Annotated in this window: 213 protein-coding genes and 2 pseudogenes (2 of these 215 only partly in view); 118 read left to right on the top strand and 97 right to left on the bottom strand. The window is 60.2% G+C overall.

Annotated elements, in window-relative coordinates:
* The 3 genes from ACXX83_RS24865 to ACXX83_RS24855 all read right to left on the bottom strand — a co-directional run.
* On the bottom strand, positions 1-1,220 hold the 5' portion of the coding sequence (locus tag ACXX83_RS24865; protein ID WP_217836777.1) for a Na/Pi cotransporter family protein. Its footprint begins 439 nt before the window's first position; the window shows 1,220 of its 1,659 coding nt (coding positions 1-1,220); its start codon is at positions 1,218-1,220; its stop codon lies off the left edge, out of view.
* A 293-nt stretch (positions 1,221-1,513) separates the two neighbouring features.
* Positions 1,514-2,281 carry a TerC family protein gene (locus ACXX83_RS24860; protein WP_015092873.1) on the bottom strand — a complete coding sequence of 256 codons (768 nt, stop codon included), beginning with the start codon at positions 2,279-2,281 and terminating at the stop codon, positions 1,514-1,516.
* Positions 2,282-2,366: 85 nt separating this feature from the next.
* Positions 2,367-3,674 (bottom strand): CitMHS family transporter, encoded by a 1,308-nt coding sequence (locus ACXX83_RS24855; protein WP_015092872.1) that lies wholly within the window; start codon positions 3,672-3,674, stop codon positions 2,367-2,369.
* A 417-nt stretch (positions 3,675-4,091) separates the two neighbouring features.
* Between ACXX83_RS24855 and ACXX83_RS24850 the strand changes: the two genes are divergently transcribed.
* Positions 4,092-4,493, top strand: coding sequence for a GFA family protein (locus ACXX83_RS24850; protein ID WP_015092871.1), 402 nt, complete (start codon positions 4,092-4,094; stop codon positions 4,491-4,493).
* On the opposite strand, the gene ACXX83_RS24845 is transcribed toward ACXX83_RS24850, so the two are convergent.
* Positions 4,494-4,820: a DOPA 4,5-dioxygenase family protein gene (locus ACXX83_RS24845; RefSeq protein WP_217836776.1), complete on the bottom strand. Its 327-nt coding sequence runs from the start codon at positions 4,818-4,820 to the stop codon at positions 4,494-4,496.
* An 83-nt stretch (positions 4,821-4,903) separates the two neighbouring features.
* Between ACXX83_RS24845 and ACXX83_RS24840 the strand changes: the two genes are divergently transcribed.
* Positions 4,904-5,569: an NAD(P)-dependent oxidoreductase gene (locus ACXX83_RS24840; protein WP_217836775.1), complete on the top strand. Its 666-nt coding sequence runs from the start codon at positions 4,904-4,906 to the stop codon at positions 5,567-5,569.
* Positions 5,570-5,628: 59 nt separating this feature from the next.
* Here the strand turns inward: ACXX83_RS24840 and ACXX83_RS24835 are convergent, their stop codons facing one another.
* Entirely contained in the window at positions 5,629-6,579 is a 951-nt protein-coding gene (locus ACXX83_RS24835) for a choline sulfate utilization transcriptional regulator (protein WP_458549859.1), read from the bottom strand.
* 114 nt (positions 6,580-6,693) lie between these two features.
* Between ACXX83_RS24835 and betC the strand changes: the two genes are divergently transcribed.
* The 3 genes from betC to ACXX83_RS24820 all read left to right on the top strand — a co-directional run bounded on the left by betC (position 6,694) and on the right by ACXX83_RS24820 (position 10,859).
* On the top strand, positions 6,694-8,208 hold the full coding sequence (gene betC / locus ACXX83_RS24830) for a choline-sulfatase (RefSeq protein ID WP_458549858.1): 1,515 nt from the start codon (positions 6,694-6,696) through the stop codon (positions 8,206-8,208).
* Positions 8,209-8,224: 16 nt separating this feature from the next.
* A complete protein-coding gene (choX, locus tag ACXX83_RS24825) occupies positions 8,225-9,145 on the top strand; it encodes a choline ABC transporter substrate-binding protein (protein ID WP_217836772.1) in 921 nt (306 codons plus the stop codon).
* A 145-nt stretch (positions 9,146-9,290) separates the two neighbouring features.
* On the top strand, positions 9,291-10,859 hold the full coding sequence (locus tag ACXX83_RS24820; RefSeq protein ID WP_458549856.1) for a SulP family inorganic anion transporter: 1,569 nt from the start codon (positions 9,291-9,293) through the stop codon (positions 10,857-10,859).
* 90 nt (positions 10,860-10,949) lie between these two features.
* Here ACXX83_RS24820 and aroE read toward each other — a convergent pair whose 3' ends face one another.
* Both aroE and hemF read right to left on the bottom strand, forming a co-directional pair.
* Complete coding sequence (gene aroE / locus ACXX83_RS24815) at positions 10,950-11,771, bottom strand: shikimate dehydrogenase (RefSeq protein WP_458549854.1); 822 nt, start codon at positions 11,769-11,771, stop codon at positions 10,950-10,952.
* Between the two features lie 13 nt (positions 11,772-11,784).
* Positions 11,785-12,699, bottom strand: a complete 915-nt coding sequence (gene hemF, locus ACXX83_RS24810; protein WP_458549852.1) for an oxygen-dependent coproporphyrinogen oxidase — start codon at positions 12,697-12,699, stop codon at positions 11,785-11,787.
* A 164-nt stretch (positions 12,700-12,863) separates the two neighbouring features.
* Between hemF and ACXX83_RS24805 the strand changes: the two genes are divergently transcribed.
* Positions 12,864-13,841, top strand: a complete 978-nt coding sequence (locus ACXX83_RS24805; protein ID WP_458549850.1) for an NADPH:quinone reductase — start codon at positions 12,864-12,866, stop codon at positions 13,839-13,841.
* A 116-nt stretch (positions 13,842-13,957) separates the two neighbouring features.
* Here the strand turns inward: ACXX83_RS24805 and tsaC are convergent, their stop codons facing one another.
* From tsaC to ACXX83_RS24790, 3 genes are all read right to left on the bottom strand, one after another.
* Positions 13,958-14,515: an L-threonylcarbamoyladenylate synthase type 1 TsaC gene (gene tsaC / locus ACXX83_RS24800; protein ID WP_126048420.1), complete on the bottom strand. Its 558-nt coding sequence runs from the start codon at positions 14,513-14,515 to the stop codon at positions 13,958-13,960.
* A 54-nt stretch (positions 14,516-14,569) separates the two neighbouring features.
* The gene (gene dprA, locus ACXX83_RS24795; protein ID WP_458549848.1) at positions 14,570-15,676 is read right to left on the bottom strand and encodes a DNA-processing protein DprA; all 1,107 of its coding nucleotides are present in this window, start codon (positions 15,674-15,676) and stop codon (positions 14,570-14,572) included.
* 81 nt (positions 15,677-15,757) lie between these two features.
* On the bottom strand, positions 15,758-16,582 hold the full coding sequence (locus ACXX83_RS24790; RefSeq protein WP_458549846.1) for a peptidoglycan-binding protein: 825 nt from the start codon (positions 16,580-16,582) through the stop codon (positions 15,758-15,760).
* Positions 16,583-16,769: 187 nt separating this feature from the next.
* On the opposite strand from ACXX83_RS24790, the gene def reads away from it, so the two are divergent.
* The 5 genes from def (at position 16,770) to ACXX83_RS24765 (ending at position 21,442) form a co-directional block, all read left to right on the top strand.
* A complete protein-coding gene (def, locus tag ACXX83_RS24785) occupies positions 16,770-17,276 on the top strand; it encodes a peptide deformylase (protein WP_007969867.1) in 507 nt (168 codons plus the stop codon).
* Between the two features lie 57 nt (positions 17,277-17,333).
* The gene (gene fmt / locus ACXX83_RS24780; RefSeq protein ID WP_015092859.1) at positions 17,334-18,293 is read left to right on the top strand and encodes a methionyl-tRNA formyltransferase; all 960 of its coding nucleotides are present in this window, start codon (positions 17,334-17,336) and stop codon (positions 18,291-18,293) included.
* Positions 18,290-19,600, top strand: a complete 1,311-nt coding sequence (gene rsmB, locus ACXX83_RS24775; protein WP_458549843.1) for a 16S rRNA (cytosine(967)-C(5))-methyltransferase RsmB — start codon at positions 18,290-18,292, stop codon at positions 19,598-19,600. The genes fmt and rsmB overlap by 4 nt, the downstream gene beginning before the upstream one ends.
* A gap of 22 nt (positions 19,601-19,622) precedes the next feature.
* The gene (trkA, locus tag ACXX83_RS24770; RefSeq protein ID WP_007969870.1) at positions 19,623-20,999 is read left to right on the top strand and encodes a Trk system potassium transporter TrkA; all 1,377 of its coding nucleotides are present in this window, start codon (positions 19,623-19,625) and stop codon (positions 20,997-20,999) included.
* A 125-nt stretch (positions 21,000-21,124) separates the two neighbouring features.
* The gene (locus ACXX83_RS24765; RefSeq protein ID WP_217836764.1) at positions 21,125-21,442 is read left to right on the top strand and encodes a tetratricopeptide repeat protein; all 318 of its coding nucleotides are present in this window, start codon (positions 21,125-21,127) and stop codon (positions 21,440-21,442) included.
* Here the strand turns inward: ACXX83_RS24765 and ACXX83_RS24760 are convergent.
* From ACXX83_RS24760 to ACXX83_RS24750, 3 genes are all read right to left on the bottom strand, one after another.
* Positions 21,433-21,672: a PilZ domain-containing protein gene (locus ACXX83_RS24760; protein ID WP_458549841.1), complete on the bottom strand. Its 240-nt coding sequence runs from the start codon at positions 21,670-21,672 to the stop codon at positions 21,433-21,435. The two genes, ACXX83_RS24765 and ACXX83_RS24760, sit on opposite strands and share 10 nt — an antisense overlap.
* 72 nt (positions 21,673-21,744) lie before the next feature.
* The gene (locus tag ACXX83_RS24755) at positions 21,745-22,632 is read right to left on the bottom strand and encodes a lysophospholipid acyltransferase (RefSeq protein ID WP_007969875.1); all 888 of its coding nucleotides are present in this window, start codon (positions 22,630-22,632) and stop codon (positions 21,745-21,747) included.
* Between the two features lie 40 nt (positions 22,633-22,672).
* The gene (locus ACXX83_RS24750) at positions 22,673-23,230 is read right to left on the bottom strand and encodes a DNA-3-methyladenine glycosylase I (RefSeq protein ID WP_007985082.1); all 558 of its coding nucleotides are present in this window, start codon (positions 23,228-23,230) and stop codon (positions 22,673-22,675) included.
* A gap of 81 nt (positions 23,231-23,311) precedes the next feature.
* Here ACXX83_RS24750 and glyQ point away from each other — a divergent pair, with 81 nt between their 5' ends.
* From glyQ to ACXX83_RS24730, 4 genes are all read left to right on the top strand, one after another.
* Positions 23,312-24,265: a glycine--tRNA ligase subunit alpha gene (gene glyQ, locus ACXX83_RS24745; protein ID WP_003213601.1), complete on the top strand. Its 954-nt coding sequence runs from the start codon at positions 23,312-23,314 to the stop codon at positions 24,263-24,265.
* Positions 24,262-26,316 (top strand): glycine--tRNA ligase subunit beta, encoded by a 2,055-nt coding sequence (gene glyS / locus ACXX83_RS24740; RefSeq protein WP_458549838.1) that lies wholly within the window; start codon positions 24,262-24,264, stop codon positions 26,314-26,316. The genes glyQ and glyS overlap by 4 nt, the downstream gene beginning before the upstream one ends.
* Before the next feature lie 6 nt (positions 26,317-26,322).
* Positions 26,323-26,856: a D-glycero-beta-D-manno-heptose 1,7-bisphosphate 7-phosphatase gene (gene gmhB, locus ACXX83_RS24735; protein WP_217836761.1), complete on the top strand. Its 534-nt coding sequence runs from the start codon at positions 26,323-26,325 to the stop codon at positions 26,854-26,856.
* Between the two features lie 82 nt (positions 26,857-26,938).
* A complete protein-coding gene (locus ACXX83_RS24730) occupies positions 26,939-27,718 on the top strand; it encodes a lysophospholipid acyltransferase family protein (RefSeq protein ID WP_458549835.1) in 780 nt (259 codons plus the stop codon).
* Between the two features lie 372 nt (positions 27,719-28,090).
* Here ACXX83_RS24730 and gyrB read toward each other — a convergent pair whose 3' ends face one another.
* From gyrB to dnaA, 4 genes are read right to left on the bottom strand one after another with little or no spacing between them, the layout of a single operon-like run.
* Positions 28,091-30,508, bottom strand: a complete 2,418-nt coding sequence (gene gyrB / locus ACXX83_RS24725; protein WP_007969881.1) for a DNA topoisomerase (ATP-hydrolyzing) subunit B — start codon at positions 30,506-30,508, stop codon at positions 28,091-28,093.
* A gap of 5 nt (positions 30,509-30,513) precedes the next feature.
* On the bottom strand, positions 30,514-31,617 hold the full coding sequence (gene recF / locus ACXX83_RS24720) for a DNA replication/repair protein RecF (RefSeq protein ID WP_007969883.1): 1,104 nt from the start codon (positions 31,615-31,617) through the stop codon (positions 30,514-30,516).
* A gap of 20 nt (positions 31,618-31,637) precedes the next feature.
* A complete protein-coding gene (gene dnaN / locus ACXX83_RS24715; protein ID WP_007969885.1) occupies positions 31,638-32,741 on the bottom strand; it encodes a DNA polymerase III subunit beta in 1,104 nt (367 codons plus the stop codon).
* A 39-nt stretch (positions 32,742-32,780) separates the two neighbouring features.
* Positions 32,781-34,304 carry a chromosomal replication initiator protein DnaA gene (dnaA, locus tag ACXX83_RS24710; RefSeq protein ID WP_102700987.1) on the bottom strand — a complete coding sequence of 508 codons (1,524 nt, stop codon included), beginning with the start codon at positions 34,302-34,304 and terminating at the stop codon, positions 32,781-32,783.
* 566 nt (positions 34,305-34,870) lie between these two features.
* Here dnaA and rpmH point away from each other — a divergent pair.
* From rpmH to glmS, 21 genes are all read left to right on the top strand, one after another.
* Positions 34,871-35,005 carry a 50S ribosomal protein L34 gene (rpmH, locus tag ACXX83_RS24705; protein WP_003213577.1) on the top strand — a complete coding sequence of 45 codons (135 nt, stop codon included), beginning with the start codon at positions 34,871-34,873 and terminating at the stop codon, positions 35,003-35,005.
* 16 nt (positions 35,006-35,021) lie between these two features.
* Positions 35,022-35,423, top strand: coding sequence for a ribonuclease P protein component (gene rnpA / locus ACXX83_RS24700; protein WP_015097448.1), 402 nt, complete (start codon positions 35,022-35,024; stop codon positions 35,421-35,423).
* On the top strand, positions 35,416-35,661 hold the full coding sequence (yidD, locus tag ACXX83_RS24695; protein WP_458549833.1) for a membrane protein insertion efficiency factor YidD: 246 nt from the start codon (positions 35,416-35,418) through the stop codon (positions 35,659-35,661). Before rnpA ends, yidD begins: the two co-directional genes overlap by 8 nt.
* 2 nt (positions 35,662-35,663) lie before the next feature.
* A complete protein-coding gene (gene yidC, locus ACXX83_RS24690; protein WP_015097447.1) occupies positions 35,664-37,343 on the top strand; it encodes a membrane protein insertase YidC in 1,680 nt (559 codons plus the stop codon).
* 79 nt (positions 37,344-37,422) lie between these two features.
* Positions 37,423-38,793 carry a tRNA uridine-5-carboxymethylaminomethyl(34) synthesis GTPase MnmE gene (mnmE, locus tag ACXX83_RS24685; protein WP_458549831.1) on the top strand — a complete coding sequence of 457 codons (1,371 nt, stop codon included), beginning with the start codon at positions 37,423-37,425 and terminating at the stop codon, positions 38,791-38,793.
* Between the two features lie 550 nt (positions 38,794-39,343).
* Complete coding sequence (gene mnmG, locus ACXX83_RS24680; protein WP_458549830.1) at positions 39,344-41,242, top strand: tRNA uridine-5-carboxymethylaminomethyl(34) synthesis enzyme MnmG; 1,899 nt, start codon at positions 39,344-39,346, stop codon at positions 41,240-41,242.
* The gene (rsmG, locus tag ACXX83_RS24675) at positions 41,239-41,883 is read left to right on the top strand and encodes a 16S rRNA (guanine(527)-N(7))-methyltransferase RsmG (protein WP_007969895.1); all 645 of its coding nucleotides are present in this window, start codon (positions 41,239-41,241) and stop codon (positions 41,881-41,883) included. The genes mnmG and rsmG overlap by 4 nt, the downstream gene beginning before the upstream one ends.
* A gap of 18 nt (positions 41,884-41,901) precedes the next feature.
* On the top strand, positions 41,902-42,699 hold the full coding sequence (locus tag ACXX83_RS24670; protein WP_007969897.1) for a ParA family protein: 798 nt from the start codon (positions 41,902-41,904) through the stop codon (positions 42,697-42,699).
* Positions 42,700-42,708: 9 nt separating this feature from the next.
* Positions 42,709-43,581 carry a ParB/RepB/Spo0J family partition protein gene (locus tag ACXX83_RS24665; RefSeq protein ID WP_095964409.1) on the top strand — a complete coding sequence of 291 codons (873 nt, stop codon included), beginning with the start codon at positions 42,709-42,711 and terminating at the stop codon, positions 43,579-43,581.
* Positions 43,582-43,729: 148 nt separating this feature from the next.
* On the top strand, positions 43,730-44,137 hold the full coding sequence (locus ACXX83_RS24660) for a F0F1 ATP synthase subunit I (RefSeq protein WP_007969901.1): 408 nt from the start codon (positions 43,730-43,732) through the stop codon (positions 44,135-44,137).
* A 16-nt stretch (positions 44,138-44,153) separates the two neighbouring features.
* Positions 44,154-45,023: a F0F1 ATP synthase subunit A gene (atpB, locus tag ACXX83_RS24655; protein ID WP_015097443.1), complete on the top strand. Its 870-nt coding sequence runs from the start codon at positions 44,154-44,156 to the stop codon at positions 45,021-45,023.
* A 134-nt stretch (positions 45,024-45,157) separates the two neighbouring features.
* On the top strand, positions 45,158-45,415 hold the full coding sequence (gene atpE / locus ACXX83_RS24650; RefSeq protein WP_003097235.1) for a F0F1 ATP synthase subunit C: 258 nt from the start codon (positions 45,158-45,160) through the stop codon (positions 45,413-45,415).
* Between the two features lie 58 nt (positions 45,416-45,473).
* Entirely contained in the window at positions 45,474-45,944 is a 471-nt protein-coding gene (locus tag ACXX83_RS24645) for a F0F1 ATP synthase subunit B (RefSeq protein WP_007969903.1), read from the top strand.
* Between the two features lie 12 nt (positions 45,945-45,956).
* Positions 45,957-46,493 (top strand): F0F1 ATP synthase subunit delta, encoded by a 537-nt coding sequence (locus ACXX83_RS24640; RefSeq protein WP_007969904.1) that lies wholly within the window; start codon positions 45,957-45,959, stop codon positions 46,491-46,493.
* Positions 46,494-46,514: 21 nt separating this feature from the next.
* Positions 46,515-48,059: a F0F1 ATP synthase subunit alpha gene (gene atpA, locus ACXX83_RS24635; protein ID WP_007969905.1), complete on the top strand. Its 1,545-nt coding sequence runs from the start codon at positions 46,515-46,517 to the stop codon at positions 48,057-48,059.
* 50 nt (positions 48,060-48,109) lie between these two features.
* Positions 48,110-48,970, top strand: a complete 861-nt coding sequence (gene atpG / locus ACXX83_RS24630) for a F0F1 ATP synthase subunit gamma (RefSeq protein WP_007934344.1) — start codon at positions 48,110-48,112, stop codon at positions 48,968-48,970.
* A gap of 27 nt (positions 48,971-48,997) precedes the next feature.
* The gene (gene atpD, locus ACXX83_RS24625) at positions 48,998-50,374 is read left to right on the top strand and encodes a F0F1 ATP synthase subunit beta (RefSeq protein WP_007969907.1); all 1,377 of its coding nucleotides are present in this window, start codon (positions 48,998-49,000) and stop codon (positions 50,372-50,374) included.
* Between the two features lie 45 nt (positions 50,375-50,419).
* A complete protein-coding gene (locus ACXX83_RS24620; protein WP_007969909.1) occupies positions 50,420-50,845 on the top strand; it encodes a F0F1 ATP synthase subunit epsilon in 426 nt (141 codons plus the stop codon).
* A 113-nt stretch (positions 50,846-50,958) separates the two neighbouring features.
* On the top strand, positions 50,959-52,326 hold the full coding sequence (gene glmU / locus ACXX83_RS24615; protein ID WP_095964408.1) for a bifunctional UDP-N-acetylglucosamine diphosphorylase/glucosamine-1-phosphate N-acetyltransferase GlmU: 1,368 nt from the start codon (positions 50,959-50,961) through the stop codon (positions 52,324-52,326).
* A 216-nt stretch (positions 52,327-52,542) separates the two neighbouring features.
* On the top strand, positions 52,543-53,319 hold the full coding sequence (locus ACXX83_RS24610; RefSeq protein ID WP_458549816.1) for a DeoR family transcriptional regulator: 777 nt from the start codon (positions 52,543-52,545) through the stop codon (positions 53,317-53,319).
* Position 53,320: 1 nt separating this feature from the next.
* Positions 53,321-55,153, top strand: a complete 1,833-nt coding sequence (gene glmS, locus ACXX83_RS24605; RefSeq protein WP_015097441.1) for a glutamine--fructose-6-phosphate transaminase (isomerizing) — start codon at positions 53,321-53,323, stop codon at positions 55,151-55,153.
* Positions 55,154-55,197: 44 nt separating this feature from the next.
* On the opposite strand, the gene ACXX83_RS24600 is transcribed toward glmS, so the two are convergent.
* Genes ACXX83_RS24600 through ACXX83_RS24585 form a run of 4 tightly spaced genes read right to left on the bottom strand, consistent with a single transcriptional unit; the run spans position 55,198 to position 60,007 of the window.
* Positions 55,198-56,223, bottom strand: coding sequence for a DUF2955 domain-containing protein (locus ACXX83_RS24600; RefSeq protein ID WP_458549815.1), 1,026 nt, complete (start codon positions 56,221-56,223; stop codon positions 55,198-55,200).
* On the bottom strand, positions 56,213-57,331 hold the full coding sequence (locus ACXX83_RS24595) for an HlyD family secretion protein (RefSeq protein ID WP_458549814.1): 1,119 nt from the start codon (positions 57,329-57,331) through the stop codon (positions 56,213-56,215). The genes ACXX83_RS24600 and ACXX83_RS24595 overlap by 11 nt, the downstream gene beginning before the upstream one ends.
* Entirely contained in the window at positions 57,324-58,835 is a 1,512-nt protein-coding gene (locus ACXX83_RS24590) for an efflux transporter outer membrane subunit (protein ID WP_458549813.1), read from the bottom strand. Before ACXX83_RS24590 ends, ACXX83_RS24595 begins: the two co-directional genes overlap by 8 nt.
* 14 nt (positions 58,836-58,849) lie before the next feature.
* Positions 58,850-60,007 carry an AI-2E family transporter gene (locus tag ACXX83_RS24585; RefSeq protein ID WP_458549812.1) on the bottom strand — a complete coding sequence of 386 codons (1,158 nt, stop codon included), beginning with the start codon at positions 60,005-60,007 and terminating at the stop codon, positions 58,850-58,852.
* Positions 60,008-60,556: 549 nt separating this feature from the next.
* Between ACXX83_RS24585 and ACXX83_RS24580 the strand changes: the two genes are divergently transcribed.
* The 5 genes from ACXX83_RS24580 (at position 60,557) to ACXX83_RS24560 (ending at position 67,843) form a co-directional block, all read left to right on the top strand.
* Positions 60,557-61,459 carry a LysR family transcriptional regulator gene (locus ACXX83_RS24580; protein WP_217836752.1) on the top strand — a complete coding sequence of 301 codons (903 nt, stop codon included), beginning with the start codon at positions 60,557-60,559 and terminating at the stop codon, positions 61,457-61,459.
* Positions 61,460-61,585: 126 nt separating this feature from the next.
* Positions 61,586-62,212: a glutathione S-transferase family protein gene (locus ACXX83_RS24575; RefSeq protein WP_015097435.1), complete on the top strand. Its 627-nt coding sequence runs from the start codon at positions 61,586-61,588 to the stop codon at positions 62,210-62,212.
* Positions 62,213-62,275: 63 nt separating this feature from the next.
* Positions 62,276-64,306, top strand: a complete 2,031-nt coding sequence (locus ACXX83_RS24570) for a pyridoxamine 5'-phosphate oxidase family protein (protein WP_458549811.1) — start codon at positions 62,276-62,278, stop codon at positions 64,304-64,306.
* Positions 64,307-64,542: 236 nt separating this feature from the next.
* Positions 64,543-65,739, top strand: a complete 1,197-nt coding sequence (locus tag ACXX83_RS24565; protein ID WP_458549810.1) for a DUF3142 domain-containing protein — start codon at positions 64,543-64,545, stop codon at positions 65,737-65,739.
* Positions 65,726-67,843, top strand: coding sequence for a hypothetical protein (locus ACXX83_RS24560; protein ID WP_458549809.1), 2,118 nt, complete (start codon positions 65,726-65,728; stop codon positions 67,841-67,843). The genes ACXX83_RS24565 and ACXX83_RS24560 overlap by 14 nt, the downstream gene beginning before the upstream one ends.
* A gap of 3 nt (positions 67,844-67,846) precedes the next feature.
* On the opposite strand, the gene ACXX83_RS24555 is transcribed toward ACXX83_RS24560, so the two are convergent.
* Complete coding sequence (locus ACXX83_RS24555) at positions 67,847-68,476, bottom strand: LysE family translocator (RefSeq protein ID WP_458549808.1); 630 nt, start codon at positions 68,474-68,476, stop codon at positions 67,847-67,849.
* Positions 68,477-68,622: 146 nt separating this feature from the next.
* Between ACXX83_RS24555 and ACXX83_RS24550 the strand changes: the two genes are divergently transcribed.
* Entirely contained in the window at positions 68,623-69,096 is a 474-nt protein-coding gene (locus ACXX83_RS24550) for an Lrp/AsnC family transcriptional regulator (protein ID WP_007969928.1), read from the top strand.
* A gap of 111 nt (positions 69,097-69,207) precedes the next feature.
* Here ACXX83_RS24550 and lpdA read toward each other — a convergent pair whose 3' ends face one another.
* Positions 69,208-70,608, bottom strand: a complete 1,401-nt coding sequence (lpdA, locus tag ACXX83_RS24545; RefSeq protein ID WP_458549807.1) for a dihydrolipoyl dehydrogenase — start codon at positions 70,606-70,608, stop codon at positions 69,208-69,210.
* A 209-nt stretch (positions 70,609-70,817) separates the two neighbouring features.
* On the opposite strand from lpdA, the gene hflK (ACXX83_RS24540) reads away from it, so the two are divergent.
* The 5 genes from hflK (ACXX83_RS24540) to cfaB all read left to right on the top strand — a co-directional run bounded on the left by hflK (ACXX83_RS24540) (position 70,818) and on the right by cfaB (position 78,192).
* Positions 70,818-72,788 (top strand): protease modulator HflK, encoded by a 1,971-nt coding sequence (hflK, locus tag ACXX83_RS24540; RefSeq protein ID WP_458550229.1) that lies wholly within the window; start codon positions 70,818-70,820, stop codon positions 72,786-72,788.
* On the top strand, positions 72,785-73,828 hold the full coding sequence (gene hflC / locus ACXX83_RS24535) for a protease modulator HflC (RefSeq protein ID WP_458549806.1): 1,044 nt from the start codon (positions 72,785-72,787) through the stop codon (positions 73,826-73,828). The genes hflK (ACXX83_RS24540) and hflC overlap by 4 nt, the downstream gene beginning before the upstream one ends.
* Positions 73,825-74,883: a protease modulator HflK gene (hflK, locus tag ACXX83_RS24530; protein ID WP_458549805.1), complete on the top strand. Its 1,059-nt coding sequence runs from the start codon at positions 73,825-73,827 to the stop codon at positions 74,881-74,883. Before hflC ends, hflK (ACXX83_RS24530) begins: the two co-directional genes overlap by 4 nt.
* Complete coding sequence (locus tag ACXX83_RS24525; RefSeq protein ID WP_458549804.1) at positions 74,880-76,790, top strand: cation-translocating P-type ATPase; 1,911 nt, start codon at positions 74,880-74,882, stop codon at positions 76,788-76,790. The genes hflK (ACXX83_RS24530) and ACXX83_RS24525 overlap by 4 nt, the downstream gene beginning before the upstream one ends.
* A gap of 217 nt (positions 76,791-77,007) precedes the next feature.
* Positions 77,008-78,192, top strand: a complete 1,185-nt coding sequence (gene cfaB / locus ACXX83_RS24520) for a C17 cyclopropane fatty acid synthase CfaB (protein ID WP_217836742.1) — start codon at positions 77,008-77,010, stop codon at positions 78,190-78,192.
* On the opposite strand, the gene cls is transcribed toward cfaB, so the two are convergent.
* The gene (gene cls / locus ACXX83_RS24515) at positions 78,189-79,628 is read right to left on the bottom strand and encodes a cardiolipin synthase (protein ID WP_217836741.1); all 1,440 of its coding nucleotides are present in this window, start codon (positions 79,626-79,628) and stop codon (positions 78,189-78,191) included. The two genes, cfaB and cls, sit on opposite strands and share 4 nt — an antisense overlap.
* Positions 79,629-79,760: 132 nt before the next feature.
* Between cls and ACXX83_RS24510 the strand changes: the two genes are divergently transcribed.
* Entirely contained in the window at positions 79,761-80,282 is a 522-nt protein-coding gene (locus tag ACXX83_RS24510) for a DUF3617 domain-containing protein (protein WP_116579809.1), read from the top strand.
* A 97-nt stretch (positions 80,283-80,379) separates the two neighbouring features.
* On the opposite strand, the gene ACXX83_RS24505 is transcribed toward ACXX83_RS24510, so the two are convergent.
* From ACXX83_RS24505 to ACXX83_RS24490, 4 genes and pseudogenes are all read right to left on the bottom strand, one after another.
* A complete protein-coding gene (locus tag ACXX83_RS24505) occupies positions 80,380-81,258 on the bottom strand; it encodes a His/Gly/Thr/Pro-type tRNA ligase C-terminal domain-containing protein (RefSeq protein ID WP_458549803.1) in 879 nt (292 codons plus the stop codon).
* Positions 81,259-81,407: 149 nt separating this feature from the next.
* A complete protein-coding gene (locus ACXX83_RS24500) occupies positions 81,408-81,968 on the bottom strand; it encodes a gamma carbonic anhydrase family protein (RefSeq protein ID WP_217836739.1) in 561 nt (186 codons plus the stop codon).
* Complete coding sequence (gene folE2 / locus ACXX83_RS24495) at positions 81,965-82,891, bottom strand: GTP cyclohydrolase FolE2 (RefSeq protein ID WP_458549802.1); 927 nt, start codon at positions 82,889-82,891, stop codon at positions 81,965-81,967. Before folE2 ends, ACXX83_RS24500 begins: the two co-directional genes overlap by 4 nt.
* A gap of 101 nt (positions 82,892-82,992) precedes the next feature.
* A pseudogene (locus ACXX83_RS24490) lies at positions 82,993-83,097 on the bottom strand (glutamine synthetase); the annotation flags it as partial.
* A 103-nt stretch (positions 83,098-83,200) separates the two neighbouring features.
* Here ACXX83_RS24490 and zigA point away from each other — a divergent pair.
* On the top strand, positions 83,201-84,406 hold the full coding sequence (zigA, locus tag ACXX83_RS24485; protein ID WP_458549801.1) for a zinc metallochaperone GTPase ZigA: 1,206 nt from the start codon (positions 83,201-83,203) through the stop codon (positions 84,404-84,406).
* Positions 84,407-84,421: 15 nt separating this feature from the next.
* On the opposite strand, the gene ACXX83_RS24480 is transcribed toward zigA, so the two are convergent.
* Positions 84,422-84,778, bottom strand: coding sequence for a hypothetical protein (locus tag ACXX83_RS24480; RefSeq protein WP_041474970.1), 357 nt, complete (start codon positions 84,776-84,778; stop codon positions 84,422-84,424).
* 27 nt (positions 84,779-84,805) lie between these two features.
* Here ACXX83_RS24480 and ACXX83_RS24475 point away from each other — a divergent pair, with 27 nt between their 5' ends.
* A complete protein-coding gene (locus tag ACXX83_RS24475; RefSeq protein ID WP_458549800.1) occupies positions 84,806-85,777 on the top strand; it encodes a CobW family GTP-binding protein in 972 nt (323 codons plus the stop codon).
* Positions 85,778-85,781: 4 nt separating this feature from the next.
* Here ACXX83_RS24475 and ACXX83_RS24470 read toward each other — a convergent pair whose 3' ends face one another.
* Entirely contained in the window at positions 85,782-86,195 is a 414-nt protein-coding gene (locus ACXX83_RS24470; protein ID WP_007971681.1) for a DUF3301 domain-containing protein, read from the bottom strand.
* Between the two features lie 119 nt (positions 86,196-86,314).
* On the opposite strand from ACXX83_RS24470, the gene pdxY reads away from it, so the two are divergent.
* Positions 86,315-87,187 carry a pyridoxal kinase PdxY gene (pdxY, locus tag ACXX83_RS24465; protein ID WP_015097416.1) on the top strand — a complete coding sequence of 291 codons (873 nt, stop codon included), beginning with the start codon at positions 86,315-86,317 and terminating at the stop codon, positions 87,185-87,187.
* 145 nt (positions 87,188-87,332) lie between these two features.
* Here the strand turns inward: pdxY and ACXX83_RS24460 are convergent, their stop codons facing one another.
* Entirely contained in the window at positions 87,333-87,815 is a 483-nt protein-coding gene (locus ACXX83_RS24460; protein ID WP_007971685.1) for an acyl-CoA thioesterase, read from the bottom strand.
* 286 nt (positions 87,816-88,101) lie between these two features.
* Between ACXX83_RS24460 and ACXX83_RS24455 the strand changes: the two genes are divergently transcribed.
* Positions 88,102-89,865: a cation:proton antiporter gene (locus ACXX83_RS24455; RefSeq protein ID WP_458549799.1), complete on the top strand. Its 1,764-nt coding sequence runs from the start codon at positions 88,102-88,104 to the stop codon at positions 89,863-89,865.
* A 22-nt stretch (positions 89,866-89,887) separates the two neighbouring features.
* Here the strand turns inward: ACXX83_RS24455 and ACXX83_RS24450 are convergent, their stop codons facing one another.
* The 4 genes from ACXX83_RS24450 to uvrD form a co-directional block, all read right to left on the bottom strand.
* A complete protein-coding gene (locus ACXX83_RS24450) occupies positions 89,888-90,295 on the bottom strand; it encodes an SMI1/KNR4 family protein (RefSeq protein WP_003187120.1) in 408 nt (135 codons plus the stop codon).
* A gap of 138 nt (positions 90,296-90,433) precedes the next feature.
* Positions 90,434-91,312 (bottom strand): Tim44 domain-containing protein, encoded by an 879-nt coding sequence (locus ACXX83_RS24445; protein WP_458549798.1) that lies wholly within the window; start codon positions 91,310-91,312, stop codon positions 90,434-90,436.
* Between the two features lie 179 nt (positions 91,313-91,491).
* Positions 91,492-91,932, bottom strand: a complete 441-nt coding sequence (locus ACXX83_RS24440) for an EamA family transporter (protein ID WP_458549797.1) — start codon at positions 91,930-91,932, stop codon at positions 91,492-91,494.
* A 146-nt stretch (positions 91,933-92,078) separates the two neighbouring features.
* Complete coding sequence (gene uvrD, locus ACXX83_RS24435; protein WP_007971693.1) at positions 92,079-94,262, bottom strand: DNA helicase II; 2,184 nt, start codon at positions 94,260-94,262, stop codon at positions 92,079-92,081.
* A 257-nt stretch (positions 94,263-94,519) separates the two neighbouring features.
* Between uvrD and ACXX83_RS24430 the strand changes: the two genes are divergently transcribed.
* Positions 94,520-97,390, top strand: a complete 2,871-nt coding sequence (locus tag ACXX83_RS24430) for an EAL domain-containing protein (RefSeq protein ID WP_458549796.1) — start codon at positions 94,520-94,522, stop codon at positions 97,388-97,390.
* Positions 97,391-97,445: 55 nt separating this feature from the next.
* Here the strand turns inward: ACXX83_RS24430 and ACXX83_RS24425 are convergent, their stop codons facing one another.
* Positions 97,446-97,760, bottom strand: a complete 315-nt coding sequence (locus tag ACXX83_RS24425) for a hypothetical protein (protein ID WP_217836733.1) — start codon at positions 97,758-97,760, stop codon at positions 97,446-97,448.
* Between the two features lie 340 nt (positions 97,761-98,100).
* Here ACXX83_RS24425 and hexR point away from each other — a divergent pair, with 340 nt between their 5' ends.
* Positions 98,101-98,967 carry a transcriptional regulator HexR gene (gene hexR, locus ACXX83_RS24420; RefSeq protein ID WP_007954250.1) on the top strand — a complete coding sequence of 289 codons (867 nt, stop codon included), beginning with the start codon at positions 98,101-98,103 and terminating at the stop codon, positions 98,965-98,967.
* A 201-nt stretch (positions 98,968-99,168) separates the two neighbouring features.
* Positions 99,169-99,378, top strand: coding sequence for a PA3496 family putative envelope integrity protein (locus ACXX83_RS24415; RefSeq protein ID WP_007971698.1), 210 nt, complete (start codon positions 99,169-99,171; stop codon positions 99,376-99,378).
* On the opposite strand, the gene ACXX83_RS24410 is transcribed toward ACXX83_RS24415, so the two are convergent.
* Complete coding sequence (locus ACXX83_RS24410; RefSeq protein WP_007971700.1) at positions 99,320-100,282, bottom strand: LysR family transcriptional regulator; 963 nt, start codon at positions 100,280-100,282, stop codon at positions 99,320-99,322. The genes ACXX83_RS24415 and ACXX83_RS24410 overlap by 59 nt on opposite strands.
* 192 nt (positions 100,283-100,474) lie before the next feature.
* Between ACXX83_RS24410 and ACXX83_RS24405 the strand changes: the two genes are divergently transcribed.
* Both ACXX83_RS24405 and oadA read left to right on the top strand, forming a co-directional pair.
* A complete protein-coding gene (locus tag ACXX83_RS24405; RefSeq protein WP_007971702.1) occupies positions 100,475-101,890 on the top strand; it encodes an acetyl-CoA carboxylase biotin carboxylase subunit in 1,416 nt (471 codons plus the stop codon).
* A gap of 11 nt (positions 101,891-101,901) precedes the next feature.
* Positions 101,902-103,710 (top strand): sodium-extruding oxaloacetate decarboxylase subunit alpha, encoded by a 1,809-nt coding sequence (oadA, locus tag ACXX83_RS24400; protein WP_217836732.1) that lies wholly within the window; start codon positions 101,902-101,904, stop codon positions 103,708-103,710.
* Positions 103,711-103,936: 226 nt separating this feature from the next.
* On the opposite strand, the gene ACXX83_RS24395 is transcribed toward oadA, so the two are convergent.
* Genes ACXX83_RS24395 through ACXX83_RS24385 form a run of 3 tightly spaced genes read right to left on the bottom strand, consistent with a single transcriptional unit; the run spans position 103,937 to position 105,706 of the window.
* Positions 103,937-104,608, bottom strand: coding sequence for a GNAT family N-acetyltransferase (locus ACXX83_RS24395; protein ID WP_458549795.1), 672 nt, complete (start codon positions 104,606-104,608; stop codon positions 103,937-103,939).
* A gap of 17 nt (positions 104,609-104,625) precedes the next feature.
* A complete protein-coding gene (locus ACXX83_RS24390) occupies positions 104,626-105,072 on the bottom strand; it encodes a GNAT family N-acetyltransferase (protein WP_458549794.1) in 447 nt (148 codons plus the stop codon).
* A gap of 10 nt (positions 105,073-105,082) precedes the next feature.
* Entirely contained in the window at positions 105,083-105,706 is a 624-nt protein-coding gene (locus ACXX83_RS24385) for an FMN-binding negative transcriptional regulator (RefSeq protein WP_458549793.1), read from the bottom strand.
* Between the two features lie 92 nt (positions 105,707-105,798).
* Here ACXX83_RS24385 and pdxR point away from each other — a divergent pair, with 92 nt between their 5' ends.
* Entirely contained in the window at positions 105,799-107,352 is a 1,554-nt protein-coding gene (gene pdxR, locus ACXX83_RS24380) for a MocR-like pyridoxine biosynthesis transcription factor PdxR (protein WP_458549792.1), read from the top strand.
* Between the two features lie 63 nt (positions 107,353-107,415).
* Here pdxR and ACXX83_RS24375 read toward each other — a convergent pair whose 3' ends face one another.
* From ACXX83_RS24375 to aspA, 6 genes are all read right to left on the bottom strand, one after another.
* Positions 107,416-108,516, bottom strand: coding sequence for a polyamine ABC transporter substrate-binding protein (locus tag ACXX83_RS24375; RefSeq protein ID WP_218481015.1), 1,101 nt, complete (start codon positions 108,514-108,516; stop codon positions 107,416-107,418).
* An 11-nt stretch (positions 108,517-108,527) separates the two neighbouring features.
* On the bottom strand, positions 108,528-109,559 hold the full coding sequence (locus tag ACXX83_RS24370; protein WP_007971719.1) for a histone deacetylase family protein: 1,032 nt from the start codon (positions 109,557-109,559) through the stop codon (positions 108,528-108,530).
* 262 nt (positions 109,560-109,821) lie between these two features.
* The gene (locus tag ACXX83_RS24365) at positions 109,822-110,820 is read right to left on the bottom strand and encodes an AraC family transcriptional regulator (protein WP_407800752.1); all 999 of its coding nucleotides are present in this window, start codon (positions 110,818-110,820) and stop codon (positions 109,822-109,824) included.
* Between the two features lie 160 nt (positions 110,821-110,980).
* Positions 110,981-111,985, bottom strand: a complete 1,005-nt coding sequence (locus ACXX83_RS24360) for an asparaginase (protein WP_458549791.1) — start codon at positions 111,983-111,985, stop codon at positions 110,981-110,983.
* A gap of 139 nt (positions 111,986-112,124) precedes the next feature.
* Positions 112,125-113,573 carry an alanine/glycine:cation symporter family protein gene (locus ACXX83_RS24355; RefSeq protein WP_015097402.1) on the bottom strand — a complete coding sequence of 483 codons (1,449 nt, stop codon included), beginning with the start codon at positions 113,571-113,573 and terminating at the stop codon, positions 112,125-112,127.
* 531 nt (positions 113,574-114,104) lie between these two features.
* The gene (gene aspA / locus ACXX83_RS24350; RefSeq protein WP_003229645.1) at positions 114,105-115,529 is read right to left on the bottom strand and encodes an aspartate ammonia-lyase; all 1,425 of its coding nucleotides are present in this window, start codon (positions 115,527-115,529) and stop codon (positions 114,105-114,107) included.
* Positions 115,530-115,709: 180 nt separating this feature from the next.
* Between aspA and ACXX83_RS24345 the strand changes: the two genes are divergently transcribed.
* From ACXX83_RS24345 to ACXX83_RS24325, 5 genes are all read left to right on the top strand, one after another.
* Positions 115,710-116,627, top strand: a complete 918-nt coding sequence (locus ACXX83_RS24345) for a LysR substrate-binding domain-containing protein (RefSeq protein ID WP_458549790.1) — start codon at positions 115,710-115,712, stop codon at positions 116,625-116,627.
* A 332-nt stretch (positions 116,628-116,959) separates the two neighbouring features.
* Positions 116,960-117,451: a 5-(carboxyamino)imidazole ribonucleotide mutase gene (purE, locus tag ACXX83_RS24340; RefSeq protein ID WP_007971731.1), complete on the top strand. Its 492-nt coding sequence runs from the start codon at positions 116,960-116,962 to the stop codon at positions 117,449-117,451.
* Between the two features lie 11 nt (positions 117,452-117,462).
* Positions 117,463-118,545, top strand: coding sequence for a 5-(carboxyamino)imidazole ribonucleotide synthase (locus tag ACXX83_RS24335; protein ID WP_458549789.1), 1,083 nt, complete (start codon positions 117,463-117,465; stop codon positions 118,543-118,545).
* Positions 118,546-118,651: 106 nt separating this feature from the next.
* Positions 118,652-118,897, top strand: coding sequence for a GlsB/YeaQ/YmgE family stress response membrane protein (locus tag ACXX83_RS24330; RefSeq protein ID WP_458549788.1), 246 nt, complete (start codon positions 118,652-118,654; stop codon positions 118,895-118,897).
* An 87-nt stretch (positions 118,898-118,984) separates the two neighbouring features.
* Positions 118,985-119,521 (top strand): DUF3299 domain-containing protein, encoded by a 537-nt coding sequence (locus ACXX83_RS24325; protein WP_458549787.1) that lies wholly within the window; start codon positions 118,985-118,987, stop codon positions 119,519-119,521.
* Between the two features lie 116 nt (positions 119,522-119,637).
* Here the strand turns inward: ACXX83_RS24325 and ACXX83_RS24320 are convergent, their stop codons facing one another.
* Together ACXX83_RS24320 and ACXX83_RS24315 are read right to left on the bottom strand one after the other, a co-directional pair.
* The gene (locus ACXX83_RS24320; RefSeq protein ID WP_458549786.1) at positions 119,638-120,537 is read right to left on the bottom strand and encodes a D-hexose-6-phosphate mutarotase; all 900 of its coding nucleotides are present in this window, start codon (positions 120,535-120,537) and stop codon (positions 119,638-119,640) included.
* Between the two features lie 68 nt (positions 120,538-120,605).
* The gene (locus ACXX83_RS24315; protein ID WP_007942704.1) at positions 120,606-121,010 is read right to left on the bottom strand and encodes an acyl-CoA thioesterase; all 405 of its coding nucleotides are present in this window, start codon (positions 121,008-121,010) and stop codon (positions 120,606-120,608) included.
* 363 nt (positions 121,011-121,373) lie between these two features.
* Between ACXX83_RS24315 and ACXX83_RS24310 the strand changes: the two genes are divergently transcribed.
* The 8 genes from ACXX83_RS24310 to ACXX83_RS24275 all read left to right on the top strand — a co-directional run bounded on the left by ACXX83_RS24310 (position 121,374) and on the right by ACXX83_RS24275 (position 132,121).
* The gene (locus ACXX83_RS24310) at positions 121,374-122,672 is read left to right on the top strand and encodes an MFS transporter (protein WP_458549785.1); all 1,299 of its coding nucleotides are present in this window, start codon (positions 121,374-121,376) and stop codon (positions 122,670-122,672) included.
* Positions 122,673-122,924: 252 nt separating this feature from the next.
* Positions 122,925-123,926, top strand: a complete 1,002-nt coding sequence (locus ACXX83_RS24305; protein WP_015097393.1) for a phosphate ABC transporter substrate-binding protein PstS — start codon at positions 122,925-122,927, stop codon at positions 123,924-123,926.
* A gap of 411 nt (positions 123,927-124,337) precedes the next feature.
* Positions 124,338-126,371, top strand: coding sequence for an ABC transporter permease subunit (locus ACXX83_RS24300; RefSeq protein ID WP_458550228.1), 2,034 nt, complete (start codon positions 124,338-124,340; stop codon positions 126,369-126,371).
* Between the two features lie 15 nt (positions 126,372-126,386).
* Positions 126,387-128,057 (top strand): phosphate ABC transporter permease PstA, encoded by a 1,671-nt coding sequence (gene pstA, locus ACXX83_RS24295; protein WP_015097391.1) that lies wholly within the window; start codon positions 126,387-126,389, stop codon positions 128,055-128,057.
* A gap of 178 nt (positions 128,058-128,235) precedes the next feature.
* On the top strand, positions 128,236-129,069 hold the full coding sequence (gene pstB / locus ACXX83_RS24290; RefSeq protein WP_007971742.1) for a phosphate ABC transporter ATP-binding protein PstB: 834 nt from the start codon (positions 128,236-128,238) through the stop codon (positions 129,067-129,069).
* A gap of 114 nt (positions 129,070-129,183) precedes the next feature.
* Positions 129,184-129,945, top strand: coding sequence for a phosphate signaling complex protein PhoU (gene phoU, locus ACXX83_RS24285; RefSeq protein WP_015097389.1), 762 nt, complete (start codon positions 129,184-129,186; stop codon positions 129,943-129,945).
* A 168-nt stretch (positions 129,946-130,113) separates the two neighbouring features.
* Positions 130,114-131,016, top strand: coding sequence for a response regulator (locus tag ACXX83_RS24280; RefSeq protein ID WP_458549784.1), 903 nt, complete (start codon positions 130,114-130,116; stop codon positions 131,014-131,016).
* 208 nt (positions 131,017-131,224) lie between these two features.
* On the top strand, positions 131,225-132,121 hold the full coding sequence (locus ACXX83_RS24275; protein WP_458549783.1) for a peptidoglycan DD-metalloendopeptidase family protein: 897 nt from the start codon (positions 131,225-131,227) through the stop codon (positions 132,119-132,121).
* Positions 132,122-132,248: 127 nt separating this feature from the next.
* On the opposite strand, the gene ACXX83_RS24270 is transcribed toward ACXX83_RS24275, so the two are convergent.
* The 3 genes from ACXX83_RS24270 to phoB all read right to left on the bottom strand — a co-directional run bounded on the left by ACXX83_RS24270 (position 132,249) and on the right by phoB (position 135,769).
* On the bottom strand, positions 132,249-133,589 hold the full coding sequence (locus tag ACXX83_RS24270) for a hemolysin family protein (protein WP_007975205.1): 1,341 nt from the start codon (positions 133,587-133,589) through the stop codon (positions 132,249-132,251).
* Positions 133,590-133,712: 123 nt separating this feature from the next.
* Positions 133,713-134,999: a phosphate regulon sensor histidine kinase PhoR gene (gene phoR / locus ACXX83_RS24265; RefSeq protein WP_458550227.1), complete on the bottom strand. Its 1,287-nt coding sequence runs from the start codon at positions 134,997-134,999 to the stop codon at positions 133,713-133,715.
* Positions 135,000-135,079: 80 nt separating this feature from the next.
* Positions 135,080-135,769: a phosphate regulon transcriptional regulator PhoB gene (gene phoB, locus ACXX83_RS24260; protein ID WP_015097384.1), complete on the bottom strand. Its 690-nt coding sequence runs from the start codon at positions 135,767-135,769 to the stop codon at positions 135,080-135,082.
* Between the two features lie 153 nt (positions 135,770-135,922).
* Here phoB and ACXX83_RS24255 point away from each other — a divergent pair, with 153 nt between their 5' ends.
* Positions 135,923-136,306, top strand: a complete 384-nt coding sequence (locus ACXX83_RS24255; protein ID WP_095964350.1) for a COG4315 family predicted lipoprotein — start codon at positions 135,923-135,925, stop codon at positions 136,304-136,306.
* Positions 136,307-136,359: 53 nt separating this feature from the next.
* Here ACXX83_RS24255 and ubiA read toward each other — a convergent pair whose 3' ends face one another.
* Together ubiA and ACXX83_RS24245 are read right to left on the bottom strand one after the other, a co-directional pair.
* Complete coding sequence (gene ubiA, locus ACXX83_RS24250) at positions 136,360-137,250, bottom strand: 4-hydroxybenzoate octaprenyltransferase (RefSeq protein ID WP_217836717.1); 891 nt, start codon at positions 137,248-137,250, stop codon at positions 136,360-136,362.
* Positions 137,250-137,813, bottom strand: coding sequence for a chorismate--pyruvate lyase family protein (locus tag ACXX83_RS24245; protein ID WP_458549782.1), 564 nt, complete (start codon positions 137,811-137,813; stop codon positions 137,250-137,252). Before ACXX83_RS24245 ends, ubiA begins: the two co-directional genes overlap by 1 nt.
* 200 nt (positions 137,814-138,013) lie before the next feature.
* Between ACXX83_RS24245 and ACXX83_RS24240 the strand changes: the two genes are divergently transcribed.
* The 4 genes from ACXX83_RS24240 to ACXX83_RS24225 all read left to right on the top strand — a co-directional run bounded on the left by ACXX83_RS24240 (position 138,014) and on the right by ACXX83_RS24225 (position 140,515).
* Complete coding sequence (locus tag ACXX83_RS24240) at positions 138,014-138,184, top strand: rubredoxin (protein ID WP_007975200.1); 171 nt, start codon at positions 138,014-138,016, stop codon at positions 138,182-138,184.
* 18 nt (positions 138,185-138,202) lie between these two features.
* Positions 138,203-139,351 carry an NAD(P)/FAD-dependent oxidoreductase gene (locus tag ACXX83_RS24235; protein ID WP_458549781.1) on the top strand — a complete coding sequence of 383 codons (1,149 nt, stop codon included), beginning with the start codon at positions 138,203-138,205 and terminating at the stop codon, positions 139,349-139,351.
* A gap of 194 nt (positions 139,352-139,545) precedes the next feature.
* On the top strand, positions 139,546-139,821 hold the full coding sequence (locus tag ACXX83_RS24230; protein WP_003195589.1) for an HU family DNA-binding protein: 276 nt from the start codon (positions 139,546-139,548) through the stop codon (positions 139,819-139,821).
* 310 nt (positions 139,822-140,131) lie between these two features.
* The gene (locus ACXX83_RS24225) at positions 140,132-140,515 is read left to right on the top strand and encodes a hypothetical protein (RefSeq protein ID WP_008018281.1); all 384 of its coding nucleotides are present in this window, start codon (positions 140,132-140,134) and stop codon (positions 140,513-140,515) included.
* 97 nt (positions 140,516-140,612) lie between these two features.
* Here the strand turns inward: ACXX83_RS24225 and ACXX83_RS24220 are convergent, their stop codons facing one another.
* The 6 genes from ACXX83_RS24220 to exbB all read right to left on the bottom strand — a co-directional run bounded on the left by ACXX83_RS24220 (position 140,613) and on the right by exbB (position 147,547).
* Positions 140,613-142,013 carry an aminoacyl-tRNA deacylase and HDOD domain-containing protein gene (locus ACXX83_RS24220; protein ID WP_217836715.1) on the bottom strand — a complete coding sequence of 467 codons (1,401 nt, stop codon included), beginning with the start codon at positions 142,011-142,013 and terminating at the stop codon, positions 140,613-140,615.
* A 78-nt stretch (positions 142,014-142,091) separates the two neighbouring features.
* Positions 142,092-144,167 (bottom strand): ATP-dependent DNA helicase RecG, encoded by a 2,076-nt coding sequence (gene recG / locus ACXX83_RS24215; RefSeq protein ID WP_458549780.1) that lies wholly within the window; start codon positions 144,165-144,167, stop codon positions 142,092-142,094.
* A 9-nt stretch (positions 144,168-144,176) separates the two neighbouring features.
* Positions 144,177-145,106, bottom strand: a complete 930-nt coding sequence (locus ACXX83_RS24210; protein WP_007975189.1) for a hydrogen peroxide-inducible genes activator — start codon at positions 145,104-145,106, stop codon at positions 144,177-144,179.
* Between the two features lie 285 nt (positions 145,107-145,391).
* Positions 145,392-146,141, bottom strand: a complete 750-nt coding sequence (locus ACXX83_RS24205; protein ID WP_015097375.1) for an energy transducer TonB family protein — start codon at positions 146,139-146,141, stop codon at positions 145,392-145,394.
* Positions 146,138-146,566: a TonB system transport protein ExbD gene (gene exbD, locus ACXX83_RS24200; protein ID WP_007975187.1), complete on the bottom strand. Its 429-nt coding sequence runs from the start codon at positions 146,564-146,566 to the stop codon at positions 146,138-146,140. Before exbD ends, ACXX83_RS24205 begins: the two co-directional genes overlap by 4 nt.
* Before the next feature lie 6 nt (positions 146,567-146,572).
* Positions 146,573-147,547, bottom strand: a complete 975-nt coding sequence (gene exbB / locus ACXX83_RS24195) for a tonB-system energizer ExbB (RefSeq protein WP_458549779.1) — start codon at positions 147,545-147,547, stop codon at positions 146,573-146,575.
* Between the two features lie 188 nt (positions 147,548-147,735).
* On the opposite strand from exbB, the gene ACXX83_RS24190 reads away from it, so the two are divergent.
* A complete protein-coding gene (locus tag ACXX83_RS24190) occupies positions 147,736-148,593 on the top strand; it encodes an SDR family oxidoreductase (RefSeq protein ID WP_458549778.1) in 858 nt (285 codons plus the stop codon).
* Positions 148,594-148,721: 128 nt separating this feature from the next.
* On the opposite strand, the gene ACXX83_RS24185 is transcribed toward ACXX83_RS24190, so the two are convergent.
* The 6 genes from ACXX83_RS24185 to ACXX83_RS24160 all read right to left on the bottom strand — a co-directional run bounded on the left by ACXX83_RS24185 (position 148,722) and on the right by ACXX83_RS24160 (position 154,037).
* Positions 148,722-149,462 (bottom strand): hypothetical protein, encoded by a 741-nt coding sequence (locus ACXX83_RS24185; RefSeq protein ID WP_458549777.1) that lies wholly within the window; start codon positions 149,460-149,462, stop codon positions 148,722-148,724.
* Between the two features lie 67 nt (positions 149,463-149,529).
* Entirely contained in the window at positions 149,530-149,910 is a 381-nt protein-coding gene (gene ridA / locus ACXX83_RS24180; protein ID WP_015097371.1) for a RidA family protein, read from the bottom strand.
* A gap of 36 nt (positions 149,911-149,946) precedes the next feature.
* On the bottom strand, positions 149,947-152,052 hold the full coding sequence (spoT, locus tag ACXX83_RS24175; protein WP_104450282.1) for a bifunctional GTP diphosphokinase/guanosine-3',5'-bis pyrophosphate 3'-pyrophosphohydrolase: 2,106 nt from the start codon (positions 152,050-152,052) through the stop codon (positions 149,947-149,949).
* A gap of 57 nt (positions 152,053-152,109) precedes the next feature.
* Positions 152,110-152,373: a DNA-directed RNA polymerase subunit omega gene (rpoZ, locus tag ACXX83_RS24170; protein ID WP_007921129.1), complete on the bottom strand. Its 264-nt coding sequence runs from the start codon at positions 152,371-152,373 to the stop codon at positions 152,110-152,112.
* Between the two features lie 167 nt (positions 152,374-152,540).
* A complete protein-coding gene (gene gmk / locus ACXX83_RS24165; protein WP_433737844.1) occupies positions 152,541-153,161 on the bottom strand; it encodes a guanylate kinase in 621 nt (206 codons plus the stop codon).
* 12 nt (positions 153,162-153,173) lie between these two features.
* Positions 153,174-154,037: a YicC/YloC family endoribonuclease gene (locus tag ACXX83_RS24160; RefSeq protein WP_007975180.1), complete on the bottom strand. Its 864-nt coding sequence runs from the start codon at positions 154,035-154,037 to the stop codon at positions 153,174-153,176.
* Between the two features lie 268 nt (positions 154,038-154,305).
* Here ACXX83_RS24160 and rph point away from each other — a divergent pair, with 268 nt between their 5' ends.
* Together rph and ACXX83_RS24150 are read left to right on the top strand one after the other, a co-directional pair.
* On the top strand, positions 154,306-155,028 hold the full coding sequence (gene rph / locus ACXX83_RS24155; protein ID WP_007975179.1) for a ribonuclease PH: 723 nt from the start codon (positions 154,306-154,308) through the stop codon (positions 155,026-155,028).
* Positions 155,029-155,056: 28 nt separating this feature from the next.
* Positions 155,057-155,425: a DUF4870 domain-containing protein gene (locus ACXX83_RS24150; RefSeq protein WP_015097368.1), complete on the top strand. Its 369-nt coding sequence runs from the start codon at positions 155,057-155,059 to the stop codon at positions 155,423-155,425.
* A 187-nt stretch (positions 155,426-155,612) separates the two neighbouring features.
* Here the strand turns inward: ACXX83_RS24150 and crc are convergent, their stop codons facing one another.
* Positions 155,613-156,392 carry a catabolite repression control protein Crc gene (gene crc / locus ACXX83_RS24145; RefSeq protein ID WP_003176915.1) on the bottom strand — a complete coding sequence of 260 codons (780 nt, stop codon included), beginning with the start codon at positions 156,390-156,392 and terminating at the stop codon, positions 155,613-155,615.
* A gap of 80 nt (positions 156,393-156,472) precedes the next feature.
* On the opposite strand from crc, the gene pyrE reads away from it, so the two are divergent.
* Entirely contained in the window at positions 156,473-157,117 is a 645-nt protein-coding gene (pyrE, locus tag ACXX83_RS24140; protein ID WP_458549776.1) for an orotate phosphoribosyltransferase, read from the top strand.
* Between the two features lie 170 nt (positions 157,118-157,287).
* On the opposite strand, the gene argB is transcribed toward pyrE, so the two are convergent.
* The 4 genes and pseudogenes from argB to coaBC all read right to left on the bottom strand — a co-directional run bounded on the left by argB (position 157,288) and on the right by coaBC (position 161,517).
* Positions 157,288-158,193 (bottom strand): acetylglutamate kinase, encoded by a 906-nt coding sequence (gene argB / locus ACXX83_RS24135; RefSeq protein ID WP_015097366.1) that lies wholly within the window; start codon positions 158,191-158,193, stop codon positions 157,288-157,290.
* A 17-nt stretch (positions 158,194-158,210) separates the two neighbouring features.
* Positions 158,211-159,587, bottom strand: a pseudogene (locus ACXX83_RS24130) (phosphomannomutase/phosphoglucomutase); the annotation flags it as partial.
* A gap of 260 nt (positions 159,588-159,847) precedes the next feature.
* Positions 159,848-160,303: a dUTP diphosphatase gene (gene dut / locus ACXX83_RS24125; protein WP_007975171.1), complete on the bottom strand. Its 456-nt coding sequence runs from the start codon at positions 160,301-160,303 to the stop codon at positions 159,848-159,850.
* A gap of 5 nt (positions 160,304-160,308) precedes the next feature.
* Positions 160,309-161,517, bottom strand: a complete 1,209-nt coding sequence (gene coaBC / locus ACXX83_RS24120) for a bifunctional phosphopantothenoylcysteine decarboxylase/phosphopantothenate--cysteine ligase CoaBC (protein WP_015097364.1) — start codon at positions 161,515-161,517, stop codon at positions 160,309-160,311.
* A gap of 135 nt (positions 161,518-161,652) precedes the next feature.
* On the opposite strand from coaBC, the gene radC reads away from it, so the two are divergent.
* The gene (gene radC / locus ACXX83_RS24115) at positions 161,653-162,327 is read left to right on the top strand and encodes a RadC family protein (protein WP_126048292.1); all 675 of its coding nucleotides are present in this window, start codon (positions 161,653-161,655) and stop codon (positions 162,325-162,327) included.
* Positions 162,328-162,453: 126 nt separating this feature from the next.
* Here the strand turns inward: radC and ACXX83_RS24110 are convergent, their stop codons facing one another.
* On the bottom strand, positions 162,454-164,040 hold the full coding sequence (locus ACXX83_RS24110) for an ABC transporter substrate-binding protein (protein ID WP_458549775.1): 1,587 nt from the start codon (positions 164,038-164,040) through the stop codon (positions 162,454-162,456).
* A 446-nt stretch (positions 164,041-164,486) separates the two neighbouring features.
* Here ACXX83_RS24110 and rpmB point away from each other — a divergent pair, with 446 nt between their 5' ends.
* Both rpmB and rpmG read left to right on the top strand, forming a co-directional pair.
* Entirely contained in the window at positions 164,487-164,720 is a 234-nt protein-coding gene (gene rpmB / locus ACXX83_RS24105) for a 50S ribosomal protein L28 (RefSeq protein ID WP_007975166.1), read from the top strand.
* A gap of 11 nt (positions 164,721-164,731) precedes the next feature.
* Complete coding sequence (rpmG, locus tag ACXX83_RS24100) at positions 164,732-164,887, top strand: 50S ribosomal protein L33 (RefSeq protein WP_003177274.1); 156 nt, start codon at positions 164,732-164,734, stop codon at positions 164,885-164,887.
* Between the two features lie 208 nt (positions 164,888-165,095).
* On the opposite strand, the gene ACXX83_RS24095 is transcribed toward rpmG, so the two are convergent.
* On the bottom strand, positions 165,096-165,458 hold the full coding sequence (locus ACXX83_RS24095; protein ID WP_458549774.1) for a cupin domain-containing protein: 363 nt from the start codon (positions 165,456-165,458) through the stop codon (positions 165,096-165,098).
* A gap of 235 nt (positions 165,459-165,693) precedes the next feature.
* Here ACXX83_RS24095 and ACXX83_RS24090 point away from each other — a divergent pair, with 235 nt between their 5' ends.
* Both ACXX83_RS24090 and ACXX83_RS24085 read left to right on the top strand, forming a co-directional pair.
* Complete coding sequence (locus ACXX83_RS24090; protein WP_015097360.1) at positions 165,694-167,187, top strand: aldehyde dehydrogenase; 1,494 nt, start codon at positions 165,694-165,696, stop codon at positions 167,185-167,187.
* 192 nt (positions 167,188-167,379) lie between these two features.
* Positions 167,380-168,522, top strand: a complete 1,143-nt coding sequence (locus ACXX83_RS24085; RefSeq protein ID WP_126048288.1) for an MFS transporter — start codon at positions 167,380-167,382, stop codon at positions 168,520-168,522.
* 63 nt (positions 168,523-168,585) lie between these two features.
* Here ACXX83_RS24085 and ACXX83_RS24080 read toward each other — a convergent pair whose 3' ends face one another.
* Both ACXX83_RS24080 and ACXX83_RS24075 read right to left on the bottom strand, forming a co-directional pair.
* The gene (locus ACXX83_RS24080; RefSeq protein ID WP_458549773.1) at positions 168,586-170,160 is read right to left on the bottom strand and encodes a phospholipase D family protein; all 1,575 of its coding nucleotides are present in this window, start codon (positions 170,158-170,160) and stop codon (positions 168,586-168,588) included.
* A 60-nt stretch (positions 170,161-170,220) separates the two neighbouring features.
* Positions 170,221-171,654 (bottom strand): aminotransferase-like domain-containing protein, encoded by a 1,434-nt coding sequence (locus ACXX83_RS24075; RefSeq protein ID WP_458549772.1) that lies wholly within the window; start codon positions 171,652-171,654, stop codon positions 170,221-170,223.
* A gap of 179 nt (positions 171,655-171,833) precedes the next feature.
* Here ACXX83_RS24075 and ACXX83_RS24070 point away from each other — a divergent pair, with 179 nt between their 5' ends.
* The gene (locus ACXX83_RS24070) at positions 171,834-172,079 is read left to right on the top strand and encodes a DUF1127 domain-containing protein (protein ID WP_015097356.1); all 246 of its coding nucleotides are present in this window, start codon (positions 171,834-171,836) and stop codon (positions 172,077-172,079) included.
* Between the two features lie 143 nt (positions 172,080-172,222).
* On the opposite strand, the gene ACXX83_RS24065 is transcribed toward ACXX83_RS24070, so the two are convergent.
* Positions 172,223-173,530 carry an NAD(P)/FAD-dependent oxidoreductase gene (locus ACXX83_RS24065; RefSeq protein WP_458549771.1) on the bottom strand — a complete coding sequence of 436 codons (1,308 nt, stop codon included), beginning with the start codon at positions 173,528-173,530 and terminating at the stop codon, positions 172,223-172,225.
* A gap of 147 nt (positions 173,531-173,677) precedes the next feature.
* Here ACXX83_RS24065 and ACXX83_RS24060 point away from each other — a divergent pair, with 147 nt between their 5' ends.
* Complete coding sequence (locus ACXX83_RS24060; protein WP_007975156.1) at positions 173,678-174,031, top strand: YkgJ family cysteine cluster protein; 354 nt, start codon at positions 173,678-173,680, stop codon at positions 174,029-174,031.
* 135 nt (positions 174,032-174,166) lie between these two features.
* Here the strand turns inward: ACXX83_RS24060 and ACXX83_RS24055 are convergent, their stop codons facing one another.
* Entirely contained in the window at positions 174,167-174,655 is a 489-nt protein-coding gene (locus ACXX83_RS24055; protein ID WP_007975155.1) for an Lrp/AsnC ligand binding domain-containing protein, read from the bottom strand.
* Positions 174,656-174,812: 157 nt separating this feature from the next.
* Between ACXX83_RS24055 and dadA the strand changes: the two genes are divergently transcribed.
* From dadA to ACXX83_RS24025, 6 genes are all read left to right on the top strand, one after another.
* Positions 174,813-176,117, top strand: a complete 1,305-nt coding sequence (gene dadA / locus ACXX83_RS24050; RefSeq protein WP_126048278.1) for a D-amino acid dehydrogenase — start codon at positions 174,813-174,815, stop codon at positions 176,115-176,117.
* Positions 176,089-176,442, top strand: a complete 354-nt coding sequence (locus tag ACXX83_RS24045; RefSeq protein ID WP_007975152.1) for a RidA family protein — start codon at positions 176,089-176,091, stop codon at positions 176,440-176,442. Before dadA ends, ACXX83_RS24045 begins: the two co-directional genes overlap by 29 nt.
* Before the next feature lie 97 nt (positions 176,443-176,539).
* Positions 176,540-177,613 (top strand): alanine racemase, encoded by a 1,074-nt coding sequence (alr, locus tag ACXX83_RS24040; RefSeq protein ID WP_458549770.1) that lies wholly within the window; start codon positions 176,540-176,542, stop codon positions 177,611-177,613.
* 128 nt (positions 177,614-177,741) lie between these two features.
* Complete coding sequence (locus ACXX83_RS24035; RefSeq protein ID WP_015097353.1) at positions 177,742-178,290, top strand: cupin domain-containing protein; 549 nt, start codon at positions 177,742-177,744, stop codon at positions 178,288-178,290.
* 182 nt (positions 178,291-178,472) lie between these two features.
* Complete coding sequence (locus ACXX83_RS24030) at positions 178,473-178,895, top strand: c-type cytochrome (protein WP_015097352.1); 423 nt, start codon at positions 178,473-178,475, stop codon at positions 178,893-178,895.
* Positions 178,896-179,154: 259 nt separating this feature from the next.
* The gene (locus ACXX83_RS24025) at positions 179,155-181,077 is read left to right on the top strand and encodes an acetyl-CoA hydrolase/transferase C-terminal domain-containing protein (protein ID WP_458549769.1); all 1,923 of its coding nucleotides are present in this window, start codon (positions 179,155-179,157) and stop codon (positions 181,075-181,077) included.
* Positions 181,078-181,206: 129 nt separating this feature from the next.
* Here the strand turns inward: ACXX83_RS24025 and ACXX83_RS24020 are convergent, their stop codons facing one another.
* Together ACXX83_RS24020 and rep are read right to left on the bottom strand one after the other, a co-directional pair.
* Positions 181,207-181,779, bottom strand: coding sequence for a xanthine phosphoribosyltransferase (locus tag ACXX83_RS24020; protein WP_007975145.1), 573 nt, complete (start codon positions 181,777-181,779; stop codon positions 181,207-181,209).
* Positions 181,780-181,834: 55 nt separating this feature from the next.
* On the bottom strand, positions 181,835-183,844 hold the full coding sequence (rep, locus tag ACXX83_RS24015; protein WP_007975144.1) for a DNA helicase Rep: 2,010 nt from the start codon (positions 183,842-183,844) through the stop codon (positions 181,835-181,837).
* Positions 183,845-184,108: 264 nt separating this feature from the next.
* Here rep and ACXX83_RS24010 point away from each other — a divergent pair, with 264 nt between their 5' ends.
* Entirely contained in the window at positions 184,109-185,782 is a 1,674-nt protein-coding gene (locus ACXX83_RS24010) for a putative bifunctional diguanylate cyclase/phosphodiesterase (RefSeq protein ID WP_458549768.1), read from the top strand.
* A gap of 135 nt (positions 185,783-185,917) precedes the next feature.
* Here ACXX83_RS24010 and ACXX83_RS24005 read toward each other — a convergent pair whose 3' ends face one another.
* Positions 185,918-187,315: a NorM family multidrug efflux MATE transporter gene (locus ACXX83_RS24005; protein WP_095964442.1), complete on the bottom strand. Its 1,398-nt coding sequence runs from the start codon at positions 187,313-187,315 to the stop codon at positions 185,918-185,920.
* Positions 187,316-187,472: 157 nt separating this feature from the next.
* Between ACXX83_RS24005 and ACXX83_RS24000 the strand changes: the two genes are divergently transcribed.
* Positions 187,473-188,393, top strand: a complete 921-nt coding sequence (locus ACXX83_RS24000) for a LysR substrate-binding domain-containing protein (RefSeq protein WP_015097348.1) — start codon at positions 187,473-187,475, stop codon at positions 188,391-188,393.
* Positions 188,394-188,523: 130 nt separating this feature from the next.
* Here the strand turns inward: ACXX83_RS24000 and ACXX83_RS23995 are convergent, their stop codons facing one another.
* From ACXX83_RS23995 to ACXX83_RS23985, 3 genes are all read right to left on the bottom strand, one after another.
* Positions 188,524-190,017, bottom strand: a complete 1,494-nt coding sequence (locus ACXX83_RS23995; RefSeq protein ID WP_218481081.1) for a YifB family Mg chelatase-like AAA ATPase — start codon at positions 190,015-190,017, stop codon at positions 188,524-188,526.
* Between the two features lie 178 nt (positions 190,018-190,195).
* Entirely contained in the window at positions 190,196-190,366 is a 171-nt protein-coding gene (locus ACXX83_RS23990; RefSeq protein ID WP_167399546.1) for a hypothetical protein, read from the bottom strand.
* Between the two features lie 22 nt (positions 190,367-190,388).
* Positions 190,389-190,925 (bottom strand): N-acetyltransferase, encoded by a 537-nt coding sequence (locus ACXX83_RS23985; RefSeq protein WP_458549767.1) that lies wholly within the window; start codon positions 190,923-190,925, stop codon positions 190,389-190,391.
* Between the two features lie 192 nt (positions 190,926-191,117).
* On the opposite strand from ACXX83_RS23985, the gene ACXX83_RS23980 reads away from it, so the two are divergent.
* The gene (locus ACXX83_RS23980; protein WP_458549766.1) at positions 191,118-191,381 is read left to right on the top strand and encodes a HigA family addiction module antitoxin; all 264 of its coding nucleotides are present in this window, start codon (positions 191,118-191,120) and stop codon (positions 191,379-191,381) included.
* Positions 191,382-191,392: 11 nt separating this feature from the next.
* Here the strand turns inward: ACXX83_RS23980 and ACXX83_RS23975 are convergent, their stop codons facing one another.
* On the bottom strand, positions 191,393-191,911 hold the full coding sequence (locus tag ACXX83_RS23975; protein WP_458549765.1) for a BRO-N domain-containing protein: 519 nt from the start codon (positions 191,909-191,911) through the stop codon (positions 191,393-191,395).
* Between the two features lie 382 nt (positions 191,912-192,293).
* Positions 192,294-192,554: an accessory factor UbiK family protein gene (locus ACXX83_RS23970; RefSeq protein ID WP_007980822.1), complete on the bottom strand. Its 261-nt coding sequence runs from the start codon at positions 192,552-192,554 to the stop codon at positions 192,294-192,296.
* Positions 192,555-192,973: 419 nt separating this feature from the next.
* Between ACXX83_RS23970 and glnK the strand changes: the two genes are divergently transcribed.
* The 4 genes from glnK (at position 192,974) to sutA (ending at position 195,750) form a co-directional block, all read left to right on the top strand.
* A complete protein-coding gene (gene glnK, locus ACXX83_RS23965) occupies positions 192,974-193,312 on the top strand; it encodes a P-II family nitrogen regulator (RefSeq protein WP_002555808.1) in 339 nt (112 codons plus the stop codon).
* Between the two features lie 35 nt (positions 193,313-193,347).
* Positions 193,348-194,685, top strand: a complete 1,338-nt coding sequence (locus tag ACXX83_RS23960) for an ammonium transporter (protein ID WP_015097345.1) — start codon at positions 193,348-193,350, stop codon at positions 194,683-194,685.
* Positions 194,686-194,899: 214 nt separating this feature from the next.
* Positions 194,900-195,325: a secondary thiamine-phosphate synthase enzyme YjbQ gene (locus ACXX83_RS23955; protein WP_015097344.1), complete on the top strand. Its 426-nt coding sequence runs from the start codon at positions 194,900-194,902 to the stop codon at positions 195,323-195,325.
* Positions 195,326-195,426: 101 nt separating this feature from the next.
* Complete coding sequence (sutA, locus tag ACXX83_RS23950; RefSeq protein ID WP_015097343.1) at positions 195,427-195,750, top strand: dormancy-specific transcriptional regulator SutA; 324 nt, start codon at positions 195,427-195,429, stop codon at positions 195,748-195,750.
* Positions 195,751-195,933: 183 nt separating this feature from the next.
* On the opposite strand, the gene ACXX83_RS23945 is transcribed toward sutA, so the two are convergent.
* From ACXX83_RS23945 to lptM, 6 genes are read right to left on the bottom strand one after another with little or no spacing between them, the layout of a single operon-like run.
* A complete protein-coding gene (locus ACXX83_RS23945) occupies positions 195,934-196,641 on the bottom strand; it encodes an HAD family hydrolase (RefSeq protein ID WP_458549764.1) in 708 nt (235 codons plus the stop codon).
* On the bottom strand, positions 196,638-197,537 hold the full coding sequence (gene xerC, locus ACXX83_RS23940) for a tyrosine recombinase XerC (protein ID WP_015097341.1): 900 nt from the start codon (positions 197,535-197,537) through the stop codon (positions 196,638-196,640). The genes ACXX83_RS23945 and xerC overlap by 4 nt, the downstream gene beginning before the upstream one ends.
* Before the next feature lie 2 nt (positions 197,538-197,539).
* Positions 197,540-198,265, bottom strand: coding sequence for a DUF484 family protein (locus ACXX83_RS23935; protein ID WP_015097340.1), 726 nt, complete (start codon positions 198,263-198,265; stop codon positions 197,540-197,542).
* A gap of 13 nt (positions 198,266-198,278) precedes the next feature.
* Positions 198,279-199,109 carry a diaminopimelate epimerase gene (gene dapF / locus ACXX83_RS23930; RefSeq protein ID WP_015097339.1) on the bottom strand — a complete coding sequence of 277 codons (831 nt, stop codon included), beginning with the start codon at positions 199,107-199,109 and terminating at the stop codon, positions 198,279-198,281.
* Positions 199,110-199,113: 4 nt separating this feature from the next.
* Positions 199,114-200,361, bottom strand: a complete 1,248-nt coding sequence (lysA, locus tag ACXX83_RS23925) for a diaminopimelate decarboxylase (RefSeq protein ID WP_218481086.1) — start codon at positions 200,359-200,361, stop codon at positions 199,114-199,116.
* Between the two features lie 12 nt (positions 200,362-200,373).
* The gene (gene lptM / locus ACXX83_RS23920; RefSeq protein ID WP_007980804.1) at positions 200,374-200,550 is read right to left on the bottom strand and encodes an LPS translocon maturation chaperone LptM; all 177 of its coding nucleotides are present in this window, start codon (positions 200,548-200,550) and stop codon (positions 200,374-200,376) included.
* 330 nt (positions 200,551-200,880) lie between these two features.
* Between lptM and cyaY the strand changes: the two genes are divergently transcribed.
* The 3 genes from cyaY (at position 200,881) to rnk (ending at position 202,077) form a co-directional block, all read left to right on the top strand.
* Complete coding sequence (gene cyaY / locus ACXX83_RS23915; RefSeq protein ID WP_007980802.1) at positions 200,881-201,213, top strand: iron donor protein CyaY; 333 nt, start codon at positions 200,881-200,883, stop codon at positions 201,211-201,213.
* A gap of 4 nt (positions 201,214-201,217) precedes the next feature.
* On the top strand, positions 201,218-201,439 hold the full coding sequence (locus ACXX83_RS23910; RefSeq protein WP_458549763.1) for a DUF1289 domain-containing protein: 222 nt from the start codon (positions 201,218-201,220) through the stop codon (positions 201,437-201,439).
* Between the two features lie 227 nt (positions 201,440-201,666).
* The gene (gene rnk, locus ACXX83_RS23905) at positions 201,667-202,077 is read left to right on the top strand and encodes a nucleoside diphosphate kinase regulator (RefSeq protein WP_007980800.1); all 411 of its coding nucleotides are present in this window, start codon (positions 201,667-201,669) and stop codon (positions 202,075-202,077) included.
* Positions 202,078-202,084: 7 nt separating this feature from the next.
* Here rnk and ACXX83_RS23900 read toward each other — a convergent pair whose 3' ends face one another.
* The 3 genes from ACXX83_RS23900 to ACXX83_RS23890 form a co-directional block, all read right to left on the bottom strand.
* Positions 202,085-204,928, bottom strand: a complete 2,844-nt coding sequence (locus tag ACXX83_RS23900; RefSeq protein ID WP_458549762.1) for a class I adenylate cyclase — start codon at positions 204,926-204,928, stop codon at positions 202,085-202,087.
* 193 nt (positions 204,929-205,121) lie between these two features.
* Entirely contained in the window at positions 205,122-205,367 is a 246-nt protein-coding gene (locus ACXX83_RS23895) for a TIGR02647 family protein (RefSeq protein ID WP_057712785.1), read from the bottom strand.
* 211 nt (positions 205,368-205,578) lie between these two features.
* Entirely contained in the window at positions 205,579-205,863 is a 285-nt protein-coding gene (locus tag ACXX83_RS23890) for a hypothetical protein (protein ID WP_007978820.1), read from the bottom strand.
* Positions 205,864-205,987: 124 nt separating this feature from the next.
* Between ACXX83_RS23890 and ACXX83_RS23885 the strand changes: the two genes are divergently transcribed.
* Entirely contained in the window at positions 205,988-206,647 is a 660-nt protein-coding gene (locus ACXX83_RS23885; RefSeq protein WP_458549761.1) for a glutathione S-transferase family protein, read from the top strand.
* Between the two features lie 129 nt (positions 206,648-206,776).
* Here ACXX83_RS23885 and argH read toward each other — a convergent pair whose 3' ends face one another.
* Positions 206,777-208,171 carry an argininosuccinate lyase gene (gene argH / locus ACXX83_RS23880; RefSeq protein WP_217836692.1) on the bottom strand — a complete coding sequence of 465 codons (1,395 nt, stop codon included), beginning with the start codon at positions 208,169-208,171 and terminating at the stop codon, positions 206,777-206,779.
* A gap of 524 nt (positions 208,172-208,695) precedes the next feature.
* On the opposite strand from argH, the gene ACXX83_RS23875 reads away from it, so the two are divergent.
* The 7 genes from ACXX83_RS23875 (at position 208,696) to rsd (ending at position 215,158) form a co-directional block, all read left to right on the top strand.
* Positions 208,696-209,442, top strand: a complete 747-nt coding sequence (locus ACXX83_RS23875; RefSeq protein ID WP_015097334.1) for a LytR/AlgR family response regulator transcription factor — start codon at positions 208,696-208,698, stop codon at positions 209,440-209,442.
* Between the two features lie 138 nt (positions 209,443-209,580).
* Positions 209,581-210,522, top strand: a complete 942-nt coding sequence (gene hemC / locus ACXX83_RS23870) for a hydroxymethylbilane synthase (RefSeq protein WP_458549760.1) — start codon at positions 209,581-209,583, stop codon at positions 210,520-210,522.
* Entirely contained in the window at positions 210,519-211,286 is a 768-nt protein-coding gene (locus ACXX83_RS23865) for a uroporphyrinogen-III synthase (protein WP_015097332.1), read from the top strand. The genes hemC and ACXX83_RS23865 overlap by 4 nt, the downstream gene beginning before the upstream one ends.
* A gap of 16 nt (positions 211,287-211,302) precedes the next feature.
* The gene (locus ACXX83_RS23860; protein WP_015097331.1) at positions 211,303-212,466 is read left to right on the top strand and encodes a uroporphyrinogen-III C-methyltransferase; all 1,164 of its coding nucleotides are present in this window, start codon (positions 211,303-211,305) and stop codon (positions 212,464-212,466) included.
* A complete protein-coding gene (locus ACXX83_RS23855) occupies positions 212,463-213,707 on the top strand; it encodes a heme biosynthesis HemY N-terminal domain-containing protein (RefSeq protein ID WP_458549759.1) in 1,245 nt (414 codons plus the stop codon). Before ACXX83_RS23860 ends, ACXX83_RS23855 begins: the two co-directional genes overlap by 4 nt.
* 263 nt (positions 213,708-213,970) lie before the next feature.
* Positions 213,971-214,522 carry a disulfide bond formation protein B gene (locus ACXX83_RS23850; RefSeq protein ID WP_217836687.1) on the top strand — a complete coding sequence of 184 codons (552 nt, stop codon included), beginning with the start codon at positions 213,971-213,973 and terminating at the stop codon, positions 214,520-214,522.
* A gap of 177 nt (positions 214,523-214,699) precedes the next feature.
* Positions 214,700-215,158: a sigma D regulator gene (gene rsd, locus ACXX83_RS23845; protein WP_458549758.1), complete on the top strand. Its 459-nt coding sequence runs from the start codon at positions 214,700-214,702 to the stop codon at positions 215,156-215,158.
* 60 nt (positions 215,159-215,218) lie between these two features.
* Here rsd and ACXX83_RS23840 read toward each other — a convergent pair whose 3' ends face one another.
* Entirely contained in the window at positions 215,219-215,884 is a 666-nt protein-coding gene (locus ACXX83_RS23840) for an FKBP-type peptidyl-prolyl cis-trans isomerase (protein WP_458549757.1), read from the bottom strand.
* A gap of 192 nt (positions 215,885-216,076) precedes the next feature.
* On the opposite strand from ACXX83_RS23840, the gene ACXX83_RS23835 reads away from it, so the two are divergent.
* Complete coding sequence (locus ACXX83_RS23835) at positions 216,077-217,177, top strand: AlgP family protein (protein WP_458549756.1); 1,101 nt, start codon at positions 216,077-216,079, stop codon at positions 217,175-217,177.
* Here ACXX83_RS23835 and ACXX83_RS23830 read toward each other — a convergent pair.
* Complete coding sequence (locus ACXX83_RS23830; protein WP_458549755.1) at positions 217,174-217,638, bottom strand: TIGR02444 family protein; 465 nt, start codon at positions 217,636-217,638, stop codon at positions 217,174-217,176. The two genes, ACXX83_RS23835 and ACXX83_RS23830, sit on opposite strands and share 4 nt — an antisense overlap.
* Before the next feature lie 50 nt (positions 217,639-217,688).
* Here ACXX83_RS23830 and ACXX83_RS23825 point away from each other — a divergent pair, with 50 nt between their 5' ends.
* The 5 genes from ACXX83_RS23825 to ACXX83_RS23805 all read left to right on the top strand — a co-directional run bounded on the left by ACXX83_RS23825 (position 217,689) and on the right by ACXX83_RS23805 (position 223,652).
* A complete protein-coding gene (locus ACXX83_RS23825; protein ID WP_095964300.1) occupies positions 217,689-219,599 on the top strand; it encodes an ATP-binding cassette domain-containing protein in 1,911 nt (636 codons plus the stop codon).
* A complete protein-coding gene (locus tag ACXX83_RS23820) occupies positions 219,599-220,180 on the top strand; it encodes a mechanosensitive ion channel family protein (RefSeq protein ID WP_015097323.1) in 582 nt (193 codons plus the stop codon). Before ACXX83_RS23825 ends, ACXX83_RS23820 begins: the two co-directional genes overlap by 1 nt.
* A 226-nt stretch (positions 220,181-220,406) precedes the next feature.
* The gene (locus tag ACXX83_RS23815) at positions 220,407-221,039 is read left to right on the top strand and encodes a LysE family transporter (protein ID WP_458549754.1); all 633 of its coding nucleotides are present in this window, start codon (positions 220,407-220,409) and stop codon (positions 221,037-221,039) included.
* Positions 221,040-221,199: 160 nt separating this feature from the next.
* On the top strand, positions 221,200-223,098 hold the full coding sequence (locus ACXX83_RS23810; RefSeq protein ID WP_458549753.1) for an FTR1 family protein: 1,899 nt from the start codon (positions 221,200-221,202) through the stop codon (positions 223,096-223,098).
* A 98-nt stretch (positions 223,099-223,196) separates the two neighbouring features.
* Positions 223,197-223,652 (top strand): YaiI/YqxD family protein, encoded by a 456-nt coding sequence (locus ACXX83_RS23805; RefSeq protein WP_116579716.1) that lies wholly within the window; start codon positions 223,197-223,199, stop codon positions 223,650-223,652.
* A 124-nt stretch (positions 223,653-223,776) separates the two neighbouring features.
* Here ACXX83_RS23805 and elbB read toward each other — a convergent pair whose 3' ends face one another.
* Positions 223,777-224,445 carry an isoprenoid biosynthesis glyoxalase ElbB gene (elbB, locus tag ACXX83_RS23800; RefSeq protein WP_126048229.1) on the bottom strand — a complete coding sequence of 223 codons (669 nt, stop codon included), beginning with the start codon at positions 224,443-224,445 and terminating at the stop codon, positions 223,777-223,779.
* 115 nt (positions 224,446-224,560) lie between these two features.
* On the opposite strand from elbB, the gene ACXX83_RS23795 reads away from it, so the two are divergent.
* Positions 224,561-225,202, top strand: the 5' portion of a protein-coding gene (locus tag ACXX83_RS23795; RefSeq protein ID WP_458549752.1) for a sterol desaturase family protein. Its footprint extends 594 nt past the window's final position; the window shows 642 of its 1,236 coding nt (coding positions 1-642); its start codon is at positions 224,561-224,563; its stop codon lies beyond the right edge, outside the window.

The following is a 225,202-nucleotide window of genomic DNA, read 5'->3' as shown; positions in this document are numbered from 1 at the left end:
TCAATGATTTCCGCCCAGCGCCGGCTGTCCTGATCACTGAGGTCTTCCCGGGGCATTTGCGCCAGGTACAACTTGATCGCGCTGTAGAGCGCTTCGACATCGTCGCTCAGGCGGCGGACTTCCTGGGTGACTGCGGTTTGCTTGCCATGCAACACGTCGAGCATGGCTTCGAGCATGTTGTCGATCAGGTCGCCCATGCGCAAGGTTTCCCGGGCCGCGTTGGCCAGCGCCAGACCGGGCGTGACCAACGCCGTGGGGTCAAGATGCCGGGGCTTGGCCGTGCCGTTGGCCAGCGGGCGCTCCGGCAGCACCCAGGCGCAAAACCTGGCCATCGGTTCGAGGCTGGGCAGCAGGATCAGGCAGCGCACAGTGTTGTAGAGCAGGTGAAAGCCAATGACCATTTCCTGAGGGCTGAAATCCAGGCCATCGAGCCAGTGCACCAACGGGTCGAGCACCGGAATGATCAATAAAAGACCAATCAGTTTGTACAACAGGCTGCCCAGCGCCACTTGGCGTCCGGCGGCGTTCTGCATACTGGTGCTGAGGAAAGCGAGTACGCCGCTACCGATATTGGCGCCGATCACCAGCCCGATGGCCACCGGCAGGCTGATCACATTGGCACCCGCCAGGGTCGCGGTCAGCAGCACGGCGGCCAGGCTGGAATAGGAAATCATCGCGAACAGTGCCCCGACCAGAGCATCGAGCAGGATGTCGCCGGTGAGCGAGGCGAAAATCACCTTCACCCCTTTGGCATGAGTAATCGGATGCGCCGCCTCGACAATCAGTTGCAGCGCCAGAATGATCAACCCCAAGCCAATGGCGACACGGCCCAACTGCCCGAGCCGGGTCTGCTTGCGTGACAAAAAGAAAATCACCCCGACAAAAATCAGCAATGGCGACAGCCACGACAGATCGAACGTCAGCACCCGCGCCATCAGCGCTGTACCAACGTCCGCGCCAAGCATGGTGGCCAGCGCCGGGGTCAGCGCCATCAGACCCTGGCCGACAAAGGAGGTAACGAGCATGGCAGTGGCGTTGCTGCTCTGGACCATCGCCGTCACGGCGATCCCGGAGGCGAAAGCCAGCCAGCGGTTGGCCATGTTATGGCTGATGACATGACGCAAATTGGTGCCGTAGACCCGCAGGATGCCGGTTCGGACGATGTGCGTACCCCAGATCAGCAGGGCCACGGCGGAAAGCAAATTGAGCAGGGTGAGCATAATGACCCCCTGTGGTGTAGCGCCCCAAAGGAGCAAGTTAACGGTACCGCGCGACGTTCTACGTTCTGTACTTAAGCTGTAGTTGGCTAACGGTCTGCGCGCCAGCATCGCATAGCCAAAGAGGGGATTGAAACAAAACTGTCATGAAAACGGCGATCTTCCAGCCACACAAAGCACTGTGGGAGCGAGCTTGCTCGCGATGAGGCCATCAGATCCAACATCGATGTTGACTGACGGACCGCCATCGCGAGCAAGCTCGCTCCCACAGGTTTTGCGTATTTAGCGCTACCGGGTTACTGGCCCGGAATGTCCTTGCGCAGTTTTACCGGATCCTGCTGTTTCTTCTTTTTCGCGATGGCAGTGCGCATCTTGATGTTGATCGCTTCCACCGCCAGCGAGAACGCCATGGCGAAGTAGACGTAGCCTTTTGGCACGTGCACGTCCAGGGATTCGGCAATCAGCACGGTACCGACGATCAACAGGAACGACAGCGCCAGCATCTTCAGCGACGGATGCTTGTCGATGAACTCGCTGATGGTGCCGGAAGCCCACATCATCACCAACACCGCCACGATGATCGCCGCGACCATGACCGGTACGTGGGAGACCATGCCGACCGCTGTGATGACCGAGTCCAGGGAGAACACGATGTCGATGATCGCGATCTGGATGATGGTGTAGAGGAAGTTGCCGCCCTTGCCCGAAGGCTCTTCGTTGGTTTCGTCTTCACCTTCCAGGGCGTGGTACATCTCTTGCGAGCTCTTCCACAGCAGGAACAGACCACCGAAGAACAGGATCAGGTCACGTCCGGAGATGCCCTGGCCGAACATGACGAACAGGTCGTCGGTCAGGCGCATGACCCAGGTGATCGACAGCAGGAGCAGAATTCGCGTGATCATGGCCAGCGCCAGACCGAAAATCCGGGTGCGCGCCTGCATGTGTTTGGGCATGCGGCTGACCAGGATCGAAATCATGATGATGTTATCGATGCCCAGGACGATTTCCAGGGCGGTCAGGGTTAAGAAGGCAACCCAGATTTCAGGGTTGGTCAGCCATTCCATGTGTATTCCTTTGAGCGATTGTTAAACCACAAAGGGCCCGGGCTTCAAACAGCGAAGCCTGGACCCGAAGTGGTGAGTCTTGGGCTTATAGGGTGCTGAACATCGGGAAAGTCCCCAACAGCAGTGCAGCAATCAGTATGCAGATACAAACCAGCACTGCCCACTTCAGGGTGAAGCGCTGGTGGTCACCGAAATCGATACCGGCCAGGGCCACCAACAGATAGGTCGATGGAACCAGCGGGCTCAACAGGTGGACGGGCTGACCGACGATCGAGGCACGTGCCATTTCCACCGCGGTTATACCGTAGTGACTGGCGGCTTCGGCAAGTACTGGTAACACGCCGTAATAAAATGCATCGTTCGACATGAAGAAGGTGAACGGCATGCTTACCAGCGCCGTGATCACTGCCAGGTACGGGCCGAGGAAATCCGGAATCACCGACAACAGACTTTTCGACATGGCATCGACCATGCCGGTGCCCGTCAGGATACCTGTGAAGATGCCGGCCGCAAAGATCAGCCCGACCACGGCCAGTACGCTACCGGCGTGAGCCGCAACGCGATCCTTCTGCTGTTGCAGGCAAGGATAGTTGACGATCATGGCGATACTGAACGCCACCATGAACAACACCGGCAACGGCAGCAGGCCGGCGATCAGGGTGCACATCAGGCCTAGCGTCAGGGCGCCGTTGAACCATATCAGCTTCGGACGACGGGCATCCGGGAACTGCGAAACACTGATTTCGCTGTGGTCGACTTCATCGCCCACCAGGTGCAGTTCACCCAGGCGCGCACGTTCACGTTTGCCGTAGAAGTAAGCGATGGCCAGGATCGCCACCACACCGGCCAGCATCGCCGGGATCATCGGTACGAAAATAGCCGACGGGTCCACGTGCAGTGCGCTGGCGGCACGGGCGGTCGGGCCGCCCCATGGGGTCATGTTCATCACGCCACCGGCGAGGATGATCAGGCCGGCCATGATCCGCGGGCTCATGCCGATACGGCTGTAGAGCGGCAGCATGGCGGCCACACAGATCATGTAAGTGGTCGCGCCGTCACCATCGAGGGAAACGACGAGCGCCAGTACAGCGGTGCCGACCGAAACTTTCAGCGGGTCGCCCTTGACCATTTTGAGGATCTTGCGCACGGCCGGGTCGAACAGGCCGGAGTCGATCATCAGGGCGAAATACAAGATAGCGAACATCAGCATCACGCCGGTCGGCGCGAGCTTGGTGATGCCTTCGAGCATCATCGGGCCGATTTTGGGGCCGAAGCCGCCGAACAGGGCGAAGATGATTGGAATGAGGATCAGGGCGATCAGCGCAGACAGGCGCTTGGTCATGATCAGGAACATGAACGTGATGACCATGGCGAAGCCAAGGAAAGTCAGCATGGGAGTACTCCAGGCGTAGCGCGGCTAGGGAATGGGCGGATCGGGCGGGATCAGCGCAGAACGGGAAGCACGAGATGTACGGACGGAGGCTCAGCGAAGTGGCGGGTAGGAGAGGGCATCAGAATCACCATTGTTGTTGTTAAATGGGCCTTTCGAGCAATCAAACACTCGCATTGGCCACCGGTCTTTTGCCGGTAGTGGCGGCGATCCTAATCGGGGAAGCTTTCAGCCAGCTTTCGCAGTTGAAAGCTTTGACCGGATGCACGACCGGTCGTCGGACGGGGGCAGGGAGGTGAACCGGGTTACGGCCTTCGCGAGCAAGCCCGCTCCCACACTGGATCTGTGTCGTACACAAAGCCAATGTGGGAGCGGGCTTGCTCGCGAAGGCGTCAGTCATTACGCAGCAGGAGGAATCTCATGAACAATGTTCACACCGGCGGTTGCCACTGCGGGCAGCTGCGCTATCAATTCAGCGGGCCACTGCACGATATCGTCCACTGTCATTGTTCGATTTGCCGACGGGTCAGCGGCGGCATCGTGACCACCTGGATCACCGTGCCGGCATCCGCCTTTCAATGGCTGGCCGGGACGCCATCGCGCTACGACTCTTCATCCACCTGCGCGCGTTATTTCTGCGGTCACTGCGGGGCGCAACTGGCGGTGGTAACTCACCTGAGCCCGGACAGCATCGACCTGACCATCGCCACCCTCGACCACCCCGAGCAGGCACCGGCACAGCGACACATCTGGACCGACAGCCGCTTGCCGTGGCTGCATCTGGACGAACACCTGCCCGGCGAGGCTGAAGAAACACTCTGATCAAAAAATAGACAGGTCCAGCGGTCGAATCGCACCCATCCAGATCGCATGCTCGGTGTGGTCACGCAGATCGTCGCCGGTGTCCGGGTGTAAAAACACCACCAGGCCCTTGCGGTTGAGCGCCAGCCACGGCAGCACGTCGCCCAGCACCTGTGGCTCGAACGCCAACTGGCAGCTCCAGTCCGGGTGCGGACCGACCGGGCGCTCGTGCACACGGCCCATTTTCACTGGAAACAATTGCGCCGCCCGCTCACACAGGGCCCGCGCCTGCCCGATCGAGTCGGCATCGAAGTAAACATGGGCGTGATAGCCCGTGATCTGCTGCATTGCAATCCCCCTGAAAGCTGTTCGAACCCTCACCCTTTCCTGCGGGTCACACGTCATATAGACGCTGGAAAAAGGGTTCAGCCATGAAAAATGCCGAAACCCCCGTTGTGAAAGTGGTGCTTTATGGTGCCATGAGTAGCCTGGGCAGTGCGCTGATGGCTGAAATGCTAAGGCGTCAGCATGAAGTGATCGCGATTCTCGATGACCTCAATGCGCTGGCACCCCGACCGGGGCTGCGCACCAAGACTGGCGACCTGTTCGACGCGCAACGGGTCAAGCAGAGTGTGGCCGGCAGCTCCGTGGTCGTCTGCTTACTGGACGCTCCTGGCTTACCGTTCAACAGCGAACACGTGGAAAAAACCATCGTGCCGGGTCCGGTCGAGCAAGTGCTGGCAGTCGACGCCTTGATTGAAGGCCTGCAAGGAGCAGGCGTTGCCCGGCTGTTTCTGGTTGGAGATTTCGCGGTGCTGGACGAGCCGGAGCTCGAGGACAGCCTGCAACGTCACGCCGCAGAGGAAATCCGCGAGGCGCTTCAAAGCAGTCCTTTGCAGTGGACGCTGGTTAACGAACCGCGCGGGGTACCGGGGCTGACCATCGAACATTTCGCCAAACCCGGTGGCAACCTCGAACCGGGGCTGGCCGAACCGCTCGGGCGATTGGCTCGCACCGCCGTGGGCATTGCCGATGAATTGCACCTGAAACTGCACATCCGCGAACACGTCAGTTTCATCGCGACCTCGGAACCTTGAAAGATCGCAGCCTTCGGCAGCTCCTACAGGCGCTGCCGAAGGCTGCGATCTTTTGACGCTCAAACCGCAATCGAAGGAAACGCCAACCCCGTCAACGACTCCGCGCTGCCCGCCTGTTCAGCCATCAACCAATCCACAAACTGCTGGATCAACACCCCACGCCGTTTACGCTGGGGCAAAACCACGTAATAGCCCAGCCGGGACATCACCGTTTCGCCGATCGGTCGACACAACAACCCTTGCGCCAGCAAGTTATCCACAAGGTGGCGCCAGCCGATGGCCACGCCCTGACCACCAATCGCCGCCTGAATCAGCAAGGTGTAATTGTCGAAACGCAGTTGCCCGGGCGCCGGGGGCGAGGTGATGCCCAATTCGCGGAATACGCCGCTCCAGTCGAACCAGTTACTGCTGTTTTCCCCGCGCAGATGCAGCAACGGAAACTCGAGCAAGACCTGGGGGGGCAAAGGCAGGGAACGCTCACTGAGCAACTGCGGGCTGCACACCGGAAACACTTCCTCACTGAACAGCCAATGGCTTTCACCCTGCTTGAAGCGGCCATCACCGAACAGTACCGCCACGTCGATATCGGTACGTAGCATGTTATGGCTGCGCTCACTGGTGACCAGGCTGACATCCACCTGCGGATTGGCCGCGTGAAAGCGATGCAGACGCGGCATCAACCAATAGGCGGCGAAGGCAAAATCCGTGGCCACCTGCAGCACTTCATGCTGTTGCTGGGCACTGATTGCGCTCAATCCTGCGTCGATATTCTGCAATCCGAGCTGAACCTGCTGAAAAAGTATCAGCCCGGCTTCAGTCAGCTCGATACCGCGATAAATGCGATCGAACAATCGGGTCGCCAGTTGTTCTTCAAGGCGCTTGATCTGCTGACTGATGGCCGGCTGCGTGGTGCCGAGTTCAACCGCCGCCGCGGTAAAGCTGCGCTGACGGGCTGCCGCTTCGAAGGCACGAAGCAGATCCAGTGACAGGTCACCCAGGGAGTCATACATAAGCTGCGCTTATCCTAGTCATTGCCGTGCATGGGCTTTACCGCGAAGAGCTTGGGTTTCATTCTCGAAGCCAGCACTCTCGCATAAACATCCACTATGGAATGCCGCGATCACATGAAGCGCAAGAACATTCTTTTCATCATGGCCGATCAAATGGCCGCGCCAATGTTGCCGTTCTACGGTCCATCGCCCATCAAGCTGCCCAATCTCAGCCGCCTCGCCGCACAAGGCGTGGTGTTCGACTCGGCTTATTGCAACAGCCCCCTGTGTGCGCCGTCGCGTTTCACCCTGGTCAGCGGCCAGTTGCCGAGCAAGATCGGCGCCTACGACAACGCTGCCGACTTCCCCGCCGACGTACCGACCTATGCCCATTATTTACGCCGCCTCGGCTACCGCACCGCCCTGTCGGGCAAGATGCATTTCTGCGGGCCGGACCAGTTGCACGGCTACGAAGAGCGCCTGACCAGTGACATCTACCCGGCCGACTACGGCTGGGCAGTGAACTGGGATGAGCCGGACGTGCGTCCGACCTGGTACCACAACATGTCCTCGGTGCTGCAAGCCGGCCCGTGCGTGCGCACCAACCAGCTGGATTTCGACGAAGAGGTGGTATTCAAGGCCCAGCAGTACCTGTTCGACCATATCCGCGAGGATGGCGACCAGCCGTTCTGCCTGACCGTTTCCATGACTCACCCACACGATCCGTACACGATTCCCAAGGCTTTCTGGGATTTGTACGACGATGCCGATATCCCGCTGCCTGCAACCCCGGACCCGCATGATCTCGATCCGCACTCGCAACGTTTGCTCAAGGTCTATGACCTGTGGGACAAGCCACTGCCTGTGGATAAGATTCGCGATGCCCGCCGCGCCTATTTCGGCGCGTGCAGCTATATCGACAGCAACGTCGGCAAACTCCTGCAAACCTTGGAAGATACCGGGTTGATCGACGACACCATCATCGTGTTTTCCGGTGACCACGGCGACATGCTCGGCGAGCGCGGCCTCTGGTACAAAATGCACTGGTATGAAATGGCCGCACGGGTGCCACTACTGATCAGCGCACCGGGACAGTTCGGGGCCGGCCGGGTCAGCGCCAGTGTTTCCACGGCGGACCTGTTGCCGACATTCGTCGAACTGGCCGGCGGCTCGCTGGAACCGGGCCTGCCGCTGGACGGCCGCTCGCTGGTGCCGCACCTGCAAGGGCAGGGCGGCCACGATGAAGTGTTCGGTGAATACATGGCCGAAGGCACCATCAGCCCGCTGATGATGATCCGCCGCGGTGCCTATAAATTCATCTATAGCGAAGACGACCCTTGTCTGCTCTTCGACGTACACAATGACCCTCGCGAACTGGAAGAACTCAGCCATTCGCCGCAACATCGCCAGCTGTTCGACGATTTTCTCGCTGAGGCGCGGGCGAAGTGGAATATTCCAGCCATCCACCAGCAGGTGCTCGCCAGCCAGCGACGCCGGCGTTTCGTAGCCGAGGCGCTGACCCTCGGCAAGCTGAAGAGCTGGGATCACCAGCCGCTGGTGGACGCCAGTCAGCAATACATGCGCAACCACATCGACCTCGACGATCTGGAACGTAAAGCACGTTATCCACAACCCTGCCAAAACCAATAACGTTAAGGGGAAGTCCATGCAAAGGTTATCCACAGTACTGACGGTCGGGCTCCTGGCTCTGGGCAGTGCATCGGCGTTTGCCGATCAGAGTTGCGAGACGGTGAAGATGGCCGACCCGGGTTGGAGCGACATCGCCGCGACCAACGCTATCACCGGGTTTCTGCTGGACGGCATGGGCTACAAGGCCAAGATCGACACCCTCGCGGTTCCGATCACTTTTGGCGGGCTCAAGGATGGCCAGGTCGATGTGTTCCTGGGTAACTGGATGCCGGCACAGCAGGGCTTCTATGACAAATTCGTCGCCAACGGCGATGTCACGCAACTGGCGAAGAACCTCGACGGCACCGAATTCACCCTCGCTGTTCCGGATTACGTATGGAATGCAGGTGTGCATAACTTTGCCGACCTGAACAAATACGCCGACAAGTTCGACCGCAAGATCTACGGCATCGGCTCCGGTGCACCGGCGAACATCTCGCTGCAAGAGATCATCAAGAAAAACGATTTCGACATGGGCCAGTGGAAACTGGTCGAATCCAGCGAGCAAGCCATGCTGGCGGAAGTGTCCCGCGCGGTGAAAAAGCAGAAATTCGTGACCTTCCTCGGCTGGACCCCGCACCCGATGAACGTGCAACTGAAAATGCATTACCTCAAGGGTGGCGAGAAGTACTTCGGTGACACCGGCAGCGTGCACACACTGACCCGCAAAGGTTATGCACAGGCCTGCCCGAACGTTGGCAAACTGCTGACCAACCTGAGTTTCACCCAGGATATGGAAAACAGCATCATGGCCGAGGTGGTGAACAACAAGGTCAGCAACGCCGACGCAGCCAGGGCGTGGATCAAGGCCAACCCTGCGGTGCTGGACAAGTGGCTTGATGGAGTGAAGACCGTGGATGGCAAGGACGCGCTGCCGGCGGTCAAAGCCAAGTTGTAACCAATACTTGTGGGAGCGGGCTTGCTCGCGAAGGCGGTGGATCAGTCGACATTAATGTTGTCTGACCCACCGCCTTCGCGAGCAAGCCCGCTCCCACAGATCATGTCCTGCTACCCTTGCGCAAAATTCCCGACCGAGAGGCCCCATGGCCCTGCCAAGCCGCCATTCACTCTTTCCATTCCTCAGTTGGTTGCCCAAGCAAACCCGCGCCAGCGTCGGGCGCGACCTGGTCGTCGGCCTCAGCGGCGCAATTCTGGCGTTGCCGCAATCCATTGCCTACGCGCTGATTGCCGGCCTCCCTCCGGAATACGGCCTCTATGCCGCAATCATCCCGGTGCTGATCGCCTGCCTCTGGGGTTCGTCGTGGCATTTGATCTGCGGTCCTACAGCGGCCATCTCGATTGTCCTGTACGCCAGCGTCAGTCCTCTGGCCGTTCCGGCGACGCAGGACTACGTCACCGTGATCCTGTTGCTCACCTTCCTGGCCGGCATCTTTCAATGGCTGCTGGGTTTGCTGCGGTTTGGCGCGCTGGTGAATTTCGTCTCGCACTCGGTGGTGCTCGGCTTCACCCTTGGGGCGTCCGTGGTGATTGCCATCGGTCAATTGCCTAACCTGCTGGGACTTGACTTGCCCAGCCAAGCCACCGCGCTGGACAGTTTCATCACGTTATTGCGCCATCTCGGCGAAATCGACAAACCTTCGCTGGCGCTGGGGCTGGCAACGGTGGTGGTGGGCGTGCTCCTCAAACTGTGGTTGCCACGCTGGCCGACGCTACTGATCACCCTGATCCTTGGCGGACTGCTGGCCTGGCTTTGGCCGTCGATGTTCGGCCATGTGCAACTGGTCAGCGCCTTCACCGGCAAGCTGCCGCCTTTCAGTCCGTTGCCGCTGGATCTCGATCTGATCCTGCGCCTGCTGCCCAGCGCCGTGGCGGTTGGCATGCTCGGGCTGGTCACCAGCCTGTCGATTGCCCGCTCGATCTCGGCACGTTCGCAGCAACTACTCGACGCCAACCAGGAAGTTCGCGCCCAGGGCTTGTCGAACATGGTCGGCGCGTTTTTTTCCGGATCGCTGTCGGCCGGCTCTTTCACTCGCTCAGGCCTGAGCTATGAAGCGGGCGCCTGTTCGCCACTGGCCGGGATTTTTTCGGCATTGTGGGTTGCGCTGTTCGCGATCTTCGGCGCGAGCCTGATCGCGCATATCCCGATTCCGGCCATGGCCGGCAGCATTCTGTTGATCGCCTGGGGCCTGGTGGACCATCGCGGCATTCGCGCGTTGTTGCGGGTCAGCCGCGCCGAGTTCGTGGTCATGGCGCTGACCTGCGTCGCTACGCTGCTGCTGGAATTGCAGACGGCGATCTACGCCGGCGTATTGGCCTCGCTTTTTTTCTATCTCAAACGCACATCGCAGCCACGGGTGCAGCATGTACGTGATGGCGATGAGGACATTCTGCGGGTTGGCGGTTCGATCTTTTTCGGTGCCAGCCACTACCTGCAAGTACGCCTGCAACGCATGCACGGCGCGCGCGTGGTGATCGAGGCGCAGCAGATCAACTTCATCGACTACTCAGGGGTGGAAATGCTGCACCAGGAGGCGCGACGATTGCTGCGCCAGGACCGCAGCCTGACCTTGCGCCGGGCCCGGCCGCAGGTGGTGGAAGAGCTTAGGAAGCTTGAGGGCGCGGAAAAGTGCCCGATTCAGTTTGAGGACTGAGCCGAAATCGGTGTCGCGCCATTCGCGAGCAGGCTCGCTCCCACAGGTTCTTGGTGACCCCCTGTGGGAGCGAGCCTGCTCGCGAAGCTTTTAAAGGGCCAATTGCCGGCGAAGTTCAGCCAGCACCGGCGTTGTATCCGGTCGCACGCCGCGCCACAGGAAAAACGCTTCCGCGGCCTGCTCGGCCAACATCCCCAAGCCATCCATCACCACCGCCGCCCCGTGTTCGCTGGCCCAGCGGCAGAATGAGGTCGGCTCCTTGCCGTACATCATGTCGTAGCACACCGTTTTGCCTGGTTCGATCAGGCTCGGCGCAATCGGCGGCACATCGCCCGTGAGGCTCGCGGAAGTCGCGTTGATGATCAGGTCCACCGACTCCTGCAACCAGTCATAGCCACTGGCCGAGACCGGCCCCAGATCGCAGAACAGCTCCGCCAGCAGCTCGGCCTTGTCCACCGTGCGGTTGGCGATGATCACCGAAGCCGGCTGCTCGGCCAGCAGCGGCTCCAGGGCACCGCGCACCGCGCCGCCAGCGCCGAGCAGCAGGATACGTTTGCCCTTGAGGCTGAATCCGGCGTTAACCGTCAGGTCCCGCACCAGCCCGGCACCGTCGGTGTTGTCGCCCAGCAGGCTGCCATCGGCCAGTTTGCTCAAGGTATTGACCGCACCGGCGCGCTGCGCCCGCGCCGTCAGGCTGTTCGCCAGCCGGTAGGCCTCTTCCTTGAACGGCACCGTCACGTTGGCGCCGCGTCCTTCGAGGAAAAACGTCCGGGCACAGGTGGAAAAGTCGTCCAGCGGCGCCAGCAGCGTGTTGTAGTCCAGCTTTTGCGCGGTCTGCTCGGCGAACAGGCGGTGGATCAACGGTGATTTGCTGTGGCCAATCGGGTTACCGAATACGACATAACGGTCCATCAGGATTCCTCGTTCAAGCTTCGGCCAACCAATCGCGGTCCTGCAGGAAGTATTCGGTCAGGCGCGCTTCTTCGCTGCCAGGCTCGGCCTTCCAGTCGTAGCCCCAGCGCACTTGCGGTGGCAGCGACATCAAGATCGACTCGGTACGCCCACCCGATTGCAGGCCGAACAACGTGCCGCGGTCGTAGACCAGGTTGAATTCAACGTAGCGGCCACGGCGGAATTCCTGGAACTCACGCTGATGGGCGGTGAACGCGTCGTTCTTGCGGCGCTGCACGATCGGCAGGTAAGCATCGATGTACGCGTCACCGATGGCACGCATGAAGGCGAAGCTGGTGTCGAAATCCCACTCGTTCAGGTCGTCGAAAAACAACCCGCCGATGCCACGCGGCTCGTGACGATGCTTGATGTGGAAGTAGCTGTCGCACCAGGCCTTGTAACGCGGGTAGACGTCCGGGCCGAAAGGCGCACAGGCCTGCTCGGCGATGCGATGCCAGTGGATGCAGTCTTCTTCGTTACCGTAATACGGGGTCAGGTCGAAGCCGCCGCCAAACCACCAGACCGGTTCTTCACCTTCTTTTTCAGCGATGAAAAAGCGCACGTTGGCGTGGGAAGTCGGCACATGGGGGTTGTGCGGGTGAATCACCAGCGACACGCCCAAGGCTTCAAAACCACGGCCCGCCAGTTCCGGCCGGTGGGCGCTGGCTGAGGGAGGGAGACCGCTGCCGAAGACGTGGGAAAAGTTCACGCCACCCTTTTCAATCACCGTGCCGTTTTCAATCACGCGGGTGCGACCGCCACCGCCGGCCGGCCTGGTCCAGGCGTCTTCGACGAATTGCGTGCCACCGTCTTCGGCTTCCAGGGCGGCGCAGATACGGTCTTGCAGGTCGAGCAGGTAGGCTTTTACGGCCTCGGTGCGGGTCGTCATGTCATCACCTTGAATCGGGCAAAACTACGCGGCGCTCCGTTGGAGCGGGGGTCAGCGCAAATGGGCCCGTAGCATACCATCGCAAGTCCACCCGTCGCAGTTGACGAAGATCAAGCTTAGGAGTCCGATAGGGCGCTTGGTAAAACGACCTATGGAGAGTTCAGATGGCAAAGCGTATCCAGTTTCGCGCCCATGGCGGCCCCGAAGTGCTCGAGTATGTGGATTACCAACCCGCCGAGCCAGGTCCGAAGGAAGTGCGCGTGACCAACAAGGCCATCGGCCTGAACTTCATCGACACCTATTACCGTAGCGGCCTTTACCCGCCGCCATCCCTGCCATCGGGCCTCGGCTCGGAGGGTGCGGGCGTGGTCGAGGCGGTAGGCAGCGAGGTGTCCCGCTTCAAGATTGGTGATCGCGTGGCCTATGGCAGCGGCCCTCTGGGCGCCTATAGCGAAGTTCATGTGTTGCCCGAGGCCAATCTGGTGAAACTGCCGGACGCCATCAGCTTCGAACAGGCCGCAGGCATGATGCTCAAGGGCCTGACCGTGCAGTACCTGCTGCGTCAGACTTACGAGCTCAAGGGTGGCGAAACCATCCTGTTCCACGCCGCAGCCGGCGGGGTAGGCTCACTGGCCTGCCAATGGGCGAGGGCCTTGGGCGTGAAGCTGATCGGTACGGTCAGTTCGGCCGAGAAAGCCGCACTGGCCAAGGCCAACGGCGCTTGGGCGACCATCGACTACAGCCATGAAAACGTCGCCCAGCGCGTGCTGGAATTGACCGACGGCAAAAAAGTCCCGGTGGTGTACGACGGCGTTGGCAAGGACACCTGGCTGACGTCACTCGACAGCGCCGCACCGCGTGGCCTGGTGGTGAGTTTCGGCAATGCGTCCGGCGCGGTCGATGGCGTGAACCTGGGGATCCTGGCGGGGAAAGGCTCGCTGTATGTGACCCGGCCAACCCTGGGCACTTATGCGAACAACGCCAAGAACCTGCAACGCATGGCCGACGAGTTGTTCGAGATGATCATCAGCGGCAAGCTGACCGTGGACATCAGTCAGCGTTTTCCACTGGCTGACGCGGCGAAGGCGCAGACCGAGTTGTCGGCACGGCGTACGACGGGTTCGGTTGTTCTGTTGCCCTGAATGGGTAGTTGACTGGTAGGGCCCCTTCGCGAGCAAGCCCGCTCCCACACTGGATTTGTGAACGACAAAGATCCAGTGTGGGAGCGGGCTTGCTCGCGAATGAGGTTAACCCGGTCTCAATCCGGGCGCACAACCTTGCCGGTCGCCAGATCGCGAATCACGCTCGGGTTCTTGCGCCCACCCAGATTGCCACCCAGTACCAGATCGAGCTGCCCACGGAAGTACTGCTCGACGCGAATCCGCGTACGTGCCGCCGGGCGCCCCTGCGGGTTGGCCGACGTCGATACCAGCGGCCCGACCAGCGCGCACAAGTCCCGCACCAATGGGTGATCACTGACCCGCAGCGCCACAGTTTCATGCACGCCGGTAATCCACTGCGGCAGCAGGTTCTGGTGCGGCACCAGCCAGGTGTTCGGCCCCGGCCAGGTACTGGCCATGCGGTCCATCCACAATTCGGGGAAGTCATCGAAGAGGAAATCGAACTGACGGATGTTGTCGGCGACCAGGATCAGTCCTTTATCCTCAGACCGCCCCTTGATCAGCAGCAGTCGCTCCACCGCTTCCTCGTCCCACGGGTCGCAACCCAGGCCCCAGACTGCTTCGGTTGGGTAGGCAATCACCGCCCCGGCGCGAATTGCTTGCGCGGCTTGTTGCACACGCCAACTGTTGACCATGAAAAACTCTCCAGAATAAGGCTCTGCGCAGTTTACCGATCTTGTTTATAAAACCTAGCTCACCCGTGCAAACCAGCGCCCGCTTTCGCAAATAGCGCGACCGTCCATTTCAAGTTCCGTCAACGCCGCCAGCACTTTCGGCAAGGTCCAGCCGCTTGCGTCGGCCAACGCTTCACTGGTGAGAGGTGCGGCATGCAGCAACTTCAACAGGGGGTGAGTCGTTTCAGGGGTGAAGGATTCCGTGGATAAAGGCAGTCGTTGCCAGCCGCGCAAGGCTTCGAGGATATGTTCGATGGTTTCCACCAGCACCGCACCGTCGCGAATCAACTGATGGCAGCCGCGGGCACCGGGATGATGGATCGACCCGGGCATCGCAAACACCTCGCGCCCCTGTTCCGCCGCCAGCCTCGCGGTGATCAGTGAACCGCTGGCGACACTGGCTTCGACCACCAGCACTCCGAGGGACAAACCACTGATGATCCGGTTGCGCCGGGGGAAGTTGCCGGCGCTGGGGCCTGCATCCAGCGGAAACTCCGAAAGTACCGCGCTGCCCGAGGCGATCATGGCGTCCGCAAGGCGTCTATTTCTCTGTGGATAAAACTTCTCGAGCCCCGTGCCGAGCACACCGACCGTTTGCCCGCCAATGTCCAGCGCGGCCTGATGTGCGGCGGCGTCAATGCCCAGGGCCAGGCCGCTGGTAATGACAAAACCGGCACCCGCCAGGCTTCGGGAAAACGCGGCAGCGGTGTCCATCCCCGGCCGGGAAGCGCGACGGCTGCCAACCATCGCCAGTTGTGGTTTTTCCAGAATGCCGGGATCGCCGGCGACAAATAACAGCGGTGGTGCATCGCTGATTTGTGCCAGCAGCGCCGGGTAGTCCGGTTGGTCCCACATCAGCAAATGCTGGGCCGGATGCTCTAGCCAGGCCAATGCATGACTGGCGCCGTCACGGATCTCAGCGCTACGCCTGGCCTCGGAACAGGCCAGTGGCAAACCCAGCGCGCGCCAGGCACTGGCCGGTGCACTGAGGGCTTTGGATGCCGAGCCGAAGGCTTCGAGCAATTTCTTGAAGCGCGCCTGGCCGAGTTCCGGCAAACGGTGCAGGCGTAAACGAGCTTCCAGTTCCGCGGGGGAAACCGGTGTAACGGCAGGCAGCGACATGGATCATCCTTGATCGTTATGAGCACCCGTACAAACGGGAATAAGCTGTGGATAACTCTGTTGGTAACTTGTGAAGCACTCCTACGGATTTCGTACCTTGTCCATCACCGACAGCGAGCGCGAAGCGCTAAGCACCAGCCCATAACTGAGTTTGTCGTAGGTACGGAAAACCATCAGCAGACCGGCGCGCTCATCAGGAATTTTCAACGGCTGGCCGGTGATCCGGTCCCGCACTGTTTCGCCGGTTTTCATCACTGCCAGCAGATTGCCTTCGGCCAGACCGTCGCGCTGCCCCTTGTTCAGGGTAACCACGTCCAACTCGCCGATCTGCGTGACCCCGCGCGGAACATCGATGATCAAACCGTTGATTTCATGGCTCGGTGCCCTGGGCATGAAGTTCGAGTTGATCGCGTGCTCTTCACCACTGAACAAGCGATCGCCGAGGCGGACCTCCTGGGTCGTGCGTTGCAACTCCAGGGTGGCGACGTCACCTTCGATGGCCACGACATCGCCGCCGCCAATGTCGTCAGCGTTAATCCCCAGGATTTCCTTGCTCTGCGGATCGGTGTAGACCTTGCCTTGGCGGAAGATACCGTACGCCGGTTGCGCCGGATCGAAATGGCCGCGGGCAAAGATGCGGTCACCCGCGCCGCTGAGCACCCGTTCGGAATCACCAGCGACGATGTAAGGCGCCTTGGTGAAATCCTCGGCCTTGTCGACGATGCGGTTGCTCAGCAGAAAGCTGTTGATCGATTTCAGCGCAATGCCGGGGATAACCTCGGTCACCGGGCTGCTGCGAACCTGAGGCGACAGCTTTATGGTGGGAATATCTTCCCGAAGTTGCACCTGCCCGTACGCCCAGCCTGCCGAAGCCAGGAGCAGCAGGGCGAGTAGTGATTTCCTCATGCGGTGAATCCCTTTATTATGTGCATTCGCGTGAAACGCCAGAGCCGTCAGTGGCTCGCTCCCGGCATGCTTGTCAAAACTTGCTTGTCAACAGAAGGGAGCTACGTTTTACAACGGTAGCCTGCATTTCTTCGGACCCGCCAGGCCATCGACCCGACCTTACTTCACACGTGCACTGATCAAGCTTATGGCCATTTTAAACATCCTCGAATTCCCTGATCCGCGTCTGCGCACTATCGCCAAGCCAGTGGCCGTAGTGGACGACGAAGTGCGTCAGTTGGTCGACGACATGTTTGAAACAATGTATGAAGCGCCTGGCATCGGCCTCGCCGCTACCCAGGTCAACGTGCACAAACGTATCGTCGTGATGGACCTCTCCGAAGACCGCACCGAGCCTCGAGTGTTCATCAACCCCGAGCTCGAACCGCTGACCGACGACATGGGCCAGTACCAGGAAGGCTGCCTGTCGGTGCCGGGCTTCTACGAAAACGTCGATCGCCCGCAACGGGTCAAGGTCAAGGCACTGGACCGCGACGGCAAGCCATACGAACTGATCGCCGAAGATTTGCTCGCGGTGTGCATCCAGCACGAATGCGACCACCTCAATGGCAAATTGTTCGTCGATTACCTGTCCACGCTCAAACGCGACCGCATCAAGAAGAAACTGGAAAAGCTTCATCGCCAGAACGCCTGATGCCCATCTTCAAAGGCTTGCTGCGGCAAGCCTTTTTCTTTTCAAGAGACGTCACCCATGACTGAGCCACTGCGCATTGTCTTTGCCGGCACCCCGGAATTCGCCGCCGAACACCTCAAGGCCCTGCTGAGCAGCCCTTACGAGATCGTCGCGGTCTACACCCAACCGGATCGTCCGGCCGGTCGCGGGCAAAAACTGATGCCGAGCCCGGTCAAGCAGCTTGCTCTGGAGAACAACATCCCGGTACTGCAGCCGCCAACCCTGCGCAACGAAGACGCGCAAGCCGAACTGGCCGCGCTGAAACCGGACTTGATGGTGGTGGTCGCCTACGGCCTGATCCTGCCGCAAGTGGTGCTGGATATTCCTCGCCTGGGTTGCATCAACAGTCACGCCTCGCTGTTGCCGCGCTGGCGCGGTGCGGCGCCGATCCAGCGTGCTGTGCAAGCAGGTGATGCCGAAAGCGGCGTGACCGTGATGCGCATGGAAGCCGGCCTCGACACCGGGCCGATGCTGCTTAAAGTCACCACGCCAATCAGTGCCGAAGACACTGGCGGCAGCCTTCACGACCGTCTGGCCGAAATGGGTCCACCGGCCGTGGTTCAGGCGATTGCCGGCCTCGCCGCGGGTACGCTGGAAGGCGAAGTGCAGGACGACAGCCTGGCCACCTACGCGCACAAATTGAACAAGGACGAAGCTCGCATCGACTGGAGTCGCCCGGCGGTTGAACTGGAGCGTCTGGTCCGTGCCTTCAACCCATGGCCGATCACCCACAGCACCTTGAATGGCGAAGCCCTGAAAGTGCTGGCCGCAAACCTGGCCGAAGGCAAAGGTGCACCCGGTGAAATCCTCAGCGCCAGCAAGGACGGCCTGATCGTCGCGTGCGGCGAGCAAGCCTTGTGCCTGACCCGTCTGCAATTGCCCGGCGGCAAGGCGCTGAACTTCAGCGACCTGTTCAACAGCCGCCGTGAGAAATTCGCCACTGGAACTGTCCTCGGTCAAGCGGCGGACGCTCAATGAATCCGCGTCTGGCCGCCGCCAAGGCACTCGCCGCTGTCCTGAACGGAAAAGCCTCGCTCAACAGTTCACTGCCAACGCAGTTGGACAAGGTCGAGGACCGTGATCGCGGCTTCACCCAGGACCTGGCGTTCGGCACCGCGCGCTGGCAGCCACGTTTGTCGGCGCTGGCGGCCAAGTTGCTGCAAAAGCCGTTCAAGGCTGCCGATGCCGATGTTGAGGCGCTGCTGTTGGTCGGCCTCTATCAGTTGCTCTACACCCGCGTCCCGGCCCATGCCGCGATTGGCGAGACGGTCGGTTGCGCCGACAAGTTGAAAAAGCCATGGGCCAAGGCCTTGCTCAACGCTGTCCTGCGTAACGCTCAGCGCGAAAGCGAAACGATTTTCGCCGAACTGGAACGCGATCCAGTGGTGCGCACGGCCCACCCGCGTTGGCTGCAGAAATCCCTGAAGGCGTTCTGGCCAGAGCAATGGGAAGCCATCTGCGCCGCCAACAACGCGCATCCGCCAATGATCCTGCGGGTCAACCGTCGCCATCACAGCCGGGATGCCTACCTCGGTTTGCTGACCGACGCCGGTATCGCCGCCACACCCTGTGTCTACAGTCGTGACGGTATCGTGCTCGAAGCCGCCGCCGACGTGCGCAGCCTGCCGGGTTTCGCCGAGGGCTGGATCAGCGTGCAGGACGAAGCGGCGCAACTGGCCGCTGATCTGCTCGATCTGGCACCGGGCCAACGGGTACTTGACGCCTGCTGCGCACCCGGCGGCAAGACGTGCCATATTCTCGAAGCCGAGCCAAAACTGTCCGGGGTGGTGGCGGTAGACTTGGAAGCCAAGCGTCTGGTGCGAGTGCGGGAAAACCTCGAACGCCTGAAACTGAGCGCCGAACTGATTGCCGCCGACGGCCGCGACACTCAGGCGTGGTGGGACGGCAAGCCGTTCCAGCGCATCCTGCTGGACGCACCATGCTCGGCAACGGGCGTGATCCGTCGTCATCCGGACATCAAGCTGACCCGCCAGCCCGACGACATCGCCGCGCTGGCGCTGCTGCAAGGCGAGCTGCTCGACGCCATGTGGAACACCCTGGAAGTCGGCGGCATTCTGCTATATGCCACCTGCTCGACGCTGCCGACCGAGAACACCGAAGTCATCGAAGCGTTCCTCGCCCGCACGCCGGGCGCCCGTGAACTGGACCTCGCCACGGCGGCCGGCATCAAGCAGCCCCATGGCCGCCAGTTGCTCGCCCAGGAAGGCGGCCACGACGGGTTCTACTACGCCAAGCTGATCAAGATCGCCGCCGCGCGCGGTTAAACGGATTCAATGGAGTGACTGGATGAAAATCATCATCCTCGGTGCAGGACAGGTCGGCGGTTCGCTGGCAGAACACCTGGCCAGTGAAGCCAACGACATAACCGTGGTCGATACCGATGGCGAACGCCTGCGCGACCTCGGCGACCGCCTGGACATCCGCACGGTGCAGGGCCGCGGTTCGTTTCCGACCGTGCTGCGCCAGGCCGGCGCCGACGACGCCGACATGCTGGTTGCCGTGACCAACAGCGACGAAACCAACATGGTCGCCTGCCAGGTCGCCCATACCCTGTTCCACACCCCGACCAAGATCGCCCGGGTTCGTGAGGCCGCGTACCTGACCCGCGAAGAGCAGTTGTTCCAGAATGAAGCGATTCCGGTGGACGTGCTGATCAGCCCGGAACAAGTGGTCACCAACTACATCAAGCGTCTGATCCAGCATCCGGGCGCCTTGCAAGTGATCGACTTCGCTGAAGGCAAGGCGCAACTAGTCGCGGTTCGCGCCTATTACGGCGGGCCGCTGGTGGGCCAGCAACTGCGACAGTTGCGTGAACACATGCCCAACGTCGAAACCCGCGTGGCCGCCATTTTCCGCCGCGACCGGCCGATCCTGCCCCAGGGCGATACCGTGATCGAGGCCGACGACGAGGTGTTTTTCATCGCCGCCAAAGCGAACATTCGCGCGGTCATGAGCGAAATGCGCCGTCTCGACGAAACCTACAAGCGCATTGTCATCGCCGGTGGCGGGCAGATCGGCGAGCGTCTGGCCGAAGCCATCGAAAGCCGTTATCAGGTAAAGATCATCGAGATGAACCCGGCGCGCTGCCGTCACCTCTCGGACCACCTCGACAGTACCGTGGTGTTGCAGGGCAGCGCCTCGGACCGCGACCTGCTGCTGGAGGAGAACATCGCCGACGCGGACCTGTTCCTCGCCCTGACCAACGACGACGAAGCCAACATCATGTCTTCGCTGCTGGCCAAACGCCTGGGCGCGAAGAAGGTGATGACCATCATCAACAACCCGGCCTATGTTGATCTGATCCAGGGCGGCGACATCGACATCGCCATCAGCCCTCAACTGGCCACCATCGGCACCTTGCTGGCCCACGTACGCCGTGGCGACATCGTCAGCGTGCACTCGCTGCGCCGTGGCGCGGCGGAAGCCATCGAGGCGATTGCCCATGGCGATGCGAAATCAAGCAAGGTGATCGGCAAGGCCATCGAGAACATCGGCCTGCCGCCGGGCACCACCATCGGTGCGATTATCCGCGACGAAGAAGTGATCATCGCCCACGACGACACCGTGATCGAAGCGGGCGACCATGTGATTCTTTTCCTTGTGGATAAAAAACATATTCGCGATGTGGAGAAGTTGTTCCATGTGGGGCTGAGCTTTTTCTGATCCAGGATTTTTCGGTGATCAGACTGACCTCTTCGCGGGCAAGCCCGCTCCCATTCAATTACTGTGGGAGCGGGCTTGCCCGCGAAGGCAATCTCACAACCACCACATAAGCCAAGGCACAAAAGATGATCGAATCCCTGGAAAAAATGCTCGCCAAGGGTGTGGATAACGCTTTGCTGCGCTTCGGCCTGGGCAAGGGTTATCTGGATCTGGGGGAGAACGCCAAGGCGGCGGAGCATTTTCAACGCTGCGTCGAATTCGATCCGAAGTATTCGGCGGCGTGGAAACTGCTGGGCAAGGCCCATCTGGCGCTGGCGGACTCTGCGGCCGCGCGGCAGGCCTGGGAACAAGGCCTGGAAGCTGCTCGCAACCATGGCGACAAGCAGGCAGAAAAGGAAATGACGGTGTTTCTGAAAAAGCTGGATCGCTCCGTTCAGAGATAGCGCAAGCCAATCCCTTCGGCATCCACCAACACCACTTCCATGCGTACCCGCGGTGCGCCTGTGGGTAAGTCTTGCACCTGCCCGTAGACCACCGCGCCCTGAGGCAACGCCGACAGTTTCGGATGCTTGACGTAAACCCCGGTGGTCGACAGGTTGCGCGTCTGGCCCAGGCATTCGCCGATGTTTTCGTGACTGATCTTGATGCGGAATGACTTGCAATGTTCGGACATCTTCTGCGCCCTTTGATGAACGGTTGTGGATAACCCCGAATCCCGGGTTATCCACAGATCATGCCAATTGAATCAATACCAGCGCTCTTCACCCGGTGGCCGCTTCTTGAAGCGCTTCATGCTCCACATGTACTGGCTCGGGTAAGCGCCGACATAACGCTCGACCACTTTACTCATGGCCGCACAGGACTCCGCCGTATCGGTGCTGTACATGGCCTCTGGCGCGGCTTCGAGGATCACTTTGTAGCCTGAACCGTCGGGCAGGCGCAGCGCATGCAGGAACACGCCGACCGCTTTGCCGCCAGCGAGCATGTTCGGCACGAATTTGCTGGTCAGTGCCTGGGTGGCGAAGAACGGGACGAAGATCCCGGCGGATTCGGCCGGTTCCGGGTCGGCGGGAATGCCCACTGCACCACCTTTGCGCACTTCCTTGATGACGCTGAGGATGCCTTCCTTGGTGGAAGCAGCGACCTTGTTACCCAGTTGCACCCGTTGCTTTTGCAGCAACTCGTCCACCGCCTTCAATTTTGGCGGGCGGTAGAAAATGATCGGTTTGCACTGGCTGCAATAGAAGTGATTGAGCACTTCCCAATTGCCCAGGTGGCTGGTGATGCCAACCACGCCTTTGCCGGAGGCGAGGGCGTCCTTCAAAATGTCGAGGCCCTCGACCTCGCGCACCAGGTCGATGGAGCGCTGGGCCGGCCAGATCCAGGCGCAGGCGCTTTCGGTCAGGGACTTGCCGATGTCCTTAAGGCTCTGTCCGACTAAACGTTCGCGCGCGGCGGGGTCCATGTCCGGAAAGCACTTGGACAGGTTGATCCGTACCACGTCGCGGGAACGGTTCGGGGTTTTCCACATGACCCAGCCAATCGCCGAGCCCACGGCCTGCACGGCCCGCCACGGAAGCAGGGCAAACAGCCGCAGAGCGCCTACCAGCAAGGCGCCTTTCAACTTATCCACAGGTCACTCCTGATCTTGTGCTGTGCGCGAGGCGGCCATTCTAACCGCCGTTCGCCAACTGCGCGTAGCGGTCGCAGTCCCGAGTGTGATCCATGACCATGCCCGAGGCCTGCATCAGCGCGTAGCAAATGGTCGGCCCGACGAACGTGAAACCGGCTTTTTTCAGGCCTTTGCTCATTTCCACGGCGGTCGGCGTCACGGCGGGGACTTCGCTGCGGTCCTTGAAATGATTGATCACAGGCGTGCCACCGACGAACGACCAGAGAAACGCCACCGGGTCCTCCAGCGCCAGCCAGGCCTGAGCATTGCGCCGGGCCGCATTGAGCTTGAGGCGGTTGCGGATGATGCCCGGATCGAGCATCAGTTCGTCGATTTCGGCATCGCTCATCTGCGCCACGCGCTGGACATCAAAACCAAACATCACCTGACGATAATGCTCGCGTTTGCGCAGCACGGTGATCCAGGAAAGCCCGGCCTGGAACCCTTCGAGCAAAAGCAACTCGAACAATCCCTGCGCATCGCGTAGCGGCGTGCCCCACTCCTGATCGTGATAAGCCATGTACAGCGGATCTTCGGAACACCAAAAGCAGCGTGGCATAAGGCTCCAGGGGGCGTGCGCAGCAATGAATCGGGTATACTCCCGCTCTTTAAATCGCAGCCCAAGAAACAGGTGAATTTCGTGAGCCAGCCTACGCCAGCCGTGCGTACCTTCCAAGACTTGATCCTCGCCCTCCAGCAATACTGGGCCGAGCAAGGTTGTGTGGTACTTCAGCCCTACGATATGGAAGTAGGCGCCGGCACTTTCCACACCGCTACATTCCTGCGCGCCATTGGCCCGGAAACCTGGAACGCCGCCTATGTGCAGCCAAGCCGCCGTCCGACTGACGGCCGCTACGGCGAAAACCCGAACCGTCTGCAGCACTACTACCAGTTTCAGGTGGTCCTGAAGCCGAACCCGGACAACTTCCAGGAACTGTACCTGGGCTCCCTCAAGCACGTCGGCCTGGACCCGCTGGTCCACGACATCCGCTTCGTCGAAGACAACTGGGAATCGCCGACCCTCGGCGCCTGGGGTCTGGGCTGGGAAGTCTGGCTCAACGGCATGGAAGTGACCCAGTTCACTTACTTCCAGCAAGCGGGCGGCATCGAGTGCTACCCGGTGACCGGCGAGATCACCTACGGCCTCGAGCGTCTGGCCATGTACCTGCAAGGCGTGGACTCGGTCTACGACCTGGTCTGGGCTGACGGTCCGTTCGGCAAAGTGACCTACGGCGACGTGTTCCACCAGAACGAAGTGGAGCAATCGACCTACAACTTCGAACACGCCAACGTCGAAAAGCTGTTCGAACTGTTCGATTTCTACGAAAGCGAAGCCAAGCGCCTGATCGAGCTCGACCAGCCGCTGCCGTTGCCGAGCTACGAAATGGTGTTGAAGGCTTCCCATACCTTCAACCTGCTGGATGCGCGCCGGGCAATCTCGGTGACCGCGCGTCAGCAATACATCCTGCGTGTACGCACCCTGGCGCGTTCCGTTGCGCAAGCCTACCTGCTGGCTCGCGCCAAGCTGGGCTTCCCGATGGCGACCCCGGACCTGCGTGACGAAGTACTGGCCAAGCTGGAGGCTGCACAATGAGTGCTCTGGATTTTCTGGTTGAACTGGGCACTGAAGAACTGCCACCCAAAGCCCTGAACACCCTGGCCGAGGCGTTTCTTGCAGGTATCGACAAGGGCCTGCAAGCTGCCGGCCTGAACTACGAGACCAAAACCGTTTATGCCGCGCCACGCCGCCTGGCTGTGCTGATCACCTCGCTGGCCACCCAGCAGCCGGATCGCAGCATCAACCTCGATGGCCCGCCACGTCAGGCTGCATTCGATGCCGAAGGCAATCCGACCCAAGCGGCACTGGGTTTTGCCAAGAAGTGCGGCGTCGAGCTGAGCGAAATCGATCAGAGCGGCCCGAAACTGCGCTACAGCCAGAGCATCGCCGGCAAGCCGACCGCGAGCCTGCTGCCGACCATCGTCGAAGATTCGCTGAACGACCTGCCGATCCCGAAACGCATGCGTTGGGGTGCGCGCAAGGAAGAGTTCGTGCGTCCGACCCAATGGCTGGTGATGCTGCTCGGTGACCAGGTCATCGACTGCACCATCCTCGCCCAGAAAGCCGGTCGCGATTCCCGTGGTCACCGCTTCCATCACCCGGAAAGCGTGCGTATCGGTTCGCCGTCCAGCTACCTGGCCGACCTGCGTGCCGCCTACGTGCTGGCCGATGCCAACGAGCGTCGCGAGATCATCAGCAAGCGCACCGAAGAGCTGGCCACCCGTCAGGAAGGCACGGCAATCGTTCCGCCGGCCCTGCTCGATGAAGTGACTGCGCTGGTCGAATGGCCGGTGCCGCTGGTGTGCTCGTTCGAGGAGCGCTTCCTCGACGTGCCGCAAGAAGCCCTGATCACCACCATGCAGGACAACCAGAAGTACTTCTGCCTGCTGGATGCCGACGGCAAGTTGCTGCCACGTTTCATCACCGTGGCCAACATCGAAAGCAAAGACCCGCAGCAGATCATCGCCGGTAACGAGAAAGTGGTTCGCCCACGCCTGACCGACGCCGAGTTCTTCTTCAAGCAAGACAAGAAGCAGAAGCTCGAAGACTTCAACCAGCGCCTGCAGAACGTGGTGTTCCAGGAAAAGCTCGGCAGCGTCTACGACAAGGCCGAGCGTGTTTCCAGACTGGCCGCGTTCATTGCTCAGCGCATCGGCGGCAACGCTGCATGGGCCGCTCGTGCGGGCCTGCTGTCGAAGTGCGACCTGGCGACCGAGATGGTCGGCGAGTTCCCGGAGATGCAAGGTGTCGCCGGTTACTACTACGCCCTCAACGATGGCGAGCCGGAAGATGTAGCACTGGCCCTGAACGAGCAGTACATGCCACGCGGTGCTGGCGCTGAACTGCCGTCCACCCTGACCGGTGCGGCCGTGGCCATCGCCGACAAGCTCGATACGCTGGTCGGTATTTTCGGCATCGGCATGCTGCCGACCGGTAGCAAGGACCCGTATGCCCTGCGCCGTGCGGCACTGGGCGTGTTGCGCATCCTGATCGAGAAACAACTGGACCTGGACCTGACCGAGGCCGTGGCCTTCGCCGTGGATGCGTTCGGTACCAAGGTCAAGGCTGCCGGCCTCAATGACTCGGTGCTGGAATTCATCTTCGACCGTCTGCGTGCCCGTTACGAAGACGAAGGCGTCGATGTCGCCACCTATCTGTCGGTGCGTGCCCTGAAGCCGGGTTCGGCGCTGGACTTCGACCAGCGCGTGCAAGCGGTAGAGGCCTTCCGCAAATTGCCGGAAGCCGCTGCCCTGGCCGCGGTGAACAAGCGTGTGTCGAACCTGCTGAGCAAGGTCGAAGGTTCGGTGCCTACAGTCGTGGAAGCCAAGTACTTCGACAATGCCAACGAGTTCTCCCTGTACTCGGCGATCCAGCAGGCAGACCAGGCTGTACAGCCAATGGCTGCTGCACGTCAGTACAGCGAATCCCTGGCACGCCTGGCTGCATTGCGCGAGCCGGTGGATGCGTTCTTCGAAGCCGTGATGGTCAACGCGGAAGACGCGAAAGTCCGCGCCAACCGTTATGCGTTGCTGGCGCGTCTGCGTGGCCTGTTCCTCGGCGTTGCCGATATTTCGTTGCTGGGGTAAGACTGTTTGAAACTGCTGATTCTCGATCGGGACGGGGTGATCAATTACGACTCCGACGCTTACATCAAGTCGGTGGATGAGTGGATTCCACTCCCTGGTTCGATCGAAGCCATCGCGCAGTTGAGCAAGGCCGGCTGGACGGTAGCCGTCGCTACCAACCAGTCGGGCATCGCTCGCGGCTACTACGACCTCGCTACCCTGGATGCCATGCACGAGCGCTTGCGCACGCTGGTGGCGGAGCAGGGTGGTGAAGTCGGCCTGATCGTCTACTGCCCCCACGGGCCGGACGAAGGCTGCGATTGCCGCAAGCCGAAACCCGGGATGTTGAAAAGCATCGCCGCACATTACAACGTGTCGCTGACTGATCTATGGTTCGTCGGCGATAGCCTTGGTGACCTGGAAGCCGCTAAAGCCGTCGATTCACAGCCAGTTTTGGTAAAGACCGGAAAAGGCGAAAAAACCTTGGGCAAGACCTTACCGGCAGGCACCTTGATTTTTGACGATCTGGCGGCGATTGCCGCAGAACTTATCCACAATTAGAGCGTTTTCGAGACTCCTGACCAGGGAGTGATCGGGAGTGTGCTTTATATAGACGGGCAAAGCCCGCACGGTAACCGTCACCATGTTGATACTGCAGGCCATCAGAACCTTCCTCTTTTACCTGCTGCTGGGCACCAGCTCTTTGCTCTGGTGCAGCCTGAGCTTTTTTATCGCGCCGTTTCTGCCGTTCAAGGCGCGCTATCGCTTCATCAACGTGTACTGGTGCCGCTGCGCCTTGTGGCTGAGCAAAGTGTTTCTGGGTATCCGCTACGAAGTGAAGGGTGCCGAGAACGTCCCTGAACGGCCTTGCGTCATTCAGTCGAATCACCAGAGCACCTGGGAGACGTTCTTTCTCTCTGCTTACTTCTCACCGCTGAGCCAGGTGCTCAAACGCGAATTGCTCTATGTGCCGTTCTTCGGTTGGGCCATGGCCATGCTGCGACCGATCGCCATCGATCGCGACAACCCGAAAGCCGCACTCAAGCATGTGGCGCAGAAAGGCGATGAGTTGCTCAAGGACAATGTCTGGGTGCTGATCTTCCCTGAAGGCACGCGCGTTCCTTACGGCACCATCGGAAAGTTCTCGCGTGGTGGCAGTGCATTGGCGGTCAACGCAGAATTGCCCGTGCTGCCGATTGCGCACAACGCCGGCAAGTTCTGGCCGAAAACCGGTTGGGCGAAGAAGCAGGGTGTCATCACCGTGATCATTGGCACACCGATGTATGCCGAAGGCACCGGACCACGAGCCATTGCTGAATTGAACGACCGGGTCCAGGCCTGGAACGAGCAGATGCAACGGGAAATGGGCTCACTGCCACCGGCTCCGCAAGCTCCGGTTTCAAACGACCAGGTGGCTGTCTGAGATTCTGTGGATAACCTGTGTACCGTTTCATCGAAAACCGTCGTTATTTGTACGTAACTTTATGATTCTTTTACATATTTCTTAGAATGATAAATCCCATAAAAACGTGCATAAGTTTTTTTCGGACGTAAAAAAACCGGCTGATATAGCCGGTTTTTTTATGCCTGTAATGTAGATGCTTCAGGCTGTGTACAAAGCGAGTCGAGAGTGAAACAGGTGGGGAAAAAATCAAAAGATCGCAGCCTTCGGCAGCTCCTGCAGGGATATCAATTTCTGCCTGTAGGAGCTGCCGAAGGCTGCGATCTTTTGACCTCAACAAATAAAAAGGCCAACGCATGAGCGTTGGCCTTTTGTATGGCGGGGCGACCGGAATCAGAAGTCCAGGTTGGACACCGCCAGGGCGTTGCTCTCGATGAAGTCACGGCGAGGTTCGACCGCATCACCCATCAGGGTGTTGAAGATCTGGTCCGCGCCAATGGCGTCTTCGATGGTCACTTTGAGCATGCGGCGCGAGCCCGGGTCCATGGTGGTTTCCCACAGCTGATCCGGGTTCATCTCGCCCAGACCTTTGTATCGCTGGATGGTGTGACGCTTGGTGCTTTCGGCCATCAACCACTCAAGGGCTTCCTTGAACTCGGTGACCTGCTTCTTGCGCTCGCCACGCTGGATGTACGCGCCGTCGTCCAGCAAGGTGCTCAGTTGAGCGCCCAGGGAAACCACGGTCTTGTAGTCGTTGCTGCCGAAGAAGTCGCGGTTGAAGGTGACGTAGTTCGAGAGGCCGTGGGAGATCAGTTCGACCTCTGGCAGCCAGACGTTACGTTCACGATCTTCACGCAGGCTGGCCTTGTAGACCAGGCCCGACTTCTCGACGGTGCGCAGACGCACTTCGTACTGGGCCAGCCAATCCTGCATCGCTGCGTGATCAGACAGTTGATCCATGCTGACCGCCGGCAGGTAGATGAAGTGCTCGGTCAGTTCCTGTGGGTACAGGCGCGACAGACGCTTGAGGGTCTTCATTACCAGACGGAAGTCGTTCACCAGACGCTCAAGGGCTTCGCCGGAGATACCCGGTGCTTCCTCGTTCAGGTGCAGGCTCGCATCTTCCAGCGCCGACTGCGTCATGTACTCTTCCATGGCGTCGTCGTCTTTGATGTATTGCTCTTGCTTGCCTTTCTTCACTTTGTACAGCGGCGGCTGAGCGATGTAGATATAGCCACGCTCGATCAGCTCCGGCAACTGACGGAAGAAGAAGGTCAGCAGCAGGGTACGGATGTGCGAACCGTCGACGTCAGCATCGGTCATGATGATGATGTTGTGATAGCGAAGCTTGTCGATGTTGTACTCTTCGCGACCGATGCCGCAGCCGAGCGCGGTGATCAAGGTGCCTACTTCCTGGGAAGAGATCATCTTGTCGAAGCGTGCCTTCTCGACGTTCAGGATTTTACCCTTGAGGGGCAGAATCGCCTGGGTCCTGCGGTTACGTCCCTGCTTGGCAGAGCCGCCCGCGGAGTCACCTTCCACGAGGTACAGTTCGGACAGGGCAGGGTCCTTTTCCTGGCAGTCCGCCAGTTTGCCCGGCAGGCCGGCGATGTCCAGTGCGCCTTTGCGGCGGGTCATCTCACGGGCCTTGCGCGCCGCTTCACGGGCACGTGCCGCGTCGATCATCTTGCCGACGACCAGCTTGGCTTCGTTCGGGTTTTCCAACAGGAAGTCGGAGAAGTACTTTCCCATTTCCTGTTCGACCGCGGTCTTCACTTCGGAAGACACCAGCTTGTCTTTGGTCTGGGAGCTGAACTTCGGATCCGGTACCTTCACCGAAATGATCGCGGTCAGGCCTTCACGGGCATCGTCACCGGTAGTGGCGACCTTGTGCTTCTTCGCCAGGCCCTCTGCTTCGATGTAGGTGTTCAGGTTACGCGTCAGTGCGGAACGGAAACCCACCAGGTGAGTACCGCCGTCGCGCTGTGGAATGTTGTTGGTGAAGCACAACAGGTTCTCGTTGAAACTGTCGTTCCACTGCAGGGCGATTTCCACGCCGATGCCGTCTTCACGCTGGATGTTGAAGTGGAACACCTGGTTGACCGGGGTCTTGTTGGTGTTCAGGTATTCAACGAACGCACGCAGGCCGCCTTCGTACTTGAACAGCTCTTCCTTGCCGCTGCGCTCGTCCTTGAGGACGATACCGACACCGGAGTTGAGGAAGGACAGTTCACGAATCCGCTTGGCCAGGATGTCCCAGCTGAAGTGGATGTTCTTGAAGGTTTCGCTGGAAGCCTTGAAGTGGATCTGCGTACCGGTGGTTTCGGAGTCGCCAACGATTTTCATCGGCTCTTGCGGAACACCGTGGACGTAAGTCTGTTCCCAGATCTTGCCACTACGGCGAACGGTCAGGACCAGCTCTTCCGACAGGGCGTTAACGACCGACACACCCACACCGTGCAGACCGCCGGAAACCTTATAGGAGTTGTCGTCGAATTTACCGCCGGCGTGCAGCACGGTCATGATGACCTCGGCTGCCGAAACGCCTTCTTCTTTGTGTACGTCTACCGGGATGCCACGGCCGTTGTCGCGAACGGTGATGGACTCATCCGGGTGGATGATGATGCTGATGTCGTCGCAGTAGCCGGCGAGCGCTTCGTCGATCGAGTTATCGACCACCTCGAACACCATGTGGTGCAGACCGCTGCCATCGTCGGTATCACCAATGTACATACCGGGACGTTTGCGTACGGCATCCAGGCCTTTCAGCACTTTAATGCTCGTTGAGTCGTACGTATTTTCTTCGCTCAATGCCTTCACTCCCGATGGTCGTGGGTCTGGGTGATACGGCCCTGTTCCACGTGGAACAGAGCGACTGGCGTTTCCGTCTGCCAGCCTTCCCTCAATAATTCGTGATCTACACAGGTGATAAATACCTGGCAGCGTAAGTCTTCCAACAAGCGGCAAAGCGCGCGACGGTGGTGCTCGTCCAGCTCGGACGGCAAGTCATCCACCAGATAAATACACTGACCGCGTCGAGCCTGACTGACCAGGTGCCCTTGGGCAATCCGCAATGCGCAAACCACCAACTTCTGCTGGCCACGGGACAAGATGTCCGCGGCGTTATGTGCGCCCAGTCTGAGACGCAAATCAGCACGTTGTGGTCCGGCCTGGGTATGCCCCATTTGCTGGTCCCGCTGCAGAGACCCGGCGAGCACAGCACTCAGTTCACGGTCCTTGTCCCAGCCGCGGTAATAGCTGAGCGTCAAGCCTTCAAGCTCAACCAGTTCGCTCAAGGTTTGTTCAAAGACTGGTTTCAAGGCTTTGATATAAGCGCGGCGGTATTCATCAATTTCAGCGCTGGCCTGGCACAGTTCCCTGTCCCAAACCGCTTGCGAAACGGCGTCAAGTGTACCATGCCGCAGCCAAGAGTTTCTCTGGCGCAGGGCCTTCTGCAGGCGCTGCCAGGTTGACATGAAGCGCGGTTCCACGTGGAACACGCCCCAGTCGAGAAATTGCCGGCGAATCTTCGGCGCACCTTCCAGCAATCGAAAGCTGTCAGGATTGATCAGTTGCAGTGGCAAAATTTCCGCCAGTTGCGCGGCGCTGCGGGCGTTCTGCCCATCGATACGGATCTGGAATTCGCCTTGGCGATCCCGCGAAATGCCCAGTGCGCTGTGCCCACCCTCCGCCAGTTCAACCTGGCCAAAGACGGTGCACGCCAGTTGCTCGTATTGAATGACCGGCAACAGTCGGGTGCTACGAAACGAACGAGCAAGCCCCAGCAGATGGATGGCTTCCAGAACACTGGTTTTGCCGCTGCCGTTGGCGCCGTAAAGGATATTGATGCGTGGGGAGGGGGAGAAGGTCACCGGGTGCAAATTGCGCACCGCGGTGACCGAGACGCGACTTAAGGACATCTAGCTTCTGCTGGGCATGATTACAGACGCATCGGCATGACAACGTAGGCCGAGTCGTCGTTATCCGATTCCTGCACCAGCGCACTGCTGTTGGAGTCGGACAGGATCAGACGAACCTGCTCAGTGGTCATCACGCCCAGCACGTCGAGCAGGTAGCTCACGTTGAAGCCGATTTCCAGAGAGCCACCGTTGTATTCAACGCCCACTTCTTCTTCCGCTTCTTCCTGCTCCGGGTTGTTCGCCTGGATCTTCAACTGACCGCTGGCCAGTTGCAGACGGATACCACGGTACTTCTCGTTGGACAGGATCGCGGTACGGCTGAACGCTTCGCGCAGCGCCTGGCGATCGCCCAGTACCAGCTTGTCGCCGCCTTTTGGCAGAACGCGTTCGTAGTCCGGGAATTTGCCGTCGACCAGTTTCGAGGTGAAGGTGAACTCACCGGTGGTGGCGCGGATGTGGTGCTGACCCAGAACGATGCTGACATTGCCATCCGGCTCGGTGAGCAGGCGTGCCAGTTCGAGGATACCTTTGCGCGGTACGATCACCTGGTGACGATCCGGTTGACCGATATCGGCCTGCATCGAGCACATGGCCAGGCGGTGACCGTCGGTGGCCACGGCGCGGATCACACCAGCGGAAACTTCCAGCAACATGCCGTTGAGGTAGTAACGCACGTCCTGCTGGGCCATGGCGAAGCTGGTGCGCTCGATCAGACGGCGCAGCTTGCTTTGCTCCAGGCTGCAGGTCAGCGAGCCCGGGCCTTCTTCCACGGTTGGGAAGTCGTTGGCCGGCAGCGTCGACAAGGTGAAGCGGCTACGGCCGGCCTTGACCACAAGCTTCTGCTCATCGACCTTGATGTCGATCAGCGCATCGTTTGGCAGGCTCTTGCAGATGTCCATCAGCTTGCGCGCAGGCACGGTGATGGAACCCGGATCCGCCGGCTCTTCGAGTTGAACACGACCAACCAGCTCGACTTCCAGGTCGGTACCGGTCAGCGACAATTGCTGGCCTTCGACAACCAGCAGCACGTTGGAGAGCACCGGCAAGGTCTGGCGGCGTTCGACGACGCCTGCGACCAGTTGCAGGGGTTTCAACAGGGCTTCGCGTTGAATGGTGAAATGCATGGTCTAGTCCCTTGCCTTAATTAGCTGCGCTGGTGTTCATCAAGTGGTCAGTGTACGCAGCAGGTTCTTGTAGTCCTCGCGGATGTCCGCGTCGGATTCCTTAAGTTCGTTGATCTTGCGGCAGGCGTGCAAAACTGTCGTATGGTCGCGGCCGCCAAACACGTCGCCGATTTCCGGCAGGCTGTGGTTAGTCAACTCTTTGGACAAGGCCATTGCAACCTGACGCGGACGTGCGACCGAGCGAGAACGACGCTTGGACAGCAAGTCGGAGATCTTGATCTTGTAGTACTCGGCGACGGTGCGCTGAATGTTATCCACAGAGACCAGTTTATCCTGCAACGCCAACAAGTCCTTCAGGGATTCGCGAATCAACTCGATGGTGATATCGCGCCCCATGAAGTGCGAGTGGGCGATCACGCGTTTGAGCGCGCCTTCCAGCTCACGGACGTTGGAGCGGATACGCTGGGCAATGAAGAACGCGGCGTCATGCGGCAGCTCGACTTTAGCCTGATCGGCCTTCTTCATCAGGATCGCCACGCGGGTTTCCAGCTCCGGTGGCTCGACCGCAACGGTCAGGCCCCAGCCAAAGCGGGATTTGAGGCGTTCTTCAAGGCCTTCGATTTCTTTCGGGTAGCGGTCACTGGTGAGAATGACCTGCTGGCCACCTTCGAGCAGGGCGTTGAAGGTGTGGAAAAACTCTTCCTGGGAACGCTCTTTACGGGCGAAGAACTGAATGTCATCGATCAGCAACGCATCCACCGAACGGTAGAAGCGCTTGAACTCATTGATCGCGTTCAGTTGCAGGGCCTTGACCATGTCCGCCACGAAACGCTCGGAATGCAGGTACACCACCTTGGCGTTCGGGTTCTTCTTTAATAGATGGTTACCCACAGCGTGCATCAAGTGGGTTTTACCCAGGCCGACGCCACCATAAAGGAAGAGCGGGTTGTAACCGTGCTTGGGGTTGTCGGCCACCTGCCAGGCGGCGGCACGCGCCAACTGGTTGGATTTACCTTCGACGAAATTCTCGAAGGTAAAGGTGCGGTTCAGGTAACTGGTGTGCTTGAGCGCACCTTCGACCTGCACGGTACGTTGCTCGGCGCGAACCGGGGCCTGTTGCGAACTGGCGCCGGCCATCGGATCGAAGCTGTCACGGGAAGGTTCTTCCTCGGTGACCTCGGCCATTTTTTGCGTGGCGCGCTTGGTCGAAGCCGCAGCAGGTGCTGGCGGCGGCGGACTGGCGGGGGTTTGAGCAGCCTGGGCCTGGGAAGCGGCGGCGGCCAGGGGAGCATTGGGCGCGGCACGCGGTGCCGAACTGCGTTTGCTGCCTATTAATAAGGAAAGCGCAGGCGCCATGCCATTGCCGTGCTCATCGAGCAATTCGAGAACACGCCCCAGGTACTTTTCGTTGACCCAGTCCAGAACAAAACGATTGGGTGCATAGACACGCAACTCGTCGCCTTCGGCTTCGACCTGTAGTGGACGGATCCAAGTGTTGAATTGTTGGGCAGGCAGCTCATCGCGCAGAAGCTCCACGCACTGCTGCCAAAGTTCCACTGACACGGATATCCCCTAAGTTGAAAGCCGGTGAGGCAAAAACAAGCGGCCATTGTAGCGACCAGACGCCGACTTATCCACACGAAGGTGGTTCATCGACCAAGAAGAATCGCCGTTTCATACGCAAAAAAGACGACCAGTGGTCTGTGCATAAGCGCTGTGGATAACCGGGGTTAAGGTCATTGCACAAGTGGGAGCGAAACTCGGTGGATAACCGGCCTGTGGATAAACCGGCTTTCCACACACAGGTTATCCGATAGCGCAGCACAGGCTGAACACGGTTTTCCACTGTAGTTGTCATTCTCTGTACAGCAGGTAAAACAAGGCTCAAAGGCACTTATCCACAGAAGGGTGCGGGCCTAGCTTTTATAAGCTTTACAGAAAAGCTTTAAATACTTTCCTTTCTTATTTTTATATTTACCCGCGGTTCGTTCAGCGCAAAAGGGCTGGAGATCTATTTATAAGGAAACGCTGGTTGGAAATTGACCTGAAGGCTTGCTTTCTCTAGAATCCCCGGTCTCTTAAAACGGGGGCCATTCCGGCCCGTTGTGGACGAACCAGGTAACACGACAATGAAACGTACTTTCCAACCAAGCACTATCAAACGCGCTCGTACCCACGGTTTCCGTGCTCGCATGGCTACCAAGAACGGTCGTGCCGTACTGTCGCGTCGTCGCGCCAAAGGTCGTGCGCGTCTGGCAGTTTGATAAGCCGGCACTGGAGGTGAGTCAGGACTTCAGTCGGGAAAAGCGTCTGCTTACTCCCCGGCATTTCAAGGCAGTCTTTGACTCCCCTACCGGCAAGGTTCCGGGGAAAAATCTCCTGCTCCTTGCGCGCAACAACGATCTTGATCACCCCCGTCTCGGGTTGGTTATCGGGAAAAAGAGCGTAAAGCTCTCCGTCGAGCGCAATCGCCTCAAACGTCTGATGCGCGAATCGTTTCGCCTGAACCAGGATTCACTGGTCGGCTGGGACATTGTTATCGTCGCGCGCAAAGGTTTGGGTGACGTAGAAAACCCCGAATTGATTCAGCATTTCGGCAAACTCTGGAAACGCCTGGCTCGCAGTTCGCCGGTACCAGCAGTCAAAACCGAAACTGTAGGGGTAGACAGTCCAGATGCGTAAACTGGCACTCGTTCCGATCCAGTTTTATCGCTATGCCATTAGTCCCCTGATGGCCAGTCACTGTCGTTTCTACCCCAGTTGTTCCTGCTACGCGTTAGAAGCCATCGAAAATCATGGCCTTCTTCGCGGTAGCTGGCTGACCTTTCGTCGTTTAGGTCGCTGTCATCCGTGGAATCCCGGTGGTTATGACCCGGTTCCACCTATCCCTACCTCCCGTTCTTCTTCGATGGCCGAGTAATCATGGATATCAAACGCACGATCCTGATCGTCGCCCTGGCAATCGTGTCCTACGTTATGGTTCTTAAATGGAACCAGGACTATGGCCAGGCTGCCCTGCCGACTCAGAATGTTGCCACCAATACGACTGCATCGGGCCTGCCGGATACGGCATCTGGCTCCAACGCTTCCGCCAGTGACGACATTCCACGTGCTGCTAGCGACACCAGCGCACCTGCCGAAACACCGGTGGCTGTGAGCAAGGACCTCATCCAGATCAAAACGGATGTACTGGACCTGGCTATCGACCCACAAGGTGGTGATGTTGCCCAGTTGACCCTGCCGCTGTATCCGCGTCGTCAGGATCACCCGGAAATTCCGTTCCAGCTGTTCGATAACGGCGGCGAACGTACTTATCTGGCACAAAGCGGTCTGATCGGCACCAACGGTCCGGATGCAAATCCGGCCGGTCGTCCGGTTTACTCCTCGGAGAAGAAGGTTTATCAACTGGCTGACGGTCAGGACCAATTGGTCGTGGACCTGAAGTTCAGCAAGGACGGCGTCAACTACATCAAGCGTTTCACCCTGAAACGCGGCCTGTATGACGTAACCGTTTCCTACCTGATCGACAACCAGAGCGCCCAGCCCTGGACCGGTGCGATGTTCGCCCAGTTGAAGCGTGACGCCAGCGCCGATCCTTCGTCGACCACGGCGACCGGCACCGCGACTTACCTGGGCGCCGCCCTGTGGACAAGTTCGGAGCCGTACAAGAAAGTGTCCATGAAGGACATGGACAAGGCGCCGGTGAAAGAAACCGTCACTGGCGGTTGGGTTGCCTGGTTGCAGCACTACTTCGTGACCGCATGGATTCCGGCCAAGGGCGAAAACAACGTCGTCCAGACCCGAAAAGACAGCAAAGGCAACTACATCATCGGCTACACCGGCCCATCGATGAGTGTTGCCCCGGGCGCCAAGGCCGAGACCAGCGCTGTTCTGTACGCAGGCCCGAAAAGCCAGGCCGTGCTGAAAGAGTTGTCCCCAGGTCTGGAACTGACCGTCGACTACGGCATTCTGTGGTTCATTGCCCAGCCAATCTTCTGGTTGCTGCAACATATCCACGCGCTGGTCGGTAACTGGGGCTGGTCGATCATCTTCCTGACCATGCTGATCAAGGGGATCTTCTTCCCGTTGTCGGCTGCCAGCTACAAATCCATGGCGCGCATGCGTGCAGTGGCACCGAAACTGGCCGCGCTGAAAGAGCAACATGGCGATGACCGGCAGAAAATGTCGCAAGCCATGATGGAGCTGTACAAGAAAGAAAAGATCAATCCGCTGGGTGGTTGCTTGCCAATCCTCGTGCAGATGCCGGTTTTCCTCTCGCTGTACTGGGTTCTGCTGGAAAGCGTTGAAATGCGCCAGGCGCCGTTCATGCTGTGGATTACTGACCTGTCGATCAAGGATCCGTTCTTCATTCTGCCGATCATCATGGGTGCAACCATGTTCATCCAGCAGCAGTTGAACCCGACTCCTCCGGATCCGATGCAGGCGAAGGTCATGAAAATGATGCCAATCATCTTCACCTTCTTCTTCCTGTGGTTCCCGGCGGGTCTGGTGCTGTACTGGGTAGTGAACAACGTATTGTCGATCGCCCAACAGTGGTACATCACTCGTAAGATCGAAGCGGCTGCCAAAGCAGCTGCCTGATTTACACTGTGGATAACCACTCAAGACGCCCCCTAGTGGGGCGTTTTGCTATCTGTCACTTTTGTCTGGATACCGGTTTATGAGCGTTCCTCGTGAAACCATCGCCGCCGTCGCCACCGCTCAAGGTCGTGGCGGTGTAGGCATCGTGCGTATTTCCGGGCCGTTGGCCAGTGTTGCGGCCAAGGCTTTCAGTGGTCGCGAGCTCAAGCCGCGATTTGCCCACTACGGCCCATTTTTGGGTGAACACGACGAGGTGCTGGACCAGGGCATCGCGCTGTATTTTCCGGGGCCAAACTCGTTTACCGGCGAGGATGTGCTGGAACTCCAGGGGCATGGTGGCCCGATTGTTCTGGATATGTTGCTCAAGCGCTGCCTGGAACTGGGTTGCCGGCTTGCCCGGCCGGGGGAATTCAGCGAGCGCGCGTTCCTCAACGACAAGCTTGACCTGGCCCAGGCCGAGGCCATTGCCGACCTGATTGAAGCCAGTTCTGCCCAGGCTGCGCGAAACGCGTTGCGCTCCCTGCAGGGTGCTTTCTCGTCACGTGTGCATAACCTCACCGAGCAATTGATCGGCCTGCGCATCTACGTCGAAGCGGCCATCGATTTCCCGGAAGAGGAAATCGACTTCCTCGCCGATGGCCATGTCCTGAGCATGCTCGACAAAGTGCGCGACGAATTATCCACTGTCATGCGTGAAGCCGGGCAGGGTGCCTTGTTGCGAGACGGCATGACAGTGGTCATCGCCGGTCGTCCGAATGCCGGTAAATCCAGCCTGCTCAATGCACTGGCCGGGCGCGAAGCAGCGATCGTGACTGAAATTGCCGGCACCACCCGGGACGTACTTCGGGAACATATCCACATCGATGGGATGCCGCTGCATGTGGTGGATACCGCCGGTCTGCGCGATACCGATGACCATGTGGAAAAAATCGGCGTGGAACGTGCCTTGAAAGCCATCGGTGAAGCGGATCGGGTACTGCTGGTGGTCGATGCCACCGCGCCGGAAGCCCTCGATCCGTTCGCACTGTGGCCGGAATTTCTCGAAACCCGTCCCGATCCCGCGAAAGTTACCCTGATCCGCAACAAGGCCGACCTTACGGGCGAAACCATTGCCATGGAGATCAGCGACGACGGCCACGTCACCATCAGCCTGAGCGCCAGGTCCGGAGGTGTCGGTCTGGAGCTGCTGCGTGATCACCTCAAGGCCTGCATGGGCTACGAGCAAACGTCCGAAAGCAGCTTCAGTGCTCGCCGGCGACACCTGGAAGCGCTACGTCATGCCAGTGCTGCCCTTGAGCATGGTCGTGCCCAGTTGACCCTGGCCGGTGCTGGCGAGTTGTTGGCCGAAGATCTGCGCCAGGCTCAGCAGTCGCTGGGAGAAATCACCGGCGCCTTCAGCTCTGACGATCTGTTGGGGCGAATTTTCTCCAGCTTCTGTATCGGTAAGTAGCCCTCCTGGTATTCACAGACAGGCCGTTCGTGCCTGTCTGCTCTCTCTTTTTCTGAATAAACCCTCCAGTGCCGAGCGGACTTTGCCTGCTTGAGCGGAATTCTCGTGCCTGAATTTCGGGCAAACGACACTTTTCTGTGGATTAAGCCCTGTGAATAACCGCCGCTAAGGTCAGTTGATAACAGGGCCTGAAAACTGAACATAACCGCCTCTGTGGATAACCACCCCTTTCATCCACAGGCTTACACCGGTTATCCAAGGGCCTCATTGGCACATGAACACAGGGTTTTGAATCGCTGTACATATTGAAAATAAAGGCCTGTAGAGATCTATCCACAGAAAGGCAGGTGCATAGAAATAAACATAAAAACAAAGATTTAATAAATTTCTCTCTTTTTAATTTCTATAACTCCGACTTTTCCACAGCTGGTTAAATTTTGTGCAAAGGGTTCTTTAGGAAGGGCGAAGTCCCTATACTTGTCGACCAGGTCCGAAAACCTGAGCTCAAACTATTCCTGAATTACCTACTTAAGCAGGCACGAGGTGCGTGGTGGATTTCCCTTCCCGTTTTGAAGTGATCGTCATCGGCGGCGGTCATGCCGGTACCGAGGCAGCACTGGCCTCAGCACGTATGGGGGTGAAAACCCTTTTGCTGACGCATAACGTGGAAACCCTCGGTGCCATGAGTTGCAACCCGGCCATTGGCGGGATCGGCAAAAGCCACCTGGTCAAGGAAATCGACGCCCTCGGCGGCGCGATGGCCATGGCTACCGATAAAGGCGGCATCCAGTTTCGTGTGTTGAACAGCCGCAAAGGCCCGGCCGTGCGTGCAACCCGTGCACAGGCCGACCGGATTCTGTACAAGGCCGCTGTCCGCGAAATCCTGGAAAACCAGCCGAACCTGTGGATATTTCAACAGGCCGCTGATGACCTGATCGTCGAGCAGGAACAAGTGCGCGGCGTAGTGACCCAGATGGGCCTGCGTTTCCTCGCCGACTCGGTGGTTTTGACCACAGGCACCTTCCTCGGTGGACTTATCCACATTGGTTTGCAGAATTTCTCCGGCGGCCGTGCCGGTGATCCACCGTCGATTGCCTTGGCTCACCGTCTACGTGAATTGCCTTTACGGGTCGGTCGCCTGAAGACCGGTACGCCGCCGCGTATCGACGCCCGTTCTGTGGATTTCTCGGTGATGACCGAGCAGGCCGGCGATACGCCGATCCCTGTGATGTCGTTCATGGGATCCAAAGAGCAGCATCCACGGCAGATCAGTTGCTGGATTACCCATACCAACGCCCGTACCCACGAAATCATTGCGGCGAACCTCGACCGTTCGCCGATGTATTCCGATGCAGGCGAGATCGAAGGCATCGGTCCGCGTTACTGCCCGTCGATCGAAGACAAGATTCACCGCTTTGCCGACAAGGAAAGCCACCAGGTCTTCATCGAACCGGAAGGTTTGACCACGAACGAGCTGTACCCGAACGGGATATCCACATCCTTGCCGTTCGATGTGCAATTGCAGATCGTGCAATCGATCCGCGGTATGGAAAACGCACACATCGTGCGCCCGGGCTACGCCATTGAGTACGACTACTTCGATCCGCGCGACCTGAAGTACAGCCTGGAAACCAAAGTGATCGGCGGCCTGTTCTTCGCCGGGCAAATCAACGGCACGACCGGTTACGAAGAAGCCGGCGCCCAGGGTTTGCTCGCCGGAACCAACGCGGCACTGCGCGCGCAGGGCAAAGATGCCTGGTGCCCGCGTCGCGACGAGGCCTATATCGGCGTGTTGGTCGACGACCTGATTACCCTCGGCACCCAAGAGCCGTACCGGATGTTCACCTCCCGCGCCGAATACCGTTTGATCCTGCGCGAAGACAACGCCGACCTGCGCTTGACCGAAAAAGGTCGCGAACTTGGCCTGGTGGATGACGTGCGTTGGGCGGCTTTCTGCAAAAAACGCGAAAGCATCGAACTGGAGGAGCAGCGCCTGAAAAGCACCTGGGTTCGCCCGGGCACCGAACAGGGCGATGCGATTGCCGAAAAATTCGGCACGCCGCTGACCCACGAATACAACCTGCTGAATCTCTTGAGCCGTCCGGAAGTCGACTACGCTGGTCTGATCGCCGTGACCGGAGGCGGTGCAGAAGACCCACAGGTCGCCGAACAGGTCGAAATCAAGACCAAGTACGCCGGTTACATCGATCGTCAACAGGATGAAATCGCCCGCCTGCGCGCCAGCGAAGACACCAAATTGCCTGTGGATATCGATTACACGAATATTTCCGGTCTCTCCAAAGAGATCCAGAGCAAGCTCGGTGCGACCCGCCCTGAAACCTTGGGCCAGGCTTCGCGTATCCCGGGCGTAACGCCGGCAGCCATTTCGCTGTTGATGATTCATTTGAAAAAACGCGGCGCGGGCCGTCAGTTGGAGCAAAGCGCTTGAGTTCGTTGGTCACTTCGCAACATGCAGAAGAGTTATCCACAGGTGCCCGCCAGCTTGGCGTCACGCTGACAGAAACCCAGCATGCGCAACTGCTGGGTTATCTGGCCCTGTTGATCAAATGGAACAAGGCTTACAACCTCACCGCCGTGCGTGATCCGGACGAAATGGTCTCCCGTCACCTGCTCGACAGTCTGAGCGTGATGTCATTCATCGAAAACGGACGCTGGCTCGACGTTGGCAGTGGCGGCGGCATGCCTGGCATTCCGCTGGCTATCCTGTTTCCCGAGTCCCAGGTGACGTGCCTGGACAGCAACGGCAAGAAAACCCGCTTCCTGACCCAGGTCAAACTCGAACTCAAACTGGATAACCTGCAAGTTATCCACAGTCGCGTCGAAGCGTTCCAGCCTGCCCAGCCCTTCAACGGGATCATTTCCCGGGCGTTCAGCAGCATGGAAAACTTCAGCAACTGGACTCGCCACCTCGGCGATAGCGAAACACGCTGGCTGGCAATGAAGGGCGTTCATCCGGCCGATGAGCTGGTAGCATTGCCGGCAGACTTCCACCTCGATAGCGAACACGCCCTGGCCGTACCTGGTTGCCAAGGCCAACGCCATCTGCTGATACTGCGCCGCACGGCATGATTGGGAACACAAGCAAGAATGGCTAAGGTATTCGCGATAGCGAACCAAAAAGGTGGCGTGGGCAAAACCACCACCTGCATCAACCTCGCAGCATCCCTGGTCGCGACCAAGCGCCGGGTGCTGTTGATCGATCTCGATCCACAGGGCAACGCCACCATGGGTAGCGGTGTGGATAAACATGGCCTGGAAAACTCGGTCTACGACCTGTTGATCGGTGAGTGCGACCTGGCCCAGGCCATGCACTTCTCCGAACACGGTGGTTACCAGTTGTTGCCGGCCAACCGCGACCTGACCGCGGCCGAAGTGGTGCTGCTGGAAATGCAGATGAAGGAAAGCCGTCTGCGCAGTGCGCTGGCGCCTATCCGGGAAAACTACGATTACATTCTGATCGACTGCCCGCCGTCGCTGTCGATGCTGACCTTGAACGCACTGGTTGCCGCCGATGGGGTCATTATCCCCATGCAGTGCGAGTACTTCGCACTCGAAGGCTTGAGCGACCTTGTGGATAACATCAAGCGTATCGCTGAACTGCTCAATCCGAACCTCAAGGTCGAAGGCCTGCTGCGGACGATGTACGACCCGCGCCTGAGCCTGATGAACGATGTCTCGGCGCAGCTCAAGGAACACTTCGGCGAACAGCTGTACGACACCGTCATTCCGCGCAACATCCGTCTGGCCGAAGCGCCAAGCTACGGCATGCCGGCGCTGGCGTACGACAAAGCGTCGCGAGGTGCCGTTGCCTATCTGGCATTGGCGGGCGAAATGGTTCGTCGTCAACGCAAAAACTCACGCATCGCCGCCGCTCAGGCAACTTAAGGAATCCCCATGGCCGTCAAGAAACGAGGTCTCGGACGTGGACTGGATGCTCTGTTGAGTGGTCCGACTGTCAGCTCGCTGGAAGAACAAGCGGCGCAAGCCGATCAGCGTGAGCTGCAACACCTTCCCCTGGATCTGCTCCAGCGCGGCAAATACCAGCCGCGTCGTGACATGGACCCGCAGGCGCTGGAAGAACTGGCGCAGTCGATCAGGGCCCAGGGTGTCATGCAGCCCATCGTGGTTCGCCCGATCGGCAGCGGTCGTTTTGAAATCATTGCTGGCGAACGTCGCTGGCGTGCCAGCCAGCAGGCGGGGCAGGAAACCATCCCGGCGATGGTTCGCGATGTACCCGATGAAACCGCGATCGCCATCGCCCTGATCGAGAACATCCAGCGCGAAGACCTGAACCCGATTGAAGAGGCGGTGGCCCTGCAGCGTTTGCAGCAGGAGTTCCAGCTGACCCAGCAACAGGTGGCCGAGGCTGTGGGCAAGTCCCGGGTGACCGTGGCCAACCTGTTGCGCCTGATTTCCTTGCCGGAAGTCATCAAGACCATGCTGTCCCACGGCGACCTGGAAATGGGTCATGCCCGTGCTTTGCTCGGTTTACCGGAAAATCAACAGGTTGAAGGGGCGCGACATGTTGTCGCACGCGGGCTGACCGTGCGCCAGACTGAGGCACTGGTTCGCCAGTGGTTGAGTGGCAAACCGGAGCCTGTGGAACCCCAAAAAACGGACCCGGATATCGCTCGCCTCGAACAGCGCCTGGCCGAGCGCCTAGGCTCTGCGGTGCAGATCCGCCACGGCAAGAAGGGTAAAGGGCAGTTGGTGATTGGCTACAACTCCCTGGATGAGCTTCAAGGCGTACTTGCTCATATACGCTGAAACATTTCCTCATGTAGCGCGCAGTCGGAAATCACTACCTGACAGTTGAATAGGGGCAGAACCGCCCCTATACTCTGCGCGCATTTTGTCGGCACAAATTATGCCAAGTTATTGAATTCTGGCAGCCGACCATTGGAGAGTAAAAGTGATGGAAACCCGCACGCCAAACCGCTTGCCCTTCCATCGCCTGGCAGTTTTTCCGGTGTTAATGGCTCAATTTGTCGTTTTGCTCATTGCTGCTTTGGCGCTCTGGCAATGGCGGGGAGTCGTTGCCGGGTACTCGGGACTTTGCGGAGGCCTGATAGCCTTGCTGCCCAATGTTTATTTCGCTCACAGGGCATTTCGGTTTTCCGGCGCCCGAGCAGCCCAGTCCATCGTCCGGTCTTTTTATGCCGGCGAGGCAGGCAAACTGATTTTGACGGCAGTGCTGTTTGCACTGGTGTTTGCAGGTGTGAAGCCATTGGCGCCGATTGCAGTATTCGGTGTCTTCGTGCTGACTCAGTCAGTCAGCTGGTTCGCTCCCCTGCTGATGAGAACAAGACTTTCGAGACCTTAGGGCGTTTGAGGCAACCATGGCAGAAACAACCGCTTCGGGCTATATCCAGCACCACTTGCAGAACCTGACCTTCGGTCAGCACCCTACCGGCGGCTGGGGCTTTGCCCACACCGCAGCAGAAGCCAAGGAAATGGGCTTCTGGGCTTTCCACGTCGATACACTCGGCTGGTCGGTCGCATTGGGTCTGATCTTCGTTCTTCTTTTCCGCATGGCGGCAAAGAAAGCGACCTCGGGTCAGCCTGGTGCTTTGCAGAACTTCGTTGAAGTACTGGTCGAATTCGTCGATGGCAGCGTGAAAGACAGCTTCCATGGCCGTAGCCCGGTGATTGCACCGCTGGCACTGACCATCTTCGTCTGGGTGTTCCTGATGAACGCCGTCGACCTGGTACCGGTCGACTGGATTCCTCAACTGGCCATCCTGATCTCCGGCGATGCGCATATCCCGTTCCGTGCCGTGTCGACTACCGACCCGAACGCGACCCTGGGCATGGCGTTCTCGGTTTTCGCACTGATCATCTTCTACAGCATCAAGGTCAAGGGCCTCGGCGGTTTCATCGGCGAGCTGACCCTGCACCCTTTCGGCAGCAAGAACATCTTCGTTCAGGCCCTGCTGATCCCGGTGAACTTCCTGCTGGAATTCGTGACCCTGATCGCCAAGCCGATCTCTCTGGCTCTGCGTCTGTTCGGCAACATGTATGCCGGCGAACTGGTCTTCATCCTGATTGCTGTTATGTTCGGCAGCGGTCTGCTCTGGCTCAGCGGCCTGGGCGTCGTTCTGCAGTGGGCGTGGGCTGTGTTCCACATCCTGATCATCACCCTGCAGGCGTTCATCTTCATGATGTTGACCATCGTCTACCTGTCGATGGCGCACGAAGAAAACCATTAAGACCAGTCTCGACTAGTCTGATGTCCTTCCCGGTCAAACGGGAAGGGGCTCTTCACGGGGCCTCTGAAACGATTTGTTTTACCGCTTTAAATTAAAAAAACCTAAACCATACGACGTAAAAGTCGGGAGGAAAGATGGAAACTGTAGTTGGTCTAACCGCTATCGCTGTTGCACTGTTGATCGGCCTGGGCGCACTGGGTACCGCAATTGGTTTCGGCCTGCTGGGCGGCAAGTTCCTGGAAGGCGCAGCGCGTCAGCCAGAAATGGTTCCAATGCTGCAAGTTAAAATGTTCATCGTTGCCGGTCTGCTCGACGCCGTAACCATGATCGGTGTTGGTATCGCTCTGTTCTTCACCTTTGCGAACCCGTTCGTTGGTCAGATCGCTGGCTAATTACTCGGATCTTTCGGGTAATTTGGTGTGATGGACAACGTAACTGCGAGGTGTTGGCGTGAACATTAATGCGACCCTGATTGGCCAGTCCGTTGCGTTCCTGATTTTTGTACTGTTCTGCATGAAGTTCGTATGGCCTCCGGTCATCACGGCTCTGCACGAACGTCAAAAGAAGATCGCTGATGGTCTGGACGCTGCCAGCCGAGCAGCTCGCGACCTGGAGTTGGCCCAAGAAAAAGCGGGTCAGCAACTGCGCGAAGCGAAAGCTCAGGCAGCTGAAATCATCGAGCAAGCCAAGAAACGCGGTACCCAGATTGTCGACGAAGCCCGTGAACAGGCTCGCGTCGAAGCTGACCGTGTGAAGGCTCAGGCTCAGGCCGAGATCGAACAGGAACTGAACAGCGTCAAAGACGCGCTGCGCGCCCAAGTGGGTAGCCTGGCCGTTGGCGGTGCTTCGAAGATCCTGGGCAAAGCAATCGATCAAAACGCGCACGCAGAGCTGGTTAACCAACTGGCTGCTGAAATCTAAGCGAGGGCGATCATGGCAGAACTGACCACGTTGGCCCGACCTTACGCTAAGGCGGCCTTCGAGCACGCTCAGGCCCACCAGCAACTGGCCAATTGGTCAGCCATGCTCGGCCTGGCAGCAGCGGTGTCGCAAGACGACACCATGCAGCGCGTGCTCAAGGCCCCGCGACTGACGAGCGCAGAAAAGGCCGCCACGTTCATTGACGTGTGCGGCGACAAGTTTGATGTAAAGGCACAGAACTTCATTCACGTCGTTGCCGAAAACGACCGTCTCCCGCTGTTGCCGGAGATCGCCGCTCTGTTCGACCTGTACAAGGCCGAACAAGAGAAATCGGTAGACGTTGAAGTGACCAGTGCCTTCGCATTGAACCAAGAACAGCAAGACAAACTCGCCAAGGTTCTCAGTGCACGACTCAACCGGGAAGTGCGCCTGCAAGTCGAGGAAGATTCATCCCTTATTGGGGGTGTTGTCATCCGCGCCGGCGACCTGGTTATCGATGGCTCGATTCGCGGCAAAATCGCGAAACTTGCCGAAGCATTGAAATCTTGAGTTTGAAGGGGCAGCAGAGCAATGCAGCAACTCAATCCTTCCGAAATAAGTGAAATTATCAAGGGCCGCATCGACAAGCTCGATGTGACCTCCCAAGCCCGTAACGAAGGCACTGTCGTCAGCGTATCTGACGGCATCGTGCGGATTCACGGTCTGGCCGACGTAATGTACGGCGAGATGATCGAGTTTCCGGGCGGCGTCTTCGGTATGGCCCTCAACCTGGAGCAAGACTCTGTAGGTGCCGTTGTATTGGGCGCATACCAGACTCTGGCTGAAGGCATGAGCGCCAAGTGCACTGGCCGCATCCTGGAAGTTCCGGTTGGTAAGGAACTGCTGGGTCGCGTAGTCGACGCACTGGGTAACCCAGTTGACGGCAAAGGTCCGCTGAACAACACCGAGACCGACGCGGTCGAGAAAGTTGCTCCAGGCGTGATCTGGCGTAAGTCGGTAGACCAGCCTGTACAGACTGGCTACAAGGCTGTCGATGCCATGATCCCTGTCGGCCGTGGCCAGCGTGAGCTGATCATCGGTGACCGTCAGATCGGTAAAACCGCTCTGGCGATCGACGCGATCATCAACCAGAAAGACAGCGGCATTTTCTGCGTCTACGTAGCGATCGGTCAGAAACAATCGACCATCGCCAACGTTGTTCGCAAGCTGGAAGAAAACGGTGCACTGGCTAACACTATCATCGTTGCAGCGAGCGCTTCGGAATCTGCAGCACTGCAGTTCCTGGCTCCGTACTCCGGTTGCACCATGGGCGAATACTTCCGCGACCGCGGTGAAGACGCGCTGATCGTTTATGACGATCTGTCCAAGCAAGCAGTGGCTTACCGCCAGATTTCCCTGCTGCTGCGCCGTCCACCAGGCCGTGAAGCTTACCCAGGCGACGTGTTCTATCTCCACTCCCGTCTGCTGGAGCGCGCATCCCGCGTTTCGGAAGAGTACGTAGAGAAGTTCACCAACGGCGCAGTGACCGGCAAAACCGGTTCCCTGACCGCACTGCCGATCATCGAAACCCAGGCTGGCGACGTTTCCGCGTTCGTTCCGACCAACGTGATTTCCATCACCGACGGTCAGATCTTCCTGGAATCGGCCATGTTCAACTCGGGCATCCGCCCTGCAGTGAACGCCGGTGTTTCGGTATCCCGTGTGGGTGGTGCCGCTCAGACCAAGATCATCAAGAAGCTGTCCGGTGGTATCCGTACCGCTCTGGCTCAGTACCGTGAACTGGCGGCATTCGCCCAGTTCGCTTCTGACCTGGACGAAGCGACCCGTAAGCAACTTGAGCATGGTCAGCGCGTTACCGAGCTGATGAAGCAGAAGCAATACGCGCCAATGTCGATCGCCGACATGTCGCTGTCGCTGTATGCCGCTGAGCGTGGGTTCCTGACCGACGTTGAAATCGCCAAGATCGGCAGCTTCGAACAAGCGCTGATTGCTTACTTCAACCGCGATCACGCCGACTTGATGGCGAAGATCAACGTGAAGGGTGACTTCAATGACGAAATCGATGGCGGCCTGAAAGCCGGTATCGAGAAGTTCAAGGCCACCCAAACCTGGTAAGCCGCAGCGGGAGCCTAGCGGCTCCCGCTTGCTAACCTGATAGGTGTTACATGGCAGGCGCAAAAGAGATTCGCAGTAAGATTGCGAGCATCAAAAGCACGCAAAAGATTACCAGCGCCATGGAAAAAGTGGCGGTCAGCAAAATGCGCAAGGCACAAATGCGCATGGCTGCTAGCCGTCCTTATGCGGAGCGCATCCGCCAGGTTATTGGCCATCTGGCCAACGCTAACCCGGAATATCGCCACCCGTTCATGATCGACCGTGAAGTAAAGCGTGTCGGTTATGTCGTAGTGAGCAGTGACCGTGGTCTGTGTGGTGGCTTGAACACCAACCTGTTCAAGGCTTTGGTCAAGGACATGGCGGTAAACCGCGAAAACGGCGTCGAGATCGATCTGTGTGTAGTTGGTAGCAAGGGTGCGGCTTTCTTCCGCAACTTCGGCGGTAACGTCGTTGCAGCTATCAGCCACCTGGGTGAAGAGCCGTCGATCAATGATCTGATCGGCAGCGTCAAGGTGATGCTGGATGCCTACCTGGACGGCCGTATTGACCGCCTGTCCGTGGTATCCAACAAGTTCATCAACACCATGACGCAACAGCCTACCGTGGAGCAGTTGATTCCACTGGTGGCAACCCCGGATCAAGAACTCAAGCACCACTGGGACTATCTCTACGAACCGGATGCCAAGGAGCTGCTCGACGGCTTGATGGTCCGTTACGTGGAGTCGCAGGTCTACCAGGCGGTGGTCGAGAACAACGCGGCTGAACAAGCTGCGCGGATGATCGCGATGAAGAACGCTACCGACAACGCCGGTGATTTGATCAGCGATTTGCAGCTGGTCTACAACAAGGCGCGTCAGGCTGCGATCACCCAAGAGATCTCGGAAATCGTCGGCGGCGCTGCCGCGGTTTAACGGTTCAAATATTCAGAGGATCCAGCTATGAGTAGCGGACGTATCGTTCAAATCATCGGCGCCGTTATCGACGTGGAATTCCCACGCGACAGCGTACCGAGCATCTACGACGCCTTGAAAGTTCAAGGCGCCGAAACCACTCTGGAAGTTCAGCAGCAGCTGGGCGACGGCGTGGTTCGTACCATTGCGATGGGCTCCACCGAAGGCTTGAAGCGCGGTCTGGACGTCAACAACACTGGCGCAGCCATCTCCGTACCGGTCGGTAAAGCGACCCTGGGCCGGATCATGGACGTACTGGGCAACCCGATCGACGAAGCTGGCCCGATCGGCGAAGAAGAGCGTTGGGGCATTCACCGTCCTGCGCCAACCTTCGCTGAACAAGCCGGTGGCAACGAACTGCTGGAAACAGGCATCAAGGTTATCGACCTGGTTTGCCCGTTCGCCAAGGGCGGTAAAGTCGGTCTGTTCGGTGGTGCCGGTGTAGGCAAGACCGTAAACATGATGGAACTGATCCGTAACATCGCCATCGAGCACAGCGGTTATTCCGTGTTCGCCGGTGTGGGTGAGCGTACTCGTGAGGGTAACGACTTCTACCACGAGATGAAGGACTCCAACGTTCTGGACAAAGTGGCACTGGTTTACGGTCAGATGAACGAGCCGCCGGGAAACCGTCTGCGCGTAGCTCTGACCGGCCTGACCATGGCCGAGAAGTTCCGTGACGAAGGTAACGACGTTCTGCTGTTCGTCGACAACATCTATCGTTACACCCTGGCCGGTACTGAAGTATCCGCACTGCTGGGCCGTATGCCTTCGGCAGTAGGTTACCAGCCGACCCTGGCTGAAGAGATGGGCGTGCTGCAAGAGCGCATCACTTCGACCAAGCAAGGTTCGATTACTTCGATCCAGGCGGTATACGTACCAGCGGACGACTTGACCGACCCGTCGCCAGCGACCACCTTCGCCCACTTGGACGCCACCGTCGTTCTGTCCCGTGACATCGCTTCCCTGGGTATCTACCCGGCGGTAGACCCACTGGACTCGACTTCGCGTCAGTTGGACCCGAACGTGATCGGCAACGACCACTACGAAACCGCTCGCGGTGTTCAGTACGTGTTGCAGCGTTACAAAGAACTGAAGGACATCATTGCGATCCTGGGTATGGACGAGCTGTCGGAAGCCGACAAGCAGTTGGTAAACCGTGCTCGTAAGATCCAGCGCTTCTTGTCGCAGCCGTTCTTCGTGGCTGAAGTCTTCACCGGTGCATCGGGTAAATACGTTTCCCTGAAAGACACCATTGCTGGCTTCAAAGGCATCCTCAACGGTGACTACGACCACCTGCCAGAACAAGCGTTCTACATGGTTGGCGGCATCGAAGAAGCGATCGAGAAAGCCAAGAAACTGTAATCCCGGCGCCCGGCAACGGGCGCTAATTTAGGTTGAGGCAATCAGATGGCTATGACAGTCCATTGCGATATCGTCAGCGCGGAAGGGGAAATCTTTTCCGGTCTGGTCGAGATGGTGATTGCGCACGGTGCACTGGGTGATCTTGGTATCGCCCTGGGTCACGCGCCGCTGATCACTAATCTGAAGCCAGGTCCGATCCGCCTGGTCAAGCAGGGCGGGGAAGAGGAGGTGTATTACATCTCCGGTGGTTTCCTCGAGGTTCAGCCGAACATGGTCAAGGTACTTGCCGACACCGTGCAACGTGCTGCCGATCTGGATGAAGCCTCCGCTCAGGAAGCCGTTAAGGCTGCCGAGAAGGCCTTGCATGAACGTGGCGCTGAATTCGATTACGGTTCTGCTGCCGCACGTCTGGCCGAGGCTGCAGCTCAGCTGCGCACCGTCCAGCAGATCCGCAAGAAGTTCGGCCACTAAGGTTGCGCTTGTTGTGCGATTGATTAAAAAGGGTAGCCTCGGCTACCCTTTTTTCTTTTCCGATTTTTACAACCTGGTCGCAGCCGCTGACCACCCAGGATTGGTAGCCAGTCATGTCACTTGAAATCGTTATTCTCGCTGCTGGCCAAGGCACGCGCATGCGTTCAGCTTTGCCGAAAGTTTTGCACCCGATTGCCGGCAACTCCATGCTCGGCCATGTTATCCACAGCGCCCGGCAACTTGATCCACAGCGCATTCACGTGGTGATCGGCCACGGCGCCGATGCCGTGCGTGAACGTCTGGCGGCGGATGATCTGAACTTCGTCCTGCAGGATAAGCAGCTGGGTACCGGTCACGCCGTTGCTCAAGCCGTGCCGTTCATTCAGTCCGACACCGTGCTGGTGCTTTATGGCGATGTGCCGTTGATCGAAGTCGATACCCTGCAACGTCTGCTCAAGCAGGTGGGGCCAGAGCAATTGGGCTTGCTGACCGTAGAGCTGGATGACCCGACCGGTTACGGCCGCATTGTTCGTGATGTGCAGGGCAAGGTCACGGCCATTGTCGAGCAGAAAGATGCCAATGAAGCCGAGCGCAAAATCACCGAAGGCAATACCGGCATTCTGGCGCTGCCTTTTGCCCGTCTTGGCGACTGGATGAGCCGTCTCTCCAATAACAACGCCCAGGGCGAGTACTACCTGACTGACATCATTGCCATGGCCGTGAGCGATGGTCTGGTGGTGGCCACCGAGCAACCGCACGACGCCATGGAAGTGCAGGGCGCCAACGATCGCAAGCAGCTTTCCGAACTGGAACGGCATTATCAATTGCGCGCCGGTCGTCGTTTGATGGCTCAAGGTGTGACGCTGCGTGACCCGGCTCGTTTCGACATTCGCGGTGAAGTCACGGTTGGCCGCGACGTGCTGATCGACATCAACGTGATCCTCGAAGGTAAGGTGGTCATCGAAGACGACGTGGTGATCGGCCCGAACTGCGTGATCAAGGACAGCACCCTGCGCAAAGGCGTGGTCATCAAGGCCAACAGCCATATCGAAGGTGCCATCCTGGGTGAAAGCAGCGACGCCGGCCCGTTCGCTCGTCTGCGTCCAGGCACCGTGCTGGAAGCCCGCGCGCATGTGGGTAACTTCGTCGAGTTGAAAAACGCGCACCTGGGCGAAGGCGCCAAGGCCGGTCACCTGACTTATCTGGGCGATGCCGAAGTGGGCGCGCGCACCAATATTGGTGCCGGCACCATCACCTGCAACTACGACGGCGTCAACAAGTGGAAAACCGTGTTGGGCGAAGATGTGTTCATCGGTTCCAACAACTCGTTGGTGGCGCCTGTGGATATCCTCGACGGTGCGACCACGGCGGCCGGCTCGACCATTACTTCGACTGTGGATAAATCACAGCTGGCCATCGGGCGTGCTCGCCAGAAGAACATCGATGGCTGGAAGCGGCCGGAGAAGGTCAAGAAGGGCTGAGTTATCCACAACCCTCCTTGTAGGAGCGAGCTTGCTCGCGATGATTTCAAGAGCGGCGCATTTTTCCAGAAAGAATGCTTTATCGTTCACGCCCATCGCGAGCAAGCTCGCTCCTACAAGTTATCCACAGGTCTTTTCATCACTCCGCGCTTGACGAAATTTCGCCGATAGGTTTTGATTGCTTCCGTTATCTTTCGAATCGAAACTTACCAAGTCATGTCGAAGCGCAACACGCCTCAACGCCGTCACAACATCCTCGCCTTGCTCACTGAGCAGGGCGAAGTCAGTGTGGATGAGTTGGCCAAGCGCTTCGAAACGTCGGAAGTTACGATTCGCAAGGATCTGGCGGCACTTGAAAGCCATGGTCTGTTGCTGCGTCGTTACGGCGGGGCGATCACCATGCCTCAGGAACTGGTGGCCGACCTTGGTCAGCCGGTCTCCAAGTACAAACAAGCCATCGCCCGTGCCGCCGTCGCGCGGATTCGCGAGCATGCGCGCATCATTATCGACAGTGGCAGTACCACCGCCTCCATGATCCCGGAACTCGGCCAACAACCCGGCCTGGTGGTGATGACCAACTCGCTGCATGTTGCCAATGCCTTGAGCGAACTTGAGCACGAACCGGTGCTGTTGATGACCGGTGGCACCTGGGACCCGCACTCCGAGTCCTTCCAGGGGCAGGTTGCCGAGCAGGTACTACGCTCCTACGACTTCGACCAGCTGTTTATCGGTGCCGATGGCATCGATCTGGTTCGCGGTACAACCACCTTCAACGAACTGCTCGGACTGAGCCGGGTCATGGCCGAAGTCGCCCGTGAAGTCGTCGTGATGGTGGAGGCCGACAAGATCGGCCGCAAGATTCCCAACCTGGAGCTGCCCTGGAGCAGCGTCCATACCCTTATTACCGATGAACGCCTGCCGCTTGAGGCTCGCGCTCAGATTCAGGCCCGCGGCATCAATTTGATATGCGCGGCTGTCAGTCAGGAGAAATAGCATGTGTGGAATTGTCGGCGCAGTCGCAGAACGTAACATCACCGCCATCCTCGTCGAAGGCCTGAAACGCCTCGAATACCGTGGGTATGACAGCGCTGGCGTGGCGGTCTACACCAACGATGAAAAACTCGAGCGTCTGCGTCGCCCGGGCAAGGTCAGTGAGCTGGAGCAGGCATTGACCACCGAGCCGCTGGTCGGTCGCCTGGGCATCGCCCACACCCGCTGGGCTACCCACGGTGCCCCGTGCGAGCGCAATGCCCACCCGCATTTCTCCGGTGACCTGGCGGTAGTGCACAACGGCATCATCGAAAACCACGAAGCCCTGCGTGAGCAACTGAAAGCCCTGGGTTATGTGTTCACCTCGGACACCGATACCGAAGTCATCGCCCACCTGCTGAACCACAAACTCAAGGATCTGAGCGACCTGACCGTGGCCCTCAAGGCAACTGTCAAAGAACTGCACGGTGCTTACGGCCTGGCAGTGATCAGCGCCAAGCAACCTGATCGTCTGGTCGCGGCCCGCAGCGGCAGCCCGCTGGTGATCGGCCTGGGCCTTGGGGAAAACTTCCTGGCCTCCGACCAGTTGGCCCTGCGTCAGGTCACTGACCGCTTCATGTACCTGGAAGAAGGCGATATCGCCGAAATCCGCCGCGACAGCGTGCAGATCTGGGACGTTGACGGCAAGGCTGTCGAGCGCGAAGCCGTGCAATATCGCGACGGTGCCGAAGCCGCTGAAAAGGGCGAGTTCCGCCACTTCATGCTCAAGGAAATCCACGAGCAACCGTCCGTGGTGCAGCGCACCCTGGAAGGTCGCCTGAGCCAGAACCAGGTACTGGTACAGGCATTCGGTCCACAGGCGGCCGAGCTGTTTGCCAAAGTGCGCAACGTACAGATCGTCGCGTGCGGCACCAGTTACCACGCCGGCATGGTCGCGCGTTACTGGCTTGAAGAGCTGGCCGGCATTCCTTGCCAGGTCGAAGTCGCCAGCGAATTCCGCTACCGCAAGGTGGTGGTGCAGCCGGACACCTTGTTCGTGACCATTTCCCAGTCCGGCGAAACCGCCGACACCCTGGCCGCGCTGCGCAACGCCAAGGAGCTGGGCTTCCTCGCCAGCCTGGCGATCTGCAACGTCGGCATCAGCTCGCTGGTGCGTGAGTCCGACCTGACCCTGTTGACCCAGGCCGGCCGCGAAATCGGTGTCGCCTCGACCAAAGCCTTCACCACGCAATTGGTCGGCTTGTTGTTGCTGACGCTTTCCCTGGGCCAGGTTCGTGGCACCTTGGCCAAAGACGTAGAAGCGACCCTGGTCGAAGAACTGCGTCGTTTGCCAACCCGCCTGGGCGAGGCGCTGGCCATGGACAGCACTGTGGAAAAAATCTCCGAGCTGTTCGCCGAGAAAAACCACACGCTGTTCCTCGGTCGCGGCGCGCAGTTCCCGGTAGCGATGGAAGGCGCACTCAAGCTCAAGGAAATCTCCTACATCCACGCCGAAGCCTACCCGGCCGGCGAGCTGAAACACGGCCCGTTGGCGCTTGTGGATAACGACATGCCCGTGGTGACCGTGGCGCCGAACAACGAGCTGCTGGAGAAGTTGAAGTCCAACCTCCAGGAAGTCCGCGCCCGCGGTGGCCAGTTGATCGTCTTCGCTGACGAGAAGGCCGGCATGACCAACGGTGAAGGCACCCACGTGGTGCACATGCCGCACATCCACGACATCCTGTCGCCGATCCTCTACACCATCCCGCTGCAGCTGTTGTCGTACTACGTCGCCGTGCTCAAAGGCACCGACGTCGACCAGCCGCGCAACCTGGCGAAGTCGGTTACTGTGGAATAAGTTATCCACAACGAAAAAACCCCTTTTCAGGGGTTTTTTCGTTTCTAGGAGAGCGTAATTCGCCGTTGCCGCCGCGTGTCGAGCAAATACACCATCAAACAGGCATACAAAGTCACCAGAATGAACAGCCCCATGCGGATGGCGAAGGCGGTGTAGACGTCCTTGCCCGCTGCGCTGTCCTGTACCGATTGGCCGAGCAGAATGATCAGGGTTGCCAGGCTGTTGAGCCAGAAACTTGGTGGTTGTCGGGTTTGGGCCAGGCCGTAGAGTTTTCTGGCCGCCAGTAAACCGAACAGCAGCATCCACAGAAAAAACATCCACAGATTCACGAACAGGCTCAGCGCGCACCAGAAAAGGATCGCCATCAGGCCGCCGAGCAGGGTCGAGCCGAGTAATTCCTGGCCGGCGTTGCGGGCGCTGGTTGCGCAGCTCTGTTGGCCGAGGCTGACGGCTTTCATGATGATCGGCAGATAGCTGGCCGGGTCGATCATGGCCAGCAGGAACGTCGGCAGCACCACCAGCGTGGCCCGTAGCGCCAGCCAACTGCTTTCGGTGGGCGTAAGGTTCGGGCCGGGCTTGGCCGGTGGTGCGCTGGCGGGGTCGGGAAACAGCCAATGGCTGATGGTCAGTGTCATGACGGCCAGGAACAGTCCCTTGACCAGGGCCACGATCACCTCGAGCGCCAGGGCGAATTCAGCGGTTCCGGCGGCACTGATCAAGGTCAGGCCCACCACCAGGAACGTCGCCACCAGCGGGTTGCCACCACGCAGGCCGTAACCGAAAGCCATGAACAGGCACAGTCCGACCAGCAACACGCCACTGAACGGGTAGTAACGCAGTAGGGGGATCAGCAGCAGGCCGGTCCCGGTGGTCAACATCAGGATCAGGATCAGACCCAGGCTGGCCTTGAACGGCAACGGACGGTTCATCGCCGCCAGCATCATCAGAGCCAGCATCGGCGCGAGGAACGGGATGGGCAGGGCCAGACCGAAGCTCGCCGCCAGGCACAGCGCCGTACCGAAGCCCAGGCGCAGCGCGCGCTGAACCCGGGCCGGGCGCTCAATACGCATAGGACATCCAGCTCATCAGGCGCAGAAACACGCGCCCTAGAATATTCAGCGGGTTGCCCTCGCTTGGGAAGGCCATGACTTCGGCCTGTCCGCCGGAGCGGATGCCTTGTGGACCGGTCAACTCACCGGGTTCGAACTCGATGATGACCGGGAAGCGCTGGGCCGGGCGGAGCCAGTCGCGACTGTTCTCCACTTTCGGCAGGCTGCCCGGCTGGGTGGTCTGGCCGATGTCGACGCCATAGCCGACGCTGCGCACATGGCCTTTGTAGATTTTCCCTGGCAGGGCATCGAGGACAATGGACACCGGCGTCCCAGGCTGGACACTTCCCAGGTTGTTTTCGGTCATGTCGGCGCTGATCCACACGTCGTGGATGGCGATCAGGGTCATCACCGGCGCACCGGCGGCAGCGAATTGGCCGACGTCGGTGCGTAGATCGGTGATCAGGCCGGCCGAACGTGCATGGACCTTCGTGTTGCTCAAATCCAGCTCGGCTTTTTCGAGGTTGCTGGCGGCGCTGAGCAACTGGGCGTTTTCGTCTTCGTTGCCGCCCTGTTGTTCCCGCGCACGTTGCACTTCGGCCTTGGCCGCGGCGACCTGGCTGATGGACTCTTCCAGAGTGGCGCGGGAGATCTCGAGGCGGCGCAGCGAGATGGTGCCCGGGTCTTCGCGATACAGCCGCTCCAGCCGCTGGCTATCCTGGCGAGCCTTGAGCTCATTGGCCTGGGACGCGCGCAGGGATGCCAGCTTGGAGTCGACGCCAGCCGTGTTGGCGCCCACCTGGCGACGGGTCGACTCAAGGTCGGCGCGGGCGCGATCGACGGCAATCTGGTACTGCTCCGGATTGACTTCAAACAGCAATTCGCCAGCCTTGACGTCCTGGTTGTTGCGTACGTGCACCTTGGTCACCCGGCCGGATACCTCGGCCGCCACCGGCACAATGAAGGCCTGCACCCGTGCCTGTTGAGTGTAGGGCGTGTAACGGTCGGCCATCAGGTACCAGACCAGGCTCAGGATGATCAGCAGTACTACCCAGTTGATGGCTTTTCTGGCCGGGTCGGCGGCGGGTGCCGAGGTGTTCTCGGCGGCCGGTTGTGGGCTGTCAGTCATGGGCATTTTCCTTCGGTTCGTCGAGCAGGTCGCCCCAATCGGTCCGTTGTTGCATCTGTTGGCGGGTGGCCGGGTCGATCATCGGCTGGTCGCTGTACCAGCCACCGCCCAGCGCCTTGTACAAGGCGATCAGGCTGTTGACGGCAGTGCCACGGTTGACCAGGTAGATATCCTGCTGGGCAAACAGGGCGCGCTGTGCATCCAGCACACGCTGGAAATCCGAATAGCCTTCGCGGTACTGGGCATTGGCCAGGGTCACCGAACGTTCGGCGGCCACCGATGCATCGCTGAGGATCCGGTCGCGCTCCAGCGCCTTGATCAAACCGGTCGCGGCATCGTCAGCCTCGCGTGCAGCCTGGCGTACGCTGTCCTGGTAGATAACGATCAACTGCTGCAAGCGCGCATCCTGCACGCGGACGTTGTTGGTGATCCGGCCATGGTCGAAGATGTCCCAGCGCAGGCTGGGGCCGGCCACCATGTCGAGGGTATTGGATGCACCGTTGAGCGAGCTGGCAGACCAGACGATGCTGCCCAGCAGGCTGATGGAGGGGTACAAGTCGGTCTCGGCCACACCGATCAACGCCGACTGCGCCGCCACTTGCAGCTCGGCCGCACGAACATCGGGACGCCGCACCAGCAGATTCGCAGGTACATCCTGCAGCACAGCCGTATCGAGCAATGGCACCACCCCGGTGTAGCGATCCAGGTCAGGGATGGAGCCGGGTGGTTGGCCGATCAGCGTGGACAATGCATTTCGCAAGCTCGCCACCTGGCTCTCGAAATCCGGGATGGTACTCAGGGTGCCCAGGTACTGGGTCTTGGCCTGTTGCAGGTCGAGTTCAGCCTCGGCCCCGCTTTTGAACAGGCGCTCGGTGATCTCGTAGCTGCGTTTTTGCAAGGCGGCGTTACTGCGGGCGATGGCCAGGCGTGCTTCGGCGGTGCGCAAGGCGTAGTAGTTTTGCGCCAGCTGCGCATGCAACAGCACCAGGGCATTTTCATAGTTGGCCTGGGCGGCAAACCAGGAAGCGTCGGCTGACTCGATGGCTCGGCTGAAACGACCCCAGAAATCCAGTTCCCAACCAATATCGAAGCCGACGCTGTGTTGCCAGAAATGCGTGTCCTGTGGGTTGGCACCGCCCGATTGTCGACGCTTCAGGTACAGGCTATCGGCGCTGGCCTGCTGCAATTGCGGGTAGCGTCCACTCAGGGCGATGCCCAATTGCGCTCTCGACTCCATGACCCGCAGGCCAGCGACGTGCAGGTCGGGGTTGTGGGCATCGGCTTCGGCCATCAAGTGGTCCAGCACCGGGTCGTTAAACACGCGCCACCATTGGCGGCTGTCAGGTTGCGCGTGTTGTTGGCCGGCGAGCTCCAGGGCCGGGCTGTTCCAGTGATCGACCCAAGGCTGGGCCGGCGACTGGAAATCCGGGCCCAGTTGCACGCAGCCCCCCAGAAAGGCGGTCCCACAGAGCAGCAGCCGGCTGATGCGAGCAGGACGTGGCATCAAGCGCAAACTCCTCAGAGGGGACGCTGATCGTTCATGGTCCCGATTTGCGGTGTCTCGTTCAACGCCTCGATCTCTGGTGTTTCGTTCAGTAGTTCGGCAGACGGTTGGTCCTGGACCCATTGCCAGAAGAGCTGGTAGCCCACCGCCAGCGCAACCGGGCCGATGAACAAACCAATGAAACCACCACTGACCATGCCGCCCAGGGCGCCAATCAGAATCACCGGCATGGGGACATCGACGCCGCGGCCAAGCATCAACGGTTTGAGGACGTTGTCGGCCATCCCGGCGATAAGGCTATAGATGCCAAACACAACAGTGGCCAGGCTCGTCCCTTCGGTGGCGAAGACATAAGCGATCACCGGAAGGGTCACCAGCAGCACCGGCAATTGCATGATCCCCATCAGCAGCGCAACCATCGCCAGCAGCCCGGCACCGGGAACGCCCATGAGCACGAAACCCACGCCGACCAGCAACATCTGAATGAACGCGATGCCTACCACGCCCTGGGCTACCGCGCGGATGGTTGCGGTGCAGAGCTCGGTGATGCGTGGGCCACGCTCCGGTCCGGAAAGACGCGAGGCGATGGCCAGGGCGCTTCTTTCGCCGTTTTCGCCATAGGCCATGAACACGCCGGCAATGATCAGGGCGCCGATGAACAACAGAAAACCCACACCAACGTCGGCCATTTTGCCCAACAAGGTCAGGCCGATGGACTTGATGTAGGGCATCAACTTCATGAACACGCTGCTCATGTTGGTGGCGGCCTGCATCCAGTAGTCGTAGAGCGGCTGGCCAATAAGCGGCAGGGACGCGATTTTTTCGCTGGGTAGCGGAATCTGCAGCGAATCGGACTTGAGGATCGCCAGGGTGCCCTGGACCGATTCACTGATCGAGGTGCCCAGCAGGTAGATCGGCACCATCAGCAAGGCCAGGGCGACCACCACGATCAGGGTGGCGGCACGACCGTCCTTGTTGACCAGCTTGCGCTTGATCAGCGCATGCAGGGGGTACAGGGTGATCGCCAGAATCAGTGCCCAGAGCATGAGGTTCAGGAAGGGGTGGAAGATCTGGAAGCAGAACAGTACCAGCACCGTAATCAGCCCGGCGCGTATCAGTACATCGAGCAAACCACCGGACAGTGCTCTAGCGGAAATGTTAGTGCGCAACATTGTCGAACTCCTTGCGGTGTCACACAGGTTAGCCAGGCCGTTGAAGTTCAACTCTTCCCTACGGTGAATCTTGAAAGCAGGATCGATAAACCGTCATCCATGCGTTAACAACTAACGCCTTCTTTCATGTAGGGAAAATTCAACGAGGTACCTACTAAATCTCAATAGGTAACAGGGTGGCTTGTAGTATAGGAGCAGACGAATATTCCGCCTGATTACTCAGGCTGCAATTCTGCCGCTGTGGATATAGTCCGCTGACGAACCCATGCCGCAAGCGAGTGGGGAGTGGAGCCAGAGGCGCTTTTTCCCGGTCTGGCATTAGCCGCTTCAGCGGGCGGGGCCGGATCATTGCGGACAGTCGCACCCGTCGCAAGAAAATAACCCTCATTAATTATCAATAATCCCGGGTCCGCTCTTTGGGGGGGCCACGCTTCGTTTTTACGGTGGAGGCGCTAGAGTGCAGTAGCCCGTTGATTTAGTTGTTGGGCAGCCGCGCTTAACATCCCGGCCTTCGGTTGCGATTTATCAATCTGAAATGAGGACATGCCCATGGACCGCTTCCAGGAAATGCAGGTCTTCGCTGCCGTCGCCCAGGACCAGGGTTTTTCGGCGGCGGCGCGGCGTTTGGGTCTGTCGGCGGCCAGTGTCACCCGAGCAGTGGCGGCGCTGGAGCAACGTATTGGCACACAACTGCTCACGCGTACGACGCGCAGCGTGTATTTGAGTGAGGCCGGTCAGCGATATCTGGAGGACTGTCGGAGAATTCTCGCCGAGGTGCAGGAAGCGGAGGACTCGGCAGCGGGCAGCCATATCCATCCTCGTGGGCAACTGACCATCACCGCACCGGTCTTGTTTGGCGAGCTGTTTGTCACGCCACTGATGGTGAGCTACCTGACGCAGTTCCCCGAGGTCTGCATCAACGCGCTACTGGTAGACCGGGTGGTGAGCGTGGTCGAGGAGGGCGTCGATGTGGCCATCCGTATCGGCGAGCTCCCCGACAGCAATCAGCATGCAATCCGCGTCGGTGAGGTGCGGCGGGTGATCTGCGCCTCGCCTCAGTTTCTGGCCAGCCATGGTCGGCCCAGACATCCACAGGAACTGGCTCAGGCGCCGATCATTGCGACATCGGCCATTGGACAGCTCAGGAGTTGGCCATTCATTGAAGACGGCGAAACCCTGAGTGTGCGGGCTGAACCGCGACTGGTGGTGACGGCGAATCAGGCTGCCATCACGGCAGCCAGTCTGGGGTTGGGGTTCACGCGGGTGCTGTCTTATCAAGTGGCGAGCAAGGTGGCTGCCGGTGAACTGGAGATTGTTCTGGCTGACTTCGAACTGCCGCCATTACCCATCCACGTGCTCTATCAAGGCGGGCGCAAAGCCCCGGCCCGGGTGCGCAGTTTTGTGGATTTCGCGGTCAAGATCCTGCGCGAGCATCCGGCGCTCGAGCGTTGATTTATTTCACCCAGTGAAATAATTGATTGCGTTTGCTGGTGATTCTGTTGTTTTGCTTGTGAGTGGAAGATACGACCCACCGGCGCTGATCTTCCTGAGCAGCACCACAGACCCGAGGTGTCGACCATGCAAGCGATCAAACTCTACAACTTCCCACGTTCCGGCCACGCGCATCGTGTCGAGTTGATGCTGTCCCTGCTGAAATTGCCGACCGAATTGATCTTCGTTGACCTCGCCAAGGGCGAACACAAGCAACCGGCGTTCCTGGCGCTCAATGCATTCGGTCAGGTGCCGGTGATTGATGACGAGGGTGTGGTATTGGCCGATTCCAACGCGATTCTGGTGTATCTGGCGCAAAAGTACGGCAACGGCCGTTGGCTTCCGGCGGATCCGGTGGGGGCGGCCAAAGTCCAGCGCTGGTTGTCGGTGGCTGCCGGCCCGATTGCCTTCGGCCCGGCCCGGGCCAGATTGATCACTGTATTTGGTGCGCCTTACAACGCTGAAGAAGTGATTGCCTACGCCCATACCGTGCTCAAGGTGATCGATCACGAACTGGCCGATACAGCGTATCTGGTCGGCACTGAACCGACGATTGCCGACGTCGCCGCTTACAGCTACATCGCCCATGCGCCGGAGGGCAATGTGTCGCTGGACGAGTACCCCAATATTCGCGCGTGGCTGGCCCGTATCGAAGCCTTGCCAGGTTTTGTCGGCATGCCGCGCACCGTCGCCGGCCTGCAAAAAACTGCCTGATGCTCGCGGCCCGGTATTGCCGGGCCGCCCCGACCTGCGCCAGTGGCGCAAGGGAGAAGCCGTATGGACCGTTCACCCTGGCATGCCGGCGAGAAACAATTGCAGGCGCATGTAGGCGTTGCCGAACGAATGGAAGTTTTCGGTCGTAAGGTGATTCGCAGCGAGATGCCGGACCAGCACCGCACCTTCTATCAGCAATTGCCGTTCATGTTGTACGGAGCGGTAGATGCCGACGGTGATCCCTGGGCCAGCATCCTTGAAGGTCAGCCGGGATTCGCACACTCGCCAGCACCTGGCTTGTTGCAGTTCAGCAGCCTGCCTGCCTTTGATGATCCCGCGCAGTTGAGTGACGGCACGGCCATTGGCCTGTTGGGTATCGAGTTGCATACCCGCCGTCGCAACCGCATCAATGGACATGTGCGTGCCATGACTACCGGCGGTTTCGCGGTGACGGTGGATCAGTCCTTCGGCAATTGCCCGCAGTACATTCAGTTGCGCCAGTTTCGTTCGGTGCCGCTGGCCGACCCTTCGACGCGAGTCGCGCAACATTTCAACGAACTGGATGACGCGGCCAAGGCCATGATCGCCGAGGCGGACACGTTCTTCGTTGCCAGTTATGTGGAGGTCGACGGCGAGCGCTCGGTGGATGTATCGCATCGTGGCGGTCAGACCGGTTTCGTACACGTGGAAGGCAATCGCCTGACCATTCCGGACTTTGCCGGCAATCTGCATTTCAACACCTTGGGTAACCTGCTGCTCAATCCCCGGGCCGGGTTGTTGTTCATCGATTTCAATACCGGGGATTTGCTGCAGCTCAGCGGGCGCACCGAAATCATTCTCGAGGGCCCGCAGGTCGAGGCGTTCCAGGGAGCCGAGCGCCTGTGGACAATCGATATCGAACACGTCGTACGTCGCCCGGCTGCCTTGGCATTGCGCTGGCGCTTTGACGGCGTATCACCCACCAGTTTGCTCACTGGCACCTGGGAGCAGGCCGCGGCGCGTTTGCAGGCCAAGGCCCTGGGCGATCAATGGCGGCCGTTGCGGGTGACGCGCATTGAAGAACAAAGCCACAGCATTCGCTCGATTTACCTGGAGCCCGCCGACGGAGCCGGATTACCGCTTTTCCAGGCCGGGCAGCATTTGCCCCTGCGCTTCAACATTGACGGTGAAGTGCACATCCGCACGTACAGTTTATCGAGCGCTCCGTCTGATGATTTTTTCCGCATCAGCGTGAAGCGCGACGGGCGGGTCTCTACCCATTTGCATGAGCGGATTCGGGTCGGCGACCTGTTGGAGGCGCGGGCACCGCAAGGGCATTTCACCGTGGTGCCCCATGAGCGACGGCCATTGGTGTTGCTGGCGGCCGGGGTAGGCATCACGCCGTTGTTGTCAATGCTGCGCGAGGTGGTTTACCAGGGATTACGCACCCGCCGTATCCGCCCGACGTGGTTTATCCAGAGTTCGCGCACGCTGGCCGACCAGCCGTTTCGCCGCGAACTGGATCGCTTGCTCGAAGACGCCGGTGACGCGGTGCGGGTGGTGCGGTTGCTCAGCCAACCGGAAGCCGAGGCGGTGCAAGGCGCGGACTTCGACCTCAGTGGACGGATCGACGTCGCGCTGCTCAAGGAGCTGCTGACAGTCGAGGACTACGATCAGCCGGACTTTGTCGTCTGTGGCCCCGGAAGTTTTACCCAGGCGCTGTACGACGGCTTGCGCGAGCTGGACATTCGCGACTCGCGGATTCACGCCGAAACCTTTGGCCCGTCCACCTTGCGCCGGCGTCCGGACCCCGATGCGGTGGTCATCGAGCAACCACCTGCCGCCACCACGTCGGTGCCCGTGGTGTTCCAGCGCTCGGCCAAGGAAGCGCGCTGGCAGCCGGAGGGCGGCAGTTTGCTGGAGTTGGCGGAAAGCCGTGGCCTGCGCCCGGAATTCAGTTGTCGCGGCGGCTCCTGTGGCACCTGCAAGACGCGCTTGGTCAGCGGCCAGGTGCATTACCCACTGCCGCCAGCGGAGGTGCCGGATGACGGACAGGTGCTGATTTGCTGTGCGATTCCGGCGCAGGGAGCACAACCGTTGGTGCTCGATATCTGAAGGAAGATTACCGCTGAACATTGCCCGCAGGTTGATGGCTGGGTAGGGTAGTGGCAGAACGAAAAGGGCCGCAGAGGCTAAGACCATTCGGTCAAGCCCCTGACCTTGTGGGAGCGGGCTTGCTCGCGAAGGCGTCGTGTCAGTCAATATCAACGTTGCTGACACACTGCCTTCGCGAGCAAGCCCGCTCCCACAAGGTTTGTGGCCCTTTCTGCATTTCAGGAACAGGCGTTTCAATGGTTTTTTTCACTCGCTCGATCGCCTTGCTGATGGCGCTGGTGCTGACCGCCGGATGCGAAAGGCACGACGCACCGCCGCTGGATCAGCAACTCTACGTCTGGCAGCGGCAATGGACGCCGGCCCATGACGCAGCCCTCAGGGACAGCCGTGCCGACTTTTCAACGTTGCGGGTGCTGGCCTTGCAGGCCTTCCCCAATGCCGGTTGGAGCCGTGCCCGTATTGATCCGGTATTGCTCAGGCACGATGGCCGGCCGGTGATTGCGGTGGTGCGCCTGGACGGGCAGCTCAAGGCACTCGATCAGGAAGAGGTCACCGCGCAGATCCGCCAGGTGATCAGCGATTGGCAGGGGCAAGGGTTGAACCTCGCCGGCGTAGAAATCGACCACGATGCCGGTAATGCCCGGCTACCTTCGTACCGCGAATTTCTCGCGCATCTGCGTGAAGCATTGCCGACTTCGCTGCCGCTGAGCATCACGGCGTTGCCGTCCTGGCTCGACAGTCGCGAACTGCCGGCGTTGTTATCCACAGTCGACAGCAGCGTGTTGCAGGTGCACGCGGTGAGCGATCCGCGTCGTGGCTTGTTTGATGCCGATCAGGCCCGGCAATGGGCGAAGGCCTGGAGCCGCGTCACGACAAAACCTTTCTATCTGGCGCTGCCGGCTTATGGCGTGGCGTTGCTGCCGTCGACGGACGGCGCACCGGTTGTGGAAAGCGAAGTGACGCTGGAGCGCGAAGGCCTGCGTCGGGAATTACTCGCCGATCCGCATTCGCTGCGCACCCTCGGCACCGAACTGCGTGCCGATCCACCCGAGCATCTGGCGGGCTTGATCTGGTTTCGCCTGCCACTGGCCAACGACCGCCGGGCCTGGAGCCTGACCACCTTGCGCGCCGTGGCGCGTGCTGATGCCCTCGACAGTCGGTTGACGCTGCAACTCTCGGCCGTCAATGGCCTCTATGACATCGGCATCAGCAACCAGGGCAACCTCGACAGCGCCTGGCCCGAACGCCTGACACTCGCGGTCAGCGGCTGTGAAGGGGCTGATGCCTTGGCCGGTTACGCGTTGCAACAGCGTCCGGATCTGCTTACCTTCACCCGCCTGCGCGATGGCCGAATTCCGGCCGGCGGACAGCGTGCCATCGGTTGGGCTCGCTGCGCACACATTGATCAAGGAGGTTCGAATGTTCACCCGTAACTGGCCGCGTCATTTGCTTTGCCTGAGCCTCAGCCTGCCGCTGGGCTCGGCGCTGGCCTGCGGCCCGGACTTCCCCATGCGCCTGCTGGACAACCGTGGCCAGTCGCTGGCGGAACTGCCCGAAGGCAACTTCAGTTTTGAAATCAGCCGCCTCGGCCACGCCATCAACGGCTTGAAGAACGTCACCTCTGGCGCCGACTACAGCGATCAACCTGACGCAGTAGCGCTACGGGATCAGGCCGAGCAGGCGGGACTTTCCGCAGAGCAACAAGTGTTGGTTAAACACCTGCGCGGTCTGACGGATGCCCGTCAGGTTGAAACCGAAGGCGCGCAACTGCCCCCGGAGCTCAGGTGGTACCTGGCGGGCGCTGTGGCATTTGGCGCGGGTGATAATGCCTTGGCCGCCGGGTATTTCAAGAAAGTGCTGGCCTTGCCCGCCGAGCAACGGGCTTCGCGCAGCACCTGGGCGGCTTACTCGCTGGGGCGCGCGTTGTACGCCATGAGTGCCGAAGCCAATGCGGCGCCGGATCTGCTCGAACAATCCCGCAAAGCCTTCGAGCAAACCCGGCAGATGAGCATCGACGGCTTCAGCGATCCGCTGGAACTGGGCGTCGCGAGCCTCGGCGAAGAAGCCCGGGTCGTGCGCGCTGCCGGCGACTGGAACCGTGCCATCGAGCTGTACGCCACGCAGAATCTGCACGGTTCCGCGGTGGGCTATTCCTCGTTGAAGCTGTTGATGGCGGACCTGATGACGCTGCCGGATGATCAAGTGGCCGAGTTGCTCAAGGGCCAGCCCGTGCAGCAGTTGGTGACCGCGTCCTTGATCAGCCGCTTGGGCTGGTCGTTTGGCGAGCAACCACCGAACGAACAGAAAATGATCAAGCTGTTGCAAAACAGCACGCGCGGCAGTCTCGAAAACGCCGACCGACTGGCGGCGATGAATTATCAACAGGGCGATTACGCCAGCGCCAAGGCGTTCCTCGAGCATGCCGGCGATGGCGGGTTGGCCTGGTGGCTGCGGGCAAAACTGGCGGTGCGCGACGGCGATAAAAACGCAGCCGCCGCAGCCTATGCCAAAGCGGCCCAGGCCTTCCCGCAGAATGAATCCTGGGGCGAGCGACGGACCCCGGACTACGATTATGAAACGCTCCAGCCCAAATGCCGGGTCGAGGGTGAACGTGCGATCCTCGCCCTGCAACGCGGGGATTACCTGCAAGCCTTCGATCAGCTGTATCGCAGCCAAAGCATTTACTGGTTCGACGCCGCCACCGTTGCCGAACGCGTGTTGACCCTCGAAGAACTCAAGCACTACGTCGACACACAAGTGCCGGCCCCGCCACCGCTCAGCCAGCAGGAACGCGACAATTACGTGCCCTTACCCGTAGCGGCGAGCCTGCGCAATCTGCTGGGGCGGCGTTTGTTGCGCGAAGGCCATTACGAGCAAGCGCCGGCGTACTTCGATAATGACGGCTTGCGGCACAAGGCCAGGTTGTACGGCGAGCAACGCCAGGCGGCAGATTCAGCCTGGTGGCCGACCCGTCGCGCCGCTGCACTGTTCAATGCCGCCTGGACGGCGCGTGAGTGGGGCATGGATATTCTGGGCTACGAAATGGCGCCGGATTACGCCACGTTCGGCGGCAATTACATCCTTGAAAACGCCGAACTCAAGGTCGGTCCATTGATGGCCGAGGACGAAGTGAAGCGTCAGCAGGCCAGCGCCGCCCAGCCCGATCAGCGTTATCACTATCGCTTCGTGGCCACGGCGCTGGCGAGCAGGGCGGCGGATAACCTGCCTCACACCAGTCAGGCCTTCGCGGCGGTGCTGTGCGAGGCCTCGGGGTGGAACAGCAGCCTCGAGGAGCAAAGCGCGATTTATCAGCGTTATGTCAAAGAAGGGCCTTACGTGGAGTGGGCCGCCGATTTCGGCCACCAGTGCCCGTACCCCGACTTCGAGAACGCCGACAAACGCTACGTGACTCAAGTCACGGACGCGGCGCGTTCGGCCTTGCGCCCGTACAAGACGCCGTTGCAGGTCGGTAGCGTGCTGGCGTTCGCGGCAGCCGCGCTGTTGCTGTTCAAGCGTCGCCGCCGCAAGGCGCCGTGAGGTTCAAGCCTGTTGCACAAAGGTCAGCCGCACGGCGAAACCGATCAACAGGCTGCCGAACAACCATTGTTGCAGGCGCTGGGCTGAAGGGCTGCGTTGCAGCCAGCGGCCGAGTGCCGCGCCGATCAGAGCGTAAGCGCTGTCGAACAGCAGACCGACACCGACCAGCACCACGCCCAGGGTCGCAAATTGTCCGAGCACCGGCCCGGCCTGTGGGTTGATGAATTGCGGCAGCAGCACCGAGCAGAACAACAGTGCCTTGGGGTTGAGCAGGTTGGTCAGCAATCCGCGCCGGATGGCGATGCTCCAGCGCGTTTTTTCGCCGGTTGTGTCGGCGCTTCCGAGGTTCGGCAGCATCGTCGTCCGCAGGCACTGAATGCCGATCCACAGCAGGTACGCGGCGCCAGCCAGGCGCACCACATCGAAGGTCCAGGGCGCCGCCTTGAACAGCGCCGCCAGCCCCAGCGCCGCCAATCCCACATGACAACCCCGGGCGATGCCCAAACCCACGGCGGTGGCCAGCGCAGCGCCTTTGCCCTGGCGGACACCCGTCTGCAACAGCAGGATCATGTCAGGCCCCGGCAACAGATAGACCACTGCCAGCGCCATGAAAAACATCCAGAGTCCGTCCACGTTGCACCCCCATTCGTTGTCGATTCGGTAGTGCCAGTCTAGGGCCGGAGGGCAGGGCAGGTGCTTGCGTTGTCAGCTTCTATCGGGGGCTTTATTGGCATAATCTGCCACTTTCTTTCGAGTTAACTATCGGAATCTGCCAAACCATGAAACTTGACGCCTACGACCGCAAGATACTCGCCGCACTGCAACGGGATGGCCGCCTGAGCAATGTGCAACTGGCAGACGAGATCGGCCTGTCGGCATCACCGTGCTTGCGCCGGGTACGGATGCTTGAAGAGGCGGGGGTGATTCGCGGCTACCAGGCCAATCTGGATCGCGACGAAGTGGGGTTGGGGCTGACGGTGTTTGTCGGGGTCAAGGTCGAGCGCCATAACGACGAACAGGCCGAAGCCTTTCGCCTGGCGGTGACGGCTTTGCCCGAGGTGATTTCTGCGTTCCTGGTGTCTGGGGAGTCGGACTTTCTGCTGCAGGTGGTGGTGCCGGACTTGCGTGCCTATGACCGGTTTCTCACCGGGCGTTTGCTGAAGCTGCCGGGTGTGAGCGACATCCGCAGCAACTTTGCGATTCATACGGTGAAGGCGCCAGGTGCGTTGCCGTTGGAGCATTTGCCGCTCTAAACCGAGTCGCCTGATTCGCGAGCAGGCCCGCTCCCACAGGGGTTGCGCTGTACCTGTGGGAGCGGGCTTGCTCGCGAAGGCGATAGATCTGCCATCCAAGTCCTGCAAGCCTTACATCTGCGTCGCCATCCCCTCCACATTCATCGCCGCCTGGCGCAACGCCTCGGAGCGGGTCGGGTGTGGGTGGCAGGTCAGGGCGATGTCTTCGGCCGAGGCGCTGAATTCCATGGCCACGCAATACTCGCCGATCATTTCACTGACGCTCGGGCCGACCAGATGCACGCCGAGGATTTCGTCCGTGCGCTCATCGGCCAGCACTTTGGCGAAGCCTTCGGTCTCGTGGTTGATTTTCGCCCGGCTGTTGGCGGTGAAGGGAAACTTGCCCACCTTGTACGCACGGCCTTCGGCCTTGAGCTGCTCCTCGGTCTTGCCGACGCTGGCCAGCTCCGGCCTGGTGTAGACCACGCTGGGAATCAGGTTGTAGTTGACCTCACCAGCCTTGCCGACGATCTGTTCGACACAGGCCATGGCTTCGTCCTCGGCCTTGTGCGCGAGCATGGGGCCGGAGGTCACGTCACCAATCACCCAGACTCCGGCGGCTTCGGTGCGATGCCCCTTGTTGGCGAGCATGCCGCGCTTGTCCGTGGCGAGGCCGACGTTCTCCAGGCCCAGGCCCTGTGTATAAGGTCGGCGCCCGATGGCCACCAATACGTAATCCGCTTCCAGCAACTCGGCAGTGCCGCCTGCGGCAGGCTCGATGCTGAGCTGTACACCGGTGGCGGAGGTGGTGGCGCTGGTCACTTTCGAACTCAGCTTGAAGCTCAAGTCTTGCTTGCTCAGGGAGCGTTGCAGGGTTTTACCGGCTTCGATGTCCACGCCGGGGCAGATCCGGTCAAGGAACTCGACCACCGTCACCTGTGCCCCCAGGCGTCGCCATACCGATCCCAGCTCCAGGCCGATCACACCGGCGCCGATCACCACCAGATGTTTGGGCACCTCGGTCAGTGACAGGGCGCCGGTGGAGTCGAGGATGCGCTTGTTATCGATGTCCACGCCGGGCAGGGGAGTGGGTTCGGAACCGGTGGCGATGATGATGTCCCTGGCGCTCAGTTCGGTCTTGCCGCCGGCGCTGTCGGTCACCGTGACTTTGCCCGGCCCGTCGATGTGGCCCCAGCCCTTGATCCAGTCGACTTTGTTCTTGCGGAAAAGAAACTCGATGCCCTTGGTCAGCCCGGTAACGCTTTCATCCTTTTGCTTCATCATCTGGGCGAGGTTGAGGCTGGGCTTGACGTCGATCCCCAGGTTGGCGAATTCCGCACCCATGGCCGCGTCGTACAGTTCGGAGGCATGCAGCAATGCCTTGGATGGCATGCAGCCGACATTCAGGCAGGTGCCGCCGAGTGTGGCGCGCCCTTCCACGCAGGCCGCCTTCAGACCCAGTTGTCCGGCGCGGATCGCCGCGTTGTAACCGCCGGGGCCACCGCCGAGTATCACGACGTCATAAGTGCTCATGGATGTACTCCTGGATCGAAAGGGGATGGGTAAAAGTAGTTCCTGAATAAAATTACGAACGTAATATGTGTTTCCCACAACCTTTCGGTCAAGGCTTCAGGTTAGCGACAGCTTGGGCATCTTTAGATAGCGCGCTTGAATACGGAAATTTCACCATTTCCGTTATATCGTAACGAATTGCCATGTTAGCGAAGACACTCTGGGGTGGTATGCAAGTCGATCTCGATGTTGATGAAACGCCGCTGGCCGGGTTGCCGCGCTTTCAGCAGGCGTTCATTCAAGGGCGGCGTTTGCGCCTGTTCGCCATCGGTGCGGGCGTACTCGCCACCGTGGGTGCGTTGCTGGCGTTTTTTGCCGGGCTGTTCGCCTCGAAAATGTTGTGGTCCGCGTTGTTGCTGAATTTGAGCGCTGCGTTTGTGGTTCTGATGGCGGGTTTGCAATCGGCCGGGTGGGTTGCCCAATGGCGTGCCCGTGCCATGAATCCCGTGGCGCCGGTGGTGGTTGTCGAGGAATCTGCCGAGGAATCTGCCGAGCCTTTGGGCTGGTATGAACGTTTGCTGGACCGGATCAGTCGGCAATCGCAAAACCTGCTCGGGCAAATTGGCGCGCCGACGCTGTGGCTTGGCGGTTGGGCGTTGTTGGCGGTGTTGGGTGTCGAACAGGCCTGGGACCTTTCGTTACCCCCGGCAGGGCTGGGGATCGCGGCCCCTGTCGGGGCGGCGTTCTCGTTGTTGTTGGCCTTCGGCCTATTGGTGATGGAGCGCCATCTGGCACAGGAAAACATCGCGCAATGGCCTGAGGCCGCCGCGTTGGCGCAATTGACCCGTGTGCCGATCATCAGCCTGCTACTCGCTGCGTTTTGTCTGTTGTTTGCCGATGAGTCGTCGATATGGCCCGTACGCCTGGCGGTGTTGTCCGGACTCCTGCCGGGGTTGGTGGCGGCAGAGCTGTTGCTGCGTGCGGTGTTGTCATTGTTCAGTCCCCGCCGCGAACGCCTTGAGCCGGAGTTACTGGCGCGCAGCTTTGTCGCCGACATGCTGCGCTGGCCACCACAGCCGTTGCTGGCGTTGCAGCACGAATTACACAACCGCTTCGGTATAGATCTGCGGCAGATCTGGGCCTTCACTTACATGCGTCGGGCGTTCCTGCCGGTTTTGGGGGTGGTTACGCTGGTTGGCTGGTCGCTGACAGGCATTCACGAAATTGCGCTGCAAGGGCGTGGCATCTATGAACGATTCGGCAAGCCGGTGGAGGTGTTTGGCCCGGGTTTGCATCTAGGCCTGCCTTGGCCATTAGGCCGGGTATTGAGCGTCGAGAATGGCGTGGTTCACGAGTTGGCCACCAGTGTTGGCGAAACTACGACCCCTGCTCAGGCAGACCCTGCCGAAGGCCCGGCCCCGGCAATTGCCAATCGCCTGTGGGACGCCAGCCATGTGAACGATAAATCCCAGGTGATCGCCAGCAGCCGAGCTGACAGGCAGAGCTTTCAGATCGTCAACATGGATGTGCGCTTCGTCTATCGCATTGGTCTGAGCGATGAGGCGGCATTGGCCGCGACCTATAACAGTGCCGATGTGCCGATGTTGATTCGCAGCACGGCCAGCCGAATCCTGGTTCACGATTTTGCCTCGCGCACTCTCGACGGTTTATTGGGTGAGGACAGGGTAGGGCTGGCGGAAGAAATCGGCCGCGCCGTTCAGGCGGACCTGAAAAAACTCGACAGCGGCGTGGAAATTCTCGCCACGGTGGTCGAGGCGATTCACCCGCCGGCTGGTGCCGCCAACGCCTATCACGGCGTGCAAGCGGCACAGATTGGGGTGCAAGCCTTGATTGCCCGTGAGCGCGGTGCCGCCGCCGAAGCCACTCACCAGGCGCAGTTGCAGGCCAGCATCGCCCGCGATCAGGCGACGGCCAGCGCCCGTGAAATCAATGCTGGCGCCCAGGCTGCGGACCTGAAATTCAACGCCGAGCAGAAAGCCTATGCCAGCGCTGGCCAGGCCTTCGTGCTGGAGCAGTATTTCAGTCAGTTGTCCCAGGGTTTGGCCAACGCCAGATTGCTGGTGCTCGATCATCGTCTGGGCGGCAGCAGCAATGCGCCGACCATCGACCTCCGTACTTTCACGCTGCCGGTTGATCCTGCGCCGTCGCGTAAAACCGTTCAGCCAGGAGCTGCCAATTGAGCCAGTCCCATACGCACGATCACGCTGACCACAGTGGCCACGATCACGGCCATGGCGGGCACCACCATCACGGCCATCACCATCATCACCACGGCGATCCGCAGGAGGCCGGTCCATTCCCGTGGCGCCGCATGGGCTGGGCGGCATTGCTGGTGGCGTTTGCAGTCGCCGCCGCGAGCCTGGTGCAGGTGCGTTCGGGGGAGGCCACGGTGATCACGCGCTTCGGCAATCCTTCACGGGTCTTGCTGGAGCCGGGGCTGGGCTGGCGCTGGCCGGCACCGTTCGAGGCGGCGATCCCGGTGGATCTGCGGCTGCGCACCACGTCCAGCGGTTTGCAGGATGTCGGCACCCGGGACGGTTTGCGCATCATCGTCCAGGCCTACGTGGCGTGGCAGGTGCAGGGCGATCCGGGCAATGTGCAACGCTTCATGCGTGCAGTGCAGAACGAGCCTGATGAGGCTGCGCGGCAGATTCGTACCTTTGTCGGCTCCGCGCTGGAGACCACCGCCAGCAGTTTTGATCTGGCGAACCTGGTCAATACCGATGCCAGCCAGGTACGCATCGCCGATTTCGAAGCGCAGCTGCGCAAGCAAATCGATCAGCAGTTGCTCAGCACTTATGGCGTGCGCGTGTTGCAGGTCGGCATCGAACGACTGACGCTGCCTTCGGTAACGCTCACCGCGACCGTCGACCGGATGCGCGCCGAGCGTGAAACCATCGCCACCGAACGTACGGCCATCGGCAAGCGTGAAGCCGCACAAATTCGTTCTGCCGCCGAACGTGATGCGCGAATTGTGCAGGCTGATGCGACAGTGAAAGCGGCAGATATCGAAGCGCAATCGCGGGTCGAAGCGGCGCAGATTTATGGTCGCGCCTATGCGGCGTCGCCGCAGCTTTACAACCTGCTGCGTTCGCTCGACACCTTGGGCACGGTGGTGACGCCGGGGACCAAGCTGATTCTACGTACCGATGCCGCACCGTTCCGGGTGCTGGTTGACGGTCCGCCGAGTCTCGACAACAAATCCGGATCGCAGCCATGAGTTTGGTTCCACGTGGAACAAATGAGTTGAGCAGCCCCTGGATTCAGGCCGGGCGTCTGGCGTTTATTGCGCTGTATGCGGTGACGGTGTTGGCGGCATTGGCGTGGGCGTTTTCCAATGTGCGGCAGATCGATCCACAAAATCGCGCCGTGGTTTTGCATTTTGGCGCGCTGGATCGCATTCAGAGTGCCGGGCTGCTTCTGGCTTGGCCGCAACCCTTCGAGCAGGTGATTTTGTTGCCGGCGGCGGATCGGGTGATCGAGCGTCGAGTGGAAAGCCTGTTGCGTAGTGATGCCGCGACGCAGGCTGATCGCGTGGCAAGTTTTGCCACGCCCATCAGCGATGCCCTCGCAGGCTCTGGTTATCTGTTAACGGGTGACGCCGGCGTGGTGCAACTCGATGTGCGGGTTTTCTACAAGGTCACCGAGCCCTATGCGTTTGTGCTTCAGGGCGAACATGTGTTGCCGGCTCTGGATCGGCTGGTGACCCGCAGCGCGCTAGCGCTCACGGCCGCACGTGATCTGGACACCATTCTGGTCGCTCGTCCGGAACTGATCGGCGCCGATAGCCTGGCGGCGGAGCGGCGTGAGCGCTTGCGTGGTGATCTGGTGCAGGGCATCAATCAACGGCTGGCCGAACTCACAGCAACAGGACAAGGCTTGGGCATCGAAGTGGCGCGGGTCGATGTGCAATCGAGTTTGCCAAGTCCTGCAGTTAACGCATTCAACGCGGTACTGACCGCCAGCCAGCAAGCCGACAAGGCCGTTGCCAATGCCCGCACCGAAGCCGAGAAGTTGACGCAAACCGCCAACGAGCAAGCCGACCGTACGCTGCAAGTGGCCCATGCCCAGGCGAGTGAACGGTTGGCCAAAGCGTCTGCCGATACGGCTACCGTGTTGAGCCTGGCCAAGGCCGAGCAGCAAGGTATCGACCCACAGATGTTGCTGCGCATTTATCGTGAGCGCATGCCGAAAATTTTCGGCCAGGCAGGTTCGGTCACTACGGTCGATCCCAAAGACGATTCACGCCTGATCATTCAGGGAGCTGCACAATGACCGCTCAAACCGCCGCTGCACCGAGCCTGTTGTCTTCGGCTGAACAGCGCCGCGCCGCGCGCCAGTTGACCCTGGCCATGCTCGCATTGGGCTTGCTTGCGCTGGGCCTGATCTGGCGTTGGCTGGCGCCGGAGCAGGCCGGTGTCAGTCAGTTGCTGCTGGGGTTGGCTTCGTTGCTGGTTGCTGTACCGGTCATGCGCTCGGCCTGGTACAGCCTGCGTTATCCAAGCCTGCACGGCATCACTGATCAATTGATTGCCCTGGCCATGCTGGGTGCCTGGGCCACCGGGGATCTGCTGACGGCAGCCCTGTTGCCGATCATCATGATCTTCGGCCACGTGCTGGAGGAGCGCAGCGTGATCGGCTCCCAGGAGGCGATTCACGCCCTCGGCAAACTGACCCGCAGCCACGCACGCAAGATTCAGGCAGACGGCTCCATCATCGAAGTCGACAACGGCACGCTCAAGGCCGGCGATCGGGTCGAGGTGCGCGCCGGGGACCGGGTACCGGCGGATGGCCGGGTGTTGTCCGGCCAGGCCAGTCTGGACACCGCCTCCATAACCGGCGAATCGGTACCGATGGAGGCCGGTGTCGGCATGTCGGTGTTCGGTGGTGCGATCAACCTCGATGGTCTGCTGCGAATCGAAGTGACCCGCACCGGCCATGAGTCGACCCTCGGCAAAGTGATTGCCCTGATGCAAAACGCCGAGCGTTCGAAGCCGCCCATTACCCGCTTGCTGGAGCGCTACGCCGGCAGCTACATGGTGCTGGTGTTGCTGCTGGCGGCCGTGACCTGGTTCATCACCAACAACGCCCAGGCGATGCTCGCGGTGTTGGTGGCAGCCTGTCCTTGTGCGCTGGTGTTGTCGGCGCCGGCCACGGCGATTGCGGGTGTGGCGGTGGCGGCACGCCACGGGATTCTGATCCGCAGTTCTGCGTTCCTCGAAGAGTTGGCGGACCTGACCTCGCTGGTGGTCGACAAGACCGGGACGCTGACCTTCGGCACCTTGCGTCTGCAATCCATCGACAGCCCGCTGGAGGATCGCAGCCATGTGCTGACGCTGGCGGCGAGCCTAGGCTCGGCCAGCAGTCATCCGGTCAGCCGCGCCCTGGCGGGGTTGGTGGCCCAGGAAGATTTTCTGCTGCTGACCGACATTCATGAACGCCAGGGCCTGGGTGTGGTGGCGATGACGGGGCAGGGCGAAGCGGCGCTCGGCCGGCCGGAGTTGTTTGCGCAACTGGGCATCAGTACAACGGCGGTTCCCGATCACGATGGTCCGATTGCCGGGCTGGCGCTCAATGGGGAGTTTCTTGCCTGGCTGTTGCTGGCCGACAGTGTCAAACCCGAGGCGCAATTTGCCTTGGGTGAGTTGCGTGAACTGGGTCTGGGTCGTCAGTTGTTGCTCACGGGAGACCGCCATAGCGTTGCGCAAACGCTCGCCCGGGATGTCGGAATCAGCGACGTCGAAGCGCAAGCCCTGCCCGAAGACAAACTCAATCGCGTGCTCAAGGAGATCGACAGCGGCTTTCGGCCGATGGTGGTCGGCGATGGCATCAATGATTCACTGGCCCTCAAGGCGGGTGTGGTCGGTGTAGCCATGGGGGCGGGCGGTGCAGACATCGCCCTGGCATCGGCTGACATCGTGCTGATCGGCAGTGACCTGCGTCGCCTCGGCACCTGCGTGCGCCTGAGTCGCCAGTGCCGCCAGACATTGCAGGTCAATGTGATCATCGGGCTGGGCTGGACCCTGGCCATCGTGGCCTTCGCCGCGTTCGGCTGGCTCGGCGCTGCCGGGGCGATGATTGCGGCGTTGCTGCATAACTTCAGCACGTTGTTGGTGCTGGGCAATGCCGGTCGATTGCTGCGATTTCAGGAGCCCTTACTCAAACTCAAGGCCGAAGTCTGAAAGCGAATGCTCTAAACCGGATAATTACAGGTCATAAACTTTTAGAACTGTGCGCCCGGCTCGTAGTCATTGGAGATGAGGGCACATCATTTTGTGCGTTCGCGGCGGTCGGTTCTGGCGTCGCGAATCATTGAAAACGGCGATTAATTCGATAGCCAGCTATTTTTCAAGGATGGTCTACCCTCTGATCAGACGTCTGAAACAAGGGGGATTCTCCATGCTCGCGCAACTTCCACCGGCCTTACAGAATCTGCAGTTACCGCTTCGCCTGAGACTCTGGGACGGCCATGAATTCAATCTGGGGCCGACGCCCAGCGTCACGATTGTGGTCAAGGACCCGCAAATGGTCTCCCAGTTTACCCATCCAAGCCTGGATGCCCTCGGTGCTGCTTTTGTCGAAGGCAAACTGGAGCTCGAAGGCTCCATCAGCGACGTGATCCGCGTCTGTGATGAATGGAGCCAGGCGTTGCTGGACGAAGACGATGACAATCAGCCTGTTCGTAGCGTTCACGACAAAGATACAGACGCCAAGGCGATTTCCTACCACTACGACCTTTCCAACGCGTTCTATCAGCTGTGGCTCGACAGCGACATGGCGTATTCCTGCGCTTACTTCGAGACCGGTAGCGAAAGCCTCGAGCAGGCCCAACAAGCCAAGTTCCGTCATTTGTGTCGCAAGCTGCGCCTGCAACCCGGCGAATATCTGCTGGATGTGGGGTGTGGTTGGGGCGGATTGGCGCGTTTTGCTGCGCGAGAGTTTGGCGCGAAAGTGTTCGGTATCACTCTCAGCAAGGAGCAGTTGGCTCTGGCCCGGGAGCGCGTAAAAGCGGAGGGCCTGGAGGACCTGGTTGAGCTGCAATTGCTCGACTATCGCGATTTGCCGCAGGATGGACGCTTCGACAAGGTTGTCAGCGTCGGCATGTTCGAACACGTGGGCCACGCCAATCTCGCGGAGTACTGCAAGACTCTGTTCGGTGCTGTGAAAGAGGGCGGCCTGGTGATGAACCACGGGATCACCGCCAAATACACCGATGGCCGTCCGGTGGGGCGCGGTGCCGGTGATTTCATCGGGAAATATGTGTTCCCCAACGGCGAGTTGCCGCACCTGTCGATGATCTCTGCGCAGATCAGTGAGGCCGGGCTGGAAATCGTCGACGTCGAAAGCTTGCGACTGCACTACGCCCGCACGCTTGATCACTGGAGCGAACGCCTCGAAGATAATCTTGAAGCGGCTTCCAAACTGGTACCGGAACAAGCCCTGCGCATCTGGCGGTTGTACCTGGCCGGTTGCGCCTACGCGTTCGCCCGCGGCTGGATCAACCTGCACCAGATTCTTGCCGTGAAGGCCCACGCCGATGGCAGTCATGAACTGCCATGGACCCGGGACGATATCTACCTTTAAAGAATTGGCGAAATCAGCCGGGCGACCCGCATGCCGAGCTGCTGCAGGCGGTGGGTCTCCCGGCCTTCTCCTTTGGCGATTTCGTGGGCGTTGGCGAAGTCATCATTGAGCATCTGTTCCACCTCGGCGGCAAAGGCGCTGTCGACGGTCAGCAACATTACTTCGAAATTCAGCCGGAACGAACGGTTGTCCAGGTTGGCGCTGCCGATGGCGCTGATTTCGCGGTCGATCAACACCACTTTCTGGTGCAGGAATCCGGGCTCGTAGCGGAACACCCGAACACCGGCGCGCACGGCTTCGAAGGCGTAGAGGCTGGAGGCGGCGTAGACGATTCGATGGTCGGGTCGAGACGGCAACAGCAGCCGCACATCCACACCCCGCAGGACCGCCAGACGCAACGCTGCGAACACGGCTTCATCGGGGATGAAATACGGGCTGGTGATCCAGATCCGTTCCGTCGCTGCATGGATCGCTTCGACAAAGAACAGAGAACAGGTTTCGTAGGCGTCTGCCGGCCCACTGGCAAGCAACTGGCACAGTACGCCGTCTTCCGGATAAACCTCGGGCAGGATCAGTGGCGGCAGGGCATGAGCCACCCAGAACCAGTCTTCAGCGAAAGACTCCTGCATGCACGCCACCACTGGCCCGCGCACTTGCACGTGGGTATCGCGCCAAGGGGCCAGGGGCGGTTTCTCGCCCATGTATTCATCACCGACGTTGTGCCCGCCAACGAAGCCGAGAATACCGTCCACCACCACGATCTTGCGATGGTTGCGGAAGTTCACCTGAAAGCGATTGAACCAGCCACTACGGGGGCCAAAAGCCTTGACCTCGACCCCGCCATCACGCAAGGCCTGCACGTAGCCGTTGGGTAGGGAATGGCTGCCGATTCGGTCATACAACAGATAGATCGCCACGCCTTCGGCGGCTTTTTTCAACAGCAAAGATTGCAGGCGTTGGCCGAGGCGGTCGTCGTGGACGATGAAAAACTGGATCAGCACGGCCTCTTTCGCCTGGCTGATGGCATCGAAAATGGCCTCGAACGTCGACTGGCCGTTGATCAGCAGCCGCGTCTGGTTATTGGCCAGGCAGGGCATGTTTCCGAGCTTGGGCATCGCTCTGAGTGAGGCGTAGGCAGAAGAGGCGCGGGCGGTGAGGGCTTCTTCTACCCAGGGTCGCCAGTTGAGTTCGGAAACAGCCTTGCGCATCTCCTCGTTGGCCTGCCGCCGGGCCTTGATGTAGCCATCAAAGGTGCTGCGGCCGAACATCAGATACGGGATCAGCGTGAGGTATGGGATGAAAAACAGCGACAGGGCCCAGGCGATCGAGCCTTGGGCGGTACGGACGGTCAACACGGCGTGGATGGCCGCGATCATGCCCAGCGAGTGCAGCAGGGCGATCGTATAACCGAAAATATGCGGTCCGAAATAATCCATGGGGGCTGCCTTGCTCCTGAAGATTCAGTGCTTAACAGACCATGTTCCGTGCAGAATGTCGCTAATTAATTGGCCCCTGAACTGAAGCCTGCGGCTGACGTCTAACGGCCACTACTGATCAGGAGTTACTCGATGAACGTTCGTCTGCTGGGTTTGGCCATGGCACTGGGTTTGGCACTTCCTGTGGCGGCTCACGCGCAAATGCTGCAACCGGGATTGTGGGAGCTGACCACGAGCAACATGAAGGTCGATGAGCAGAATATGCCGGACCTGCAATTGATCCTCGGTCAGCTCCAGAGCCAGATGACCCCTGAGCAGCGTGCGCAGTTGGAAAAGCAGGGGATCACCATGGGGGGCAAAGGGATCCGGGCGTGCCTGACGCCTGAACAGGTCAAGACCGATGACATTCCGCTGACCGATCCGCAGTCGGGCTGCAAGCAGGAAATCACCGACCGCTCAGGCAATCAGTGGAAATTCCGCTTCAGCTGCCCGAGAGCCCAGGGCGCAGGCGTGGCGACATTCCTCAGCGACCGCGAATTCACCACCAAGGTCAACGGGACGTTCAACGCCACCGGCATTCAACAGAAGGGCAGCCTTGAATCCCGCGCTGTCTGGTTGGGGCAGGATTGCGGCACGGTGAAGCCGAGAGCTTAAGAGCTTCGCGAGCAAGCCCGCTCCCACATTTGATCTGTGGTGTTAATGAAATCAATGTGGGAGCGAGCCTGCTCGCGAAGGCGTCAATTCAGCCGCCCTAAATCCCCGACTGACTCAACCACTCACACGCCGCCTCGACAGCCATCCGGCCAAAATCCTCCCCCGTTCGGCTGCGCACACTGACAAACCCCCCGGCCTGTTCTTTTTCGCCGACCACCACCAGGTACGGCACGGTCCGGCTGTGCTGGCGAATCTTGAAACGGATTTTTTCGTTGCGCAGGTCGGCCCTTGCGCGCACACCCCTTTGGCGCAAGGATTCGGTCACCGCTTGTGCATAAGTCGCCTGGCGGTCGTCCATGCTGACGACGACCACATGGGGTGGAAGGCTCCAGTGCTGCAGCTCCTGATGGCTGGACCAGCATGTGCCGTAGATCCGTTGTTGCAACGTGCCGCTGATGTGATCGAGGGCGAACGACTGCAAGACTTTGGTGGTGGGGACGTGCGGTCCATGGCTCTGGTATTCGGTGTCCCCCAGACGGTACATCGACACCTCTTCGCGCGGTGGCCGACGGCGGATCGAGTGATTGGTAGCTGCCAGTGACTGCATGCGCGCTTCGATGAGGGGCAGGTCTGCCGGAGTCAGCGGTCGCTCGACGACAAATTCGTAAAAGAAGCCATCACCCAACTCCCTGCCCGCGCGCATTTGTGCATGCGGGTGGAGTTGCTTGACCGCCATGGCCAGCATCAATGCACAGGAGCGGCGCAGGATCTCCAGTCCGTCCGGCTCGCGGGGGGTGACAATGCTGACCCGGGCATCCGCTTCGATCATGTATTCGCAGTCCACCAATACACCATCGACCCGGCCCGCTACGGCCGCGCTGGCCAGTCCGGGGCTGATGCTGGCGGCCAACTCGTGCACGGACAGCGGTTGGTCGAATTCACGCAATGAACCATCGGGCAGAGTGATCTGGATCATGGTCGGCGTACTCAGGTGCTGCTAGCGAGCGTTATCGGATAAACCTAGTGCTAATTCCTTGCCGCTGTCATTAAGACCTTTGTCTTACCAGGCAGTTTGTATCGGCGCATTCACCAGCCAGGCATTGCCAATCAGCACGCTGCTCATGGTCAGAACTCGTTTTGCAGGGCTTTGTAGCCGCGCACCAGATCGACGTTGGTGCGCGCCACGTCTTCGGAAAACTCCGAAGCACTGACGCTCACCGGCGGGAATTGCGAGAGATCGGTGTTGGGGCCGATCCGCGTGGTAGAGGGCACGTAGAAGGCTTCAGGCAGGTCACGCCCGTCGACCACCGAGTTGTGCCGTACCACGCAACCGTCACCGACCACACAGTTGAACAGCACGCTGTTGAAGCCGATGAACACCCGATTACCCACGGTGCAGGGGCCATGCACGATCGAGCGGTGGGCGATGGAACTGAATTCGCCAATGGTCACTGCCGCGCCGGATTTGGAGTGGATCACCACGCCGTCCTGGATGTTCGAGTTGGCGCCGATGGCGATCGGCTGCATGTCGCCCGACTCGTCGACTTCGTCAGCGCGGATCACGGCGTAGGGACCGACGAACACGTTTTCGCCGATCACCACTTTGCCGCAAATGATCGCCGTCTTGTCAACGTAGGCAGACTCGGCAATCAGCGGTAAATCTCCGGATGGATTCTTGCGGATCATGGATTGCTCGATGCGTTGTACAGGGTATTGAGGTTGTCCCAGTTGAAACGGCTCTCGGCAACGGCGTCGTGGGCGTGCAAGCTTTCGGCGTGGATCACACGAATGTGGAAGGCATTGATGCCTGTGGAACGTTTCAGGGCCAGATTCAAGCGGCGTGCGGCGTCCTCGCAGAACATCAGGTTCTGACCATTGGCCAAGGCGAAGGCCTGTTCGTCGGCGCGTTTTACCGCTGTTTGGACGGCTGTGCCGAGTGCGGCTTCGGCGTCATTGATGATAGCGATCAGAGGCAGGTCATCCAGGAAATCAGCCAACCGTACGCGCAACTTTGCGCTGCTGCGCTGGCTGTGAGGTGTGGCGACAATGCCGTTCGTGGAACCCAGCCACGCTAAAACGTCAGCGTGTTGCAGTGACTTGTTGGCGAAATCATCGACGAATTGCTGCTGTATCAACTGTCGAGAAAGGGCCGCGGAGCACGGACAGGTTGAGGAATAAGGCACGTCGATTTTTAGTTCCACGTGGAACATCGCGTTTTTCAAACGCGCTTCGATGCTCACCGGATAGCTTTTCCAACCTGCCAATGGACTGATCAGCGCCCGTCTTTTCAGCAGTACATCGGCGTGAATAGTTAAGTGCGCACTACTGGACAGGTCTTCATGACTCTCAAGAAAACGCTGCAAAACCCGTCGCAATAAAGCCGGTGAAAGGCTTTCCTGCTCCAGCAACTCAAGCGCCAGATAGAGCCGTGACATGTGAATGCCGCGCGCATTGCCATCGTCGAGGCTCACGCCGGCATCAGCCTTTGCATTCAGGCGTTGGCCATCAAACAAAACGGGAAGAGCAATGCCGCACATGCCCACCCACTCCAGTGGCAGGGCTTGGCGTGAGGCCTGCGCGGCGATATCCGGCAGAGTCAGCGCATTCATGAGCAGGTCCATCGTGGGAGTTGACGTGTCATGTTATAGTATAACAATCAAGTCGACGATGCTTTTTTCATGGATGGGTCTTCATTGAAAAACGGGCAGGCCTAACAGCCAGTGATCCGGTTGCAGGTGAACTTCGCGCTGCTGCCACCGGAGCTGGAAAACCGGTTGATCGTGGTCCAGCCGACGCGCTGGTTGTAGCCAACCCAGGTTACCCGGCCGGGCAAGAGGGGATGGTTTATTTGTTGTGTTACAGTATAACATTATATAGGCCCGGCCCAGCGACCGGGCATCCCTGTGAGGATTATGCAGATGTCCAACCGACTCCCCGTGACCGTTCTCTCCGGCTTTCTTGGCGCCGGAAAAAGTACACTTCTTAATTACATACTACGTAATCGCGATGGTCTGCGGGTTGCAGTCATCGTCAACGATATGAGCGAAATCAACGTCGATGGCACCGAAGTCCAGCGTGATGTCAGCCTTAATCGGGCTGAAGAGCGGTTGGTGGAAATGAGTAACGGGTGTATTTGCTGTACGTTACGTGAAGACTTGCTCGAGGAAGTGAGTCAGCTCGCCAGGGATGGCCGCTTCGACTATCTGCTGATCGAATCCACCGGCATTTCCGAACCGCTGCCGGTGGCGGAAACCTTCACCTTTCGCGATGAAAACGGCCAGAGCCTCAACGACATCGCACGTCTCGACACCATGGTCACGGTGGTCGACGGCATGAACTTCCTGCTCGATTACCAGGCTGCCGAAAGCCTGGCCTCCCGGGGAGAAACACTTGGGGAGGAAGACGAACGTTCGATTACCGATCTGTTGATTGAGCAGGTCGAGTTCGCCGATGTGATTTTGCTCAGCAAGATCGACTTGATCAGCAGCCACCAACGGGAGGAATTGATCGCCATCCTCGAGCGTCTCAATGCCCGGGCGGAAATCATTGCGATGACGATGGGCGAAATCCCCTTGGATAAAATTCTCAACACCGGTCGTTTTGACTTCGAAAAGGCTGCCCAGGCGCCGGGGTGGTTGCAGGAGTTGCGCGGGGAGCACGTGCCGGAAACCGAAGAATACGGCATTGCTTCCTGCGCTTACCGGGCACGTCGGCCGTTCCATCCACAGCGTTTCTTCAACTTCATCGACGGCCCTTGGGACAACGGCAGGCTGTTGCGTTCAAAGGGCTTTTTCTGGCTGGCGAGCAAGCACATGGACGCCGGCAACTGGTCCCAGGCCGGTGGATTGATGCGCTATGGTTTTGCCGGACGCTGGTGGCGTTTCGTACCGAAAAACCAATGGCCGCAAGACGAAGAAAGCACCACCGGGATCATGAAAAACTGGACCGCCGACAGCGGGAATTGTCGCCAGGAACTGGTGTTCATCGGCCAGAACATCGACTTCACGCAGCTCACCGCCGAACTGGACGCCTGCCTGCTGAGCGATGAGGAAATGGCGTTGGGCGCAGAGGGCTGGCGTTTGCTGCCTGATCCGTTCGGCCCTTGGTATGAAGACGCTGCCTGATCCTCTGATGGCGCTTCAAGGCTTGAGCCAGGTGCCCTGGCTCTGGGCCTCGCAGTACGGCTGCAAATATGCCGCGTCGGTGGCAACGCCGTAATAGTGAATATCCTGGCGGTAGGGCATATTGGCGACTTGGGCGTTGCTGCAGATGCCAAATGCGCCGCCGGGGCATTGATCGACATACTGCACATCGACTTTCTGCCCCGCCAGATTCGGCTGGCAGAAACCATCGGCGAAGAGTTTTGGCGGGATGTTGCGGTTCTGCTGGCAAACCTGGACATCAAGCCGCTCGGCCTGGCTGTGAACCACGCAGGCCTGGGCCAGCGCCTCGCCTGAAACGAGTGCCAGGAGCAACGACAAGCCAATCAACCGCATCCACTACCTCCTCAGAAATCATCGACCATGCTGCAGAATATCCCTACTCATGTCATTGCCGGTCCGTTGGGCGCCGGCAAGACCAGCCTGATCAAGCACCTGTTGGCCCAGCGCCCGGCAGGCGAGCGGTGGGCGGTGTTGATCAACGAGTTTGGCCAGATCGGTCTCGACGCTGCGCTGCTGACCCGGGACGCCGATGGTATCGCACTGGGTGAAGTGGCCGGGGGCTGCCTGTGCTGCGTCAACGGTGCACCCTTTCAGATTGGCCTTGGGCGCTTGTTGCGCAAGGCGCAACCGGATCGGCTGTTCATCGAGCCCTCGGGGCTGGGGCATCCGGCGCAGTTGCTTAGGCAATTAAGCGAAGCGCCGTGGCAAGGCGTGTTGGCTGTTCAGCCTTGTGTGGTAGTGCTGGACGCCCAGGCGCTCGCCGCTGGCAAACCGTTGCCGGATGCACAACAGCAAGCCCTGAGCCATGCGGGACTGTTAGTGCTGAACAAGTCCGAAGGTCTCGAGGAAGACAGTCGCCAGCAAGTCGCCGCGCTATTGCCGCCGACGCCTCTGTGCTGGACGCAACAGGCGGTTTTACCCTTGAGGGAGCTGCCGGGGCTGAACGCCAAGGCGCAGGCAGGTGTGGATAACTTCGTTTTGCCCAAGGGATTGGCGCAACTGCCGGCGCTCTGGAGCGATCCTGCGTTACCCATTTGCTTGAGTCAGCAGCAGGACGGAGGCTGGAGCATCGGATGGCGTTGGCACCCAAGCCAGGTATTTGATGCCGCGCTGGTTGGCCAGTGGCTTGAAAGCCTTGGCTGGAGGCGGGCGAAGCTGGTTATCCACAGTGTCGACGGATGGATATCGGCAAACGCGGTGGATAACTCGGTACTGGACTGGCGGTCCAGCGAATGGCGGCAGGATTCGCGCATCGAGCTGATTTTCAGTGAGTCCCGGGATGCAGAACTGTTGCAGAGTGAACTGGCTGCGTGCCGAGCCGAATCGGCTTAACGGCTCACGGCCGCCACTTGGTATGTTCCTGACGCCACTGGCTCAGCTCAATCACTTCTGCGCGAGGCTTTACCACATCGACCACCGGTTCGGTTTCGTCGAACGGGACCGGGTAGGGCGCCAGTTCAATCTGTGCGCTGTGCGCGCCGAACTGGGTGATGGTGCCGTTGTGGCGGGTTTCGCCGGTCACGGTGAATTCGAAGTTATACACACGGGCCAGGCGTCGCCGACCACTGGCATCCCTGATGAACGCGATTCTTTTCAACGCCACGTTGCCGTCCAGCAATTCGATCCCGAGCTTGGTGCAATGCTGCTTGACCCGCTCCAGCGCGCGCTCGCGCAAGCCGTGGTTGTGCCATAGCCATGCGCCGGCAGTGGCGAACAGCATCAGCACGAATATATTTCCAAGGGTCAGCATCAACAGGGTGCTCCAACAAGATAGTGTCAGCTTAACTGCGTCGCTGGTCTGTCGTACAGGCTGCGTTTAGTCGCATACTGCGCGGCTAGAATTTCAATCGTTTTACGGAAATCCACCGCATGAAACGTACACCGCATTTGCTCGCTATCCAGTCCCACGTGGTATTCGGTCACGCCGGCAACAGTGCCGCGGTTTTCCCGATGCAACGGGTCGGGGTGAATGTCTGGCCGCTCAACACCGTGCAGTTCTCCAATCACACCCAGTACGGTCAATGGGCCGGTGAAGTGCTGGCACCGCACCAGATACCTGAGCTGGTCGAGGGTATCGCGGCGATTGGCGAGCTGGGCAACTGCGATGCGGTACTCTCCGGTTACCTCGGCAGTGCGGCCCAGGGCCGGGCGATCCTGACGGGTGTGGCGCGGATCAAGTCGATGAATCCCAAGGCACTGTACCTGTGTGACCCGGTCATGGGGCATCCGGAGAAAGGCTGCAGTGTTCCGGCGGAAGTCAGTGATTTTCTGCTGGAGGAGGCCGCCGCCGTAGCGGACTTCATGTGCCCGAACCAGCTGGAACTGGACAGTTTCTCCGGGCGCAAGCCGCAATCGCTGTTCGATTGCCTGGCCATGGCGCGTGCATTGCTGGCGCGCGGCCCGAAAGCGGTGCTGGTCAAGCATCTGGACTACCCAGGCAAGTCGGCAGAGGTCTTCGAAATGCTGCTGGTGACGGCCGAAGGCAGCTGGCATTTGCAGCGCCCGTTGCTGGCGTTCCCGCGTCAGCCGGTGGGCGTTGGCGATCTGACGTCCGGGCTGTTCCTGGCACGTGTGCTGTTGGGTGATAGCCTGGTGGCCGCGTTCGAGTTCGCGGCGTCGGCGGTGCATGAAGTGCTGCTGGAAACCCAGGCCTGTGCCAGCTACGAGTTGGAACTGGTTCGGGCTCAGGACCGGATTGCCCATCCGCGGGTGCGGTTCGAGGCGACCTCGATCAGCCTCTGATTGAGCGTTGAGTCCATTCGCGAGCAAGCCCGCTCCCACATTTGATCTTCGGTGTTGCATAGATCCAGTGTGGGAGCGGCGGTGCGGCGATCCGACTTGCTCGCGAAGGCTATCTAGAGAACTCCGTCAACCTGACTGAACAAACTCAGGCGTCGCCCTTGATCTCCTGGTAACGCTTTTCCAGTTCCTGGCGAATCTGCCGGCGCTGCTGGGCCTGGATGAAGCGGCGCTTGCTCTCGCTGTTGTCCGGTTGCAGCGGCGGTACTTGGGCAGGTTTACGCTGGTCATCCACCGCGACCATGGTGAAGAAGCAGCTGTTGGTGTGACGCACCGATCGCTCGCGAATGTTCTCGGTCACCACTTTGATGCCCACCTCCATGGAGGTGTTGCCGGTGTAGTTGACCGAGGCGAGAAAGGTCACCAGTTCGCCGACATGGATCGGCTCACGGAAAATGACCTGGTCCACCGACAGGGTCACCACATAGCGGCCGGCATAACGGCTGGCGCAGGCGTAGGCCACTTCGTCGAGGTATTTGAGCAGGGTGCCACCGTGAACATTGCCAGAGAAGTTGGCCATGTCAGGGGTCATCAATACCGTCATCGACAGCTGGGCGTTTCCGGGTTCCATAGCATTCTCACGGGTCAAGGCCAGGTTTGAGGGATGCACCTCTGCGGGTGCCTCGGCGGTTTTTTCAAACCAACAGTTATCGGGACGCCGGGCGCAGAGCCGCCGTCACGCCGGATCGATCTGTTTCCATATATTGCACCGCCTTTCTGCCAGAAGTCGCGGTGTTACCCTGCAAAAAGCCCGGACACAGGGACATTTCCTACGCGCAAAGCAGACTTTTGCTCGGCTTGATCAGACCATTCCTGCGTCTGTGAGTCGGGCAACTTCAATCAGGGAGCCGCTCGCCATGCATGCCATCAGTTTCATTCAGGATCTGGCAGTGATCATGTTGATCGCAGGTGTGGTGACCGTGGTTTTTCATCGCCTGAAACAACCGGTGGTGCTGGGCTACATCGTCGCCGGTTTCATCATCGGCCCGCACACCCCGCCATTCGGCCTGATCCATGACGAAGAAACCATCAAGACCCTGGCCGAACTCGGGGTGATATTCCTGATGTTCTGCCTGGGCCTGGAGTTCAGCCTGCGCAAGTTGTTCAAGGTCGGTGCCACGGCCTTCATCGCGGCATTCCTGGAAATCGTGCTGATGATCTGGATCGGCTACGAGATCGGTCGCTGGTTTGACTGGAACACCATGGATTCACTGTTCCTCGGCGCGATCCTGGCGATTTCCTCAACCACCATCATCGTCAAGGCACTCAATGATCTGAAGTTGAAGAACGAGCGGTTTGCGCAGTTGATATTCGGTGTGCTGATCGTCGAAGACATTCTGGGCATCGGCATCATCGCGCTTCTGTCCAGCATCGCCGTCAGTGGTACGGTCAGCTCCGGCGAAGTGTTTTCCACAGTGGGCAAACTGTCGCTGTTCATGATCGTCGCATTGGTCATCGGCATTCTGATGGTGCCGCGGTTGCTGGCCTACGTGGCCAGGTTCGAGAGCAACGAAATGCTGCTGATTACCGTGCTGGGCTTGTGTTTCGGCTTCTGCCTGCTGGTGGTCAGGCTTGAATACAGCATGGTGCTCGGCGCGTTCCTGATCGGCGCGATCATGGCTGAATCCCGGCAACTGCTGAAAATCGAGCGCTTGATAGAACCGGTTCGAGATCTTTTCAGCGCGATTTTCTTTGTGGCCATCGGGCTGATGCTCGATCCGGCGATCCTGCTTCAGTACGCTTGGCCAATTGCCGTAATCACCGTGGCCGTGGTGCTCGGCAAGATGTTGTCCTGCGGCCTTGGTGCATTTATCGCTGGTAATGACGGACGCACGTCGCTGCGGGTCGGGATGGGTCTTTCACAGATTGGCGAATTCTCTTTCATCATTGCTGCACTGGGCATGACGTTGCAGGTCACCAGTAACTTTTTATACCCGGTGGCTGTGGCGGTGTCGGTGATCACGACCTTGCTGACGCCTTATCTGATTCGCGCGGCTGATCCATTGTCGATCAAGCTCGCGGGCGTCATGCCGGAACGCCTGGGACGGGTGTTGGGGATGTACGGCGAATGGCTGCGCAGCATCCAGCCACAGGGCGAGGGGGCGTTGCTGGCGTCGATGATCAGGAGGATTTTGCTGCAGGTCGGGGTCAACCTGGCATTGGTGATCGCGATTTTCTTCTCGGGCGCGTACTTCGCCGAGCGCATGTCGGCTTACGTGCAAGGCTGGATCAGCGACCCGAGCTGGCAGAAGGCATTGATCTGGGGTGGAGCGCTATTGTTGTCGCTGCCTTTTTTGATTGCGGCATACCGCAAGCTCAAAGCCCTGTCGATGTTGCTGGCGGAAATGGGCGTCAAGCCGGAGATGGCCGGGCGCCATACGCAGCGAGTGCGCAGGGTGATCGCCGAAGTGATCCCGATCCTGTCGCTGCTGGTGATCTTTTTGCTGTTGGCAGCCTTGTCGGCCAGTATTCTGCCGACCAACAAGTTGCTGGTACTGATCGCCGTGGTCGCGGCCGCCGTGGCGGCGCTGCTGTGGCGCTGGTTCATTCGTGTGCATACGCGGATGCAGGTGGCGTTGCTGGAAACCCTCGACAATCACAAGGAGTCGTCCGGGCACTGACCACCCAGCGGCGTTGACGGGATCAGCTTTCCAGCCAGACGTCCCGTGCCCAGTGCCACACCGACTCCCAGGTTTCTTCGGCGATCAGCTCTTCTTCGGCCTGCCAAAGCACCACGGTGCCGTCCTCTTCGACGCAGTAGTAGTCGTCACCGTCCTGGCAGATCGGGATCAGGCTGCGATCGACACCGGCGTCCCAGGCGTTGGCGGCAACGTCGGGCAGGTAGGTGTGGGATTGCGGGTCAGTCACGGTGACCGGTTCCAGGCTACCGTAGACCACGTCGCTGACGGTCAGCAGAAACTCTCTGAAGACGAACGGAATGTCGATGAACAGTTGTTCTTCGATTTCGACCAGCAGGTCTTCGTCAGGCAATTCCAAGGGGACCGGTACCGGTTCGTTGGCTTCACGCAGTTGTTCGATGATTTCTTCCACGTCCGGGATCCTCTTGCTTGTATGGCGCGGTTTATATGGGGCGGTTTATACAGTAGCTTGCTATAGATGCAACCGCGAAATAGAAAACCCCAGCCAGGGCTGGGGTTTTCTTTTCAGCAAGTGAAGCTCGGTGCGGGATCAGCCGTTCTGGCGGATACCTGCCACCAGCCAAGGCTGGTTTTCGCCCTGTGCACGTTCCATGTTCCAGCTTTCGCTGAAGACTTCGCCCTGGTCGAAACGCGAGGTCTTCGACATGCCGGTGAAGGTCAGGGTGGCAATGGTCTTGTCGGCGCGATCATCCACACCGTCCAACTGTACATTGAGGTTATCAATGTAGGTGGACTGGAAACCGTCGCCCAGGTCGGCACGCTCACGCTTGAGGAACTCCAGCATTTGCGGGGTCACGAACTCGGCAATCTTGTCCATTTCATTGGCGTCCCAGTGCTGTTGCAGGGACTGGAAGTGATTACGCGCTGCTTCGACGAAGTTTCTTTCGTTGAACCAGGCTGGAGCGTTGATCACTGGACGAGCGGCAGCAGGCGCTGGCGAACCACCGAAAATCGAACCGCCGGCAGGCTTTTGTTCGAACGCTTCACGTTGCATCGGTGCGTGGCCGGCCGGAGCGTAATGCTCCTGCTGCTTGCGACGACGGGCGGCGATAAAGCGGAAGACCAGGAATGCAATGACAGCCATGATCAGGATGTCGAGGATCTGCATGCCCTGGAAGCCGTCGCCCATGAACATGGAGGCCAGCAGGCCGCCGGCCGCGATACCGGCCAGAGGGCCGAGCCAGCGCGAAGCGCCACCGGCCTTGGCAGCGGCGCCAGCGGCACCGGCAGCACCAGCGGTCGCCGCAGCGCCGCCCATGCCTGGAGAAGAAGGAGCCATCTGGCTGGTCTGGTGCGTCGGCGCAGCGCCTGCGCTTTTGCCACCACCGAAGCGCTTGGCGGCATTGACGTCGAGACTCATCGTCAGGCCGATGCACAACGCCATGGCGATGCTAAGAAAACGTTTCATAAAGGGAATTCCCATTTGTGGAAGGCACGCGCGCCATGTTGCACAGCTGAAGTGTTACTGGCTAGCGGCAGAGTGTTTCGGGCTTTTGCCTGACATGTTTTATTCAGCTTCAATCAGTGCAATAGGGCCTTTTGACTTTGGTCTGTCAGATGAGTGGATAAGTTCTGTAGGACGTTCGCTTAGCGACGTAATGCCAACATGACGACTCCGGCCGTGATCAGACCAATTGCGCCCCATTGGCGCAGGTCGAGTTTTTCACCCAGCAGGACTACGCCAAGTACGGCCACCAACACCACGCTGAGTTTGTCCACCGGGGCAACCAGTGACGCCGGACCGACCTTGAGTGCACGGAAATAGCAGATCCACGACGCACCGGTGGCCAGGCCCGACAACAGCAGGAACAGGTAGCTCTTTGCCGAGATCGATCCTAATGACTGATATTGGCCCGTGGCGTACAAAATCAAGGCCAGGCTAACCAATACCACGATCGTACGCAGCAGCGTGGCGAAGTCGGAATTGACGTTTTCGATGCCGACTTTCGCGAAAATGGCGGTCATTGCCGCGAACGCCGCCGATAACAGGGCCCAGAATGTCCAGGAGGAAAAGAAGCCTGAGCCCATGTCCATCGCACCTTTAAATTCAGATATCGGCCTGGAACCTACCTACAACCTGTGGGAGCGAGCTTGCTCGCGATGACGGACTGACAACCAGAAATAATGTCGACTGATCTACCGCTATCGCGAGCAAGCTCGCTCCCACAGAAAAGCTAGATCGCTTCCAGCTTGGCGTAACCCAGCATCAGCCACTTGCTGCCTTCGCTGAAGTTCACCTGCACCCGGGCCTGAGCACCGGCGCCCTCGAAGTTGAGGATCACGCCGTCACCGAAGATCGAATGGCGTACGGTCTGACCCAGACTGAAGCCGGTTTCCGGAATTTCGCTGCCGCTGAACAGGTTGCTGCCACTCATCGACTGGTTGCCACCGAACGGCCGGCTGACGCTGTTGGACAAACGTACTTCCTGAATAAGGCCTTTGGGCACTTCGCGTACGAAGCGCGACACCTTGTTGTAGGTCTCGCTGCCATAAAGGCGTCGGGTTTCAGCGTAGGTCATCACCAGGTTCTGCATCGCCCGGGTAATGCCGACGTAGGCCAGACGACGTTCTTCCTCAAGGCGGCCGGGCTCTTCCAGGCTCATCTTGTGCGGAAACAGGCCTTCTTCCATGCCCACCAGGAACACGTAAGGGAATTCCAGGCCCTTGGCGCTGTGCAGGGTCATCAGTTGAATGCTGTCTTCGTGCTCGTCGGCCTGGGTATCGCCGGCCTCCAGCGAGGCATGACCGAGGAACGCGGCCAATGGCGTCAGGTCTTCGTCTTCTTCGCTGTTTTCGAAGTTGCGTGCGGCGCTGACCAGTTCCTCAAGGTTTTCCACCCGGGCCTGGCCTTTCTCGCCTTTTTCCGCTTCGTGATAGGCGATCAGCCCCGATTGCTCGATGACGGTCTGGGTCATCAGGTGCAGCGGCATTTCCATGCACTTGGCGGCAAGGTTCTCGATCAACTCGATAAACGCGCCAAGGGCGCCGGCCGCACGACCGGTCAGGCCTTTGTTGGCCACCAGTTGGCGCATCGCTTCCCACATCGACACATCGCTGTGGCGCGCATGGTCACGGATCGCTTCGACGGTTTTCTCGCCGATGCCGCGGGCCGGCACGTTGATCACCCGTTCCAGCGCGGCGTCGTTGCCTCGCCCTTCGAGCAATCGCAGGTAAGCCATGGCGTTCTTGATTTCGGCACGCTCGAAGAAGCGCTGGCCGCCATAGATGCGGTACGGAATGCGTTCACGCAGCAGCGCTTCTTCCAGAACCCGCGATTGGGCGTTGGAGCGGTACAGAATCGCGATATCGCTGCGAGACAGGCCGGTTTTCAGCGCGCTTTCAATGGTTTCAACAACGTAGCGTGCTTCGTCGTGTTCGTTGAAGGCGGCATACAGGTTGATTGCCTCGCCGTCGCCACCGTCGGTCCACAGCTCTTTGCCCAGGCGTCCGGTGTTGTTGGCGATCAAGGCGTTGGCTGCCTTCAGGATGCCGGCGGTGGAGCGGTAGTTCTGCTCCAGGCGAATGGTTTCGGCGTCCGGGAAGTCTTCGGAATACTGGTAGATGTTCTCGATTTTCGCGCCACGCCAGCCGTAGATCGACTGGTCGTCATCGCCCACCACCATCAGGCTGTCGCCACCCTTGGCCAGCAGGCGCAACCAGGCGTACTGCACGGCGTTGGTGTCCTGGAACTCGTCCACGAGGATGTGTCGGAAGCGCTTTTGATAGTGAGCGAGCAGGCCTGGGTGATCGCGCCACAGATCGAGGGCGCGCAGCAACAGTTCGGAGAAGTCGATGACACCGGCGCGCAGGCACGCGGCCTCGTAGGCCTCATAGATGCCGCGCATGGTCGCCAGGAACAGATCGCCACTGGCTTGAATGTGTTGCGGGCGCAGACCTTCGTCTTTCTGCCCGTTGATGAACCATTGGGCCTGACGGGCCGGCCAGCGTTGCTCGTCCAGGCCGAGTTCGCGGATCACCCGCTTGACCAGCCGTTGCTGGTCATCGCTGTCAAGAATCTGGAACGTCTGGCTCAAGCCTGCTTCCTGCCAGTGCGCCCGCAGCAAGCGGTGCGCCAGGCCGTGGAAGGTGCCGACCCACATGCCGGCCGGGTTGATGCCCATCAGTTGCTCGATGCGCTGGCGCATCTCGGCAGCAGCCTTGTTGGTGAAGGTCACCGACAGGATGGAGTGGGGCGAGGCGTTTTCAACCTGGATCAGCCAGGCGATACGGTGCACCAGCACTCGGGTTTTACCGGAACCAGCACCGGCCAGGACCAACTGACGACCCACGGGGGCCGCTACGGCCTGGCGTTGGGCATCGTTGAGGGAGTTCAGCAGAAGGGAGAGATCATCGCGCATCGGGGCATTCTAGGGGGCTGCGACACACCGGGCAAACTCCGCTTCGCATTAACCGATGAAAGTTACGCGAGGGACGACTGGTCAGTCATCGGCTGCAGGCGTTGGCGGGGCGTGCCTTTAGGGTTTTCAGGGTGGGGCGGCGGCTGAAAAATTTGGCGATTTATTGATCAACAGCAGTTTGGTCCGGGCAATTGCTTGTGTATGCTCCGAGCAGTTTCGGGCCCATGCTCATCATTATAAGAACAAGAACATCGCCTATGACCCTCAGCTTCGACCTGTCGGGCCCCACTGTGGAGCCCCGGGTTATCAGAAAGCAATACGCCATGGAAATGGCGGTCGAACGCACGCGCCTGTTGTATCAGGGCTCGCTGCTGCCCACGTTGTTCATGCTGATCAATGGCCTGGTCTGTGCCGGTTTGCTCTGGAGTCCGCAGCGCTATTTCCTGGTCAGTGTCTGGCTGGTGTGGTTGTTGTCCTTGGTGGCATTGCGGGTGATTCAGGTCGCAGCCTTCGATTCGGCCATCCCCAATCGTCAAGCCCAGCCCATTTGGCGGCGGATGTTTTTGCTGGGTTCCGGCCTCACCGGTCTGACCCTGGCCGGTGCCGGCATTGCCCTGGTTCCCGCCGATAACTTCATTCAGCAAGCCTGGGTCTTCGGCCTCATCGGTGCCGCAGCGCTTTCGGCCAGCGTGGCTTATGCCGTCAGTTTGCCGGCCTTTCTGTCTTTCACCTTGCCCTGCCTGCTACCGGCCATTGCCTATATGTTTTGGGGCGGTGACGAACAGCAGCAGGGCTGGGGCTGGTTCGGGCTGATTCTGCTCGGTGCATTGAGTGTGGTTGCCTGGCAGGTCAATCGATTGATCGATCGGGGCTTGATGCGACGCTTTCAGAACCAGGCACTGATCGAGCATCTACAGCAGGCGCAAAGCTGCAGTGACCAGCTCAATCAAAAGCTGGCCAAGGAGATCGAACAGCGTCGACGCGCCGAGAACGAGTTGCGAGAAATCCAGGTCGACCTGGAAAACCGCGTCGCTCAGCGCAGCCTGGAGCTGGACGCCGCCAACCAGGCGCTGAGCAAGAGCGAAGCCCGCCTGGCGTTGGCATTGAAGGCCAGCGAGTTGGGGTTGTGGGACTGGAATCTGCAAACCGACGAAGTCCATCACACGCAGATTCAGGAACTGTTCGGCCTGGAGCCGGACCAGGTCACGGCAATACTGCGTCACCTCAAGCCGCGTCTTCACCCCGAGGACCTTCCAGCGCTGAAAAGGGCGCTGGTCGAGCATCTGAAGGGTCGCACCGAGGACTATCAAATCGAGTATCGCGTGCGCCATGGCGATGGCCACTGGGTCTGGATCGAGGACCGTGGGCGGGCGGTCGAGCGTGCCGAGAACGGACGGGTTTTGCGCATGGTCGGCACTCGGCGCGACATCAGTGTCAGCAAAAACCTGGAAGAGCAGCGGCAACTGGCGGCGACCGTATTCGAGGCGGCCAGCGAAGGGATTGTGATTTTCGACCCGAACTATGCCCTGATCGCAATCAATCAAGCCTTCAGTCGGGTGACCGGCTATGCCATCGAAGACATGATCGGACGCAATGTCGTTGAGTTGCCATGCAGTCGCGATGCGCGTCGGCATTACGCCACGATCCATCAGGCGCTGGAGCAGCAAGGCAGCTGGCAGGGCGAATTGGTGGAAACCCGCAAGAACGGCGAGATGTATCCGCAATGGCTGCAATTGAACGCCGTGCGCGATAGCCGGGGAAATGTCAGCCATATCGTGGGCTTCTTCGCGGATCTTTCTGCCCGCCGGGAATCCGAAGAGCGAATGCGCTATCTGACCCATTACGACGAACTCACGGGGCTGGCCAACCGCGCGATGTTCCGCGAGCGCCTCAGCGAGGCTCATCAACGGGTACGACAGGGCGGTTATCGCAGCCTGGCCTTGCTGCACATCAATCTCGACCGGTTCAAGCAACTCAACGACAGCCTGGGGCATGAAGTCGCCGACCAGTTGTTGCAGAAAATGGCCCGGCGACTGGTGAATGCATTGCCTGAAGCAGACACCATCGCGCGACTCTCGGGCGATGAGTTTGCCGTGCTGTTCAACTCCTACGGCAACCTTTCGAGCCTGGCCCGGGTGGCGACTCGTCTGGCGAGCAAGTTGCGTTTGCCGGTGACCATTGACGGGCATGAGCTGGTGGTCAGTGCGTCAATGGGCATCAGTCTGTTGCCGGATAGCGCCCGGGAAATTTCCGCGTTGGTCAGTCAATCGAACATGGCCATGCAGCACGCAAAGCATTTGGGTGGCAACAACTTCCAGTTCTACACCGACAGCCTGCAAGCCAGCACGCTGGAGCGTTTGCAGCTGGAAAACCACTTGCGCAAAGCCATCGAAGAGAAGCAGTTGAAGGTGTTCTACCAACCCAAGCTGTGCCTGGCCACGGGCAAGCTGAATGCTGCCGAGGCGCTGGTGCGTTGGGATCATCCGACCATGGGCCGCGTGCCGCCGGGGGATTTCATCGGTCTGGCTGAAGAAACCGGATTGATCGGCCCGATCGGTGAGTTCGTGCTGCGTCAGGCCTGTTGGCAAGCCTGTGAGTGGCAGCGGCAGGGGCTTGAGCCGATTCGGGTGTCGGTCAACTTGTCGGTGCATCAGTTGCGCCAGGGCAAGCTGGTCAGCCTGGTGCGACAGGTGCTGGAAGAGACCGGGCTGGCACCGCACTACCTGGAGCTGGAGCTTACCGAAAGCCAGTTGCTGGACAGCGTCGAGCACATCATCGCAACCTTCCAGCAGTTGCGTGATCTGGGCGTGAAGCTGGCGATTGATGATTTCGGCACGGGCTATTCGTCGCTGAGCTACCTCAAGCGTATCCCGGTGGATTACGTGAAGATCGATCAGGCGTTCATTCGCGGCTTGGGCGAAGGCAGCGAAGATGCGGCGATTACCCGGGCGATCATCGCCATGGCGCACGGCCTGTCGTTGAAGGTAGTGGCGGAAGGCGTGGAGCGGACGGAGCAGCTCGAATTCCTCAAGAATGAGCGCTGCGATGAGGTGCAAGGCTATCTCATCAGTCGGCCGATTGAAGCGCAGGGATTGGCACGGCTGCTACGAGAGCAGCGCGCAGGTTGAAAGGGAGTTCCCGCTGGACTTTGCAGGTGGCGGGAACTCCTGGTACTAATTGTTCTTAGTGTGTGATCAACACTTTATCAATGGTGGTCACTAACACGTCGTCATGGTAAATACTTACTCCGGTAACATTGGAGTCGCCCAGTTTCTTATATTCAACAAATTTGTCTGTCAGAACCTGTGCCGAAGGATCAAGAGAAGGAAGAAGATGCAATTCCAATCGAAGATTATTGGATTTATCCTGGATCGGACTTTCTGTTAGTAATGCGTCTACGCCGCTGTTTTCAACGGTTACGGTGCCGTAAGTGCGAAAAGAAGCGGCGCCCGTCATACGATCGATTTGAGCAATCCAACCACTGGTTTCAAACTTCATAATATATTCCTTTAAGTTAAAGTTAATTGCGTCCTGCGTGGGCAATATACGTCGAAATACTTGTTTGTGGTTTGGGGGGAGTAGAGTGTATTTGTAAGGCTGTATGTGTGGTCTTTGTATTGATGATTAATTAAATCATCAGGTCTTATTTATAAGTTTTGTTTCTTGTTGGTGTGGGGGTGGTGGCGTCGCATTGGGTTTTTTACCGCTACATCACGTCCGCACACCCAAAAATCGAGGGATCCGGTTACGCATTGAGCAGGCAAAAAGCCGATTCATGTAGTATAACTACAAGCGTGCTACATCCCCGGCGCCTGCCAATAACAAAGAGTCCAGCCCTTTGAATCTGCTGCAACACATCGCCCAGTCTCGTCACCTGTTACGCAAGTCGGAGCTCAAGGTCGCCGACCACGTGCTGCTTGATCCGGCGGCCGTGATGCACAGCTCCATGGCCGACCTGGCCCACAGCGTGGGCATCAGTGAGCCGACCATCGTGCGTTTTTGCCGTGCCATCGGCTGTTCCGGCTTTCAGGATCTGAAGCTGAAGCTGGCCCAGAGCCTGGCGGCCGGTGCGAGTTTTGGCCAGTTTGCGATCCACGAAGACGATTCGGTCGCCGACTACAGCCTGAAAATCTTCGACACCACCCTGCATACCCTGATGGAGGTTCGCGAGAAACTCGATCCGCTGGAATTGCAGAGGGCTGTGACGCTGATGTCCCAGGCCCAGCGCGTCGAGTTCTATGGTTTTGGCGCCTCGGGTGCGGTCGCGGCGGATGCGCAGCACAAATTCTTCCGTTTGCTGCTTACCGCAGCGGCGTACTCCGACCCGCACATGCAGGCGATGTCGGCCGTGACATTGAAGCCGACTGACGTGGCCATCTGCATTTCCCAGTCGGGTCGTTCCAAGGACCTGCTGATCACCGCCAACCTGGTGCGTGAAAGCGGCGCTTCGTTGATCACGTTGTGCCCAAGCCAGACGCCATTGGCCGAGTTGTCGACGGTCAACCTGGCAATCGATGTGCACGAGGACACTGAAATCTATACGCCGCTGACCTCGCGTATCGCCCACCTGGTGGTGATCGATGTGCTGGCGATGGGCGTGGCCATGGCCCGCGGCCCGAGCCTGGTCAATCACCTCAAGAGCGTTAAACGCAGTTTGCGCAGTTTGCGGTTGTCACCCAAGTCGGTGAAAGCGCTGGACGACTGACGTCGTCGTAAGGTCGTTCCGACCTTAATCGCGAGCAGGCTCGCTCCCACCTTTGACCGCGATCTCCTGTGGGAGCGAGCTTGCTCGCGATGGCGTCCTCGAATACTCCGCAATTTTCATCAGTCTGTAACACCCGAGCCGCCAAACCGTCATCCCTCGCGCCTATCTTGAAACTCCCGTACTCGCCTTGGGAGACTCGAAATGGCCATGCCCTACGAAGAACGCAACAGCGCTGTCAAAACCCGTCGTCAGCAGGAAGACCAGCGCCGCATGGAATTCCGTCGCGCTATCGAAGATCGCTGCGAACGCCGTCAGCTTCTGGCCGAAATTGGCGATTTTCCGGAGTTGGAACTCAACTTCTGGCAGGCATCTCCCTCGACTTCCCGTCGAAACGCTCAACCAGCGCGCTGATCTGGATCCGTTCACTGCGGATAAACGCCAGGAAGGCGTGAGCTACCGGTGACAGGCGTTTCGCCTTGGCCTGCACCAGGCACCAACTGCGGAACAGTGGCAGCTCTTCGATGGGTAGCTCGATCAACCCGCCGGTTGCCAGCTCAAGGTTCAGGGCGTGGCGCGTCAACAGCGCAACGCCCAGGCCTGCCAGTACACATTCTCGCTGAGCTTCGGCAGACGAAACTTCCTGAGTCTGGTTGAAGTGCACACGCTTCTCTTTGAAGTATTCTTCGCACGCCAGCCGCGTCCCGGAGCCTGGCTCACGCAGCAACAGTGTGTAGGGTTCGAGATCCTGCAAGCGCAGCGGCCCCATGTGACACAGCGGGTGATCCGGTGGCGCCACGGCGACGATCGGGTTGTTCAGGAACGGCAGGAACTCCAGGCCCATGTCCTGAGGCACCATGGACATGATCACCAGGTCGTCGCGGTTGTCCGACAGACGCCGAATCACCTGGCCGCGATTGACTACCGTCAGTTGCAGGTTCACCTCCGGGTGCTGGCGTTTGAATGCGGCAAACAGATGCGGCACGAAATATTTGGCGCTGGATTCAACCGCCAGTTTCAATTGCCCCTGCAACGAGCCCTGCATGTCCGACAGCTGCATGTCGAGGTTTTCCAGGCGTCCGAAAATATCCCGGCTGGCTCGCTGTAACGCTTCAGCTGCTTCGGTCATGTAGAGCTTTTTGCCGACGTAATCGAACAAAGGCTGGCCAATCAGCTCTTCGAGCTGACGAATCTGCAGGCTGACAGCAGGTTGTGTGAGCGACATTTCGTCGGCCGCGCGGCTGTAAGAGCGCAAATCACAGACCTCATTGAAGATCTGCAATTGCCGCAAAGTCATACGCATCAATGACTTACGCATTATCCGGTCACTCTCGTCGCTGGCTGGTGAATCAACTATAAGTCTTTACTTATGCACGACCCAATTTTTATTCATTTTTGTTAATCCCTTGTGGGCGCTAGTGTGGACCTGCGACCAATTTGAAACATTTGGTCACTCGTCGACCTGGTGTCTAGCAGGTTGTAGGTACCACCGGCTCAAGGGAAACTCCAAGTGATAACAAAGATCCTGATCGCCAACCGTGGTGAGATTGCCGTACGAATCGTACGTGCCTGTGCCGAAATGGGCATTCGCTCGGTCGCGATCTATTCCGACGCCGACCGCCATGCCTTGCATGTGAAGCGTGCGGACGAGGCCCACAGCATCGGTGCCGAACCGCTGGCCGGTTACCTGAACCCGCGCAAGCTGGTGAACCTGGCTGTGGAAACCGGTTGCGATGCACTGCACCCCGGTTACGGTTTCCTGTCGGAAAACGCCGAACTGGCGGAAATCTGCGCTGAGCGCGGGATCAAATTCATTGGTCCATCGGCTGAAGTCATTCGCCGCATGGGCGACAAGACCGAAGCGCGCCGCAGCATGATCAAGGCCGGCGTGCCGGTCACTCCGGGCACCGAAGGCAACGTGTCGGGCATCGAAGAAGCCCTCACCGAAGGCGATCGCATTGGCTACCCGGTGATGCTCAAGGCCACATCCGGTGGTGGTGGTCGGGGTATTCGTCGCTGCAACAGCCGTGAAGAACTCGAACAGGCTTTCCCTCGGGTCATTTCCGAAGCCACCAAGGCATTCGGTTCGGCGGAAGTGTTCCTGGAAAAATGCATCGTCAATCCCAAGCATATTGAAGCGCAGATCCTTGGCGACAGCTTCGGCAACGTGGTGCACCTGTTCGAGCGTGACTGCTCGATCCAGCGCCGCAACCAGAAGCTGATCGAGATCGCCCCGAGTCCGCAACTGACCCCGGAACAGCGCGCCTACATCGGCGACCTGTCGGTGCGTGCAGCCAAGGCCGTGGGCTACGAGAACGCCGGCACCGTGGAGTTCCTGCTCGCCGAGGGCGAGGTGTACTTCATGGAGATGAACACCCGGGTGCAGGTGGAACACACCATCACCGAAGAAATCACTGGCATCGACATTGTCCGCGAGCAGATTCGCATTGCCTCCGGCTTGCCGCTTTCGGTGAAACAGGAAGACATCCAGCACCGTGGTTTCGCCCTGCAATTCCGGATCAACGCCGAAGACCCGAAGAACAACTTCCTGCCGAGCTTCGGCAAGATCACCCGTTACTACGCACCCGGCGGTCCCGGTGTGCGGACGGACACGGCGATCTACACCGGCTACACCATTCCACCGTTCTACGACTCCATGTGCCTGAAACTGGTGGTGTGGGCGCTGACCTGGGAAGAGGCGATGGACCGTGGTCTGCGCGCCCTCGATGACATGCGTCTGCAAGGGGTCAAGACCACTGCCGCGTACTACCAGGAAATTCTGCGTAACCCGGAATTCCGTAGCGGCCAGTTCAATACCAGCTTCGTTGAAAGCCACCCTGAACTGACCAACTACTCGATCAAGCGCAAACCCGAAGAGCTGGCCCTGGCCATCGCCGCCGCCATCGCCGCCCACGCAGGCCTGTGAGGAATAGAACAATGAGCAAACAAATCCACGTTACCGACACGATCCTGCGCGACGCCCACCAATCGCTGCTCGCCACCCGCATGCGCACTGAAGACATGCTGCCCATCTGCGACAAGCTCGACAAAGTCGGCTACTGGTCGCTGGAGTGCTGGGGCGGCGCAACGTTCGACGCCTGTGTACGTTTCCTGAAGGAAGACCCGTGGGAGCGTCTGCGCCAACTGCGCGCCGCGCTGCCTAACACCCGCCTGCAAATGCTGTTGCGCGGCCAGAACCTGCTGGGCTACCGCCACTACAGCGACGACGTGGTCAAAGCCTTCGTCGCCAAGGCCGCGGTCAACGGCATCGACGTGTTCCGTATCTTCGACGCCATGAACGACGTGCGTAACCTGCGCGTGGCCATCGAAGCGGTGAAAGCCGCCGGCAAACACGCCCAGGGCACCATCGCCTACACCACCAGCCCGGTGCACACCATCGAAGCCTTCGTGAACCAGGCCAAGCAAATGGAAGCCATGGGTTGCGACTCGGTGGCGATCAAGGACATGGCCGGTTTGCTGACCCCGTACGCTACTGGCGAACTGGTCAAGGCTCTGAAAGCCGAGCAATCGCTACCCGTGTTCATCCACTCGCACGACACCGCTGGCCTGGCCGCGATGTGCCAGATGAAGGCAATCGAAAACGGCGCTGACCATATCGACACCGCGATCTCCAGCTTCGCCTGGGGCACCAGCCACCCGGGCACCGAGTCGATGGTCGCGGCCCTCAAGGGCAGCGAGTTCGACACCGGCCTGAACCTGGAATTGCTGCAAGAGATCGGCCTGTACTTCTACGCCGTGCGCAAGAAGTACCACCAGTTCGAAAGCGAATTCACCGCCGTCGACACCCGTGTGCAAGTCAACCAGGTACCGGGCGGGATGATTTCCAACCTGGCCAACCAGTTGAAAGAGCAGGGCGCGCTGAATCGCATGAGCGAAGTGCTGGCCGAAATCCCGCGAGTTCGCGAAGACCTCGGCTTCCCGCCGCTGGTGACCCCGACCTCGCAGATCGTCGGCACCCAGGCGTTCTTCAACGTGCTGGCCGGCGAGCGCTACAAGACCATCACCAACGAAGTGAAGCTGTACCTGCAAGGCGGCTACGGCAAGGCGCCGGGCATCGTCAACGAACAACTGCGTCGCCAGGCCATCGGCAGCGAAGAAGTGATCGACGTGCGCCCAGCCGATCTGCTCAAGCCGGAAATGGCCAAGCTGCGTGCCGATATCGGTGCTCTGGCCAAGTCTGAAGAAGACGTGCTGACCTTCGCGATGTTCCCGGACATCGGTCGCAAGTTCCTCGAAGAGCGTGCGGCCGGAACCCTGACACCTGAAGTGCTGTTGCCGATTCCGGAAGCCGGCAAGGTGGCTTCGGCGGGCGGTGAAGGCGTACCGACCGAGTTCGTCATCGACGTTCACGGCGAAACCTACCGCGTCGACATCACCGGTGTCGGCGTCAAGGCTGAAGGCAAGCGTCACTTCTACCTGTCCATCGACGGCATGCCGGAAGAAGTGGTGTTCGAGCCGCTCAACGAATTCGTCGGCGGCGGCAGCAGCAAGCGCAAGCAAGCCACCGCACCAGGCCATGTCAGCACCACCATGCCGGGCAACATCGTCGATGTGCTGGTCAAGGAAGGCGACACCGTCAAGGCGGGCCAAGCCGTGCTGATCACCGAAGCGATGAAGATGGAAACCGAAGTCCAGGCGGCCATCGCCGGTAAAGTCACCGCCATTCACGTGGCCAAGGGCGACCGGGTGAACCCGGGCGAGATCCTGATCGAGATCGAAGGCTGAGATAACAGCCTCGATACAACGCTTTAAACCTCGGGGGGGCATGTGCTCCCCTTTTTTTATCCATGGCAAAGCAAGAGTTTGTGGGCGTCAGCGCGCCTTGGATGCGTTGGGTTGGAGGCTTTTGAAGATCAAAGGATCGCAGCCTTCGGCAGCTCCTACACACCAACCCTGTAGGAGCTGCCGAAGGCTCGGTCCGCGCTCGGGCGATCTTTTGCTTTTGATGCTTTTAGCCGCGGCACTCAACGAGGCTTTTCAACTGCCCCGACCCCGTCTGGTTCTCATCACTCAACCAACGCTCGAACCCAGCCCCAATCGCCGGCCATTCCGAATCCAGGATGGAGTACCACGCCGTATCGCGGTTCTGCCCCTTGACCACCATGTGCTGGCGAAACACACCCTCAAAACTGAAACCCAAACGCTCGGCCGCATATTTGGAGCGGGCGTTGGCGTTGTTGCATTTCCATTCCAGGCGACGGTAGCCGAGGGCGAAGGATTCCTTGGCCAGCAGGTAAACCGCCTCGGTGCTTTTCGGCGAGCGCTGCATCGGCGCGCCGAAGGTGACGTGGCCGATTTCGATGCGGCCCTGGGCCGGGACGATGGACATCAGGCTGAGGATGCCCTGGACCTCGCCGCTGGCGCGATCGATCACGCTGAAGAAGTACGGGTCGCTATTGGCTGCGTGGTTGTTCAGCCAGTCATTGAAGGCACTGCGCTCCGGGAAGGGACCGTATGGCAGATAGTCCCAAAGCTTTGGGTCGGCGCCGGGGCCTTGCAGCGCTTTGAACAGGTCGTCGCCGTGGCGCGCCGGGTCGAGTTTTTCCAGGCGGATGAAGCGTCCTTCGATCAGTTGCGTCGTGGGGGCCGGGACGCCTTTCCAGTTGGCGAGTGAAGTCGACATGTTGTTCTCCTTGAACCTTAGATGGCTTTGCGAAACTGGATGAAACCGGGGCGTTCTGCAAGGCGCTCGTAGAGCTGGATCGCGGTAGCGTTGGTTTCGTGGGTCAGCCAGTGCACCTTGTTGCAGCCGTCGGCCTTGGCCGTGGCGTAGACGAACTCGATCAGTTGCCGGCCGACGCCGGTGCCTCGGGTTTCCGGAACCACCAGTAAGTCTTGCAGGTAGCAGGCGTTTTCGATGGCCCAGTTCGAACGATGGTAGATGAAATGCACCATGCCCACGGCTTTGTTGTCAGCCCAGGCGAGGGCGGCGTGGGTCGGTTCGTTCGGGTCGAGCATGCGCTGCCAGGTGCTGTGAGTGACAGCCTCCGGCAATTCGGTTTTATAGAAGCGCAGGTAGGCTTGCCACAGCGGCAACCAGACCGCGTGATCACCGGTGGTGACTTGGCGAATGTCGATTTGACTCATGGTGATTTCCTTAGCGCATCAATTGGGCGAGGGTCTGGTCGTTGACGTCGGGGCTGGCGGCCAGGCCTTCGCGTACGCCGGCGATGTCGGCGGGGCTGCGGTTCTGGCTGAGCTTGCGCTTGCCTTCCATGCGGTCGATGGGAATGGCGAAACCGACGATGGCCTTGAGCATGCCGTCGATGTAATCGGCGGGGGCATCGGCCACTGACCATGGTTGGGCGCGGCCAGCTTCATGACGGTCGGTGAGGGTGCTGACGATGTCGAGCAGCCGCCCGCCATCGCTAAAGGTTTCGGCTCGGCCATAGGCGTGTACGGCGACGTAGTTCCAGGTTGGCACGACTTTGCCGTGTTCGGCCTTGCTCGGGTAGAAGCCGGGGCTGACGTAGGCGTCGGCACCGGCAAAAATCAGCAGGGCTTCGGCACCGTCGCGCAGGTCTTTCCACTGTGGATTGGCTTTGGCCAGATGCCCGTACAACGTGCCGTTCAAGCCTTGTTCGCAATGCAGCAGCACCGGCACATGACTGGCTTGCAGGCCGCTTTCGCCGTGGGTCACCAATATGGCGAGACGGGTGGCGAGGATCAGTTCATGCAGTTGGGACAACTCGTCGATGGCAAAAGCGCGCGGCGTATACATGGAGATATTTTCCTTGGCGAATGCCTTCATCCTAGGCAGGCTATTGGTCTGTTGTAAGAGCCATTAATGACCAATTTCATGGGTCCATTTTCATGACGGATGTGCCGCTTTCCCTGTCTTTCAACCCGGCGGGTATCGAACTCGACCGTCGCCAGGGGTTGAGTCGCCAGCTTTATCAGGCCTTGCGCCTGCGCGTCCTCGACGGACGATTGGCCAGTGGAACGCGTCTGCCGGCCAGTCGTGACCTGGCCGCAGCGCTGGCGATTTCCCGCAACAGTGTGGTGCGTGCCTACGATCAGTTGTACGCCGAAGGCTTCATTGAGGGGCGAGTCGGGGACGGCACTTATGTCGCGCAACTGCCTCAGACGGTGTTGCCGGCAAAAAAACTATCCACAAAAGTATCCACAGGCTTTTCAACAGGGTTATCAACAACCTTATCCACAAATCGGCTCGATTTACCTGTGGATCCATCCAGCAAAGTTATCCACAACGATCCGTTGGCCCGGGTAAAAAACAACCATTTACCCAGTCCGCCGAGCGGACCGCCGCGGGCATTTCGGGTCGGTGTTCCGGCGTTCGATCTGTTTCCATTCGAGGTCTGGGCCAAGCTGAATGCGGCTTTCTGGCGCAAGCCGGATTTGCAGCAGCTGTGCTACGGCGACCCGGCTGGCGATGCGCGCTTGCGCGGGATGATTGCTGCGTACTTGCGCAGTTCCCGTGGCATGCAGTGCACGGCTGAACAAATTGTGATCACCAGTGGTGCGCAGCAGGGGATCAGCCTTTGTGCACAGCTGCTGGTGGAGCCCGGTGACGGGGTGGCGCTTGAAAATCCCGGGTATCGGGCGGCCGGTCATGCGTTCGCCGTGGCAGGTGCGAAGTTGCATGGGGTGGCGGTGGATGGCGAGGGCATCGACTGCGCTGAACTGGCACAGCTGCGTGATTGCCGTTTGACCTACGTCACCCCGTCCCATCAGTACCCCACCGGGGTGGTGATGAGCCTGGCTCGCCGTCTGGAGCTGCTGGCCTGGGCCGAGCGCACCCAGGGCTGGATCGTCGAGGATGACTACGACGGCGAGTACCGCTACAGCGGTGCGCCACTGGCGCCTCTGGCGGCACTGGATCGGCAAGGCCGGGTGCTCTATGTCGGCACGTTCGGCAAAGTGGCGTTTCCGGCGTTGCGCCTGGGTTACCTGGTGTTACCGACAGGGCTGGTGCAGGCTTTTGCTCAACGCCGTGCCGTGGACGTACGCCATTCCGAGGTCAGTACCCAGGCGGTGATGGCCGAGTTCATGGCGGCCGGGCATTTCCAGCGGCATATCCGCCGCATGCGCCGTGCGGCGTTGAGTCGCCGTAACACATTGCTCAATGGCTGGCCGGCGGAGATTCCCGGGGTCGGGCCATTACCCACCGTCGCCGCCGGGTTGCACGTGACCGTCCCCGTCGATGGCGTGGCGCGTGAACGTGAACTGATCGAGTTGGCGCAAAGCGTCAATGTCGAGATCAACGGCTTGAGCAGCTATTGGTTGCCCGATTCCACGACACCGATGGATCAGCGAGCGGGGCTGGTGCTGGGCTTCGCCGCCGTGCCCGAAAAATCGATCGAGTCAGCGCTGGAGCGATTGCGGGCGGTGTGGCGTGCTGGCTGAAACGCGGGTAGAAAAAGACCTGCGTAAACGCAGGTCTTGATGATGACGGGAATGACGCGGTTGTCAGGTACCGGACTTGATCTTGGTCCAGGCCCGGGTCCGCGCACGTTCGGCATCGCGCGGCAACGGTTGCAGGGTGTAGAGCGTGCTCATTGCCGTGTCGGTCGGGTACAGGTTCGGGTTGTTGCGGATCGCCGGGTCGACCATTTCCGTGGCGTCCTTGTTCGGGTTCGGGTAGCCGACGAAGTCACTGACCGGCGCAATCACCTGGGGTTGCAGCAGGTAGTTGATGAAGGTGTAGGCGTCTTCCGGATTCTTCGCGCCCTTGGGTATTGCGAGCATGTCGAACCAGATCGGCGCGCCTTCCTTCGGCAAGCGCATGTCGACGATCACACCGTTCTTGGCTTCCTTGGCGCGGTTGGCGGCTTGCGAGAAGCTGCCGGAATAACCGACCGCGACGCAGATGTCACCGTTGGCGATATCGGCCATGTATTTCGATGAGTGGAAGTAGGTGATGTACGGGCGGATCTTCATCAGCAGCGCTTCAGCCTTGTCGTAGTCCGCAGGCTTTTTGCTGTTGGGATCGAGGCCGAGGTGTTGCAGGGCCAGCGGCAAGATCTCCGAGGGCGAGTCGAGCAGGGCGACGCCGCACTGCTTGAGCTTGCTGATGTTCTCTTCCTTGAAGATCAGGTCCCAGCTGTCCACTGGTGCGTTGTCGCCGAGCACGGCCTTGACCTTGTCCGGGTTGAAGCCGATCAGGATGGTCCCGTACATGTAAGGCACGGCGAATTTGTTGCCCGGGTCGTTGGCTTCGATCAGCTTCATCAGCTTGGGATCGAGGTGGTTCCAGTTCGGCAACTTGCTGCGGTCCAGTGGCTGGAACACGCCGGCTTCGATCTGCTTGGCGAGGAACACGTTGGACGGCACCACCACGTCGTAGCCGGAGTTGCCGGTCAGCAACTTGGCTTCCAGTGCTTCGTTGGTGTCGAAAATGTCGTAGACCAGCTTGGTTTGGCTGTTCTGGGCCTTGAAGTCTTCCAGAGCCTTGGGGGTGATGTAGTCGAACCAGTTGTAGACGCGCAACGTTCGTTCTTCAGCATGGGCAACGCCACTGAGCACCAGGGCGCCCAGGGCTGGAACGATCAAACGCTTGAGTCTTGTCATTGTTCTAATCCTCATTGGGCGCTTTCGAAACCTTCGAGAACGTTCACGGCGTTGATGCCGATTTCTTCTACCGCGTAGCCGCCTTCCATCACGAACAGCGTCGGTTTGCCGAGAGCCGCAATGCGCTTGCCCATGGCCAGGTAATCCGGGCTGTCGAGTTTGAATTGCGAGATCGGATCGTCCTTGAATGTGTCGACGCCCAGGGAGACCACGACGATGTCGGCGCCGTAGCTTTCGATCTCTTTGCAGGCCTGTTCCAGCGCCGCGCTCCAGGTGTCCCAGCCTGAACCTGCGGCCAGAGGATAGTTGAAGTTGAAGCCCTCGCCGGGGCCCTCGCCCAATTCGTCTTCATAGCCGAGGAAGAACGGAAACTCGGCTTCCGGGTGGCCATGGATCGAGGTGAACAGCACGTCGCTGCGTTCGTAGAAGATCGACTGCGTGCCGTTGCCATGGTGGTAATCGACGTCGAGGATCGCGACCTTTTTGTGGCCCTGATCGAGGAACGCCTGAGCGGCGATGGCCGCGTTGTTGAGGTAGCAATAACCCCCCATCAAATCGCTGGCGGCGTGGTGTCCTGGTGGACGGCACAGGGCGAAGGCCGAACGGGCGCCGCGCTGGATTTCCGCCTGGGCGGTGAGGGCGACTTGCGCTGCGCTATACGCCGCCTGCCAGGTACCGGCGGTGATCGGGGCACCGCCATCGAAGCTGTAGTAACCGAGTTCGCCATGCAGGCTGGCGGGTTTGATCCGGCGCAGGGTACGGGCTGGCCAGGTGTAAGGCAGCAAGTCACCGTCGGTGTTGAACTCGGTCCAGCGTGCCCAGGCGCCTTTGAAAAAGTCGAGGTAGTCGCGGCTGTGAATGCGTTCGATCGGTCCAAGGCCGAAATCCTTCGGCGCTTCGACAGGGCCGAGATTTTGATTTTGCACCCTTGCCAGCACGTGGTCTGCACGCGAAGGCATTTCGAAGCAGGGCTTGAGTTGCCCGTCTATCAATTCACAACGGCCGTGGTGCAGGTGGTGATCATTCGAGTAGATCGTCAGCATTTTGTTGTTCTCCGCAGGCTGATTCGGTTGAACACAGTCTTGCGGCACGGACGATTTCGGAGAACGGCAGGAAAGGCCAAAAGGGGATCGATATGGCCAAAACATTTGACCGAAATTCGCCCCTTGTGCACGGCTGAGTTCCGGGTGAGTGCATGAAATGCTAAACCTGTGGGAGCGGGCTTGCCCGCGAAAGCGGTGTTCCAGCCAATGGAGCTGTATCGGTTGTACCGGCCTCTTCGCGGGCAAGCCCGCTCCCACAGGGTTATCCGTGTGGCCGAAACTGACTGGGCGCCACACCGCTCCAGCGCACGAACGCATGGCGAAAACTCGCGGTCTCGCTGAAGCCCAGCGCCTCGGCAATCTGGTAGATCGGCAATTGATCCTCACACAGCATTTGCTTGGCCTGTTCGAAGCGCAATTCGTCTAGCAACTCCTGATAACTGCAGCCCATGTCCTTGAGATGCCGACGCAAGGTCCGCGCCGAGCAATTCATCTGCTCGGCCAGGCCCTCCAGCCCCGGCGCCGCATTCAATTGCGCGCTGAGCAATTGGCGGATCCGTCCGAGCCATGCCTGACGTCCGGTGAACTCGATGTTCTGTTTGCGGCAGCGCTCGGCCATGGCTTGATGAGTGATGACATCGGCCAGCGGCAACGGCTGGTCGAGCCAGCGTTTGTCGAAGGCGAAGGCATTGTTGCGCGCGCCGAAATCCAGCGGGCAGTTGAAGTGTTCGGCGTAGCTCGGCTCGTAGTCGGGCGCGGCATGTTCGAAGCGTGCGCCGAGCAAGGGCAGGGGATGACCAAGCAGGTCGTCGCAGGTGACTTTCAGCGATACGAGGCAGAACTCGGCGTTGAACACCGCCATGGCCGGGCTCTCGCGGTAATCGGCGGCGGCGAACCAGATGCGCTCGCCGTCGTCCTCCAGGCTCAGCTCGAAAAGTGTTCCCAGCAGCGCCGGATAGCGTATCGCCAGCCGCAATGCGTCACCGAAGGTGGCACTGGTGAGCAGGGCGTAACCGAGCATGCCGTAGCAGGAAACGTGCATCCGCCGACCCAGTTCCAGGCCGATGTCGCGCTTGAGGGCAACGGCGTTGGCACAGACCTGCATTTCTTGATTGGTGGTGATGCGCGTGTCGGCCCGGTTCAGATCCGCCGCACTGATGCCGCTGCCGGCCAGCAGCGCTTCGCTGGACAAGCCTTGTGCCTTGAAGGCATCAAGTACCAGGGAGACGGCATTGAGGGTGGTGAGGTGGGAGTGGAGCATGAGGACTTCCAGCCTTGGGATGCTGGAATGCGGAGCAAGTTGTGTGCCGACGACCCCTGTGGGAGCGGGCTTGCTCGCGAAAGCGGTCGGCCTGTCACATCAATGCTGGATGTGCCGTCGTCTTCGCGAGCAAGCCCGCTCCCACAGGTTTTGTGTTTTGTCAGCTCAGTTCGCCGCAAAGGTCGAGTTCGACAAGCCGACGGACTTCGTCCGTTTCAAGCCCCGCCCCCAACAACCCATGCAACTTGCCGAACGCCGCCTCACGGGTCATGCCGCCACCGGACAGCACACCGACACCGCGCAAGCGACTGCCGGCCTCATAGACGTCCAGTTCAACCCCGCCTTCGTGGCATTGCGTCACCGCGACCACTACCACGCCGTTATCCCGAGCACGGCCGAGGCTGGCGAGGAACTCCGGGTTGTCGCTCGGCCCGGTGCCGCTGCCGTAGCACTCCAGTACCAGGCCTTGAATGCCGCTGTCGAGCAGGCCATCGAGGATCTCGGCAGCGATGCCAGGGAACAGCGGCAACACGGCAACCTTCGCCAGTTGTTTTGCCTGGTTGTAGTTCAACGCTGTTGGCAGCGAAGTGGTTTTCACACCACCGCCCTGACGCTCCAGGCGCTTGAACGGATGACGGCCAAAACTGCGAACCTTGGCGCAACGGGTCGGGTCCAGCAGTTCGCCGTGGAAGTACAGATGCACACCCGGCGCGAGGCCCTGACCCAGTGCAACCAGCGCGCCCCCGAGGTTCTCCCAGGCATCGCTATCGGTGACGCCGGCCGGCAGCATGGAACCGGTAAAACACACGCGGGCATGCAGGCCGAGCAACTGGAAGCTCATGGCGGCGGCACTGTAGGCCAGCGTGTCGGTGCCATGCAGGATCAGCACGCTGTCGCAGCCCTGAACATCCACCGCATCGACCACCGCTTCACGCAACTGCTGCCAGTACGCCGGGGTCATGTTGGCGCTGTCGATCAGCGGCGACATCTCGCGAAAACGCCACTGCGGCACGACAAGTTCGGGCTGGCTGTGCAGGTATTCGCGCATCCGCGCTTCAAAACCGGACGCCGGCGCAAGGCCGTTGGCGCTGGCTTGCATGCCAATGGTACCGCCGGTGTAGAGCACCATGACGTGCTGGGCGGCAGGGTAGGTCGACGAATTCATGGAGGTGCTCCGAGAACGGTGAGTTCCTGTGGGAGCGAGCCTGCTCGCGAAAGCGGTGTATCAGTCGACATCAATTTCGAATGTCAGTCCGCATTCGCGAGCAGGCTCGCTCCCACAAGGGATTGTGCACTTTAACCGATCAGCGTTGCGCTGCGGTCACGCCTTGCGGCTCAGCCTGATTCTGCGCGGCGGCTGGCGGGTTGGCCGGCCATGCCTGGCGATCCAGATCCAGGTCCGGGAACTTCGCGGAGTCGAACACCGGCGTCTTGATGCCAGCGGCGCGCTGGTCATCGTAGTCACGCAGGATGCGCATGCCGACCTTGAACAGCAGGAACAGCGCGATCAGGTTGACGAACGCCAGCATGGTCATGGTGATGTCGGCGAAGGCAAATACGGTACCGAGGTTTTCGATGGCGCCCCAGAAGATCAGCACCAGTACCAGCGCGCGATAGCCCATCAGCGCCTTGCGGTTTTCACCGATCAGAAAGCGCAGGTTGTTCTCGCCCAGGTAGTAGTTGTAGAGGATCGAGGTGAATACGAACAACGCCAGGGCCACGGAGATGAACATCCGACCCCAGTCACCAACCACGGCGGCCAGCGAGTTCTGGGTCAGGGCAATGCCGTCGCCTTCGAAGCCCGGGGTGTAGAAACCCGAAAGCAGGATCAGCAGCGCGGTGCAGGTGCAGATCACGAAGGTGTCGAGGAACACGCTGAACGCTTGAACCACGCCTTGCGCCACCGGGTGCTCGACCGCCGCCACAGCCGCCACGTTCGGCGCGCTGCCCAGGCCTGCTTCGTTGGCGAACACACCACGTTTCACACCCATGACGATGGCGCTGCCGATCAGGCCGCCGAAGGCCTGGTCCAGACCGAAGGCGCTCTTGACGATAGTGATCAGCATGCCCGGTACCTGGTCGAACTGCAGCACGATCACGTAGATGGTCACGCCGATATACACCAGGGTTTTCACCGGCACCAACAGGTCGGCAACCTTGGCGATACGCTTGATCCCGCCGATGAATACCAGACCCAGCAGCACGGCCAGACCGATGCCGGTGTAAGTGGTATCAAGGCCGAACGCGTTGTTCAGCGAGTGCGTCACGGCGTGCGCTTGCAGGCCGTTGAAGGCGAAGCCGAACGTCACCAGCAACAGGAACGCCATGAGCATGCCCAGCCAGCGTTTCTGCAGGCCGTGCTGGATGTAGTAGGACGGGCCGCCCCGGAAGGTGCCGTCGGAGTCAGTGCGCTTGTACAGCTGACCGAGGGAACATTCGAAGAAGCTGCTGGACATGCCGACCAGTGCGGTCACCCACATCCAGAACACCGCGCCAGGCCCGCCGAGTGTCACGGCAATGCCGACACCGGCAATGTTGCCCGCACCGACGCGGCCGGCGAGGCTGAGCATCAGGGCCTGGAATGAACTGAGTTGCCCCGCGCTGCTTTTGAGGCTGTCGCGGAACACCGCGAACATGTGGAAGAAGTGACGCAATTGAACGAAACGCGAGCGGATCGTGAAGTAGCTACCGAGCCCGACAATGAGCACGATCAGTACTTTCCCTGAGAGGAAGTCGTTAATGACTTCGAGCATGGATTATTCCTCGCTGTTTTTTGTGTTGGCAAATGCTTGCCGGGCAGACACATCGAGTTACACCGGTGGGCGCACGGCACAACGGGCGGTTCGAAGTTCGTCCCGGTTTCCATATCGCGGGTTTGTTATTAGTTCGGGTTTCGCATGGGTTGTGGTCTCGCTACCGACGACCGCTCACGCGAAGAGGGGCGGCACTATACCGATGACAGTGCCGTCCGTCTGCACGGTTGTGGTGCATGCGGTGAAACGAAGCCGTTGAAACACCTGACATTTTTGCTGTCAGGCTATGTGGGAGCTGCTCTGGGTGGGAGCGGGCTTGCTCGCGAAAGCGGTGTATCAGACACATCATTGTTGAATGTGCCGCCGCCTTCGCGAGCAAGCCCGCTCCCACATTGGTCAGTCCCCAGACATACGGTTTTCACTGGCAAACGGTTAAAAAAAAGGGCCTGGAGAATGATCTCCAAGCCCTCAAAAGGTGAGAGGTGTCTAGTCCCTCGACCTGGTGAGCGGTGCTACAAGTAACGCGTCGGGTTAGGCCTTCAGGGGCACCAGACGCGGAGCAATCATGTTTTCCGGGCGCAGGATGTCGGCGAGCATGGCTTCGTCGAGCAGACCTTCTTCGCGCACCAGTTCCAGCACGCCGCGGCCGCTTTCGAGGGCGATACGGGCGATGCGGGTGGCGTTTTTGTAGCCGATGTACGGGTTCAGCGCGGTGACCAGGCCGATCGAGTGCTCGACCAGTTCACGGCAGCGTGCTTCGTTGGCGGTGATGCCGACGATGCAGTGCTCGCGCAGCATGTCCATGGCGCGTTGCAGCAGGCGGATCGAATCGAGGATCTTGAAAGCGATCAGCGGTTCCATCACGTTCAGTTGCAGCTGGCCGCCTTCGGCCGCCATGGTCAGCGCCAGATCGTTACCGATGACCTGGAAGGCCACTTGGTTAACGGCTTCCGGAATAACCGGGTTGACCTTGCCTGGCATGATCGAGCTGCCTGGCTGACGCGCTGGCAGGTTGATCTCGTTGATGCCGGTGCGTGGACCGCTGGACAACAGACGCAGGTCGTTGCAGATCTTCGACAGCTTGACCGCGGTACGCTTGAGCATGCCGGAGAACAGCACGAAGGCGCCCATGTCGGAGGTAGCTTCGATCAGGTCGGCTGCCGGAACCAGCGGCTGACCGCTGATCAGGGCCAGGCGCTGTACAGCCAAGGCCTGATAGCGCGGGTCGGCGTTGATGCCGGTGCCGATCGCGGTGCCGCCCAGGTTCACTTCAGTCAGCAGTTCCGGGGCCAGCGTCTTCAGACGGGCCAGGTCTTCGCCCATGGTGGTGGCGAACGCACGGAACTCTTGACCCAGGGTCATCGGTACGGCGTCTTGCAGCTGGGTACGACCCATCTTCAGGACGTGGTTGAATTCTTCACCCTTGGCTGCGAACGCCTGAATCAGGCTGTCGAGGCTGGCGAGCAGGGCGTCGTGACCCAGCAACAGACCCAGACGGATCGCCGTCGGGTAGGCGTCGTTGGTCGACTGCGCCATGTTCACGTCGTCGTTCGGGTGCAGGTACTGATATTCGCCTTTCTGGTGACCCATGGCCTCCAGCGCGATGTTGGCGATCACTTCGTTGGCATTCATGTTGGTCGAAGTGCCAGCGCCGCCTTGAATCATGTCCACCACGAACTCTTCGTGGAAGTCGCCGCGGATCAGACGTGCACAGGCTTCGCTGATGGCAGCGTGCTTGGCTTCGCTCAGGTGACCCAGCTCACGGTTGGCGTCAGCAGCGGCCTGTTTGACCATGGCCAGACCGACAACCAGTTTCGGGTAGTGCGAAATCGGAACGCCCGAAAGGCGGAAGTTGTTCACCGCTCGCAGGGTCTGGATACCGTAATACGCTTGAGCCGGTACTTCGAGGGCGCCAAGCAGGTCATTTTCTGTGCGGAATGATGCAGCGGAGGACATGATAGAAATCATCTCAATATGGACCCGGGCTGTGCCGGAACGCTGTGAATGCTAGGCTTGTGCAGGATTTTGGGCCAATGCTGTTAAACACTAGCCTATGCACATTCGGCATAATGCCCGTGTGACGCCGGCTTGACGGCGAGCGTGTGACCTAAATTGGTGCGTGTCCGGGAGGACGTGATGAATCTGGAAAGCAAATGGCTGGAGGACTTTAGTGCCCTGGCTGCCACCCGCAGCTTCTCCCAGGCAGCCGAACGGCGCTTCGTGACGCAACCGGCGTTCAGCCGGCGAATCCGCAGCCTGGAGGCGGCGTTGGGGCTGACTCTGGTCAACCGCTCGCGTACGCCGATTGAACTGACGGCGGCGGGACAATTGTTTCTGGTCACGGCACGCACCGTGGTCGAGCAACTCGGCGAAGTATTGCGCCATCTGCATCATCTGGAAGGCGGGCAGGGCGAAGTGATGCAGGTGGCGGCCGCACACTCGTTGGCGCTCGGTTTCTTTCCGCGGTGGATTGCGCAGTTGCGCAACGAAGGCTTGAACATCGCCACGCGACTGGTGGCAACCAACGTCGGCGACGCGGTGCATGCCTTGCGCGAAGGCGGTTGCGATCTGATGCTGGCCTTCTACGATCCGGACGCCGCGATGCAGATGGACCCGGAAATCTTCCCCTCCCTGCACCTTGGCCACACCGAAATGCTGCCGGTCTGCGCGGCGGACGCCGACGGCAAGCCGCTGTTCGATCTGGAAGGCGAAGCCAGCGTACCGCTGCTGGCTTATAGTGCCGGGGCATTTCTCGGCCGCTCGGTGAACATGCTGCTGCGCCAACGGGCGCTGCGCTTCACCACCATCTATGAAACCGCCATGGCCGACAGCCTGAAAAGCATGGCCCTGGAAGGCCTGGGCATTGCCTGGGTGCCGCAGCTCAGTGTGCGCGCCGAACTGGCCCGTGGTGAACTCGTGGTCTGCGGCGGCCCGCAATGGCATGTACCGCTGGAGATTCGCCTGTATCGCTGCGCGTTGGTGCGCAAGGCCAACGTACGATTGCTCTGGCGCAAACTCGAAGGTGGCGCGGCGCAGGGCACGACCGGTACCTGAGGTCGATGAAGATCCAGTGTGGGAGCGAGCCTGCTCGCGAAAGCGTCAGGACAGTCAATGTCGATGTCGACTGCACCACCGCATTCGCGAGCAGGCTCGCTCCCACAAGGGATTCGCGGTGTGTTCCATTGACCTCAGAGTCAATAAAACCGCCGCTTTGCGGCAGATGACAGATGGTCGCAACAGGGGCTGTTTATTGGCTTCATTGAGGTATACTGCGCGGCCTTCGGCCGGTTACGACTGGCCATAATTCGTACAATCAAGCCACGCATCCTGCGTGGCTTGTTGTTTTTTGATGCGCCTGCGGGCGCCCAGAGAGAAGAGGCACGACGATGAGTGCACTGGTTGGCGTGATCATGGGCTCCAAGTCCGATTGGTCCACCCTTAGCCACACCGCCGATATGCTGGAAAAGCTCGGCATCCCTTACGAGGTGAAAGTGGTTTCTGCCCACCGCACCCCGGACCTGCTGTTCCAGTACGCCGAAGAGGCCGAAGCACGGGGCATCGAGGTGATCATCGCCGGTGCCGGTGGCGCGGCCCACTTGCCAGGCATGTGTGCAGCCAAGACCCACTTGCCAGTGCTGGGCGTACCCGTTCAGTCCGCAATGCTTTCGGGCGTTGATTCGCTGCTTTCCATTGTGCAGATGCCAGCAGGCATTCCGGTTGCCACCCTGGCCATCGGCAAGGCCGGTGCGATCAACGCAGCGCTGCTGTCGGCGAGTATCCTTGGCGCCAAGCACCCGCAGTTCCATGCGGTGCTGAAAACCTTCCGTGCTGAGCAGACAGACAGCGTCCTGGAAAATCCAGACCCACGCATCGCCTGAGGTTGTTGACGATGAAGATCGGTGTAATCGGTGGCGGCCAGTTGGGCCGCATGTTGGCGTTGGCGGGCACTCCGCTGGGCATGAACTTCGCTTTCCTGGACCCGGCGCCGGATGCTTGCGCAGCCGCGTTGGGCGAACACCTGCGAGCCGACTACGGCGATCAGGATCACCTGCGCCAGCTGGCCGATGAAGTCGATCTGGTGACTTTCGAGTTCGAAAGCGTTCCGGCGGAAACCGTCGCGTTCCTCTCGCAATTCGTCCCGGTCTACCCGAGCGCCGAAGCCTTGCGCATCGCCCGCGACCGCTGGTTCGAGAAGAGCATGTTCAAGGACCTGGGGATTCCTACCCCGGCGTTCGCCGACATCCAGTCCCAGGCCGACCTGGACGCCGCTGTGGCCTCCATCGGCCTGCCGGCGGTGCTCAAGACCCGTACCCTGGGTTACGACGGCAAGGGCCAGAAGGTCCTGCGCACCCCTGAAGATGTGGTCGGCACCTTTGCCGAGCTGGGCAGCGTGGCCTGCCTGCTGGAAGGCTTCGTGCCGTTCACCGGTGAAGTCTCCTTGATCGCCGTGCGTGCCCGCGACGGTGAAACCCGCTTCTACCCGCTGGTACACAACACCCACGAAAGCGGCATCCTCAAGCTGTCCGTGGCCAGCACCGATCACCCGTTGCAAGCCCTGGCCGAAGACTACTCCAGCCGTGTGCTCAAGCAGCTGGATTACGTCGGCGTGATGGCGTTCGAGTTCTTTGAAGTCGACGGTGGCCTCAAGGCCAACGAAATCGCCCCGCGCGTGCACAATTCCGGGCACTGGACCACCGAAGGCGCTGAGTGCAGCCAGTTCGAAAACCACTTGCGGGCCGTTGCCGGTCTGCCGTTGGGTTCGACGGCCAAGGTCGGCGAAAGCGCGATGCTCAACTTCATCGGCACAGTGCCAGAGAGCGAGAAGGTCCTGACCATCGCTGACTGCCACCTGCATCACTATGGCAAGGCGTTCAAGGTCGGCCGCAAGGTCGGTCACGCCAACCTGCGTTGTGCAGACCGCGAGACGCTGGCGGCACAGATCCTAAAGGTTCAAGCACTGATCGCCGAATAGTTTTATCTGGCAATGGCGGAACCTTCGGGTTGCGCCGTTCTCTCATGGCAGGTTGCGAAAGTCTGACTAGGCTTTCGGATAGCTACTTCATTGAGAGGAGAATGCCATGGGATTAATCGGAACCATCTTTATCGGCTTGATCGTCGGTCTGCTGGCTCGGTTCCTGAAACCGGGCGATGACAGCATGGGCTGGATCATGACGATCCTGCTCGGTATCGGCGGTTCGCTGGCGGCCACCTATGGCGGCCAAGCCCTGGGCATCTATCAGGCTGGCCAAGGTGCAGGCTTCATCGGGGCGCTGGTGGGCGCTGTTGTGTTGCTGGTGATCTACGGACTGATCAAAAAGAACTGATCCAGACGATAAAGCCCTCTCCGCCAAGCCGGTCGGGAGGGCTAGAATGTTCGGCGTTTCCTGTTCTTCCCATTGCCGAGCACTTTCATGCGCCGTCTTTTGCTGACTCTTGTTTTACTGGGTACGGGCTTTGCCCATGCCGGCGAACTGCCGGAGACCGATTGGCTCGAACTGATGCCCAAGTCGGACCAGAAGGCCCTCGAGGCCATGCCCGAAATCGACCACGACTCCCCTGAAGCCAATGGCACCTTCACCGACAAGGGCGGGATGAAGCAGGCCAAAGGCTTGCCGGCGGTGATGTACTCGACCAAGACCGTTGCTTCGATGAACGACAAGAGCATCCGCATTGGTGGTTACCCGGTGCCTCTGGAGTCAGACGCCCAAGGCCGCAGTACGTTGTTCTTCCTGGTGCCGTACCCGGGTGCCTGCATCCATGTGCCGCCACCGCCGCCAAACCAACTGGTGCTGGTGCGCTATCCCAAGGGTTTGAAGCTGGATGATATCTACACGCCGCTGTGGGTCACCGGTACGCTGAAAATCGAAAAGGTCAGCAATGACCTGGCGGATGCGGCGTATGCGCTGGATGCGCAGAAGGTGCGGGTGGTGAAAGAGTCAGACTTGTAGAAATATAAATGTGGGAGCGGGCTTGCTCGCGAAGAGGGAGTGTCAGTCGCCATCAATGCTGACTGATACACCGCTTTCGCGAGCAAGCCCGCTCCCACATTGGTTTCAGGTGTTACTTAGAGCGGCGCGCTACCGATGCTGACACCCAAGGTGTGGCTAGCACCTGCTGCGAGCGTCACCACATCGCCCATCACATTCGCCGTCTCGATGCACAGCATGCGCTGCCAGCCGTCGTCGGCCATGTCGCTGAACGCAGCGGCGCGGTCGATCCACGGGTTCCAGATCACTGCCGTGCGCGATCCGCTGCTGGTCAGTACGATGCGCCGTTCCCAGGCTGGATCGACGATGCACAACTGTGGCGGGGCGTCGAGGTAGATGCGGTCGGTCTCGCCGGTAAAACGCAGATCACCGGTCTGGGTGACGGTTTTCCAGTTATCCAGGGTTTCGATGTAGTTGAGGCGGTCCACACCTTCGACGTGCACCTCGCGCACATCGCTGACGGCAAAGTAACTGTGCAGCGCCTGGCTGATGCTGACGGTATCAGTGCCCCGGTTGTGGCTGGTCAGCTGGATGTGCAATTGCTCATCGAGGCGAATGGTCATAGTCAAATCCACCTGGTGCGGCCAGCCAGGAAAGCCGCCTTCGGGGTAGGGCAGGAGGAATTCGACCTTCAGGCTTTCGCCTTCGGCTTCGATGCCACCCAGTTCCCAATCCATCGCTCGCACGAAGCCGTGAGCCGACGGCGCATCATTGCTGACACGCATCGCCTTGACGCTTTGCGGGTTGCGGTCGAAGGCACCGAACCACGGCCAGCACACCGGTACGCCGGCGCGGATGCTCTTGCCGGTCTTGAAGACGGCCTCGTCGTTGAGCCAGATCAGCGGCGGCTGGCCAGCCAGCTGATAGCTGAGGATGTGCGCACCTTGCTGGGCCACCAGTAATTCAGCCTGACCGTGGCGGATGCGCCAGCAGTTCAGTTCATCCAGTTTTACGGCTTCAACATTGGGCGTGCTCATGGGACAGCTCTCGATCAGTAACGTGGACGACTATCGACCGCAAAACGGCTACCAGGTTTAGAAACTCTTTATCGAGCCCTGGGCGGAACCGAGCGGGTACGACCGCTGCCGTCGATGGCAACGAACACAAACACCGCTTCGGTTACTTTACGCCACTCGCTGGACAGTGGATCGTCGCTCCAGACCTCGACCATCATCTTGATCGAGCTGCGGCCGATTTCCAGGGCCTGGGTATAAAAGGAAAGCTGAGCGCCCACCGCCACCGGAACCAGAAATGCCATGCGGTCGATTGCAACGGTGGCAACGCGCCCGCCGGCGACCTTGCTGGCCATCGCAGTGCCTGCCAAATCCATCTGCGCCACCAGCCAGCCGCCGAAAATGTCGCCAAAGCCGTTGGTTTCGCGAGGGAGCGCGGTGATTTGCAGGGCCAGGTCGCCTTGCGGGATCGGATCTTCTTGTTCGAGCTCTATCATGCCGGGGGTGCCTCTGACCCGTGACTCTTCGTTGGTATTGCTGGTGGTAGCCGTCTTCGGGAAAAACGATTCAGCACCGAACATACTGCGTTCGTCACGTTTTCCATAAGGCGCCTAAAGGGAAACTCTGCGAAATCGCCTATGAACCTGACAGGCGTTTTCGCACAGCAACCCTCAAAAACCGGAGCAAGGCTGCGAGTATATCGGTCGGTAGACTCCGCGACGACCGTCCGGTTCTCATTTTGACCGTCAAAAACGCACCTCTATGTGCTTTTTCGAACAATTTGCTATCGTGCCGGACCTGCCCAGACCTCAACCAGCGTTGTTGAGGTTGCAGATCCGACTATAAGAGAAGCCCTTGCCATGACCACAGCGCCCTCGAGCATCGCGCAGCCAGAACAACCCGCACGTCCGCTGACCCGCAACGACTACAAGACACTATCTCTGTCTGCCCTGGGCGGCGCGCTGGAGTTCTACGACTTCATCATCTTCGTGTTCTTCGCCACGGTGGTGGGCAAGCTGTTCTTCCCGGTGGACATGCCTGAGTGGCTACGCCTGATGCAAACCTTCGGCATCTTCGCCGCCGGCTATCTGGCACGGCCGCTGGGCGGCATCGTGATGGCGCATTTCGGCGACCTGCTGGGCCGCAAGAAAATGTTCACCCTGAGCATTTTCATGATGGCCGTGCCGACCCTGATCATGGGGTTGTTGCCGACCTATGCGCAGATCGGCATGTGGGCACCGATCCTGTTGCTGCTGATGCGGGTGATCCAGGGTGCGGCCATTGGCGGTGAGGTGCCGGGGGCGTGGGTCTTCGTTTCCGAACACGTGCCGCAGCGTCATATCGGCTACGCCTGTGGCACCCTGACCAGCGGTCTGACGGCGGGCATCCTGCTCGGCTCGCTGGTCGCCACGGCGATCAACAGCCTCTATACCCCGGTGGAAGTGTCGGATTACGCCTGGCGGATCCCGTTCCTGCTGGGCGGCGTGTTCGGACTGTTCTCGGTGTACCTGCGTCGCTGGCTGCACGAAACCCCGGTGTTCGCCGAGCTGCAACAGCGCAAGGCCCTGGCCGAAGAGGTGCCGCTGCGCGCGGTGCTGCGTGACCATCGTGGCGCCATCGCCATTTCGATGCTGCTCACCTGGCTGCTGTCTGCCGCCATTGTGGTGTTGATCCTGATGACCCCGACTGTGTTGCAGACGGTCTATCACTTCTCGCCAACCACGTCCTTGCAGGCGAACAGCCTGGCGATCGTCTTCCTGAGCTTTGGCTGTATCATCGCCGGCGCGCTGGCGGATCGCTTCGGCGCAGGGCGAGTCTTCGTCCTGGGCTGCGCTGCGTTGCTGGCCAGCTCCTGGACCTTCTACCACAGCCTGGCTGACAATCCGGACTGGCTGTTTCCGATGTACGCGCTGACGGGTCTGTTAGTCGGCACCATCGGTGCGGTGCCGTACGTGATGGTGAAGGCGTTCCCGCCAGTGGTGCGTTTCAGTGGCCTGTCGTTCTCCTATAACGTGGCCTACGCCATTTTCGGCGGTCTGACGCCAATGATCGTCAGTCTGCTGCTCAAGGAAAGCCCGATGGGGCCGGCCTACTACGTGGCGGTGCTGTGCGGGGTCGGGATTCTGGTGGGGGCATATCTCTGGAAAAAAGGGCGCTAAGCGGCCTTTCTCAGCGACTGCACTGACGCCTTCGCGAGCAAGCCCGCTCCCACCTTCGATCGCATTTCTCCTGAAGGAACGCGGTCAACTGTGGGAGCGGGCTTGCTCGCGAATGCAGGCGACGCGAATCATCCTGCAAAAAATCCAAATACTGGCCTTTCATCCAATTGTCATATTTCAGCCATAGAGTGTTCACACGGCCTGCTGATACTTGGCCCCGACTTAACACACCCTATCTGCTAGGAGTAAGGCATGAAACTGAAGCGTTTGATGGCGGCAATGACTTTTGTCGCTGCTGGCGTTGCGACTGCCAACGCGGTTGCCGCTGTTGACCCTGCTATCCCGAGCTACACCAAGACCACTGGTGTGTCGGGCAACCTGTCCAGCGTCGGCTCCGATACCCTGGCCAACCTCATGACCCTCTGGGCTGAGAACTACAAGAAAGAATACCCGAACGTAAACATCCAGATTCAGGCCGCCGGTTCTTCTACCGCGCCACCTGCGCTGACAGAAGGCACCGCTAACCTGGGCCCGATGAGCCGCAAGATGAAGGACAACGAGCTGCAAGCCTTCGAAACCAAGTATGGCTACAAGCCGACCGCAATTCCGGTTGCCGTGGACGCCTTGGCCGTATTCGTGCACAAGGACAACCCTATCAAGGGTCTGACCATGGCTCAGGTCGACGCGATTTTCTCCTCGACTCGTCTGTGCGGCGCCAAGACCGATGTCAAAACCTGGGGTGACCTGGGCGTGACCGGTGACCTGGCCAACAAGCCAGTTCAACTGTTTGGTCGTAACTCGGTATCCGGTACCTACGGCTACTTCAAGGAAGAAGCCCTGTGCAAAGGCGACTTCAAGCCAAACGTCAACGAACAGCCAGGTTCGGCTTCGGTTGTGCAGTCGATCAGCAGCTCGCTGAACGGCGTCGGCTACTCGGGCATCGGGTACAAGACTGCCAGCGTGAAAACCGTTGCCCTGGCCAAGAAAGATGGCGGTGAATTCATCGAAGACACCGAAGAAAACGCCCTGAACGGCAAGTACCCGCTGTCGCGTTTCCTCTACGTTTACGTCAACAAAGCTCCAAACAAGCCTCTGGCTCCGCTGGAAGCCGAGTTCGTGAAACTGGTTCTGTCGAAACAGGGCCAGGAAGTTGTAGTGAAAGACGGCTACATCCCACTGCCAGCCAAGGTTGCTGCAAAAGCTCTGGCTGACCTGGGTCTCGCGGAAGGCGGCGCTGAAGTCGCAAAAAAGTAACAAATTGAGTCCGAGGTGAACCCCTCGGACTCACATGGGGGCGGCAGGAGTCGCCCCCATACACCTCTAATTCTCTATCCACTGCTGGTTACCGCCAGCGGCGGATTTGTTGCGTCACTGCATTGTCATCTTTCTGTCATACAGGATCGCTAGGGTGTGCGCATGAATGATCTGGCCAATTCCAACATGACTACTAATCCCCCCAAGCGAATTGACTTCAATACGCCTGAGCTACAACGCAAGCGTCGCATCCGCGCGCTCAAGGATCGCTTCACCCGCTGGTACGTCCTTATCGGCGGCCTGGCGGTGCTGGCAGCCATCACACTGATCTTCTTCTTCCTTGCCTACATTGTCGCGCCCCTGTTCCAGGGTGCCAGCCTGACCGCCAAGGACGCTATTACGCCAGCCTGGATGCAAGACGCCGGCAAGCCGCTGATGATCTCCCTGGAAGAGCAGAACCAGGTGGCGATGCGGGTTTCCGACAAGGGCCAGGCATTGTTCTTCGACATCGACAGTGGCGCCGAACTCAAGCGCGTCGATTTGCCGGTTCCGGCCGGCACCACCGTGACCTCCATCGGTGAAGACCAGCCAGGCCACCCGCTGGTGGCGGTGGGTCTGTCCAACGGTCAGGCACTGGTGTTCCGTCACACCTATAAGGTCAGCTACCCGGAAGGCAAGAAGACCATTACCCCGGCCGTCGAGTACCCGTATGGCGAAGCGCCAATCTCGGTGAACGAAGCCGGCGGTGTGCTGGAGCACGTCAGCCTCAACGCCAACGATTCGACCCTGATGCTGGTGGGCTCCACCGGTTCGCAACTCAATGTTCTGTCGCTGACCAGCGAAGAGAACATGATGACCGGCGAAGTCACCAACGAGCAGAAGCGCATCGACCTGCCGCAGATGACCGAGCCGGTGAAGAGCATCTTCGTCGACCCGCGTCAGCAGTGGCTGTACGTGATCAACGGGCGTGCCCAGGCCGACGTGTTCAGCTTGCGCGACAAGAGCCTCAACGGTCGCTACAAACTGCTTGAAGACGGTGAAGCGCAAGTCACCGCCAGCACCCAGCTGGTGGGAGGCATCTCGCTGATCATCGGTGATTCCAGAGGTGGTCTGGCCCAGTGGTTCATGGCCCGCGATCCCGATGGCGAACAACGCCTGAAGCAGATCCGCACCTTCCAGATGGGCACTACGCCGATCGTTGAAATCACCGCCGAAGAGCGCCGCAAGGGCTTCGTTGCCCTGGACGCTTCCGGCAAGCTTGGCGTGTTCCACAGCACTGCCCACCGCACCTTGCTGGTGGAACCAGTCGCTGAGGGCCAGGGCGTTTTCGGTCTGTCGCCTCGCGCCAACCGCGTAATCGTTGAAGCCGGCGGCAAGCTGCATCCGCTGCTGCTCGACAACCCGCACCCGGAAGTGTCGTGGAGTGCGTTGTGGAGCAAGGTCTGGTACGAGAACTACGACGAGCCTAAATACGTCTGGCAATCGACCGCCGCCAACACCGACTTCGAACCCAAGCTGAGCCTGTCACCGCTGACCTTCGGTACCCTGAAAGCCGCGTTTTACGCCATGTTGCTGGCCGCTCCACTGGCCGTTGCCGCTGCAATCTACACCGCGTACTTCATGGCCCCGGGCATGCGCCGCAAGGTCAAGCCGGTGATCGAATTGATGGAAGCGATGCCGACGGTGATCCTCGGTTTCTTCGCCGGCCTGTTCCTCGCACCCTATGTGGAAGGACACTTGCCGGGCATCTTCAGCCTGCTGATGTTGCTGCCGATCGGCATTCTGGTCGCCGGTTTCACCTTCAGCCGCCTGCCTGAGTCAATCCGCCTGAAAGTCCCGGACGGTTGGGAAAGTGCGCTGCTGATTCCGGTGATCCTGTTTGTGGGCTGGCTGTCGCTGTACATGAGCCCGTTCATGGAGAACTGGTTCTTCGGCGGCGACATGCGCATGTGGATCTCCCACGACCTTGGCATCACCTACGACCAGCGCAACGCCCTGGTGGTCGGCCTGGCCATGGGCTTCGCGGTCATCCCGAACATCTATTCCATCGCCGAAGACGCCGTGTTCAGCGTGCCGCGTGGCCTGACCCTGGGCTCCCTGGCCCTCGGTGCCACGCCGTGGCAGACCATGACTCGCGTGGTGATCCTCACCGCGAGCCCGGGCATCTTCTCGGCGTTGATGATCGGCATGGGCCGTGCGGTCGGTGAAACGATGATCGTGCTGATGGCCACCGGTAACACCCCGGTCATGGAAATGAACCTGTTCGAAGGCCTGCGCACACTGGCCGCCAACGTCGCGGTGGAAATGCCGGAGTCGGAAGTCGGCGGCAGCCACTACCGTGTGCTGTTCCTCTCGGCGCTGGTGCTGCTGTTGTTCACCTTCGTCATGAACACCCTCGCGGAACTGATTCGTCAGCGTCTGCGCAAGAAATACTCGTCGCTTTAAGAAAGGTAGAAGTCTGTGAAACAGAACTCCCTGAAAGGATGGTTCAAGAGCGGCGCCCCCGGCGTCTGGATCAGCGGTGGCGCGGTGTCCATCGCGGTCATCATGACCATTGGCCTGCTGGCAGTGATTGCCGTGCGCGGCCTGGGTCACTTCTGGCCGGCGGATCTGATCCACGCCAGCTACGACGTACCGGGCCAGGGCCAGCACCTGGTGATCGGCGAAATCGTACAGAAGGAAGAAGTGCCACGTGCTCGTCTGAAGAGCGCCGGCCTGCCGGTGCCTGACGAAGGCCCTGAGTTCATGACTCGCGAGCTGATCAAGGTCGGCAACCGTGACCTGAACGGCAATGACTTCACCTGGGTCGTCGGCGAGTGGCTGACCAACCAGACGACGCCGCCGGAGCTGATGGCGATCGAGCGGCGTGAGTGGGGCAACTTCTACGGTTACCTGGTCAACGTCAAACAGGATGGCAAGGTCATCGCTGAAGGCGAAGCCGCATGGCCAGAGTTGCAAGCCCGTGTCGACCGCGTGAACAAGCTGGCCGCACAGCTCAAGAGCCTGGAAAAAACCGACATCGGCGCGATCAACGCCGGTCTCGAGCGCGTTCGCCTGCACGGTCGCAAGCTGGAGCTGGACGGCAAGCTCGACGCCGCCGCACAAGCGGACATGGAATCGGAGCGCGCCGAACTCAATGCCCGCTATCAGGATGTTGAAGCGCGCCTGAACGATCTGCATGCGCAGTTCAACCGCGACAGCCTGACTGCCCGCGATGCGAACGGTAAGGAAATCGAAATCGGCATCGGAAAAGTGGTTCACGCCTACCAGCCGAACGCCATGAGCACGACCACCAAGATCGGTTTCTACTTCAGCAAGGTCTGGGAGTTCCTGAGCGACGACCCGCGTGAAGCGAACACCGAGGGCGGTATCTTCCCGGCGATTTTCGGCACCGTGATGATGACCCTGATCATGGCGATGATCGTGACCCCGTTCGGCGTGCTGGCGGCGGTGTACCTGCGTGAGTACGCCAAGCAGAACACCCTGACCCGTGTGATCCGCATCGCGGTGAACAACCTGGCCGGTGTTCCGGCCATCGTTTACGGGGTGTTCGGCCTGGGCTTCTTCGTCTATGTGCTGGGCGGCTCGCTCGACCGTCTGTTCTTCCCGGAAGCCTTGCCGGCGCCGACCTTCGGCACGCCGGGCCTGCTCTGGGCTTCGCTGACCCTGGCGCTGCTGGCAGTGCCGGTGGTGATCGTGGCCACTGAAGAAGGTCTGGCCCGGATTCCTCGCACCGTGCGTGAAGGCTCGTTGGCCCTCGGCGCGACCAAGGCTGAAACCTTGTGGAAGATCGTATTGCCGATGGCCAGCCCGGCAATGATGACCGGCATGATCCTCGCCGTGGCTCGTGCCGCGGGTGAAGTGGCGCCGCTGATGCTGGTGGGTGTGGTGAAACTGGCGCCGTCGTTGCCGGTGGACGGTAACTACCCGTATCTGCACCTGGACCAGAAGATCATGCACCTGGGCTTCCACATCTATGACGTCGGCTTCCAGAGCCCGAACGTCGAAGCCGCACGACCGCTGGTATACGCCACGGCGCTGCTGCTGGTGCTGGTGATCGCGACGCTGAACCTGTCGGCGGTGTACATCCGTAACCACCTGCGCGAGAAGTACAAGGCGTTGGACAGCTGATTTCCAATGTGGGAGCGGGCTTGCTCGCGAAAGCGGTGGGTCAGGCACATTGATGTTGAATGTGCCGGCCTCTTCGCGAGCAAGCCCGCTCCCACACTGGACCGCGTCCACCGGAATATTGATGGGAACTGCAATAAGCAGCGTTCCGAACCGAATTTGTTAGCACAGGGAGCCTCCCATGCAGCACGAAGCACATACCCACGGCATCAACATGTCGGCACTGGGTCGCGACAAACAGAGCCTGAACCTTGAGCAGGAAACCGTAGCCATCGAAGTACCGGGCCTGAGCCTGTTCTACGGTGAGAAGCAAGCGCTGTACGACGTCAGCATGAACATCCCGAAACAGCGCGTGACCGCCTTCATCGGCCCGTCCGGCTGCGGCAAGTCGACGCTGCTGCGCACCTTCAACCGCATGAACGACCTGGTGGATGGCTGCCGCGTCGAGGGCGAGATCAACCTGTACGGCAACAACATCTACCGCAAGGGCGAAGACGTGGCCGAACTGCGTCGTCGCGTCGGCATGGTGTTCCAGAAGCCCAACCCGTTTCCGAAAACCATCTACGAAAACGTGGTTTACGGCCTGCGCATTCAGGGCATCAACAAGAAGCGCGTGCTCGACGAAGCCGTCGAGTGGGCACTCAAGGGCGCGGCGCTGTGGGACGAAGTCAAAGATCGCCTGCACGAGTCGGCACTGGGCCTGTCCGGTGGTCAGCAGCAGCGTCTGGTGATCGCCCGCACCATCGCCGTTGAGCCAGAAGTGTTGCTGCTCGACGAACCCTGCTCGGCACTCGACCCGATCTCCACGCTGAAAGTCGAAGAGTTGATCTACGAACTGAAATCCAAGTTCACCATCGTGATCGTGACCCACAACATGCAGCAGGCGGCGCGGGTTTCCGACTACACGGCGTTCATGTACATGGGCAAGCTGGTGGAATTTGGCGACACCGATACCCTGTTCACCAACCCGGCGAAGAAGCAGACCGAAGACTACATCACGGGCCGGTACGGCTAGCCGTACAGCCGCAAGCGTCAAGCTACAAGCGGCAAGTAGAAGCGATCCGAGTAACGACACAAATCAGCTTGCAGCTCGTAGCTTGCAGCTCACAGCTTTTGCGGAGCAGACAACATGATTTCTAAGGAAGGCCTTACACACCACATCTCCCAGCAGTTCAACGCCGAACTGGAGGAAGTGCGCAGCCACCTCCTGGCCATGGGCGGGCTGGTCGAGAAGCAGGTCAACGACGCGGTCACCGCGCTGATCGAGGCCGACTCCGGCCTGGCCCAGCAGGTGCGCGAGATCGACGACCAGATCAACCAGATGGAACGCAACATCGACGAAGAATGCCTGCGCATTCTGGCCCGTCGTCAGCCAGCAGCGTCCGACCTGCGGCTGATCATCAGCATTTCCAAATCGGTGATCGACCTGGAGCGCATCGGTGACGAAGCGACCAAGATCGCCCGTCGCGCCATTCAGCTATGCGAAGAAGGCGAGGCACCGCGCGGTTACGTCGAAGTGCGCCACATCGGTGACCAGGTGCGCAACATGGTCCGTGATGCATTGGACGCCTTTGCCCGTTTCGATGCCGAACTGGCCTTGTCGGTGGCGCAGTACGACAAGATCATCGACCGCGAATACAAGACCGCCCTGCGTGAGCTGGCGACCTACATGATGGAAGATCCGCGTTCTATCTCGCGGGTTCTGAGCATTATCTGGGTACTGCGTTCGCTGGAGCGTATCGGCGACCACGCGCGCAATATCTCGGAGCTGGTGATCTACCTGGTACGCGGCACCGACGTGCGGCATCTGGGGCTCAAGCGCATGAAGGAAGAAGTCGAAGGAACAACCGGCGAAACCGCTAATGTTCCGGGCAAAACTGACGATAAGTAAGGTTGCCCAAGTAAAGCGCCCGGCCTGTTGGCCGGGCGTTTTTGTTTGTGGCCTACGTATTCGAAAAGCAGCACCCGTGAACGAAAAGTCCGGCGTGACTGAAGGTTTTTTGGCAATGTGCCATCAGCAAGGCGGTATGCTGGCCGGGATTTTTTAAAGGGGTGGTGGATGATTAAGGTCAGTGTGTTGGTCGTGGACGACGCGTCGTTCATTCGTGACTTGGTGAAAAAGTGCCTGCGCAATTATTTCCCTGGCATGCGGATCGAAGACGCGATCAACGGCAGAAAGGCCCAGGCCATGCTGGCCAAGGAAGCATTCGATCTGGTCCTGTGCGACTGGGAAATGCCGGAAATGTCCGGCCTGGAACTGCTGACCTGGTGTCGTGAGCAAGACAGCCTCAAAGCCATGCCCTTCGTGATGGTGACCAGCCGTGGCGACAAAGAGAACGTCGTCCAGGCGATCCAGGCCGGGGTATCCGGTTATGTCAGCAAGCCGTTCACCAACGAACAACTGATCACCAAGGTCAAGCAGGCGCTGCACAAGGTCGGCAAACTCGATGCCTTGATCAACGTCGCCGCGACCAAAACCAGCCCCGCATTCGCCAACGACTCCCTGGCCGCCCTGACCGCTGGCAAGGCCCCCGTCAACACGCCAACAGCTGCGCCCGCACCGTCCAAAGGCTTGCTCAACAGCCCGCCGGTCAAGGCGCCTGCGGCCTCTTCAGTACCCGCCAGCGGCCGTGGCCAGGGTCAACTGCGTTTGCCGAACGGCATCCAGCAGTGCGTGATCAAGGCCCTGAGCCTCAAGGAAGCCCTGTTGGTGGTCAAGCGCACCGAGACCCTGCCGCAGATCCTCGACAGCGCCGTGCTGGACCTGGAGCAAGGCGACAATGCCGAAATCGCCCGCCTCAACGGCTATCTGCATGCTGTCGTGGCCCACGAACCGAAGCCCGACAGCGACTGGCTGCAACTGACCTTCCGCTTTGTCGATCAGGATGCGCAGAAGCTCGATTACATCTCGCGCCTGATTGCGCGGGGGACGGCGCAGAAGCACTTCATACCTGGCGCTTGATACAACGTCGCCTGACAGTCCGCTTTCGCGAGCAGGCTCGCTCCCACATTTGTAATGCGTTCTCATGTGGGAGCGAGCCTGCTCGCGAAGGGGCCGACACTGTTACCGCAAATCCGCGGAACACCTTTTCTGAAACATCTGCCGACTACCCGGGTCCATAGCAGCTGCTAGGCTCCATCTCAGTTCCCACTCGACAGAATCCTTGCTCATGTTCACGCGCCTGCTGTTTTTCTGTGGCCTGTTCATGGTCGCCACCTCGGCCGTGGCCATGACCATCTACAAGTCCAAAGACGCCAATGGCGTGGTTTCCTACAGCGACCGCCCGAGCAAAGGCGCCCATGTGCTCGTTTTCCGCGATGGCATGGTCGAGCACCTTGAGCGTCAGGTGCGCCTAATCATCATGAAGAAGAACGGCGTGCACAGCGTGTATGTGCGCAATGACCTGTATGCACCAGTAGAGGTCGAACTGAGTTTTGCCGGGGTGAAGAACGCCAGCGGTGTGCCGGGCAGGACGATTCGGCGCGTGATACCGATGCGCAGCAGCGTTCGCCTGGCGCAGCTCACGGCGGCCAAAGGTGGAAGGCCGCTGGCGTACGTCCCGAAGTTCAAGTATTCCCTGGGCGACCCCTCAGGACCCACGGTGGGCTACCGGTACCCGTTGCCCTGGCGTGGCGGCCCGTTCCGGATCAGTCAGGGTGCCAACGGGCCCTACAGCCACTTTGGCCCCAAGAGCCGTTACGCCATAGACATTGCGATGCCCGAGGGCACGCCGATCATTGCCGCGCGAGGCGGGGTGGTGGTGAAGACCGAGAACAGACAGAGCGGGCGCGGCACCGACGCTTCCGGCAATTTCGTGCGGGTGCTGCATGATGACGGGACCATGGGTGTTTACCTGCACCTGAAGAAGGGCTCGGTCCGCGTTCGGGAAGGTCAGCGGGTAACGGTAGGCAGTGCTTTGGCGTTGTCCGGCAACACCGGCAACAGCACCGGGCCGCATTTGCACTTCGTGGTGCAGCGCAATACCGGGTTGGGGCTGGTGTCGATTCCGTACCAGTTCAACCAGCCGGTGGGTGCTTTGCCCAACTTTGCGTTGGGCGGGAAGTGAGGCGTTTCCTGGTCTGACGCCTTCGCGGGCAAGTCGGATCGCCGCACCGCTGCTCCCACAGGATCGCCACTGTACCTGTGGGAGCGGGCTTGCACGCGATGGGAGCGCTGCGAATCCGGAAAGCCAGTTAATCCAGCATCAACACCTTGGCCAGGACAATCTTCGGTCCCTTCATCTTCTTGATGATGATCCGCAGGCCTTCGACTTCCAGCACTTCTTCCTCTTCCGGAACGCGCTTGAGGCTCTCATAGACCAGCCCGGCAAGGGTTTCGGCTTCGACGTGGTCGAGGTCGATGCCCAGCAGTCGTTCAACCTTGAACAGCGGCGTATCGCCCCGTACCAGCAACTTGCCCGGCTGGTACGCGAGGATCCCGCGCTCGGCCTTGCGGTGTTCGTCCTGGATGTCGCCCACCAGCACTTCCAGCACGTCTTCCATGGTCAGGTAGCCGATGATGTTGCCGTCGGCCTCTTCGACCACGGCGAAGTGCGAACCGCCCTTGCGGAACTGCTCCAGCAACTGTGACAGCGGCATGTGCCGTGACACGCGCTCCAGCGGGCGGGTCAGTTCGGCGAGGTTGAACGACTCGGGAATGTGGTCCAGCGCCGCCAGTTCCAGCAGCAGATCCTTGATGTGCAGCAGGCCGACGAATTCCTGGCGTTCGCTGTCGTACACCGGATAGCGGCTGAACTTGTGGCGACGGAACATCGCCAGGATCTGCTTGAGCGGTGCGTTGAACTCCAGGGTCACCAGGTCTTCGCGGGAGTTGGCCCAGTCGACCACTTCCAGTTCGCCCATCTCCACTGCCGAGGCCAGCACGCGCATGCCTTGGTCGCTCGGGTCCTGGCCACGGCTGGAGTGCAGGATCAGTTTCAGCTCTTCACGGCTGTAGTGATGCTCGTGATGCGGGCCGGGCTCACCTTGCCCTGCAATGCGCAGGATGGTGTTGGCGCTGGCGTTGAGCAGGTAGATGGCCGGGTACATGGCCCAATAGAACAGGTACAGCGGCACGGCGGTCCACAGCGACAGCAATTCGGGTTTGCGGATCGCCCAGGATTTCGGGGCGAGCTCACCGACCACGATGTGCAGGTACGAAATGATGAAGAACGCGGTGAAGAACGAGATGCCTTTGACCACTTCGGCCGATTCAACGCCGACAGCGCTCAACACCGGCTCAAGAATGTGGGCAAACGCGGGTTCACCGACCCAACCCAGGCCCAGGGAGGCGAGGGTGATACCCAATTGGCAGGCCGACAGGTACGCATCGAGCTGACTGTGCACGGTGCGCAGGATGTGCCCGCGCCAGCCGTTTTTGTCAGCGATGGCCTCGACCCGGGTCGAGCGCAGCTTGACCATGGCAAATTCCGCCGCAACGAAAAAGCCGTTGAGCAAAACCAGGATCAGAGCAAAAAGAATCATGCCGAAGTCGGCGAAAATTGTAGCGAGGGTCAAGCCAGGGGAAGGGTCCATGATGGAGTTTTGCGGGTTCCGTGTATTCGAGAGGGAAGAAAAATCCGCGCCTGAAGGGCAGGCGCAAGTCAGCCAATGTAGCGGCTGACCGGCCAGTTGCCTAGTGGCGCGTGCTGACCGGTATCAGTCGGCGGTGCTGATAACCCGTGATTTGGTGACCTGGGCCGGGGCAAAGTGGCAGGTAAAGGTACTGCCGTGACCCGGTACGCTGCTGATTTCCATCCGTGCCCGATGACGTAACAAAACGTGTTTGACGATCGCCAGCCCCAGGCCGGTGCCACCGGTATTGGAGTTGCGGCTGGAGTCGACGCGATAGAAGCGTTCGGTCAGGCGTGGCAGGTGTTTGCTGTCGATACCGATCCCGGAATCCTGCACGCTCAGGTGTGCCCCCTGGTCATCGCCCCACCAGCGAATGCGGATGTTGCCTTCGGCCGGGGTGTATTTCACCGCGTTGAACACCAGGTTGGAAAACGCGCTGCGCAACTCCGCCTCGCTGCCCTTGAGCAGAGTCATCGGGTCGGCGTCCAGGGTTATTTTCTGGTTTTTCTGGCCGGACAACTGCTGCGCATCGCTCTTGATCGATTGCAGCAAGCCGTCGATCGGCACCGGCTGGTTGTCCGATGGATAATCGGTGGCTTCCAGCTTGGCCAGCAACAACAGGTCGTTGAGCAGGGTCTGCATGCGACCGCCTTGTTGCTGCATCTGCTGCAAGGCACGGCCCCAGCGCGGGTTCACCTCGTCGACGTTATCGAGCAGGGTTTCCAGGTAACCGCAGATCACCGTCAACGGTGTGCGCAGTTCATGGGAAACGTTGGCAATGAAGTCTTTGCGCATTTGCTCAAGCTGATGGATGCGCGTCACATCGCGCACCAGCATCAAGTGTTCGTTGTTGCCGTAACGGGTGATGTACAACTGGATGCGCACGCGGTCGTTGGTCGGAGAAGGAATTTCCAGCGGTTCGGCGTAGCTTTCTTGCTCGAAGTATTCCTTGAAGCGCGGATGGCGCACCAGATTGGTCACCGGCTGGCCACTGTCCTGCGGGGTCTTGAGGCCCAGCAGGGTTTCGGCGGCGCGGTTCCACCATTCCAGGTTGCCGTCGGTGTCGAGCATGATCACCGCGTCTTTCAGCGCGGCGGTGGATTCCTGAACCCGGTCGATCACCGCTTGCAGGCGCCCGCGTACCCGTTGGTCGCGGCGCTGCAGGTGGTAGATGCTGTCGAACACCTCGCCCCACAGGCCGTAGCCGTCGGGCGGCGCTTCATCGGGTTTGTGCAGGCGCAGCCACTCGTGCAGACGCAGCAATTGCTTGAGGGTCCAGGCCAGGTAAAGACCCAGGCCTGCGGCGAGGCTCCAGCCGTAATAGCCGGTGATCAGGCCGATCACCAGGCAGGCGGTGACCAGTAGCAGCATGTGGCGAATCAGGGTGCCATGCCAGTTTTGGTTCACTTGACGCGCGTCCTTGTCAGCTTGTCGGGCGGTAAGGGTCCGGGTCAGGCTTTGGTAGAAAAGCGGTAACCGGTGCCGCGCACGGTTTGTACCAGATTTTCGTAAGCATCGCCGAGGGCTTTGCGCAGACGCCGAATGTGCACGTCGACGGTACGCTCTTCGACATAGACGTTGCCGCCCCAGACCTGATCCAGCAACTGGCCACGGGTGTAGGCGCGCTCCTGGTGAGTCATGAAGAATTGCAGCAGGCGGTATTCGGTCGGGCCCATCTCGGCGGGACGACCGTCGATGGTCACGCGGTGGCTGATCGGGTCCAGCAGCAGGCCGCCGACTTCGATTGGCGCCTCGCCATCGGTCGGGCCGGTACGGCGTAGTACCGCCTTCAGACGCGCCACCAGCTCACGGGGGGAAAACGGCTTGGTGATGTAGTCGTCGGCGCCGACTTCCAGGCCCTGGATCTTGTTGTCCTCTTCACCCTTGGCGGTGAGCATGATGATCGGGATGTCCCCGGTCAATTCATCACGCTTGAGGCGACGGGCCAGCTCGATGCCGGAGGTGCCGGGCAGCATCCAGTCGAGCAGGATCAGGTCCGGTTTGCGGTCGACGATAATGGCGTGGGCCTGCTGGGAGTTTTCCGCCTCCAGGCAGTCATAGCCGGCCATTTCCAACGCAACGGCGATCATTTCGCGAATAGGCGCTTCGTCGTCGACGATCAGAATGCTCCTGCCAACCATGCCCAAAATCCTCTTGTCATTTAACTGTCTTGCGCCGCATTAGATAACGGAATTATTGCAGTCGTGTGACAGTATTTTAGTCGACCGGCGATTGGCTGGATCCTGGGCTAAGCTCTAAGTCCGGATCCTGACAACCACAAGAGGAAGGTTTCCATGAACTACATTGCTCAATCCTGGAAGGCTTTGCTGGTCACTGCGGCGTTAACGCTGCCGACACTGGCCTTTGCCGCCGACCCGGCGATGATGAAAGACGGCATGATGGTCGACCATAAGGGCATGACCTTGTACACGTTCGACAAGGACACTGGCGGCAAGTCGGTGTGCACCGGCGAGTGTGCAGAGTACTGGCCACCGCTCAAGGCAGAGGCGGGTGCCAAGGCTGAAGGTAAATGGACCGTTATCAAGCGTGACGACGGGACCATGCAATGGGCCTTTGACGGCAAACCGCTGTACTACTTCCAGAAGGACAAGGCACCTGGAGAAATGAAGGGTGACAAGATGAAGGACGTCTGGCACGTCGTTCGCGAGCATATGTAACAATGCAAAAAGATCGCAGCCTGCGGCGGCTCCTACCGCAGGCTGCGATCTTTTCAACGCAACGCGTAATCCAGCACAATCCCCACAAAAATCGCCAACCCTGCCCAGTGGTTGTGCAGAAACGCCTTGAAACAACGCATCCGGTCTTTGTCGCGGGTGTACCAGAACTCCCACGCAAAGCAGCCCGCCGCCACCAGTAATCCGAGGTGGAACCAGCCACCGAGGTCGAACTTCGAGCCCGCCAGCAACAGGCAACCCAGCGCCAGCCCTTGCAGGGTCAGGATGATCGCCCGGTCCGCATCGCCGAATAGAATCGCCGTGGATTTCACGCCGATCTTCAGGTCGTCATCGCGGTCGGTCATCGCGTAATAGGTGTCGTAGCCCACGGTCCACATCAGGTTGGCGATCCACAGCAGCCACGCGGCGGCCGGGAGTTCTCCGGTTTCGGCGGTAAAGGCCATCGGCATCCCCCAGGAGAACGCCGCGCCCAGCACCACTTGCGGGTAATAGGTGTAGCGCTTCATGAAGGGGTAACTGAACGCCAACGCCAGGCCGCCCAGCGACAGCCACACGGTCGCGGCGTTGGTGCACAGCACCAGCAGGAAGCTCACGCCCATCAGCAATGCGAAGAACACCAGCGCCTCTTTCGAGCTGATCTTGCCGCTCACCAGCGGGCGCTGCTCGGTACGCTTCACATGACCATCGACCTTGCGGTCCGCCCAGTCGTTGATCACGCAGCCACCGGCGCGGGTCAGCACTACGCCCAGGACGAAAATCACAATGTTGGCCAGGGACGGCGAACCCTTGCCGGCAATCCACAGCGCCCACAGCGTCGGCCAGAGCAGCAGGTAAATGCCGATCGGCTTGTCCATCCGCGTCAGCTGAATGAAGTCCCAGGCCCGAGGGTTCAAGCGGTTCAAGGACTTGAGCAGGCTTTGGTACATCAGAGGTTCTCCGATCGGGCGCGTGCGGCGTCCCACAGGGAAGGCAGGAAGATTTCGGCCACCAGTACACTCAGCGCGCCGCGGTCAAAACGTGAACGGCGGCCCCATAGATCCGGTGCCCGCGCCTCGCCCGGCAGCCATTCTTGAGGATAATGACAAACCTCGATGGCCCGCCGCTGAAAGGCCTGATCGCAGAACAGCAATTCACCCAGGGAGCGGCTGCCCAATTCGTCCATGTGCAAGCCGTCGCCTTGCAATGCACTGCGTGCCGCGACGCTGCGGGCGAACACCCAGGCTTCACCATGACCGCGCAGATACACCTCGCGCACCCAACCTTCACTGCCGTTAGCCAGGTCCAGCGCTGCGCATTCGTCGGCGCGCAGGGTTTGCCAGCCCTCGAACATCGGCGAGACGCTGAAGGCATCATTCGACAGATGAATCAGACGTCGGGTGAGCGAGCCTTCGTCGAACAGCCAGTCCAGGATGGAAGCATCGGGGAGGGGCGCCAGTTCGCTGCGCGAGAGCCAGAGAGGAGCTGGAGAGGGGGATTCTGTGTGTTGCACAATGAGTCATTATTGGCAGCAAATGAGGCGGCGAGCTTAACATGTCAGCCGCCGATATCGATTGAATTGGCCTGCCGTTGCGCCGAACAGGCTTGCATCCGGCGGCACCGATCAGTACAAAACGCGCTGAGTTGGACGGCAGTGCTACAACCATCGACCGTTCTGCCGGCAAAACGCCTGAACCCCTGAGGAAGTACCTGATGAAAAAGTGGCAATGTATCGTCTGCGGCCTGATCTACAACGAAGCCGACGGTTGGCCGGATGACGGCATTGCGCCGGGCACCCGTTGGGAAGACGTGCCGGAAGACTGGCTGTGCCCGGACTGCGGTGTGGGCAAGATGGATTTTGAAATGATCGAAATCGCTGCCTGAATAATTGAGGAGTAAGGAATGAACGCACCTGTCGTCATCATTGGCACCGGTCTGGCTGGCTACAACGTCGCCCGCGAGTTTCGCAAGCTCGACAGCGAAACCCCGCTGCTTTTGATTACCGCCGATGACGGGCGCTCCTACTCCAAGCCGATGCTCTCCACCGGCTTCGGCAAAAACAAGGATGCCGACGGCCTGAGCATGGCCGAACCCGGCGCCATGGCCGAACAACTCAAGGCCGAAATACGCACCCACACGCGCATCAGTGGTATTGACCCGGGCCACAAGCGCCTGTGGATCGGTGAAGAAGCGGTGATATACCGCGACCTGATCCTGGCCTGGGGCGCCGAAACCGTGCGCGTGCCCATTGAAGGTGACGCGGCGGATTGCGTATTCCCGATCAACGACCTGGAAGATTACGCACGCTTCCGTGCGGCAGCTGCTGGCAAGCGCCGCGTGCTGCTGCTCGGCGCCGGCCTGATCGGCTGCGAGTTCGCCAACGACCTGACCCTGGGCGGCTACGAAGTGCAACTGGTTGCGCCGTGCGAACAGGTCATGCCGACCCTGTTGCACCCGGCGGCCGCGGCAGCGGTGCAGGCTGGCCTGGAAAGCCTCGGCGCACGTTTCCACCTCGGGCCGGTGCTCAACCGCCTGCAACGCGTGTCGGACGGTCTCGAAGCACACCTGTCCGATGGCCAGGTGATCTCGTGTGACGTGGTGGTCTCGGCCATTGGCCTGCGCCCGCGCGTCGACCTCGCGGCAGCGGCCGGTTTGCAGGTCAACCGCGGCATCATGGTCGACCGGCACCTGAAGACTTCCCACGCCAACATCTACGCCCTGGGCGATTGTGCTGAGGTCGATGGGCTGAACCTGCTGTACGTGATGCCCCTGATGAGCTGCGCGCGAGCGCTGGCGCAAACCCTGGCCGGCAACCCGACCGCCGTCACCTATGGCCCTATGCCGATCACCGTCAAAACCCCGGTGTGCCCGCTGGTGGTATCCCCGCCGCCACGGGGTGCAGAAGGCATCTGGACCGTCGAAGGACAGGGCGCCGACATCAAGGTTTTATGCCGCGATGCAGCAGGCAAACTGCTCGGTTATGCCCTCACCGGTGCCGCCGTGATGGAAAAACTGGCCCTGAACAAAGAGCTTCCAGCCCTGTTGGCATAAATACCGGTCGTTCTGTCGGAATCACCCCCCTTTTGCCCTAACAATGGCCGCGCCGATACTGGCGCGGGGCCTCACTGCGTGCCATCCTCACTCCCGTCTGCCGCAGAGTAGAGCACCTGCGGCGCTTTTGGCGCTGCTCCGCAGAGAGCAGCACGGACATAACAACAACAAACCGTCAAAGGGGCTTCACTCACATGCGTAAACCAGACCTCGCTGCAGCCATTGCTGAAAAAGCAGACCTCACCAAAGAACAAGCCAACCGCGTTCTCAACGCCGTTCTTGAAGAAATCACCGGTGCCTTGCACCGCAAAGACAGCGTGACGCTGGTGGGCTTCGGCACCTTCCTGCAACGCCATCGCGGTGCCCGCACCGGCAAAAACCCGCAAACCGGTGAACCCGTCAAAATCAAGGCCAGCAACACCGTTGCGTTCAAGCCAGGTAAGTCGTTGAAAGACAGCGTTAATCCGTAAGCCGTTTTCGCCTCTCGCGTAGCGGGGGGTGGAATAAAAAATGGGCACGCCAACCAGGGTTGGGTGCCCATTTTTTGTACCTGAAATACCGCGCCCTCTAGGAGCCCGGCAAGCCGGCTCCTATGTATGTGTTTCTTCAGGTGCAGAAGTGGCGTGTGGAGTGGCTGGAGTGATGTGTTGAAAATTGTGACTTAGTAGTCATCGTGCAGGTAATGGTAATGATCTTCTCCTAACGCAGCTGGATACTGGTGTTATCCTCTGAAGCCGTTAAACTGCCCCAGCCGTTCATTTTCCTTCTGAGGCTGTGCGCATGAAATTTCGTTTTCTGCTGTGGATGCTGGGTTTGTTGATGGGTAAGGCCAGCCGGACCAATCCGGCGTTTCAGCAGCAGTTGGGTGACAAGGACCTGGTGTTCCAGCTGCAGACGCTGGACGGGAAAGTGGCGCGGCATTTCCGCGTGAAGGACCAGCGCATCACCAGCCAATCGGGTGTGCATGCCGAGCCTGCGTTTGCGATTGCCTTTAAAGATGCCGCGTATGGCTTTGCCACGATGCAGGCGAAGAACAAGCAACTGGCGTTCATGACCGGGATTCAGGACAAATCGATTCAGATCAAGGGCAACCCGGCGCTGGTGATCTGGTTCCAGGGGCTGACCAAGTATTTGAAGCCGAAGAAGGCGAAGCCCAAGGCTTGAGGTCTTTCAGTTAGACCGAGTGATATTCATCGCGGGCAAGCCCGCTCCCACAGGATTTAAGCGATCCCTGTGGGAGTGGGCTTGCCCGCGATGCTGTTCAGCCTTGGCTGAATTGCGAGGCCAGTTCGCGCAACAGCACTTCAGCCTCCAGCACTTTGCTGACTACGTCGTCGGCCTTGGCGCGGCTCAGGCCGAGGCGTTCCAATAGTGCGTCCGGGATGCCTTCGTCGGGGCCGGAGCCGATGCCTCGGCTGCGCAGCAGGCGCACCGACAGGCAGACCAGGTTCGGGTATTCGGCGTAGGTGCCGTCGTAGGCCGGGTCGTGCTGGAAGCGCAGCGCGGTCGACAGCTCTTCGGGCATGTCCCAGTAGCGCATCAGCCACGAGCCGATCTGTTCACGGCTGATGCCCAGCAGGTGTTGTTCCACGAAGCTGTGGCACAGGTGCGGGTTGACCTCCAGGTGGCGGCAGATCAGCGAGAAGTGTGGCGGGAACACGTGGGCCAGCAGCAGGTAGCCGAAGTTGTGCAGCAGGCCGGCCAGGTAGGTCAGGCCTGCTTCCGGGCGCTGGGTGCGCGGCATGGCGCGGGTCAGGCCTTCGATGACGGCGGCGGTGTAGATTGATTGCTGCCAGTATGGCGTGGTTTGTTGCGGGTGGTCCTTGGGCAGGCTCAGGGTTTTACCCAGGGCCAGGCCCAGCGCCAGGTTGATCACCAGGTCGAAACCCAGCACGCGCACGATGGCGTCTTCCACGGAACGGATCTTGCCCGGCGAGGCGTAGTACGGCGACGCTGCCCAGCTCACGACTTGCGCGGCCAGCGCCGGGTCGGTTTCGACCACGCCGGTGATGTCGTCGATAGTGGCGTTGGGGTCGACACGCAGCTTGATGATCTTTTGCGCGGTTTCGGCCAGCGGCGGAATCTCGATGGTCTCTTCCAGACGCTGCTGGATGCGACGCGCGGTAAATGCCTGGACGGCCTGGGTGATTTCCTTGCGGTCGTCATCGGGGCGGTCGAGGTTCGGACGGATGCTGGTCAGGTTTTCGCCGAAGTTGGCGGCGCTGGCCTTGATCAGCATGGTCTTGAAGTCTTCGCTGGAGACTTCCAGCAGCACGCCCGGCTCACCAGAGTTGATCAGCAACTTCGGCTCACGCAGCAGGCTTTCGTCGTACAGGCAGGGTGAACTGGTCAGCGCCGGCAGGCCCGGCAGCAAGCTGAGGTTGTGCTTGCCGAGCATTTTTTTCAGGCGCTCGGTGGGTACGGCAGTGAGGCGGCGACCGGTGAGTTCGGTCAGGCGATTGAGGTCCAGTAACTGGCTCTGCGGGAACAACACCATCAACGCGCCGACGCTGTCATCGAGCAGAACGGCCTGCACTTTGCGTGCGGCATTGAGGCCGTGATGCTCCAACACTTCTTCGTAGGCAATGCCCAACTTGCCCAGCATCAGCCGAATAACCGACGGAGCGTGCGGGGTATCGGGTGCGAAGGCAACGTCGGTCATGGTCTGTATCCGTGATTAAACAATTGCAGGAGTATAACCAGCTTGCCTAAGGCCACGCCTCAGAAACTGTGACGGTTGTCACACTTGGCCGTATTGTTGGCCATGACGCAGCCAACGGTCGAGTAGCGGGCTGACGTGGGTCGGCCAGCGCTCGAGCAATGCCTGGGCGGCATCTCGCACGGCGGGCAGTAAATCGGCATCGCGCATCAGGTCGGCGACCTTGAATTGAAGCAAGCCGGTCTGGCGGGTGCCGAGCATTTCGCCGGGGCCGCGCAATTCCAGGTCCTTTTCGGCGATGACAAAACCATCGTTGGTTTCGCGCATGATGCCCAGGCGCTGACGGCCGATCTGCGACAGCGGCGGATGGTAGAGCAGCACGCAATGGCTGACGGCGCTGCCCCGACCGACGCGGCCGCGCAACTGGTGCAGTTGCGCCAGGCCCAGGCGCTCGGGGTTCTCGATGATCATCAGGCTGGCATTGGGCACGTCGACGCCCACTTCGATCACCGTGGTCGCGACCAGCAGTTGCAGGTTGCCGGCCTTGAACTCGGCCATCACCGCGGCTTTCTCCGCAGGTTTCATGCGGCCGTGGATCAGCCCGACCTTCAGCTCGCCGAGGGCGGCGGTGAGGTCTTCATATGTGGTTTCGGCGGCCTGGCAGGTCAGCTCCTCCGACTCTTCGATCAGCGTGCATACCCAATAGGCCTGACGTCCTTCGGCGCAAGCGCTGCGCACCCGCTCGATGACTTCGACCCGCCGGGTGTCGGTGATCAGCACGGTGTTGACCGGGGTTCGGCCGGGGGGCAGTTCGTCGAGGATCGAGGTGTCGAGGTCGGCGTAGGCGCTCATGGCCAGCGTGCGCGGAATCGGCGTGGCGGTCATGATCAGCTGATGCGGACACATGCGTCCGCCGACGCCTTTCTGCCGCAGGGCCAGACGCTGCTGAACGCCGAAACGGTGCTGTTCGTCGATGATCACCAGCGCCAGGTTCTTGAATTGCACTTCGTCCTGGAACAGCGCGTGAGTGCCAACCACCATAGGCGTGCCGCTGGCGATTTGCTCCAGCGCGGCGGTGCGGTTCTTGCCCTTGAGCTTGCCGGCGAGCCATGCGACTTCAATGCCCAGCGGCTCGAGCCAGCGCTTGAAGGTAATGAAGTGCTGCTCGGCGAGAATCTCGGTGGGCGCCATCAGTGCGACCTGATAACCGGCCTCCAGCGCTTGCAGTGCGGCAAGGGCGGCAACCACGGTTTTGCCAGCGCCGACGTCGCCCTGGATCAGCCGCAGCATGGGCTCGTGCTGGCTGAGGTCGTAGGCGATTTCGTTGCCGACCCGTTGCTGGGCGCCCGTCGGGTTGAAGCCGAGATTGGCCAGGTATTTGGCCGGCAGCCGGGTGGCCTTGGGCATCGCGGGCGCACGCAGGGCGCGCATGCTTTCACGAAGGCGCTGTTGCGACAGTTGATGGGTCAGCAGTTCTTCAAAAGCCAGGCGGTGTTGTGCCCAGTGATGGCCGAGGGCGAGTTCATCGACGTCGGCATCGGCGGGCGGGTTGTGCAGGTAGCGGATTGCATCGGCCAGCGGTGCCAATTGGTAGTCGCGGGCCAGTTCGTTCGGCAACCAGTCGGGCAGGCTGCTGGGGCCGAGCAGGGTGAGGGTCTGCATGCACAACTGGCGCAGGCGCTGTTGGGTCAGGCCTTCGGTGAGCGGGTAGACCGGAGTCAGGGTTTCATCCACCGGCGGTGGTTCGTCGCCAGTGATAGCGCGATATTCCGGGTGGTAGATTTCCAGCCCCGAAGCACCGGGCCGTGCCTCGCCGTAGCAGCGAATCCGCGTGCCGCGTTTGAGGCCTTCCTTCTGTGCATTGCTGAAATGGTAGAAGCGCAGGCTGAGTCCGCCGGTGCCGTCCTGCAAGCGCACCACAAGGCTGCGCCGACGGCCCATGACCACATCGGCGCCGCTGACGGTGCCTTCGATGACCGCATCCTGCCCGGGTCGCAGCGCGCCAATCGGGACCACGCGGGTGCGGTCCTGATAGCGCAGGGGCAAGTGAAACAACACGTCCTGGAGGTTTTCCAGGCCGACCTTGGCCAGTTTCTCGGCCATGGCTTCACCGACACCCTTGAGTGCCGTAACCGACACTTGCGACAACTCGCTCATGACCGTCGCTTAGCCCGCAGCAACCTGCGCCGCTGGCTTGGCCACCGAGCACAGGCGAATGGAGTCGGCGAGGATTTCAATCGCCTTCGGACGCGGGAAGCTGGCTCGCCAGGCAATGGCCACGGTGCGGAACGGTACGGGTGCCGACAACGGACGCACCTCGATCACGCCGGGGGCGTAGTGATGACTGTCGACTGCTGACAACGGCAGGATCGAAATACCCAGGCCGGACGCGACCATGTGGCGAATGGTTTCCAGGGAACTGGATTCCACCGTGGTGTGCTTGGCGCCGTCGTTGCCTTTGGTCAGGGTCGGGCAGGCTTCCAGTACCTGATCGCGGAAACAGTGGCCTTCGCCGAGCAGCAGCAGGCTCTTGTCGTTGAGCAGGCTGGCATCGATGGACTCTTTTTGCGTCCACGGGTGCTGCGCCGGCATCAGCACGTAGAACGGCTCGTCGTAGAGCTGCAGGGTCAGCACGTCGGCTTCGCTGAACGGCAGGGCGATGATGATCGCGTCGAGTTCACCGTTGCGCAGTTTGTCGCGCAGCACGTGGGTGAAGTTTTCTTCGATGTACAACGGCATCTGCGGGGCGACCCGGTGCAGTTGTGGAATCAGGTGCGGGAACAGGTACGGCCCGACAGTGTAGATCGCGCCGACTTTGAGCGGGGCAGTCAGCTGGTTCTTGCCGGCCTGGGCCAGTTCGCGGATGCCTTGGGCCTGCTCCAGCACCTTTTGAGCCTGGGCCACGATGCCTTCGCCGACAGGCGTCAGGCGCACGGCGCTTTTGCTGCGCTCGAAAATCAGCACACCGAGTTCGTCTTCAAGCTTTTTCACGCCCACCGAAAGGGTCGGCTGGCTGACGTGGCAACGCTCGGCCGCGTGGCCGAAGTGCTGCTCTTGGGCGAGGGTAACGATGTAGCGTAATTCTGTGAGGGTCATAGCAAGCGTCCATGAAGTTGCGGGCCAAGCATACCGGCTGCAATCGATAGACGCACGTTATCAGACTGAACGTGTCCGGTGACACCGGGCAATGCCGGTTTGCCGCTTGCAGATAAGAGAAAGGCACCTTTCGGTGCCTTTTTGGCTTGGAACGCGACCTTCCTGCTGGCAGAAATCTCTGTGGGAGCGAGCTTGCTCGCGATGAGGGCCCAACATTCGACATCTACGTTGAATGTTAGACCGCTATCGCGAGCAAGCTCGCTCCCACATGGGGCGGTGGTGCGTTTACCGACGGCGTTTTTCCAGCGAATACACAAAGGGTGCAACGATTTCGATGGAGCCATTGGTCAGCATGTCGGCCGGCGGCTTGGGCAGCGGTTGAGCGCGACGGATCATTTCCAGGGTGGCCCGGTCCAGATCGGCGGTGCCCGAGGCGCCTACCAGCTCAAACGACAACACATTGCCTTCGGCATCCACGACGAAACGCAGGCGGTTCATGCCTTCCTTGCCCCGTGCCTGTGCACTGGCAGGGTACTTTTTGTACTTCTGCAGGTGCGCCAGCAGCGTGCCTTGCCAACTGGCCTTGGCCGCCAGTTGAGCCGGCGAAGGACCCGGTGCAGGCTGAGCGGATTTCTCCGTAGGCGCCTGGGTCTGTTGCGTTTCTGCCGGTTTCTCCTCGGCCGGTTTTTCCTTCGGCGGTTCGGGTTTCTTCTCTACAGGCTTGGGCGGCTGTGGCTTCGGCTTTGGCTTGACGGGCTTGGGCACGGCAATCTCAGCTTTCGGCGCTTCGGCGAGCTTGGGGATCGGCAGTTCTTCAACCGGAGCCGGTGGTTGCGGTGGGGTGACGACCTTCGGCGGAGCAGGCGGTGGCGGGGCGGGGACCGGTGCCAGTTCGACCATCATTGCCTGAGGAGGCAATTCGATGGGCGGACGGGCGGACCAGTTCAGCGCCAGCGCGATGGCCAGCGCGTGAACGCCCAGCACCACGGCCAGGCTACCGCTGTAACGCGTCAGCTTATGGCGCGTCGTGATCATTTCTTGGCTGCCGTCTCGAGTCCGACCAGGCCGACCTTCAGGTAACCGGCTGAGCGCAGGTTGTCCATCACGCTCATCAGGTCGCCGTAATCCACGCCTTTGTCGGCCTGGAAGAAGATCGTCGTGTCTTTTTTGCCCTGGGTCCTGGCGTCGAGCGTAGCGCCGAGTGCTTCGGCCTTCACTTCGTCTTCACCGAGGAACAGGCGCTGGTCAGCCTTGACACTGAGGAACACCGGTTTCTCTGGCCGCGGCGCCGGTTTGGCGGTGGAAGCGGGCAGGTCGACCTTGATGTCCACGGTGGCCAGCGGGGCCGCCACCATGAAGATGATCAACAGCACCAGCATTACGTCGATGAACGGCGTGACGTTGATTTCGTGGTTTTCGGACAGATCGTCGTCTGCCCCTTCTTTCAAATGCAGGCCCATGGCCGATTACCCCACTTTCACCATGTGCGGTTGCGAGCTGCGCTCAGGCTGGTGGTCGAGGTCGCGGCTGACCAGCAGCAGGACCTGTGCCGACGCATCGGACACCTGAGCCTTGTAGCCGGCGATGGAGCGGGCGAAGACGTTGTAGATCACGACCGCAGGGATCGCTGCAACCAGGCCCAGTGCGGTGGCGAGCAGGGCCTCGGCGATGCCGGGAGCGACGACGGCGAGGTTGGTGGTCTGGGTTTTGGCGATGCCGATGAAGCTATTCATGATGCCCCACACGGTGCCGAACAGGCCGACGAAGGGCGCGGTGGAACCGATGGTCGCCAGCACGCCGGTGCCGCTGCTCATGTTACGACCGCAGGCCGCGACAAGGCGCTCAAGGCGGAAGCTGACGCGTTCCTTGATGCCTTCTTTCTCACGGCTGTTGACCGACAGGCGCATCTCTTCGAGAGCATCGTGCACCAGCAGGTTGGCGAGGGTGCCTTCCTTCGCCGCCGTGGCGCTGGCTTCCTTGAGGGAGGTGGATTTTTTCAGTTGGGCGATTTCACCGCGCAGGCGACGCTTGGCGCCCATCAGCTCAAGACCCTTGGCGATCCAGATGGTCCAGGTGATGATCGAGGCGATGGCCAGGCCGATCATCACGATTTTCACGATGATGTCGGCATTCTTGTACATGCCCCACGGCGACAGGTCATGGGCCATGCCCAGAGTGTTGTCGGCTTCGAGGACTTCAGGAGCGTCTTCACCCAGGTTCTCTGCCGGTGCTGCCTGGGCAGGATCGGTCGCGGCAGGAGCAACGGCCGGGGCGGCGTGATCAGCCGGTGCAGGGGCTGCGGCGGCGGCCGGAGTAGCTGGCGCCTGGGCATCGGCGAAAGCCGCGACTGGCGCGAGCATCAGGCTGAGGAGCAGGGCGGCCACCGCGCTCCAGGCGCGAGGTCGTTTGGTTGGCGAAGCGGAGAGTTGATTACGTGTCATGCTGGCCGGACCTGAGAGAAAAAACGGGTGAAGTTCTTCCAGGCCTCGAAGGGCCGAGAACAAAAGTGGGGCGTATTATTGCAAGTAATTCTTGTTAACAGAAGTAATAGCGTCTCTTTTTTTCCTGCATTGCTAGCCGCCTGTCTGTTGCCGGCGCTAGTCTGTGGCTTTGCGATAGGAGTTTTCTGATGTCTGCGCCTACTGTTTTGATCGCCGGTTGCGGTGATGTTGGCAGCCGCCTGGCCACACAGCTGCTGGCGGCGGGATGGGAGGTTCATGGCCTGCGGCGGGATGTTTCACGCCTGCCCGCGGGCGTCATCGGCGTTGCCGGTGATTTGTTCAACAAAGACTGCCCGGCCACTTGGCCGATCGGTGCCGTGGATTACCTGGTGTATTGCGCGGCAGCCACCGATCACGACGAAGCCGGCTACCGTGCAGCCTATGTCCAGGGGCTGGAGCATGTGCTGGAGTGGCTCAACGACTACGGTCAGGTGCCCAATCGCCTGTTGTTTGTGTCCAGCAGCAGTGTTTACGGGCAGCAGGATGGCGAGTGGGTCGATGAGCGTTCGTCTACGGTGGCGTCCGGTTATTCTGGGCGTGTGATGCTCGAGGCCGAGCAGATCGCGCTCAGGAGCGGTATCCCGGCCAGTGTCGTGCGCCTGACCGGCATCTACGGCCCGGGGCGTGAGTGGTTGCTGACTCAAGTCCGCCGGGGTTATCGCGTGGCGGTCGAACCACCGTTGTATGCCAACCGGATCCATGCGGACGATGCCGCAGGGTTGATGGCGTGCCTGCTTGAGGCGGACCGGCGTGGTGTGGCGCTGGAGGATGTCTACATCGGCGTCGATGACGAGCCGGCAGCGCTGGCCGATGTGGTGGGCTGGTTGCGCGGGTATCTGGGCGTGAACGAATGGGACGACGATTCAAGCGTACGGCGCACCGGCAGCAAGCGTTGCAGTAATGCGCGGGCCAAGGCCTTGGGCTGGACGCCGAAGTATCCGAGCTTCCGTGAGGGGTATGCGGCGATTCTTGAAGGCCGCTGCTGATTTTCGGTCACAGTAAACCAAATGTGGAAGCGGGCTTGCTCGCGAAGGGTTCGTAACATTCAACATCTCTGTTGGCTGTTATACCGCTTTCGCGAGCAAGCCCGCTCCCACAGGGGGTAATGCGTTGTTTACTGTTTTTCCAGCAGCCACTTGCGATCACCGGGCGTGTACTGAGGCATCTCGTCCGCCTGCGCCGTGTTCACGGTCTGGAAAATCTCCAGCTCTTTGCCCCTGCGCGCAAAGATCCAGGCGTTTCCTTGCCCATTGAGCTGCAGCCACATGTTGTCGTTGCCACCACTCATCGAGGCGCAGTCGCCGGCCAGGCACAGCGCATAACGGTCAGTGCCCGGCAGGCCGGTCACCTGGCCGTCGGCCTGGAACTGCACGGTGTCGCCTTCGCCGGGGCCGCTGACGACTTTCCAGCTACCGCCCATGTAGGCCGAATACAGCGCGCGTTCGAAGCTGGCGCCAAGCGGTGCGCCATCCGGTACCGGGATCAATGCCCGGTCGAAGACCTGGGCTGATTCGTTTTCGGTCGCGGTCTGGCTCAATTGTTTGCCGTCGCGCTTCAGTTCACTACCGGAGCTGCCATAAAAGTCGACTTTCCAGAGGCCGGATTCTTCACCCTGCAGCTTGCCTTCGACGTTTTCAAAACCATTGGTGTAGCGGGCCTGGCCGGCCTTGGTGTTGATGTCCCATTCCAGGTTCGGGCCATAGGCCTGGAGCGCTTCGCGCAGGGGGACACCTTTGGCGGCAGCATCGATCGCCACCTGATTGATCCAGGTGCCGCTGATATCACGATCGGCAGGGTTGCTGGCACATCCGCCCAGAAGCAGGGCAAGCAGCGAGAGAGCAAGCGCATTGCGCATGGTGGAATCCTTTCAAACTTTCTTTACAGCAGGGCAGTCGGCGCAGCCCCAGGCTGCGCCGTGCACATTACTCGATGACCAGGATGGCATCCATTTCAACCTGTGAACCCTTTGGCAGGGCTGCAACGCCGATGGCGGCGCGGGCAGGGTAAGGCTGGTCGAAGTACTTGCCCATGATCTCGTTGACCTTGGCGAAATGGCTCAGGTCGGTGAGGAAGATGTTCAGCTTGACGATGTCCTTGAACGAGCCACCGGCCGCTTCGGCTACGGCCTTGAGGTTCTCGAACACCTGGATGGTCTGGGCTTCGAAGCCTTCAACCAGTTCCATGGTTTTTGGGTCCAGAGGAATCTGACCCGACATGTAAACGGTGTTGCCAGCCTTGATCGCCTGGGAGTAAGTACCGATAGCGGCCGGGGCCTTGTCGCTGGTGATAACAGTCTTGGTCATTGGTGACTCCTTGTAAGAGGTGGCTACGTTTGCGAGCTATGCACGCATTCGGGTGATGCGAATCACCCCGGTCAGGGCACGCAGTTTCTTGATCACGCGGGCCAGGTGCACGCGATCGTGCACGCTGACCACCAACTGGACCACGCTGATGCGACCATCGCGTTCGTCCATGCTGATTTTCTCGATGTTCCCGTCGGCGGCGTTGACGCTGCTGGCCAGCAGGGCAATCAGGCCGCGCTGGTGTTCCAGTTCGACGCGCAGTTCGACGTTGAATTCGCCGGTGACATCCTTGGCCCACGAGAGCTGGATGCACTTTTCCGGGTTGTGGCGGATTTCGCTGATATTGCGGCAGTTGTCCAGGTGCACGACCATGCCTTTGCCCGCGGACAGGTGGCCGACAATCGGGTCGCCCGGGATCGGCGTGCAGCACTTGGCGTAGCTGAGAACCAGGCCTTCGGTACCGCGAATCGCCAGCGGGCCTTCCGGGCTTGGCAGCTGTTCGCCTTCGCCGAGCAGTCGGCGAGCCACCACATAGGCCATGCGATTGCCCAGGCCGATGTCTTCGAGCAAATCCTCGATCAGTTCGAGGCGGTACTCGGCGAGCATTGCCTTGACGCGTTCAGCCGGGATTTTCTCCAGCGCGCTGTCGAATCCGTTGAGGACCTTGTTCAGCAGGCGTTCGCCCAGGCTGATGGATTCGGAGCGGCGTTGCAGTTTCAGCGCATGGCGGATGTGCGTGCGCGCCTTGCCGGTGACCACGAAGTTGAGCCAGGCCGGGTTCGGCCGTGCGCCGGGTGCGCTGACAATCTCGACCGTGGAGCCGCTTTGCAGTGGTTCGGACAGCGGTGCGAGACGACGGTTGATCCGGCAGGCAATGCAGCTGTTGCCCACGTCGGTATGCACTGCGTAAGCGAAGTCGACCGCCGTGGAACCCTTGGGCAGCTCCATGATCCGGCCCTTGGGCGTGAACACGTAGACCTCGTCCGGGAACAGGTCGATCTTCACGCTCTCGATGAATTCCAGCGAGTTGCCGGCGCGTTGCTGCATTTCCAGCACGCCCTTGACCCACTGGCGGGCGCGGGCGTGAGTGCCTTTCGGCTGTTCGTCGCCGCTGGACTTGTACAGCCAATGGGCGGCGATGCCGTTGTTGGCCATCTCTTCCATTTCACGGGTGCGGATCTGGATCTCGATCGGAACACCGTGCATGCCGAACAGCGTGGTATGCAGCGACTGGTAGCCGTTGGCCTTGGGGATCGCGATGTAATCCTTGAAGCGCCCTGGCAGTGGTTTGTATAAGTTATGTACAGCACCCAGCACGCGGTAGCAGGTATCGACCTTGTCGACGATGATCCGGAACGCGTAGACGTCCATGATCTCGTTGAAGGCCCGACGCTTGCCGCGCATTTTCGTGTAGATGCCGTAGAGGTGTTTCTGGCGACCGCTGACCTCGCCCTGGATGCCGTCGATGGCCAGGCAGTGGCTTAAGGATTCTTCGATCTTGTTGACGATTTCCTTGCGGTTGCCCCGGGCGCGCTTGACGGCCTGGTAGATCCGCGCGGAACGCATCGGGTGCATGGCCTTGAAGCCGAGGTCTTCGAATTCTATGCGGATGGCGTGCATGCCCAGCCGGTTGGCGATGGGCGCATAGATTTCCAGGGTTTCCTTGGCGATGCGTCGGCGTTTTTCACCGGACAGCACTTCCAGGGTGCGCATGTTGTGCAGGCGGTCGGCCAGCTTGACCAGGATCACGCGAATATCGCGGGCCATGGCCATGGCCATTTTCTGGAAGTTTTCGGCTTGTGCCTCGGCCTTGGTTTCGAAGTTCATCTGGGTCAGTTTGCTGACCCCGTCGACCAGTTCGGCCACAGTCTCGCCGAACTGCGCTTGCAGCGCTTCCTTGGCAATACCGGTGTCTTCGATCACGTCATGCAGCATTGCGGCCATCAGGCTCTGATGGTCCATGTGCATGTCGGCAAGAATATTCGCCACCGCGAGTGGGTGCGTGACGTACGCCTCGCCGCTACGGCGGCGTTGGCCGTCGTGGGCTTGTTCGGCGTAGAAATACGCTCGGCGGACCAGATTGACCTGGTCCTTGCCGAGGTAGGTCGATAAGCGATCGGCGAGGGCGTCTATGCTCGGCATGATGTCTCCTGCCGTAGGCTGTGATCCCGCGCCGTGCTACGTCGACCAGGCATAAGCTTAGACGGCCTCGTTGGACTCGTCCTCGAATGCAGCAAAAAGCGGTTCATCTTCAACGATTTCGGCTTCGGCGATAGCTGCGTAGTCGATCAGGCCTTCAGCGATTTCGCGCAGGGCGACGACGGTAGGCTTGTCGTTTTCCCATGCTACCTTCGGCTCTTTGCCGCCGGTGGCCAGTTGACGGGCACGCTTGGTAGAGAGCATGACCAGCTCAAAGCGGTTATCCACGTGTTCTAGGCAGTCTTCAACGGTTACGCGGGCCATGGTCTTCCTCGTAGCAAATGCAATATGCGCGCTGCCCGGATGGGCGAGCGGACTCAACAGTTTAAAAAATCACCAGCGATTAGGGAAGCGCTGATTTTTTGACCAAGCCCTTCAACGCGCTGCAAGTGCCAATGTAAAGCCCTTGCAGCGGTTTTGGGAAGAGCTGATTAACCGAGCAATTCAGCCAGCAATTTGCCGTGACGCTGCTGCTGACGCTTCTGAATCAGCTGATTGGCGCGGAAAATCGCCTTCAGGTCGTGCAGTGCGTGGGCGAAATCGTCGTTGATGATCAGGTAATCGTAGTCGACGTAATGGCTCATTTCGCTGACGGCTTCGCGCATCCGGCCGTCAATGATCTCGTCGCTGTCCTGGCCGCGATTGGTCAGGCGCTGGTGCAGGGCTTGCAGTGACGGCGGCAGGATGAAGATCGAGCGGGCCTGCGGCATCAGCTTGCGTACTTGCTCGGCACCTTGCCAGTCGATTTCCAGGATCAGGTCGTGGCCTTCGTCAAGGGTCTGCTGCAGGTGGCTTTGCGAGGTGCCATAGAGATTGCCGAACACTTCGGCGCGCTCGAGGAAATCGCCGTGCTCGATCATCTTCACGAACTCGCTGCGGTCGACGAAGTGATAGTTCACGCCATTCACTTCACCCGGGCGCATGGCGCGGGTGGTGTGGGAGACCGAGACGCGGATCTCCGGGTTGGCATCGGTCAGGGCCTTGACCAGGCTGCTCTTGCCCGCGCCCGAAGGGGCGGAAATGATGTAAAGGGTGCCAGTGCTGTGGGTCATGTCGGGGTAGCCTTACTCAATATTCTGCACTTGTTCGCGCATCTGCTCGATCAACACCTTGAGGTTGACCGCAGCCTGGGTGCTGCGCGGGTCGAAGGCTTTGGAGCCCAGTGTGTTGGCTTCGCGATTGAGTTCCTGCATCAGGAAGTCCAGGCGCCGACCGGCAGCGCCGCCGGATTTGAGTACCCGGCGAACTTCGATGATGTGAGTGCTCAGTCGATCCAGTTCTTCGGCGACGTCGCTTTTTTGCGCGAGCATGACCATTTCCTGCTCCAGGCGCTGCGGATCCATCTCGGCCTTCATGTCGGCGAAACGGTCGAGGACTTTCTGGCGCTGGGTGGCGAGCATCTGCGGGACCAATTCGCGCAGGGTCACCACGTCTTCTTCGATGGAGGTCAGGCGCTCGTTGATCAACCGTGCCAGCTCCGCACCTTCGCGCTCGCGACCGGCCTTGAGTTCCTTGAGGCCCTGGTTGAACAGTGCCAGCGCTTCAGCGTTCAAGGCTTGCGGGTCGGTGGCGTCGCCAACCAGTACGCCGGGCCAGGCCAGGACTTCCAGCGGGTTCAGCGCGGCCGGGTTCTTGATCAGGCCGGCGATGGTCTCGGCGGCGGCGACCAGTTGCGCGGCGCGTTCCTGATCGATCTGCAGCGCTTTGCCGGTGTTTTCTTCGGTGAAGCGCAGGGTGCATTCGAGCTTGCCCCGCGATACGCCTTGGCGCAGGGCTTCACGTACCGCGCCTTCGAGGTCGCGAAAGGACTCCGGCAGGCGCAGGTGGGGTTCCAGGTAGCGGCTGTTGACCGACCGCAGTTCCCAGCTCAGGGTGCCCTGGACGCCGGCTTTTTCGACGCGGGCGAAGGCGGTCATGCTGTGCACCATGGCGGTACCTCGCAAGGCAGATCGGCGCAGAACCTTGGTTCCGGGAGTCCGATATCAATGAATTAAAGCCGACTGGCAGCAAAGGCGCAGGATTGTAGCGCAGTGACGCGGATGCGCCCAAACACAGGGTGTGACAAAGAGCGGCAGGCCCGTGCCGGCGTGCAGTGCAGAGCCTTCGGTCGTCGGCGGATTTTTTTAGAAGTGCCCAGTAACGGTCGTCGGCTCTATAATGCTCCGCAGTTTTCCGTCCCCAGTACAGGTATTCCCTATGATACGTCCAAGTGGTCGCGCTGCCGATCAGCTCCGCTCGATCCGCATCACCCGCAACTACACCAAACACGCCGAGGGTTCTGTGCTGGTCGAGTTCGGTGATACCAAGGTCATCTGCACCGTCAGCGTTGAACCGGGCGTACCGCGTTTCCTCAAAGGCCAGGGCCAGGGCTGGCTGACCGCCGAGTACGGCATGCTGCCACGTGCCACCGGCGAGCGTAACCAGCGTGAAGCCAGCCGTGGCAAGCAAGGCGGCCGTACGCTGGAAATCCAGCGTCTGATCGGCCGCTCCCTGCGCGCTGCGCTGGACATGACCAAGCTGGGCGACGTCACCCTGTACGTCGACTGCGACGTGATCCAGGCAGACGGTGGCACCCGTACGGCGTCGATCACCGGTTCCATGGTCGCGCTGATCGATGCCTTGAAAGTGATCAAGAAACGTGGCGGCCTGAAAGGCGGCGACCCGGTCAAGCAGATGATCGCCGCTGTTTCCGTGGGCATGTACAAGGGCGAGCCTGTGCTCGACCTCGACTACCTGGAAGACTCGGCCGCCGAAACCGACCTGAACGTGGTGATGACCAGTGCTGGCGGTTTCATTGAAGTACAGGGCACTGCCGAAGGCGCGCCGTTCCAGCCTGAAGAGCTGAACGCCATGCTGGAACTGGCGAAGAAAGGCATGAACGAGATCTTCGAACTGCAAAAGGCCGCATTGGCCGACTGACCGGACCGCTCCAGGCAAGGAGGACACCATGAGTGACGAACAACTGCCGCTGCCCACGCCGAGCCAGGAGGTGCGTCAGTGGGCGATGTTCTGTCACCTGTCCGCCTTGCTGGGGATCTGGATTCCGTTCGGCACGCTGATCGGCCCGCTGATTCTCTGGCAAATGAAGCGCGAGATGGACCCGTTCATCGACGCCCAGGGCAAGGAGGCATTGAACTTCCAGATCACCGTCGCCATTGCCTCGGCTATCTGCTTCCTGTTGATGGTGGTGATTATCGGGTTCTTCCTGTTCGGACTGGTGGCGATAGGTGCGCTGGTGTTGACGATCATTGCCGGGGTGAAGGCCAATGAAGGGCAGCCTTACCGGTATCCGTTCACATGGCGATTGATCAAATAACGATCGAATACCCCCTTTGTAGGAGCGAGCCTGCTCGCGATGGTCGTTAATGATGACATTGGATACCTGACACCCAGCGGTGCTCTTTCGTCCATCGCGAGCAGGCTCGCTCCTACAAAGGGCGGCAATCACCGTCCACAAAAAAGCCGACATTGCTGTCGGCTTTTTTGTATCTGCAAAACGACGCTCAGATGGTCAGCGTCCAGTCGTAGTCCACGATCAGCGGCGCGTGTTGCGAGAACCGCGGCTGGCGTGGCAAGCGTGCACTGCGTACGAAGCGGCGCAGGCCCGGGGTCAGCAGTTGATAGTCGAAGCGCCAACCAAGGTTGAGCATCTCCGCCTGTTCGTTATCCGGCCACCAGCTGTACTGGTCGCCTTCGCGGCTGACTTCGCGCAGGGCGTCGACATAGCCCATGTTGCCGACAATCTCGTCCATCCAGGCGCGTTCAGGCGCCAGGAAACCCGGAGATTGCTGGCTATCGCGCCAGTTTTTGATATCCAGCTTCTGTTGCGCCACGTACAGCGAGCCACAATAGATGTACTCGCGACGTTTACGCCGCTGTTTATCCAGATAACGGGCGAAGTCGTCCATTAGCTTGAACTTCTGGTTCAAGTCTTCATCGCCGTTCTGCCCCGAAGGGAGCAGCAAGGTCGCGATGCTGACCTTGTCGAAATCGGCTTGCAGGTAGCGCCCGTAGCGGTCGGCCGTCTCGAAACCGAGACCGCTGATGACAGCCTTCGGTTGCAGCCGCGAATACAAAGCCACGCCACCTTGGGCGGGGACTTCGGCATCGCAGGCATAAAGGAAGTATCCATCCAGTTGGAAGGCTGGATCGTCCAGTTCAAAGGCGGAGGCGCGGGTGTCCTGCAGGCAGATGACGTCGGCATTCTGTGCCTGCAGCCAACTGAGCAAACCACGCTCGACTGCAGCCTGAATACCATTGACGTTCACACTGATGATCCGCATAAATGGCCCCAAAAATCGCGTGCGTGTATGATACACGGCGTCAAGCTAATTAGCTAAATCCGTGGTATTTGGGGTTTTTCATGCAAGCGTATCAGCGCGATTTCATCCGTTTTGCCATCGATCGCGGCGTTTTGCGCTTCGGTGAGTTCACCCTGAAGTCCGGGCGCACCAGTCCTTACTTCTTCAATGCCGGGCTGTTCAACTCGGGTTCGGCCCTGGCGCAGCTGGGTCGTTTCTACGCCGCTGCCATTGCCGAAAGCGGCATTGCGTTCGACGTGCTGTTTGGCCCCGCCTACAAAGGCATCCCGTTGGCGGCGACTACTGCCGTGGCCCTGGCCGAGCATCACAACCGTGACCTGCCATGGTGCTTCAACCGCAAGGAAGCCAAGGCCCACGGCGAAGGCGGCAGCCTGGTGGGCGCACCTTTGACTGGCAAAGTGCTGATCATCGACGACGTGATCACCGCCGGTACAGCCATCCGTGAAGTGATGCAGATCATCGCCTCCCAGGACGGCGCCAAGGCCGCCGGCGTGCTGATCGCCCTGAACCGTCAGGAGCGCGGCAATGGCGAGTTGTCGGCGATCCAGGAAGTCGAGCGTGACTTCGGCATCCCGGTCATCAGCATCGTTTCGCTGAACCAGGTGCTGGAATTCCTGGCGGATGATCCGCAGCTCAAGCAGCATTTGCCAGCCGTGGAAGCCTATCGCGCCCAGTTCGGCGTCTGACGCAATCTGCTTTTGTGGGAGCGGGCTTGCTCGCGAAAGCGGTAGGTCATTCAACATTGATGTTGACTGGCACGGCGCCTTCGCGAGCAAGCTCGCTTCCACAGGGAATGCGGCAAAAAAAGACCCCGCTCAGCCAGGCTGAGCGGGGTCTTTTGTTTACGGGCTATCGCTTAAGGACGCTTGCGATTGCTGATCAAGGTGCCCACGCCGGTATCGGTGAAGATTTCCAGCAGGATCGCGTTCGGCACGCGGCCGTCGATGATCAGCGAGCTGCCCACGCCGCCTTGGACCGCTTCCAGTGCGCAACGGATCTTCGGCAGCATGCCGCCGTAGATGGTGCCGTCGGCGATCAGTTCGTCGACCTGTTGAGTCGTCAGACCGGTCAGGACCTTGCCCGACTTGTCCATCAGGCCGGCGATGTTGGTCAGCAGCATCAGCTTCTCTGCTTTCAACGCTTCGGCGACTTTACCGGCCACCAGGTCAGCGTTGATGTTGTACGACTCACCGTTGGCGCCGACGCCGATTGGCGCGATAACCGGGATGAAATCGCCTTTGACCAGCAGGTTCAGCAAATCGGTATTGATCCCGACCACTTCGCCCACATGGCCGATGTCGATGATTTCCGGGGTGGTCATCTCCGGGGTCTGACGGGTGACGGTGAGCTTCTTCGCACGAATCAGCTCGGCGTCTTTACCGGTCAGGCCGATGGCGCTGCCACCGTGGCGGTTGATCAGGTTGACGATGTCCTTGTTGACCTGGCCGCCGAGGACCATTTCCACCACGTCCATGGTCGCGGCGTCGGTGACGCGCATGCCGTCGACGAAATGACTCTCGATCGACAGGCGCTTGAGCAGGTCACCGATTTGCGGGCCGCCGCCGTGAACCACCACCGGGTTGATGCCCACGGCCTTCATCAGCACGATGTCGCGGGCGAAGCCGGTTTTCAGCTCCTCGCTTTCCATCGCGTTGCCGCCGTATTTGATCACCAGTGTCTTGCCGACGTATCGGCGGATATAAGGCAACGCTTCGGACAGGACCTTGGCGGTGTTGGCGGCGGCTTCGCGTTCGAGGGTCATTCAGGGCTCCGGGTGAATCAGAACGGTAGTTGGAGATCAGGTGCAACGCGCTTCAACTGGACTTTGAAAACGTCCTTGATGCGCTGCAATTCAGCCTCGTCATCGGCCTCGAAACGCAGCACCAGCACCGGTGTGGTGTTGGATGCGCGTACCAGGCCCCAGCCTTTGGCGTAGTCGACTCGCACGCCGTCAATGGTGGTCAGGTCGGCGCCTGGGCCCCACTGTGCGTCGTGCAGTGCATCAATGATGCTGAATTTGCTCTCTTCGGTCACATGGATATTGATTTCCGGCGTAGAAATATCGTTCGGGAAGGTCGCGAACAGCTCTTCGGCCGAGGATTTTTCCTTGCTGAGGATTTCCAGCAACCGCGCGGCGCTGTAGATGCCGTCGTCGAAACCGAACCAGCGCTCCTTGAAGAAGATGTGCCCGCTCATTTCGCCGGCCAGCAACGCGCCGGATTGTTTCATTTTCTTTTTGATCAACGAGTGACCGGTCTTCCACATTAACGACCGGCCGCCGTATTCCTTGATCAGCGGAATCAGGCGACGGGTGCATTTGACGTCGAAGATGATCTCGGCGCCCGGATTGCGCGCTACGACGTCGCGGGCGAACAGCATCAGCAGGCGGTCCGGATAGACGATACTGCCGGTGTTGGTCACCACGCCGACGCGGTCGCCGTCGCCGTCGAAGGCCAGGCCGATGTCAGCGTTGGTTTCCTTGACCTTGGCGATCAGGTCGACGAGGTTTTCAGGCTTGCCCGGGTCCGGGTGGTGGTTCGGGAAGTTGCCGTCGACTTCGCAGAACAGCGGGATGACTTCGCAGTTCAGTGCTTCGATCAGCTGCGGGGCAATCACGCCGGCCGCGCCGTTGCCGCAATCGACGACCACTTTCAGGCGACGGGCCAGCTTGATGTCCTGGACGATTTCGGTGGAGTAGCGGTCGAGGATTTCGACCTGGGTGATGCTGCCCTGGCCACTGCTCAGGTTATTGGTCTTGAGGCGGTCGTGCAGGGCCTGGATCTGTTCGTTGGCCAGGGTGTCGCCGGCGATGACGATCTTGAAGCCGTTGTAGTTCGACGGGTTGTGGCTGCCGGTCAGCATCACACCGGATTTGCCGGCCAGCACGTTGGCGGCGTAGTACAGCGCCGGCGTCGGGACCAGGCCGACATCGCTGACGTGGCAGCCGCTATCGGCGATGCCTTTGATCAATTGTGCGACCAACTCCGGGCCGGACAAGCGACCATCGCGACCGACGGACACATTTGGCTCGCCCTGGGCCAGGCTTTGGGAGCCGACGGCGCGGCCAATCCAGTAAGCGGTCTCGGCGTTCAGGAATTCCGGGACGGTGCCGCGGATGTCGTAGGCGCGGAAGATGCTGTCAGGGAACTTGGGTGCAATTTTGGCCGGGGTGTTCATCTGTGGAAGTGCTCCATCTCGAAAGTGGCTGGACAGGCCGCCGAGTCATTCGGCGACAGGTTCAATCTGAAGGGTATGACGGCGTTTTCCACAGAGAGTTCGTGGTGTGAAAGGGCCATGACGCCCCTGACGGCAAGGGCTTGGCCGGGCAATGCCTTGATTTTCGGTGCTAAACGTTACAGATGACAATTTGAATTTAGTGGCGAGAGAGCTTGCTCCCTCGCCACGATGGATCTCTATCAACGGGTACCGGTATGGCCGAAACCGCCAGTGCCGCGCTCGGTTTCAACAAACTCTTCAACCATCTCGAAGTGAGCCTGTACCACCGGCACCAGCACCAGTTGCGCCAGGCGCTCGCCGACCGGCATGGTGAATTCGGTCTGGCCACGGTTCCAGCAGGAGACCATCAGCGGGCCCTGGTAATCGGAGTCGATCAGGCCGACCAGATTGCCCAGCACGATGCCGTGCTTATGGCCCATCCCCGAGCGCGGCAGAATCAGCGCCGCCAGGTTCGGGTCGCCGATATAGACCGACAGGCCGGTAGGGATCAGCACGGTTTCACCCGGCTTGATCACGGTGTCCTGCTCCAGCATGGCGCGCAGGTCGAGGCCGGCGGAGCCCGGTGTGGCGTATTGCGGCAGCGGGAATTCGGTACCGATGCGGGGGTCGAGGATCTTGGCTTGCAAAGCGTGCATGTAAATTAAACCTGGTTCAGACGTTCGGCGATAAAGGTGATCAGCTGGCGAGCAATCTTGCTCTTGCTGGTCTGGGCGAAAAGAGTGGCGTGAAGCTCGCGATCGATGACGCTGCAGGCGTTTTCTTCGCTGTTGAAGCCAATGCTCGGGTTGGCGACGTCGTTGGCGACGATCAAATCGAGGTTCTTGTCTTTCAACTTGCGCGCAGCGTAATCGAGCAGGTGTTCGGTCTCGGCGGCGAAACCGACACTGAACGGGCGGTCGGGGCGAGTGGCGATGGTGGCCAGGATGTCCGGATTACGCACCATTTGTAGCAACAAGCCGTCGCCGTTCGTAGGATCTTTCTTGAGTTTCTGTGGGGCGACGACTTCGGGGCGGTAGTCCGCGACGGCTGCCGAAGCGATGAACAGGTCGCAAGGGATGGCTGCTTCGCAGGCGGCGAGCATGTCGCGGGCACTGACCACGTCGATGCGAGTGGCGCGATCCGGGGTCGGCAGATGCACGGGGCCGGTGATCAGGGTCACGCGGGCACCGGCTTCCACGGCGGCTTCGGCCAGGGCGAAGCCCATTTTCCCGGAGCTGTGGTTGGTGATGTAGCGCACCGGGTCGATGTTTTCCTGAGTCGGGCCGGCTGTGATCAGCACGTGTTTGCCGGTCAGGGCCTGACGCTGGAAGCAGTCTGCCGCGCACTGGGCCAGCTCAAGGGCTTCGAGCATGCGCCCCAGGCCGACGTCGCCGCAGGCCTGGCTGCCGGAGGCTGGGCCGAAGACCTTGATGTCGCGGCTTTCGAGGGTTTGCAGGTTGGCCTGGGTCGCCGGATCGCGCCACATGGCCTGGTTCATGGCCGGGGCAACGGCGACCACCGCGTCGGTGGCCAGCACCAGCGTGGTCAGCAGGTCATCGGCAATGCCCTGGGCCAGGCGGGCAATCAGATCCGCCGTGGCGGGGGCGATCAGCACCAGGTCGGCCCATTTCGCCAGTTCGATGTGGCCCATGGCTGCTTCGGCCGCCGGGTCCAGCAGGTCCAGGTGGACCGGGTGCCCGGACAGGGCCTGCATGGTCAGCGGGGTGATGAACTCTGCGCCGCCACGGGTCATGACCACGCGCACTTCGGCGCCCTGGTCGATCAGGCGGCGAACCAGGTCGGCGCTCTTGTAGGCAGCGATACCGCCGCCGACGCCCAGAACAATGCGTTTCCGATACAGCCGCTGCATAGGCCTGCCTTTCAATTCGTTGGTGACATACGTGGCGAAACCCCCTCCCCAGGGTGAATTCGCCCGCAAAAAAGATGGGCTACGATATCACAGCGACCGCTACGGAACAGCGGCGCCCATAGACAGGGAGGTGTTATGAGTATTCGCGATTGGCCGGCGGCAGAGCGGCCGCGGGAGAGGCTGCTTGAACAGGGCTCGGGAAGCCTTTCGGACGCCGAATTGCTGGCGATATTTTTACGGACAGGCGTGGTCGGTAAAAGCGCCGTGGATTTGGCTCGACACCTGTTGAATCAGTTTGGCAGCCTGCGTTTGCTGCTTGAGGCCGATCAGGAAACGTTCAGCAAGGAGTTGGGGCTGGGGCCGGCGAAATTTGCACAGTTGCAGGCTGCGCAAGAAATGAGCAGGCGCCATCTGGCCGAACGGGCGCGTCAAAAATCGGCATTGGAGAATCCGCAGGCGGTTCGCGAGTACCTGAAATCAATGCTGCGCCATGAGCCGCATGAGGTGTTTGGTTGCCTGTTTCTCGATTCCAGGCATCAGGTACTGGCGTTTGAGACGCTGTTTCGCGGCTCCATTGACAACACCAGCGTTCATCCGCGAGAGGTGGTCAAACGCGCCTTGGCCAACAACGCAGCGGCATTGATCCTCTGCCACAACCATCCTTCGGGCAACAGTGACCCCAGTCAGTCCGACCGGGTGCTGACCAAGCGTCTGCAAAAGGCGCTGGAGTTGATTGATGTGCGGGTGCTCGACCATTTCATCATTGGCGATGGCGATCCGCTGTCGATGGCTGAGTATGGGTGGATGTAGGGCGCGGCCCCCTGTAGGAGCGAGCTTGCTCGCGATAAACCCGAGAACGCTGCGGGGTGTCTGGCTTCCCGCGTTATCGTTGACGACCATCGCGAGCAAGCTCGCTCCTACAGGCTCCTATGTCGATTATTTGAGGCTGACCTTGGAGTAATCCTGCCGCCCGAACGGGCTGACCGAATACCCCTCGACATCCTTGCGCGTCAGCGCGAAGGCCGTCGGGTGGGCCAGGGGCAACCACAGCGCCTGTTGCTGGATCTGCGTCTGCGCCTGTTCGTAGAGCTTGGTGCGCACGCCTTGCTCGCCGGTGGTCTTGCCGGCGCTGATCAGCTTGTCCAGGTCCGCATTGCAGTAGCGGGCGAAGTTGGTGCCGGACTTGACCGCGGCGCAGGAAAACTGCGGCGTGAGGAAGTTGTCCGGATCGCCGTTGTCACCGGCCCAGCCCATGAACAGCAAGTCGTGTTCACCGGCCTTGGCGCGGCGGATCAGCTCGCCCCATTCGATCACCCGGATTTCGGCCTGAATGCCGATTTCCGCCAGGTCGGATTGCAGCAGTTGAGCGCCGAGGCTCGGGTTGGGGTTCAGGAGGCTGCCGGAAGGGCGGGTCCAGATGGTGGTCCGGAAGCCTTCCTTGAGCCCGGCCTTGGCCATCAGCGCTTTGGCCTTCTCGACGTCATGCGGATACCCCGGAAGGCTTTTCGCATAGCTCCAGGTGTTCGGCGGGTACGGACCATTGGCCGCTTCGGCGGTGTCTTCGAACACGGCTTTGATGTAGTTGGCCTTGTCGAAGGCAAGGTTGATGGCCTGACGCACTTCTGGCTTGTCCAGCGGTGGATGCTGGCTGTTGATGCCGACGAATGCGGTCATGAACGCGTCAGTCTTTTCGACTTTCAGGGTCGGCTCTTTCAGCGCTTCCTGTACGTCCAGAGGCTTGGGCGACAGGGCGATCTGGCATTCATTGCGACGCAATTTCTGCAAGCGGACGTTGGCGTCCGGTGTGATGGCAAAGATCAGCGGATCGACAGAGGGTTTGCCGGCGAAGTAGTCGGGGTTGGCTTTATAGCGAACCGAAGCATCCTTCTGGAAGCGCGTGAATACGAACGGACCCGTGCCGATCGGCTGGCTGTTGAGTTTTTCAGGCGTGCCGACCTTCATCAGCTTGTCCGCGTACTCGGCCGAATAGATCGAGGCGAACCCCATGCTCAGGGTCGCCAGGAAGGTCGAATCCGCGTGGTCGAGGGTGAAGCGCACGGTCTGTGGGTCGAGGGCGTCGATTTTCTTGATCAGCGCCGGCAACTGCATCGATTGCGCATGCGGGAAGCCGCTCTGGGCAACTTTGTGCCACGCATTGGCCGGGTCGAGCATGCGGTCGAAGCTGAAAATCACGTCCTCGGCATTCAGGTCGCGCGTTGGGGTGAAGTATTCGGTGCGATGGAATTTTACCTGCGGGTGCAACTTGAAGACGTAGATCAGGCCGTCGGGGCTGACTTCCCAGCTGTCGGCGAGACTGGCGACCACTTTGCCACTGGCCGTGTCGAATTCCACCAGGCGGTTCATCAGCACGTCGGCCGAGGCGTTGGTGGTGGTCAACGAGTTGTACTGCACCACATCGAACCCTTCAGGGCTGGCCTCGGTGCAGACGCTCAGGGCGGCGGCAAAGGCTTGTGGACTCAGCAGAAGCGGGGCGAGCAACAGCGGTAGGGCAGCGAGGCGCATGGTCGGCTTCCTTTACAGATCGAAGGCCCATCTGCAAGTGCAGTCTGGAAAAGACTTACCCTAGTGGGCTCTTTTGCAAATGACTATCCCCTTTTTCATTTTGAGAGGACTATAGGCGACTGATTTTGCTGTGCAGCGGTTGAGAAACCCCCTTGGTTGGCCCAATGCCCGATTCTCTGCGACGAGCGGTCGCCATCGACGATAGCCTTTGTCCAAAGCGCTCGGAGCCCGGAAAACGGGGTTTTTGTGAATTCAACGCACACTGAATGTTGTTGCTCTCAAGTCTTTCTGGTATAAAGCAGCGCTCTTTTCTAGGGGCCCGGTTCCTTCACTGTAGGTGTAGCCGGTAAGACCTCTAAAGAAACGCGGCGCCTGGCGCCAAATGACTGAGAGATTAAGCGGCCAACCCATGCCGGGTTGGGCATGTGGTTTTAGAGGGCTGAGGCATGTCTAGAGTATGTCAAGTTACCGGTAAGGGTCCGGTAACCGGGAATAACATTTCCCACGCAAACAACAAAACCCGTCGTCGTTTCCTGCCGAACCTGCAGCATCACCGCTTCTGGGTTGAAGAAGAGAAACGTTTTGTGCGTCTGCGCGTATCTGCCAAAGGCATGCGTATCATCGACAAGCGTGGCATCACTGTCGTGCTGGCCGAACTTCGCCGCGATGGCAAGGTTTAAGGGAGCTAATCATGCGTGAATTGATTCGTTTGATTTCGAGCGCCGGTACTGGTCACTTCTACACTACCGACAAGAACAAGCGTACTACCCCGGACAAAATCGAGATCAAGAAATATGATCCGGTTGTTCGCAAGCACGTGATCTACAAAGAAGGCAAAATCAAGTAATTGATTTTTCTCTCTTACGAAAAAGGCCCGTATCGCGAGATACGGGCCTTTTTTGTTGCCTGTGGGTTATGCAGTGCCTGTCAGGGCCCCTTCGCGAGCAAGCCCGCTCCCACATTCGAGCTTCGGTGAACACCACATTTGTGTCCGGCGCCAACCAAGTGTGGGAGCGGGCTTGCTCGCGAAGGGGCCAGCCCTGACAACGCAGTCTTCAAGCCTTATGTTCAAACGCTACGTAGATCTTGCGGCACGCCTCCAGCACTTCCCAGGTACCGCGAAATCCTGCCGGAATCACGAAGCGGTCGCCTGCGCGCAGGGTCTTGGCATTGCCGTCGCTGTCACGCAGCACCGAAACCCCTTGCAGGATCTCGCAGTACTCGTGCTCGGTGAAATTCACCGTCCACTGTCCGACTTCACCTTCCCACACGCCAGCATTCAACTGACCACAAGGACTGTTGTAGTGGTTGTACACCGCTTGTTCCGGGTCGCCCTTGAGCACTTTGGCCGGATCCGGGCGGTAACGCTCGGCGGCGGTGGTGGCCTGGCTGAAGTCGACGACGTTCTGGATGTTCATTGTTGTTATCTCCCCGTGATTGCGGCGCGGTTGCTTGATGTGCCCAAAGTCTATGTTTATTAAAATGAACATCGCAAGGCCGTTTGCCGGCGTTATGTCAAATATATTGAAACTTCATGTGCGGCTGGTTTAGGGTGGTGGATGCCTTGGGCCGAAAAGCAGGCTGGCCGGGCAGAATTCCTGACAGCGCCCGCGAAGAACGCGGGTGTCGTATCAATAAGAGGAGGACACTCGCATGACCACCCTGACCCGTGCCGACTGGGAACAACGTGCCCGCGATCTGAAAATCGAAGGTCGCGCCTATATCAATGGCGAATACACCGACGCCGTTTCCGCCGAGACCTTCGAGTGCATCAGCCCGGTCGATGGCCGTCTGCTGGGCAGGATTGCCAGCTGTGACGCCGCCGATGCCCAGCGCGCCGTGGAAAACGCCCGCGCCACGTTCAATTCCGGTGTCTGGTCGCGCCTGGCGCCGACCAAGCGCAAAGCCACCATGATCCGTTTCGCCGGCCTGCTCAAACAGCACGCCGAAGAGCTGGCGCTGCTTGAAACCCTGGACATGGGCAAGCCGATCAGCGACTCCCTGTACATCGACGTCCCTGGCGCGGCGCAAGCCCTGAGCTGGAGCGGCGAAGCCATCGACAAGATCTACGACGAAGTAGCCGCCACCCCGCATGATCAGTTGGGTCTGGTGACCCGTGAGCCGGTCGGCGTGGTCGGGGCCATTGTGCCGTGGAACTTCCCGCTGATGATGGCGTGCTGGAAACTGGGTCCGGCGCTGTCCACCGGTAACTCGGTGATCCTCAAGCCGTCGGAAAAATCGCCACTGACTGCCATCCGCATCGCAGCTCTGGCTGTCGAAGCCGGCATTCCGAAAGGCGTGCTGAACGTGCTGCCAGGTTACGGCCACACCGTCGGCAAGGCTCTGGCCCTGCATAACGACGTCGACACCCTGGTGTTCACCGGCTCTACCAAAATCGCCAAGCAACTGCTGATCTACTCCGGCGAGTCGAACATGAAGCGCGTCTGGCTCGAAGCCGGCGGCAAGAGCCCGAATATTGTCTTCGCCGATGCGCCGAACCTGCAGGAAGCTGCCGAAGCCGCTGCTGGTGCCATCGCCTTCAACCAGGGCGAAGTTTGCACTGCCGGTTCGCGTCTGCTGGTGGAGCGTTCGATCAAGGATAAATTCCTGCCGCTGGTGATCGAGGCGCTGAAAACCTGGAAGCCGGGCAACCCGCTGGATCCGGCGACCAATGTTGGCGCGCTGGTCGATACCCAGCAGATGAACACCGTGCTGTCCTACATCGAGTCCGGCCATGCCGACGGCGCCAAACTGGTGGCCGGTGGCAAGCGTACCCTCCAGGAAACTGGCGGCACTTACGTTGAGCCGACGATTTTCGACGGCGTGAGCAATGCGATGAAAATAGCTCAGGAAGAAATTTTCGGCCCGGTACTGTCGGTTATTGCATTCGACAACGCCGAAGAGGCCATCGCGATCGCCAACGACACGCCGTACGGTCTGGCCGCTGCGGTCTGGACAGCCGACATTTCCAAGGCTCACCTCACTGCCCGCGCACTGCGTGCCGGTAGCGTGTGGGTCAACCAGTACGATGGCGGCGACATGACCGCTCCGTTCGGTGGCTTCAAGCAGTCCGGCAACGGTCGTGACAAGTCCCTGCACGCGTTCGACAAGTACACCGAGCTGAAGGCGACCTGGATCAAGCTGTAAGTCTTTAAGGGAGGCCTGTTGTAGAACCGGCCTCCCGAAACGACGCAGATCCCTTGTGGGAGCGAGCCTGCTCGCGATAGCGGTGTGACAGTCGACGAAAATGTTGAATGTTGCTCCGTCATCGCGAGCAGGCTCGCTCCCACAGTGTTTTGTGTTGTCTGTAAAAACAATAAATCCACAGGAGCGTGGAACATGCGTTGGGCGACTTATTTCGCCGTATTGGCATCTGTCCTGAGTGTCGGCTTGGCCCTGGGCGTTAGCATGCCGCTGGTGTCGTTTCGCCTGGAGAGCTGGGGCTACGGCTCGTTTGCCATTGGTGTCATGGCCGCGATGCCCGCCATTGGCGTCCTGTTGGGGGCGAAAATCTCCAGCCATCTGGCGGCGCGATTCGGCACGGCCAATCTGATGCGCCTGTGCCTGTGGGCCGGGGCGGTTTCGATCGGATTGCTGGCGCTGTTGCCGAGTTATCCGGTCTGGTTGGTGCTGCGGTTGATGATCGGGGTGATCCTGACTCTCGTATTCATCATCGGTGAAAGCTGGATCAATCAATTGGTGGTCGAGGAGTGGCGCGGGCGGCTGGTGGCGCTGTATGGCAGCAGCTATGCGCTGAGTCAGCTGGCAGGCCCGGTGTTGCTGGGCTTTATCGGTACCGAACACGATTATGGCTTTTGGGTGGGTGTTGGTTTGCTGATGGCGGCTCCGTTCCTGTTGCTGGGCCGCAGTGGTGCACCGAGCAGCGAAGCCAGCAGCGTGACCTTGAGTGATTTGCTCGCTTTCTGTCGTGGCCTGCCGGCGATTGCCTGGGCGGTGTCGCTGTTCGCCGCGTTCGAGGCGATGATTTTGACTCTGTTGCCGGTCTATTGTCTGCGCCAGGGCTTCACCACGGAGATCGCGCTGGCGATGGTCAGTACGGTGGTGGTCGGCGATGCGGTGCTGCAATTGCCGATTGGTGCGCTGGCCGATCGCTTGTCGCGCCGGGCGTTGTTTACCGGCTGCGCAGTCGTCTTGCTGGTGTCTAGCCTGGCGATTCCGATGCTGATCGATACGCTGCTGATCTGGCCGCTGTGGGTCCTGTTTGGCGCCAGTGCCGGGGGCTTGTTCACCTTGTCACTGATCTTGATCGGCGAGCGTTATCGCGACGATGCGCTGGTGCGGGCCAACGCGCACATCGCCCAGTTGTGGGGCATCGGTTGTCTGGTTGGGCCGTTGCTGGCGGGCGCCGGCAGCCAGTGGATCAGCGGCCATGCGTTGCCGTTGCTGATGGCGGTCGGGGCCTTGGGCGTGTTGATTGTGGTGTCGCGGCAAGGGGCGTTTGGTGCTGCGCAACCGGCATAGCTCAAAAGATCAAAAGATCGCAGCCTTCGGCAGCTCCTACAGGGCTGCGATCTTTTGAGGGAGCTACAACATCCGCTCCAGCCCAACCATGTTGCTCAGCCACGCATTGAAACGACGCCACCAGCTCCCTGGCTCCTTGGTCAGGGTGTGCATTTTTCCGTCGTCTTCTGTGCTCCAGACAATCTGACCGTTCTCCAGCTCCACTTGATAGCTCAGGGCTGGCGCCATGCCCTGCAGCGCCAGTTCGCGGACCCGTGCAGCCAATTCCGGGCTGTCCACCAGCACGCCGACCTCGGTGTTCCACAGCACTGAGCGCGGATCGAAATTGAACGAGCCGATAAAGGATTTTTGCTGGTCGAAGATCATCGCCTTGCTGTGCAGGCTGGAATCAGAGCCGCGATAGGAACTGCTGGAAAACAGATGCGGCCCGCTACCGCTGCCGCCTCCCTCGCCGGGTTGGCGACGCAATTCGTACAGCTTCACGCCGTGTTCCAGCAATGCCCTGCGATAGGGCGCATAACCACCGTGAACCGCGGGCACGTCCGTGGCTTCCAGTGAATTGGTCAGCAACCTCACCGAAACGCCGGCATCGGCGCGCCCGGTCAGGTACACGAGCCCCGGTTGGCCGGGTACAAAGTAGGCCGAGACCATGATCAGCTCTTTGCGGACGCCGTCGAGTTCAGGCGCCAATTGTGTGGTCAGCAGCAACTGCGGGTCGGGCTCGCCCTTGGCCAGTACCTTGCTCGGCGCATCCCACAATGCCTGGTTCCAGGCCCAGATCAGTTCGCGGCGCCAGATGTCCAGGCGCGGATGGGTGGTGAAGGTCATCAAGTGTTTGTAGAGTGCGTGATCCTGCCTGCGGGTTTCCGCAAGGGACTCTTCCAGTCGGGCGCGGGTGTTTTCCAGGTCGCGCAGGGTGGGTTTGCTCGACAGGAATTCGTCGATCGGCTTGCTCAGGGCGCTGTTCCAGTATTGGTCGAAACTGTGCCCGAGTTGCTCGGCAACCGGGCCGACACCGAGCAAGTCGATGTCGGTGAAATTCATGTTGGGCTCGGCATCGTAGTACTCATCCCCCAGATTTCGCCCACCGACGATGGCCATGCTGCTGTCCGCCAGCCACAACTTGTTATGCATGCGTCGATGCTGTCGCGACAGGTTGAGCAGCCGGCCTACGGTACGTGTCACCCCCGTACTGCGGCCCAGGTTCAGCGGATTGAACACGCGGATCTGGATTTGCGGGTGCGCGGCGAGGGTGGCAATGACGCGGTCCAGGCCGTCGCTGGTCATGTCATCAAGCAGTACCCGCACCCGCACGCCCCGGTCGGCGGCCTTGAGCAATTCCTCGATCAACATGCGCGTGCTGATGCCGTCGTGCACGATGTAGTACTGCAAATCGAGGCTGCTTTGGGCGTTGCGGATTAATTCGGCACGGGCGGTGAAGGCCTCGGTGCTGTCCGATAGCAGGCGGAAACCCGATTGTCCCTTGTAAGGCGCGGCCTGTGCCTGGACCGAGCGGCCGAATGCGGAGTCTGAAGCCGGCAGCGCCTGGCTCGGTACACGCTGCACGTCGAGGCTGGCGCAACCGCCCAGGAACGAGGCGAGTAGCACAAGAGCAAGCAGGGGCTGTCTGACTCTCACGTAGGGACGTTCCGTTTGGCGGCATAGTCAGGCATATGGACGCTGATTCACCAATAAAAGTCAGTCGCTGAGCTGATCGGTTTCCGCCAGCAGTTTGATCGCTGTCGCACCGACCTTGCGCACCGCCTCTTCGATCTGCGGTGTTGGCTTGGCAGCGTAGTTCATGCGCAGGCAATTGCGGTACTTGCCCGAGGCGGAAAAAATACTGCCCACTGCAATCTGTACGCCCTGGTCGTGCAAGGCGCGATTCAGTTTCAGGGTGTCGAAGCCTTCCGGCAGTTCGACCCACAGCATGAAGCTGCCTTGTGGGCGACTGGCGCGGGTGCCGGCCGGGAAATAGCGGGTCACCCAATCGATCATCATGTCGCGATTGCGCTGGTATTGCGTGCGCATCCGCCGCAAATGCGGTTCGAAATGGCCGCCCTTGAGAAATTCGGCAATGGCGATCTGCGGTTGCGGCGCGGTGGAGCCGGTGCTGATGTATTTCATGTGCAGCACCCGTTCCAGATAGCGGCCGGGCGCGACCCAGCCGATGCGCAGTCCCGGTGCCAGGGTCTTGGAAAACGAACTGCACAACAGGACGCGACCGTCCTCGTCGAAGGACTTGATCGTGCGCGGGCGTGGATAGGTGTAGGCCAGTTCGCCATACACATCGTCCTCGATGATCGCCACGTCATAGCGCTGGGCAAGCGTCAACAGCGAGCGTTTGCGCGACTCCGGCATGATGTAGCCCAAAGGATTGTTGCAGTTGGGGGTCAACTGTATGACCTTGATCGGCCATTGCTCCAGGGCCAGCTCCAGTGCTTCGAGGCTGATGCCGGTCAGTGGGTCGGTGGGGATTTCCAGAGCCTTCATGCCCAGGCCCTTGAGGGTCTGCATCGCACCGTGAAAGCTCGGCGAGTCCACCGCCACAATGTCTCCCGGTTCGCAGATCGCGCGAATGCTGGTGGACAGCGCTTCGTGGCAACCGGTGGTCACTACCAGGTCGCTGGCGCCCAACTGGCAGCCGGAATCGAGCATCAGGCGGGCGATCTGTTCGCGCAGTTCGAGGTTGCCGTGGATGTTGTCGTAATACAGACCGGGCATGTCCTGCCGCCGGCTGATCCGTGCCAGGTCGCGCAACAGTGGCTTCATGGTTGGACTGGTGATGTCCGGCATGCCGCGGCCCAGTTGCACCACGTCTTTGCGCGGCACGGCGCGAATCAACTCCAGCACTTGATCCCATTGGGAGATGTCCACCGGCCGTTGGGCCGGGCGGCCGACTGCCGGCAAATCCGGCAGTTCGCGGCTGGCCGGGACAAAGTACCCGGACTTGGGACGTGGCATGGCCAGCCCGCTATCTTCCAGTACCCGATAGGCCTGCTGCACTGTGCTCAGGCTGACGCCGTGCTCGACGCTCAGCGCCCGTACCGAGGGCAGCCGGTCACCGGGGCGATAGAAGCCCTGTTCGATACGCGTGCCGAGCAATTCGGCCAGGTTGACGTAAAGGGTCATGGTGCAGCCTCGATAGGGATGATTCGGTTAACCAGTACAGATCAGACGAAAAAACGGGATTCAGTGGCGGAATCGGCAAAACTGTATGGAGTTAATACAGTTGCTTTGAATCTGTAATGCTTTTTCCCGCCCGCGCATCATGGAACCTCTGGCTACCCAAGTAAACAGGAGCATCCAAGATGAACGGTTTGAGCGATGTGCGGCTGACATTACACAGTCAGGAACTGGCGACAGGGCAGAACAACGGCGCGCGGGAGGCGGGCATGCACAATGCGTCGTCCGGCCTGAGTCGTTGGGATCAGTTCTGGCGTCGGCTGCACACGCGCAAGGCGTTGCTGGCGCTGACACCGGATCAGCTCAAGGATATCGGGCTGACGCGGGAGCAGGCGTTGGAGGAGGGGCTGAAGCCTTTCTGGCGGATCTGAATGTTGCAGTTTTCTTCAGGGCCTCATCGCGGGCAAGCCCGCTCCCACAAGGACCGGCGGTGAACACAATTCTTGTGAACACCATCATTCCCTGTGGGAGCGAGCTTGCTCGCGATAACGTCGGCACAGACACCGCCAATCCTTCAGACCAACTCTTTAAGCCGATGCCACAACATCCCCAGCGCCAGCAACGGTGAGCGCAAATGCTTGCCGCCGGGGAAGGTGATGTGCGGCACCCTGGCGAACAGATCGAAGCCGCCGCTGTGCTGGCCGCTGATGGCTTCGGCCAGCAGTTTGCCGGCCAGGTGCGTGGTATTCACGCCATGACCTGAATAGGCCTGGGCGTAATACACGTTCGGCTGGTCCTTGAGCCGCCCGATCTGCGGCAGGCGGTTGGCGCCGATGCCGATCATGCCGCCCCATTGGTACTCGATCTTCACTGCGCTCAGCTGCGGGAAAACCTCGAGCATTTTCGGACGCATGTACGCGGCGATGTCTTTCGGGTCGCGGCCGGAGTAATGGCAAGCGCCGCCAAACAGCAGGCGCCGGTCCGCCGAGAGCCGGTAGTAGTCCAGCGCCACCCGTTGGTCACAGACCGCCATGTTCTGCGGCAGCAGGGCGTGGGCCTGTTCTTCGCCCAGTGGTTCGGTGGCGATGATGTAGCTGCCGGCGGGCAGGACTTTACCGCTGAGTTCCGGGTTGAGGTTGTTGAGGTAGGCGTTGCAGCCCAGCACCAGGGTCTTGGCTCGCACCGAGCCCTCGGCGGTATGGACCTTGACCTCGGGGCCATAGTCGATGCGGGTCACGGCCGACTGCTCGAACAGTCGGACCCCCAGTCGTTGCGCAGCCGCCGCTTCGCCCAAGGCCAGGTTCAGTGGATGCAGGTGCCCCGAGCCCATATCGATCAGGCCACCGACGTACCGTGTGGAGCCGACCACGGTGTGCATCTCATTGGCTTGCAGCAAACGGGTCTCGTAGCGATACCCGAGGCTGCGCAGTTCTTCGGCATCCTCGGCGAACCCTTCAAGGTCGCGTGGCTTGTTGGCGAGGTCGCAGTAACCCCAGGTCAGGTCGCAGGGGATCTGGAAGCGCTCGACCCGTTGCCGGACGATTTCCACGGCTTCCAGGCCCATGAGTTTCATTTGCCGCACGCCATCGGCACCGATGACGTTGGCGAACTGATCGAGGCCGTGGCCGACGCCGCGAATCAGTTGCCCGCCATTGCGTCCACTGGCGCCCCAACCGATTCTGTGGGCCTCAAGCAACACCACGCTGAGCCCGCGTTCGGCCAGCTCAAGCGCCGTGTTCAACCCCGAAAAACCGCCACCCACCACACAGACATCGGCCCGCACTTCGCCTTTGAGCACCGGAAGTTCGGGCTGCGGCAGGCTGGTGGCGGCGTAGTAGGACGCGGTGTGGTTCAGAGCAGGCTGTTGAGCACGGGGGGTCATGTGCGTATTCCTGATTCTTGCGTTTAGAAAATTTGACGGAGCATATGCCGGACTTTCCCGGACGGGCAACATTGGTCGGCTGGTACTGTCTGGATCGGGGATTTTGCGTCAGAATCGCGCTCTATTCCGCTTTGGGTCACCGCTGCAATGAGCTGCAACAGCCAGACAATCCGCACATTGCGCCAACAGATTCCCTCGTTCGAGTGCGTGCCCGGCTGCCATGACTGCTGCGGGCCGGTGACCACCTCGCCGGAAGAAATGTCGCGCCTGCCGCGCAAGACGCGCGCCGAGCAGGATGCCGCCATGGAAGAGCTCAACTGTGTGCATCTGGGGCCCAATGGCTGCACTGTGTATGACGAACGGCCGCTGATCTGCCGGTTGTTCGGCACCACCAAGACCTTGCCATGCCCCAATGGGCGCGGGCCAGTGGAGTTGATCCATCCGCGGGTGGAGAAGCAGGTGTTCGAGTACATGGCCAGCACCCGGCAAGTGCTGGTCTAGATAGACCGAGTCGCTGCCTTCGCGAGCAAGCCCGCTCTCACATTGGATCTTCAGTGGCCACAGATTTGTGTACGGCTGCGATCAACTGTGGGAGCGGGCTTGCTCGCGAAAGCGGCTGAACAGACTCCGCCAATCTCAATCCGGAATCGGCAGGGTCAAACTCTCCTTCACCTCTTCCATCACGATATAGCTCTTGGACTCCCGCACATGGGGCAGCTTGAGCAGGATGTCGCCCAGTAACTTGCGGTACGAGGCCATCTCGGAAATCCGCGCCTTCACCAGGTAGTCGAAATCCCCTGACACCAGATGACACTCCAGTACATGGGGCAGTTTCAGCACCGCGCGTCGGAACTCTTCGAAAGTGTCGCCGGATTTGTAATCCAGGCTGATCTCGACGAACACCAGCAGACTACCCTTCAGGTGTTGCGGATTGAGCCTGGCGTTGTAGCCCATGATGATCCCCTCGCGCTCCAGTCGCCGGACCCGCTCAGTACAGGGCGTGGTCGAGAGCCCGACCTTTTCCCCAAGCTCGGTAAAGGAAATCCGCCCGTCCGCTTGCAGGATCCGCAGGATGTTGCGGTCGATCTTGTCCAGCTCACGTTTAGTCTGAGTGTTGGTCCGCATAGGGGATGCGCCTCCGTGAAAAGGGTTTTTGCCGAGAATTGTCGCCAAATATAGGCGCTTATATAGTGAAAAGCACTGGCAAATCTTTTTTACACTGCGCGCATCTAAAGCTCTGAACAACAAACGTCAGCGGTTAGCCGCGATGAGGGATATGAAAATGCGCGTCATGGTCTTGGGCAGCGGCGTCATCGGTACCACCAGTGCTTATTATCTGGCCCGTGCCGGGTTTGAAGTGGTGGTCGTCGACCGGCAGCCGGCTGCTGCCATGGAGACCAGTTTCGCCAACGCCGGGCAGGTCTCGCCGGGTTATGCCTCGCCGTGGGCTGCACCGGGTGTGCCGCTCAAGGCCATCAAGTGGCTGTTGCAGCGCCACGCGCCCCTGGCAATCAAGGCCACTGCCGACATCGACCAGTACCTGTGGATGGCACAGATGCTGCGCAACTGCACCGCCAGCCGTTATGCGGTGAACAAGGAGCGCATGGTCCGTCTGTCCGAGTACAGCCGTGACTGCCTCGATGAACTGCGCGCTGAAACCGGCATCGCCTACGAAGGCCGCAGCCTTGGTACGACCCAACTGTTCCGCACCCAGGCCCAGCTGGACGGCGCTGCGAAAGACATCGCGGTGCTGAAAGAGTCCGGCGTGCCGTTCGAACTGCTCGACCGCGAAGGCATCGCTCGCGTTGAACCGGCGCTGGCCAGCGTGACTGACATCCTCGCCGGTGCCCTGCGCCTGCCGAACGACCAGACTGGCGACTGCCAGATGTTCACCACCAAGCTCGCAGAAATGGCCGCGAACCTCGGCGTGCAATTCCGCTTCGGCCAGGACATTCAGCGCCTGGACTTCGCCGGTGACCGCATCAATGGCGTGTGGATCGACGGCAAGCTGGAAACCGCCGACCGCTACGTGCTTGCTCTCGGCAGCTACTCGCCGCAACTGCTCAAGCCGCTGGGGATCAAGGCGCCGGTGTACCCGCTCAAGGGCTACTCCCTGACTGTGCCGATCACCAACTCGGCGATGGCCCCGACCTCGACCATTCTCGACGAGACCTACAAGGTCGCGATCACCCGTTTCGACAACCGCATCCGCGTCGGCGGCATGGCCGAGATTGCCGGTTTTGACCTGTCGCTGAACCCGCGTCGCCGGGAAACCCTGGAGATGATCGTCAACGATCTTTATCCTCAGGGCGGCGATCTGGCCCAGGCCAGCTTCTGGACCGGTCTGCGTCCGACCACTCCGGACGGCACGCCGATCGTTGGCGCCACCCCGTTCAAGAACCTGTTCCTGAACACCGGTCACGGCACGCTCGGCTGGACCATGGCCTGTGGCTCCGGCCGTTTGCTGGCTGACCTGATGGCGAAGAGAAAGCCGCAGATCAGCGCCGAAGGCCTCGATATTTCCCGTTATGGCAACAAAACCCAGGAGTCTGCAAAGCATGTCAGTCCAGCGCCAGCTCACCAATGAGCGCATGAGTCAGATCGTCACCCATAACGGCACGGTTTACCTGGCCGGACAGGTAGGCGACGACATGAACGCCGGGATTGAACAGCAGACCCGTGAAACCCTCGCCAACATCGAGCGTTTGCTCGATCTGGCCGGCACCGACAAGCACAACCTGCTGTCGGTGACGATTTACCTGAAAGACATCGATGCGCATTTCGAAGGCATGAACGCGGTGTGGGACAACTGGCTGCCAAAAGGCGTCGCCCCGGCCCGTGCCACCGTTGAAGCGAAATTGTGCGAACCGGAAATCCTGGTCGAGCTGTCAGTTGTAGCCGCTCTGCCATAAGCTTTCAGACAGATCCCTCTCCCGGTGCTGTTGGCGGTTCACGCTGTCAGCCAGCGCCGGTTTTTCTTCCCGATAACCCGACCAGAAGTCTGCCGCCATGCGCCCTGCCCGTGCCCTGATCGACCTTCAAGCCCTGCGCAACAACTACCGAATCGCCCGTGAACTCACGGGGGCCAAGGCCCTCGCGGTGATCAAGGCCGATGCCTATGGCCATGGCGCGGTGCGTTGCGCCCAGGCGCTGGAAGCCGAAGCGGACGGGTTTGCCGTGGCCTGCATCGAAGAGGCGCTGGAACTGCGGGCGGCGGGCATTCGTGCACCGGTCCTGCTGCTGGAAGGTTTTTTCGAAGCCGATGAGCTGGCGCTAATCGTCGAGCATGATTTCTGGTGCGTGGTGCATTCGCTGTGGCAACTCGAAGCCATCGAGAAAGCGGCGTTGAGCAAGCCGATCACCGTGTGGCTGAAACTCGATTCGGGCATGCACCGCGTGGGGCTGCATCCGGCGGATTATCAGGCGGCCTACCAACGGCTGCTGGCCAGCGGCAAGGTCGCGAAAGTAGTGCTGATGAGCCACTTTGCGCGTGCCGATGAACTGCACGAACAAGCCAGTGCCGATCAGGTGGCGGTATTTGAAGTGGCGCGCAAGGGCTTGTCCGCCGAGGTCAGCCTGCGCAACTCGCCGGCGGTGCTCGGTTGGCCGCAGATTCCGAGCGATTGGGTGCGTCCCGGCATCATGCTCTATGGCGCCACGCCGTTCGAAGAGGCCAACGAAGTTGCCTCACGCTTGCAACCCGTGATGACCCTGGAATCGAAAGTCATCAGTGTCCGCGAACTGCCGGCTGGCGAGCCAGTCGGTTACGGCGCCAGATTCGTCACGCCCAAACCGATGCGCATTGGTGTGGTGGCCATGGGTTACGCCGACGGTTACCCGCGTCTGGCACCGACCGGCACCCCGGTGCTGGTTGCCGGGCAGCGCAGCCAGTTGATCGGCCGGGTGTCAATGGACATGCTCTGCATCGACCTGACCGATGTTCCGCAGGCCGGTCTCGGTTCGACCGTCGAGTTGTGGGGCAAAAACATCCTTGCCAGCGATGTAGCCATGGCAGCCGGGACGATTCCTTACCAGATTTTCTGCAACCTGCGCCGTGTGCCACTGCTCTATTCCGGGGCTTAGTGCGCAAGGCTCCAGACCGGAAGTCGCCTCGCTGAGCAGGATTCAGGTCAAGGTGTTGTAAATACTGAACGCTGTCGCCATGATAACGTCCACTATTCCAACAATTTTGAATCCTGGAGGCGCAAGCTTTGGACGTCGGTGAACGACTGCAATCCATCCGTAGGCTCAAAGGCCTTTCCCAGCGTGAGCTCGCCAAACGGGCGGGTGTCACCAACAGCACCATTTCGATGATCGAAAAGAACAGCGTGAGCCCTTCGATCAGTTCGTTGCGCAAGGTGTTGGGCGGGATTCCCATGTCCATGGTCGAGTTCTTTTCCGAAGAAATCCTGCAGGAAAAGCCGAGCCAGATCGTCTACAAGGCCAACGAGCTGATCGATATTTCCGATGGTGCCGTGACCATGAAACTGGTCGGCCGGGCCCACCCGAGCCGGGCTATCGCGTTCCTCAATGAAATCTATCCGCCAGGTGCCGACACCGGTGAGGAGATGCTCACCCATGAGGGCGAGGAAACCGGCATCCTGGTCGAAGGAAAACTGGAGCTGGTGGTCGGTCTCGAAACTTTTGTCCTCGAAGCCGGTGATAGCTACTACTTTGAAAGTACCAAGCCACACCGTTTCCGGAATCCGTTCGATGCGCCTGCGCGACTAATCAGCGCAGCCACGCCGGCGAATTTCTAAGAAAAGAGGCGTCCTGCCAGCATTGCAGAGGCGCCCGGGCCGTTTTTCCGCCGCCGCCTAAGACCCTTGCGACTTTGGGGTTGTTTCAGTGCGACGGGCTTACCGCTATACTTGCGCCCGCCTGCGAACCGTGGCCGTAGGCGTGACTAGCCACCATTGAGGGTGAACGCGTGAACCTAATTATGAAAATGCTGGCTGCACCAGCAACCGTATTGGCCCTATGGGCTGTCAGTGTCAGCGCTCAGGCTGCGACTAACGACGATATCGCCAAACGCCTTGAGCCAGTCGGCCAGGTCTGTGTTCAGGGTAAAGAGTGCAAGGGCATGGAAGTGGCCGCTTCCGCCGGCGGCGGTGGTGGTGCAAAAACCCCGGATGAAGTGATTGCAAAACATTGCAACGCTTGCCACGGTTCAGGCCTGTTGGGCGCACCGAAAGTCGGTGATGCTGCCGCTTGGGGCGAGCGCGCCAAGAAAGAAGGTGGTATTGACGGTCTGCTTGCCAAAGCGATCTCCGGTATCAACGCGATGCCGCCAAAAGGCACCTGCGCCGATTGTGCAGACGCCGAACTCAAAGGCGCCATCCAGAAGATGTCCGGCCTGAAGTAAGCGCCAGATCTTCCGCAAAAAACCGTCTTCGGACGGTTTTTTTGTGCCCCCATTCCCTGTAGGAGCGAGCTTGCTCGCGATGAATTCGAAGGCGCCGTGGGGTGTCAGGCTCGCCGCGTTATCGTTGACGACCATCGCGAGCGAGCTCGCTCCTACAAGGTATTTGTGTCGGGCGGTTGGCCGATACAGGCTGTTCATTGCAGCAAAGACCCGGCAATCTCGGTCCAAACCCAAGTCATGGAACGTGAGGGAGGATCCGATGGTTCAGCTGTGCTCTATCGAACAGGCAGTCGATGACGTCCTGGCAAGGTTGCCGGCGCATATCCACATGGGCTTGCCTCTGGGGTTGGGCAAGCCCAATCACTTCGTCAACGCGCTGTATCGACGAATCGCACAGTTGCCCGAGCGGCGGCTGACGATCTACACCGCGTTGTGTCTGGGCCGCCCGCCCTTGGGCGACGGATTGCAAAAGCGCTTCCTCGAGCCCTTTATCGAACGGGTTTTCGGCGATTATCCGGAGCTGGATTTCCTCGCCGACCTGCGTCGCGATCAACTCCCGGGCAACATCCACATCCAGCAGTTTTTCATGCAGCCCGGCAGCCTGCTCAACAGTGCCACGGCGCAGCAGGATTACGTCAGCAGCAACTACAGCCATGCGGCGCGGGACATCAATGCCGCCGGGCTGAACCTGGTGGCGCAACTGGTGGCCAGCCATGCCGAGCATCCCGACCGCTTGAGCCTGAGCTGCAACCCCGACATCACCCTCGACCTGTTGCCGATGATCGCCAAGCGCCGCGCCGCCGGAGAAACCATCCTGATGGTCGGCCAGGTGCACGACGATCTGCCTTACATGCCCGGCGATGCGGAACTGGGCATCGACACCTTTGACTTGCTGATCGATGAGAAAGACCACACCACGCTGTTTTCCACGCCGAACATGCCGGTGGGGTGTCAGGACCATTTCATCGGCTTGCATGCCAGCACCCTGGTGCGTGACGGCGGTACGTTGCAGATCGGCATCGGCGCCATGGGCGATGCGCTGACGGCGGCGCTGCTGGCGCGGCAAGCGGACAACGACGCTTACAAGGCGTTGCTGGCCGACGTAAACCTCAGCCACTGGACGCAACTGATCGAGCGCGAGGGCGGCGCCGATCCCTTCGCCAAAGGCCTGTATGGCTGTAGCGAAATGTTCGTCAATGGCTTGTTGGTACTGGCTGATGCCGGGATCGTGCGGCGCAAGGTTTATCCGGACCTGGCGACCCAACAGCAGGCGAATGCCGGCACCCTCGACGAGGCTGCGCAAACCGATGGCATCTCGGTGCACGGTGGTTTCTTCCTCGGTCCGCGCAGCTACTACGAACGCCTGCGCGAGTTGCCACAAAACAAGCGGCTCGAATTCAACATGACCCGCATCAGCTACATCAATGAGCTTTACGGGCAGGAAGAACTCAAGCGCTTGCAGCGCCTGGATGCGCGGTTCGTCAACACCGCGTTCACCGTGACCTTGCTCGGTGCCGCGGTGGCGGATCAGCTCGAGGACGGACGTGTGCTCAGCGGCGTAGGCGGGCAATACAACTTCGTGGCTCAGGGTCATGCACTGCAGGGCTCGCGCTCGGTGCTACTGCTGCGCAGCTGGCGTGAGTCTGGCGGCGACGTCAGCTCGAACATCGTCTGGGAGTATGGCCACTGCACGATTCCCCGGCACTTGCGGGACATGGTGGTCACCGAATATGGCATCGCCGATCTTCGTGGCAAAACCGATGCTGCAGTGATCGAGGCCTTGCTCAATATCAGCGACTCGCGTTTTCAGTCGGGGTTGATTGAACAGGCGCAGAAGGTCGGCAAATTGCCCAAGGACTTCTGTCTCGATCCGCGCTTTACCGATAACAGTCCGCAGCGGTTGCAGGAGATCCAGGCGCGGCATCCGCTGCTTTTTCCAGAGTATCCACTGGGCTGTGATTTCACCGAGATCGAGCAAGATGTATTGCGGGCACTGAACTGGCTCAAGAGCAAGTTCAAGCTGAGCGAGGTGCTGGAGTTGGGCAAGGCAGCGCTGGATGCGCCGCAAGCAACAGCGTTCCCGGAGCATCTGGAGCGCATGCAGCTGGCCAGCCCGGAGGGGCTGAAGGAGGAGTTGTATCAGCGGTTGCTGCTAACCGGCCTGAAAGCCACCGCGCAATAACAGCTAAACAGGTGATCCCTGTGGGAGCGGGCTTGCCCGCGATGGCGGAGTATCAGCCAACATCAATGTTGAATGTTATGGCCTCATCGCGGGCAAGCCCGCTCCCACAGGTTCGATGGTGTTGCTTGCTTACTCGATAAAGGTCACGACACCATCGGCCAGCGACTTCACGCGAGCCAACGACTCCACGCGATAACCCTGTGAATCCAGCTCCGCACGACCGCCCTGAAACGACTTCTCGATCACGATGCCCAGGCCCGCCACGGTAGCGCCGGCCTGTTTGATGATCGAAATCAGCGCCTGGGACGCCTTACCGTTGGCCAAAAAGTCATCGATGATCAGCACGCGGTCGCTGCTGGTCAGGTGGCGCGGGGAGATGGCCACAGTGCTTTCGGTCTGCTTGGTGAACGAGTACACGGTCGCCGACAGCAGGTTTTCGGTGAGGGTCAGGGACTGGTGCTTGCGGGCGAAGATCACCGGCACGCCGAGGTTCAGACCGGTCATGATCGCCGGGGCGATGCCCGAGGCTTCGATGGTGACGATCTTGGTGATGCCCGAGTCCTTGAACAGCGTGGCGAATTCGTCGCCGATCAGCTTCATCAGGGCCGGGTCGATCTGGTGGTTCAAAAAGGCGTCGACTTTCAGGACCTGGTCGGAAAGCACAATGCCTTGTTCGCGAATTTTCTGGTGCAGGGCTTCCATGAAGCTGTCCTCTTTTGGCGCCTGTGCGCCGAAGGTCATATAAAAGTGGTCAATTCTAGCGCTTTAACATCGCGCGTATATCTGCCAATGCGTTGTTGCCCCGCACGGCTTTGACTTCGGTTGGTGTGTCGTCGTTGCCTTCCCAGGCCAGATCGTCCGGTGGCAACTCATCGAGGAAGCGGCTCGGCGCGCAATCGATGATCTCTCCGTACTGCTTGCGCTTGGCCGCGAAGGTGAAGGCCAGGGTCTGGCGCGCGCGGGTAATGCCAACGTAGGCCAGGCGACGTTCTTCTTCGATGGTGTCGGCTTCGATGCTGGAACGGTGCGGGAGGATTTCCTCCTCCATGCCCATGATGAACACATAGGGGAATTCCAGGCCCTTGGACGCATGCAAGGTCATCATCTGCACGCCTTCGGCGCCGTCTTCCTCTTCCTGCTGACGCTCGAGCATGTCACGCAGGACGAGTTTGCCGATGGCGTCCTCGACGGTCATTTCGCCTTCTTCGTCTTTTTCCAGGGTGTTCTTCAGCGCCTCGATCAGGAACCAGACGTTACCCATGCGGTAATCGGCGGCCTTGTCGCTGGAGCTGTTGGTGCGCAGCCAGTTCTCGTAGTCGATGTCCATGACCATGCTGCGCAGGGCCGAGATCGGGTCTTCGCCGGCGCACTGCTCGCGCACCCTGTCCATGAAGCGCTTGAAACGCGACAGGCGATCGGTGAAGCGGCTGTCCAGATGCTCGCCCAGGCCGATTTCGTCGGTGGCGGCGTACATCGAGATCTTGCGCTCGGTGGCGTAGTTGCCGAGCTTCTCCAGCGTGGTCGAGCCGATCTCGCGGCGCGGCACGTTGATCACCCGCAGGAAGGCGTTGTCGTCATCCGGGTTCACGATCAGGCGGAAGTAGGCCATCAGGTCCTTCACTTCCTGACGGCCGAAAAAGCTGTTGCCACCGGACAGGCGATACGGCACTTGGTGGTGCTGCAATTTCAGCTCGATCAGCTTGGCCTGGTAGTTGCCGCGATAGAGGATCGCGAAATCGCTGTACGGGCGGTCGGTGCGCAAGTGCAGGCTGAGGATTTCCATGGCCACTCGCTCGGCCTCGGCGTCCTCGTTGCGGCAGCGGATCACGCGGATCTCGTCGCCGTGACCCATTTCACTCCACAGCTGTTTTTCGAATTCGTGGGGATTGTTCGAGATCAGTACGTTGGCGCAGCGCAGGATGCGGCTGGTGGAGCGGTAGTTCTGCTCCAGCATCACCACTTTCAAGGACGGGTAGTCCTCCTTGAGCAACATCAGGTTTTCCGGGCGGGCACCGCGCCAGGCATAGATCGACTGGTCATCGTCGCCCACCACGGTGAACTGGTTGCGCTTGCCGATGAGCATTTTCACCAGCAGATACTGGCTGGCGTTGGTGTCCTGGTATTCGTCGACCAGCAGGTAGCGCACCTTGTTCTGCCACTTTTCCAGGATGTCGGCGTGTTCTTCGAACAGCTTCACCGGCAGCAGGATCAGGTCGTCGAAGTCCACTGCGTTGAACGCCTTGAGCGTGCGCTGGTAGTGGGTGTAGACGATGGCGGCGGTCTGCTCCTTGGGGTTGCGCGCGTTTTCCAGGGCCTGGGCCGGCAGGATCAGGTCGTTTTTCCAGGCGCCGATCATGTTCTTGATCTCGTCGACACCGTCGTCGCCCGAGTATTCCTTCTGCATGATGTCGGTCATCAGGGCTTTGACGTCAGTCTCGTCGAAGATCGAGAAGCCCGGTTTGTAGCCCAGCCGCACGTGTTCCTTGCGGATGATGTTCAGGCCCAGGTTGTGGAAGGTGCAAACCGTCAGCCCGCGACCTTCACCGGCACGCAGCAGGGTGCCGACCCGTTCCTTCATCTCGCGGGCAGCCTTGTTGGTAAAGGTCATGGCGACGATGTACTGGGCGCGGATGCCGCAGTTCTGGATCAGGTGCGCGATTTTGCGCGTGATCACACTGGTCTTGCCGGAGCCTGCACCGGCGAGCACCAAAAGAGGGCCGCCGACGTAGCTCACGGCTTCTTGCTGCCGGGGATTGAGTCGGGACATAGGTAATTTCAGGAGTCAGTCACGAAATGGGCCGGCATTTTAACAGGCTCAGCGATTTGTGCTGCTCTGTCCGACTTGTGACGTACCGCGCTATCTGTAATTGCCGGTTTTGTTACTTTCACGCAGGATGCGCAACGAATTTGCGGCTAATGTTCGTAATTCCGGATACAAAGGGCTCGTTTTGATAACTGATGTCATTGTCATTGGTCATCGGGACGGCATAATGCCCGTCGCCTACATCTTTGCAGAGTCTAGGGAGCTAGCTTGTCTACGCCTGTCGAACCCTTGCGTTTGCTGCTACTGGCCGAAGAGCCAGCGTGGGCAGCGTTGTTGCGCGAGTGTCTGGCTCCGATGGGGAGCTCGGCCGTGCTCATCAGCGCGCCGAGTTGGGAGTCGGTCAGCAGCCTGTTCGATGACAACCGCAGTGCGGTGTTATTGACCATCCCGCAACTTCAACCGGCGCCGGGCCGTTGCAGCCTGCCGACGGTGTTGCTGCTCGACCATGAGCCGCTGACCCCGCCCGACGGTGTAAGTGACTGGCTGGTGCGCGATCATCTCGATCCGGGCATGTTACGCCGCTGCCTGCGCCATGTGCGCGAACGTGGCGTGTTGGAAAACACTCTGCAACGCCTGGCCGAGCAAGATCCGCTCACCGGCATCGCCAATCGCCAGGGCTTCCAGACCCTGTTGACGGCGCGCCTGGCGGAAAACGACGGTCGCGGCCTGGCCCTCGGTCATCTCGACCTCGATAACTTTCGTTACGCCAATGACGCCCTCGGCCATCAGGCCGGTGATCGCCTGATCCTGCAAGTGGTGGCGCGGCTCAAGAGCCAGCTTGAAGCCGGCGATCAACTCGCGCGCCTGGGCAGTGATGAATTCGCGCTGCTGATCGATACCCGTCGGGCACCCCAGCGTGCCGAGTGGATGGCCGAGCGCATCAGCGAAGCGCTGGCCGAACCCTATTGGGTCGACGGCGAAAGCTTGTTGATCGGCTCCAGCCTGGGCATCGCTTATGCCCGGGCCCAGGCCGGCGCGGACCCGCTGATGTGGCACGCGCACATTGCCATGCAGCAGGCCAAAAGCACCCAAGGCTGCACCTTTCACATTTTCAACGAACGCATCAATCGCAATGCCCGCAGCATCGCCGACCTCGAAACCGAACTGCGTCGGGCACTTCGCCGCGATGAGCTGGAGTTGCACTACCAGCCACGGCTGAACCTTGAAGACGGACAGATCGTCGGCCTCGAAGCGTTGGTGCGCTGGCGCCATGCCGAGCGCGGCTTGCTGCCACCGAGCGAATTCGTGCCGCTGGCCGAGCAAAGCGGCCTGATCGTGCCGCTGGGCTACTGGGTGATTTCCCGGGCCTTGCGCGACATGCAGGCGCTGCTTGAGCTGGGTTTGCCGCCGTTGCACATGGCGATCAACCTGTCGTTCCGGCAATTCCAGGACAGCCAGTTGCTGTCGACCCTGAGTCGCCTGATTGCCGAGCGCGGCGTCGAGGCGCAGTGGCTGGAGTTCGAACTGACCGAAACGGCCGTGATGCGCCGCAGCGACCTGGTCAAGCAGACCATGGACGCCCTCGGGCGCCTCGGTGTGCGCTTCTCTCTCGACGACTTTGGCACCGGCTTCTCGTCGTTCGTGCACCTCAACAGCCTGCCGATCACTTTGCTGAAAATCGACAAGAGCTTTGTCGGCGGCATGGAACAGCGTGAGGAAAACCGCAAGCTGGTCCACGCGATGATCAACCTGGCGCACAACCTCAACCTTGAGGTGGTCGCCGAAGGTGTGGAGACGCCGGAGCAACTGGATCTGCTGCGTGGGTTCGAATGCGATCAGGTGCAGGGGTATTTGATCAGCAGGCCATTGCCGCTGGCCGAGTTGGTGGAATATCTGATGTTTGGCTCCAGCCAGCAGCCGGCGCTGGAAGTCGTAAGCTGATCACGAGTAATTGTTTGCCACGGAACCCTGTAGGAGCGAGCTTGCTCGCGATGGTCGTCAACGATAACGCTGGTTGGCAGGTGCCCCGCGGCGTTCTCGTGTTTATCGCGAGCGGGCTCGCTCCTACAAGGGATCTCAGTCAGGCTGAGCGACTTCGAAGCGCTGCTCTGACGTCGTTTCGCGCTTGATCATCCGCTTCATCTTCCACTCAAACCCTAGCGTCAGACTCACCGCCGCACACGCCAGCCCCAGCGCCAGGCCCCACCAGACACCCGTCGGCCCCCAGTCCAGGTGGAACGCCATCCACCACGCCGCCGGAGCACCGATCAGCCAATAGCAACCCAGGCCCACCAGGAACGTGGTCTTGGCATCCTTGAGCCCGCGAATGCAGCCCATGGCGATGGTTTGGGTGCCGTCGAACAGCTCGAACCATGCCGCCACCGCCAGCAGGCTCACGGCAAGGTTGATGACATCGCGGAACGCCGGGTCGTTGTGGTCGAGAAACAAACCGACCAACTGATTCGGCAACAGCCAGAAGACCATGGCGAAACACAGCATCGCCGCCGCTCCGAACGCAATGCCGACCCGCCCGGCCAGCCGCGCATCAAGCAGTTGCCCGGCGCCGTAATGCTGACCGATGCGCATGGTGATCGCATAGGAAATCCCCGCCGGCACCATGAACGCCACCGAGACGATTTGCAGGGCGATCTGGTGTGCACCCAGTTGCGTGCTGCCCATGGTGCCCATGCACAGCGCGGCGAAGGCAAACAGCCCGACTTCCACCGCGTAGGTGCCGCCAATCGGCAGGCCCAGACGCCACAGTTCCTTCAGGTACTGGCGGTTCAGCCGCGACAGGCCCTGACGCAGCGGATAGGCCTCATAAGCCGGATGCCGGCGAATGTGCCACGCCAGCGCCAGGGCCATCAGGTTGGCGACAATCGCCGTGACCAGCCCGATGCCCATCAGCCCCAGCTTCGGCAGGCCGAACATGCCGGTAATCAGCGCATAGTTGAGCAGGAAGTTGGCCACGGTCCCGCCCAGGCTGATGACCATCACCGGTGTCGCGCGGCCAATGGCGCTGGTGAACCCGCGCAGAGCCATGAAGCTCAGGTAGCCGGGCAGTGCGAACGGCAGGAAGATCAAAAACTGCCCGGCCATCTGCACATTGCTTTCGGTCTGGCCGAACAGCAGCAGCACCGGTTTGAGGTTCCACAGCAGCAAACCGGCGACCAGCGCCATCAGCCATGCCAGCCACAACCCGGCCTGGGTCAGCCGGGTCGCCCCGAGAATGTCGCCGGCTCCCTGACGGATCGCGACCAGAGTGCCGACGGCAGCAATCACGCCGATGCAGAAAATCGACACGAACGAATAGGTCGCCGCGCCGAGTCCGCCACCGGCCAGCGCCTCGGGACTCAGGCGCGCCATCATCAGGGTGTCGGTGAGGACCATCAGCATGTGCGCCAACTGCGAGGCAATCAGCGGCCCCGCCAGCCGCAGGATGGCCCAGAGTTCAGTACGTGCTGGATGCTGCATGGTCATCACGCTCGATTCTGGAAGTGAACAGGAAAGCGTCGATTCTCGGCGCTCTGCGGCGTTTGCACAAAGGGATAAAAAGGATAGGTAGCATGATTCAAACTCATGCTGGATAGTTTCTGCTAGGGTATCCAAAACTGCTGTAGGAGCTTTCCTGATGTCGCGTCGTCTTCCTCCCTTATATGCCCTGCGCGCATTTGAAGCGGCGGCGCGACACACGTCGTTTACCCGGGCCGCGGAAGAACTGTCGATTACCCAAAGTGCAGTCAGTCGGCATATTCGTACGCTCGAAGAGCATTTTGCCTGCCGCTTGTTTCACCGCAGTGGCCGCAACCTGCAACTGACCGAGTCGGCCCGCTTGCTGTTGCCGGGTATTCGCGAGGGTTTCACTGCCCTGGAGCGCGCCTGCAACACCTTGCGCGCCGAAGACGACATCCTGCGCATGAAAGCCCCGTCGACCCTGACCATGCGCTGGTTGCTGGCGCGCCTCAGTCGCTTCCGTCATCTGCAACCGGGCAACGAAGTGCAGCTGACCAGTGCGTGGATGGACGTCGATTCCGTGGATTTCAACGACGAGCCGTTCGACTGTGCGGTGCTGTTAAGCAACGGACATTTCCCTCCGGACTGGGAGGCGAGTTACCTGTTCCCCGAGGAGTTGATCCCGGTCGGCGCGCCCAACCTGCGGGGCGATCAGCCCTGGGATGTCGAACGCCTGAGCAACACCGAGTTGCTGCACCCGACGCCGGACCGCCGCGACTGGCGCAACTGGCTTGAGCGCATGGGCCTGGCCGAGCAGGTGTCGCTCAAGGGTGGGCAGGTGTTTGACACCCTGGAACTGGGCATGATCGCCGCCGCCCGAGGCTATGGCGTGTCCATGGGCGATCTGCTGATGGTCGCGGAGGACGTGGCTCAGGGACGCTTGAGTCTGCCGTGGCCGACAGCGGTTGCCAGCGGCTTGTGTTACTACCTCGTGTGGCCGAAAACCCGTCCCGGCGGCGAACGCATGCGCCGGCTCAGCGATTTTCTGCAAAACGAAGTCCGATCCATGGAATTGCCCGATGTCGTGCATCTGAGTTGAAAGGATGTCTGCGGTTTCTACCCGGGCAAGCCCGCCCCCCACAGGGTTGGCGTCGATATGCCATCGCATGAACGACGCAGAACCTGTGGGAGCGGGCTTGCCCGCGAAGGGCGCGCCTCGGTTTCAGCACTCACTGAGTCGCCGGCCGATACTGCAACGCCTCCGCCAGATGCTCACGGCTGATCGCATCAACCTGTTCCAGATCCGCCAGCGTCCGTGCCACCTTGAGCAAGCGGTGCGCCGAGCGCAGTGACAGGGTCAGTCGTTCACAGGCGGATTCCAGCCAGTGCTCGTCGGCTGTGGATAACTCGCAGTGCCGGCGCAGGCCCGGCAGATCGAGAAAGGCATTGGCACAACCCTGGCGCTTCTGCTGGCGCTCACGAGCCTCGGCGACAAGCACCGCAGCACTGGCGCTGTTCTCGCCAGGCTTCACTTTGGGATTCAACGCCGTGGCTTCCCGGGCGACAGTCAGGTGCAGGTCGATGCGATCGAGCAGCGGCCCCGACAGCTTGTTGCGATAACGCTGCACCATGTCCGGCGTGCAGGAGCAGCGCCCGCTTGGCTCGCCAAGATATCCACAGGGGCACGGATTCATCGCCGCCACCAATTGAAAACGCGCCGGAAAGCGCACGCGATCTTTCGCCCGCGAGATGACGATATGTCCTGATTCCATCGGCTCCCTCAGGACTTCCAATACCCTGCGTTCAAACTCGGGAAGCTCATCAAGAAACAAGACGCCGTGGTGGGCGAGGGTGATTTCACCCGGCTGCGGTTTCGAGCCGCCACCCACTAACGCGGGGCCAGAGGCGGAGTGATGGGGCTGGCGAAAGGGGCGCTGTGGCCAGTGACGCAAGGGCACACAACTGGTGACCGATTGAATCGCCGCCACTTCCAGCGCCTCGCTTTCGGTCAGCGGCGGCAGCAGCCCTGGCAAGCGACTCGCCAGCAAGGTTTTTCCGGTCCCCGGGGGGCCACTGAGCAGCAGGTTATGAGCGCCTGCAGCCGCAATCAGCAGCGCACGCTTGGCCGCCAGCTGCCCTTGCACTTCATTCAGGTCGGGATAAGGTTTGCTGGCGCAGAGCAGTCCATCGGAAGCATAAGGCTCGATCGGTGTATGCCCGTTGAAATGCGCGACGGCCTCCAGCAAATGGTCAACGGCAATCACTTTCAGTCCCGACGCCAGGCACGCTTCCTCAGCGTTCGCCCGAGGCACCATCAGCCAGCGCCCGGCCTTGCGCGCCGCCAACGCCGCTGGCAACACCCCTCGAACTGCCCGTACCGCACCTGACAGGGCCAACTCCCCCAAACACTCCACGTCATCCAGTGTCAGCGTCGGCACTTGCACACTGGCCGAGAGAATCCCCAGGGCAATCGCCAGATCGAACCGCCCGCCATCCTTGGGCAAATCCGCCGGCGCCAGATTCAGCGTGATCCGCCGCGCCGGAAATTGCAGCCCCGAATTGATGATCGCACTGCGCACCCGGTCCTTGCTTTCCTTCACCGCCGCCTCGGGCAGGCCGACCATGGTCAGGGATGGCAGGCCGTTGGCCAGATGAACTTCTACGGTGACGGCAGGCGCCTCCACGCCGACCTGGGCGCGGCTGTGGACGATGGAGAGGGACATGGTCGTTCCTTGAGTTGAAGAGCACCGCTTCCTGCGGGTTTTTGAAGGGTAGACGGGGGAGAGGGAATTGGTGGGGTGGATACGTGGGCAAAATTTCACGGGATATTGCGGTTACGAACCAGAGCATTGGCGAGGTACAAAAAACCGCCATTTAGACGGTTTCTTTCACGAAAGAGGTTCAGCTTCGTCCACCGGCCAACCAACCACCTGGCTCAAGTTCTTTACCGCGCGCGATGGCGACTTCAATAAAGCGTCGTTGATTGGCCGATAAATTTCCAGCCAAACGACGTGCTTCGGCGTGAAACTCAACAACTTGTAACAGCTTCGCCTTTCGCTTTTTTGGGCTCATACACACCTCCTGCGATTGGATGTTATTGGTCGCTCAAGTAGATGACAAGGCGGTTGTTATGGTCAAAGTCGAACCCGAGATCTCGATAATAAAAAACAACGTTCGGATCAGGGTCCTGGATTTCGATCTCTCTGCACCCAAGCATACGCGCATAGAAATCAGCGGCCAGTATCGCGATCGGGGCGATCAAGCCACGAAGCGGATGGGATCTGTCTGGATCACTCTGCAGAAGAACTACCTTCAGACAGAGAGCGCTCCTTCGCGGTTTTGCATAGCACAAGCCACACAGATTCTGCCCATACCAAATTGCCAAATCCAAACCTTTGGCATCTTTGCGCTTCCAGTCGGGGATGTGATCCCATGGGTATATTGTTGCTCCTTCCCATAAATGACATTTCTCTAACGCTGCTGCGGTAATCGGCTCAAACCTGACAGCTGTTACGTCCATTTTTAATGCACGAGGCGCGATGTTTTTAATAAATGCTTGGTAGGTAAGCTTCCGTGCGTTCGATTTAAAAGTCTGGTTACGAAGGTCCGTGCCTTTCCCTTTTCTTCTCATTGCTAACGTCTATGGAATATCAAGGCGAAAAGCGTAGGCGGAACGGGTCCGGGGAATAAATCAGGCTGGAGAGCTGCTTTTTGTAGGACCCTGCCGAGACAGATGAAGGACATCGGTGAAAGAGCGTGGATGGTCTTGCCGGATGAAGGCTGCTGCTTATGATCTCGCTGAATGCAGTCGTAGGAGGTGTGAATGAACAGGAATGGGATGTGCCCGATTCATCCTGGCGAAATTCTCTGCGAGGAGTTTTTGAAGCCGCTGGGCGTTACAAACGATGCTCTGGCTCGCTCGTTGAACGAGCCAGAGGCGGAAATAAGCGATGTTGTGAATCTGCGGAGCGATGTCAGTGTTGGTCTGGCGCATAAGCTATCCATACACCTGAACACCACACCCGATTTCTGGCTGAATCTGCAATCGACCTATGAGTTGCGCTCAGCCCAGATCGAGCGTGGTTGAACGTTAAATATTCAAAGCGACTGCAGGACACATGAAGCCCGCTTCCACCACGGTTTTACCGGGCGTCTGGACAGCTCGCGCTCTGTCATCATCTGCGGCACATCCTGCAACCGAATCCACGGCTGGTTATTCCAGTGCAGCAAGCTCAACGACATTTCCGGCCAGTTGAGCAGGCTCAGTTGTGGGCGTTCGGTTGTGGTGGGGTGTTGGGTGTCTCGCAGGGCGGGGACGACTTCGTGGGTGAGCCATTCACGTAATGCTCGGTATTCGGGGCAGTAGTGGTAGACGAGCATGGCGTAGACACCGGATTCGCTGATCAGCAGGGTGTTTTCGATGTGACCGTAGATGAGGGTTTGGGTGGTTTGGTATTGATCGGGATCGAGTTTTCGGAGTTGGCGGTCGTTGAGGTGGATGCGTAGTAATCGGCCGAGGTCGCGGGCGCAGAACCAGGGTTGGTTTTGCAGGAGTAGGGCGTGGAGGTGGAGTTTGTGGCGGGTGAAGATGTGGGGGATTAGGTAGTTATCGTCCATAGAGCAGTATCCAAGTTCGCTTGATAGATAACTGCCATTTATCGTCGCCAAACAATAAGGGTGGCAGCTGCATGCGGGTTGGCGAACCGGCCAAGCGAATACCGGCAGACCCTAAGGTCTCCCACACACAGCCGCCATAATTCAAATCGGGAGAGAACACCCGATATTGGATGATTGCAGTGCATTGCTTGGTTCCAGGTCGCCAAACCCAGTGCTGAATGTTCAGCCGGGATGAGCTTAGGAACCGGGGCTTAGCGACGCAATCGGACGGCGGTGTGATGTTTGTAGGACGTTGCCGGGATTTTTGCGGGGCTTGGGATCAAAAGATCGCAGCCTTCGGCAGCTCCTACAGGGGGCTGTGTTTCAAAGCGGGATTGATGGGTTACTCGGTTGGCGGATTGAGCTTCGCTTCCATCTCCGCGACCTTCGTTTCAAGAGCCTCCAGCCGCGCCCGCGTGCGCGCCAGTACAACCATCTGGCTATCGAACTCTTCCCGACTCACCAGATCCAGCTTGCTGAAGCCGCTCTGCAGCAACATTTTGAACTGGCTTTCGATTTCGGCTTTCGGCAGCGGCGTGTCACCGCTGAAGAGGCGGGAGGCGGTGCCGGTCAGGGCGTCGAGGAAGTCTTTTGGCGCGAGCATGGGCAATGTCCTGGAAACAATGACGGGCAGTGTATCACGCAGTGTCTATAGTCATTTGCGCGGGCAAAGGGTGCACGGTTTTCGCGCATCGGGATGGACGGCGTCGCACCGTTGTTGTGCGTAACGTGCCGGGTGTTGTCGCGAAGTATCCGCCATCCACCGGTAAAGGCTTGAAAACAGTCAGTTTTGTGGAGATGGCAAGCTTTCTGCTTAGATGCTGGTGACCCATGCACTGATGCAGTCGCTGTGACGAATGCAGTGCGCCAGGCGAATCACGGGGAGTGCTTCGCAAGGAGCGGTTAGCTGGCGTCGGACGGGCAGGTAAGGCCGACGATGCGTTACAAAGCCAGGCACTGCGCTTAGACTTGAGACGGGTTTGTTTTCCTGGGGCAAGTCCACCAATTCGGGAGAGAGTTTTCATGAAGCTAGTCACTGCCATCATCAAGCCGTTCAAACTGGACGACGTACGCGAGTCGCTGTCCGAGATCGGCGTGCAGGGCATTACCGTCACTGAAGTCAAAGGCTTTGGTCGGCAGAAGGGTCACACCGAGCTGTATCGCGGCGCGGAATACGTGGTCGATTTCCTGCCCAAGGTGAAGATTGACGTCGCCATCGACGACAAGGATCTGGACCGGGTAATCGAGGCCATCACCAAGGCTGCCAACACCGGCAAGATCGGTGACGGCAAGATCTTCGTGGTCAATCTGGAACAGGCGATTCGCATCCGTACCGGCGAAACCGATACCGACGCTATCTAAGCCGCCACAAACCCAACGCCCCAGGAGAAAACAATATGACTCTGCGTAAATTCGCAGGGCTAGGAGCCCTGTTGTCCATCGTAATGCCCAGCCTTGCTTTGGCGGCAGACGAAGTGGCGGCCCCGGTCCTCAACTCTGGCGACACTGCCTGGATGTTGACCTCTACAGCCTTGGTGCTGTTCATGACCATTCCCGGCCTCGCGCTGTTCTACGGCGGCATGGTGCGGTCGAAAAACATTCTTTCCGTGATGATGCAGTGCTTCGCCATTACCGGTCTGATCAGCGTCCTGTGGGTCATTTATGGCTACAGCATCGCGTTCGACACCACCGGCATGGAGCAGGGCGTCGTCAACTTCAACTCGTTCTTCGGTGGCATGGGCAAGGCATTCCTTGCCGGTGTCACGCCATCCAGTCTGACCGGTCCTGCGGCGCTGTTCCCTGAAGCGGTGTTCATCACCTTCCAGATGACCTTCGCCATCATCACGCCGGCGCTGATCGTCGGTGCCTTCGCCGAGCGGATGAAGTTCTCCGCGATGCTGGTCTTCATGGGCATCTGGTTCACCCTGGTTTACGCGCCGATTGCGCACATGGTCTGGTCCGGTAACGGCGGCCTGATGTGGGACTGGGGCGTTCTGGACTTTGCCGGCGGCACCGTGGTGCACATCAACGCCGGTGTGGCCGGTCTGGTTGCCTGCCTGGTGCTGGGCAAGCGCAAAGGCTTCCCGACCACGCCGATGGCACCGCACAACCTCGGTTATACCCTGATGGGCGCGGCCATGCTGTGGGTCGGCTGGTTCGGTTTCAACGCCGGTTCCGCCGCTGCGGCCAACGGTACCGCCGGTATGGCGATGCTGGTGACGCAAATCGCTACTGCCGCTGCTGCGCTGGGCTGGATGTTTGCCGAGTGGGTCACCCATGGCAAACCTAGCGCACTGGGTATCGCTTCGGGCGTGGTTGCTGGCCTGGTGGCAATTACCCCGGCTGCCGGTACTGTTGGCCCGATGGGCGCGCTGGTCATCGGTCTGGCGGCTGGCGTTGTGTGCTTCTTCTGCGCCACCACCCTGAAGCGCAAGCTCGGCTATGACGATTCCCTGGACGCCTTCGGTGTACACGGTATTGGCGGTATCCTCGGCGCAATCCTGACCGGTGTGTTCGCAGCTCCCTCCCTGGGTGGCTTCGGCACCGTGACCGACATCGCCGCACAAGTGTGGATTCAGTGCAAAGGCGTAGGTTTCACGGTGATCTACACCGCGATCGCCACGTACATCATCCTCAAGGTGCTGGATGCGGTCATGGGTCTGCGCATCAATGAAGAAGAAGAGGCGGTCGGCATCGATCTGGCGCTTCACAACGAACGCGGCTACAACTTGTAAGCACGCGCATAAAAAACTTGCCCGGCTTGCCGGGCATTTTTTTGTCTGAAATTTGTCTTTGCAGGGTGAGCTGAAAGGTTTTTTCCTACAGGTTTTAAGATGTTTACGTCGGGTGTTTTTGTGCGGTCGAAGGCTTACATGATTGAAGGAATATTAGGGCCTTTGTTTTTTCCCAGAGCGCGCTAGAATGCGCCCCGAACGTGCGGAGAACTGTATGTGGCAACAGACTCTGATTACCTTGCGGGCGAGGCCCCGGGGCTTTCACCTGGTAACGGACGAGTTACTCGCCGGCCTGCCTGAACTCAAGGCGTGTCGGGTCGGTCTGTTGCATTTGTGGCTGCAGCATACCTCGGCGTCGTTGACCATCAACGAGAACGCCGATCCGGCGGTACGTCGCGACTTCGAGCGGTTTTTCAATCGTCTGATCCCACAAGGAGCAGACGGCTATGAGCATAACGACGAAGGCCAGGACGACCTCCCGGCGCACTTCAAGGCCAGCGTGCTTGGCTGTCAGCTCTGTTTGCCGATTTCGGCAGGCCGGCTGGCGTTGGGAACCTGGCAAGGCGTTTACCTGGGCGAGCACCGCGATCATGGCGGTGCCCGTAAAGTCCTCGCCACCGTGCACGGTGAAGAGGCATAACCGCTGGTCAGCAGCGGCTGTTGATTTTTTTCCGGCAGCCTTCGACAGGGGGCAAAGCTGGGCTATAACTAATCTGCTTTTCGCAAGTCATGAGGTAGAACATGAGCGACGATGATCTGGAAAACGACGACCTCGAAGTAGGCGACGAAGACGAGGCTGAAGAAGGCCTGGAAGCGGCAGCGGAAGACGTTGCTGACGACGACGGCGGTGATGCGCCGGTTCCGGCCGCCAAAGGCAAGGCCAAGGCAGCGGTATCGGTCGATGAGCTGCCGAGTGTCGAAGCCAAGAACAAGGAGCGCGACGCCTTGGCCAAGGCCATGGAAGAGTTCCTGGCCCGTGGTGGCAAGGTGCAGGAAGTGGAGGCCAATGTGGTCGCCGATCCTCCCAAGAAGCCGGATAACAAGTACGGCAGCCGGCCTATCTGAGGCCTGCTACCCGCTTGCTGAAAAAGCCCGCCGTCGCTGCGGGCTTTTTCATGCAACAAAATTTTCTGGTTGAACACAATCTACTGTGGGAGCGGGCTTGCTCGCGAAGGCGTCCTGTCAGCCAACATCAATGTCGACTGGTACACCGCATTCGCGAGCAAGCCCGCTCCCACAGGTTTTGTGTCAGGCCGAAGGCGAATTCCACCGCGCCAACAACGCCGGCAATTCGGTCAGGCTGCAAATTTCGGCATCCGGCAACCGTTCCGCTTCCCAGACCTTGCCCGCCGGGTTGAACCAGATCGCCCGCATCCCCGCTTGTTGCGCACCGGCAATGTCATCGCCCGGATGATCGCCAATATGAACCGCCGTATCAGCCGTCGCGCCGCCGCGTTGCAAGGCTTCATGGAACAGCCGCGCATCAGGTTTGGCGATGCCGATGTCTTCGGCGCACAACGCAAACTTGAAGTAGTCCGCCAGCCCCAGTCGACGCACATCGGCGTTGCCATTGGTGACCACGCCGAGGGCGTAATGGTTGGCCAGCAACTCCAAGGTCGGTTGCACCTCCGGAAATATTTCCAGCTGATGCCGGGCATGCAGAAACACTTCGAAACTCTGATCGGCCAGGTCCGACGCTTCAGCATGGGGATATCCGGCTTCTTCCAGGGCCTGGAACAATACGCGCCGGCGCAAGGCGCTGATGCGGTGCTTGAGGTTCGGCTCGATGCTCAGGATGCGTTCGCGTATGGCCCACAAATGCTCCACCGGCACCGCCCCCAGGTTGGGCGCATGTTCGGTCAGCCATGCACGCAATATGGCTTCGGCGCTGACGATGACGGGGGCGGTGTCCCACAGGGTGTCGTCGAGGTCGAAGGTGATCAACTGAATGCTCATGAATCGTCGCCCTTAATGCGTTTGGCCCTTGGATGGGCGCTGTCGTAGACCGTGGCCAGGTGCTGGAAGTCCAGGTGGGTGTAGATCTGCGTGGTCTTGATGTCCGAGTGCCCGAGCAGTTCCTGAACCGCGCGCAGGTCCTGGGAGGATTCCAGCAGATGGCTGGCGAAGGAGTGCCGCAGCATGTGCGGATGCAGGTTCTGTCCCAGCTCGCGCTCGCCAGCAGCCTTGACCCGCACCTGGATCGCTCGGGGGCCGAGACGTCGCCCCTGTTGGCTGACGAACACCGCATCGTCCGCCGGGTTGGCCATGGCCCGCAGTGGCAGCCACTGCTCCAGCGCTTCGCGGGCTTTTTTTCCTACCGGCAGCAGGCGGGTCTTGCTGCCTTTGCCGAGCACCTGGACCATGCCGTCGGCGAGGTCGAGTTGATCGAGATTGAGTCCTGTCAGCTCCGACAGCCGCAGCCCGGAAGAGTAGAACAACTCCAGAATCGCCTGGTCCCGACGTGCCAGAAAGTCATCCTCCACACCACCTTCCAGCAGTTGCAGGGCGCGGTCGGTGTCGAGGGTTTTCGGCAGGCGGCGTTCACCTTTCGGTGGCGCCAGGCCGTTGGCCGGATCGTGGTCGCACAGGCCTTCGCGATTGAGGTAGTGATAGAGCCCGCGAACGGCCGACAGCAATCGCGCCAGGCTGCGTGATGATTGCCCTTGGGCGTGCAGGCGGGCAATCAGGCTGCGCAGGCGCTGGATGTCCAGCGCCGCCCAACTGCCGATGTTCTGTTTGACGCACCAGCCCAGCACTTTGTCGAGGTCGCGGCGGTAGGCCGACAGCGTGTGCGGCGACACCTGCCGCTCACTGCGCAGGTGTTCGCAGTAAGCGTCCAGTTGTCGTTCCATGTTCAGCGTACCGAGCGCAGGGAATTGTTGACCCGCGGCAGCACGCGACCCATGACTTCAGCGATGTAGCTCAGGAACAAGGTGCCCACCGAGCTTTTGTAGTGCTGCGGATCACGGCTGGCGATGGCCAGGATGCCGTGGATGCCCTGGTGGCTGATGGCGACGACCGCGGTGGAGCCGATCTGCTTGCGTTGCTCTTCGCCGAACAGGAAGTCCAGTTCATGCTCGCGCAGGCTGCCGCTGACGCTTTTGTCTTCCGAGAGCAAACCGCCGATGGCCACTTGAGCTTCGGCGTGAGTGACCCAGCGGCCCACCGGCATGGCGTTGTCGCCGAGCAGGATGAGGCTGACGAAGGGTACCTGGAATTCCTGGCGCAGGCTGTCTTCGACGCACATCACTACGTCTTCCAGGCTGGCGGCGTCCATCAGCGCGAGGATCAGGCGACGGGTCTTTTCGAACAAACGGTCGTTGTCCCGGGCCACGTCCATCAAATGCGACAGGCGATGACGCAGTTCAATGTTGCGGTCGCGCAGGATGGTCATCTGACGCTCCACCAGCGACACTGTATCGCCGCGTCGATGGGGAATACGCAGGGACGGGAGCAGCTCTTCGTGCTCGACGAAGAAGTCCGGATGAGCCTCCAGGTACGCGGCAACAGCCGCCGCCTCCAGGCTTTCGGACGGTGATTCGTCAGCTTGTCGTGCGGGTACCTGAGGCTTGTCGGTCATGGATTTCGCTCACTCAAAGACGCACTTGTCCTTCATATACGCGCACTGCCGGGCCGGTCATCATCACCGGTTGGCCAGGGCCTGCCCATTCGATGGACAAGCGCCCGCCAGGCAGGTCGATCAATAGTGGCGAATCCATCCACCCCTGGCTGATCGCGGCCACTGCGGCGGCGCAGGCGCCGGTTCCGCAAGCCTGGGTTTCCCCGGCTCCACGCTCCCAGACGCGCAACTGCGCGCGGCTCCGGTCGATGACCTGGAGAAAGCCGACATTGACCCGTGCCGGGAAGCGCGGGTGATGTTCGATTTTCGGTCCCAGCTCATGCACCGGCGCGTTGTTGATATCGCTGACCCGCACCACGGCATGGGGGTTGCCCATGGACACGGCGGCCAGATCGACCGGGGTGCCGTCGACGTCGACCTGATAACTCTTGGCCTGCTCCGGTGCCTGGAACGGAATATCCGCCGGCACCAGGCGTGGGGCGCCCATGTTCACGCTGATCTGGCCGTCGTTACGCACGTCCAGTTCGATGATGCCGCTTTTGGTCTCGACCCGAATCAGCCGCTTTGCGGTCAGGCGCTTGTCGAGCACGAAACGGGCGAAGCAGCGCGCACCGTTGCCGCACTGTTCCACTTCGGAACCGTCGGAGTTGAAGATCCGGTAGCGGAAATCCACATCCGGATTGCTCGGTGCCTCGACGATCAGCAACTGGTCGAAACCGATGCCGGTGTGCCGGTCGCCCCATTGCTTGGCATGCTTGGGCAGGATGTGCGCGTGCTGGCTGACCAGGTCGAGGACCATGAAGTCATTGCCCAGGCCGTGCATCTTGGTAAAACGCAGCAGCATGGTTTTACTCCGGCAGCAGGCTTTCGCCAGCAAACAACTCGGCTACCGTTTCACGGCGACGCACTTCAAATGCCTGATCACCGTCCACCAACACTTCAGCGGTACGGCCGCGGGTGTTGTAGTTGGAACTCATGACAAACCCGTAGGCACCGGCCGAATGCACGGCCAGCAGGTCGCCTTCTTCCAGGGCCAGCTGACGATCCTTGGCCAGGAAGTCGCCGGTCTCGCAGATCGGGCCGACGATGTCGTAGGCGCGGGCCGCGGATTGACGCGGGCGCACGGCCGTGACGTCCATCCAGGCCTGGTACAGCGCCGGGCGGATCAGGTCGTTCATGGCGGCGTCGACGATGGCGAAGTCTTTATGCTCGGTGTGCTTGAGGTATTCGACCTGGGTCAGCAATACACCGGCGTTGGCGACGATGAAGCGACCCGGCTCGAACACCAGCGCCAGGTCGCGACCATCGAGGCGTTCACGCACGGCCTTGATGTAGTCGCCGGCCAGTGGCGGCTCCTCGTCCTTGTATCGCACGCCCAGGCCACCACCGAGATCGATGTGGCGCAGGTAGATGCCGCAATCGCCAAGGCGGTCGACCAGGCCCAGCAGGCGGTCGAGAGCGTCGATGAACGGCGGCAGGGTGGTCAGTTGCGAGCCGATGTGGCAATCGACGCCGACCACTTCCAGGTTCGGCAGTTGCGCGGCACGCACGTACACGTCTTCGGCGTCGGCGATGGCGATGCCGAACTTGTTCTCTTTCAGACCGGTGGAAATGTACGGGTGGGTGCCGGCATCGACGTCCGGGTTGACGCGCAACGAAATCGGCGCGCGAACGCCCAGTTCGGCAGCGACCACTTGCAGGCGTTCGAGCTCGTCGGTGGATTCGACGTTGAAGCAGTGCACGCCGACTTCCAGGGCGCGACGCATGTCGTCACGGGTCTTGCCGACGCCGGAGAACACGATCTTGTCGGCGCTGCCGCCAGCGGCCAGTACACGTTCCAGTTCACCACGGGAGACGATGTCGAAACCGGCGCCCAGACGCGCCAGGACATTCAGGACGCCCAGGTTGGAGTTGGCCTTGACTGCGAAGCACACCAGGTGCGGCGTGCCAGCCAGTGCATCGGCATAAGCCAGGTACTGGGCTTCGATGTGTGCACGGGAGTAAACGTAGGTCGGTGTTCCAAAGCGCTCGGCGATGGCAGACAGGGCAACACCTTCCGCGAACAGTTCACCGTCACGGTAGTTAAAAGCGTCCATGAGGTTCCCTTATTATTGGTAGACGTCGTGCTTGTGTGCTTTGGAGGCAGGCTGCTGCTGCGACGACTTGGCTTGCTCGACAGGGTCCTGGTCTTCATCGGGCAGGTACAGCGGGCCTTTTTGACCGCAGGCCGACACAAGGCAGGCAACCGCGAGGAGCGCAGCAAGGGAAGAGATCAGGCGCTTCATGGCGAAATCCTTGAAAATGCATTAATTGCGCCGGAGTATACCGGCCACCCGGCAGCTTGCCTATGCAACGGACCGCCCGTCCGGCGGGGGTTGGGCCGATGTCCGTAACATAAGTGCAATCCATTGTGGGAGCGGGCTTGCTCGCGAAAGCGCTGCATTAGTCAATGCGGATGTCGACTGACACACCGCATTCGCGAGCAAGCCCGCTCCCACAGGTACAGCACTTGACCTATTGATATCGGCCCGCGGTCGTTATTCTTTGCATTCAGCAGGGCTCGGTCGTATCTTGCGGCGCTTGAGCCTGATCAGACACTTTTTGAGGTTGCCGTAATGAGTTTGTCCGAAGCGCGTTTCCACGACCTGGTCGATGCCACCCAGCAAACCCTGGAGGACATCTTTGACGACAGCGACCTGGATATCGACCTCGAAAGCTCGGCCGGTGTGCTGACCGTCAAGTTCGAGAACGGCAGTCAGTTGATCTTCAGTCGCCAGGAGCCGCTGCGTCAGCTCTGGCTGGCGGCGGTGTCCGGTGGTTTCCACTTCGACTACGACGAAGAAAGCGAGCGCTGGATGTGTGACAAGAGCGAAGAGCAGTTGGGTGAAATGCTTGAGCGTATCGTCCAGCAGCAGGCCGGGGTCGAGCTCGATTTCGAAGGCCTGTGAGATCGTGACCCAGCCTGCGTCTGTCCGCCCACCGAAGCCGCTCTACAGCAATGTCAGCCCGGCGGTGCCGTCGCCGTGCAGCGGTGTGTGTCGGCTGGACGAGCAGAAAGTCTGCCTGGGCTGCTTCCGCCATGTCGAAGACATCCGCGAATGGCGCTCGGCGGACGATGATCGCCGCCGTGTCATTTGCGCCCAGGCCTCTGAGCGCAAAGCCACCACCCTGTAGGAGCTGCCGAAGGCTGCGATCTTTTGGCCGCTCTGAAGATTTCCGAAGAACAAGATCAAAAGATCGCAGCCTGCGGCAGCTCCTACGCCGCCGGGTGGCGGCTTGTATATTTTTTGAGCTGTGATAGTGTCCGGTAACGCCTCAACCCATCGAGGCTTGTGAAAACCCCGCCTTTTTCTGGCGGGGTTTTGCTTTTTTCGTGCAGAAGAAAGGAGTCTGCCCAGATCATGACCGCACCTTCCATCACCCTTACCCGTCTGGACGTCCAGCGTCTGGAGCGTCTGATCGACAGCCTGGACGACACGCTGCCGGGCGTTATTGCGCTGCAAACCGAACTGGATCGCGCCGATACCGTGGTCGGCCACGATGAAGTGCCGGCGGATGTCGTGACCATGAATTCCCGCGTGCATTGCCGGGAAGAAGGCAGTGGCAAGGACTACCACCTGACCCTGGTGTACCCCAAGGATGCGAATGCCGACGAAGGCAAGGTCTCGATCCTGGCGCCGGTGGGCAGCGCGCTGCTCGGCCTGAAGGTTGGCCAGCATATCGATTGGCCGGCTCCGGGTGGCAAGACCCTGAAGTTGACGCTGCTGGAAGTCGAATCGCAGCCGGCCAATGGCGGCGCGTTCCCGGAGTGACATCCCCTCAGACCTGATCGAGCGCCTCGTTCAATGCCTGCTCCAGGTCTGCTTTGTATCGCAGGTAAAGATGGGTGGAACTCTGCCCTTCGCCGAGCAGGCCTGACAGGTCGAGGTCGGTGATGTAGCAGCGGTAGCGTTCGGTTTCCCGGCGCTGCCCGACGATATCCCGGGCGACCACGCTGAACAGCTGGTCGCCATGCTCCAGTTCGGAAAACTCCCGTTGATTGCAATACAACGTCACCTGCACCTGACCTGGTGCGGCTTTGCCGACGATCGCCTGCACGTCGTAAAACGGTTTGTTCACCGGCGTCTGCGGCACCGGCCGGGCTTCAATGCGACGCGCCCGACCAGAGCCTGACGGCAGCAGCTGGCAATACAGGGTGTCGAGGTTCAAGGGGTGGGCAGCGTCCATCGGCAACAGGGCATCGCGACGGTACTGGATCGATTGCAGGAAGCGCTGCAGCGGCACCAGCAGGCTTTGCTCGTCGTGCCAGGGCAGGCGTTGCTGCCACAGGGCATTGAACTCATCGAGCACGTACAGATCAGCCTGATCTTCGTTGACCCGATAGAACACTTGGATGCAGTCCGGCTGGCCCGTTGGCAGGAACAGCGCTAGGTCGTGCTCTTGCAGTGCGTTTGGGTCCAGGTGAAGCGGGCTGTAGCTCGCCATTTCTTCACCCAGGTAGTCGATCAATGCCGGCAGGGTGGCCAGTGCGATGTGCTGGACCTGTCCCGGCACCAGCTCCAGTACGTGGTAGTGCTGCTGGACCTGGATCAGGTAGCGGTGATTGAGTCGGCTCAGCAGCAGGTTCTGCGCGGTGTCGAGGATGTCTTCCACCCGTTGGGCGATGAACTGCGCGCGGTTATGGCAGAAACAGCGCACCCTCAACTTCGGCTGTTGCGGCCCGGCGGGCAGGTTGTTGAGGTAATCGCGAATGCAGTCGAGCAGGGCGTGGGGGCCGTCGTAGCGAGCCACCAGCACTTCGTTCCAGCTATTGAGCGTGACCTGGTCCAGCGTCAGTACCAGGTTTTCCCGAACCCCGGCGTAGCTCAGGGAGTCGGTGCGCTCAGTGGTCATCAGGATGTTCAGGTCGCGATGGTGCTTGAGCGGATCGATGCCGACATTCACCAGAATCAGCACTTCACTCGGCACGCTGGCGCGCAACAGAGGTTCTTCGGCGACGGTGGGCAAGGGCAGGGCGATAGTCTGTTGCAGGCTGCCGAGCAGGTTGAACAGCTCGAACTCGCTCAAGTCGCTGGTACCAGGGTGCAGGGCCAGGCGGGTACTGCTGTCGATTACGCCATTGCGGTGGCACCAGGTCAGCAGCTCGAGCAAGTGACGGCTGCGTTTGATCGGCGCGAAATGTTCCCACTCCAGCGCCGTCAGGCTGCCGTTGTACAAGCCCCACTGGCTTTGCCCCGGTTCTTTCCTGTTCGGCGCGTGCACCAGCGTCAGGGTGTCTTCGGCCAGGTCCGGGGCGATACCGGGGTTGATGAATTCGACTTTGCCGGCCTTGCGCTCGAAAGCGGCGTATAGCCGACGTCCGAGGACGCTCAGGTCGCGCTTGTTGATGCGACTGACCGTTTGCTCCTGTCGGGCAAACTGGGTGAGGAAGCGGTAGCTGTAGTTCAGTTCATTGACCAGCGCCCGCCGCTCGGAGCCGACCTGGCGGACTTTCCACTGGCTGCGGCTATCGAGCAGGGCCAGTTGGCGCTGGTCCCAGCGCCATTCATGGGCCAGACGCTCAAGCAAAGAGCGTTGCCAGCTCTGGGTACGGCTGCTGCCGGTCAGTTTGCGATTGACCTTCAGGTACAGCGCGCGACGCACCAGTTCCAGCCGTTCCGGTTCGTTGCGGGTGATCAGGTATTCCTCGATGCGCCGGTACACCACGACGTACGGGTCCAGTTCGTCGAGGTCGAGTCGGTTGGCGAACACCGCTTGCTTGAAACGCAGGCTCAGGCAATGGACCCTGGGGTGTTCACTGGCATATACCTCGGTCAGCAGCAGTTTGAGTACCGACTTGTAGGGCGACTCGATGCCCTTGAACAACTGCCAGAGCCCGGCGCCGATAAATTCTCCGGGCGGGATAAAGGCCAGGTTGCCGAGGTCGAGGGTTTCATCGGCGCGGATAAAGCGCTTGGAAATCAAGGTATGGGTGTAGCGGTCGTAGCTCGATTCTTCGTAGACCGGCACCAACCACCAGATCGGCGTACGCCCGGCCAGCCAGATTGCGGTGCGGTAAAACTCGTCCAGCAACAGGTAGTGCTGGGTGGTGCCGCAATCCTCCGAACTCAGCTGGGTATCGCGCTCGCCACGGACGAAACGGGTCGGTTCGATCAGGAAAAAGTGCGCTTCGGCGCCCTGGCTGGCCGCCCAGGCTTCCAGCAGCTGGCATTTTTTGCGCAGTTCGGCGAGTTCGTTCTCGGTCAGGTCCGGCCCATGGCAGACCCACACATCCATGTCGCTCTGGTCGGCCTGGGCCAGGGTGCCGAGGCTGCCCATCAGGAACAGTCCGTGAATCGGCCTCGGCGGGTTGCTGCCATGGCGAGGCTTGTAGGAAAACGAGCGGGTCAGGCGCTGGGCTTCTGCGAGGACATGGGCCTCCGGTTCGAAATTCGACAGACCCGCCGGCGTACTGCCGGAAACGTAGCCGGGCAATAGCGGATGATTAACGTGGAAAAACAGCGGCAGCAAGGTCAGAACCCCTTGCTGGCGGGTCGACAAGCCTTCCATGGCGCGAGCCATGCGCCCTTCGTTAAGTTTCAGAAAACGTGCGCGCAGCTGGCTGAGAACCTTGCGGTCGATTCCCTCGTCCAGATCGGGGCGGATTTCATGGTTGCGGGTCATGTCAGCTCAAACCGGCTCGCAGGGCACGGACGTGGGGCTCTTCGGATGAGGGGCAGTTTAGCGCCTTGAGACGTGGACTTTTAAGCTGATTTGTTTTTCTGGCGTCAGATTTCTATCGGTGAAGACTGAAATCAGGGGGGATGTGCCCGCGGAAATCCCTGAATCGGGGTCTCCGTGGGCGATGCGGCAGAATTCAGGCTGTTACTTCGGCGTTAAGAATAGTCAGCACGGTTTGCACATTTTGCGCGGCATCACGACCCAGGCTGGTCAGGTAACCGCCATCAGGCTGGTCGGTCAGTTCTTTTTCAAAGAGGCGTTTGGCGGCGGCAATGTGTTTCGGGGCAGCGGTCTGATGAATTTTCAGACCTTCCTGGGAACTGTCCAGGTTGAAGAGTGCAAGGACTTCCAGTTCGGCAACCAGCTCAGGGGTAAGCGACATAAGGACTCCAGACTTTCTAGGAATTGGACGACAGCGCCCCTAAGGTGAACCCGCTTGTCCGGCATGTCCAGTGCTGGCGACAGGGTTTTTTTCCTTTGTAGGAGCGAGCTTGCTCGCGATGGTCTTCAACGATGACGCTGGAAACCTGACGCCCCGCGGCGCTCTCGGGTTTTTCGCGAGCAAGCTCGCTCCTACAGGGGGGGGCGTAGGCCTACTGCTTTTGCGGCGGCAACTCGGGCAATGCGCGCAGCGCGGCTTCGTACCATTCGGTATTGAACGCGCGGTCTTCTTCGAGTATCGCGTCGATTTCTACCGCCAAAACGTGAGCCATCAGGTTGAGAATCTCTTCCCTCTCGTAGCCCACCAGGGTCAGCTTGTTGAAGGTCGCCTTGGCCGCTGGCGGGTTGTCGCTTTCGATCTGGTTTTCGATGGCTTCGATCAAGGTATTTTCGGCGAATTCTTCTTCGTCGTCTTCGATATCGATTGGCTCGCTCATGGCAGGCTCCTCAGGGAAAGGCGGCCAGTTTACCCGTATTCATTGGCGTGATGCTGCTGGCAAGAAACCCTCGAGCGTTCTATAAACAGGCACTGCCCACCCCGCACGGCCTGGAGGCTTTGTGATGATCAAGCTTTATGGATTCTCCGTCAGTAACTACTACAACATGGTCAAACTGGCGCTGCTGGAAAAAGGACTGCCTTTCGAAGAAGTGCCGTTTTACGGTGGCACCACCCCCGAAGCACTGGCCATCAGCCCGCGAGGAAAGGTCCCGGTACTGCACGTAGAGCAGGGGTTCATCAATGAAACCAGCATAATCCTTGAGTACCTCGAGCAACATCAGAACGGCACTCCGCTGCTGCCGAGCGACCCGTTCGAGCGCGCGCAGGTACTGGCACTGGCCAGGGAAATCGAACTGTATATCGAGCTGCCAGCGCGAGCCTGCTACGCCGAAGCGTTTTTCGGCATGACCCTGCCGGATGCGATCAAGGAAAAAACCAAGGCTGAACTGTTGCTGGGGATCGCTGCGCTGGGCCGGCACGGCAAATTCAGCCCTTACGTGGCTGGCGACAGCTTGAGCGTGGCGGATCTGTATTTCCTGTTCAGCGTGCCACTGGCGTGTGGCGTGGCGCACAAGTTATTCGACATTGATTTGTTGGCTGAAATGCCGAAGGCGAGGGCGTTGCTGGAGCGGTTGGGGGACAACCCGAACGTGCAGCGCGTGGCGGCGGATCGGGAAGCGGCAATGCCGGCGTTCATGGCGATGATTGCGGCCAGGAAGTAGATTTTTTCGGCGTTCTGTCGATCGCCTTCGCGGGCAAGCCCGCTCCCACATTGATAGGCGTGACACACGAAACCAGTGTCTGACACATACCTTTGTGGGAGCGGGCTTGCTCGCGAAGCTTTTGACGATTTAGCGGCTGGCCAGAAGTGCCTGACCGCGAGCCACAGCAGCCTTCACCTGCGTCGGCGCGGTGCCGCCGATGTGGTTACGGGCATTGACCGAGCCTTCGAGGGTCAGCACGGCAAACACGTCCTGATCGATCTGGTCGCTGAACTTGCGCAGTTCTTCCAGGCTCATTTCCGCCAGGTCCTTGCCGCTGTCCACGCCGTACTTGACGGCATGACCGACGATTTCGTGGCAATCACGGAATGGCAGGCCGCGACGCACCAGGTAGTCGGCCAGGTCGGTGGCGGTGGAGAAGCCGCGCAGGGCTGCTTCGCGCATCATCGCGTGCTTGGGCTTGATCGCCGGCACCATGTCGGCAAAGGCCCGCAGCGAGTCGCGCAGGGTGTCGGCGGCGTCGAACAGCGGCTCCTTGTCTTCCTGGTTGTCCTTGTTGTAGGCCAGGGGCTGGCCTTTCATCAGGGTCAGCAGGCCCATCAGCGCGCCGAATACGCGACCGGTCTTGCCGCGAACCAGCTCCGGAACGTCCGGGTTTTTCTTTTGCGGCATGATCGAGCTGCCGGTGCAGAAGCGGTCGGGCAGGTCGATGAACTGGAATTGCGCGCTGGTCCACAGCACCAGCTCTTCGGAGAAGCGCGACAGGTGCATCATCGCGATGCTGGCGGCCGAGCAGAATTCGATGGCGAAATCGCGATCGGAGACGTTATCCAGCGAATTGCCGCCAACCGCGTCGAAACCCAGCAGTTGGGCGGTGTATTCACGATCGATCGGGTAGGTGGTGCCGGCCAGTGCCGCACTGCCCAGCGGCATGCGGTTGGTACGCTTGCGGCAGTCGACCAGGCGCTCGTAGTCACGGCTGAGCATCTCGAACCAGGCCAGCATGTGGTGCCCGAAGGTCACTGGCTGGGCGGTCTGCAGGTGGGTGAACCCCGGCATGATGCTGGCGGCTTCGCGCTCTGCCTGCTCCAGCAGGCCTTTTTGCAGGCGAGTGATTTCGGCCAGGATCAGGTCGATTTCGTCACGCAACCACAGGCGGATATCGGTGGCGACCTGATCGTTACGGCTGCGGCCGGTGTGCAGTTTTTTACCGGTCACGCCGATGCGGTCGGTCAGCCGCGCCTCGATGTTCATGTGGACGTCTTCAAGGTCGATGCGCCAGTCGAACTGGCCGGCCTCGATTTCACCCTGGATGGTCTTCAGGCCATCGATGATGCTGTCGCGCTCGGCATCGGTCAGCACGCCGACCTTGGCCAGCATGGTGGCGTGGGCGATCGAACCCATGATGTCGTGGCGATACAGGCGCTGGTCGAAAGTGACGGAGGCGGTGAAGCGGGCGACGAAGGCGTCGACGGGTTCACTGAAGCGGCCGCCCCAGGACTGATTGGTCTTGTCAGTGCTCATGAATTCGCTCGTATCGGCTTGAAGAAAGAAGGCGTGGAACGCTGGCGCGGATAATAACAGGGTTGCCAACCCTGTCGCTGACACTGGTCGATACGTTTTTTTGTGTAGGAGCGAGCTTGCTCGCGATGGGCGTTAACGATAACGCATACTTTCTGGATAAACGCGTCGGCGCCAGGTTCATCGCGAGCAAGCTCGCTCCTGCATAAGCGCAACGATATTTTTCATTTGAGCAATAACGTCCCGGCAAACGTCTACAGTTGGACAGTAGGATCAGCGCACTTCTCGGTGCAGCCGCTGACCACAAGTAGAGGGGGGGTGTTCATATTGCATATCAGCAAACCCTGTGGCGATGTGTCGCCAATGCGGGCCTGGGCCGCCAATCGCCCGGCAGATGAAAATTTAGCCGCCGGACCAGCGGCACTTTTTGACGCTCGGGCTAGTCTTAGCGTGGATCGCGGTGACGGACGTCACTTCACCTGTCTACGCTATCCTTGTGCGAGACTCACGCAGGAATCCAGCGCAATATGAATGTCCTGATCGTTGATGACGAACCCTTGGCCCGCGAGCGCCTGTGCCGAATGGTTGGCGAACTCGAGGGATACAGTGTCCTGGAGCCTAATGCCACGAATGGCGAAGAGGCGTTGGCACTGATCGACAGCCACAAGCCGGATATCGTGCTGCTTGATATCCGCATGCCCGGCCTCGATGGCCTGCAAGTGGCTGCACGGTTATGCGAACGCGAAACTCCGCCCGCCGTGGTGTTCTGCGCCGGGCCCGATGAATTTGCCGTGGAAGCCTTACAGGCCAGCGCCGTAGGCTATCTGGTGAAACCTGTGAGAACTGAACAGTTACATGACGCATTAAAGAGAGCCGAGCGCCCCAATCGTGCCCAGCTCGCCGCCCTGACCCGCCCTGCTGCCGAAAGCGGCAGCGGACCGCGCAGCCATATCAGCGCCCGAACCCGAAAAGGGATCGAGTTGATTCCGCTGGATCAGGTGGTGTACTTCATTGCCGACCACAAATACGTAACCTTGCGTCACGAAAGCGGTGAAGTACTGCTCGATGAGCCACTCAAGGCCCTCGAGGACGAGTTCGGTGACCGTTTCGTGCGTATCCATCGCAACGCACTGGTCGCTCGTGAGCGTATCGAGCGACTGCAACGCACACCCCTGGGGCATTTCCAGCTGTTCCTCAAAGGCCTCAATGGTGATGCGCTGATCGTCAGCCGGCGCCATGTGGCTGGCGTGCGCAAGATGATGCAACAGCTTTAAACAGCTGTTCGCAGGCGAATTTCACACCCGATTGCCGGACATCCGGGGCCAGGGAGGCCGGGTAGTATCTGATACAAGTCAAAGTGGATTTGGCTGAGCTGTTATTATCCGCCGTATCTATTCAGTACGGATTGATCCATGTCCTCTCGCCAAATCCGCATCGCCACCCGCAAAAGCGCACTCGCCCTGTGGCAGGCCGAATACGTCAAAGCCCGCCTTGAAGCGGCTCACCCGGGCCTGCTGGTGACTCTCGTCCCCATGGTCAGCCGTGGTGACAAGCTGCTTGACTCTCCGCTGTCGAAAATCGGTGGCAAAGGCCTGTTCGTCAAGGAACTCGAAACCGCGCTGTTGGACAATGAAGCCGACATCGCCGTGCACTCCATGAAGGACGTGCCGATGGACTTCCCCGAAGGCCTCGGCCTGTACTGCATTTGCGAACGGGAAGACCCGCGCGACGCCTTCGTTTCCAACACCTTCGCCAGCCTGGATGAGTTGCCTCAGGGCAGCATCGTCGGCACCTCCAGCCTGCGCCGCCAGGCGCAATTGCTGACCCGTCGCCCTGATCTGGAAATCCGCTTCCTGCGCGGCAACGTCAACACGCGCCTGGCCAAGCTCGATGCCGGTGAATACGACGCCATCATCCTTGCCGCTGCCGGTCTGATCCGGCTGGGTTTTGAAGATCGCATCACTTCGGCCATCAGTGTCGACGACAGCCTTCCGGCCGGTGGGCAGGGCGCGGTGGGTATCGAATGCCGCAGCGCCGATAATGAAATCCATGCGCTGCTGGCGCCCCTGCATCACCAGGACACCGCCAGCCGCGTGACCGCCGAACGTGCCCTCAACAAGCACCTCAATGGCGGTTGCCAGGTACCGATTGCCTGCTACGCCGTGCTGGAGGGTGAGCAGCTCTGGTTGCGCGGACTGGTGGGCGATCCAGCCGGTGGCCTGCTGCTCAGCGCACAAGCCCGTGCCCCTCGCGGCGATGCCGAGGCACTGGGTGTGAGTGTCGCTGAAGACCTTCTGAGCCAGGGCGCCGACGCCATTCTCAAAGCGGTCTATGGCGAGGCAGGTCACGAGTGATCGGCTGGCGCTTGCTGCTGACGCGTCCCGCCGATGAGGCGGCGGCGCTGGGCAGCTTTTTGGCCGGACAGGGGATTTTCAGCAGCAGTCTGCCGCTTTTGGACATCGTGCCGATTGCGGCGACTGACACAATGCGCCAGGTGATTCAGACGCTGGAAAAGTTCTGCGCAATCATCGTGGTCAGCAAGCCGGCCGCCCGGATCGGCGTCGAACTGCTCGAGCGGTTTCGGCCCGCGCCGCCCGCTGTGAAGTGGTTCAGCGTCGGCGCGGCGACAGCGCAGATCCTCCAGTCTCACGGATTGGATGTGAGCTTCCCGGCAGAAGGCGATGACAGTGAGGCCTTGCTCGAACTTTCCCGTCTGCGCGAGGCTATCGCACAACCCGATGGGCGAGTACTGATCCTGCGCGGGGAGGGTGGGCGCGAATTGCTGGCTGAGCGTTTGCGTGAGCTTGGTGCTAGTGTCGAGTATCTGGAGCTGTACCGCCGGGCAATGCCGATTTACCCGCCGCAAGTGCTACCGCAACGGATCCGGGCGGAACGCCTGAACGGGCTGGTGGTCAGCAGTGGACAAGGTTTTGAGCACCTGCATCAATTGGCCGGCGATGCCTGGCCGCAATTGGCGCGGTTGCCGTTGTTTGTACCAAGCCCCAGGGTTGCCGAGCTGGCGCGTGTCGCCGGGGCCAAAACAGTTGTGGATTGTCGCGGCGCGAGTGCCGCGGCCTTGCTGACGGCGTTACGGGAGCAACCCGTACCCGTTTTCTGATGCAAAGGATGGATACGTGAGCGAAACAGCCTTGCCTAAAGATGACTCGCGACCGGTGCTTGATGCACCTGTTGATGCTCCTGTAGATGAAATGCCGCCACCACCACCAGCTGCCGAGCAGCGTCGAGGCAATGGTCTGGCAATCCTCGCGCTGATGTTGGGTGCGGCCGGTGTAGCGGTGGGCGGTTGGGGTGTCTGGCAGGTGCGTCACCTGCAAGCCAATAGTCAGCAGCAACTGAGCCAGGTACAGGCGTTGAATGACCAGGCGCAAAACCTCAAGCTCAATGAGGAGCGCCTGAGTGCACGCCTGGCGCAATTGCCCCCCGCCGATGAGCTGGAAGCACGCAGTCGCCTGGTGATCCAGCTGCAAGGTGATCAGCAGCGTTTGAACCAGCGTCTGGAAACCGTACTTGGCGCCAGTCGCAAGGACTGGCGCCTGGCCGAGGCCGAGCACTTGCTGCGTCTGGCCAGTCTGCGACTGTCTGCCTTGCAGGACATCAGCAGCGCCCAGGCGCTGGTCCAGGGTGCCGACGAGATACTGCGTGAGCAGAACGATCCGGGCGCCTTTGCCGCGCGCGAGCAGGTGGCCAAGACCCTGATAGCCCTGCGCAGTACCGAGCAACCGGACCGCACCGGGCTGTTTCTGCGTCTGGGCGCACTGCGCGATCAAGTGGCCAGCCTCACCGAGCTGGCACCGGAGTACAAGGACCGTGGCGATTCGCTGCTGGGTCTGACTGCCGATGGCGACGGTGCCAGTCGCTGGGCGCAATGGTGGGATCAGATTTCGCGCTACATCCGTATCGATTTCAATGCCGATAAAAACGTTCGCCCATTGCTGGCCGGCCAGAGCCTGATTCAGGTGCGCCTGGCCCTGAGCCTGGCGCTGGAGCAGGCACAGTGGGCCGCACTCAATGGTCAGGCTGCGGTGTACTCTCAAGTGCTGGACGAAGCGCGGGACATACTCAAGGGCAACTTCAACCCGGACAACTCGCAAAGCAAAGTCATGCTTGAGCAGGTAGCCGAGCTGAGCAGACAACCTGTCACCGTAGTCACCCCGGACATGACCGGCACCCTGAGCGCGGTGCAGGGATACCTGGAGCGGCGCAACGTCAACGCCGAAGATTCGGTCAAGCCAATGGCCAGGCCTGCTGCGAACACCGCGCCGGAGGCCACGCCATGAAGCGCCTCTATGTGATCGCGTTCCTCGTGATTGCTGCTGCCGCTGCGCTGGGGCTGGCGATTGCCGAACATTCCGGTTACGTGCTGATTGCCTACAAGACCTTCCGTTACGAGTCGAGCCTGTGGGCTACTTTGGCGCTGGTGGCTGTGCTGTGGCTGCTGATCTGGGGTATCAAGGCGCTGGTCGAACTGGTGATGGCTTCCAGCGGGGTGGTCAACCCGTGGTCCCGGCGTAATCGCAGCCGTCGGGTGCAGGTGGCGATCGAGCACGGACAACTGGACCTGGCCGAGGGGCGCTGGGCCAGCGCGCAACGACACTTGCATCGGGCTGCCGAGGCCGAGCGCCAGCCGTTGCTTTACTACCTCGGTGCAGCTCGCGCCGCAAACGAACAAGGCAATTACGAAGAAAGCGACAACTTGCTGGAGCGCGCCCTGGAGCGTCAGCCTCAGGCCGAGTTGGCTATCGCCTTGAACCACGCCCAGTTGCAGACCGACCGCGGTGATACCGACGGTGCCCTCGCCACCCTGCAAGCCATGCGTGAGCGCCATCCTCATAACGCACAGACCCTGCGTCAGTTGCAGCGCCTGCTTCAACAACGTGGTGACTGGTCGTCAGTCATTCGCCTGCTGCCGGAGCTGCGCAAGGACAAAGTTCTGCCGGCGGCCGAACTTACCGAGCTGGAGCGTCGGGCCTGGGGGGCGAACCTGTCTCTGGCGGCGCAACGGGAAGAAGACGGAGCGGTGGGCAAGCAAGCGCTCGAACGTGCCTGGCAGCAACTGACCTCGGCGCAACGCCAGGAGCCGCAACTGGTGCTCGCCTATGCCGAGCAACTGCGGCAATTGGGGGCTCAGGTCGAAGCCGAGGAGGTCCTGCGCACCGCGCTCAAGCGCAGCTACGATAGTCATCTGGCTCGTCTCTACGGGCTGGTGCGCGGCAATGATCCGGCCCGCCAATTGCAGGCCGCTGAAGGCTGGCTCAAGGACCATCCGACCGATCCTGGCCTGCTGCTGACACTGGGTCGTCTGTGCCTGCAAAACAGTTTGTGGGGCAAGGCCCGGGACTATCTGGAAAGCAGCCTGCGTGTACAGCGCAATCCGGAAGCCTGTGCGGAGCTGGCGCGGCTGCTGGCGCAAATGGGCGATACCGAACGCAGCAACCAGCTGTTTCAGGAAGGCCTGGGATTGCTGGATGAACGCTTGCTCGCTGCCCCTCTGCCAGTGCCAGTGCCAGTGCGCGCTTGACCCATTCGCTGGCGCCAGGCTCCGGCGTCTGTGTGATGAACTGTGGCGAGGAAGCAATCGTCCTCGTCGCAGTGAGATGATTCGCTGAAACTCGGTTACCCATTCTCGTCGCAGGCAAAGTCCTACAGAGGACTACTTTTTATCCTCTCGTCTGCGTCGGGATTTCCCTACACTTCTGCTGAAGTCTCCGTGGGCGCCTGCCTTGAAAGGCCGCCGCGCTTTCCTCTACCGTAACGGCCTGTCACTACTTTTACGGATAAGCCATGTCTTTGGCCTGCTCACGCTCCTTGTTTTTCATGGCTTTCATTGCGGGTGCCCTGGCGTTGGGCGTTTCCTACTACCTGGAGTATGCGGTCGGCCTGCGGCCTTGCGGCTTGTGTCTGGTGCAGCGGTTTTGTCTGGTGCTCCTGACCGGTGTCTGCCTGATGGCTTCGGTCCATGGTCCAGGTCGCATCGGAACCGTTCTGTATTGGCTGCTCTGTCTTGGTTTCAGCCTGGCCGGCACTGTCACGGCGTGGCGACAGGTTTTGCTGCAAAGCCTTCCGATGGAACAGGCAGCGGTGTGCTCGACCCATCTGGCGGATCTGTTCGCCGGTTCTGCGCTGCTCTCCGTCCTGCAGCAAGTGTTCAAGGGCGCTGTCGATTGTGTGGAAATTTCATGGACGCTGTTTGACCTGAGTCTCACGGAGTGGAGTCTGCTGTTCTTCGTCGCGATGATGATTCTGGCTGTTTACCAGTCGTTGCGACAGGTCTGGATCAGCTATCAGCGACCACTCAGCGACGAGTCGTCGCACCGGGCCTTTGCCGGCGATTAAACACTTGTATGAACTTTATCGCCTGCGTACCTTGAAGCCAGTGTCGTGCGGGCATAATCTGGCCCGCACGTGTCATTGGAATTATGTTGCTCGATGACGCTCTGCCTGACCGCCCACCGATGTTACAAGAGGCGTGCGGGCATAGAGCAGCTGACCCACAAGGGAAGAGAGATCACCATGCTCGAAAGTTGTCAGAATGCTCAGGAACGCTGGGGTGGAGTGCACCTGCTGATCGATCGCTGGTTGCAGGAACGACACGAACTGATCGGGGCCTATGACGTTCTTGGCGCAAAGCCTGAGGCGTTGGGTGAGAACCGCAAGCCTTTGCAGGAGTTCTGCGGCGTGCTGGTCGATTATGTATCGGCCGGGCACTTCGAGATCTACGAGCAGCTGACGGGGGAGGCCAAGGCCTTCAACGACACGCGTGGCCTGGAGCTCGCCGAGACGATCTATCCGCGCATCGACGTCATCACCGAGAAGCTGCTCGCGTTCAATGACCTGTGCGATGAAGGCAAATGCGTCGCCGAGAAATTCAAGGAACTGGGTGGCCTGCTGCATGAACGCTTCGAGCTGGAAGACTGCCTGATCGAAGTGTTGCACACAGCCCACAAGGAAGCCGATTCGGTTCAGGCCTGAAGCGCTTTCTGCAAGATCTCGAAACGGCGTGCCAAGGCACGCCGTTTTTCGTTTGTGTGGTCAGCCGGTGGCACCGCGCAATTCGACTTCAAACACCAGCGGTGTGAACGGTGCGATCACGTCACCGGCACCCTCGGCGCCATAGGCCTGGGCCGATGGAATCACCAGTCGCCATTTCGCCCCGACCGGCATGTTTTGCAAGGCGCTGCGCCATCCGGCGATCACGCTGTCGAGACCGAACCATTGAGGCTGACTGTTCTGATCGAACACCGTACCGTCGGGCAAGCGACCGATGTACAGCACCTGCACCTTGCCGTTGGGTCCTGCCTTGGCGCCTGCGCCCGGCGTCAACTCGGTCAGCAGCACGCCGTCAGCCAGTTCGCGCACGCCGGGCCTGGCTTTCTCGGCGGCGAGAAAACGCTGTTCCTTTTCCTGTGCCAATTCGCTTTGCGGCTCGGCTGACTGCATGGCAATCCGCGCTTCATGCTCGGTCAGTATCTGCTGGATCTGCTCGTCTTTCAGCGCCAGCGGCTTGCCCTGATAGGCTTGTTGCAATCCATCGACCAGTGCCTGGAGTTGCAGATCGGGAGCCTCCTGGCGCAAGCGTTCGCCAAGGCTTGCACCCAGGCTATAGGCGAGATCGTGGGCTTCATTTTCCTGTGTTTTTTCGGCGGCCTGGGCGACCGAAAAAAACACGCACAGCGATAAAAAAAGGTGGCGCGACATGGGCACTCTCCGACCTGAATTGCGGGCGATTATGCCAGTGAGAATGCGCGCAACGGTGAACTGCTTTCACGCCGACGCAGAAGTTTTTCAGTCCTTTGCAACGCAACGCTTTCGATAGTGTCAACATGCCCTAGCGGCGGTTGCTACAGAGGTCTAGTATGAGCCGCACTCACTTCAGCCAGGAGGTAAACCATGTCGGCCACCAAGAAGCCAGTAAGCACTCCATTGCACCTGCTCCAACAACTCTCGGGCAGCCTGCTCGAGCATCTGGAAACCGCTTGTTCCGAAGCCTTGGCTGATGCTGAAAAACTGCTCGCCAAACTGGAAAAGCAGCGCGGAAAAGCGCAAGAAAAACTGCACAAGTCCCGCACCAAATTGCAGGACGCTGCGGCGGCCGGAAAAGCCAAGGCGCAAGCCAAGGCCAAGGGCGCAGTGACCGATCTTGAGGCGCTGCTCGATGCACTCAAGGATCGTCAATCGGAAACCCGCGGCTACATTCTGCAACTCAAGCGCGATGCCCAGGAAAGCCTGAAACTGGCCCAGGGCGTCGGTCGTGTACAAGAGGCTGTCGGCAAGGTGTTGTCATTGCGTGCGGCCAAGCCTGCTGCGGCACCTGCGAAGAAAGCCGCTGCCAAACCGGCGGCTGCAAAAGCACCGGCCAAGCCTGCTGCTGCAAAACCGGCAGCTGCCAAACCGGTAGCTAAAACCGCTGCTGCAAAACCAGCGGCAAAACCTGCAGCGAGAAAACCGGCCGCTGCCAGCGCCGCAAAACCGGCTGCTAAAACCACGGCTGCCAAACCTGCCGCTGCACGTCCTGCTGCTGCAAAAACCGCTGCTGCAAAACCAGCGGCAAAACCGGCTGCTAAACCAGCTGCCCGCACCGCTGCTGCGAAACCTGCTGCCAAGCCGGCTGCAAAACCTGTCGCTGCAAAACCGGCCGCTAAACCAGCAGCCAAGCCAGCGGCAAAACCTGCTGCAAAAGCGGCTGCCAAACCTGCTGCTAAACCAGCCGCAAAACCAGCTGCAGCGAAACCAGTCGTTGCCGCCAAGCCAGCCGCTGCCAAGCCAGTTGCCGCCAAGCCGGCTGCTGCAAAGCCTGCTGCAAAACCCGCAGCCAAACCTGCAGTGAAGAAGCCGGTTGCTGCCAAGCCACCCACCGCGCCAGTTGCCAAGCCAGCCAACCCGGCTCCGGCAGCAACGTCTGCTTTAGCTGCAGCCACCTCGACAGCCACGCCAGCGCCAACGCCGGCCGCCGCATCGATCGCAGCATCCACCCCAACCAGCGCTTCCTAAGTGCCGGTTACCGCGACGCGCAGCTGATGCAGCGCGTCGCGGTGCAGGTGGGCGGCCTCGGCCGCCGCACCTTCCAGCCAGGCCGCCAGATCGGTCTCGGCATTTTGCGGCCAACTCTGCGCCGCTCTCTCCAGCCGCAACAACAGATGCCGTTCGGCTTCCAGTTCGAGTGCCTTCACTTGTTCACGCATAGCATGCAAATCTGCGTCTTGCGTAGCCCCGGCCTTCCATTGTGTGCGCAAGGTGCGTAACGGCCGCACGATATCGGTATCCCACGCCAGGGCCACACTGCGCAGCTGCTGCAAGCGCTGCTCATCGAAAGCCACGCCTCGTTGTCCCAGCCACGCACCACACAGCAGCAGACACACATTGACCCCCGCCGATTGCAATTGCAGGCATGCCTGCTCAACACCGGGGCGGGCGTAAGTGGTCAGGGAAAAGCTCCACAGGTCAGAGGACATAGTGCTACTCGCGCCAGTTGCGAGCGAAGCTGGTAGACTCCGCCGCCATTATGATTCGACTTCAGAACCTGACTTTACAGCGTGGCCCGCAACGTCTGCTAGAAGACGCCGAGCTGACCCTGCACGCCGGCCAGAAAGCCGGCCTCATCGGTGCCAATGGCGCCGGCAAATCGAGCCTGTTCGCCTTGCTTCGGGGCGAGCTGCACCCGGACTCGGGTGATTGCTTCCTGCCGGCCGACTGGCGTATCGCCCACATGCGCCAGGAGGTCGACACCCTCGAACGCCTGGCGGTTGACTACGTGCTCGATGGCGACCTGCGCCTGCGCCAGGTGCAACGCGACCTGGCGGCAGCCGAAGCGGCCCATGACGGTGCCGCACAGGCCCGCCTGCATTCGGAACTCGACAGCGCCGACGGTTACACCGCCGACGCCCGGGCGCGCAAGTTGCTGGCCGGTCTTGGGTTCACCAACGAGCAGATGGATCGCCAGGTCGGGGATTTCTCCGGTGGCTGGCGGATGCGTCTGAACCTGGCGCAGGCCTTGATGTGCCCATCGGACCTGCTGCTGCTCGACGAACCGACCAACCACCTGGACCTCGACGCCATCATCTGGCTTGAGGAGTGGCTCAAGAGCTATCCGGGCACCCTGATGCTGATCTCCCACGATCGGGACTTCCTCGATGCCGTGGTTGACCACGTGGCCCACGTCGATCAGCGCAAGATCACCCTGTACCGCGGTGGCTACAGCGCCTTCGAGCGCGCCCGTGCCGAACGCCTGGCCCAGCAACAGCAAGCCTACGAGAAGCAGCAGGCGCAACGTGCGCACATGGAAAGCTACATCGCCCGCTTCAAGGCCCAGGCCACCAAGGCCCGTCAGGCTCAGAGCCGGATCAAGGCCCTGGAGCGGATGGAAGAGCTGACCGCTGCCCACGTCGATTCGCCGTTCGACTTCGTCTTCCGCGAATCGCAGAAGATTTCCAGCCCGCTGATCGACCTGTCCGATGCCCGCCTGGGTTACGGTGACAAAGCCGTGCTGGAGAAGGTCAAGCTGCAACTGACCCCGGGTGCGCGAATCGGTCTGCTCGGCCCTAACGGTGCCGGTAAATCGACCCTGATCAAGAACCTCGCCGGTGAACTCTCGCCATTGGCCGGTCGCCTGACCCGTGGCGAGAACACCGTGGTCGGTTACTTCGCCCAGCATCAGCTCGACTCTCTGGATTCCAAGGCCAGCCCGTTGCTGCACTTGCAGCGCCTGGCACCGACCGAGCGCGAACAGACTCTGCGCGACTTCCTCGGCGGTTTCGACTTCCGTGGCGCGCGGATCGACGAGCCGGTGCTGAATTTTTCCGGTGGTGAAAAGGCGCGCCTGGCCCTGGCGTTGATTGCCTGGGACCGGCCGAACCTGTTGCTGCTCGACGAACCGACCAACCACCTGGACCTGGAAATGCGCCTGGCGCTGACCATGGCCCTGCAGGAGTTCAGTGGTGCGGTACTGGTGGTCTCTCACGATCGTCATCTGCTCAAAAGCACCACCGACAATTTCTATCTGGTGGCGGACGGCAAGGTCGAGGAGTTCGACGGCGACCTGGAGGACTACACCCGCTGGCTGGTGGAGTATCGCCAGCGCAATGCCCCGGTCAGCAGCACCCCGGTCAATCCGGACAAGACCGACAAAAAAGCCCAGCGTCAGGCCGCAGCGGCGTTGCGTCAGCAACTGGCCCCACACAAGCGTGAGGCTGACAAGCTTGAAGCCGAACTGGGCAAGCTCCACGAAAAACTGGCGAAGGTCGATACCAGCCTCGGCGACAGCGACATTTACGAGCCGGCGCGCAAGAACGAATTGCGCGATCTGCTGGCCGAGCAGGCCAGGCTGAAAGTGCGTGAAGCGGAGCTGGAAGAGGCGTGGATGGAGGCCCTGGAATTGCTGGAAAGCATGCAGGCGGAGCTGGAGGCGCTGTCCTGATGGACGCCTTCAAACTGCCGTTGCCGGCGGTGTGGGTCGAGCCGATCTGGCTTGGCGTGCAAATCCTGCTGATCCTGATCGCCGGCTACTTCACCCAGCGCTTCGTCGCCAAAGGCCTGACCCGTCTCGGTGAGCGTTACCCGTTTCCGCCGCAACTGATCATGCCGCTGCGGGGCGGCTTGCGCTGGCTGATCATGGGCAGTGCGCTGATTTTCGTGCTGGAACGACTCGGTGTATCGGCCACGGTGCTCTGGACCGCGTTGTCCGGTTTCGTCGCGGTCGCGGCGGTGGCGTTTTTTGCCATGTGGAGCGTGCTCTCGAACCTGTTGTGCGCGATCCTTATCTTTACCGTCGGCCCGTTCCGCATAGGTGACGTGGTCGAGTTGGTGGACACCACCGACAAGCCCGGCGTCAAAGGCCGGGTGGTGGCGATCAATCTTCTTTACACCACGTTGCTCGAGGCCGAAGAACTTGGCACTGGCAGCGCCATGGTGCAGGTGCCCAACAGTTTGTTCTTCCAGCGTTCGGTGCGGCGCTGGCGCGGGACGGATGTGTTTCCTTCCAGCGGGTTTGAAAAGTAAACCTTCTGCTGCCTGATACACCGCTTTCGCGAGCAAGCCCGCTCCCACAGGTGATCGCGTTCTTATTAGCGACATCGGTCTGATGTGGGAGCGGGCTTGCTCGCGAAGGGGCCCTCAAGCACTGAGCGCTGGTCGGCCGTCGCCATGTCCTACAAAAAATCGGTAGTCATCCAATCAAAGCCGCATTAGCTTAGACATCTGTCACGAGTCTGAGTCGAGGTGTGCAATGGAGCTTCAAACATGGCTGGCGTTTTTTGCCGCCTGCTGGGTGATCAGCCTGTCCCCCGGTGCCGGCGCCATTGCGTCGATGTCCAGCGGCCTGCAATACGGCTTCTGGCGCGGCTATTGGAACGCCTTGGGCCTGCAACTGGGCCTGGCTTTGCAGATCGCCATCGTCGGTGCCGGTGTCGGCGCCATTCTCACCGCGTCGGCCACGGCCTTCTACGCCATCAAATGGTTTGGCGTGGCGTACCTGGTCTACCTCGCGATCAAGCAATGGCGTGCGCTGCCCAGCGATATGAGCGATGACGCCTCAATGCGCCAGATCGGCAAGCCGATGGCCTTGGTGTTCCGTGGTTTTCTGGTGAACATCAGTAACCCCAAGGCGCTGGTGTTCATGCTGGCGGTGCTGCCGCAGTTCATCGATCCCTATGCTCCGCTGCTGATTCAGTATCTGGTGATCGGCGTGACCATGGTCTGCGTCGACCTGATCGTCATGGCCGGCTACACCGGTCTGGCGTCCAAGGTGCTGCGTCTGTTACGCACACCGAAACAGCAAAAACGCATGAACCGGACCTTTGCCGGGCTGTTCATCGGGGCGGCGGCGTTTATGGCGACGTTGCGCAGAGCCGCCGTGTAGAACGGCGACTGACAAAAAAGGCGACCCTGATGGTCGCCTTTTTCGTTTGAGGAGCCGTTCCCGAAACCGATGCAATTACGAAGAAGTATCAACAAAGCTTGAGCGAAAGCCGTTGGGCGATAACAATATGTAACTTCGTTTTTCAAATTGAGATTCATTCATGATTTCCCCCTCCCGTTTCCTGGCCTGGCTGTTGCTGCCGCTGTTGGCTGCGTGCAGCTTTCAACTGCTGGCCGCCTCCGCCGAAGGTACGCCGCAGGCGCTGCACTTGCTCGATTACATCGGCGCGGATTACCCGGGCACGGTGCAGGCGGGCGGCATCACGGACCCGTCCGGATTTCGCGCGCAGCAAGAGTCGGTCAGGACGCTGGGAAGTCTGATTGCAGCCATGCCGGCCAAGCTGGAAAAAGCCGCGCTGGAGCAAAGCCTGGCCGCGCTGGGAAATTCCATTGATGCCCATCAGGACGGTGCCGAAGTTGCACGCCAGGCCCGGCAACTGGGTGCGAAGCTGGCCGTGGCCTATGAAGTCAGCCAAGCCCCGGTCATTACGCCGGACCCGGTGCGTGGCGCACCGCTGTACGCTCAGCATTGTTCGGTCTGCCATGGCGATACAGGGGCCGGCGACGGCCCGGCGGGTGTCGGCATGACGCCAGCGCCGACCGATCTGCGTGATGCTTCACGGCTGGACCGCCTGAGTCTCTACGCGATCTACAGCACCCTCGGTCAAGGCATTGAAGGCACTGACATGCCGGCCTTCGCCGACCAGCTGGATGATCGTCAGCGTTGGGATCTGGCCACCTATATCGCCAGCTTCAGCAGCACCCCGGCGACGGCCAGTGCTGACAAAACCTACAACATTGCCGACCTGGCCCGTCAGACTCCGGCCGAAGTGCAGGCTGTCGAAGGCCCGCAAGCCGCCGCGACGTTCCGTGCCCAGCGGGCGCAACCGCCCCAGGTCAAGCGTGGCCCGGCACAACTGCTTAACTACACGGCGGCCACCCTGGACAAGAGCATCGCGGCGTATCGTGCCGGTGAGCATGATCAGGCTTATGACTTATCGGTAGCCGCGTATCTGGAAGGCTTCGAGCTGGTCGAGAGCTCGCTGGATAACATTGACGCCAACGTGCGTAAAGACACGGAAAAATCCCTGATGGCCTACCGTCAGTCGTTGCAGGACGGCTTGTCGGTGAGCGAGGTCGAGCAGCGCCTGGACGCGGCCAAGGACAAGTTGAAGGCCTCGGCCGACTTGCTGGGTAGCGACGGTTTGAGCTGGTCGCTGAGTTACATTTCCGGCTTGCTGATTCTGCTGCGCGAAGGTCTGGAGGCGATCCTGGTGCTGGCCGCGATCCTTGCCTTCCTGCGAAACACGGGCCAACAGGCGGCGGTGCGCAGCGTCAACGTCGGTTGGGGGCTGGCGTTTCTGGCCGGGTTGGGCACCTGGGCGCTGGCAGCCTATGTGATTGATGTCAGCGGTTCGCAGCGCGAGTTGCTGGAAGGCGCGACGGCGTTGTTTGCCAGTGTCATGGTGCTGTGGCTGGGTGTGTGGATGCATGACCGTCGTCACGCGGCGGCCTGGCAGGATTACATCAAGACCAGCCTGGTGGGTGGCGGTGGGCGTTTCGGCTTTGCGACCCTGGCGTTTTTCTCGGTGTATCGCGAACTGTTCGAAGTGATTCTGTTCTACGAAACCCTGTGGCTGCAGGCAGGTCCCGCAGGGCACAACGCCGTGTTGGCCGGTGGGGCCACGGCGGTGGTGCTGCTGGTCGGCCTGGCCTGGGTGATTTTGCGCGGATCGGCGAAGTTGCCGCTGGCGCTGTTCTTCAGCATCAACGCGGGTCTGCTGTGCGCCTTGTCGGTGGTGTTTGCCGGGCATGGTGTGAAAGCGCTGCAGGAAGCCGGGATTTTCGGCACGCGGCCGGTGCCGTTCTTTGACTTTGACTGGCTGGGGATCCACGCCGATGCCTACTCGCTGAGTGCTCAGGCCGTGGCAATCATTGCGATTGTCGTGTTGTATGCGCGTAGTCGGATGGTTGAGAGGCAGCGGGTGCAGGTTTCTTAAACGGCATTCGCTTCGCTCACTTTCGCGGGCAAGCCACGCTCCCACAGGTTTAGTGGCGCTTGGCCTGCCCGTGATGCTTTTCAACAGAGGAAAAACCAATGCGTGTATGGATCGATGCCGATGCCTGTCCACGGGCGGCCAAGGATCTGGTGGTGAAGTTCGCCCTCAAGCGCCAGTTCGAAGTGGTGCTGGTGGCCGGGCAGCCGCAGACCAAGCCGGGGCTGGCGCTGGTCAAGCTTATCGTGGTGCCGAGCGGCCCGGATGCGGCGGACGATTACCTGGTGGAGCACGCGGTGCCTGGTGAACTGGTGATCTGTAGCGATGTGCCGCTGGCCGATCGTCTGGTGAAGAAGGGCGTGGCAGCGCTCGACCCGCGGGGCAAGGAATTTGACGCGCAGAACATGGGGGAGCGGCTGGCGGTGCGCAACCTGTTCACCGATTTGCGCGAACAGGGGCAGATGGGGGGTGGGCCAGCGCCGTTTGGCGAGCGTGAGAAACAGGCGTTTGCCAATGCGCTGGACCGGATCTTGACCAGGTTATCCCGCAAGGCCTGAACCCCTGTAGGAGCGAGCTTGCTCGCGATGGACGTCAACGATGACGAGTGCTGGCTGGATGAACGCGGTGCTCTCACATCCATCGTCGGATCGCCGCCCGGAGCAAGCTCGCTCCTGCAGTGTGTCAGGCGTCGTTTTCGTGGGTCAGTTCCAGTACCCGGTCTACCAACTTGTTGATCCCCGACGCCACTTCACTGATCGATTGCGCCAGCATGTAGGCCGGGGTGCTCACCAGTTTGCGTGCCTTGTCTTCGACGATGTCACTGACCGCGCAATCGGTATGGGTCGCGCCCATCTTGTTCATCGCGGCAGCGGTGTCGGTGTCATTGCCAATGGTGCAGGTGACGCCGGGACCGTAGATCTTGGCCGCCAGGGCAGGGGAAATGCACATCAACCCCACCGGCTTGCCGGCCTCGGCAAAGGCTTCGGTCAGGGCCAGGACATCCGGTTGAACGGTGCAGCCGGCACCTTCAATGGCGAAGTTGGACAGGTTCTTGGCTGAGCCGAAGCCGCCGGGCACGATCAGCGCGTCGAAGTCATCGACGTTTGCGTCACGGATGTCCTGGATGTTGCCCCGGGCAATCCGCGCAGATTCGACCAGCACATTGCGCGTTTCGGGCATTTCTTCGCCGGTCAGGTGATTGATTACATGCAACTGCGCGATGTTCGGTGCGAAGCACTGCACCTGCGCCCCGCGTTGATCCAGGCGCAACAGGGTGATGACGCTCTCGTGGAGCTCGGCGCCGTCGTACACGCCACAACCGGAAAGGATCACTGCAACTTTTTTGCTCATGGGCTTTTCTCCAGATTCATGGCGTTAAATGTCCACTAATTTGTCACTCGTTGCCATAGGGTTAATTCGCAGTTACACATAGCATTTGTCTTCAGGATTCCGATCAGGGCGCGTCATGGACTTCATTCTGTACGCGGTGCCGTTCTTCTTTGCACTGATCGCCCTCGAACTGCTGGCCGACCACAGGCGCGGGGTGAGCAACTATCGGGTGGCTGACGCGATCAACAGCATCAGCACCGGCGTGCTGTCGACCACCACGGGACTGCTGACCAAAAGCATTGGACTGGTGACCTACGCGTTCGCCTTCAAGCATCTGGCGCTGTTCGAGTTGTCGGCCGACAGCGTCTGGACCTGGGTGTTTGCCTTCGTCTTCTACGATTTCTGCTACTACTGGCTGCATCGCCTGGGCCACGAGCGCAACATTCTCTGGGCCGCGCATTCGGTGCATCACCAGAGCGAGGACTACAACCTGTCCACGGCGTTGCGCCAGACCAGTACCGGATTCCTCCTGGGCTGGATCTTCTATCTGCCGATGGCGGTGTTTGGCGTGCCGCTGCTGGTGTTCGTCAGTGTCGCGGCGCTGAACCTGCTGTATCAGTTCTGGGTGCATACACGGCACATTCCCAAGCTTGGCTGGTTCGAATGGTTTTTTGTCACGCCATCCAATCATCGGGCCCACCATGCACAGAACGCTCTCTACATGGATCGCAACTACGGCGGCGTGTTCATTATTTGGGACCGTCTGTTCGGCTCGTTC

This window comes from Pseudomonas sp. GNP012 (assembly GCF_054343835.1).
Note: the sequence above shows the minus strand (reverse complement) of the source record. Positions and strands in the feature narration are given on the sequence as shown.

What these genes read in the sequence shown, in the direction of transcription:
- ACXX83_RS24860 (WP_015092873.1), bottom strand. Translation starts at nt 2,281, where the DNA reads ATGGAATGGCTGACCAACCCTGAAATCTGGGTTGCCTTCTTAACCCTG.
- ACXX83_RS24855 (WP_015092872.1), bottom strand. Translation starts at nt 3,674, where the DNA reads ATGCTGACTTTCCTTGGCTTCGCCATGGTCATCACGTTCATGTTCCTG.
- ACXX83_RS24850 (WP_015092871.1), top strand. Translation starts at nt 4,092, where the DNA reads ATGAACAATGTTCACACCGGCGGTTGCCACTGCGGGCAGCTGCGCTAT.
- ACXX83_RS24845 (WP_217836776.1), bottom strand. Translation starts at nt 4,820, where the DNA reads ATGCAGCAGATCACGGGCTATCACGCCCATGTTTACTTCGATGCCGAC.
- ACXX83_RS24840 (WP_217836775.1), top strand. Translation starts at nt 4,904, where the DNA reads ATGAAAAATGCCGAAACCCCCGTTGTGAAAGTGGTGCTTTATGGTGCC.
- ACXX83_RS24835 (WP_458549859.1), bottom strand. Translation starts at nt 6,579, where the DNA reads ATGTATGACTCCCTGGGTGACCTGTCACTGGATCTGCTTCGTGCCTTC.
- betC (WP_458549858.1), top strand. Translation starts at nt 6,694, where the DNA reads ATGAAGCGCAAGAACATTCTTTTCATCATGGCCGATCAAATGGCCGCG.
- choX (WP_217836772.1), top strand. Translation starts at nt 8,225, where the DNA reads ATGCAAAGGTTATCCACAGTACTGACGGTCGGGCTCCTGGCTCTGGGC.
- ACXX83_RS24820 (WP_458549856.1), top strand. Translation starts at nt 9,291, where the DNA reads ATGGCCCTGCCAAGCCGCCATTCACTCTTTCCATTCCTCAGTTGGTTG.
- aroE (WP_458549854.1), bottom strand. Translation starts at nt 11,771, where the DNA reads ATGGACCGTTATGTCGTATTCGGTAACCCGATTGGCCACAGCAAATCA.
- hemF (WP_458549852.1), bottom strand. Translation starts at nt 12,699, where the DNA reads ATGACGACCCGCACCGAGGCCGTAAAAGCCTACCTGCTCGACCTGCAA.
- ACXX83_RS24805 (WP_458549850.1), top strand. Translation starts at nt 12,864, where the DNA reads ATGGCAAAGCGTATCCAGTTTCGCGCCCATGGCGGCCCCGAAGTGCTC.
- tsaC (WP_126048420.1), bottom strand. Translation starts at nt 14,515, where the DNA reads ATGGTCAACAGTTGGCGTGTGCAACAAGCCGCGCAAGCAATTCGCGCC.
- dprA (WP_458549848.1), bottom strand. Translation starts at nt 15,676, where the DNA reads ATGTCGCTGCCTGCCGTTACACCGGTTTCCCCCGCGGAACTGGAAGCT.
- ACXX83_RS24790 (WP_458549846.1), bottom strand. Translation starts at nt 16,582, where the DNA reads ATGAGGAAATCACTACTCGCCCTGCTGCTCCTGGCTTCGGCAGGCTGG.
- def (WP_007969867.1), top strand. Translation starts at nt 16,770, where the DNA reads ATGGCCATTTTAAACATCCTCGAATTCCCTGATCCGCGTCTGCGCACT.
- fmt (WP_015092859.1), top strand. Translation starts at nt 17,334, where the DNA reads ATGACTGAGCCACTGCGCATTGTCTTTGCCGGCACCCCGGAATTCGCC.
- rsmB (WP_458549843.1), top strand. Translation starts at nt 18,290, where the DNA reads ATGAATCCGCGTCTGGCCGCCGCCAAGGCACTCGCCGCTGTCCTGAAC.
- trkA (WP_007969870.1), top strand. Translation starts at nt 19,623, where the DNA reads ATGAAAATCATCATCCTCGGTGCAGGACAGGTCGGCGGTTCGCTGGCA.
- ACXX83_RS24765 (WP_217836764.1), top strand. Translation starts at nt 21,125, where the DNA reads ATGATCGAATCCCTGGAAAAAATGCTCGCCAAGGGTGTGGATAACGCT.
- ACXX83_RS24760 (WP_458549841.1), bottom strand. Translation starts at nt 21,672, where the DNA reads ATGTCCGAACATTGCAAGTCATTCCGCATCAAGATCAGTCACGAAAAC.
- ACXX83_RS24750 (WP_007985082.1), bottom strand. Translation starts at nt 23,230, where the DNA reads ATGCCACGCTGCTTTTGGTGTTCCGAAGATCCGCTGTACATGGCTTAT.
- glyS (WP_458549838.1), top strand. Translation starts at nt 24,262, where the DNA reads ATGAGTGCTCTGGATTTTCTGGTTGAACTGGGCACTGAAGAACTGCCA.
- ACXX83_RS24730 (WP_458549835.1), top strand. Translation starts at nt 26,939, where the DNA reads ATGTTGATACTGCAGGCCATCAGAACCTTCCTCTTTTACCTGCTGCTG.
- recF (WP_007969883.1), bottom strand. Translation starts at nt 31,617, where the DNA reads ATGTCCTTAAGTCGCGTCTCGGTCACCGCGGTGCGCAATTTGCACCCG.
- dnaN (WP_007969885.1), bottom strand. Translation starts at nt 32,741, where the DNA reads ATGCATTTCACCATTCAACGCGAAGCCCTGTTGAAACCCCTGCAACTG.
- rpmH (WP_003213577.1), top strand. Translation starts at nt 34,871, where the DNA reads ATGAAACGTACTTTCCAACCAAGCACTATCAAACGCGCTCGTACCCAC.
- yidD (WP_458549833.1), top strand. Translation starts at nt 35,416, where the DNA reads ATGCGTAAACTGGCACTCGTTCCGATCCAGTTTTATCGCTATGCCATT.
- yidC (WP_015097447.1), top strand. Translation starts at nt 35,664, where the DNA reads ATGGATATCAAACGCACGATCCTGATCGTCGCCCTGGCAATCGTGTCC.
- mnmE (WP_458549831.1), top strand. Translation starts at nt 37,423, where the DNA reads ATGAGCGTTCCTCGTGAAACCATCGCCGCCGTCGCCACCGCTCAAGGT.
- ACXX83_RS24670 (WP_007969897.1), top strand. Translation starts at nt 41,902, where the DNA reads ATGGCTAAGGTATTCGCGATAGCGAACCAAAAAGGTGGCGTGGGCAAA.
- ACXX83_RS24665 (WP_095964409.1), top strand. Translation starts at nt 42,709, where the DNA reads ATGGCCGTCAAGAAACGAGGTCTCGGACGTGGACTGGATGCTCTGTTG.
- ACXX83_RS24660 (WP_007969901.1), top strand. Translation starts at nt 43,730, where the DNA reads ATGGAAACCCGCACGCCAAACCGCTTGCCCTTCCATCGCCTGGCAGTT.
- atpB (WP_015097443.1), top strand. Translation starts at nt 44,154, where the DNA reads ATGGCAGAAACAACCGCTTCGGGCTATATCCAGCACCACTTGCAGAAC.
- atpE (WP_003097235.1), top strand. Translation starts at nt 45,158, where the DNA reads ATGGAAACTGTAGTTGGTCTAACCGCTATCGCTGTTGCACTGTTGATC.
- ACXX83_RS24640 (WP_007969904.1), top strand. Translation starts at nt 45,957, where the DNA reads ATGGCAGAACTGACCACGTTGGCCCGACCTTACGCTAAGGCGGCCTTC.
- atpA (WP_007969905.1), top strand. Translation starts at nt 46,515, where the DNA reads ATGCAGCAACTCAATCCTTCCGAAATAAGTGAAATTATCAAGGGCCGC.
- atpG (WP_007934344.1), top strand. Translation starts at nt 48,110, where the DNA reads ATGGCAGGCGCAAAAGAGATTCGCAGTAAGATTGCGAGCATCAAAAGC.
- atpD (WP_007969907.1), top strand. Translation starts at nt 48,998, where the DNA reads ATGAGTAGCGGACGTATCGTTCAAATCATCGGCGCCGTTATCGACGTG.
- ACXX83_RS24620 (WP_007969909.1), top strand. Translation starts at nt 50,420, where the DNA reads ATGGCTATGACAGTCCATTGCGATATCGTCAGCGCGGAAGGGGAAATC.
- glmU (WP_095964408.1), top strand. Translation starts at nt 50,959, where the DNA reads ATGTCACTTGAAATCGTTATTCTCGCTGCTGGCCAAGGCACGCGCATG.
- ACXX83_RS24610 (WP_458549816.1), top strand. Translation starts at nt 52,543, where the DNA reads ATGTCGAAGCGCAACACGCCTCAACGCCGTCACAACATCCTCGCCTTG.
- glmS (WP_015097441.1), top strand. Translation starts at nt 53,321, where the DNA reads ATGTGTGGAATTGTCGGCGCAGTCGCAGAACGTAACATCACCGCCATC.
- ACXX83_RS24600 (WP_458549815.1), bottom strand. Translation starts at nt 56,223, where the DNA reads ATGCGTATTGAGCGCCCGGCCCGGGTTCAGCGCGCGCTGCGCCTGGGC.
- ACXX83_RS24595 (WP_458549814.1), bottom strand. Translation starts at nt 57,331, where the DNA reads ATGACTGACAGCCCACAACCGGCCGCCGAGAACACCTCGGCACCCGCC.
- ACXX83_RS24590 (WP_458549813.1), bottom strand. Translation starts at nt 58,835, where the DNA reads ATGCCACGTCCTGCTCGCATCAGCCGGCTGCTGCTCTGTGGGACCGCC.
- ACXX83_RS24585 (WP_458549812.1), bottom strand. Translation starts at nt 60,007, where the DNA reads ATGTTGCGCACTAACATTTCCGCTAGAGCACTGTCCGGTGGTTTGCTC.
- ACXX83_RS24580 (WP_217836752.1), top strand. Translation starts at nt 60,557, where the DNA reads ATGGACCGCTTCCAGGAAATGCAGGTCTTCGCTGCCGTCGCCCAGGAC.
- ACXX83_RS24575 (WP_015097435.1), top strand. Translation starts at nt 61,586, where the DNA reads ATGCAAGCGATCAAACTCTACAACTTCCCACGTTCCGGCCACGCGCAT.
- ACXX83_RS24570 (WP_458549811.1), top strand. Translation starts at nt 62,276, where the DNA reads ATGGACCGTTCACCCTGGCATGCCGGCGAGAAACAATTGCAGGCGCAT.
- ACXX83_RS24565 (WP_458549810.1), top strand. Translation starts at nt 64,543, where the DNA reads ATGGTTTTTTTCACTCGCTCGATCGCCTTGCTGATGGCGCTGGTGCTG.
- ACXX83_RS24560 (WP_458549809.1), top strand. Translation starts at nt 65,726, where the DNA reads ATGTTCACCCGTAACTGGCCGCGTCATTTGCTTTGCCTGAGCCTCAGC.
- ACXX83_RS24550 (WP_007969928.1), top strand. Translation starts at nt 68,623, where the DNA reads ATGAAACTTGACGCCTACGACCGCAAGATACTCGCCGCACTGCAACGG.
- lpdA (WP_458549807.1), bottom strand. Translation starts at nt 70,608, where the DNA reads ATGAGCACTTATGACGTCGTGATACTCGGCGGTGGCCCCGGCGGTTAC.
- hflK (WP_458550229.1), top strand. Translation starts at nt 70,818, where the DNA reads ATGCAAGTCGATCTCGATGTTGATGAAACGCCGCTGGCCGGGTTGCCG.
- hflK (WP_458549805.1), top strand. Translation starts at nt 73,825, where the DNA reads ATGAGTTTGGTTCCACGTGGAACAAATGAGTTGAGCAGCCCCTGGATT.
- ACXX83_RS24525 (WP_458549804.1), top strand. Translation starts at nt 74,880, where the DNA reads ATGACCGCTCAAACCGCCGCTGCACCGAGCCTGTTGTCTTCGGCTGAA.
- cfaB (WP_217836742.1), top strand. Translation starts at nt 77,008, where the DNA reads ATGCTCGCGCAACTTCCACCGGCCTTACAGAATCTGCAGTTACCGCTT.
- cls (WP_217836741.1), bottom strand. Translation starts at nt 79,628, where the DNA reads ATGGATTATTTCGGACCGCATATTTTCGGTTATACGATCGCCCTGCTG.
- ACXX83_RS24510 (WP_116579809.1), top strand. Translation starts at nt 79,761, where the DNA reads ATGAACGTTCGTCTGCTGGGTTTGGCCATGGCACTGGGTTTGGCACTT.
- ACXX83_RS24505 (WP_458549803.1), bottom strand. Translation starts at nt 81,258, where the DNA reads ATGATCCAGATCACTCTGCCCGATGGTTCATTGCGTGAATTCGACCAA.
- ACXX83_RS24500 (WP_217836739.1), bottom strand. Translation starts at nt 81,968, where the DNA reads ATGATCCGCAAGAATCCATCCGGAGATTTACCGCTGATTGCCGAGTCT.
- folE2 (WP_458549802.1), bottom strand. Translation starts at nt 82,891, where the DNA reads ATGAATGCGCTGACTCTGCCGGATATCGCCGCGCAGGCCTCACGCCAA.
- zigA (WP_458549801.1), top strand. Translation starts at nt 83,201, where the DNA reads ATGTCCAACCGACTCCCCGTGACCGTTCTCTCCGGCTTTCTTGGCGCC.
- ACXX83_RS24480 (WP_041474970.1), bottom strand. Translation starts at nt 84,778, where the DNA reads ATGCGGTTGATTGGCTTGTCGTTGCTCCTGGCACTCGTTTCAGGCGAG.
- ACXX83_RS24475 (WP_458549800.1), top strand. Translation starts at nt 84,806, where the DNA reads ATGCTGCAGAATATCCCTACTCATGTCATTGCCGGTCCGTTGGGCGCC.
- ACXX83_RS24470 (WP_007971681.1), bottom strand. Translation starts at nt 86,195, where the DNA reads ATGCTGACCCTTGGAAATATATTCGTGCTGATGCTGTTCGCCACTGCC.
- pdxY (WP_015097416.1), top strand. Translation starts at nt 86,315, where the DNA reads ATGAAACGTACACCGCATTTGCTCGCTATCCAGTCCCACGTGGTATTC.
- ACXX83_RS24460 (WP_007971685.1), bottom strand. Translation starts at nt 87,815, where the DNA reads ATGGAACCCGGAAACGCCCAGCTGTCGATGACGGTATTGATGACCCCT.
- ACXX83_RS24455 (WP_458549799.1), top strand. Translation starts at nt 88,102, where the DNA reads ATGCATGCCATCAGTTTCATTCAGGATCTGGCAGTGATCATGTTGATC.
- ACXX83_RS24445 (WP_458549798.1), bottom strand. Translation starts at nt 91,312, where the DNA reads ATGAAACGTTTTCTTAGCATCGCCATGGCGTTGTGCATCGGCCTGACG.
- ACXX83_RS24440 (WP_458549797.1), bottom strand. Translation starts at nt 91,932, where the DNA reads ATGGGCTCAGGCTTCTTTTCCTCCTGGACATTCTGGGCCCTGTTATCG.
- uvrD (WP_007971693.1), bottom strand. Translation starts at nt 94,262, where the DNA reads ATGCGCGATGATCTCTCCCTTCTGCTGAACTCCCTCAACGATGCCCAA.
- ACXX83_RS24430 (WP_458549796.1), top strand. Translation starts at nt 94,520, where the DNA reads ATGACCCTCAGCTTCGACCTGTCGGGCCCCACTGTGGAGCCCCGGGTT.
- ACXX83_RS24425 (WP_217836733.1), bottom strand. Translation starts at nt 97,760, where the DNA reads ATGAAGTTTGAAACCAGTGGTTGGATTGCTCAAATCGATCGTATGACG.
- ACXX83_RS24415 (WP_007971698.1), top strand. Translation starts at nt 99,169, where the DNA reads ATGGCCATGCCCTACGAAGAACGCAACAGCGCTGTCAAAACCCGTCGT.
- ACXX83_RS24410 (WP_007971700.1), bottom strand. Translation starts at nt 100,282, where the DNA reads ATGCGTAAGTCATTGATGCGTATGACTTTGCGGCAATTGCAGATCTTC.
- oadA (WP_217836732.1), top strand. Translation starts at nt 101,902, where the DNA reads ATGAGCAAACAAATCCACGTTACCGACACGATCCTGCGCGACGCCCAC.
- ACXX83_RS24395 (WP_458549795.1), bottom strand. Translation starts at nt 104,608, where the DNA reads ATGTCGACTTCACTCGCCAACTGGAAAGGCGTCCCGGCCCCCACGACG.
- ACXX83_RS24390 (WP_458549794.1), bottom strand. Translation starts at nt 105,072, where the DNA reads ATGAGTCAAATCGACATTCGCCAAGTCACCACCGGTGATCACGCGGTC.
- ACXX83_RS24385 (WP_458549793.1), bottom strand. Translation starts at nt 105,706, where the DNA reads ATGTATACGCCGCGCGCTTTTGCCATCGACGAGTTGTCCCAACTGCAT.
- pdxR (WP_458549792.1), top strand. Translation starts at nt 105,799, where the DNA reads ATGACGGATGTGCCGCTTTCCCTGTCTTTCAACCCGGCGGGTATCGAA.
- ACXX83_RS24375 (WP_218481015.1), bottom strand. Translation starts at nt 108,516, where the DNA reads ATGACAAGACTCAAGCGTTTGATCGTTCCAGCCCTGGGCGCCCTGGTG.
- ACXX83_RS24370 (WP_007971719.1), bottom strand. Translation starts at nt 109,559, where the DNA reads ATGCTGACGATCTACTCGAATGATCACCACCTGCACCACGGCCGTTGT.
- ACXX83_RS24365 (WP_407800752.1), bottom strand. Translation starts at nt 110,820, where the DNA reads ATGCTCCACTCCCACCTCACCACCCTCAATGCCGTCTCCCTGGTACTT.
- ACXX83_RS24360 (WP_458549791.1), bottom strand. Translation starts at nt 111,985, where the DNA reads ATGAATTCGTCGACCTACCCTGCCGCCCAGCACGTCATGGTGCTCTAC.
- ACXX83_RS24355 (WP_015097402.1), bottom strand. Translation starts at nt 113,573, where the DNA reads ATGCTCGAAGTCATTAACGACTTCCTCTCAGGGAAAGTACTGATCGTG.
- aspA (WP_003229645.1), bottom strand. Translation starts at nt 115,529, where the DNA reads ATGTCCTCCGCTGCATCATTCCGCACAGAAAATGACCTGCTTGGCGCC.
- ACXX83_RS24345 (WP_458549790.1), top strand. Translation starts at nt 115,710, where the DNA reads ATGAATCTGGAAAGCAAATGGCTGGAGGACTTTAGTGCCCTGGCTGCC.
- purE (WP_007971731.1), top strand. Translation starts at nt 116,960, where the DNA reads ATGAGTGCACTGGTTGGCGTGATCATGGGCTCCAAGTCCGATTGGTCC.
- ACXX83_RS24335 (WP_458549789.1), top strand. Translation starts at nt 117,463, where the DNA reads ATGAAGATCGGTGTAATCGGTGGCGGCCAGTTGGGCCGCATGTTGGCG.
- ACXX83_RS24330 (WP_458549788.1), top strand. Translation starts at nt 118,652, where the DNA reads ATGGGATTAATCGGAACCATCTTTATCGGCTTGATCGTCGGTCTGCTG.
- ACXX83_RS24325 (WP_458549787.1), top strand. Translation starts at nt 118,985, where the DNA reads ATGCGCCGTCTTTTGCTGACTCTTGTTTTACTGGGTACGGGCTTTGCC.
- ACXX83_RS24320 (WP_458549786.1), bottom strand. Translation starts at nt 120,537, where the DNA reads ATGAGCACGCCCAATGTTGAAGCCGTAAAACTGGATGAACTGAACTGC.
- ACXX83_RS24315 (WP_007942704.1), bottom strand. Translation starts at nt 121,010, where the DNA reads ATGATAGAGCTCGAACAAGAAGATCCGATCCCGCAAGGCGACCTGGCC.
- ACXX83_RS24310 (WP_458549785.1), top strand. Translation starts at nt 121,374, where the DNA reads ATGACCACAGCGCCCTCGAGCATCGCGCAGCCAGAACAACCCGCACGT.
- ACXX83_RS24305 (WP_015097393.1), top strand. Translation starts at nt 122,925, where the DNA reads ATGAAACTGAAGCGTTTGATGGCGGCAATGACTTTTGTCGCTGCTGGC.
- ACXX83_RS24300 (WP_458550228.1), top strand. Translation starts at nt 124,338, where the DNA reads ATGCAAGACGCCGGCAAGCCGCTGATGATCTCCCTGGAAGAGCAGAAC.
- pstB (WP_007971742.1), top strand. Translation starts at nt 128,236, where the DNA reads ATGCAGCACGAAGCACATACCCACGGCATCAACATGTCGGCACTGGGT.
- phoU (WP_015097389.1), top strand. Translation starts at nt 129,184, where the DNA reads ATGATTTCTAAGGAAGGCCTTACACACCACATCTCCCAGCAGTTCAAC.
- ACXX83_RS24280 (WP_458549784.1), top strand. Translation starts at nt 130,114, where the DNA reads ATGATTAAGGTCAGTGTGTTGGTCGTGGACGACGCGTCGTTCATTCGT.
- ACXX83_RS24275 (WP_458549783.1), top strand. Translation starts at nt 131,225, where the DNA reads ATGTTCACGCGCCTGCTGTTTTTCTGTGGCCTGTTCATGGTCGCCACC.
- ACXX83_RS24270 (WP_007975205.1), bottom strand. Translation starts at nt 133,589, where the DNA reads ATGGACCCTTCCCCTGGCTTGACCCTCGCTACAATTTTCGCCGACTTC.
- phoR (WP_458550227.1), bottom strand. Translation starts at nt 134,999, where the DNA reads ATGCTGCTACTGGTCACCGCCTGCCTGGTGATCGGCCTGATCACCGGC.
- phoB (WP_015097384.1), bottom strand. Translation starts at nt 135,769, where the DNA reads ATGGTTGGCAGGAGCATTCTGATCGTCGACGACGAAGCGCCTATTCGC.
- ACXX83_RS24255 (WP_095964350.1), top strand. Translation starts at nt 135,923, where the DNA reads ATGAACTACATTGCTCAATCCTGGAAGGCTTTGCTGGTCACTGCGGCG.
- ubiA (WP_217836717.1), bottom strand. Translation starts at nt 137,250, where the DNA reads ATGTACCAAAGCCTGCTCAAGTCCTTGAACCGCTTGAACCCTCGGGCC.
- ACXX83_RS24240 (WP_007975200.1), top strand. Translation starts at nt 138,014, where the DNA reads ATGAAAAAGTGGCAATGTATCGTCTGCGGCCTGATCTACAACGAAGCC.
- ACXX83_RS24235 (WP_458549781.1), top strand. Translation starts at nt 138,203, where the DNA reads ATGAACGCACCTGTCGTCATCATTGGCACCGGTCTGGCTGGCTACAAC.
- ACXX83_RS24230 (WP_003195589.1), top strand. Translation starts at nt 139,546, where the DNA reads ATGCGTAAACCAGACCTCGCTGCAGCCATTGCTGAAAAAGCAGACCTC.
- ACXX83_RS24225 (WP_008018281.1), top strand. Translation starts at nt 140,132, where the DNA reads ATGAAATTTCGTTTTCTGCTGTGGATGCTGGGTTTGTTGATGGGTAAG.
- ACXX83_RS24220 (WP_217836715.1), bottom strand. Translation starts at nt 142,013, where the DNA reads ATGACCGACGTTGCCTTCGCACCCGATACCCCGCACGCTCCGTCGGTT.
- recG (WP_458549780.1), bottom strand. Translation starts at nt 144,167, where the DNA reads ATGAGCGAGTTGTCGCAAGTGTCGGTTACGGCACTCAAGGGTGTCGGT.
- ACXX83_RS24210 (WP_007975189.1), bottom strand. Translation starts at nt 145,106, where the DNA reads ATGACCCTCACAGAATTACGCTACATCGTTACCCTCGCCCAAGAGCAG.
- ACXX83_RS24205 (WP_015097375.1), bottom strand. Translation starts at nt 146,141, where the DNA reads ATGATCACGACGCGCCATAAGCTGACGCGTTACAGCGGTAGCCTGGCC.
- exbD (WP_007975187.1), bottom strand. Translation starts at nt 146,566, where the DNA reads ATGGGCCTGCATTTGAAAGAAGGGGCAGACGACGATCTGTCCGAAAAC.
- exbB (WP_458549779.1), bottom strand. Translation starts at nt 147,547, where the DNA reads ATGACACGTAATCAACTCTCCGCTTCGCCAACCAAACGACCTCGCGCC.
- ACXX83_RS24190 (WP_458549778.1), top strand. Translation starts at nt 147,736, where the DNA reads ATGTCTGCGCCTACTGTTTTGATCGCCGGTTGCGGTGATGTTGGCAGC.
- ACXX83_RS24185 (WP_458549777.1), bottom strand. Translation starts at nt 149,462, where the DNA reads ATGCGCAATGCGCTTGCTCTCTCGCTGCTTGCCCTGCTTCTGGGCGGA.
- ridA (WP_015097371.1), bottom strand. Translation starts at nt 149,910, where the DNA reads ATGACCAAGACTGTTATCACCAGCGACAAGGCCCCGGCCGCTATCGGT.
- spoT (WP_104450282.1), bottom strand. Translation starts at nt 152,052, where the DNA reads ATGCCGAGCATAGACGCCCTCGCCGATCGCTTATCGACCTACCTCGGC.
- rpoZ (WP_007921129.1), bottom strand. Translation starts at nt 152,373, where the DNA reads ATGGCCCGCGTAACCGTTGAAGACTGCCTAGAACACGTGGATAACCGC.
- gmk (WP_433737844.1), bottom strand. Translation starts at nt 153,161, where the DNA reads ATGACCCACAGCACTGGCACCCTTTACATCATTTCCGCCCCTTCGGGC.
- ACXX83_RS24160 (WP_007975180.1), bottom strand. Translation starts at nt 154,037, where the DNA reads ATGGTGCACAGCATGACCGCCTTCGCCCGCGTCGAAAAAGCCGGCGTC.
- rph (WP_007975179.1), top strand. Translation starts at nt 154,306, where the DNA reads ATGATACGTCCAAGTGGTCGCGCTGCCGATCAGCTCCGCTCGATCCGC.
- ACXX83_RS24150 (WP_015097368.1), top strand. Translation starts at nt 155,057, where the DNA reads ATGAGTGACGAACAACTGCCGCTGCCCACGCCGAGCCAGGAGGTGCGT.
- crc (WP_003176915.1), bottom strand. Translation starts at nt 156,392, where the DNA reads ATGCGGATCATCAGTGTGAACGTCAATGGTATTCAGGCTGCAGTCGAG.
- pyrE (WP_458549776.1), top strand. Translation starts at nt 156,473, where the DNA reads ATGCAAGCGTATCAGCGCGATTTCATCCGTTTTGCCATCGATCGCGGC.
- argB (WP_015097366.1), bottom strand. Translation starts at nt 158,193, where the DNA reads ATGACCCTCGAACGCGAAGCCGCCGCCAACACCGCCAAGGTCCTGTCC.
- dut (WP_007975171.1), bottom strand. Translation starts at nt 160,303, where the DNA reads ATGCACGCTTTGCAAGCCAAGATCCTCGACCCCCGCATCGGTACCGAA.
- coaBC (WP_015097364.1), bottom strand. Translation starts at nt 161,517, where the DNA reads ATGCAGCGGCTGTATCGGAAACGCATTGTTCTGGGCGTCGGCGGCGGT.
- radC (WP_126048292.1), top strand. Translation starts at nt 161,653, where the DNA reads ATGAGTATTCGCGATTGGCCGGCGGCAGAGCGGCCGCGGGAGAGGCTG.
- ACXX83_RS24110 (WP_458549775.1), bottom strand. Translation starts at nt 164,040, where the DNA reads ATGCGCCTCGCTGCCCTACCGCTGTTGCTCGCCCCGCTTCTGCTGAGT.
- rpmB (WP_007975166.1), top strand. Translation starts at nt 164,487, where the DNA reads ATGTCTAGAGTATGTCAAGTTACCGGTAAGGGTCCGGTAACCGGGAAT.
- rpmG (WP_003177274.1), top strand. Translation starts at nt 164,732, where the DNA reads ATGCGTGAATTGATTCGTTTGATTTCGAGCGCCGGTACTGGTCACTTC.
- ACXX83_RS24095 (WP_458549774.1), bottom strand. Translation starts at nt 165,458, where the DNA reads ATGAACATCCAGAACGTCGTCGACTTCAGCCAGGCCACCACCGCCGCC.
- ACXX83_RS24090 (WP_015097360.1), top strand. Translation starts at nt 165,694, where the DNA reads ATGACCACCCTGACCCGTGCCGACTGGGAACAACGTGCCCGCGATCTG.
- ACXX83_RS24085 (WP_126048288.1), top strand. Translation starts at nt 167,380, where the DNA reads ATGCGTTGGGCGACTTATTTCGCCGTATTGGCATCTGTCCTGAGTGTC.
- ACXX83_RS24075 (WP_458549772.1), bottom strand. Translation starts at nt 171,654, where the DNA reads ATGACCCTTTACGTCAACCTGGCCGAATTGCTCGGCACGCGTATCGAA.
- ACXX83_RS24070 (WP_015097356.1), top strand. Translation starts at nt 171,834, where the DNA reads ATGAACGGTTTGAGCGATGTGCGGCTGACATTACACAGTCAGGAACTG.
- ACXX83_RS24065 (WP_458549771.1), bottom strand. Translation starts at nt 173,530, where the DNA reads ATGACCCCCCGTGCTCAACAGCCTGCTCTGAACCACACCGCGTCCTAC.
- ACXX83_RS24060 (WP_007975156.1), top strand. Translation starts at nt 173,678, where the DNA reads ATGAGCTGCAACAGCCAGACAATCCGCACATTGCGCCAACAGATTCCC.
- ACXX83_RS24055 (WP_007975155.1), bottom strand. Translation starts at nt 174,655, where the DNA reads ATGCGGACCAACACTCAGACTAAACGTGAGCTGGACAAGATCGACCGC.
- dadA (WP_126048278.1), top strand. Translation starts at nt 174,813, where the DNA reads ATGCGCGTCATGGTCTTGGGCAGCGGCGTCATCGGTACCACCAGTGCT.
- ACXX83_RS24045 (WP_007975152.1), top strand. Translation starts at nt 176,089, where the DNA reads ATGTCAGTCCAGCGCCAGCTCACCAATGAGCGCATGAGTCAGATCGTC.
- alr (WP_458549770.1), top strand. Translation starts at nt 176,540, where the DNA reads ATGCGCCCTGCCCGTGCCCTGATCGACCTTCAAGCCCTGCGCAACAAC.
- ACXX83_RS24030 (WP_015097352.1), top strand. Translation starts at nt 178,473, where the DNA reads ATGAAAATGCTGGCTGCACCAGCAACCGTATTGGCCCTATGGGCTGTC.
- ACXX83_RS24025 (WP_458549769.1), top strand. Translation starts at nt 179,155, where the DNA reads ATGGTTCAGCTGTGCTCTATCGAACAGGCAGTCGATGACGTCCTGGCA.
- ACXX83_RS24020 (WP_007975145.1), bottom strand. Translation starts at nt 181,779, where the DNA reads ATGGAAGCCCTGCACCAGAAAATTCGCGAACAAGGCATTGTGCTTTCC.
- rep (WP_007975144.1), bottom strand. Translation starts at nt 183,844, where the DNA reads ATGTCCCGACTCAATCCCCGGCAGCAAGAAGCCGTGAGCTACGTCGGC.
- ACXX83_RS24005 (WP_095964442.1), bottom strand. Translation starts at nt 187,315, where the DNA reads ATGCAGCATCCAGCACGTACTGAACTCTGGGCCATCCTGCGGCTGGCG.
- ACXX83_RS24000 (WP_015097348.1), top strand. Translation starts at nt 187,473, where the DNA reads ATGTCGCGTCGTCTTCCTCCCTTATATGCCCTGCGCGCATTTGAAGCG.
- ACXX83_RS23995 (WP_218481081.1), bottom strand. Translation starts at nt 190,017, where the DNA reads ATGTCCCTCTCCATCGTCCACAGCCGCGCCCAGGTCGGCGTGGAGGCG.
- ACXX83_RS23990 (WP_167399546.1), bottom strand. Translation starts at nt 190,366, where the DNA reads ATGAGCCCAAAAAAGCGAAAGGCGAAGCTGTTACAAGTTGTTGAGTTT.
- ACXX83_RS23985 (WP_458549767.1), bottom strand. Translation starts at nt 190,925, where the DNA reads ATGAGAAGAAAAGGGAAAGGCACGGACCTTCGTAACCAGACTTTTAAA.
- ACXX83_RS23980 (WP_458549766.1), top strand. Translation starts at nt 191,118, where the DNA reads ATGAACAGGAATGGGATGTGCCCGATTCATCCTGGCGAAATTCTCTGC.
- ACXX83_RS23975 (WP_458549765.1), bottom strand. Translation starts at nt 191,911, where the DNA reads ATGGACGATAACTACCTAATCCCCCACATCTTCACCCGCCACAAACTC.
- ACXX83_RS23970 (WP_007980822.1), bottom strand. Translation starts at nt 192,554, where the DNA reads ATGCTCGCGCCAAAAGACTTCCTCGACGCCCTGACCGGCACCGCCTCC.
- glnK (WP_002555808.1), top strand. Translation starts at nt 192,974, where the DNA reads ATGAAGCTAGTCACTGCCATCATCAAGCCGTTCAAACTGGACGACGTA.
- ACXX83_RS23960 (WP_015097345.1), top strand. Translation starts at nt 193,348, where the DNA reads ATGACTCTGCGTAAATTCGCAGGGCTAGGAGCCCTGTTGTCCATCGTA.
- ACXX83_RS23955 (WP_015097344.1), top strand. Translation starts at nt 194,900, where the DNA reads ATGTGGCAACAGACTCTGATTACCTTGCGGGCGAGGCCCCGGGGCTTT.
- sutA (WP_015097343.1), top strand. Translation starts at nt 195,427, where the DNA reads ATGAGCGACGATGATCTGGAAAACGACGACCTCGAAGTAGGCGACGAA.
- ACXX83_RS23945 (WP_458549764.1), bottom strand. Translation starts at nt 196,641, where the DNA reads ATGAGCATTCAGTTGATCACCTTCGACCTCGACGACACCCTGTGGGAC.
- xerC (WP_015097341.1), bottom strand. Translation starts at nt 197,537, where the DNA reads ATGGAACGACAACTGGACGCTTACTGCGAACACCTGCGCAGTGAGCGG.
- ACXX83_RS23935 (WP_015097340.1), bottom strand. Translation starts at nt 198,265, where the DNA reads ATGACCGACAAGCCTCAGGTACCCGCACGACAAGCTGACGAATCACCG.
- dapF (WP_015097339.1), bottom strand. Translation starts at nt 199,109, where the DNA reads ATGCTGCTGCGTTTTACCAAGATGCACGGCCTGGGCAATGACTTCATG.
- lysA (WP_218481086.1), bottom strand. Translation starts at nt 200,361, where the DNA reads ATGGACGCTTTTAACTACCGTGACGGTGAACTGTTCGCGGAAGGTGTT.
- lptM (WP_007980804.1), bottom strand. Translation starts at nt 200,550, where the DNA reads ATGAAGCGCCTGATCTCTTCCCTTGCTGCGCTCCTCGCGGTTGCCTGC.
- cyaY (WP_007980802.1), top strand. Translation starts at nt 200,881, where the DNA reads ATGAGTTTGTCCGAAGCGCGTTTCCACGACCTGGTCGATGCCACCCAG.
- rnk (WP_007980800.1), top strand. Translation starts at nt 201,667, where the DNA reads ATGACCGCACCTTCCATCACCCTTACCCGTCTGGACGTCCAGCGTCTG.
- ACXX83_RS23900 (WP_458549762.1), bottom strand. Translation starts at nt 204,928, where the DNA reads ATGACCCGCAACCATGAAATCCGCCCCGATCTGGACGAGGGAATCGAC.
- ACXX83_RS23895 (WP_057712785.1), bottom strand. Translation starts at nt 205,367, where the DNA reads ATGTCGCTTACCCCTGAGCTGGTTGCCGAACTGGAAGTCCTTGCACTC.
- ACXX83_RS23890 (WP_007978820.1), bottom strand. Translation starts at nt 205,863, where the DNA reads ATGAGCGAGCCAATCGATATCGAAGACGACGAAGAAGAATTCGCCGAA.
- ACXX83_RS23885 (WP_458549761.1), top strand. Translation starts at nt 205,988, where the DNA reads ATGATCAAGCTTTATGGATTCTCCGTCAGTAACTACTACAACATGGTC.
- argH (WP_217836692.1), bottom strand. Translation starts at nt 208,171, where the DNA reads ATGAGCACTGACAAGACCAATCAGTCCTGGGGCGGCCGCTTCAGTGAA.
- ACXX83_RS23875 (WP_015097334.1), top strand. Translation starts at nt 208,696, where the DNA reads ATGAATGTCCTGATCGTTGATGACGAACCCTTGGCCCGCGAGCGCCTG.
- hemC (WP_458549760.1), top strand. Translation starts at nt 209,581, where the DNA reads ATGTCCTCTCGCCAAATCCGCATCGCCACCCGCAAAAGCGCACTCGCC.
- ACXX83_RS23855 (WP_458549759.1), top strand. Translation starts at nt 212,463, where the DNA reads ATGAAGCGCCTCTATGTGATCGCGTTCCTCGTGATTGCTGCTGCCGCT.
- ACXX83_RS23850 (WP_217836687.1), top strand. Translation starts at nt 213,971, where the DNA reads ATGTCTTTGGCCTGCTCACGCTCCTTGTTTTTCATGGCTTTCATTGCG.
- rsd (WP_458549758.1), top strand. Translation starts at nt 214,700, where the DNA reads ATGCTCGAAAGTTGTCAGAATGCTCAGGAACGCTGGGGTGGAGTGCAC.
- ACXX83_RS23840 (WP_458549757.1), bottom strand. Translation starts at nt 215,884, where the DNA reads ATGTCGCGCCACCTTTTTTTATCGCTGTGCGTGTTTTTTTCGGTCGCC.
- ACXX83_RS23835 (WP_458549756.1), top strand. Translation starts at nt 216,077, where the DNA reads ATGTCGGCCACCAAGAAGCCAGTAAGCACTCCATTGCACCTGCTCCAA.
- ACXX83_RS23830 (WP_458549755.1), bottom strand. Translation starts at nt 217,638, where the DNA reads ATGTCCTCTGACCTGTGGAGCTTTTCCCTGACCACTTACGCCCGCCCC.
- ACXX83_RS23825 (WP_095964300.1), top strand. Translation starts at nt 217,689, where the DNA reads ATGATTCGACTTCAGAACCTGACTTTACAGCGTGGCCCGCAACGTCTG.
- ACXX83_RS23820 (WP_015097323.1), top strand. Translation starts at nt 219,599, where the DNA reads ATGGACGCCTTCAAACTGCCGTTGCCGGCGGTGTGGGTCGAGCCGATC.
- ACXX83_RS23815 (WP_458549754.1), top strand. Translation starts at nt 220,407, where the DNA reads ATGGAGCTTCAAACATGGCTGGCGTTTTTTGCCGCCTGCTGGGTGATC.
- ACXX83_RS23810 (WP_458549753.1), top strand. Translation starts at nt 221,200, where the DNA reads ATGATTTCCCCCTCCCGTTTCCTGGCCTGGCTGTTGCTGCCGCTGTTG.
- ACXX83_RS23805 (WP_116579716.1), top strand. Translation starts at nt 223,197, where the DNA reads ATGCGTGTATGGATCGATGCCGATGCCTGTCCACGGGCGGCCAAGGAT.
- elbB (WP_126048229.1), bottom strand. Translation starts at nt 224,445, where the DNA reads ATGAGCAAAAAAGTTGCAGTGATCCTTTCCGGTTGTGGCGTGTACGAC.